Annotated in this window: 209 protein-coding genes, 1 tRNA gene and 2 pseudogenes (2 of these 212 only partly in view); 130 read left to right on the forward strand and 82 right to left on the reverse strand. The window is 38.2% G+C overall.

The window, feature by feature from the left end; all coding sequences use genetic code 11:
• The 3 genes from CRO15_RS03065 to CRO15_RS03075 all read left to right on the forward strand — a co-directional run.
• Window positions 1-706, forward strand: partial view of a 7TM diverse intracellular signaling domain-containing protein gene (locus tag CRO15_RS03065; RefSeq protein ID WP_097044304.1) — the 3' portion only. Its footprint begins 1,142 nt before the window's first position; 706 of the gene's 1,848 nt are visible here — the last part of the coding sequence; the start codon falls outside the window, past its left edge; its stop codon occupies window positions 704-706.
• A 62-nt stretch (window positions 707-768) separates the two neighbouring features.
• The gene (locus tag CRO15_RS03070; protein ID WP_097044305.1) at window positions 769-2,190 is read left to right on the forward strand and encodes a hypothetical protein; all 1,422 of its coding nucleotides are present in this window, start codon (window positions 769-771) and stop codon (window positions 2,188-2,190) included.
• A 51-nt stretch (window positions 2,191-2,241) separates the two neighbouring features.
• On the forward strand, window positions 2,242-2,808 hold the full coding sequence (locus CRO15_RS03075; RefSeq protein ID WP_097044306.1) for an outer membrane beta-barrel protein: 567 nt from the start codon (window positions 2,242-2,244) through the stop codon (window positions 2,806-2,808).
• A gap of 25 nt (window positions 2,809-2,833) precedes the next feature.
• Here the strand turns inward: CRO15_RS03075 and CRO15_RS03080 are convergent, their stop codons facing one another.
• On the reverse strand, window positions 2,834-4,660 hold the full coding sequence (locus CRO15_RS03080) for a cation:proton antiporter (RefSeq protein WP_097044307.1): 1,827 nt from the start codon (window positions 4,658-4,660) through the stop codon (window positions 2,834-2,836).
• Window positions 4,661-4,845: 185 nt separating this feature from the next.
• Here CRO15_RS03080 and CRO15_RS03085 point away from each other — a divergent pair, with 185 nt between their 5' ends.
• The 16 genes and pseudogenes from CRO15_RS03085 to CRO15_RS03160 all read left to right on the forward strand — a co-directional run bounded on the left by CRO15_RS03085 (window position 4,846) and on the right by CRO15_RS03160 (window position 23,595).
• On the forward strand, window positions 4,846-5,634 hold the full coding sequence (locus CRO15_RS03085) for a universal stress protein (RefSeq protein ID WP_097044823.1): 789 nt from the start codon (window positions 4,846-4,848) through the stop codon (window positions 5,632-5,634).
• Window positions 5,631-7,853: a SulP family inorganic anion transporter gene (locus CRO15_RS03090; RefSeq protein WP_097044308.1), complete on the forward strand. Its 2,223-nt coding sequence runs from the start codon at window positions 5,631-5,633 to the stop codon at window positions 7,851-7,853. The genes CRO15_RS03085 and CRO15_RS03090 overlap by 4 nt, the downstream gene beginning before the upstream one ends.
• Window positions 7,854-7,938: 85 nt before the next feature.
• Entirely contained in the window at window positions 7,939-8,805 is an 867-nt protein-coding gene (locus CRO15_RS03095; RefSeq protein WP_097044309.1) for an MBL fold metallo-hydrolase, read from the forward strand.
• A gap of 28 nt (window positions 8,806-8,833) precedes the next feature.
• Window positions 8,834-10,483: pseudogene (locus CRO15_RS03100) on the forward strand (S8 family peptidase).
• 1 nt (window position 10,484) lies between these two features.
• Entirely contained in the window at window positions 10,485-12,341 is a 1,857-nt protein-coding gene (locus CRO15_RS03105) for a M1 family metallopeptidase (protein WP_097044310.1), read from the forward strand.
• A 90-nt stretch (window positions 12,342-12,431) separates the two neighbouring features.
• Complete coding sequence (gene rnpA, locus CRO15_RS03110) at window positions 12,432-12,833, forward strand: ribonuclease P protein component (protein ID WP_097044311.1); 402 nt, start codon at window positions 12,432-12,434, stop codon at window positions 12,831-12,833.
• Window positions 12,811-14,439, forward strand: coding sequence for a S41 family peptidase (locus CRO15_RS03115; protein ID WP_097044312.1), 1,629 nt, complete (start codon window positions 12,811-12,813; stop codon window positions 14,437-14,439). Before rnpA ends, CRO15_RS03115 begins: the two co-directional genes overlap by 23 nt.
• A 145-nt stretch (window positions 14,440-14,584) precedes the next feature.
• Window positions 14,585-16,342, forward strand: coding sequence for an arylsulfatase (locus CRO15_RS03120; RefSeq protein ID WP_097044313.1), 1,758 nt, complete (start codon window positions 14,585-14,587; stop codon window positions 16,340-16,342).
• Between the two features lie 81 nt (window positions 16,343-16,423).
• Window positions 16,424-16,852 carry a MarR family winged helix-turn-helix transcriptional regulator gene (locus CRO15_RS03125; protein ID WP_097044314.1) on the forward strand — a complete coding sequence of 143 codons (429 nt, stop codon included), beginning with the start codon at window positions 16,424-16,426 and terminating at the stop codon, window positions 16,850-16,852.
• Window positions 16,853-16,894: 42 nt separating this feature from the next.
• Window positions 16,895-17,590 (forward strand): hypothetical protein, encoded by a 696-nt coding sequence (locus CRO15_RS03130; RefSeq protein ID WP_097044315.1) that lies wholly within the window; start codon window positions 16,895-16,897, stop codon window positions 17,588-17,590.
• A gap of 86 nt (window positions 17,591-17,676) precedes the next feature.
• A complete protein-coding gene (locus CRO15_RS03135) occupies window positions 17,677-19,122 on the forward strand; it encodes a sulfatase family protein (protein ID WP_097044316.1) in 1,446 nt (481 codons plus the stop codon).
• Window positions 19,123-19,263: 141 nt separating this feature from the next.
• The gene (locus tag CRO15_RS03140) at window positions 19,264-20,214 is read left to right on the forward strand and encodes a DUF2157 domain-containing protein (RefSeq protein WP_097044317.1); all 951 of its coding nucleotides are present in this window, start codon (window positions 19,264-19,266) and stop codon (window positions 20,212-20,214) included.
• The gene (locus CRO15_RS03145) at window positions 20,202-21,278 is read left to right on the forward strand and encodes a DUF4401 domain-containing protein (RefSeq protein WP_097044318.1); all 1,077 of its coding nucleotides are present in this window, start codon (window positions 20,202-20,204) and stop codon (window positions 21,276-21,278) included. The genes CRO15_RS03140 and CRO15_RS03145 overlap by 13 nt, the downstream gene beginning before the upstream one ends.
• Window positions 21,265-21,753: a GDYXXLXY domain-containing protein gene (locus CRO15_RS03150; RefSeq protein WP_097044319.1), complete on the forward strand. Its 489-nt coding sequence runs from the start codon at window positions 21,265-21,267 to the stop codon at window positions 21,751-21,753. Before CRO15_RS03145 ends, CRO15_RS03150 begins: the two co-directional genes overlap by 14 nt.
• Window positions 21,754-21,767: 14 nt before the next feature.
• On the forward strand, window positions 21,768-23,009 hold the full coding sequence (gene dcm / locus CRO15_RS03155) for a DNA (cytosine-5-)-methyltransferase (RefSeq protein ID WP_097044320.1): 1,242 nt from the start codon (window positions 21,768-21,770) through the stop codon (window positions 23,007-23,009).
• Window positions 22,981-23,595, forward strand: a complete 615-nt coding sequence (locus CRO15_RS03160; RefSeq protein WP_165769900.1) for a hypothetical protein — start codon at window positions 22,981-22,983, stop codon at window positions 23,593-23,595. The genes dcm and CRO15_RS03160 overlap by 29 nt, the downstream gene beginning before the upstream one ends.
• Here CRO15_RS03160 and CRO15_RS03165 read toward each other — a convergent pair whose 3' ends face one another.
• Window positions 23,596-24,486, reverse strand: a complete 891-nt coding sequence (locus CRO15_RS03165) for a leucine-rich repeat domain-containing protein (RefSeq protein ID WP_133067193.1) — start codon at window positions 24,484-24,486, stop codon at window positions 23,596-23,598. It abuts the gene before it with no gap.
• 148 nt (window positions 24,487-24,634) lie between these two features.
• Window positions 24,635-25,492: an alpha/beta fold hydrolase gene (locus CRO15_RS03170; protein ID WP_097044323.1), complete on the reverse strand. Its 858-nt coding sequence runs from the start codon at window positions 25,490-25,492 to the stop codon at window positions 24,635-24,637.
• 59 nt (window positions 25,493-25,551) lie between these two features.
• On the opposite strand from CRO15_RS03170, the gene CRO15_RS03175 reads away from it, so the two are divergent.
• A complete protein-coding gene (locus CRO15_RS03175) occupies window positions 25,552-26,181 on the forward strand; it encodes a TetR/AcrR family transcriptional regulator (protein ID WP_097044324.1) in 630 nt (209 codons plus the stop codon).
• Between the two features lie 34 nt (window positions 26,182-26,215).
• Here the strand turns inward: CRO15_RS03175 and CRO15_RS03180 are convergent, their stop codons facing one another.
• The 10 genes from CRO15_RS03180 to CRO15_RS03220 form a co-directional block, all read right to left on the reverse strand.
• The gene (locus CRO15_RS03180; RefSeq protein WP_097044325.1) at window positions 26,216-26,641 is read right to left on the reverse strand and encodes a DUF6326 family protein; all 426 of its coding nucleotides are present in this window, start codon (window positions 26,639-26,641) and stop codon (window positions 26,216-26,218) included.
• Between the two features lie 149 nt (window positions 26,642-26,790).
• Window positions 26,791-27,330 carry a hypothetical protein gene (locus tag CRO15_RS03185; RefSeq protein ID WP_243396888.1) on the reverse strand — a complete coding sequence of 180 codons (540 nt, stop codon included), beginning with the start codon at window positions 27,328-27,330 and terminating at the stop codon, window positions 26,791-26,793.
• Window positions 27,331-27,350: 20 nt separating this feature from the next.
• Window positions 27,351-27,518, reverse strand: coding sequence for a hypothetical protein (locus CRO15_RS19690; RefSeq protein ID WP_165769901.1), 168 nt, complete (start codon window positions 27,516-27,518; stop codon window positions 27,351-27,353).
• 12 nt (window positions 27,519-27,530) lie between these two features.
• Window positions 27,531-27,977, reverse strand: coding sequence for a contact-dependent growth inhibition system immunity protein (locus CRO15_RS03190; RefSeq protein WP_097044327.1), 447 nt, complete (start codon window positions 27,975-27,977; stop codon window positions 27,531-27,533).
• A 22-nt stretch (window positions 27,978-27,999) separates the two neighbouring features.
• Window positions 28,000-28,299: a HEPN domain-containing protein gene (locus tag CRO15_RS03195; protein ID WP_097044328.1), complete on the reverse strand. Its 300-nt coding sequence runs from the start codon at window positions 28,297-28,299 to the stop codon at window positions 28,000-28,002.
• Between the two features lie 48 nt (window positions 28,300-28,347).
• Complete coding sequence (locus CRO15_RS03200) at window positions 28,348-28,821, reverse strand: VOC family protein (protein ID WP_097044329.1); 474 nt, start codon at window positions 28,819-28,821, stop codon at window positions 28,348-28,350.
• A 74-nt stretch (window positions 28,822-28,895) separates the two neighbouring features.
• On the reverse strand, window positions 28,896-29,711 hold the full coding sequence (locus CRO15_RS03205) for a helix-turn-helix domain-containing protein (RefSeq protein ID WP_097044330.1): 816 nt from the start codon (window positions 29,709-29,711) through the stop codon (window positions 28,896-28,898).
• Window positions 29,708-30,166, reverse strand: coding sequence for a GNAT family N-acetyltransferase (locus tag CRO15_RS03210; protein WP_097044331.1), 459 nt, complete (start codon window positions 30,164-30,166; stop codon window positions 29,708-29,710). Before CRO15_RS03210 ends, CRO15_RS03205 begins: the two co-directional genes overlap by 4 nt.
• The gene (locus tag CRO15_RS03215) at window positions 30,166-31,080 is read right to left on the reverse strand and encodes a cation diffusion facilitator family transporter (protein WP_097044332.1); all 915 of its coding nucleotides are present in this window, start codon (window positions 31,078-31,080) and stop codon (window positions 30,166-30,168) included. Before CRO15_RS03215 ends, CRO15_RS03210 begins: the two co-directional genes overlap by 1 nt.
• A 12-nt stretch (window positions 31,081-31,092) precedes the next feature.
• Window positions 31,093-31,524, reverse strand: coding sequence for an RpiB/LacA/LacB family sugar-phosphate isomerase (locus tag CRO15_RS03220; RefSeq protein ID WP_097044333.1), 432 nt, complete (start codon window positions 31,522-31,524; stop codon window positions 31,093-31,095).
• Between the two features lie 593 nt (window positions 31,525-32,117).
• On the opposite strand from CRO15_RS03220, the gene rnr reads away from it, so the two are divergent.
• The 3 genes from rnr to CRO15_RS03235 are packed head-to-tail and all read left to right on the forward strand — an operon-like array spanning window position 32,118 to window position 35,696.
• Complete coding sequence (rnr, locus tag CRO15_RS03225) at window positions 32,118-34,316, forward strand: ribonuclease R (protein WP_097044334.1); 2,199 nt, start codon at window positions 32,118-32,120, stop codon at window positions 34,314-34,316.
• Window positions 34,317-34,350: 34 nt separating this feature from the next.
• Window positions 34,351-35,031 carry a head GIN domain-containing protein gene (locus tag CRO15_RS03230; protein WP_097044335.1) on the forward strand — a complete coding sequence of 227 codons (681 nt, stop codon included), beginning with the start codon at window positions 34,351-34,353 and terminating at the stop codon, window positions 35,029-35,031.
• A gap of 5 nt (window positions 35,032-35,036) precedes the next feature.
• Entirely contained in the window at window positions 35,037-35,696 is a 660-nt protein-coding gene (locus tag CRO15_RS03235) for a LysE family translocator (RefSeq protein WP_097044336.1), read from the forward strand.
• Between the two features lie 34 nt (window positions 35,697-35,730).
• Here CRO15_RS03235 and CRO15_RS03240 read toward each other — a convergent pair.
• The 6 genes from CRO15_RS03240 to CRO15_RS03265 form a co-directional block, all read right to left on the reverse strand.
• Window positions 35,731-35,801 (reverse strand) — tRNA-Cys (locus tag CRO15_RS03240).
• Window positions 35,802-35,846: 45 nt separating this feature from the next.
• Window positions 35,847-36,209: a dihydroneopterin aldolase gene (folB, locus tag CRO15_RS03245; RefSeq protein ID WP_097044337.1), complete on the reverse strand. Its 363-nt coding sequence runs from the start codon at window positions 36,207-36,209 to the stop codon at window positions 35,847-35,849.
• A gap of 39 nt (window positions 36,210-36,248) precedes the next feature.
• Entirely contained in the window at window positions 36,249-37,199 is a 951-nt protein-coding gene (locus CRO15_RS03250; RefSeq protein ID WP_243396889.1) for a PorP/SprF family type IX secretion system membrane protein, read from the reverse strand.
• Between the two features lie 19 nt (window positions 37,200-37,218).
• Window positions 37,219-51,588, reverse strand: coding sequence for a T9SS type B sorting domain-containing protein (locus CRO15_RS03255; RefSeq protein ID WP_097044339.1), 14,370 nt, complete (start codon window positions 51,586-51,588; stop codon window positions 37,219-37,221).
• Window positions 51,589-51,590: 2 nt separating this feature from the next.
• Window positions 51,591-53,660, reverse strand: coding sequence for a PorP/SprF family type IX secretion system membrane protein (locus CRO15_RS03260; RefSeq protein ID WP_097044340.1), 2,070 nt, complete (start codon window positions 53,658-53,660; stop codon window positions 51,591-51,593).
• A gap of 5 nt (window positions 53,661-53,665) precedes the next feature.
• Window positions 53,666-55,897 carry a T9SS type B sorting domain-containing protein gene (locus CRO15_RS03265; protein WP_097044341.1) on the reverse strand — a complete coding sequence of 744 codons (2,232 nt, stop codon included), beginning with the start codon at window positions 55,895-55,897 and terminating at the stop codon, window positions 53,666-53,668.
• Window positions 55,898-56,159: 262 nt separating this feature from the next.
• On the opposite strand from CRO15_RS03265, the gene CRO15_RS03270 reads away from it, so the two are divergent.
• A complete protein-coding gene (locus tag CRO15_RS03270; protein WP_097044342.1) occupies window positions 56,160-57,845 on the forward strand; it encodes a glutamine--tRNA ligase/YqeY domain fusion protein in 1,686 nt (561 codons plus the stop codon).
• Window positions 57,846-58,103: 258 nt separating this feature from the next.
• Here CRO15_RS03270 and CRO15_RS03275 read toward each other — a convergent pair whose 3' ends face one another.
• The gene (locus tag CRO15_RS03275) at window positions 58,104-59,033 is read right to left on the reverse strand and encodes an SPFH domain-containing protein (protein ID WP_097044343.1); all 930 of its coding nucleotides are present in this window, start codon (window positions 59,031-59,033) and stop codon (window positions 58,104-58,106) included.
• Window positions 59,034-59,117: 84 nt separating this feature from the next.
• Window positions 59,118-60,638 (reverse strand): glutamate--tRNA ligase, encoded by a 1,521-nt coding sequence (gene gltX, locus CRO15_RS03280; protein ID WP_097044344.1) that lies wholly within the window; start codon window positions 60,636-60,638, stop codon window positions 59,118-59,120.
• 129 nt (window positions 60,639-60,767) lie between these two features.
• Here gltX and CRO15_RS03285 point away from each other — a divergent pair, with 129 nt between their 5' ends.
• From CRO15_RS03285 to CRO15_RS03315, 7 genes are all read left to right on the forward strand, one after another.
• A complete protein-coding gene (locus tag CRO15_RS03285) occupies window positions 60,768-64,178 on the forward strand; it encodes a hypothetical protein (RefSeq protein WP_097044345.1) in 3,411 nt (1,136 codons plus the stop codon).
• On the forward strand, window positions 64,171-64,590 hold the full coding sequence (gene ybeY, locus CRO15_RS03290; protein ID WP_097044346.1) for an rRNA maturation RNase YbeY: 420 nt from the start codon (window positions 64,171-64,173) through the stop codon (window positions 64,588-64,590). The genes CRO15_RS03285 and ybeY overlap by 8 nt, the downstream gene beginning before the upstream one ends.
• A 2-nt stretch (window positions 64,591-64,592) precedes the next feature.
• Window positions 64,593-66,461 (forward strand): tRNA uridine-5-carboxymethylaminomethyl(34) synthesis enzyme MnmG, encoded by a 1,869-nt coding sequence (gene mnmG, locus CRO15_RS03295; protein ID WP_097044347.1) that lies wholly within the window; start codon window positions 64,593-64,595, stop codon window positions 66,459-66,461.
• Window positions 66,462-66,554: 93 nt separating this feature from the next.
• Window positions 66,555-67,100 (forward strand): hypothetical protein, encoded by a 546-nt coding sequence (locus CRO15_RS03300; protein ID WP_097044348.1) that lies wholly within the window; start codon window positions 66,555-66,557, stop codon window positions 67,098-67,100.
• The gene (locus CRO15_RS03305) at window positions 67,078-67,908 is read left to right on the forward strand and encodes a class I SAM-dependent methyltransferase (protein ID WP_097044349.1); all 831 of its coding nucleotides are present in this window, start codon (window positions 67,078-67,080) and stop codon (window positions 67,906-67,908) included. The genes CRO15_RS03300 and CRO15_RS03305 overlap by 23 nt, the downstream gene beginning before the upstream one ends.
• 341 nt (window positions 67,909-68,249) lie before the next feature.
• Entirely contained in the window at window positions 68,250-68,759 is a 510-nt protein-coding gene (locus tag CRO15_RS03310; protein ID WP_097044350.1) for an OmpH/Skp family outer membrane protein, read from the forward strand.
• A 183-nt stretch (window positions 68,760-68,942) separates the two neighbouring features.
• Complete coding sequence (locus CRO15_RS03315) at window positions 68,943-71,621, forward strand: hypothetical protein (protein ID WP_133067194.1); 2,679 nt, start codon at window positions 68,943-68,945, stop codon at window positions 71,619-71,621.
• 37 nt (window positions 71,622-71,658) lie between these two features.
• Here the strand turns inward: CRO15_RS03315 and CRO15_RS03320 are convergent, their stop codons facing one another.
• Genes CRO15_RS03320 through CRO15_RS03330 form a run of 3 tightly spaced genes read right to left on the reverse strand, consistent with a single transcriptional unit; the run spans window position 71,659 to window position 73,747 of the window.
• Complete coding sequence (locus CRO15_RS03320) at window positions 71,659-72,168, reverse strand: YdcF family protein (RefSeq protein WP_165769902.1); 510 nt, start codon at window positions 72,166-72,168, stop codon at window positions 71,659-71,661.
• A gap of 19 nt (window positions 72,169-72,187) precedes the next feature.
• On the reverse strand, window positions 72,188-72,583 hold the full coding sequence (locus CRO15_RS03325) for a DoxX family protein (protein WP_207763794.1): 396 nt from the start codon (window positions 72,581-72,583) through the stop codon (window positions 72,188-72,190).
• A gap of 12 nt (window positions 72,584-72,595) precedes the next feature.
• Window positions 72,596-73,747 carry a DNA polymerase III subunit gene (locus tag CRO15_RS03330; RefSeq protein WP_097044353.1) on the reverse strand — a complete coding sequence of 384 codons (1,152 nt, stop codon included), beginning with the start codon at window positions 73,745-73,747 and terminating at the stop codon, window positions 72,596-72,598.
• A gap of 132 nt (window positions 73,748-73,879) precedes the next feature.
• Here CRO15_RS03330 and CRO15_RS03335 point away from each other — a divergent pair, with 132 nt between their 5' ends.
• From CRO15_RS03335 to CRO15_RS03345, 3 genes are all read left to right on the forward strand, one after another.
• Window positions 73,880-75,070, forward strand: a complete 1,191-nt coding sequence (locus tag CRO15_RS03335; protein WP_097044354.1) for a phosphoglycerate kinase — start codon at window positions 73,880-73,882, stop codon at window positions 75,068-75,070.
• A 119-nt stretch (window positions 75,071-75,189) separates the two neighbouring features.
• Complete coding sequence (locus CRO15_RS03340) at window positions 75,190-76,821, forward strand: lytic transglycosylase domain-containing protein (RefSeq protein WP_097044355.1); 1,632 nt, start codon at window positions 75,190-75,192, stop codon at window positions 76,819-76,821.
• Between the two features lie 12 nt (window positions 76,822-76,833).
• Complete coding sequence (locus CRO15_RS03345) at window positions 76,834-77,820, forward strand: DUF4837 family protein (RefSeq protein WP_097044356.1); 987 nt, start codon at window positions 76,834-76,836, stop codon at window positions 77,818-77,820.
• 86 nt (window positions 77,821-77,906) lie between these two features.
• On the opposite strand, the gene CRO15_RS19695 is transcribed toward CRO15_RS03345, so the two are convergent.
• From CRO15_RS19695 to CRO15_RS03355, 3 genes are all read right to left on the reverse strand, one after another.
• Entirely contained in the window at window positions 77,907-78,077 is a 171-nt protein-coding gene (locus tag CRO15_RS19695; RefSeq protein WP_165769903.1) for a DUF6747 family protein, read from the reverse strand.
• Between the two features lie 268 nt (window positions 78,078-78,345).
• On the reverse strand, window positions 78,346-80,403 hold the full coding sequence (locus CRO15_RS03350) for an OmpA family protein (protein WP_097044357.1): 2,058 nt from the start codon (window positions 80,401-80,403) through the stop codon (window positions 78,346-78,348).
• A gap of 228 nt (window positions 80,404-80,631) precedes the next feature.
• Window positions 80,632-80,826, reverse strand: coding sequence for a Sec-independent protein translocase subunit TatA/TatB (locus CRO15_RS03355; protein ID WP_097044358.1), 195 nt, complete (start codon window positions 80,824-80,826; stop codon window positions 80,632-80,634).
• A gap of 169 nt (window positions 80,827-80,995) precedes the next feature.
• Here CRO15_RS03355 and CRO15_RS03360 point away from each other — a divergent pair, with 169 nt between their 5' ends.
• From CRO15_RS03360 to purD, 19 genes are all read left to right on the forward strand, one after another.
• Window positions 80,996-81,865, forward strand: coding sequence for a M23 family metallopeptidase (locus tag CRO15_RS03360; RefSeq protein ID WP_097044359.1), 870 nt, complete (start codon window positions 80,996-80,998; stop codon window positions 81,863-81,865).
• Window positions 81,865-83,364: a GH3 auxin-responsive promoter family protein gene (locus CRO15_RS03365; RefSeq protein ID WP_097044360.1), complete on the forward strand. Its 1,500-nt coding sequence runs from the start codon at window positions 81,865-81,867 to the stop codon at window positions 83,362-83,364. Before CRO15_RS03360 ends, CRO15_RS03365 begins: the two co-directional genes overlap by 1 nt.
• Window positions 83,365-83,414: 50 nt before the next feature.
• Window positions 83,415-85,103: a DUF6909 family protein gene (locus tag CRO15_RS03370; protein ID WP_097044361.1), complete on the forward strand. Its 1,689-nt coding sequence runs from the start codon at window positions 83,415-83,417 to the stop codon at window positions 85,101-85,103.
• Between the two features lies 1 nt (window position 85,104).
• Window positions 85,105-86,109: a hypothetical protein gene (locus CRO15_RS03375; RefSeq protein ID WP_097044362.1), complete on the forward strand. Its 1,005-nt coding sequence runs from the start codon at window positions 85,105-85,107 to the stop codon at window positions 86,107-86,109.
• A gap of 406 nt (window positions 86,110-86,515) precedes the next feature.
• Window positions 86,516-87,730 (forward strand): UDP-N-acetyl-D-mannosamine dehydrogenase, encoded by a 1,215-nt coding sequence (gene wecC, locus CRO15_RS03380; RefSeq protein ID WP_097044363.1) that lies wholly within the window; start codon window positions 86,516-86,518, stop codon window positions 87,728-87,730.
• The gene (locus CRO15_RS03385; RefSeq protein ID WP_097044364.1) at window positions 87,730-88,248 is read left to right on the forward strand and encodes a hypothetical protein; all 519 of its coding nucleotides are present in this window, start codon (window positions 87,730-87,732) and stop codon (window positions 88,246-88,248) included. The genes wecC and CRO15_RS03385 overlap by 1 nt, the downstream gene beginning before the upstream one ends.
• A gap of 44 nt (window positions 88,249-88,292) precedes the next feature.
• Window positions 88,293-90,413 carry a bi-domain-containing oxidoreductase gene (locus CRO15_RS03390; protein ID WP_097044365.1) on the forward strand — a complete coding sequence of 707 codons (2,121 nt, stop codon included), beginning with the start codon at window positions 88,293-88,295 and terminating at the stop codon, window positions 90,411-90,413.
• 36 nt (window positions 90,414-90,449) lie between these two features.
• Window positions 90,450-92,399: an alginate lyase family protein gene (locus tag CRO15_RS03395; RefSeq protein ID WP_097044366.1), complete on the forward strand. Its 1,950-nt coding sequence runs from the start codon at window positions 90,450-90,452 to the stop codon at window positions 92,397-92,399.
• Window positions 92,396-93,862 (forward strand): MATE family efflux transporter, encoded by a 1,467-nt coding sequence (locus tag CRO15_RS03400; protein WP_097044367.1) that lies wholly within the window; start codon window positions 92,396-92,398, stop codon window positions 93,860-93,862. Before CRO15_RS03395 ends, CRO15_RS03400 begins: the two co-directional genes overlap by 4 nt.
• 10 nt (window positions 93,863-93,872) lie before the next feature.
• Entirely contained in the window at window positions 93,873-94,991 is a 1,119-nt protein-coding gene (locus CRO15_RS03405; protein WP_097044368.1) for a glycosyltransferase family protein, read from the forward strand.
• On the forward strand, window positions 94,988-96,214 hold the full coding sequence (locus CRO15_RS03410; protein ID WP_097044369.1) for an O-antigen ligase family protein: 1,227 nt from the start codon (window positions 94,988-94,990) through the stop codon (window positions 96,212-96,214). Before CRO15_RS03405 ends, CRO15_RS03410 begins: the two co-directional genes overlap by 4 nt.
• Window positions 96,215-96,487: 273 nt before the next feature.
• On the forward strand, window positions 96,488-97,573 hold the full coding sequence (locus tag CRO15_RS03415; protein ID WP_133067196.1) for an O-antigen polymerase: 1,086 nt from the start codon (window positions 96,488-96,490) through the stop codon (window positions 97,571-97,573).
• Window positions 97,574-97,698: 125 nt separating this feature from the next.
• Window positions 97,699-97,947 carry a hypothetical protein gene (locus CRO15_RS03420; RefSeq protein ID WP_097044371.1) on the forward strand — a complete coding sequence of 83 codons (249 nt, stop codon included), beginning with the start codon at window positions 97,699-97,701 and terminating at the stop codon, window positions 97,945-97,947.
• Window positions 97,948-98,163: 216 nt separating this feature from the next.
• Complete coding sequence (locus CRO15_RS03425; protein WP_097044372.1) at window positions 98,164-100,284, forward strand: bi-domain-containing oxidoreductase; 2,121 nt, start codon at window positions 98,164-98,166, stop codon at window positions 100,282-100,284.
• Window positions 100,285-100,391: 107 nt separating this feature from the next.
• Complete coding sequence (locus tag CRO15_RS03430; RefSeq protein WP_165769904.1) at window positions 100,392-101,867, forward strand: heparinase II/III family protein; 1,476 nt, start codon at window positions 100,392-100,394, stop codon at window positions 101,865-101,867.
• Window positions 101,868-101,894: 27 nt separating this feature from the next.
• Window positions 101,895-103,112, forward strand: coding sequence for a glycosyltransferase family 4 protein (locus tag CRO15_RS03435; protein ID WP_097044374.1), 1,218 nt, complete (start codon window positions 101,895-101,897; stop codon window positions 103,110-103,112).
• A 79-nt stretch (window positions 103,113-103,191) separates the two neighbouring features.
• A complete protein-coding gene (locus CRO15_RS03440) occupies window positions 103,192-104,562 on the forward strand; it encodes a sugar transferase (protein WP_097044375.1) in 1,371 nt (456 codons plus the stop codon).
• A gap of 2 nt (window positions 104,563-104,564) precedes the next feature.
• The gene (locus CRO15_RS03445; protein WP_097044376.1) at window positions 104,565-105,551 is read left to right on the forward strand and encodes a UDP-glucuronic acid decarboxylase family protein; all 987 of its coding nucleotides are present in this window, start codon (window positions 104,565-104,567) and stop codon (window positions 105,549-105,551) included.
• A 58-nt stretch (window positions 105,552-105,609) separates the two neighbouring features.
• The gene (purD, locus tag CRO15_RS03450; RefSeq protein ID WP_097044377.1) at window positions 105,610-106,881 is read left to right on the forward strand and encodes a phosphoribosylamine--glycine ligase; all 1,272 of its coding nucleotides are present in this window, start codon (window positions 105,610-105,612) and stop codon (window positions 106,879-106,881) included.
• On the opposite strand, the gene CRO15_RS03455 is transcribed toward purD, so the two are convergent.
• A complete protein-coding gene (locus tag CRO15_RS03455; RefSeq protein ID WP_097044378.1) occupies window positions 106,876-107,097 on the reverse strand; it encodes a DUF6341 family protein in 222 nt (73 codons plus the stop codon). The two genes, purD and CRO15_RS03455, sit on opposite strands and share 6 nt — an antisense overlap.
• A gap of 39 nt (window positions 107,098-107,136) precedes the next feature.
• Here CRO15_RS03455 and CRO15_RS03460 point away from each other — a divergent pair, with 39 nt between their 5' ends.
• Genes CRO15_RS03460 through CRO15_RS03470 form a run of 3 tightly spaced genes read left to right on the forward strand, consistent with a single transcriptional unit; the run spans window position 107,137 to window position 109,744 of the window.
• Entirely contained in the window at window positions 107,137-108,069 is a 933-nt protein-coding gene (locus tag CRO15_RS03460; RefSeq protein ID WP_097044379.1) for a DUF6427 family protein, read from the forward strand.
• Between the two features lie 36 nt (window positions 108,070-108,105).
• A complete protein-coding gene (locus tag CRO15_RS03465; protein WP_097044380.1) occupies window positions 108,106-108,711 on the forward strand; it encodes a DUF4254 domain-containing protein in 606 nt (201 codons plus the stop codon).
• Window positions 108,712-108,745: 34 nt separating this feature from the next.
• Entirely contained in the window at window positions 108,746-109,744 is a 999-nt protein-coding gene (locus CRO15_RS03470) for a glycosyltransferase family 9 protein (RefSeq protein ID WP_097044381.1), read from the forward strand.
• Here CRO15_RS03470 and CRO15_RS03475 read toward each other — a convergent pair.
• Window positions 109,741-110,358 carry a TetR/AcrR family transcriptional regulator gene (locus CRO15_RS03475; RefSeq protein WP_097044825.1) on the reverse strand — a complete coding sequence of 206 codons (618 nt, stop codon included), beginning with the start codon at window positions 110,356-110,358 and terminating at the stop codon, window positions 109,741-109,743. The two genes, CRO15_RS03470 and CRO15_RS03475, sit on opposite strands and share 4 nt — an antisense overlap.
• Before the next feature lie 381 nt (window positions 110,359-110,739).
• Between CRO15_RS03475 and CRO15_RS03480 the strand changes: the two genes are divergently transcribed.
• The 5 genes from CRO15_RS03480 (at window position 110,740) to CRO15_RS03500 (ending at window position 115,615) form a co-directional block, all read left to right on the forward strand.
• On the forward strand, window positions 110,740-111,840 hold the full coding sequence (locus CRO15_RS03480) for a glycoside hydrolase family protein (protein WP_097044382.1): 1,101 nt from the start codon (window positions 110,740-110,742) through the stop codon (window positions 111,838-111,840).
• Between the two features lie 330 nt (window positions 111,841-112,170).
• On the forward strand, window positions 112,171-112,701 hold the full coding sequence (locus CRO15_RS03485) for a hypothetical protein (protein WP_097044383.1): 531 nt from the start codon (window positions 112,171-112,173) through the stop codon (window positions 112,699-112,701).
• Between the two features lie 145 nt (window positions 112,702-112,846).
• On the forward strand, window positions 112,847-113,650 hold the full coding sequence (locus CRO15_RS03490) for a DUF4241 domain-containing protein (RefSeq protein WP_165769905.1): 804 nt from the start codon (window positions 112,847-112,849) through the stop codon (window positions 113,648-113,650).
• Window positions 113,651-113,697: 47 nt separating this feature from the next.
• Window positions 113,698-114,573, forward strand: a complete 876-nt coding sequence (locus CRO15_RS03495) for a HEPN domain-containing protein (protein WP_097044385.1) — start codon at window positions 113,698-113,700, stop codon at window positions 114,571-114,573.
• A 28-nt stretch (window positions 114,574-114,601) separates the two neighbouring features.
• A complete protein-coding gene (locus CRO15_RS03500; RefSeq protein WP_097044386.1) occupies window positions 114,602-115,615 on the forward strand; it encodes a YaaC family protein in 1,014 nt (337 codons plus the stop codon).
• A gap of 391 nt (window positions 115,616-116,006) precedes the next feature.
• Here the strand turns inward: CRO15_RS03500 and arsS are convergent, their stop codons facing one another.
• The 4 genes from arsS to CRO15_RS03525 form a co-directional block, all read right to left on the reverse strand.
• The gene (arsS, locus tag CRO15_RS03510) at window positions 116,007-117,095 is read right to left on the reverse strand and encodes an arsenosugar biosynthesis radical SAM (seleno)protein ArsS (RefSeq protein ID WP_207763801.1); all 1,089 of its coding nucleotides are present in this window, start codon (window positions 117,093-117,095) and stop codon (window positions 116,007-116,009) included.
• Window positions 117,096-117,343: 248 nt separating this feature from the next.
• A complete protein-coding gene (locus CRO15_RS03515; RefSeq protein WP_097044388.1) occupies window positions 117,344-117,679 on the reverse strand; it encodes an arsenosugar biosynthesis-associated peroxidase-like protein in 336 nt (111 codons plus the stop codon).
• A 160-nt stretch (window positions 117,680-117,839) separates the two neighbouring features.
• Window positions 117,840-118,541 carry a TIGR04282 family arsenosugar biosynthesis glycosyltransferase gene (locus CRO15_RS03520; RefSeq protein WP_165769906.1) on the reverse strand — a complete coding sequence of 234 codons (702 nt, stop codon included), beginning with the start codon at window positions 118,539-118,541 and terminating at the stop codon, window positions 117,840-117,842.
• Between the two features lie 380 nt (window positions 118,542-118,921).
• Window positions 118,922-119,971, reverse strand: coding sequence for a ferredoxin--NADP reductase (locus CRO15_RS03525; protein ID WP_097044390.1), 1,050 nt, complete (start codon window positions 119,969-119,971; stop codon window positions 118,922-118,924).
• Between the two features lie 123 nt (window positions 119,972-120,094).
• Between CRO15_RS03525 and CRO15_RS03530 the strand changes: the two genes are divergently transcribed.
• Window positions 120,095-121,564 (forward strand): DUF5687 family protein, encoded by a 1,470-nt coding sequence (locus CRO15_RS03530; RefSeq protein ID WP_097044391.1) that lies wholly within the window; start codon window positions 120,095-120,097, stop codon window positions 121,562-121,564.
• 41 nt (window positions 121,565-121,605) lie between these two features.
• Window positions 121,606-122,301: an ABC transporter ATP-binding protein gene (locus tag CRO15_RS03535; RefSeq protein WP_097044827.1), complete on the forward strand. Its 696-nt coding sequence runs from the start codon at window positions 121,606-121,608 to the stop codon at window positions 122,299-122,301.
• A gap of 49 nt (window positions 122,302-122,350) precedes the next feature.
• Here the strand turns inward: CRO15_RS03535 and CRO15_RS03540 are convergent, their stop codons facing one another.
• From CRO15_RS03540 to CRO15_RS03550, 3 genes are read right to left on the reverse strand one after another with little or no spacing between them, the layout of a single operon-like run.
• Complete coding sequence (locus CRO15_RS03540) at window positions 122,351-122,722, reverse strand: SnoaL-like domain-containing protein (RefSeq protein ID WP_097044392.1); 372 nt, start codon at window positions 122,720-122,722, stop codon at window positions 122,351-122,353.
• A 37-nt stretch (window positions 122,723-122,759) separates the two neighbouring features.
• Window positions 122,760-123,422: a DUF2461 domain-containing protein gene (locus CRO15_RS03545; protein ID WP_097044393.1), complete on the reverse strand. Its 663-nt coding sequence runs from the start codon at window positions 123,420-123,422 to the stop codon at window positions 122,760-122,762.
• A 19-nt stretch (window positions 123,423-123,441) separates the two neighbouring features.
• Complete coding sequence (locus tag CRO15_RS03550) at window positions 123,442-123,756, reverse strand: hypothetical protein (RefSeq protein WP_097044394.1); 315 nt, start codon at window positions 123,754-123,756, stop codon at window positions 123,442-123,444.
• Window positions 123,757-123,867: 111 nt separating this feature from the next.
• On the opposite strand from CRO15_RS03550, the gene CRO15_RS03555 reads away from it, so the two are divergent.
• The 20 genes from CRO15_RS03555 to CRO15_RS03650 all read left to right on the forward strand — a co-directional run bounded on the left by CRO15_RS03555 (window position 123,868) and on the right by CRO15_RS03650 (window position 142,634).
• Window positions 123,868-124,881 (forward strand): GlxA family transcriptional regulator, encoded by a 1,014-nt coding sequence (locus CRO15_RS03555; RefSeq protein ID WP_097044828.1) that lies wholly within the window; start codon window positions 123,868-123,870, stop codon window positions 124,879-124,881.
• 160 nt (window positions 124,882-125,041) lie between these two features.
• The gene (porW, locus tag CRO15_RS03560; RefSeq protein WP_097044395.1) at window positions 125,042-127,552 is read left to right on the forward strand and encodes a type IX secretion system periplasmic lipoprotein PorW/SprE; all 2,511 of its coding nucleotides are present in this window, start codon (window positions 125,042-125,044) and stop codon (window positions 127,550-127,552) included.
• A gap of 6 nt (window positions 127,553-127,558) precedes the next feature.
• Window positions 127,559-127,990, forward strand: coding sequence for a bactofilin family protein (locus tag CRO15_RS03565; protein ID WP_097044396.1), 432 nt, complete (start codon window positions 127,559-127,561; stop codon window positions 127,988-127,990).
• Window positions 127,968-128,198 carry an AtpZ/AtpI family protein gene (locus tag CRO15_RS03570; RefSeq protein ID WP_097044397.1) on the forward strand — a complete coding sequence of 77 codons (231 nt, stop codon included), beginning with the start codon at window positions 127,968-127,970 and terminating at the stop codon, window positions 128,196-128,198. The genes CRO15_RS03565 and CRO15_RS03570 overlap by 23 nt, the downstream gene beginning before the upstream one ends.
• Window positions 128,198-128,605: a DUF6168 family protein gene (locus tag CRO15_RS03575; RefSeq protein ID WP_097044398.1), complete on the forward strand. Its 408-nt coding sequence runs from the start codon at window positions 128,198-128,200 to the stop codon at window positions 128,603-128,605. Before CRO15_RS03570 ends, CRO15_RS03575 begins: the two co-directional genes overlap by 1 nt.
• A gap of 101 nt (window positions 128,606-128,706) precedes the next feature.
• Window positions 128,707-129,843: a F0F1 ATP synthase subunit A gene (gene atpB, locus CRO15_RS03580; protein ID WP_097044399.1), complete on the forward strand. Its 1,137-nt coding sequence runs from the start codon at window positions 128,707-128,709 to the stop codon at window positions 129,841-129,843.
• Between the two features lie 32 nt (window positions 129,844-129,875).
• Window positions 129,876-130,067 carry an ATP synthase F0 subunit C gene (gene atpE / locus CRO15_RS03585; protein ID WP_045801726.1) on the forward strand — a complete coding sequence of 64 codons (192 nt, stop codon included), beginning with the start codon at window positions 129,876-129,878 and terminating at the stop codon, window positions 130,065-130,067.
• 82 nt (window positions 130,068-130,149) lie between these two features.
• Window positions 130,150-130,650, forward strand: coding sequence for a F0F1 ATP synthase subunit B (locus CRO15_RS03590; protein WP_097044400.1), 501 nt, complete (start codon window positions 130,150-130,152; stop codon window positions 130,648-130,650).
• 3 nt (window positions 130,651-130,653) lie between these two features.
• On the forward strand, window positions 130,654-131,193 hold the full coding sequence (gene atpH / locus CRO15_RS03595; RefSeq protein ID WP_097044401.1) for an ATP synthase F1 subunit delta: 540 nt from the start codon (window positions 130,654-130,656) through the stop codon (window positions 131,191-131,193).
• A 2-nt stretch (window positions 131,194-131,195) separates the two neighbouring features.
• On the forward strand, window positions 131,196-132,773 hold the full coding sequence (gene atpA, locus CRO15_RS03600) for a F0F1 ATP synthase subunit alpha (protein WP_097044402.1): 1,578 nt from the start codon (window positions 131,196-131,198) through the stop codon (window positions 132,771-132,773).
• Window positions 132,774-132,792: 19 nt separating this feature from the next.
• Window positions 132,793-133,131: a four helix bundle protein gene (locus CRO15_RS03605; protein WP_097044403.1), complete on the forward strand. Its 339-nt coding sequence runs from the start codon at window positions 132,793-132,795 to the stop codon at window positions 133,129-133,131.
• Window positions 133,132-133,160: 29 nt separating this feature from the next.
• On the forward strand, window positions 133,161-134,021 hold the full coding sequence (atpG, locus tag CRO15_RS03610) for an ATP synthase F1 subunit gamma (RefSeq protein WP_097044404.1): 861 nt from the start codon (window positions 133,161-133,163) through the stop codon (window positions 134,019-134,021).
• Between the two features lie 158 nt (window positions 134,022-134,179).
• Complete coding sequence (locus tag CRO15_RS03615; protein ID WP_097044829.1) at window positions 134,180-135,730, forward strand: arylsulfatase; 1,551 nt, start codon at window positions 134,180-134,182, stop codon at window positions 135,728-135,730.
• A 161-nt stretch (window positions 135,731-135,891) separates the two neighbouring features.
• Entirely contained in the window at window positions 135,892-137,361 is a 1,470-nt protein-coding gene (locus tag CRO15_RS03620; protein WP_097044405.1) for a lipopolysaccharide biosynthesis protein, read from the forward strand.
• Complete coding sequence (dut, locus tag CRO15_RS03625; protein ID WP_097044406.1) at window positions 137,351-137,785, forward strand: dUTP diphosphatase; 435 nt, start codon at window positions 137,351-137,353, stop codon at window positions 137,783-137,785. Before CRO15_RS03620 ends, dut begins: the two co-directional genes overlap by 11 nt.
• Before the next feature lie 34 nt (window positions 137,786-137,819).
• Complete coding sequence (locus CRO15_RS03630; RefSeq protein WP_097044407.1) at window positions 137,820-138,836, forward strand: sugar phosphate nucleotidyltransferase; 1,017 nt, start codon at window positions 137,820-137,822, stop codon at window positions 138,834-138,836.
• A 39-nt stretch (window positions 138,837-138,875) separates the two neighbouring features.
• A complete protein-coding gene (locus CRO15_RS03635) occupies window positions 138,876-139,784 on the forward strand; it encodes a tetratricopeptide repeat protein (protein ID WP_097044408.1) in 909 nt (302 codons plus the stop codon).
• Complete coding sequence (gene lolB1 / locus CRO15_RS03640) at window positions 139,784-140,569, forward strand: lipoprotein insertase outer membrane protein LolB1 (protein WP_243396891.1); 786 nt, start codon at window positions 139,784-139,786, stop codon at window positions 140,567-140,569. Before CRO15_RS03635 ends, lolB1 begins: the two co-directional genes overlap by 1 nt.
• 67 nt (window positions 140,570-140,636) lie before the next feature.
• Complete coding sequence (locus CRO15_RS03645) at window positions 140,637-141,794, forward strand: murein hydrolase activator EnvC family protein (RefSeq protein ID WP_417935200.1); 1,158 nt, start codon at window positions 140,637-140,639, stop codon at window positions 141,792-141,794.
• Between the two features lie 3 nt (window positions 141,795-141,797).
• Entirely contained in the window at window positions 141,798-142,634 is an 837-nt protein-coding gene (locus CRO15_RS03650; RefSeq protein WP_097044410.1) for an aldo/keto reductase, read from the forward strand.
• Between the two features lie 120 nt (window positions 142,635-142,754).
• On the opposite strand, the gene CRO15_RS03655 is transcribed toward CRO15_RS03650, so the two are convergent.
• A complete protein-coding gene (locus tag CRO15_RS03655) occupies window positions 142,755-143,267 on the reverse strand; it encodes an acyl-CoA thioesterase (protein ID WP_097044411.1) in 513 nt (170 codons plus the stop codon).
• Window positions 143,268-143,324: 57 nt separating this feature from the next.
• The gene (locus CRO15_RS03660; RefSeq protein WP_097044412.1) at window positions 143,325-144,269 is read right to left on the reverse strand and encodes an HU domain-containing protein; all 945 of its coding nucleotides are present in this window, start codon (window positions 144,267-144,269) and stop codon (window positions 143,325-143,327) included.
• 105 nt (window positions 144,270-144,374) lie between these two features.
• Here CRO15_RS03660 and dprA point away from each other — a divergent pair, with 105 nt between their 5' ends.
• Window positions 144,375-145,481 carry a DNA-processing protein DprA gene (gene dprA, locus CRO15_RS03665; protein WP_097044413.1) on the forward strand — a complete coding sequence of 369 codons (1,107 nt, stop codon included), beginning with the start codon at window positions 144,375-144,377 and terminating at the stop codon, window positions 145,479-145,481.
• Here dprA and trpS read toward each other — a convergent pair.
• Window positions 145,478-146,446: a tryptophan--tRNA ligase gene (gene trpS / locus CRO15_RS03670; RefSeq protein WP_097044831.1), complete on the reverse strand. Its 969-nt coding sequence runs from the start codon at window positions 146,444-146,446 to the stop codon at window positions 145,478-145,480. The two genes, dprA and trpS, sit on opposite strands and share 4 nt — an antisense overlap.
• 83 nt (window positions 146,447-146,529) lie before the next feature.
• A complete protein-coding gene (locus CRO15_RS03675) occupies window positions 146,530-146,772 on the reverse strand; it encodes a GlsB/YeaQ/YmgE family stress response membrane protein (RefSeq protein ID WP_097044414.1) in 243 nt (80 codons plus the stop codon).
• A 56-nt stretch (window positions 146,773-146,828) separates the two neighbouring features.
• Between CRO15_RS03675 and CRO15_RS03680 the strand changes: the two genes are divergently transcribed.
• Window positions 146,829-147,560, forward strand: coding sequence for a lysophospholipid acyltransferase family protein (locus CRO15_RS03680; RefSeq protein ID WP_097044415.1), 732 nt, complete (start codon window positions 146,829-146,831; stop codon window positions 147,558-147,560).
• Between the two features lie 22 nt (window positions 147,561-147,582).
• Here the strand turns inward: CRO15_RS03680 and CRO15_RS03685 are convergent, their stop codons facing one another.
• The 5 genes from CRO15_RS03685 to recA all read right to left on the reverse strand — a co-directional run bounded on the left by CRO15_RS03685 (window position 147,583) and on the right by recA (window position 152,620).
• On the reverse strand, window positions 147,583-148,746 hold the full coding sequence (locus tag CRO15_RS03685) for a histidine kinase (RefSeq protein WP_097044416.1): 1,164 nt from the start codon (window positions 148,744-148,746) through the stop codon (window positions 147,583-147,585).
• A 183-nt stretch (window positions 148,747-148,929) separates the two neighbouring features.
• Window positions 148,930-150,516 carry an outer membrane beta-barrel protein gene (locus tag CRO15_RS03690; protein WP_097044417.1) on the reverse strand — a complete coding sequence of 529 codons (1,587 nt, stop codon included), beginning with the start codon at window positions 150,514-150,516 and terminating at the stop codon, window positions 148,930-148,932.
• Between the two features lies 1 nt (window position 150,517).
• Complete coding sequence (locus tag CRO15_RS03695) at window positions 150,518-151,048, reverse strand: RNA polymerase sigma factor (protein WP_097044418.1); 531 nt, start codon at window positions 151,046-151,048, stop codon at window positions 150,518-150,520.
• Between the two features lie 47 nt (window positions 151,049-151,095).
• On the reverse strand, window positions 151,096-151,518 hold the full coding sequence (locus tag CRO15_RS03700; protein WP_243396892.1) for a hypothetical protein: 423 nt from the start codon (window positions 151,516-151,518) through the stop codon (window positions 151,096-151,098).
• Between the two features lie 94 nt (window positions 151,519-151,612).
• A complete protein-coding gene (gene recA / locus CRO15_RS03705; protein WP_097044832.1) occupies window positions 151,613-152,620 on the reverse strand; it encodes a recombinase RecA in 1,008 nt (335 codons plus the stop codon).
• Between the two features lie 412 nt (window positions 152,621-153,032).
• Between recA and CRO15_RS03715 the strand changes: the two genes are divergently transcribed.
• From CRO15_RS03715 to CRO15_RS03745, 7 genes and pseudogenes are all read left to right on the forward strand, one after another.
• Window positions 153,033-154,193 carry a PSP1 domain-containing protein gene (locus CRO15_RS03715; protein WP_097044421.1) on the forward strand — a complete coding sequence of 387 codons (1,161 nt, stop codon included), beginning with the start codon at window positions 153,033-153,035 and terminating at the stop codon, window positions 154,191-154,193.
• Window positions 154,183-154,671, forward strand: a complete 489-nt coding sequence (locus tag CRO15_RS03720) for a gliding motility lipoprotein GldH (protein WP_097044833.1) — start codon at window positions 154,183-154,185, stop codon at window positions 154,669-154,671. The genes CRO15_RS03715 and CRO15_RS03720 overlap by 11 nt, the downstream gene beginning before the upstream one ends.
• Before the next feature lie 5 nt (window positions 154,672-154,676).
• Complete coding sequence (locus tag CRO15_RS03725) at window positions 154,677-157,004, forward strand: transglycosylase domain-containing protein (RefSeq protein ID WP_097044422.1); 2,328 nt, start codon at window positions 154,677-154,679, stop codon at window positions 157,002-157,004.
• 99 nt (window positions 157,005-157,103) lie between these two features.
• Window positions 157,104-157,805: a CoA transferase subunit A gene (locus tag CRO15_RS03730; RefSeq protein ID WP_097044423.1), complete on the forward strand. Its 702-nt coding sequence runs from the start codon at window positions 157,104-157,106 to the stop codon at window positions 157,803-157,805.
• A 23-nt stretch (window positions 157,806-157,828) separates the two neighbouring features.
• Window positions 157,829-158,029, forward strand: a pseudogene (locus tag CRO15_RS03735) (four helix bundle protein); the annotation flags it as partial.
• Between the two features lie 20 nt (window positions 158,030-158,049).
• Entirely contained in the window at window positions 158,050-158,703 is a 654-nt protein-coding gene (locus tag CRO15_RS03740) for a CoA transferase subunit B (protein WP_097044425.1), read from the forward strand.
• Between the two features lie 327 nt (window positions 158,704-159,030).
• Entirely contained in the window at window positions 159,031-159,546 is a 516-nt protein-coding gene (locus CRO15_RS03745; RefSeq protein ID WP_097044834.1) for a GNAT family N-acetyltransferase, read from the forward strand.
• Here CRO15_RS03745 and CRO15_RS03750 read toward each other — a convergent pair.
• Window positions 159,535-159,855, reverse strand: coding sequence for a hypothetical protein (locus CRO15_RS03750; RefSeq protein ID WP_097044426.1), 321 nt, complete (start codon window positions 159,853-159,855; stop codon window positions 159,535-159,537). The genes CRO15_RS03745 and CRO15_RS03750 overlap by 12 nt on opposite strands.
• Window positions 159,856-159,999: 144 nt before the next feature.
• Between CRO15_RS03750 and CRO15_RS03755 the strand changes: the two genes are divergently transcribed.
• Complete coding sequence (locus CRO15_RS03755) at window positions 160,000-160,707, forward strand: XRE family transcriptional regulator (RefSeq protein WP_097044427.1); 708 nt, start codon at window positions 160,000-160,002, stop codon at window positions 160,705-160,707.
• A 2-nt stretch (window positions 160,708-160,709) separates the two neighbouring features.
• Here CRO15_RS03755 and CRO15_RS03760 read toward each other — a convergent pair whose 3' ends face one another.
• Genes CRO15_RS03760 through CRO15_RS03770 form a run of 3 tightly spaced genes read right to left on the reverse strand, consistent with a single transcriptional unit; the run spans window position 160,710 to window position 163,221 of the window.
• The gene (locus CRO15_RS03760) at window positions 160,710-161,855 is read right to left on the reverse strand and encodes a methionine aminotransferase (RefSeq protein WP_097044428.1); all 1,146 of its coding nucleotides are present in this window, start codon (window positions 161,853-161,855) and stop codon (window positions 160,710-160,712) included.
• Window positions 161,848-162,327, reverse strand: a complete 480-nt coding sequence (locus tag CRO15_RS03765) for a very short patch repair endonuclease (RefSeq protein WP_097044429.1) — start codon at window positions 162,325-162,327, stop codon at window positions 161,848-161,850. Before CRO15_RS03765 ends, CRO15_RS03760 begins: the two co-directional genes overlap by 8 nt.
• A 9-nt stretch (window positions 162,328-162,336) precedes the next feature.
• Window positions 162,337-163,221: a helix-turn-helix domain-containing protein gene (locus CRO15_RS03770; protein ID WP_097044430.1), complete on the reverse strand. Its 885-nt coding sequence runs from the start codon at window positions 163,219-163,221 to the stop codon at window positions 162,337-162,339.
• 108 nt (window positions 163,222-163,329) lie between these two features.
• Here CRO15_RS03770 and CRO15_RS03775 point away from each other — a divergent pair, with 108 nt between their 5' ends.
• The 3 genes from CRO15_RS03775 (at window position 163,330) to CRO15_RS03785 (ending at window position 166,625) form a co-directional block, all read left to right on the forward strand.
• Window positions 163,330-163,953, forward strand: a complete 624-nt coding sequence (locus CRO15_RS03775) for a YceI family protein (protein ID WP_097044431.1) — start codon at window positions 163,330-163,332, stop codon at window positions 163,951-163,953.
• Window positions 163,954-163,971: 18 nt separating this feature from the next.
• Window positions 163,972-164,937, forward strand: a complete 966-nt coding sequence (locus tag CRO15_RS03780; RefSeq protein WP_097044432.1) for a WD40 repeat domain-containing protein — start codon at window positions 163,972-163,974, stop codon at window positions 164,935-164,937.
• 158 nt (window positions 164,938-165,095) lie between these two features.
• On the forward strand, window positions 165,096-166,625 hold the full coding sequence (locus CRO15_RS03785; RefSeq protein WP_097044433.1) for a cellulase family glycosylhydrolase: 1,530 nt from the start codon (window positions 165,096-165,098) through the stop codon (window positions 166,623-166,625).
• 4 nt (window positions 166,626-166,629) lie between these two features.
• On the opposite strand, the gene CRO15_RS03790 is transcribed toward CRO15_RS03785, so the two are convergent.
• Genes CRO15_RS03790 through CRO15_RS03800 form a run of 3 tightly spaced genes read right to left on the reverse strand, consistent with a single transcriptional unit; the run spans window position 166,630 to window position 170,056 of the window.
• The gene (locus CRO15_RS03790) at window positions 166,630-167,376 is read right to left on the reverse strand and encodes a succinate dehydrogenase/fumarate reductase iron-sulfur subunit (RefSeq protein WP_097044434.1); all 747 of its coding nucleotides are present in this window, start codon (window positions 167,374-167,376) and stop codon (window positions 166,630-166,632) included.
• 5 nt (window positions 167,377-167,381) lie between these two features.
• A complete protein-coding gene (locus tag CRO15_RS03795) occupies window positions 167,382-169,385 on the reverse strand; it encodes a fumarate reductase/succinate dehydrogenase flavoprotein subunit (RefSeq protein WP_097044435.1) in 2,004 nt (667 codons plus the stop codon).
• A gap of 2 nt (window positions 169,386-169,387) precedes the next feature.
• Complete coding sequence (locus CRO15_RS03800) at window positions 169,388-170,056, reverse strand: succinate dehydrogenase cytochrome b subunit (RefSeq protein ID WP_097044436.1); 669 nt, start codon at window positions 170,054-170,056, stop codon at window positions 169,388-169,390.
• Between the two features lie 301 nt (window positions 170,057-170,357).
• Between CRO15_RS03800 and CRO15_RS03805 the strand changes: the two genes are divergently transcribed.
• The 3 genes from CRO15_RS03805 to CRO15_RS03815 are packed head-to-tail and all read left to right on the forward strand — an operon-like array spanning window position 170,358 to window position 172,793.
• Window positions 170,358-171,248 carry a RimK family alpha-L-glutamate ligase gene (locus CRO15_RS03805; RefSeq protein ID WP_097044835.1) on the forward strand — a complete coding sequence of 297 codons (891 nt, stop codon included), beginning with the start codon at window positions 170,358-170,360 and terminating at the stop codon, window positions 171,246-171,248.
• Window positions 171,226-172,209: a succinylglutamate desuccinylase/aspartoacylase family protein gene (locus tag CRO15_RS03810; RefSeq protein ID WP_097044437.1), complete on the forward strand. Its 984-nt coding sequence runs from the start codon at window positions 171,226-171,228 to the stop codon at window positions 172,207-172,209. Before CRO15_RS03805 ends, CRO15_RS03810 begins: the two co-directional genes overlap by 23 nt.
• On the forward strand, window positions 172,206-172,793 hold the full coding sequence (locus CRO15_RS03815) for a 3-keto-disaccharide hydrolase (protein WP_097044438.1): 588 nt from the start codon (window positions 172,206-172,208) through the stop codon (window positions 172,791-172,793). The genes CRO15_RS03810 and CRO15_RS03815 overlap by 4 nt, the downstream gene beginning before the upstream one ends.
• A 12-nt stretch (window positions 172,794-172,805) precedes the next feature.
• Here the strand turns inward: CRO15_RS03815 and CRO15_RS03820 are convergent, their stop codons facing one another.
• The 3 genes from CRO15_RS03820 to CRO15_RS03830 form a co-directional block, all read right to left on the reverse strand.
• A complete protein-coding gene (locus CRO15_RS03820) occupies window positions 172,806-173,234 on the reverse strand; it encodes a hypothetical protein (protein WP_097044439.1) in 429 nt (142 codons plus the stop codon).
• Between the two features lie 127 nt (window positions 173,235-173,361).
• A complete protein-coding gene (locus CRO15_RS03825; RefSeq protein WP_243396893.1) occupies window positions 173,362-174,579 on the reverse strand; it encodes an acetyltransferase domain-containing protein in 1,218 nt (405 codons plus the stop codon).
• Between the two features lie 93 nt (window positions 174,580-174,672).
• Window positions 174,673-175,290, reverse strand: coding sequence for a hypothetical protein (locus CRO15_RS03830; RefSeq protein WP_097044440.1), 618 nt, complete (start codon window positions 175,288-175,290; stop codon window positions 174,673-174,675).
• Window positions 175,291-175,505: 215 nt separating this feature from the next.
• On the opposite strand from CRO15_RS03830, the gene CRO15_RS03835 reads away from it, so the two are divergent.
• From CRO15_RS03835 to CRO15_RS03875, 9 genes are all read left to right on the forward strand, one after another.
• Entirely contained in the window at window positions 175,506-175,787 is a 282-nt protein-coding gene (locus CRO15_RS03835) for a hypothetical protein (RefSeq protein WP_097044441.1), read from the forward strand.
• A gap of 95 nt (window positions 175,788-175,882) precedes the next feature.
• Window positions 175,883-177,172, forward strand: a complete 1,290-nt coding sequence (locus tag CRO15_RS03840; RefSeq protein WP_097044442.1) for an aminopeptidase P family protein — start codon at window positions 175,883-175,885, stop codon at window positions 177,170-177,172.
• Between the two features lie 2 nt (window positions 177,173-177,174).
• The gene (locus tag CRO15_RS03845) at window positions 177,175-177,735 is read left to right on the forward strand and encodes a Crp/Fnr family transcriptional regulator (protein WP_097044443.1); all 561 of its coding nucleotides are present in this window, start codon (window positions 177,175-177,177) and stop codon (window positions 177,733-177,735) included.
• A 117-nt stretch (window positions 177,736-177,852) separates the two neighbouring features.
• Window positions 177,853-178,047 carry a tautomerase family protein gene (locus CRO15_RS03850; protein WP_097044444.1) on the forward strand — a complete coding sequence of 65 codons (195 nt, stop codon included), beginning with the start codon at window positions 177,853-177,855 and terminating at the stop codon, window positions 178,045-178,047.
• 1 nt (window position 178,048) lies between these two features.
• Window positions 178,049-178,795: an SDR family NAD(P)-dependent oxidoreductase gene (locus CRO15_RS03855; protein WP_243396894.1), complete on the forward strand. Its 747-nt coding sequence runs from the start codon at window positions 178,049-178,051 to the stop codon at window positions 178,793-178,795.
• 12 nt (window positions 178,796-178,807) lie between these two features.
• A complete protein-coding gene (locus tag CRO15_RS03860) occupies window positions 178,808-179,176 on the forward strand; it encodes a nuclear transport factor 2 family protein (protein WP_097044445.1) in 369 nt (122 codons plus the stop codon).
• Window positions 179,177-179,289: 113 nt separating this feature from the next.
• The gene (locus CRO15_RS19700; protein WP_165769908.1) at window positions 179,290-179,463 is read left to right on the forward strand and encodes a hypothetical protein; all 174 of its coding nucleotides are present in this window, start codon (window positions 179,290-179,292) and stop codon (window positions 179,461-179,463) included.
• Between the two features lie 213 nt (window positions 179,464-179,676).
• Window positions 179,677-181,203: a tetratricopeptide repeat protein gene (locus CRO15_RS03870; protein WP_097044447.1), complete on the forward strand. Its 1,527-nt coding sequence runs from the start codon at window positions 179,677-179,679 to the stop codon at window positions 181,201-181,203.
• Between the two features lie 168 nt (window positions 181,204-181,371).
• Window positions 181,372-182,103, forward strand: a complete 732-nt coding sequence (locus CRO15_RS03875) for a hypothetical protein (RefSeq protein WP_097044448.1) — start codon at window positions 181,372-181,374, stop codon at window positions 182,101-182,103.
• Window positions 182,104-182,839: 736 nt separating this feature from the next.
• Here the strand turns inward: CRO15_RS03875 and brnQ are convergent.
• Window positions 182,840-184,111 (reverse strand): branched-chain amino acid transport system II carrier protein, encoded by a 1,272-nt coding sequence (gene brnQ, locus CRO15_RS03885; RefSeq protein ID WP_097044450.1) that lies wholly within the window; start codon window positions 184,109-184,111, stop codon window positions 182,840-182,842.
• 277 nt (window positions 184,112-184,388) lie between these two features.
• On the opposite strand from brnQ, the gene CRO15_RS03895 reads away from it, so the two are divergent.
• On the forward strand, window positions 184,389-184,643 hold the full coding sequence (locus tag CRO15_RS03895) for a hypothetical protein (RefSeq protein ID WP_097044452.1): 255 nt from the start codon (window positions 184,389-184,391) through the stop codon (window positions 184,641-184,643).
• A 119-nt stretch (window positions 184,644-184,762) separates the two neighbouring features.
• Here the strand turns inward: CRO15_RS03895 and thiL are convergent, their stop codons facing one another.
• Window positions 184,763-185,809, reverse strand: a complete 1,047-nt coding sequence (thiL, locus tag CRO15_RS03900; RefSeq protein WP_097044453.1) for a thiamine-phosphate kinase — start codon at window positions 185,807-185,809, stop codon at window positions 184,763-184,765.
• Between the two features lie 64 nt (window positions 185,810-185,873).
• Between thiL and CRO15_RS03905 the strand changes: the two genes are divergently transcribed.
• From CRO15_RS03905 to CRO15_RS03965, 13 genes are all read left to right on the forward strand, one after another.
• Window positions 185,874-187,133 (forward strand): choice-of-anchor B family protein, encoded by a 1,260-nt coding sequence (locus CRO15_RS03905; RefSeq protein WP_097044454.1) that lies wholly within the window; start codon window positions 185,874-185,876, stop codon window positions 187,131-187,133.
• Window positions 187,134-187,145: 12 nt separating this feature from the next.
• Window positions 187,146-188,486 carry a hypothetical protein gene (locus tag CRO15_RS03910; protein WP_097044455.1) on the forward strand — a complete coding sequence of 447 codons (1,341 nt, stop codon included), beginning with the start codon at window positions 187,146-187,148 and terminating at the stop codon, window positions 188,484-188,486.
• A 118-nt stretch (window positions 188,487-188,604) separates the two neighbouring features.
• Entirely contained in the window at window positions 188,605-188,934 is a 330-nt protein-coding gene (locus tag CRO15_RS03915; protein ID WP_097044456.1) for a HesB/IscA family protein, read from the forward strand.
• A gap of 40 nt (window positions 188,935-188,974) precedes the next feature.
• On the forward strand, window positions 188,975-190,420 hold the full coding sequence (gene sufB / locus CRO15_RS03920; RefSeq protein WP_097044457.1) for a Fe-S cluster assembly protein SufB: 1,446 nt from the start codon (window positions 188,975-188,977) through the stop codon (window positions 190,418-190,420).
• A 50-nt stretch (window positions 190,421-190,470) separates the two neighbouring features.
• Window positions 190,471-191,325, forward strand: a complete 855-nt coding sequence (locus tag CRO15_RS03925; protein WP_097044838.1) for an N-acyl homoserine lactonase family protein — start codon at window positions 190,471-190,473, stop codon at window positions 191,323-191,325.
• Window positions 191,326-191,342: 17 nt separating this feature from the next.
• A complete protein-coding gene (gene sufC, locus CRO15_RS03930; protein ID WP_097044458.1) occupies window positions 191,343-192,095 on the forward strand; it encodes a Fe-S cluster assembly ATPase SufC in 753 nt (250 codons plus the stop codon).
• A 58-nt stretch (window positions 192,096-192,153) separates the two neighbouring features.
• The gene (gene sufD / locus CRO15_RS03935) at window positions 192,154-193,470 is read left to right on the forward strand and encodes a Fe-S cluster assembly protein SufD (protein WP_097044459.1); all 1,317 of its coding nucleotides are present in this window, start codon (window positions 192,154-192,156) and stop codon (window positions 193,468-193,470) included.
• 30 nt (window positions 193,471-193,500) lie between these two features.
• Window positions 193,501-194,727, forward strand: a complete 1,227-nt coding sequence (locus tag CRO15_RS03940; protein WP_097044460.1) for an aminotransferase class V-fold PLP-dependent enzyme — start codon at window positions 193,501-193,503, stop codon at window positions 194,725-194,727.
• A 71-nt stretch (window positions 194,728-194,798) separates the two neighbouring features.
• Window positions 194,799-195,221 carry a SufE family protein gene (locus tag CRO15_RS03945; RefSeq protein ID WP_097044461.1) on the forward strand — a complete coding sequence of 141 codons (423 nt, stop codon included), beginning with the start codon at window positions 194,799-194,801 and terminating at the stop codon, window positions 195,219-195,221.
• A 4-nt stretch (window positions 195,222-195,225) separates the two neighbouring features.
• On the forward strand, window positions 195,226-195,555 hold the full coding sequence (locus tag CRO15_RS03950) for an SUF system Fe-S cluster assembly protein (protein WP_097044462.1): 330 nt from the start codon (window positions 195,226-195,228) through the stop codon (window positions 195,553-195,555).
• Window positions 195,556-195,600: 45 nt separating this feature from the next.
• Window positions 195,601-195,963 carry a four helix bundle protein gene (locus CRO15_RS03955; protein ID WP_097044463.1) on the forward strand — a complete coding sequence of 121 codons (363 nt, stop codon included), beginning with the start codon at window positions 195,601-195,603 and terminating at the stop codon, window positions 195,961-195,963.
• A 30-nt stretch (window positions 195,964-195,993) separates the two neighbouring features.
• Window positions 195,994-196,497, forward strand: coding sequence for a DUF2480 family protein (locus CRO15_RS03960; RefSeq protein WP_097044464.1), 504 nt, complete (start codon window positions 195,994-195,996; stop codon window positions 196,495-196,497).
• Between the two features lie 62 nt (window positions 196,498-196,559).
• Window positions 196,560-197,492, forward strand: coding sequence for a DUF3078 domain-containing protein (locus CRO15_RS03965; RefSeq protein WP_097044465.1), 933 nt, complete (start codon window positions 196,560-196,562; stop codon window positions 197,490-197,492).
• Window positions 197,493-197,758: 266 nt separating this feature from the next.
• On the opposite strand, the gene hflX is transcribed toward CRO15_RS03965, so the two are convergent.
• Window positions 197,759-198,970: a GTPase HflX gene (gene hflX, locus CRO15_RS03970; protein ID WP_097044466.1), complete on the reverse strand. Its 1,212-nt coding sequence runs from the start codon at window positions 198,968-198,970 to the stop codon at window positions 197,759-197,761.
• Between the two features lie 96 nt (window positions 198,971-199,066).
• Between hflX and CRO15_RS03975 the strand changes: the two genes are divergently transcribed.
• Both CRO15_RS03975 and CRO15_RS03980 read left to right on the forward strand, forming a co-directional pair.
• A complete protein-coding gene (locus CRO15_RS03975; protein WP_313788454.1) occupies window positions 199,067-200,014 on the forward strand; it encodes an endonuclease/exonuclease/phosphatase family protein in 948 nt (315 codons plus the stop codon).
• 157 nt (window positions 200,015-200,171) lie between these two features.
• Window positions 200,172-202,367 (forward strand): S8 family serine peptidase, encoded by a 2,196-nt coding sequence (locus tag CRO15_RS03980; RefSeq protein WP_097044467.1) that lies wholly within the window; start codon window positions 200,172-200,174, stop codon window positions 202,365-202,367.
• A gap of 93 nt (window positions 202,368-202,460) precedes the next feature.
• On the opposite strand, the gene CRO15_RS03985 is transcribed toward CRO15_RS03980, so the two are convergent.
• The 15 genes from CRO15_RS03985 to hemA form a co-directional block, all read right to left on the reverse strand.
• Window positions 202,461-202,826: a VOC family protein gene (locus CRO15_RS03985; protein WP_097044468.1), complete on the reverse strand. Its 366-nt coding sequence runs from the start codon at window positions 202,824-202,826 to the stop codon at window positions 202,461-202,463.
• The gene (locus CRO15_RS03990) at window positions 202,826-203,539 is read right to left on the reverse strand and encodes a 3'-5' exonuclease (protein WP_097044469.1); all 714 of its coding nucleotides are present in this window, start codon (window positions 203,537-203,539) and stop codon (window positions 202,826-202,828) included. The genes CRO15_RS03985 and CRO15_RS03990 overlap by 1 nt, the downstream gene beginning before the upstream one ends.
• A gap of 9 nt (window positions 203,540-203,548) precedes the next feature.
• Entirely contained in the window at window positions 203,549-204,019 is a 471-nt protein-coding gene (locus CRO15_RS03995) for a methylated-DNA--[protein]-cysteine S-methyltransferase (protein ID WP_097044470.1), read from the reverse strand.
• Window positions 204,019-205,140, reverse strand: a complete 1,122-nt coding sequence (locus CRO15_RS04000) for a CNNM domain-containing protein (protein WP_097044471.1) — start codon at window positions 205,138-205,140, stop codon at window positions 204,019-204,021. The genes CRO15_RS03995 and CRO15_RS04000 overlap by 1 nt, the downstream gene beginning before the upstream one ends.
• Before the next feature lie 43 nt (window positions 205,141-205,183).
• Window positions 205,184-206,485, reverse strand: coding sequence for a serine hydrolase domain-containing protein (locus CRO15_RS04005; RefSeq protein ID WP_097044472.1), 1,302 nt, complete (start codon window positions 206,483-206,485; stop codon window positions 205,184-205,186).
• Window positions 206,486-206,501: 16 nt separating this feature from the next.
• On the reverse strand, window positions 206,502-207,491 hold the full coding sequence (hemB, locus tag CRO15_RS04010; RefSeq protein WP_097044473.1) for a porphobilinogen synthase: 990 nt from the start codon (window positions 207,489-207,491) through the stop codon (window positions 206,502-206,504).
• Between the two features lie 12 nt (window positions 207,492-207,503).
• Window positions 207,504-208,112 (reverse strand): holo-ACP synthase, encoded by a 609-nt coding sequence (locus CRO15_RS04015; RefSeq protein WP_097044474.1) that lies wholly within the window; start codon window positions 208,110-208,112, stop codon window positions 207,504-207,506.
• A gap of 69 nt (window positions 208,113-208,181) precedes the next feature.
• Window positions 208,182-208,970, reverse strand: coding sequence for a PhzF family phenazine biosynthesis protein (locus tag CRO15_RS04020; RefSeq protein ID WP_097044475.1), 789 nt, complete (start codon window positions 208,968-208,970; stop codon window positions 208,182-208,184).
• Window positions 208,971-208,998: 28 nt separating this feature from the next.
• Window positions 208,999-209,901, reverse strand: a complete 903-nt coding sequence (gene hemF / locus CRO15_RS04025) for an oxygen-dependent coproporphyrinogen oxidase (RefSeq protein WP_097044476.1) — start codon at window positions 209,899-209,901, stop codon at window positions 208,999-209,001.
• Window positions 209,898-210,392, reverse strand: a complete 495-nt coding sequence (locus tag CRO15_RS04030) for a DUF6973 domain-containing protein (RefSeq protein ID WP_097044477.1) — start codon at window positions 210,390-210,392, stop codon at window positions 209,898-209,900. The genes hemF and CRO15_RS04030 overlap by 4 nt, the downstream gene beginning before the upstream one ends.
• Entirely contained in the window at window positions 210,389-210,937 is a 549-nt protein-coding gene (locus tag CRO15_RS04035; RefSeq protein WP_097044478.1) for a GNAT family N-acetyltransferase, read from the reverse strand. The genes CRO15_RS04030 and CRO15_RS04035 overlap by 4 nt, the downstream gene beginning before the upstream one ends.
• Window positions 210,938-210,952: 15 nt before the next feature.
• The gene (hemE, locus tag CRO15_RS04040; protein WP_097044479.1) at window positions 210,953-211,978 is read right to left on the reverse strand and encodes a uroporphyrinogen decarboxylase; all 1,026 of its coding nucleotides are present in this window, start codon (window positions 211,976-211,978) and stop codon (window positions 210,953-210,955) included.
• Window positions 211,971-213,071 carry a uroporphyrinogen-III synthase gene (locus tag CRO15_RS04045; RefSeq protein ID WP_097044480.1) on the reverse strand — a complete coding sequence of 367 codons (1,101 nt, stop codon included), beginning with the start codon at window positions 213,069-213,071 and terminating at the stop codon, window positions 211,971-211,973. Before CRO15_RS04045 ends, hemE begins: the two co-directional genes overlap by 8 nt.
• Window positions 213,072-213,123: 52 nt before the next feature.
• The gene (hemC, locus tag CRO15_RS04050) at window positions 213,124-214,050 is read right to left on the reverse strand and encodes a hydroxymethylbilane synthase (RefSeq protein ID WP_097044481.1); all 927 of its coding nucleotides are present in this window, start codon (window positions 214,048-214,050) and stop codon (window positions 213,124-213,126) included.
• Window positions 214,047-215,303 (reverse strand): glutamyl-tRNA reductase, encoded by a 1,257-nt coding sequence (gene hemA, locus CRO15_RS04055; protein ID WP_097044482.1) that lies wholly within the window; start codon window positions 215,301-215,303, stop codon window positions 214,047-214,049. Before hemA ends, hemC begins: the two co-directional genes overlap by 4 nt.
• Window positions 215,304-215,513: 210 nt before the next feature.
• Between hemA and CRO15_RS04060 the strand changes: the two genes are divergently transcribed.
• Window positions 215,514-216,392, forward strand: a complete 879-nt coding sequence (locus CRO15_RS04060; protein WP_097044483.1) for an AraC family transcriptional regulator — start codon at window positions 215,514-215,516, stop codon at window positions 216,390-216,392.
• A 9-nt stretch (window positions 216,393-216,401) separates the two neighbouring features.
• A complete protein-coding gene (locus tag CRO15_RS04065; RefSeq protein WP_097044484.1) occupies window positions 216,402-217,148 on the forward strand; it encodes a ThuA domain-containing protein in 747 nt (248 codons plus the stop codon).
• On the opposite strand, the gene CRO15_RS04070 is transcribed toward CRO15_RS04065, so the two are convergent.
• The gene (locus CRO15_RS04070; protein WP_097044840.1) at window positions 217,134-217,982 is read right to left on the reverse strand and encodes an N-acetylmuramoyl-L-alanine amidase-like domain-containing protein; all 849 of its coding nucleotides are present in this window, start codon (window positions 217,980-217,982) and stop codon (window positions 217,134-217,136) included. The genes CRO15_RS04065 and CRO15_RS04070 overlap by 15 nt on opposite strands.
• A 133-nt stretch (window positions 217,983-218,115) precedes the next feature.
• On the opposite strand from CRO15_RS04070, the gene hemH reads away from it, so the two are divergent.
• Window positions 218,116-219,147 carry a ferrochelatase gene (gene hemH, locus CRO15_RS04075; protein ID WP_097044485.1) on the forward strand — a complete coding sequence of 344 codons (1,032 nt, stop codon included), beginning with the start codon at window positions 218,116-218,118 and terminating at the stop codon, window positions 219,145-219,147.
• 123 nt (window positions 219,148-219,270) lie between these two features.
• Window positions 219,271-220,656, forward strand: a complete 1,386-nt coding sequence (locus tag CRO15_RS04080) for an MATE family efflux transporter (RefSeq protein WP_097044486.1) — start codon at window positions 219,271-219,273, stop codon at window positions 220,654-220,656.
• Window positions 220,657-220,662: 6 nt separating this feature from the next.
• On the opposite strand, the gene CRO15_RS04085 is transcribed toward CRO15_RS04080, so the two are convergent.
• The 3 genes from CRO15_RS04085 to CRO15_RS04095 form a co-directional block, all read right to left on the reverse strand.
• Window positions 220,663-221,088: a nuclear transport factor 2 family protein gene (locus CRO15_RS04085; protein WP_097044487.1), complete on the reverse strand. Its 426-nt coding sequence runs from the start codon at window positions 221,086-221,088 to the stop codon at window positions 220,663-220,665.
• Between the two features lie 13 nt (window positions 221,089-221,101).
• Complete coding sequence (locus tag CRO15_RS04090; RefSeq protein WP_097044488.1) at window positions 221,102-222,268, reverse strand: PQQ-dependent sugar dehydrogenase; 1,167 nt, start codon at window positions 222,266-222,268, stop codon at window positions 221,102-221,104.
• Window positions 222,269-222,341: 73 nt separating this feature from the next.
• Window positions 222,342-223,355 (reverse strand): helix-turn-helix domain-containing protein, encoded by a 1,014-nt coding sequence (locus CRO15_RS04095; RefSeq protein ID WP_097044489.1) that lies wholly within the window; start codon window positions 223,353-223,355, stop codon window positions 222,342-222,344.
• Window positions 223,356-223,437: 82 nt separating this feature from the next.
• On the opposite strand from CRO15_RS04095, the gene CRO15_RS04100 reads away from it, so the two are divergent.
• Window positions 223,438-224,538 (forward strand): lactonase family protein, encoded by a 1,101-nt coding sequence (locus CRO15_RS04100; protein WP_097044490.1) that lies wholly within the window; start codon window positions 223,438-223,440, stop codon window positions 224,536-224,538.
• Window positions 224,539-224,545: 7 nt separating this feature from the next.
• Here CRO15_RS04100 and CRO15_RS04105 read toward each other — a convergent pair whose 3' ends face one another.
• From CRO15_RS04105 to CRO15_RS04125, 5 genes are all read right to left on the reverse strand, one after another.
• On the reverse strand, window positions 224,546-225,832 hold the full coding sequence (locus CRO15_RS04105) for an SMP-30/gluconolactonase/LRE family protein (protein WP_097044491.1): 1,287 nt from the start codon (window positions 225,830-225,832) through the stop codon (window positions 224,546-224,548).
• A gap of 88 nt (window positions 225,833-225,920) precedes the next feature.
• Entirely contained in the window at window positions 225,921-226,385 is a 465-nt protein-coding gene (locus CRO15_RS04110; protein WP_097044492.1) for a nuclear transport factor 2 family protein, read from the reverse strand.
• Window positions 226,386-226,480: 95 nt separating this feature from the next.
• Complete coding sequence (locus tag CRO15_RS04115) at window positions 226,481-227,242, reverse strand: LytR/AlgR family response regulator transcription factor (RefSeq protein WP_097044493.1); 762 nt, start codon at window positions 227,240-227,242, stop codon at window positions 226,481-226,483.
• A 75-nt stretch (window positions 227,243-227,317) separates the two neighbouring features.
• Window positions 227,318-228,409 carry a TFIIB-type zinc ribbon-containing protein gene (locus CRO15_RS04120; RefSeq protein WP_097044494.1) on the reverse strand — a complete coding sequence of 364 codons (1,092 nt, stop codon included), beginning with the start codon at window positions 228,407-228,409 and terminating at the stop codon, window positions 227,318-227,320.
• A gap of 71 nt (window positions 228,410-228,480) precedes the next feature.
• Window positions 228,481-229,623 (reverse strand): SPFH domain-containing protein, encoded by a 1,143-nt coding sequence (locus tag CRO15_RS04125; RefSeq protein WP_097044495.1) that lies wholly within the window; start codon window positions 229,621-229,623, stop codon window positions 228,481-228,483.
• A gap of 221 nt (window positions 229,624-229,844) precedes the next feature.
• On the opposite strand from CRO15_RS04125, the gene CRO15_RS04130 reads away from it, so the two are divergent.
• Window positions 229,845-230,686, forward strand: the 5' end (the start) of a protein-coding gene (locus CRO15_RS04130) for a VPS10 domain-containing protein (protein ID WP_097044496.1). The gene runs 2,293 nt beyond the window's last position; 842 of the gene's 3,135 nt are visible here — the first part of the coding sequence; it begins with the start codon at window positions 229,845-229,847; the stop codon falls past the right edge of the window.

Raw genomic sequence — 230,686 nt, forward strand, 5'->3', positions numbered from 1 at the left:
TGCCTCGTCCATTGAAATACTTTTTCTTACGGTAACGCTTACTTTGGTTGTTGGGCACATTTATCAAGAGCGAAATTCATTGGCCAACAAACTTGTACTCCAACAACAAAAATTCCTGAATGCCTTTGTTCAAGGCCAAGAAGAGGAACGCAAACGGGTTGGTGGTGAACTTCATGACAATATTGGAAGCCGTATAGCCAACTTAAAAAGGTTGTTCAGCACTAAATATGCTGATAAAGAAATGCAAAAGGAGTTCGATGATATTTGTGAAGATATTAGAGGTGTGGCTCATCAAATTACCCCTTCAGAAATTTCACTTGTAGGACTCACTGGCGCCATTGATGAATTATTGGAGACCATCGAAAAAACAGAACAGTTAGCTATAAATTTTAATACTTTTCAATTTCCAGACAATCTTAATGAAACCATTGCCACGCATCTTTTTAGAATTGTTCAGGAATTGCTTCAGAATGTGATAAAACATGCCAACGCTTCCATTATAGATATCCAGTTGTTTGGACATAACAACTCCGTAACGTTAAGTTTTGAAGATGATGGACAGGGCGTTTCTAAAAAAAACACTCCAGGCATTGGTCTAAAAAACATTAAATCCAGAGTGGCACAACTGAACGGACAATTTCTTTTTGATTCCGCTCAGGGCAGGGGCACCTCCATTTTGGTCATTATTCCTACAAAATATACCTGAGTTCAGGTATTGACAGACAAGCTGTTTTTCTATCAATTTGATTGGTGTAAAACTTAGTAGAAATGAAAGCCTATTCTTTTTTTAGATCTTTGTTGTTCTTGACTTTTTTTATTGGTAATTATTCTTCTTTTGGTCAATTTACAGAGGGTAGTTCCAACATTGTTATCATGGATGATGAATCTTTGAACTTGCAGAGCGTTTTCAATAAAACCATCGCTGAAGCAAGTAGTGCAGGGGCTGTTGCAAATTCCCTTTGTCTGCCGAATGAATTTGTAGAACAACTCGATGCTTTTCTAAAAAAACAGCCCAGCCCAATTCCCTATAACTTACGACACGACTACGATTACATAATCGCTGACGATGTGGTTATTTTACTCCAGCCAGAATATGCAAAAGGTGCTTTTAACACACCTATGGACAAAGTATTGTCTACCTTCCAAAACACATCTAGCTATGTGGATTTTGTGACCCAGCTTACCGGCACGGACCTCGGGGGTCTTACCAAAAGAGAGAAATATAATGTACAAAGAGCATATGGGGTTTTAAAGTACATGCTAGATAAAAAAGGATCCTATCCTTTTGCAGCAAAAACTTCGTTCAAGTTTGAAAATTGTTTAGTTAGTTTAACCCCTGCTTATAAGGTTGCCAAATACGAATATCCCAGCATTACCTATGATTTGAGCATTGAAACCTCTATCGAATGTGATTGTCCTGAAGAAAATGGTTCTACATCAGTAAAAAATGGAGCTTTTGAATATAGAGCACAATCTAAAGGAATCTATTCTGGCACCAAGATTTCTTTTGGAGACCCAATTAACCCTGGTATTTTTACTAAGACGATTAAATGCTGTGCCGAAAGAACTGAAACAGAAAAGACTGCACGTGCCGAATCCAACAAGGAGGACACACACTTCATAAAAGATACCCGAAATATTTTTTTAAACCCTAACGCTGTTAATGAATATAAAAACTACGTAGTTACGGAATGGGGTAAAGATAAGGAAGAACAAAATGACCCTAACGCCGAGGGCGGGTTTTTCCGAGAAGCTGGTTCATTTGCTTATGGTGTATACCTTGGGAATACCGTTGGTAAAGAAAAGGATTTTTATGGGATTACCTATGGTGCGGAACTGGGCTATTATCACAACATAAGTGATGATTTCCAAATTGGTGCCACAGCAGGTTATAGTAGATATACAGGAAAGGAAACGGATTTTGGTTTTGAAGCCGAAGGTGAAAGTTTTATTCCTGTTATGGCAAAAGCGAGCTATAGTTTTAGTGATGCCTTTGGTGCTGAAGCTGGTTTGGGTTATGCCATTTCTGCAAGTGAAGGAGGAGAAGGAGGCCTTTCCTATAGCGCTGGTCCTTTTTGGAGGCCTCTAGAGGCCATTGTGATTTTTGTAGGATATAGTAATATCGCCTTTGGCGAAGGTAGCTTAGGTGCTTTTATTCTTAGTGGGCGTTTTTCGCTTTCCAAAAAATAGCACAGCAATTGTAATTTTTGAGTGCTTCTATATTAACCAAACTTCAACAATATGAAAACCACGTTCCGTAATTCCATTATTCTATTTAGTCTATTGTTCTTGGCCTGTATCTTAGCTGCCAATGCTCAAAGAAAAACTGAAACCACTCAAGATGTTCCCGTTGCGGTCTCTGATATTTCAGATGATGATTTGGAGAACTCATTTTACGCAGGAATAAGCATAGGTGTGCCTTCTGGAAGTCTTGGTGATGCCGCATCCTTTCTGTATGGCGCATTTGGGGGGTATTCCTTCAGGGTATCTAAATGTTTTAGTGTAGGTCCCGAGGTCAACTATACTCATTTTGTCGGAAAAGATCGGGATTTTGGTGACATTACTGTAGAAGGCGAAGGTTTTGATTTCGCCGGAGTAAGTGCTAGAGTTGATTACCATCTAAGTGATTCATTTGGAGTGGGTGCCAATTACGGATATGGCACTTATTTGGAAGAGAACTCTGATTTTGAAGATTATATTACAGTAGGCCTTGATATACGTCCAGTACCAGGACTTGTTATTAGACCAGAAATTACTTTTCAAAATGATAGTGAACAGTACAGTGTGAGGGTTTACCGCACATTCTAAGCCTTGTCCTATTTAGGCCTAGTGTTTAGTCTATGTCAAACATTTTTCCTAGATAGACTAGCTTATGTCCATCACCGTTTGGCGCAAAATCTTTACTGTTGGCTGGAATGATTTCTATGCTTCCAGAAGGTGATTTTGTAAAAACAGGGATAATATCATTGTCTTTTAGGGTAATATCGATAAGACTATCATAGTGTTTCTTGTCTCTCAAGTCAATTTCATGGATGGCCGGGTATTTACGCACGGCATCCATGAGTTTGATGAAATCATCCTTGTGCGAAAAAAGTCCTTCTACAGGGTTGTTTTCAGGGTCATTCATCTCTTCTGAATTGACCAAACGAAAAGCCCCGTTTTCCCCAAATTGATTTTTAAACTTATCAATGGCAAACTTGTTTATATCTGAATTTCCTGTTAAGGCCATTAAATATCCCATGTCGTTCAATTCAATGTTATCTGTTAGTGAGTCTGCAAAAATATTGGCCGACATAGCCTCCAATCCAGTTTTTTTTGCTTTTTCCACATTGGAATCATTATTATCAATAAGTACCACATGTCTGTTGTTTTTCTTTAGGTAATTTCCAATCAATCGGGATACTTTTGAGGCTCCAATAATCAAAATGCCTTCGGATTTTGTCAAAAACACCCCAATCATTTTGGCAAAAGCCCTAGCAGTTGTGGCATTTAGGAGTACGGTTCCTAAAACAATCATAAACACCAAGGGAGTAATATATTCCGCTCCAGGCTCGCCCTTGGCCAATAATTTAGATCCAAATAGAGAGGCAATACCAGCAGCAACTATACCTCGTGGCCCCACCCAACCAATGAACAGTTTCTCATTCAATTTTAATCCCGAACCTTTTGTACTTAAAAAAACACCCAAGGGCCTAATGATAAAAACAATTACCGCAAAAAGTATAGCGGTGTTCCAGTTGAAAATCAGCATCATATCACTGATATTGATATTGGCCGCTAACAGTATGAACAGAATGGAGATCAGAAGTACACTCAACGATTCCTTAAAATATAGCAGCTCTTTAAGGTTTGGCAGATTCATATTGCCCAAGACCATTCCCATAACAACTACGGCCAATAAACCTGACTCATGTGCAAATACATCCGACTCCACAAATACCAAAAGCACAACGGAAAGTGAAACCACATTCATCAAATAATGTGGAATGAAATTCTTTTTGATGGCAAATGCCAATGCGTGGGCAAATGTGAACCCAAATGTGGTCCCAAACAACAGGATCTTACCAAATTCTATCAATGCTGTCTGAGTGAAAGCACTGCCCTCACCTACACTTATAAATTCAAAAACCAATACCGCTGCCAATGCTCCAATGGGGTCAATAAGAATTCCTTCCCATTTTAAGACCGCAGAAACATCCTTTTTTAGGGGAATGTTTCGCAGAATAGGTGTAATTACGGTAGGCCCCGTAACAATAATCAATGCCGAAAACAAAAAAGAAATCTGCCATGAAAGACCAAATATATAATGGGCTGCTATCCCCGCTCCAAAAAAGGTGACCAAGGAACCCAGGGTTATCAATTTGGTAATAACCGGGCCAACGTTTTTTATTTCCGACCGCTTTAGGGTAAGTCCTCCTTCAAAAAGAATGATACTAATTGCAAGCGACACAAAATAATAAAGTCCCTCTCCTGGAAAGAGTCCTTTTTCTCCGTTCCAAATAGGTTCTATTAATTTTGTGCCATCTTCAGTATAAAGCGTAGCGATCGGGCCTACCAATAAACCTATTAAAATCAGTGGTAAAATTGCAGGCAATTTAAAACGCCATGCAACCCATTGTGCAATAATTCCAAGAATAATAATCCCCGCAAGCTCTAGCATCCTTATAGTTTTCTTGAAAAATACAGATTTTCCTTCAAAAATTTCACTAATCTAAAAAAGCACTGTCATCTCTTTGTTCATTATGTGCTATCTTGGCGTGCATTCTAAATGAAGAATCCTTGAATCACCCATATAAAACTGTTTTATTTGGATTTGCCTTTTCGCCTTCCCTGAAAATCAACATCATGGAAACTTCTAGGATAGCCCATTTTTTTAAAGCTAAACTCCTCCTGTTGCATGTAGGGGAGAAAACAGTAGAGAAAGAGCAGCAAATTCTCGAGATTTTATCACAAATTGAACATACGAATCTTGAGATTTCAATTGAATGGAAAACAGGGAGGCCTGATCAAGTACTATTGGAAACTTGTGAAGGTTCCAACATTGACCTTCTTATTCTTGGAGCTCTTCAGCATGAAAACCTATACCAATTTTATGTGGGATCCATTGCCCGAAAACTGACCAGAAAAGTTTGTTGTTCAGTATTACTGCTTATAAAGCCCTCTGAAGAAAGGGTTCCATGCAAACATGTAGTGGTAAATGGCTTGGAGGACGAGGGAACTGCTTTGGCGGTTTCTAATGCCATTTATGTCTCAAATGCACTTGGTGCAAAGCAGCTTACCATTGTGGAGGAGATCCGACAAAAAGAGGTTGCAGTTAGCGTTCAAGATGACAAATCCCTTAAGAAGGCTTCTATTTTGAAAGAGCGAATCAGGCACAGGGAAGATTCAAGAGTTAGAAAGCTTTTGAAATCCATACCAGAGCTGGATTTAAAAAATTTAAAAGTTAAAACCCAGAGCATTTTTGGAAAACGAGGATATTCTATCGGTCATTATGCTGAAGTTGTCCGTGCCGATCTTTTGGTAATGAACGCACCAAAAAAGACAGGGCTTCTGGATCGGGTTTTTCCACATGATATAGAATATATTTTATCTGATTTACCAACCGATCTACTTATAGTTAGAAAAACAAATTGACGCCGAAAACCAGCCATACCCAACTCTTTATTAAAGACTTGCCAAAAAACCTGTTTTCGGGATTTGTGGTTTCGTTGATAGCCCTTCCACTCGGACTTGGCTTAGCTATTGCAAGTGATGCCCCTCCCATTTCTGGGATTATTGCCGCAATTGTTGGTGGAACCGTGGTTGCCCTGTTAGGAGGGTCAAATGTTACCATTACCGGCCCCGGAAACGGTTTGGTAATTGTTCTTTTAGGCGCCATTACCACTTTGGGCGGTGGTGACCTCTATCAAGGATATTTGTTCACCTTAGCAGCCATTGTAATTTCAGGGGTCTTAATGTTATTGCTCGGCTTCTTAAAAATGGGCCGCCTTGCCGATTTTTTCCCAGCTTCTGCCATTGAGGGAATGTTAGCTGCCATTGGTTGGGGCATTTTTGCAAAGCAATTCCATATTATGATCGGCCATAACAATGAACATGGAAGTATTGTTCAATTGTTGGCCCAGATTCCCAACGGATTAATTGATCTGGCCCAAAATGCTACCGTTGAAGAGTTCGTTGCTGCCGGAATTGGAATTGTAAGCCTTTTAATCATGATCTTTTATTCAAAAATCAGAAATAAATATTTCCAGCTGATTCCCGCTCCCATGTGGATCTTGATATTATCGGTAAGCTTCAGCTATTCCTTCGGATGGTTGAACTTGCCTTTTCCCATGGATGCCTCCTATCTTATCTCCATTCCTGAAAATGTGCTTTCCAATCTTGCTTTTCCCGATTTTTCTAAAGCCTTACAGAAAGATTTTATTGTGAGTGTTTTTGCAATTACCCTTATTGCCAGCATAGAATCCTTATTGAGTATCAAAGCAGTGGACAAGTTGGACTCCCAAAGCAGGCGGTCCAATGTAAACAAGGATTTAAAGGCATTGGGGCTAGCAACTTCTTTAAGCGGTTTGGTAGGAGGGTTAAATGTGGTTACGGTAATCGCCCGAAGCTCTGTAAATGTGAACAACGGTGCTACAAACAGGTCTGCCAATTTTTTCCACGCTTCTTTTCTGATCATCTTTATTTTGTTATTTCAAGAACAGCTCAAAAAAATTCCCTTGGCAGCCCTTGCAGCCATTTTGGTGTACACAGGATATAAACTGGCCACTCCAAAAACCTTCAGAAAGGTGGCAAAAATTGGAAAGGAACAGATCATCATTTTTTTGGCCACACTGATCACTACACTTTTCACCAATCTTATTACCGGAATAGGAATGGGTATCCTTACCACCTTGCTTATCCACATCATCATTAACAGAAGTGCGTTCTTGTTTGTTGGAAATCTTTTTAAACCCAATGTGCTTCTTTTTCAAGAGCATGAGGAGAAAAACTATTATGTAAGCGTTAAATATTTCTGCAGCTTTCTCAATTTTTTTAAGCTCAAAAACAAGTTGGATGCCATTCCAGAGGATCAAAACGTAATCGTTGATTTTTCTATGTGCGGGTTTGTAGACCATACCGCTATGGAAGGGCTTGAATCTTACATGCATGTTTTTTCCAAAAAAGGTGGTAGTATAGAAATTGTAGGATTGGATAAACATGGTACAGATTCCAAACACCCCTTTGCCATACGAAAGATCCTTCCGTTGGAAACCTTAAAGCCCATAGAAAAGTATTTTACCAGAAGACAGTCACATTTGGAAGAAACTGCCATGGAGCTTCATTGGAGCTATAGCGCCAGAAAAAATGTTGAAACTTCTTTTTTATCTGATTTCATTTTTTTCAAAACCCGTGAGATAAGCTATTTGTATAACCATCTTATAGATGAAAAAGATAACTGTTCAATATTTGACCTTGAGTTTACCGAAGGAGCATTTGTGGCCAAAGAAGTAATCAAATCAACAGTCATGCACATTGACCTTCCTCATCAATTTCCAGTTTTTACCCTGGACAAAGAAGGACTTTTGGAACGGATTTATAAGCTGGCAGGGTTTAAGGATATTACCATTGAAAATCATTCCGATTTTAATAGAAGGTTCTTTTTAAGTGGGGAAGAAACGAGTGAGATACAAGCTTTGTTTCATGATGAGCTCATCTTATTTTTAGAGAGCAACCCGTATTATCACATTGAATCCAATGGGAATTCCCTGTTGATTCTTAAAAAAGAGCGCTTATTGAGCGTACAGGAAATAAAGGCCATGATTTACTTTGGCCTACAACTCCAAAAGCTCCTAAAGCCTTGCTTTGTTAGTTGATTTTGTTAAAATACGGCCAATAAACTACCTTTTTTTAACAATTTGCATCAGGCTTTTCTTATTTTGCACGGCATTTATTTTCTGAATGACTATTTATCCCGTTGAGACCGGTAATTTTAAACTAGATGGAGGCGCCATGTTTGGTGTGGTCCCTAAATCTATTTGGAACAAAACCAATCCGGCAGATTCCAACAATATGATTGATATAGCTGCTCGTTGCCTCCTTATTGAAGATGGAGACAAGCTTATTCTGATTGACAATGGAATGGGGAACAAGCAATCTGAAAAGTTCTTTGGCTATTACTATCAGTGGGGAAATCATTCCCTGGACGGTTCTTTGGCAAATTTAGGCTTCCATAGAAATGATATTACGGATGTGTTTTTAACGCACCTTCACTTTGACCATTGCGGTGGAAGCATTCAATGGAACAAAGACAAAACAGGTTATGAGCCTGCATTTAAGAATGCCCGCTTTTGGACCAACAAAAACCATTGGGAATGGGCCACAAAACCCAATGCCCGTGAAAAAGCTTCCTTTTTAAAAGAGAATTTGTGGCCCATGCATGAAAGTGGTCAACTCAATTTCGTTCAGTCCAATGATACTTTGTACCTTCAAAAATCAGAATTGGGGTTTGGTATCCTTTTTGTGGATGGACATACAGAGAAAATGATGCTTCCCAAGCTAAATTATAAAGGGAAAACCATTGTCTTTACAGCGGATCTTATCCCAACCGTAGGGCATATTCCATTACCTTATGTTATGGGGTATGATACTAGACCATTACTGACCTTGGACGAAAAAGCAAAGTTTTTAAACAATGCAGTTGAAAATAATTGGCTTCTGTTCTTTGAACATGATGCCCACAACCAACTATGTACCTTAAAACAAACTGAAAAAGGGGTGCGATTGGACGAATTGTTTTCTTTCGATGAAATATTCAAATCACAATAAAGTTTTACATTTCAATAAAATACGATTTATGAACATCAAATACATCAAAATACCTTTTGCCTCGCTTTCCGCTTCAATTCTTTTAATGAGCTGTGGTGCCACCACCCTTGTTTCAACACCGGTTGAAAACATTGATGCAGTGCCTCTTAAAGTTTCTGAGCTCTCCGAAGACCAGAAAAAAACCTGGGGCCATGCCGATCTTGTTTCAGATACCATTCCTGGAATGAGCGTGGACAAAGCCTACAAGGAAATCATTAAAAACAGAAGTGGAAAAACCGTTGTTGTTGCTGTGGTGGATTCTGGAATGGATCTAGAACATGAGGATTTGGATGATGTATTATGGACCAACAAAGGAGAAAGACCCAATAATGGAAAAGATGATGATGGAAATGGATATATTGATGACATTCACGGATATAACTTTTTAGGCGAAGCATATAATGAGCAATTGGAGTATGTTAGAATGTTACGCTTAAATATTGGCGATGCTTCAGCAAGAGCCAAAGCCAGATTAAAATTGGATGAAGAATATCCAAAAGCCCTTCAAAACAAACAACAGTACGAGCAGATTTTTCAGGTAGTGAAAAACGCCAATGATGCTATTAAAAAAGAACTTGGCAAAGATTCCTATACCAAAACAGAGCTTATGGCCGTTGAAGCCAAAACGGAGGAAATGAAACAAAATGTTGCGGTAATTAATCAAATGTTCTCCTATGGAGAGAGTATTCCAAGTGTTATGGAAGAGCTTTCCGAAGGGATTACTTATTTTACCGAGCAGGTAAATTATAACCTCAACAAAGAATTTAACGGAAGAACCCCTGTTGGTGACAATCCATATGATCTAAAGGATAAGGCGTATGGTAACGGAAACCCAAAAAACCGGGTAGATACGGAAAGCCATGGTACACATGTGGCGGGAATTATTGCTGCTGAAAGAAACAACGGAAAAGGAGTGAACGGTGTTGCCAAAAACGTGTAATTAATGAGTGTGCGTGCAGTACCAAATGGTGATGAATATGATAAGGATATTGCCAATGCCATTCGTTATGCGGTCGATAATGGAGCAAAAATCATCAATTGTAGTTTTGGAAAGGCTTTTTCCCCAAATGCCCAGTGGGTTTATGATGCAATTCAATATGCCGCTTCGCGTGATGTCCTAATTGTTCACGCAGCTGGAAATGATGGGAATGATTTGGACAATGCAGAAAACCCAAACTATCCCAATGATCATAAATACGGAGGGGTGGAATTTGCTGACAATGTAATCACGGTTGGAGCTCTTACCAGCAGCTATGGCTCTGAAATGGTGGCTTCCTTTTCTAACTACGGAAAGCAAAATGTAGATGTTTTTGCTCCGGGAGATGGTATTTATTCCACTTTACCCAATAATGAGTATGATTTTCAGGGAGGTACTTCCATGGCTGCTCCAGCGGTAGCAGGTGTTGCTGCACTGATCAGATCATATTATCCTCAGCTATCAGCATCTCAGGTAAAGCAGGTTATCATCCAATCTGGATTGAGCACAAAAGCTTCCGTAATTGTTTCTGGAGAGCCAGAAAATGCCACTACCTTCGATAAAATTTCAAAATCAGGAAAAATGGTCAATGCCTATAATGCACTTCTCTTTGCAGACAACATTTCAAAAGGTAAAATGACCCTGACCAAGAACACCAAATAAAATGAAAAAAACGTTTTTATCCCTGTTTTCCCTAATAGCCTGTATTACCATTTTAGCAGCACAGAACAATACTTCGTATTGGCAACAGCACGCGGATTATACCATGGATGTGCAAATGGATGTTAAGACCTTTCAATACACAGGTAGTCAAAAATTAATCTATACCAATAATTCACCCGATGTTTTGAACCGGGTATATTACCATTTGTATTTCAATGCCTTTCAGCCTGGGAGCGAAATGGATGCCCGTCTCCAAAGTGTAAAGGATCCTGATAAGCGCATGATGGATGATGGGAAAAGTCGAATTGCTTCCCTCTCGGAAAGTGAAATGGGCTATTTGCACGTACAATCCTTAAGTCAAGATGGAAACACCGTTTCTTTTAGCGAGGAAGGAACTATTTTGGTGGTGGATTTGGCAAGCCCAATTCCGGCAGGAGGGAAAACAGTTTTAGAAATGGAATTCAAAGGTCAGGTGCCACTTCAAGTAAGACGAACCGGAAGAAACAGTAAAGAAGGTGTTGCCCTATCAATGAGTCAATGGTACCCAAAACTTTCAGAATATGATTTTGAAGGTTGGCATCCCAATGCATATATAGGCCGGGAGTTTCATGGTGTATGGGGCAATTTTGATGTGAAATTGACAATTGATAAAAACTATACTGTTGGAGGTTCTGGTTACCTACAGAATCCGCAGGAAGTGGGACATGGATATGAAACTTCGGGAACTACGGTAAAAATCAAAGGCAAGACCATTACATGGCACTTTAAAGCACCCAACGTGCATGATTTTATGTGGGCCGCTGATTCAGAGTACATTCACGATGTAGTTAACATGGAAAATGGACCAACACTTCATTTTTTGTATAAAAACGACCCTGAAATTATTGAAAACTGGAAGAAGCTTCAGCCAAAAACCGAAGCAGCTATGCGATTTTTCAGTAAAAACATTGGCAAATATCCCTATGATCAGTATTCCGTAATTCAAGGAGGCGATGGTGGAATGGAATATGCCATGAGCACCTTGATAACGGGAAAAAGAAATTTTGGAAGTTTAGTGGGAGTAATGGCACATGAATTGGCGCATTCCTGGTTTCAACATATTTTGGCAACCAATGAGTCCAAATATGAATGGATGGATGAAGGATTCACAACTTTCATTAGCACACTTTGTATGAACGAGATTATGGAGGAAGGAAAACAAAATCCATTTGAAGGTTCGTACAAAGGTTACTACGCCTTGGTAAATTCTGGGTTGGAAAAGCCACAGACTACCCATGCCGATCGTTTTGCCACTAATTTTGCATATGGAATTGCAGCCTACAGTAAAGGCTCCATTTTTCTATCTCAGTTAGGCTATATAATTGGTCAGGATAAACTAATGGAAACCATTAGAAAATATTACGAAGATTTTAAGTTTAAGCACCCTGTGCCCAACGATATTAAAAGAACTGCAGAGAAGGTTTCTGGAATGGAACTGGATTGGTACTTGACAGATTGGACCCAAACCACAAATACCATTGACTATGCCATAAAAGCTGTTGAGGGAGATGGTGCAAAAACCACTGTTGAATTGGAACGGATTGGTGAGATGCCCATGCCTTTAGATATTTTGGTAGTGAACGCAGATGGCACACAAGAAACCTATTATGTTCCGTTGCGTATGATGCGGGGAGAAAAGGAAAATCCTTATCCCAATTTAAAAAGAACCGTCTTAGATGATTGGTCTTGGTCTCATCCAACATACAATTTTGTTATTGATAAACCTTTAACCGAAATAAAGGCTATCATGATTGACCCGTCCCAACTCATGGCAGATGTAAATGGGGAAAATAATGTGCATCAAAAAATACTTGATTAAGACTTTACAACAAACTCCATGTATGGGTTATACCATTTTTACTTGTAACTTAGAGTAAAACTAGGCTATCCCTGAAAGGATAATTTTGACATGGACTCTAAAGGTTTGTCATTCCCAAAAAAAGAAAAGCTCAAAAGCAAAATAGTTTTTGAGCAACTCTTTGTTGAAGGAAAGAACATCAATGCTTTTCCCATAAAGTTAATCTACACCAAAGTAGATTTTGAAGATAGTACAACGCTTAAAGTTGGGGTGGTAGCCCCAAAGAGAAAGTTTAAGAGCGCTGTTAAACGTAACCGTATCAAACGTCTGATGCGAGAAGCATACCGGTTGAACAAAGAGGTGGTTTTTAACAAGGTTGAAGGGAACTATGCATTTCTATTTTTATATCTTGGCAATAAGATGCCTAACTTCAATGAAGTAGACGAGTCCTTAAACAAGCTCTTGATGGCTTTTTTAAAAAAAGAATCCCATGAAAAAAACAATTCTCAATAAGAAGGTCTTAATCCCTATAGTAGCCGTTGTCTTTTTAGCAATGGGAAGCAGTTTTAAAAGTGATTTCTTCGAGATTGCCAAACAAATTGAGATTTTCACCACGCTGTTTAAAGAGCTCAACATGAACTATGTGGATGAAACCAATCCTGCCGAACTTATGGATTCTGCTATCAAAAACATGTTGGATGAATTAGATCCCTATACCCGGTTTTTAAATGAACAGGATGTAGAGGCTTATAAAATTAATAATGCTGGTGAATATTCTGGAATTGGAGCCTTGGTTCGTTCCTATGAAAGTAAAATAGTGGTGGTTGAACCATATAAAGGTTATCCAGCCGATAAGGCCGGGTTGAAAGCTGGTGATGAGATTATCAAAATTGGGGATATCAAAGTATCCGATTTTGACGATAATGCCAGTGAACTTTTAAAAGGAGCAAATAATACCGGGATTAATATCACATTTGTAAGACAAGGAGAAACAAAGACTGCAACCCTAAAACGCGAAGGTGTTGAAGTAGATGCTGTTCCATTCTACAACATGATCGATGACAAAACTGGATATATTGTGCTCTCAAAATTCAATAGGAAAGCATCCAGCCAAACCAAGTCGGCATTACGCGACCTAAAAGGGAAAGGAGCCAAAAGGTTGGTGCTGGATCTTCGTGGAAATCCGGGGGGATTGTTGTCAGAAGCCATTAATATTACCAATCTATTTGTACCCAAAGGAGAGCTTATTGTCACTACAAAATCCAAGGTAAAAAAATTCAACCAAGAATATAAAACCAAAAACCAACCTGAGGATCTTGATATTCCTTTGGTAGTTTTGGTCAATGGCAGAAGTGCTTCTGCCAGTGAAATTGTTTCTGGAGGTTTACAAGATTTGGATAGGGCGGTAATTATGGGGGCAAGAAGTTTTGGAAAAGGTTTGGTACAAAGACCCTTAAAACTCACTTATGGTACTCAACTAAAAGTAACAATATCCAGATATTATACACCTTCAGGGCGCTGCATACAATCTTTGGATTATTGGAATAGAGATACAGAAGGCAATGCTGTTAAAAACACAAACTTCAAAGAATTTACCACAAGAAATGGCCGAAAAGTACAAGATGGAGGAGGTGTAATGCCGGATATTGAAATCACTTCTTTAAAATCCAACACCCTAATCGACGCCTTGCAGCAAAACAGTGTGGTTTTTGATTTTGCTACGGACTATTATTATGATCATTCTTTTGATTCCGTGGATACGTTTGCATTCTCCGATTCGGATTTTGAAGCATTTAAACGTTATGCACAGACCCAAGATTTTTCTTTCCAAACCAAAACAGAGGAGCTTTTGGAAGACGCCATAAACAGTGATGAGCATTTATTGGGGTCGGCAGTTCAAGAAAAATATAAAGACCTACTACTAGCAGTTAACAAAGGTAAAATTTTGGCTCTGGACACTTATAAAAAAGAAATACAGAAGAACCTTGAAGATGAAATTATTAAGCGTTATTTCTACCGTGAAGGGCTTTATCAATATTACCTAAAACATGATGAGGCTATTTTGGCTGCCGCTGCTTTAATGAACGATAAGACAAAGTATAATGACGTATTAAAGTAAATTCACGCTTTTTTGTTGTTTATGTAACGCAATGCCACTTGTAGCCATTACATTTTGCCAACGGTAAGCCATTTTTGTTATCTTTCTGTAACACCATCATTTTTTAGTGAACAAAAGGTGGTAACCAAACCAAAAACAACCTTTCATGATTTTTAAGTTGAAAAGCGCTTGTATTGTCATCATTACTGCCCTGATGGCTTTTAGTGCGCATGCCCAAGAAAAAAAACGGCCAAATGTAATTCTTATTATTACGGATGATCAAGGCTACGGCGATTTGGGAATCACCGGAAACGACCAGATAAAAACCCCTGTATTAGATCAATTTGCCAAAGAGAGTGTTCGTCTCAACAATTTTTATGTGTCGCCAGTATGTGCTCCAACGCGTTCCAGTTTAATGACAGGGCGTTATTCTTTGCGTACCGGTGTTAGGGATACCTATAATGGCGGGGCCATTATGGCTGCTAATGAAGTAACCATTGCAGAAATGTTGAAGCAGGGCGGATACCGCACCGGAATTTTTGGCAAGTGGCATTTGGGAGACAACTATCCTAGCAGACCCAATGACCAAGGTTTTGATGAATCCCTGATTCATCTTTCCGGCGGAATGGGACAGGTTGGGGACTTCACCACCTATTTTGAGGGAGACCGAAGTTATTTTGATCCTGTTTTATGGCATAATGGGGAGCAGCAAAAATATACTGGTTATTGTTCTGATATTTTTGCGGACAACGCAGTTCAATTTATTGAACAAAACAAAGAGCAGCCTTTTTTCTGTTATCTGTCTTTCAACGCTCCTCATACCCCTTTGCAAGTACCCGATACGTACTATCAAAAATATAAGGATATAGATCCCTCAATTGCTTTTGAAAAAAACAATTCCACCTCTCGTGCAATGAGCGAGAAGGACAAGGAAGATGCCCGAAAGGTCTATGCCATGGTCACCAATATTGATGATAATATTGGAAAGTTGCTTAAAAAGGTTGGCACATTGGGAATTGCCGAAGATACCATTATCATCTTTATGACGGACAACGGACCTCAACAACTCCGCTATGTTGGTGGAATGCGAGGGCTAAAAGGAAGTGTTTATAGAGGAGGTGTACGGGTTCCCTTCTTCTTAAGATACCCATCACAGTTTAAAGGGAACAAGGATATAGAAACTACTTCAGCCCACATTGATGTGTTGCCTACCCTAGCCCAATTGTGTAAGGTTGAAGCTCCTTCTGATAGAAAGATTGATGGTAAGAGCCTTTTGCCCCTTTTGGAAGATAAAAAGGTAGGTTGGGCAAACCGTTCCTTGTTTTTTTATTGGGCACGAAGGTATCCTGAGCTTTACCATAATATTGCACTTCAAAAAGGAGAACATAAGTTGGTTGGACAAACAAACTATAATGCCTCCATTGCCGATTTTGGTCTGTTCAACATCAAAAACGACCCCAATGAACAACAAAACATTGTACGGGAAAACCAAGATTTAGCAGTTGATTTAAAAAAGGAAATGGATGCTGTTTATCACGAACTCATCGCTTCTGAAAATCTGGTGAATCCCCCACCAATTGTAGTTGGAAATGATGCTGAAAACCCTTTAATCCTTAACAGAAATGATGCCTCCGGAGAACGCGGAATATGGAACCAGGAAGAAGTCTATGGAAAATGGGAGGTAGAAATTGCCCCAGGTAACTACAACATCAAGTTTAAGTTTGTGAAACCCGTTGAAGCATCTGGAAGAATGTTTTTGGAAACAGGCACCGTGGTCAGTCAAATGAAAAATGAAACCAAAACCGACGTGATTGAAATGCAAAACGTTGCCCTCCCCAAAATGAAAGGTTCGCTTGTTCCTTTTTATATGTGGAAAGGAAAAAGGATTTTTCCTTTTTGGGTGGAAATGGAGAAAATCAAATAAGGTATTATTCATATAAATCAGAAACGCTTTTTACAATCATCATATTGGTTGTATATACAACTATTTGATTATATTTGTGTTATGCAGGACAGTTCAAAATATCCAAATATTGAAACATGCAATCCATCTACATGCATATCTGGGAATATTAGAAAAAGCAATAGGATCATCGCAAATATTTTTAGAAAGCATTTAAAGCCTTTTGATATTACGGACAGTCAATTGAGCATTCTTTTTGTGGTCACCAAAGGGAGTTCCATCACTCAGAAGCGAATTTCGGAGCTGTTGTATTTGGAAAAATCGACCGTTAACAGAAACCTGACCAGGTTAATTGAAAAGAATTTTATTTCCGCCAATTCTGATTCCTTTTTGTTTACCACGGAAAACGGCCAAGCTTTCCTTGAAAGTATTATTCCGCACTGGAATAATGCCATGACCGAAGTTCGTGGAATATTGGGAACAAACGGAGAAAACGCAATTAACCTGGTGCTAAGTAAACTGAGCAAGTAATTTTTTAATAAATAGTTGTATATACAACCTTAACTTTTAGCCATGATCAAAGCTTCTTACATTTTACTTTTTGTAATCCTATTGGGCGTTCTACTGTGGACGCTTAACAATGCCATGAAAAAAATTGGTGTTGCTCCCTCCAAAAGAAACTCGGCCTTGGCCATAACCATCATTGGTACACTTTCTTGGTTGACACTACAGTTCTTTGTTTGGAATACGGGCTTTTATTACGACCTATCCCTCCCACCCAGGATTCCGCTATTTATGGTCTTTCCCGTATTTTTATTTATTGCGCTTTTATTGTTTAGGAACAGGAACCGCAACATAATTGTTGCCATTCCCATTGCGCTTCCCATAGCAGTTCAAAGTTTTAGGGCCGTAATTGAGGTGCTGTTCTATTTCACTTTTTCAAGTGGAGTCTTACCTATTCAGGTAACCTTTGAGGGGGCAAATTATGATGTGTTGATAGGGTTGTCCGCCATAGTCATTGCAATTTATGCAAACCGACCAAATGCCTCTGCAAAAGTGCTCGTTGTTTGGAATATTATCGGAATTCTCGTTGTCCTTTTCGCTGCTTTTATCTTTATTACCTCCTTTTATTTCCCCGCTATTTGGGGCAATACCGGCATTCCGATTGCTTTCAACCAATTTCCTTACTTGTTATTACCTACATTTTTAATGCCCTTTGCCGTTTTTTTGCATGTTTTGTCAATTATTCAACTAACCCGTAAAAACTAGGGGGTATTTCACAAAAATGGAAAGCGTTGTTAATTTCATTCCTTGGTAAATCGTTATGTTTATACATTGATTAATCCAACCACATTATGAATAGATTGCTTTTTTTCCTCGGTTTTGCTGCTTTGATTCTTACTAACATTTCTTGCAAGGAAAAGGAAAAAGAGGTGGAGAAGGAGAAAACCCCTCCGAATATTGTTTTCATTTTTGCTGATGATCAATCCTACAACACCATTAAAACTTTAGGGAATGATGAAGTTCACACCCCAAACTTGGATAAACTTGCCAATAGTGGGGTGGCCTTTACCCATACATACAATATGGGAGGATGGAACGGAGCCATTTGTGTGGCTTCGCGAGCAATGCTGCTCACCGGGCAATACATTTGGAATGCCCATAAGGCAGATTCTTTGATGCGTGCCAACAGCTACCAACAGCCTTTATGGGGAAACATTATGACGAATGCTGGGTATAACACGTATATGACGGGAAAATGGCACGTGACCAAACCGGCAGAAGAAGTTTTTGAAAATGTGGTTCATGTTAGGCCCGGTATGCCCAATCAAACCGAAGAAGGCTATAACAGGCCTTTAAGTGAGACAGATACCATTTGGAGGCCATGGGACAAATCAAAAAATGGATTTTGGAAAGGTGGTACCCACTGGAGCGAAGTGGTGGCAGATGATGCTTCAAAATTTATAGCTGATGCCATCCATAAAGATAATCCGTTTTTTATGTATTTGGCATTCAACGCCCCTCATGATCCCAGACAGTCCCCTGAAAAATTTGTGCAAATGTTTCCATTGGACAGCATTGAGCTCCCCACTACTTTTTTGACGGAATATCCATACAATGAGGAAATGGGCAGTGGAAGAAAGTTACGCGATGAGCGATTGGCGCCATTTCCTAGAACGGAATACTCTGTTAAGGTGAATCGACAAGAGTATTATGCCGTAATTGCCCACATGGATGAACAAATTGGAAAGATTCTAGATGCCCTTGAAGCTTCTGGCGAAATGGAAAATACCTATATTGTTTTTACTGCCGACCATGGTCTATCCGTTGGTCAACATGGTTTGTTAGGCAAGCAAAACATGTATGATCATAGTGTGCGTACCCCTTTGTTTGTTGTTGGACCCAACATCCCGAAAAACAAAAAAATAGATGCAGATGTGTACTTACAGGACGTGATGCCCACCATTTTAGAATTGGCCGGGGCTGAAAAACCCGACTTTGTGCAATTTAAAAGTCTTATGCCCTTGATTAAAGGTGAACGATCTACAAATTATGAATCTATCTACGGATGCTACACCAACACCCAACGTATGGTAAGAACTGATGGCTTTAAACTGATCGCTTATCCCAATGCAAGTAAATTACGCTTGTTCGATTTGACAAATGACCCTCTTGAAATGAATGACCTTGCTGACGACCCAAAATATGCCTCTACTAAAAATACATTGTGGAAAGAGTTATTGTCCCTTCAAAAAACTATGAATGATCCTTTGAACTTGGAAGATTTTATGTTTAACTGAGAAATCCATATTCTGTACAAAACCTCCAAAGTATAAAACAGAATACACCAACCATCAATTTATGCAAGCACACTGAGTCATTTTTATTATATTTCCATATAAGTGTGCCCAACTCATTAGGGCGCTCTCAGATTTCATAGAATGGCAAAAATCAATAGAGAGGACATTCAAATTATAAATAGGCATAGCAATTGGTCGCAAAAAAATATTGCCAAAACCCTAAAAGAAAACATTTATAACAACGCCTCAGCATGGCATCAATTTCTGAAGTTGTTTTTTTTGGCTTTAGGCATCTCTTTCATCACTTTTGGAATAATTTTCTTCTTTGCATACAATTGGGAAGAGCTTCATAAGTTTACCAAAATTGGACTTATAGAAGGTTTACTGGTATTGGTCACGCTTATCCTTTTGTTTTCCAAAATCAGTTTGGTGACCAAAAATATATTGCTTACCGCATCTTCAATCTTAGTTGGGGTGCTATTGGCTGTTTTTGGACAGATTTATCAAACCGGGGCAAATGCCTATGATCTTTTCCTTGGTTGGACCTTGTTGATAACCCTTTGGGTCATTGTTTCAAACTTTAGCCCTCTGTGGCTGATATATATCACACTTATCAATACCACTTTGATATTGTATGCACAACAAGTAGCTTACAATTGGTCTGGGGTAACTGTCTTTACATTGCTTTTCACAATCAACACCCTGTTGTTACTTTCTTTTATAGCCCTTCCAGCGTTAATAAAGAAACCTAACCCTCCAGGCTGGTTTACCAATGTGTTGGCTTTGGCCTCTGTTTCTTTTGGCACAATCGGGATTGTTTCCGGCATTTTTGAAAACTACGACCCCTTTTTTGTGTTGCTGCTGTTTTTAGTCCTTTCCCTTTATGCTGTTGGTGTTTGGTATGCTTTAAGAATCAAGAACAGTTTTTATCTTTCAATAATCTCCTTTAGTTGCATCGTCATTGTTTCAGCTTTTCTCTTGAAAATTTCCGAAGATGCGGGAATGGTATTCTTTATAGGCCTATTCATTATTGCCAGTGTAACCTTGGTCATAAAAACACTAATAGATCTTCAAAAAAAATGGACAAAGTAACAAGCATAAAATCCATATTGGAAACTATTAGAGCAGATGAAACTTCACGTTTTGAATGTGATGAAAATGCATTAATGCAAGAATATTTGAACAAGAGCAAGGAAAAATCAAGCTTGGCAATTAAGGTTTTATCCATTTTTGGTGGGTTTTTAGCTTCTCTTGCCTTCATAAGTTTCTTGTTTATCTTGGGGCTATACGATTCGGCACCGGGATTATTAATTTTTGGAATTGGCCTTATTGTGGCTGCTATTTTACTTAATAAAAAATACGATAAGCTTATTGTTGACACTGTTAGCATTTCTGCATACATCATTGGCTTTATACTTTTAATCTTAGCGTTGGCTCAATATAATGTAGGCGAAAATGGTATTGCTGCCCTCATTATTGTCATTGCTATCTGTTGCATGGTTATTGTTCAGCGGTATATGCTGTCCTTCATTTCTTTACTTGCCATAAATGCAAGCTTCTTGTTCATGATAATTTCAAATGATCTATACGATTTTATTCATATTTACATCGCCATCAATACCTTCTTGCTTGCCTATTGGTTTATTAATGAGGCTGAGATAATCACATCTGGCATCAAACTGTCCAAACTATATGACCCTGTTCGTATCGCACTACTATTTTCATTGTTATTTGGATTTGTTGCCATTGGCAAAAGAGATTTAATGCCTTTGTCCTTTGGTTATGTGTGGCTCTCCTCACTTACCATATTTTCCGCTATTATTTATTTGGTGCATTATATTTCAGGTATTGTTGGTGTCAGTTCAATGAAAAACAAAGTGGTTTTATATACACTTAGCGCCTTTATACTTTTACCAACTGTATTTGCGCCCGCTATTTCTGGTGCTATTCTCATCATTTTACTGAGCTTCATGACCAACTATAAAACCGGTCTGGTAATTGGAATTATTTCACTTATTTATTTTGTTTCACAATATTATTATGATCTTAATTTGACGCTTTTAACGAAGTCGATAATCCTTATGGTATCCGGGGTTATTTTCATTTTATTCTACTTGTTCACATCTAAAAAACTTAGGGTATATGAAAAAGATTAAATGGATTGTTGTTCTTGCCAATTTATTGGTGGTCCTGTTGGTTTTCAACAATTCTGTGCGGAAAAAAGAAATTTTACTTGCTGATGGACAACTCATTTTATTGGAATTGGCCCCCGTTGATCCCCGATCATTAATGCAAGGCGATTATATGAATCTGCGGTACGAAATTTCGGAAAACATAAATTCAGATAGTATTCCCAAGCGTGGTTTTTGTGTTGTGAAATTGCTTCAAGATGGTTCTGCGGATCGTGTTCGCTTGCAAGAAGGCATAACCCCTTTGGGCGAGGATGAACTCCTTGTTGAATATACCTCTAGAGAATGGCGGGGAATAAATATTGGTGCAGAATCCTTTTTCTTTCAAGAAGGAGAAGCAGAGAAATATGAAAATGCAAAATATGGGGGCATAAAAGTAGATGACAAAGGCAATAGCCTTTTGATAGGTTTATATGATGAAGAGCTCAAAAGAATAGAATAGTCCTATTTTTGAACATGCAAAAACTTAAGGTTTGTGAACTTTTTGCCGGTGTGGGCGGCTTTCGATTGGGGTTGGAAAAGACCAACAATTATGATGTGGTCTGGAGCAACCAATGGGAACCTGCTACCAAAACACAACATGCTTCTATGGTCTATGAAGCCCGATTTGGGCCAGAAAACCATTCCAACACCAACCTTGAAGAGGTGCCCACTTCAGAAATTCCAGACCATGATCTAATGGTTGGTGGATTTCCCTGTCAGGATTATTCCGTGGCCACCACGCTAAAAAATTCCAAAGGACTTATTGGTAAAAAAGGCGTTTTGTGGTGGTCCATACACCGTATTCTTTCTGAAAAAGAAGTAAAACCAAAATATCTTTTTTTTGAAAATGTAGATCGATTGCTGAAATCACCTTCTACTCAAAGAGGAAGAGATTTTGCAGTAATGTTAAAAAGTCTGAACGACTTGGACTATGCCGTTGAGTGGCGTGTAATAAATGCTGCAGAGTACGGAATGCCCCAGCGCCGAAGGCGCGTTTTTTTTCTGGGATACCACAAATCCACTGAAATTTACAAAACGCTCCAAGAAACTTCACCCACAAAATGGATTTTGGAGCAGGGTACTGTTGCTTCCGCTTTCCCAGTTAAAAAGCAGGGAGCCATCACTTCTTTTTCTTTAGAAAAAGATTTGGTTTCTCTTTCCAATTCGTTCAATTTGGAGAAAGCGCTTTCTCCTTTCCTTAACTCGGGAATCTGTATTGAAAATGAAGTACATACCCTAAAAACGGTTACTGACTATAATGGGACCCACAAGCTTCTTTCAGATATTTTAGAAGACGTTTCCGCATCTGAGTTTTACATTCCCGAAGCCGATATTCCAAAATGGGAATACCTTAAAGGGGCAAAAAAAGAAATACGCAAGACCAAAACTGGTTTTGAATATAATTATAGCGAGGGGAGCATGGTTTTCCCTGATGCACTTGATCAACCTTCCAGAACAATCATAACTGGCGAGGGGGGCAAATCCCCTTCCCGGTTTAAGCACGTGGTCCAAACCTCTACAGGGCTGCGAAGACTTTCTCCTGTTGAATTGGAACGGTTGAACATGTTTCCCGAAAATCACACCAAGTTGGATGGCATATCCAACACCAAAAGAGCCTTTTTTATGGGCAATGCACTGGTTGTGGGTGTAGTGGAACAACTAGGTCATGCCCTGTTCCGCAAAATTGATGCTCTTGAAAAGCAACTTCAAATCTGACTTGGCCAAAGAAAAGCGCCTATCTGCCTTATTGGATTCCTACTATCAAAAACATTTGCGGTCTTGCCACTTTGAACGTGTTCGCAGCATGAAAGAACAACTCATGGGCATTGACCTTGTTCTACAACACAAAACAAGCCTACAAACCTTCTATGTGGATGAAAAAGCACAGTTGGACTACGTAAATGAAACCCTCCCTACTTTTGCTTTTGAACTTTGCTATCTAAAAAACGGTATTGAAAAGCCTGGTTGGCTTTTTGATCAGGCAAAGAACACTCATTTTTATGCCCTGATCACCAGTATTTTTTCTGATGAAGATGAAAAGTACACCTCCTGTAACATCACCTTCGTGAATAGAAAGAAGCTCTTGTCGTTTTTAGAAAAGCGAGGCCTCACCCAATCATTCTTAAAAGATATTACCTCTAGCAATAAAGGTTTACATGGAAAATTGGTTCTAGATAAAATTAATCCAAAAACGGAAGGCTATTTGTTCTTTTCCAGAAAAAACAAAGCTGAAAATCCGGTAAACTTAATTTTAAAATTGGCGTTTTTGTGTAAAGTTGGTATAGCCAAACGTTTGGTCTAACTATTCACAAGCTGAACTGAACTCCTGATTCTCAGATTTTTCAATGGTCGGTATTTCTTGACCTGCTTCAATTTTGACACAGCTTAAATCGGGGTTATTGTTAATGGTGATTTTTACAAGCTCTTTATAACTGCTCACATCTAGCTGGGACAGTAAATTGTTATGAAGGTTTAGGTATTTATAATTCACCTTTGTGCCAAAGTTGATGGTTTCCAATTTGTTGTTGTCAACAAATACATTTTCAAGCGCTGCGTTTGAGCTAAAATCAAGCTCCGTTATTTTGTTAAGTCTCAGCAAAATGTTTTTGAGGTTTACAGCACCTTCAACATTAAAAGTTGTTAGCTCGTTATGGCTCATAAGCAAATTCTCTAAAGAAGGGTTGTTAATACTGATTTCCTTAAACGAGTTAAAAGATAATCTTAGATCTTTCAATTGCTTTGCTTCTGGCAGACCCGTGATCGAGCTAAGTGAATTGACCTTAAGGTCCAATAGAATTAAATTTGGGTTGTTGCTAACATCTATACTTTTAAGATAGTTTCCCATTAAATATAAGGTATCCAGTTGTGTGTTTGAAGACAAATCTATCTGCTCCAACTCATGTTGAATTACCGATAACTGTTTTAAATTGACAAAGCCTTCAATTCCCGTTAGGTCCTTAATGGTTCCTTTTCCTGAAAAGCTTACATCCAACACCGTTATTCCCTCGGCATCTGTTTTTAACATTCGCTGGTTTACCATACCGTCCGAATCTATGCCTTGATCAATAAGCATAGTTTCAAAATGTTGGTCGGGAATGTTTACATAAAGGTCATTTTGTGAATCGTCATTGTCACTGGAACATGATACCATGACAAACAAGGCCATAATAAAGGCTAGGGGGCTAAATTTCATTTTTGCGTTTTTTGATTTGATGATATAAGAAGAGGTAAAAGTAAAATTGTTACAATAACATTTCAGATATTTTTCCTTAGTGTTCTGTTAAATTATTGTCGGTGGTATGGAGTGGCTTGTGTTTCTTGCAAATACCTCGTTACGTGTGTCATTTTGTAAGTATCAATTCTTCTATTTTGGCGTTATCCATACTGTTTAGAACGTGCTTGGAATCTTCAAGCAACACGGTTCTTTTTAGCGATGTAAAAATCTTTGATGCCCTTTTGAGCATTTTTTCACCTGGGAACATTATGTCTTTTTTTGCTGCAATCAAGGTTATGGGTGTTGTTATTTTCTGTGCTTCGGTTTTACTGATTATCGGAACAGGCGTAAAATCCATATTGAAATGCAAGAACACTTGTGAAAGATATTTTACGGCAAATTCATCCTTCTCGGTAAAAATCTCATCAAGGAATTTCTCCAGAAACTTTATCTTTTTAGTTCGTATAAACCACTTCATAGGAATAAATACTTTGAACAGGGCTTTCAATGGATTTCCGTTTACGATATATGCTGGGGCAGATAAATAAACCTCCTTAATCTTGCTTTCATTATTGATCAGTGTCTTCAAGATTGCCAATCCTCCAAAAGAAAATCCCACGAGGGTTACCTTATCCAATTTTAATGATACTATTATCTCATTCATCCATTTTCCATAGGAATCATCTTTCATGCTCAATCTTATCTCGGCACTTTTGTTGGGTTGCGCAAGAACATCAACGGCAAAAACTTGAAATTGAGTGGATAAATTGGGATATGTTTCCAAACTAATGGGAGCGCAGCCATTAGAGCCATGTATTATGAACAATGGCGGATTGCTTGGTTCTCCGGTTACAATGACATTGGTTTTTCCAAAACTTGTATCCACTATTTTGTATTGATATTCAATGCTCAGGGATTCCAATTTTTCATCGTACAAGTGTAGGATAGCCTTTTTTCCTTGTTCCGATCTATAGAGCGAAGTCATTTTTTATTTAATTTTAGGACAAATTTACTAAAAAGTTTATTCCTAGGACAAGTTTACTAATGGAAAGTACAAAAAAGAGAATATTGAACGTTTCGAGACAGTTGTTTAACGAACAGGGCTATAGTAATGTTACCATTAGAATGATTGCGCTGGAATTAAAGATGAGTTCTGGAAATCTCAATTACCACTATAAAAAGCGAGAGGATATTTTAGAGGCGCTGTATTTTGAAATGGTTGCCGAATTTGACGAAAGGATAAACACATTGGGCCAAAAGGATTTTACCCTGGAAATAGTAAAAAATGACATCCAAACCAGTATGCAACGAATGGTGGATTATTGCTTTTTTTGGACCGATCTCTACAACTTGTTGAGGTTGAACAAGAAAGTAAAAACCCATTTTGACAGAGCCTATCAAAATAGAATTAACGGCAGCCTATTTTTATTGAATTTTTTGACAGAAAAAGGGCTGCTTAGAAATTTTGAATGGCCTTTGGAAAGTCAATTTTTAGCTGAACGGATGGTTAGTTTTGGCAATACCTGGCTGTACAATACTTTTTTGTACACCAAAAAGATTAACGCAACTTATATAGATAAGCAGGCCAACAACTTATTGTCCATGCTTTACCCATACCTTACGGAATTAGGCAAAAAAGAATACAAGAAGCTGCTGCCAGATTATTTTAGGTAACGGCCTCATATAGCCTTCCCTGTTCTTATTTCGATTATGCATTTTTGCTTTTCAACACTTTTTCTTTTGGCCATTTCCAAGCATACCAAACAATTAGAAAAGTGATACTGCTTTCTAAAAAAGCCAGAAATACATAAAAGCCATACCATTCAGTTATTGAACTGACCCCTATCAAGACCATCATCAAGGTGAACAATATTCCAAATACGATATTAAGAACTCTATTTAGTTTTGGTTTAAGAATAATTGATGCTGCAACCATTACAGAAGGTATTGCCAAAATTATTGATGCGACCAGCAATTTGGTTGGACTATCCAAAACGTTTTCCCCAGTGATCAAACTGTTCACTTTATCTGGTGTATACAGCTCAAAATAGTCTCCATATAAATAACAAAAGGTTGCCGAGGCCCATAAAGCTGAAAGCTTTATTTTGATATTGACTTTTGGATTTTCCAGCATATTCATATGGTTTTATTGGTTCATTTTCAGGTGCTCCCTACTTTTATAGAAGTTAAATGATTGTAAATGGTTGCCCAGGGTGTAGCTTTTATGTTCATTGACGAACAATCTTGACCTTGCGTGCTACAAAAATGAAGTTGGGGTTGCGCCTATTTATTATGTAGCGCTTTTTCCTCTTTTCTATACAAAAGCAATGCTAAGCCCGTTGCAAAGACCATACAACTGATCAACATTATAATTCCGCTGTCCCAAACAAAATATGAAATGCCAACAAAGGGGCCTCCCAGAATAACCATAAGGGCACTCAACGTATTACTTTTTATAAAGTTTAGTGCATGGGCCGCCAGCCCAACAAAAAGGAAAGAAGGGCCAACCGTTACAAATGGAACTAAAATTAATGGTGTGTTGCTTATTTGCTCACTTAACGCGTTTCTTCCAGCATTATCATCTCCAAAACTCCACATGATAAAATCTATGGTACACAATCCAATATGGGCAATAACCCCTATTACTGTTAAAACGGATGCAATGGAATTAAGCTTGTTTTTTGGAAATACATTATTAAAATTGATCAACAATACCGCCCCAATTAGGTTAAACCAATGCGCTAGATCTATATGTTCTTGCTGGCTCAACGAGCCTTGAGAGAAAAAAACATAACTGATCACAAAAAATAACAGTCCTAGCAAGCATAAAGTTTTTGGTTTGGTCATAATGGTGTTCTTTTTCTTCCTTTAACTCCAGTGGCACACCCATAAAAGTACTCTACATATTCAACTTCTAATTCTGGTCGGTTAAAAATTTGTAGTGTGTTTTCCGCGTTTTCAAACTTCTCTGTATAAACTCCCAACATTTTATATGTTTCTGGTTTTCCCATAGCGGTTTGTTCTCAATTTATTTTTTTGAATTCTTCGTATGCTTCCAATATCTTTCTTCCAGTATCATACTCGGCAGCTTCTTTTTCAATTTCAGATATTTTATTATTGAAAAGCTCACACATTAAAGCCCAATATTCTGTTTCTTTTTTCCAATAAGCGGAATTGCTCGTAAGAACAGCCTTTAATAGGTCGCCTTCATAAAAATCTCCCTCTGCCAAAATATCTTTTTCCAATGTTTTGAAGGCTAACGGAATCAAGTATTTCAGCCCAATATCTTGGCCAATCATAATTCTTAAATCCTCTGTGTCAAACTCTTTCAATTGTTTTTTTCTCAATTGATGACAGGTGGTAATTAAATAGCTTTCATCTTTAGGAATTTCTCCCCAATATTCTTTTTCTAGGCTTTCTAAGGATTTTAAAAGCCAGTTATTTTCAGATTTAGTTTTCGCCTTTGCCATTTCTAAAGTATTGAACAACTTATTAATGCCTCGTTCCTATCTCCCCAATCTTAGCCTTACAAATCTTCTCCGTAAGCCGCTTCAACTCATTTACTCGCTCCGCCAAATACTCCAGTTCACCTTTGGTGATGGTGTATTCATCCATTTTGTAACGGGCATCAATATAGGCTCGTTTTAGGAGTTCAAAAAGGTGTTTTTCTTCATCTGTAATCTTGGGGAAAACGGCAAAGCGTTGGTCGCACATTTCCGCCTCTTTAAAAGATTCAACTCGTGAAGTGCGCAGTTGTAATTCTTCTTGTTTGAATTTGGGCAAATGGTTCACAAACGCAAAGTAAGGAATTATTAAATCCTTTTAATACATGTAGACTATTCAATTTGGAGAATGCAATCCCATTTTATTGCCTTCGGAATCTAAAAAGAGTGCAAAAAAACCAACCTCATCAGCATGTGGTGTTTTGGGTATTAGGATTTTTCCTCCACTGCCTTCAACTTTGTCCAAAACATGTTGAAGGTCGTTGCCCCCATTTAGGTAGATAGTAATTCCTACTGCCGAAGGCTCATACCCTTCCCCTTTCATAATCACCCCGGTCACCATCTGGTCTTCAAAGGGCAAAAGGCCCATTTCCATTCCGGGGAATTCCATTTTCTCTATGCTGATGTTTAAAATGGCTTGGTAAAAATCAATGGCCCGTGTAATGTCCGTGGCCGGAATTTCAAAAATGGATACATAACTTTTCATAAAAGTTGTTTTTTTGGTTTCTGAATCAGGTTTTGGTTTGTTCTGGCAAGCAGCAGGCCCAAAAATGAGCAGGCCCACGGATAGACCAAATAGTAATCTTTTCATGTTTTTTGGTTAAAACGAGGTATAAAAGTATAGTGCCCTTAGGCCGTGAAATTGTAAAAATGCGACAGCTGGGTCTATTTATAGAAAGCGGAAGAGAGCTCCATGTTTTCATGCCCTAAAAATTCCTTTGGGCTAATACCTGTAAACTCCCTAAAATCTTTAATAAAATGCGCCTGATCGTAGTACTCACTTTTGTAAGCGATCTTGGTGAGGTTGTCGCCTTCTTCACTCAACAACATTTTTAACGCACTCTGCAATCGGATGACCTTGCCCAACTGTTTGGGGCTAATACCTATCTGTTTCGAGAATTTTCGCTCCAATTGTCGTCTTTTAGAAGGGTCGTCTTTAACAATATTGCTTATTGATGTATTTCCTTTGGTGGCCAACAGCGTTTCCACAGTAGATTTTACAATGGAATCCACAGTAGACGCTTCACTGAGTCTGTTGAGAAGGAATTTTTCAGCGATTGCAATGCGTACTTGCGTATCTTTTGCCCAGACCATCTCGTGTTCCAGTTTTTCGGCAACGTCTTTCCCAAACAGCTTTTCAATGGGTGTTTCTTTGTTCGCCAAGATTTTAATGGGCTCTTCCATAAAATTGGCAAAGCCAAACGGATAAAAACTGATGGAAAAGGAGTTGACATACCCTGTGGGCTCAACGCAAAAAGGCTCCAAAATCTGTCCCAATACAAATGCCCGGGGCTGTAGTATAAAATTATTGTCGGTGGTATAGCGTTTGATGTCATCCCCGAAGATAAATACCATTTCAATCTTCCCGTCTGGGATGATCCGTTGCTGTTGCGGGTTATCAGAAGCTGGCACTTCCAACGACCAATAACAACTGACCAACGATTCTAAATCTGGATGGGGTTGATAGGTTTGGTAGTTCATGAGGCAGGCTTTTCTATTTTTTTCACCATCCTAACATGGGGAATACCGTCTTCCAAATATTCTTCGCCTTGAGCAACAAAACCCAATCCGTTGTAAAATTTTAATAAATAGGTTTGGGCGGAAAGTTCTATGGTGTTTTTAGGGAATCTTTTGCTCATTTCATCAATAGAAGCTTGCATAATTACTTTTCCATAACCATATTTTCGTTCTTCTTTGGCAACCACTACCCTTCCAATGCTTGGGTTCTTAAAATAATCGCCAGGTCTGAACATTCGCGTATAGGCCACAATTACACCTTTTTTAGTGCCCATAACGTGCAAAGCTTTTTCGTCTTTGCCATCAATATCTTGATATACGCAATCCTGCTCTACCACAAAAACCTCACTTCGCAACTGCAAAATTTGGTACAGTTCTGTGGTTGTTAATTCTTGGAATGTTTTTGTTATAATCTTCATCAATCTTGAACAATTACGCTTTTGGAATCACATTTATCAAACTCAGGTTGAATGTTCACATGGTTGATTCCATGTTTGTGATACACATGTTCTTCAATATCCACCAAAATCTTATCAAACTCAGATAGTTTAATGTCCTCTTTAAAATCAATATGCGCCTCCATATGGATTTCCTCTTCGTTCAATTGCCAAATATGTACATGGTGTACATTTTTAATGGGTTCCAACGTACAAATGGACTCCACAATCTTTTTTACTTCAATGGATTTTGGCGTGAAGAGCATCAACACCTTGGTTGATTCCTTCAGTAAATCATATCCCATGTAGATCAGATATACTCCGATTGCCATGGTCAGGGCAGCATCTACCCAATAAATTTGAAAATACTTCATCAACAGACCACCTATCAAAACTGCTACAGAGGCCATCATATCTGTTAACAAATGCAAATAGGCAGATTTCATGTTCATGTTATCCTTTGAGTCCTTTTTCAACAACAGCACACTGAAACCATTACCTAAAATGGCTATCAATGCCAACCAAATAACAAGGTTGGATTCTATTTCTTGGGGCTCAAAAAAACGCTCCACAGCCTCTATCATCAAAATGATCGCAACAACGACCAAAGTTGCTGCATTGATGAAGGCAGCCAAAATCTCTGCCCTTTTATAACCAAAGGTTTTAAGGGTTGATGCCTTCTTTTTTCCCAATAACGTAGCAACGTAACTTATTATAAGGGAAAGAACATCACTAAAATTATGGAGTGCATCAGACAACAGGGCAAGACTTCCGGAAATTATACCACCTATTACCTGCGAAATGGTAATAACAATGTTAAGGACAATGGATATGAGTAGGTTTCTCCCTTTTAAATCGTTATGTGAGTGAGAATGGCCATGATGATGGTGTCCCATATATTATACGGTTTATCTGCAGGAAATTTTTTCTACCCGTCTTTCATGACGTCCGCCTTCAAATTTGGTATCCAGGAAAGTTTCTACCATTTCCAAAGCCTGAGGCAGAGCAACAAAACGAGCTGGAAGACTTAAAATATTTGCATCATTATGTTCTCTGGCCAATGCAGTTATTTCTTTGGTCCAACATAGTGCTCCCCTTACTTTTTGATGCTTGTTTATAGTCATGTTGGCACCATTTCCACTTCCGCAGATAACAATTCCCATATCTACATTGCCTTCTTCTACATCTTTTGCAACGGGATGTACAAAATCAGGATAATCAACACTATCAGTACCATCGGTACCATGATTTATAACTTCTATATTTTTGGATTTTAAAAGACCAATAATTGCCAATTTGTAGTCGGTTCCGGCGTGGTCATTTCCTATTGCAATTTTCATAATATTTGTTTAGGTATAGCGTTATACAAAGGTACAATTCTTTTCACGCAACAGTGTTGATAATAATCAGTAAAAAATTGCAGTTATTTAATTTTCAGTTATTTACAAATTATTCATAATTGTTGATCTTTTGCTGAAAAAAACAGGAAACTAAATTTTGGTTTTCTAAAAAACAATCTTAATACATATAATTTCATTACAATCACACAATATTCAATTAAAATTTAATCAACAGTTAAGAAACAAAAAGTGTCCGTAATTAACATTAAATCCATAATTAGTTTTCAATAAAAACTTGTTGAAAATACTTATCAAAAATGGTTTATAAATAATCTAACATCTTGATTTTTAATTCCATTTTCAATTTAAAAAATGTGAACAAAAATATCTTTCTGTTCAAGTCAAGTTTTTCTTCATAAAATTATACCACATATCAACATCCCATCATAATCATCATTTTTATAAATTTTAAAAAAGAAAAAAAAGTGGAATATTAATTATTGTTGATAAAACTTGTTCTTTTTAATGATTACTGTTCAATGGAGGCTTTGTCACGGATTATAATTTGTAATTTTCAAAAAATTAAAATGTAAATGTCAAAAAAGAAGAAGAGAGCGAGTAGTCAGCGGAAGAATGAAATTACAAAAGGCATTTTCACAGTACTGGAAAAAGAACCATCCAAAAGTTTTAACTATAAACAAATAGCTTCAAAACTTGGTATTACTGAAACAAAAGACCGCAATGATTTGATAAAGCGGTTGGGGCAGCTTAAGGCAAGTGACAGAATTGTAGAGGCAGATAGAGGTAAATACCAGAAGAAACCTTCATTGTATACTTACTTTACCGGAAAAGTTGATTTGACCACAAGTGGAAATGCCTATATAGTGGTAGAGGATATGGATAATGACATCTTTGTACCCTACAATCGTTTGAACAAAGCTTTTCATGGAGATATGGTTGAGGTTTTTTTGAAACCCAGACGTAAGGGCAAAAAACCAGAAGGTGAAATATCTAAGGTTTTGGAACGTAAAAAGAACTCGTATGTAGGTATTGTGGACAAGCAAAAGACCTTTGCTTTTATAAGACCATCTGACCCAAAAATGTATACGGACATTTTTGTTCCGTTGGAAAAGCTGAAAAAGGCCGAAAACGGTGATAAAGTATTGGTGAATTTGGGAGATTGGCCAGCAGATGCTGATTCACCTTATGGAGAAGTTACCCAAATTCTTGGAAAACCAGGTGAGCATGATACGGAGATACATTCCATTTTGGCGGAATATGGTCTTCCCCATGAATTCCCATATGAAGTGGAGCAGTTTGCACAAACTTTGGACACCTCGATAAAGGAATCTGAGATTGCCAAAAGAAGGGATATGAGAGAGGTTTTGACCTTTACCATAGATCCAAAGGATGCCAAGGATTTTGATGATGCACTGTCGTTTCAGAAATTGGAAAATGGTAATTATGAAATTGGTATCCATATTGCCGATGTTTCGCATTATGTGCAACCTGATACCATTTTGGAAGATGAGGCTTATGAAAGGGCTACTTCGGTTTATTTGGTGGATAGAGTGGTGCCTATGCTGCCTGAGGTTCTATCCAACAATGCCTGTTCGCTAAGACCCAATGAAGAAAAATATACGTTCTCCGCCATTTTTGAGATGGATGAAAAAGCCAACCTAATCAACCAATGGTTTGGAAGAACTGCTATTAATTCCAATGAGCGTTTTGCGTATGAAGAAGCACAACATATTATTGAAACAGGAGAAGCTACAATTCCAAAGGAAATTTCAATTAGGGGAGGTAGTTATACGGTTTCACATGATATAGTGGAAGCTACACTGACTTTTGATAAACTTGCCAAAATTATGCGAAAGCAACGCATGGATGATGGAGCTATTTCTTTTGATAAAATTGAGGTAAGGTTCAATCTTAATGATAAAAATGAACCAGAAGGTGTTTATTTTAAAGAAGCAAAAGATGCCAATAAACTTATTGAAGAGTTTATGCTCTTGGCCAATAAAAAGGTTGCCGAATTTATAGGCAAACAAAAAAAGACCTTTGTCTATCGTATTCATGATGAGCCGGATGAGGAAAAATTAATGGCCTTGAATGGAGTTATTTCCCGGTTTGGACACAGTATTAACCTAAAGGACAAAAAAGGACTTAATTCCTCTTTAAATAAGTTACTGCAAGATGTTAAGGGCAAGAAAGAGCAGAATCTTGTGGATACCTTGACCATACGAAGTATGAGCAAGGCTATCTATACCACGGAAAATATTGGACACTACGGATTGGGCTTTGAATATTATTCCCACTTTACGTCTCCTATCCGTAGATATCCGGATGTGATGGTGCATCGTTTGTTGCAACATTATTTAGATGGTGGAAAGCAACCAAAAGCTCCTGTTTATGAAGAAAAATGCAAGCATTCTTCGGATATGGAACTATTGGCGGCGAATGCGGAAAGAGATTCGGTAAAGTACATGCAGATAAAGTTTATGGAAGACCATAAGGATCAAAAGTTTTTAGGAGTGATTTCTGGGGTTACCGAATGGGGCATTTATGTTGAAATTATTGAAAACAAATGTGAGGGAATGGTTAGAATTCGTGATATTAAGGATGATTATTATGTGTTTGATGAACGACAATTTGCCATTGTGGGAGAGCGTAGAAAACGTATGTACCAACTAGGTGATGAAGTATATGTGATGGTAAAGAATACAGATTTGATAAAACGCCATCTTGATTTTTCATTGCTTGGTAAAAGGGAGAATGTTACTTTGGAATAAAATTTGTGCACTATTGTGAACCAAATTTTGAATTATGAAAACCGTAAAGATTTTGATGTTGTTTCTTGCCTTTCAGGCAGTGCATGCGCAGGATGAGAAAATTACACAAGAACTTCGCAAGTTTACCGAAGTTAAAGGTTTTGACGGACTTTCCATCAACCTTATAAAATCAGATGTAAACAAAGCAGTAATTACTGGAGCAAACACTAGAAAAGTGGCTATTGTTAACAACGATGGTGTATTAAAACTTAGAATGGAAATTGATAAGATTTTCAGCGGATATAGAACATTTATAGATTTATATTGCTCGGAGGAGTTGAAAGTTTTGGACGTAAATGAAGATGCAAGAATAGCATCTGAAGAACAGTTTGTTCAAAATGTACTGGAACTCAAAGCGCAAGAAGGTGGAGAATTGAAAGTAAATTGTCAAACAGAACAACTTTTAATTAAAGCAGTTACTGGTGGAGAAATTGAAACCATAGGATTTTCAGATAATCAAGATATTATTATTAATACAGGAGGTTATTACAAAGGGAAAGGTTTTAAGACCAAGTTTACTACGATCACGGTGAATGCAGGTGGAAATGCGGAAATATACGCAACCAATTATGTAAAGGCCAATGTAAAGGCTGGAGGGGAAGTGTTGGTCTATGGAGATCCACAAAAAATGGATGAAAAGAAAGTGTTTGGGGGTAAAATAAAAAGAATGGAGTAAAAAATATGTTAGAGGACATTCAAGCAGCGGCACCTTTAGGTTTTTTATTGAGTTTTATGATAGGTCCGGTTTTCTTTGTTTTATTGGAAACCAGTGCTACCAAGGGTTTTAGGGCCGGGGTTAGCTTTAATGTTGGGGTTATTATTGCGGATATTGTTTTTTTGGTCATAGCATATTTCAGTAGTTTTCAACTGTTGGAAAACTTAAGTAATCAGCCGGGTCTGTTTGTTTTTGGTGGAATGATTTTGTTGGTGTATGGAATTGTAATTTTTGTAAAAAAAGACACAAAAAAGGCAAGTTTAAAGGCTTCAAAAGGAACATACTTGGGTTTGATGGTAAAAGGTTTTTTATTGAATTTCATCAATATTGGGGTACTTGCCTTTTGGCTTGGGCTTATTGTTATTGTAGGACCTAGTCTGGACAACAACCCTAATAGAATATTACTTTTCTTTAGCTCGGTAATTGTGGTCTATTTTATTACAGATTTGTTTAAAATTATATTGGCCAAACAATTAAAGCGTTACTTGACCAAAGAACGAATTATAATGATAAAAAAAGGACTTGGCATTGTATTGATAGTATGTGCAATAGTCCTTATCACCAAAGGTTTCCTACCAAAGGAAAAATTCAACATTAAACAAGGAATAGAAAGAATTAGCGAATAAAAAAACCCGATAATACAATATCGGGTTTTTTTAGAGGCATCGAGCGGATTCGAACCGCTGTACAAGCTTTTGCAGAGCTGTGCCTAGCCACTCGGCCACGATGCCGTTTTAGTGGTGCAAAGGTAGTACTTTTTTAACTTATTCAAAGAGCTATTTTGGTCTTTCGACCTTTAAAATTACAGTAACATTTTCTACATCGCCACCAATGGGGGGATTAATTTTTGAAACCTCCACTTGTGCTTTATCTACAGTGGACAATTCCAAGAAAATACGATTAATAATTCTTTTGGCAACATGCTCTAAAAGATTAGAGCGTACAGCCATTTCTTCCAACACAATTTTGTTCAAATGAACATAATCCACAGTTTCGTTGAGCTTGTCAGATTGGGCAGGTTTGGAAAGGTTGGCATGGACTTCAATGTCTACACGATAATCACTGCCAATAAGCATTTCTTCCTTAAGGCACCCATGATTGGAGTGTACCCTAATATTATTTATTCTAATTATTCCCACATTGGTTCATTGAGCGGGACAAAAGTAGTTTAAACTAAATTAATACATGCACCTACAATTACTTATGCCCTGAAATAGATCCATGCCCACAGTTAAAACATGTGTACCAGTACTATATCCTAAAATTTCGTTTGTGATTACCTGGTAGGAATATCCAAAATAGAAGTTGTTTTTTTTCAATCCGGCAATTGGGGCAATGTAAAGAGGTTGGCCTAATTGATCATTTAAAAAACGATAAGTAACACCAACATAATAATAATCTTCAAAATCGTGAAAACGGAATTTGGCATTTAGATCTGTTACGGAACGACCATCACTTTCGAACCATTGGAAAAAAGCGGAAGGTTCAACTTCAAGTTTACTGTTTTTGTTTTTTGAGATGCTATAACCAGCGTAAGCATAATAGTTTCTTAGGGTGTTCGGTTCAAAAACGGGATTAAACTGCTCTAAGTTTTTGGGTAAAATATTTGAAGCGTTTAAACTAATAAAAAACTTATTGTATCTGTACAGAACACCTAAGTCAAAATTGTGGTTAGTGGTAGATTTATCATCAGTGGGCCGTTGTCCGTTAAAGTCTGTAAAATTCTCAACATCAATCCTAAACTGATTAAAGTTGTAGGATATACCAAAAGATAAGAAAATATCATCGTACCTGTTCAATGTAAGGTGGTGCGCAAATGAAACCCGTGCGCCTCTTTGTTTTGTTTCACCATTACTATCGTTGTACATGAGCATACCAATTCCAGACCTGTTTCCAATCCTAGCGTCGGCAGCCAAAGTTTGGGTATCAGGGGCATCTTCAATGCCCACCCACTGGGTAAGCCCATTAAGACGAACCTTAATGTGATCTCCAATTCCTGCATAGGTAGGAGACATTAAGAAGGGATTGTCCGCTATATATTGTGATAGCTGTGGAATGGTCAACTCCTGAGCAGCAACACCAATGGTTAGCGAGAACAAGAATATTGAGGTATAGAGTTTTTTAAACATGATGTTGTAGGTTAAGCTATCATTGTCTGTAAAGGGTGAAATGTCCAATAAATTCGCGGTCATCCGTTTCGCCTTGGAGTTTTGTAATATACCAGTAATCACCTGTTGGCAATTCACTGTTATTGTACAATCCGTCCCAACCACTATCGCCATATTTCATACGATAGAGCTCTCTACCATAACGATCAAAAATGATCATTAGTACGTTAGGGAAAGCCTCTAAATTGTCCGGAAGCCATGTATCATTCATACCATCTCCATCAGGAGTGAAGAAAGTAGGAATCTCGATGTCTATAAATTCCATAAAGATTTCCATAGTAACTTCACAACCATTTTGATCTATGACCGTAACAGGGTATGTATCCGTTCTGTTAATAATGAACGTGTTGTCGGTACCATTATCAACATCGCCAAAGTAGAAAGTGTAATCCTCAAGACCTCCTGTGGCAATAGCTGTTATTTCATTAATGTTACTATTTTCCAACACAAGAGTTAAAGGTTCAAACCCTGTTATGGTGAAGTTAACCGTATTTAAACATCCGTTAGAGTGTGCTATGGTGAGGTAATGATCACCAGGAGCAATGTTTGTGAAATCAGAGCTCAACTGCATATCGGCAGGATTGGTTGAATCAATAGCATAAAGTACATCACTGATTACTGTCGTATCTTCAAAAGCGATATCCAATCGGTTGGTAGGAAGATTACCATCGCATTCATAGATAGGCGTAACCGTAGCAGCTAGATTGACTCCAGGATTTATTTCTACAAACACATTGGTTTCACATCCTTGGGCATCTCTTACGAATACGACATGCGTACCAGCGGCCAAGTTTTGGAACAATACTTGATCTTGAACATAATCTGCATCCGCATTCGAGTTTAGAGCAGAAGAATAAGGAGCTGTACCTCCTGTTATGTCCAATTCAAAAGAACCGTCCTCACTATTAAAACAAACCTCATGCATTATGTTAATGGCTTGTGCCTGTAGCGCTGCTGGCTGTTCTATTTCAAACTGGAACACTTCAAAACAACCATTTCTATCTTGTGCAATTACATCATAAATGCCAGGAGCAAGATCAGTAAACACATTTACAGTATCAAACTGATTAAGATTTGGTGTAATGGCATATTGAATTTCACCGGTACCACCTGAAACCTCAACAGTAATTGTTCCATCATCAGCTCCTGCACAAGTAACGTCAGTTGACTCTTGAGTAACAATTTGCAAAGGAGTTGGATCAACAATAGGAATTTCTAAACTGGTTGCCTGACAATCCATGCTGGTTACGTTGACATAGTAATTACCAGCATTCAAACCACTAAATTCTCCATTGTTTTGTGGTCCGGCAACAGAATTTGTTAAACCTGGATCCGAGAACAATTCGTAAGAATAGTTTCCTAAACCGCCTACTGCGGTTGCACGAATAGTTGCTGAAGCTTCACCAGTACAATTGATGGTAGCTGCACTATCGTCTATAATTACATCTAATGGAATAATAGGGTCTACGGTAACTTGATTGGATATCATAGCATCACAACCAAAGGCATCCCTTACATAGTATTGGTATGGTCCAGCCGGAACGGTAAACGTATGAGTGTTTCCTCCTGCCATTAAAGTATAAGCCACTCCATCAACACTGTACTCATAAGGGCCTGTACCTCCAGTAGCAGAAAGTTGGATCTGTGCTTGAGCTGTACAGGTAAGTTGTGTTAATTGGATTAGATTCGCCTCAACTTCCGTAGGTTCTGAAATGGTCACTTGTATTGTTTCAACATCACAACCCCAACCATCAGAAACTGTAATACTATAAATGCCAGCTCCTTGATTGTTGAAATCAGGACTAGATTGAGCACCTGAAGTAAATGCAATGGTTGTCCCTGTTGGATCATATACATTTAGCTGATATTGATAAACACCCTGCCCATTAAGCACATTGATGGCTGAAACAGTAGCATTTGTATCTCCATAACACACAAGAGTTGTTGGTGTTGCTGAAATATCAGCTGTAATAGGAGTTGGCTGAACAAGCACAATAGGCTCATTGATGGTACAACCGGCATCATCCGTGATTTCAACATCAAATGTTCCTGCTGAAAGATCTGTGAACACAAAGCTTACCACATCAGTTATATTGTATACTTGAGCAGTGGTCGTGTTTGTCAACTGAATATCATAAGGAGCAAATCCTCCGGTTGGTGAAACCTCAATTTCTCCTAGATTATTGGTACAGCTAACATTGGCCACTTCAACAGGCGTGGCAGTCAATGCCATATCTGGAGAAGCAATAGTTACCGTATTAGAATCTTCAATACATAATGGGTTTCCGGTTTGTGTAACACGCACATAGTAGTTTCCTCCAGAAAGTCCGCCAATTGGACGTGGATTTATACTGGTGTCTGTGTTCACTAAAGGACCAACAGGGTTGTTGGAGCCATCAAAAACTTGATAATCGTATGTTCCTGTATAACCTGCAACATTGATTTCCAAGGCCCCATTTATATCGCCAAAACAAATAGCAGGGGCTGTTGCAGTTGCCACTACATCTATAATATCGTATGGAGCGATGTCATACGGAGTTGTATCCACATAGCAGCCTGTTGTATTATCAGTAATTCTAAATGTATAACTGCCAGGTGCTGTCAATTCAAAAGTTGTGGTAACATTGGTTGGTGTTCCGGTCAAAGTTCCAAGGGCGTTACCAACGGGCAGCAATTCATATGTATAGCTGTTTGCTAGATTTCCATCATCTGTTACAGTTATTAGCACCTCCTCTGGATTGGCGCAGCTTATGGCCGTGTTTTGTGTTACCGCTGCGGTAAATACATTTATAGGCTGAATAGGAGCAACAACCGCTGTCTGAGGACAAGAGTTGCCGTCAGTAACATAAACTGTTATGTTCTGTACCACACCTGTATCAACAATATCAAAAGTGTTTGATGTCTGGAAATTGATATTATCAATACTGTATAAGTATGGAGTTGTTCCGTTTGTTGCTGTTATGGTTATTGTAGATGTATTAACCGTATTGCCAGCATTACAAGCAAAAGGTGTTGCTGTTGCAGATACATTTAATAAAGTAGGCTCTGTAACAGTTTCATCATAGAAATCTTCACATGACCTTGAAGATATTACCCTAACGCGATAGTCGCCTTGAGGCAAGTTATCAAAGATAGGACTTGTCTGAGCAGCCCTGTATGGCACTACCAAATTTGACATCTGATAAAGTTCATAGTTATATACTGGGTTAACTGCAGTTGCAGCGTCCAATTGTACTGTAAGACTTCCGTCTGAACCTCCATTACAACTTACAGGGCTCATAACCACATTGCTGATCACTGGGTCTACTTTATCGTCCAAGTCTTGGGTTACTACTACGGTACATGGTGTAACCGTGTCCCCATCCGTTACGGTGAAGGTGTAGGTTCCTGGCTGTGTAAGCCCCGTAAAGACGCCTGTGGCATTATTTGCTGTTGTAACGGCATCTGGGAAAAGAACGGCATAGGTGAGGTTGGCAGAACCACCATTTACTGTGATGGTTACATGACCACCTGGATCAGGTGTACAATCAATTGGTTTTACTACTGTTGGAGTAGCAGTCATTTCATCAAGCAATATTGCTGTCCCAATTGTGGTGGTACAGGACCATTGGTCGGCAATCAATACCTGATATGATCCAGCGCCCAATCCACTGAAAACAGGATTTGTTTGTGGCGAACCAATGTTACTTCCTCCTCTGATTAGTTGATAAGTATAGTTACTGCCTTGACCTCCGGCCGTTCCTACCACTTCTATTTCTCCTTGAAGTGCAGTACAGTTTTCTTGATTGATTTGTAAAGTTGCCGAAATAGCAGTTGGGTCTACCAAGTTTTCATTTGGTAACTGGAATGCACATCCATTTTGGTCTGCTACCCAAACCTGATAATTGGTCCCTGGGCCAACGCCGCCTGAAAGACCTGTAAACAATGGTGAGGCTTGGTAACTACCTGGGAATGTTGGTGCTGGATTTGAAGCCAAATCAACAAAATAGGTAAAACCACCCCATCCACCGGCAGGGTTTATTATTTCAATACTTCCGTCATTAAGGGCACATGTCACAGGGGTTACCTGAGTACCTGCTGAAATACCAACATTTGGTCCAGCTATAGTGAAAGATTGTGAATAGGAACATGCAGAACCTGGAGGGTTGGTATCCAACACTTCTATATAATAAGTTCCAGCAGCAAGTCCAGTAATGGTAAAACTACCATCGGCATCTATTCCTGCCGAAGTAATGTCATCTGCCAAGTTGGTTGGCGTATTGTTTACATCATAGTAAAGTGTGTAGCTTGTAGCACTTGCATAAGTAATGCTAGCTGCATCATGCAAGTCAAACACTACTTGACCATTTGTGTCTCCAAAACATGTAATGTTTGTTGTGCTTACTACATCCAGCTCTAAAACTTGTGGATTTGCAACGGTATGAGAAGTAGCAATGATACAACCAGTTACTGTATTTCTTACTTCAAAATTATGTGTGCCAATAGCCAAACCTGTAAAACTTCCGGATGCCTGAAAAGCAACAGCAGGCAACAGTCTAAACTCGTAATTGGCCGGTGTGGTCGTTGAGTTGGTCAATGAACCTGTTGCTGTGATTGTGATATTTTCACCAGAGACACAGGTTGCGGCAGCATCAATTGCGATGCTAGTGGATTGTAGTTCATCAAAAGGATTAATAGTAGCCGTTGTTGTGCCTACGCAACCATTATCATCATAAACATTGATGGTGTATTCGCCACCTGCAATATCGGTTTCAATGAAAGTTAAGTTGTTTCCTGATTGAACAACAACTGGAGCCTCAACAGGAACTGTATTTGGATCATCTTCTTCAATGAACTCATATATTACGTAGTTTCCGCTACCTCCGGTAATTCCAGGTTGAACGGTTATTGTAGCGTTGTTCATATTGTTACCAGAAGTACATCCAAACTCGATAACATTTGTATTTACATTGGCCAATAAATCAGGTTGAGTTATGGTTTGTGTTTGCGTTGATGTACAACCATTGGCAGCTGTTATCTCAATGGTATAAGTTATGCCAGCCGTAGTTCCTTCTAAACCTGTAAACGATGCTGTTGTTGCATTGTTTGTGGCAGGCGCTATTGGGAAAGTAGCTGAACTTCCTGGTCCAGAAATAATTTCAAAGGTATATGGTCCCGTACCATTATCTGTTGCACTTACATTAATAGTTCCGTCATCAGAACCATTACAGGTAACATCAGTAAAAGACGACACACTAAATGAGGGCATAATTGCAGCTGGAACTGAAACATTGAAAACCCTAGAACATGTTGGTCCTGCCGTATTGTTGTCATAAACGGTGATGGTATAGTTTTCTACCGTTGTAGTATTGAACACAAATGAATTACTAGGCAGCACGGTTCTTGCCACTACGGTTCCTAAACCATTGGTGATTTCATAGTCATAACTGCCTGCAAACCCAAGATTATCTCCAGATCCTGAAAGTACTTCAATCGTAATTTGTGCATCATCAGGGGCTCCAGAGCAATCCAATAGCTTTGTCAATGTTGCTGTTGCCTGAAGTACTGGATGAACTGTAACATTGTCTGTAGCAGTACAACCATTGCTATCAAGAATAGAAACATTATAAGCTCCTGCGGTAATGTTGTTAAAAATACCACCGTTGTCTTCATATGTAGTTCCACCATCCAAGGAATAAAATATTTGGGCGGCAGCACTTGTTGCGGTAATGGTAACTGTAGATGGGTCGCTGCAGTTATCCACAGCTATAGCATCAATTGTAGGATTTGGAGTCAAAGTCAATGGAACCGCACCTAAATTTGTTGAACAACTATACTGATCCGCCATAGTTACATTGTAGTTGCCGGCAGGTGAATTTGCTGGAATCTCAATAGGGTTATCAGAAGTTGAAGTAATAGTTACAAAAGGAGCTGGTCCGGTTACAGTATAGGTATATGTTCCACCTCCTCCCAAAGGGTTTTGAACTTGGATAAGGCCTGGGGTATCACAACTAATATTTTGTAACACTACAGGAGTTCCTGTTAAAGGATCTAGTTCGTCCAACAATTCATTTTCAGTTGCCCCAACGCAGCTATCGGTAACTCCATCGCTTTCTACAACTTCCAAGAAGTAGTTACCTGGGTCCAAGCCCGAGACAATAACGTTCTGTGGAGAAGTATAAGGTATGTTTCCACCGCTGTTTGTTATTGAAACGGGTGTGCCAGAAGACATATCAAAAAGTTCCCATCTAATATGAGATCCAAAAGGAGCCTGATTATCAGTAACAGTATATGTAATACTTCCATTATTTGCTCCATCACAAGAAGGGGTGATGTCGGAAGTGATTTCCAAAGGAACGGTAATTATATCATTCACATTAACACTACTTTGACGAACACAACCTGTAGGAGCTGCATCATCCCTAACGTAGAAAGAATAGGTTCTACCTGGAACCAAACCAACAAAAGTATGAGTGACGTTAAGAGCAAGCTGTGGGGTCCAAGTAGCAGTTGCAGGGTCAAAGTTGGCGGGATCATCAGAGTAGGTATACTCATAAGGAGCAGTACCGTTTTGACCCCTTACAGTGACTTGAAGCTCATTACAGTTGACAATGATTGGCAAAATGGTAATATCCAAATCATCTAAGGGATAAGGTATAATAAATGGTGGAAAATCTGTTTGGCATAAAGTGTTTCCAGACCCGTCAACAGTTCTCATGGAAGGGTTAACGGTGTCCCCGGAATTATACCCTCTAATTTCATCTGTAGTTCCAGGAACGGAATTGTCCCCAGCTGTCCAGGTGGCCCCTCCATCATCACTAAATTGGATGGTTCCCAAAGTTGTAGGGTAGGCAGTAAATCTGAACCCAAAATCATTTGGATCACCAGTACAACCAGCAGGGGTTATACCGGTAATAGTAGCGGTAAGCTCGTCTGGATTTGCAATATTGACAGGAGTTTCTGTTACAGTACAACCAGTTGCATCTGTTATATTGATGGTATAATTTCCTGGCGATAGATTGTAGTATGTTCTGCTTGTAACGAGAACATTAGCATCGGTTTGGTTTCCGGCTCCGGCATTGTCCAAATCAACAATTTGGATGGTGTATGGGCTAATTCCGGAGGTAATATCCACTAAAATCGAACCAGTTCCATCATGACATTGAGGATCAGTAGGAGTATTTGTAACGGTTAAAGGTGTTGCTGGGTTTACAGTAACAGTTTCCATGAATTCACAGAATGGAACTGTGGCGGAATTATCCCTTACATAAACATCATAATCACCATCATTTCCAGTGGTTACCGCAAATGTATTGGTAGTTGAAAACAAGCCAGTTGGACTCGTGGTCGTAGGAACAAAGGCGTATTCCAAATTGGGAACCCCTCCTGAAGCGGTAACTGTTATACTTCCATCTGCACATGTGCTGATATCCACAACATCAACTGTTGCCACTAGATTATCGGTAATGGTTACGTTTTGAAGTGTTCCAACACAACCAAAACCATCTCTTACATTGATGGTATAGTTTCCAGCTGCAAGACCTGTAAAAGTATGTGCTGTTGCCGTAGCAGGGCTTGGTGTAATCCAAGGACCTCCGTTTAGACTGAATTGATAGTCATTGCTGCCTGCAGTAACGTCTACCTGAATGGTTCCATCATTGTTTCCACTATAACAAGCCGTTGGGGTTGAAGTAAATACAATTGTAGTTGGTGCTACCACTGTAATTGCAGCATCAATTGGGTCTTCACAAAGATTGGCATCTCTTACTCTAACAATATAGTCTCCTGCTGCCAGTCCTAGGAAAACAGTATTGTTCCCGTTAGTGGCATAATCAAAGCCAGCAATGATTCCACCTACTCCATTTTCCAATTGATATTCATATGCAGGAGTTCCATCTGTTGCGGAAGCGGTAATAGTAGCTCCTCCATTGGTACATGTCATCACCGAGGTAATGGATGCTGAAGCAACCAAAGCGTTTGGTTCAGAAAGTGTTTGATTTAAAGTAACAGAACAAGTATTGTCCAACACATCCCGAACTTCAATAGTGTAGTTTCCAGCTGATAATCCAGAAAGGTTTATTGGGCTTGATGTTTGCGGAGCGGAAAAACCACCTCCGTTAACTTGATACTCAAAGCCATTTACAGCATCAAAATTATCCACTTCAAAAGAGATAGATCCATCTGTTCCGGTATTACAAGAAATATTGGAAAAAGCAGTTATGGACGCATCAAAAGCATGTCCATCCTCTATGTTGACATCTACGGTCAGCGAACCGGCACAAACTTCTGGTATTTGGAAAGCTTGGATATCATCAATGGCAATATCGTTTCCATTGATAACCGCAGAGTTGGTCCTGATAACAATGTCCAGATTAGTGTTAGCCCCTGGATTTAGGTTAACAGAATAGTTGTGCCAATCATTTGCATTATTATTCTTTGGTACATTACCAGTAGTTGTACTGGCAATTACAGCTCCACCTCCATCAACTAATTGAATCTCAATTGAAGGGTCTCCACCTCCAGTTCCATTTCTTAAAAGGTTAAACGCCCATAAAGAAACGGTAATATCTCTGTTGGGAATTACTTCAATCCCTGTCTTTTGATATACAATTCCTCCAACTCCGGCAACTCCACCTACATTGATGGCCAAGAACCTTCCATTCACATTTCCGGTATGGTCGTTAGGGTCTTGCCAGGAGCCATAAGGGGCAACTATGGATTGGGTTACCGAATATTCTCCATCTTGTATACGAGTATTGATGGCCCATCCGCAAGAATTAGCAGAACCATCTTGAGGTTCATAACAGTATGCTGGATCTATATCAGGTATACTAGTGTTTGGTCCCGACCCAAAATCTTCTAGTAGAAGAACACTTGGTGACGGAGCTACATTACTTGTATAATTAACTGTGATTGTATGTGTTCCGATAGCCACATCGTTAAAGGTGTTGGACGTGACCGGGGTGTTTGGGTTTCCATCAATTTCATAAGTGTAATCAAATAATGCGCTATCTGGGGTGATAGTTACCGTACCCTCCCCATCACATTCATAACTTATGGCAGTTGTAAGTCCAGGGGGTGTAGGCTCTGGGTCAATTGTTACTGTCATTGGGAATGTACAGTTATTGGCATCCCTGATGTAAACGGTATGATTGCCAGGCAATAAAAACCCTATTGGACTTGCCACATAATTGGTGCCGCCATCAAAACTATATTCGTATGGAGCTGTGCCTCCCAAGGCATTGGTGATTCTAACTTCAGCACCAAGACCCGGATTACATTCTGCCAATTGGGTTACAGCTGCAGATGCTGAAAGGGTCAATGGTTCTGTAATGGTATAAATTTGAGTAACATCACAGTTGTTCGCATCACGCACTCTAATATTGTAGCTACCAGCCAACTGATTTACAAAAGTATTGGAAGGTTGATAGGTTGTACCATTGTTGATGCTGTACTGATATGGGGCTTCGCCACCCGAAGCCGTTATGGTTATGGTGGCCTGTGCCTCTCCGCTACATTGGATTCCTGTATCTGCCACAGAAATAGATAATGCGGCATCTTGAACAATGGTCAAATTATAGCTTGCTTCGCAATAGCCCACATTGCCACTGTTATCTCTTACATAAACATCATAGTCACCAGCTCCTGTAATGTTAACAGGGTTTGTGATCGCAAAATCTCCGGGTGCCGGAGCAACTCCATCGGCTACAATTGCATATACATAATTGCCATCTCCTCCTGCGGCGGTAATGTCTACATTGGTGCTTGTTGCACATGCCGTAATGTTTGGAGCAGATGCAACAACGCTCAATTCTGAGTTTATGGTTATTGAGGCAGAGTCGGTACAGTTATTACCATCTCTTACATCAATGGTGTAAGTTCCTGATGTTAAACCATTAAATACATTACCTAGTCCAAAAGCCCCTCCATTTAGACTGTACTCAAAATTGCCATCACCACCAGAGGTTACATTTGCTGTAAGGGTCAAACCTACGGCGTCGTCATAACAAGTATCGTTTGGTACAATGGCCAATACGGGTGCAATAGCAGGGTTTAAAGTAAATGTGGTTGTAACAACACATCCGTTAGCATCTGTTACTGAAACATTATACGTTCCAGTTTGTGTAAGATTTGTAAATGTGCCAGTACTGTTGGTTCCGAAAACCGTGGTATCAGGATTTGTAAGCGTAAATGAGTTTCCGCCCCAGCCGCCTGTAGAGGTCAAAGATACACTACCATCAGAGATACAGGTTGGTTGTGTTTCTGAAGCACTAAGTGTTAAAGCTGCTGTGGGGGCATTTACAGTTACATCTGTGGTGGTCGTACAATTGGTCAAGTTATCAGTAACAATAATAGTATAAGTTCCATCATCCAACCCGGTCAAAGAAATGGTGCCGTTGGTTTGGTTATTTCCGTTGAAATTTGCCGGTCCGCTCACCGTATAATTGTAGTTGGTGTTGAAATCGGCAACAGTGAAATCTATTTCGCCATCTGTATCATTAAAACAGGATATGTTACTTATCAACTGTCCCGTAACGTTGATTTGGGAAACGGGATTTATAGTGAAGGATTCACTATAGACACAACCTTTGTTATCAGTTACTTGATAGGTATATGTTCCAGGAGCAAGTCCATCAAAATCTGCAGAGTTTCCCGTAATAGATGTTGCTGCTACAGGTGCTGGTGCGGTAATTTCAAATAAGAAAGGCGCATTTCCGTTAACAACAGTTGCAGTTACATCAGATGTTAATGCTGGACAATTTGGTGTTGAAGCGGTAAAGGTTAAATCCGTTGGAGGATTTAGAGGGTCCAATGTAATTGTATTGGTAACGAAGGTACAATTATTGGCATCTCGTATGGTAATGCTGTATGCTCCATTGGTAAGGTTGGAAAAACGCTCCGCCCCAACTCCGTTAAAGAAATTTACCCCGTCAATACTGTATTCATATGGAGCAGTACCACCAGCTACATTTTGTGCTTCAATGATACCGTCTTGCAAACAGGTATAGTCCTGAATCATTGTTGCATTTCCGCTAATACCTGAAGTTTGTCCACCAATAGTAAAATTTTCATAAAAGAAACAGTTATCAGTAGTTCCGGAAGGTCGCTGTCTTATCCGGACCGTATAATCGCCTTGAGCCAACCCGGTAAAATTTCCGGAGTTGTTATTGGTAATGGTATTCCCTAGATCATCCAAAAGTCTAAAGCGGACATCATAGCCATTCGAGTTGGTAATATTTATTGAAATGGTTCCATCTTCTGCACCAAAACAGACTTCATCGGTCGTGGATGTGGTGTATTCCACCGACGCAGAAACGACAATGGAAACACTGTTTGAAATGAAAGAACAGTTGTTGCCATCAACTACAATAAATTCGTAATCACCTTCTTCCCCAGTTGTAAAGGTAAAATCGTTGGCCACTTGATAAGCACCTGCTGGTATATCTCCAACACTAGCATATAAATCTGCACCATTGTAACTCCAGATGGCATAGTTATAGTTTGGATTAGGGAAGCCACCAGAGCCGGTAACAGATATAATACCATCTGTACAATCAATATTTTTTGTGTTAATCGCTGTTAGTGCTAAATCTGTAACATCATTTATTGTTACTTGCTCATTATATACACATCCGTCGTCTGTTGTAACATTTACATCATAAACCCCATCATTTAAATTTTCAAAAGTATAGTTGTTGTCTGATGATGGACCAAAAGTGTCTACTACGGTACCCCCTTGAGATATTTGGTAATAATATTGAGGTTCTACGTTGAGAACAGAGATTCCTATTTCGCCAAGACCATTGCAATCAGTATCCCTGGTCGTTACATCTACTTGAAAATCACGGGTTAGTATTCCAATGTTATCCAATACAAAAACACAACCATCAGTTACACCTTGCTGTCTCATTTCAACGGTGTAGGCGCCATTGTTGGTAATTGTGAAACTTGGGTTGGAATTGTAATTTACCAATACATTGTTGGTGGCTTGATCTATAAGGCGATACTCATAATCCAAAGGCATATTGGTAACGGTAATGTTCCCATCACTGGCACAGATTATATCTCTTGTAGTGTATTGAGGGTCTAATGGGTTCTTGAAAATATTGAAATAAAAACGACTAAAACACCCGTTTAAGTAGTTGATAATAACACGATACTGTCCAGCATCAGAGGCCAAAAAATCTCCTCCTGTGCCAACAGAGTTCCATGTACAGGAATTGTTGGTGTTGGCGCAATCTGGAGTTGCTGCTGCGCAACTAGATTCATCCAACTGCTCCCAAACAATACTATTGGCATCTGGAATGTTTATTTGCACCAGCTCGGTATCGTTCAACCCGCATAAAAAGATTTGTGGAAGCTCACTACCATCATTTGGACAAGTCACAATTTCACCTTCAACGGTATTGGAAACATCATTGATCAATGCGGTGATAGGGTTGGATTGTGTAACACCGAATCGCTCTACAATTATTATCTCTTCAAATCCTTTACAAGGGTCGGCTACATCTTTGTCAACAATATAGGTTCCTATATCAGTTACCAGGAGTGTACTTGGGTCACTATCTGGATCGCCGTCATTCAATACTGTGTCCCCAGCATCTATGGTTTGGTTTCCGTTATTGTCTAAGTACCAGGTGTAGGCATCAAAATTGTCACCTGCATCCAAGACCACATTGTTACCGCAGAGCTGTACTGTTCTTGTAAAGTTACAATTGTCAAGGTCATCTAAAAGAAAATTGGTTGCCCCAGGAGTTGTAAATCCACAATCATCAAAATCTGAAACACTGGGATCATCACTAATTTGGTTGGCATTAATATTACCTTCATAGGTAGAGTATGCCAGGTTTTGAATAATATCGGTACAAGCGTCTATGAAATCGAAACAGTTTTGGGCCACCTGTACACGAATACGTATCTCAGACACCGGATCACCTTCCTCAACCAAGTTGTCAGGAATGTTAAAAACAACCTCTCTTGTTGCTGGGGTATAGGTATAGGTTACCCCGGGAGGCAATGTCATTACTGCCTCATCTAGAGTTACATTGACTGGCAAGACATCTCTTATGGTATAGTTTACCGCATCATCGTTTCCTGTATTAACAAAGGAAAGCACATAGTCTAAAACCTGTCCTAGGTTTACTCCTTGGCCGGTAATATCATTACCTCCAATATCTTCAACCTTCTTTTCCAAGACAATATCTGGTTCTATGATTTCCACGCCAAAGGCCACCAAAAACGAGGCAAACCAGTCTCCGCTGGTTCCAAGCCGCAATGTTGCGCTGGTATCACCATTGTCAATGATACTATTGCTGGGGTTATTGAGATCAAAAACATCTGAATCAAAACCAATTGCATTGGTGCTGTTTACATTTCTGGAGGTTACGTTTGCGCCATCTTCTGAGATGGTTGAGTTAAAAAAGTTGTTGTTTGGATTTGCTGAATCTGAAATATCAGTAAATACTGAACTACTGTTGGATACTATACCAAAGGTATCTCCAGACAAAGAAGTTTCTCCTTCTAATGTGCTAACACCAATTCTTGCGTTAACTGGGCCAACCGGAATTGTGTTAAATCCTGAAACCGAGATATCGGCAGTGTTGTTTCCGGAATGCGTTGTTATCCCTTCATAACCATCAAAAATTGAAATATATTTTCCGGTCAAGGTTGGGTTTTCATAAATTACAACTAAAGTCCACCCTGCAGCTCCATGTGATGTTGCTCCTCTGGTACCTCTTACATTACCCACAAAATAGTCTCCTGTTGGGTCTGCTAAAGAGGTCAAAAGGTTGGTTACGTTCTTATAACATACATATGGGTCATTTGGGAGAATATTATATCCGTTTACAATGATGTCATCTTCTTCACCAACAGGGTCTGCAGCAGTATCCGCTTGAATATCCACATATGTTGCGCTTCCTGGCACCCTAAATTTAATTGAGGTTACATCGTAATGATTTGGATCGTCGGTATAACCGCTTACGTATCTACTCCTATGATCACCATCGCGCTCAACATCATAGTTTCCAGCCCAATAAAGACCGGCCCAGTATATTTGCGAACAAGCGGGCAGGGACAGTGTTGAACTACTGGAATTAAACGTGGAAGGGTCTGAATCAATATCAACATATTCCACATGAAGACTATTATTACTACCGTTCCCGTTATAGGGCGTGTTCACATCATGCCCGTCAGAGACACTGTTCATAACACTATTGGAAAGGAAGGTATAATCTCCTTTTATATTTATATAGGTATTGCCGTTATCAGAAAGTCTGGCAGAAAAAGGTACTTCCTGGGCCTGCCCTTTAAAGCCTATGAGCCATATGCCAAGAAGGCACAGAACTGTTTTTAGAAAGTGATTGGTCATTTTTAACTGTTGGAGTTTGGTTTTACACGCATGATCCACATTTTGTCATCATACGAAGCATTAAGTTTGGAATAGTATGAGGTGAGAGCATTGGTCCAGGTTTCATGTTTTTTCAGGTACACGTACCTGTAATTGTTTTCTGGATTTATAAAATAGCTCGCATTTAATCCTTTGGCATTTAGTTGTTTTACAAAGCGTTTTGCGTTTGAGGGTTTTTCAAACACATTGGCTATAATGTAAAACCCTGATCCTAGGCCATTGATTTTGTAGGTGGTGTAAGGAACTTGGGAAGTATTCTGTTTGGTGTTATTTACATTTTTGTGCAAGGTGTTGTCCCCATACTTGGAGGCTGCACTTTTATTGTTTGAAGCAAAATTGTTGTAAGCATCTTCGGCACCATGCACGTTCATTACCCATGCATCGCCATGGTAAGTCCCATTGAGTTGGGTATGATAGGCTTCAACCGCTTCTTTTTTGTTGCTAAAACCTTTTAGGTATACATAATTGAGACCGTTCTTTGGGTTTTCAAAATAGTCGGCATCTATACCTTGTGATTGTAATTTTTCTACAAAAGCGTTTACATTGTTCTGATCTTTAAAAACATTGGCAATTAGATAATGGCCACTCTCAACATTTGGAATATTGAATTTTCTAAAACGACCAATTGTTTTCTTTGAAGAACGTTTTGTTTTATCTCGTTTGATGGATGAATTCTCTGCGACCCTTGTTGTTTTGGAATTATCATTAAGACGAATGACTTTTTTGGCCGCCGTGGTATTGGAAAGCCCATGATTTGAGTTGGGCTGAACACGTTGTTTAGAAATGATGTCAATGCTATCCATATTGGCTAGGTAAACTGCTTTGGCCTTTTCCTCCAATTGTGGCATTTCTCCTTTGGTTTCCCGCTTGACCATTTTCATTACAGTTTCAAACCGTCTTTCCAGATTACGTTTGCGGGTACTTTCAATGGAATCTTGACGTAACAAAAGCTCATCTAGGATGGCATCGTTCTCAGCCAACTTATCCTTAAGCCTTTGTATTTCAAGGTCTTTTTCTGTAAGACTAAGAGTTTCCTGTGGTATTGAATCAGCCTGGGCCAAATCTTCAAATCCATCTTCTAACATCACCCTATCTTCGGTTAAGTTGGGGGTAAATGAATAGGCCAATGACACTTCATGGCTAACACCAAAATTTTCAAAGTTGCTAGATAGGCCTTTTTCCACGGTGTAACCAATAGAAAGGTTTTTGTTCAGGTTGAACCCTAGACCTGCAGACGCACCGTAAAAGTCATCGTATCCTGCCTGGATCCATCCAAGTCTAGGTAGGTCAAGCACTAGATTTCCGCCTAAAACAAGGTTTTCTTCACCTTTTTTGCGAACTCTTGCCAAAGGCATTAATCTACCTTTTTCCAAGATTCCGGTTGCATTTTTAAACTGATGGGTATATTGTAGGTGTCCGGAAAATGTTTTATCTCCAAACTCTGTAACAGACTTGCTGTTTTTAAGATTGTAATCAAAAAGATTTTCTGCAAAAGCGCCAAAATCAAAATTGCCATAAGAAATATTGAATCCTGGCTGAAACATAATCAATGAACTACTTTCCAGACTATTTAGGAAAGGGTCGTTGTTGTCCAGTGCATTTGCCCTATTTTGATTGAATGCACTTTGATAATACGAGAAATTTGCACCAAAAGTGAAGTTGCTTTTTTCACTTAATTTAACGCCATACGCATAATTGGTATGTACCCCAAAGTTATTGAACAAGCCTTCACGGTTGGTAAAAAGGCTTAGCCCCACACCACTGCGGTCACCAACTCTACCGCTGTAGCTCAAGAAATACACCTGGTTATTGTCATCAAAAGATACCGATTGGTTTCTGTGAAACAAGTTGATGTAAGACTTGTCTTCCCGAACAGTTGAGAAGGTTGGATTTATTAGAAACCTGTTGAACTTCAATAGGTTTTGTGACGGAACATTATATGTCACAAATGGATTCTCTTCCTGGGCGCGTACTCCAGAAAAAGCCAGTAGTAGGATGAAGGTTAATAAAAGTTGAGGTTTGTTTGGGTACATTTTGTTTATTGGATAACTGTTATAGTTCCTTGTTTTAGGCTTTCACCACCTTTGGTTACCTTATAGTAAAAAACCATATTTTGCTTATTGAAAGAGGTGGTTGATTGTGGCCAGTTATTTTCATAATTGGACTGGCTGAATACCTGTCTTCCTCTTTCATCATAAATTGTAATTACCACATCTTGGTTTCTTGAATAAGTATTGGGCAATACCCATAGGTCATTAATACCGTCCCCATTGGCAGTGATTACATTTGGAATGGAAAATGTATCCCTATAGGTAACTGTTATTACCTTATTGGATGTACAGTTTCCAAAGTTGGCTACCAGAAGAAATTCCCCTTCTAGCTCAAAATTGTAGAAATCCTGTGTGCCCAATAGGTTGTTGTTGGCGTCAAACCATTGGTATGATTCAGCACCGCTTGCGGTAACAGTTTCTGTTTCACCTTCAATTATTATCAACTCTTGTGGCTTATCCAATGAAAGAAGAGATTCATCAAACGTTCTTATGGTAACCTCGTTGGATATAATTGGGCAATCATGTGTATTTATAATCAATTGATAAACGCCAACATCAGTTGCGGTAATACTCTCGGATGAAGAATCTATTGTCGAACCATCTTTTAACCATTCAAAAGTTTCATCACCCAAACTTTCTGAACTATTGAACACTATAGGGTCTGCCCCTTCACAAAGAACAGTTCCATTTGCGGTTATCTCTAGAACTTTGTTGGTTGATAAAGTAACTGTTAGGTTATTTGAAGAAGCATTAAATCCATCTAGAACACCATCCAACTTGTAGGTTCCATTGTTTTCAAAGTTTGATATGGTAATGGTTTTTGAGGTTTCTCCATTAACATTACTATTATTGTGTGACCACTGATATGAGAATGATGACTGAAGTTCTGTAGTTACATCTGTTTTAGCACTTGAACCACTTACCGCGTTTATTGCTGAAAGACTAAGTGTGACGTCTGTGTTTTGACAAGAAGTATAGGAACCTACATAATCAACTACAAACTCAAAGGAATCTGGAGAAACTATGGTGGTTTTTTCGGAATCCAACGGGGATGCAGAACATCCTCCCCCGTTTTCAGTTACACGGGCAAAATAGACCCCTGTTTCATTGATTTCCAAGGTGCTGTTGGTGGCATCCGTTATAGGAGAACCATCTTTGAACCATTGGTATGTTGGGGTTGTTGCGGTTGTAGTTGTGGTAAGAGTCTTGGTTTGGGAGGGCAGCAAAACAATATTTTCTTCATTTTGCCTAGTGACCTCAAAGTTTCCTAGACTTCTAATGGTTACAGGTGCAGAGCGTTCCAAACATGCAGATGCTCCATCAATTTCCACTTCATAGTTTCCTTCAAAACCTGAAATAGATGTGTCAATACTAAAAGTATTGGCATCAACGGTTGGACCTGAAATCACCGAACCATCTTTATACCAAGTATAGTTTAGCCCCATACCACTTACATTTGCCTCCAGAACATGTGAGTCTCCTGGGCAGAGGCTAACATCACTAGAACCGTTCAATGCTATTCCCAAACTACTGCCATTGGAAATCTCTATGGTATTGGAAAGTGTATTCGCAGAACCTGAACATACAGACCCGTAGTCTAACTCCACATAATACATTCCGGTAGAATTTACTGTAATGCTTTCGCTTTTTTCAGAAAGAAGGGTACCGCTTCTATACCAATTGTAACTGTATGTACTTGCATTGGGTATATTGTGTGGCGCTAATGTAACAGAACCTCCTCCACATGCTTGAATGGTTCCTCCGGATGGTATGTTTCCACTTCCATCTTGACTTATTAACAGAGGTGAACTAAAGTTAAAAAAGTGCATTGGATACGAATCTGTGGCAGGACTTGTTTTTGCAGGACTAGTGCTCCTAACCCTTAGTTTGTAGTTTTCACCTCGGACGTTATTCGGAACGGAGAATGTAAAATCAAAATTGAAGTCGTTGTTTTTGTCATCTAGCCTAACAAGTTCTGTTGGGGAGCCAAAGTTTCCATTGGCATCAGAAAGCTCCAATACAAACTCGTTGTCTGAATCTACCAATGGGGGGTTCCACCGGAAGCTAACATCAAAAGAATTAAAACTTGCAGAAGCACATGCTGCTGTCCAAACTGTGGTAGGTTTCTCAAGAACTTGAGCACTCAAAATACCCGAAATAAGAAATAGTGTTGCAAAGGCAAACACCAAAATTCTGTTATATGAACTAGTTTTTTCCATCAGCGTTAGTTTTAAGAGGTTATGGGCAATAATGCCCTTTATGTTGCGCCCCTTAATTTCGTTTGTTCTGTTGGTGCTTCACAGCGCCTACTATTTCATATAATGTTCTAATAACAAATATGCTTTAAATTCCACCTACCGGAAAGATATTGTTGTAGGGGGAGCCAAAAGTGTTGTGAAATGGCTTTCTTTGTATACACCAAAGCACTATTATTCACTACAAACGCTGGATTTTACTACATTTGCGCTTCAATTTTTGGTTATGGGTGAAGAAGAGAGATCATTAAATTTTATAGAGCATATTGTTGAAGACGATTTGGCGAGTGGATATGTAAAAAAAGACCTTCGTTTTCGTTTTCCACCAGAGCCAAATGGATACCTGCACATTGGGCATGCCAGTTCAATTTGTTTGAATTTTGGGTTAGGACTGAGGTATGACTCCCCCGTTAACCTCAGGTTTGATGATACCAACCCTGCAAAAGAGGAAAAAGAGTATGTAGATGCTATAAAAAAGGATGTTGAATGGCTGGGATATAATTGGGATACGGAATGTTATGCCTCAGATTATTTTCAACAACTGTATGATTGGGCGGTAGAGCTTATCCGTGAAGGAAAAGCATATGTGGACAGCCAAAGTTCGGAAGAAATGGCTGAGCAAAAGGGAACTCCCACTGAACCCGGTAAGGAAGGCCCCTTTCGAAATCGTTCCATAGAAGAGAATTTGGAGTTGTTTGAAGGGATGAAAAATGGTGATTTTAAGGAAGGAACCCATGTGCTGCGGGCTAAAATTGACATGGCTTCATCCAACATGTTGATGCGTGACCCAATTATGTACAGAATCTTGCACAGACCTCACCACAGAACAAATACCGATTGGTGTATTTATCCTATGTATGATTGGACGCATGGAGAGAGCGATTATATTGAACAAGTCTCCCATTCCCTGTGCACATTGGAGTTTTTGCCACATAGGGAGCTTTATAATTGGTTTTTGGACCAATTGGTAGATTCTGATAAATTGCGCCCGAAACAGCGAGAGTTTGCTCGTAGAAACCTTAGCCATACGGTTGTTAGTAAGCGAAAATTGCTTCAGTTGGTGGAGAGTGGCGTTGTTAATAGTTGGGACGATCCTAGGATGCCTACTATTTCTGGATTAAGAAGACGTGGATATACGCCTGAGTCAATTCGGAATTTTGCCGATACCATTGGAATTGCAAAAAGGGAGAATATTGTTGATGTTTCCTTGTTAGAGTTTCATGTACGGGAGCACCTTAACAAAATTGCACCAAGAGTAATGGCAGTTCTGAATCCTCTAAAATTGGTCCTCACCAATTATGAGGAAGGAAAGGAAGAATGGCTGGAGGCAGCGAACAATCCTGGTGATGAATCTGCCGGCAGCAGGAAAGTGCCATTTTCCAGAGAACTTTATATTGAGCAGGAGGATTTTCGAGAAGAGGCCAATCGTAAGTTTTTTAGATTGAAGCTAGGTGGTGAAGTACGGCTTAAAAACGGTTATATCATCAAAGCTGAAAGCTGCACGAAAGATGATGACGGAAACATTGTTGAAGTACAATGTACGTATGATCCAAAAAGTAAAAGCGGAAGCGGTACTGAAGAGAGCTTGAGAAAAGTTAAAGGAACATTGCACTGGGTGTCTGTTGCACATGCAACTCCTACAGAGATTAGATTATATGATCGCCTTTTTACTGATGCGTCACCTGATACACACAAGGATAAAGATTTTATGGATTTTGTAAATCCTGATTCTTTGAAGAAGGTTACTGGATATTTGGAACCAAGTTTAAAGGATGCAAAAATTGGAGACAGATTTCAATTTCAGCGTTTGGGTTATTTTAATGTTGACACTGACTCAACCCCTGAAAATGTAGTTTTCAACAGAACGGTAACTTTAAGGGACACTTGGGCAAAATTGGAGCAAAAATCTTAGTATAGAATTTTTCTATCCACAACGCACAATACCATTTGGTTTAATTATTAAAAACTTCTTGTTTTAAGCTATTTTCTAAGCCTTTTATGAATTCTTGGACAAAAGGGATGGCCTTTGTTTTAAAATAGCAAGTAGTGCCTTTATAATAGGAAAATGCAAATTTCAAGGGATGCTAAAAGATTTTTAGTTTTCAATGGGAAGAAAAAAGAAAAGAGAGCAAATCTGCTCCCTTTTTTAATTTGAATAGGTTGATTTGGTTTATTCCTTTTTCTTGGGTGTTCCTGTTTTCTTCATTTGTTCACCGATCATATTGCTGGCCGTAAATGATGCAACCATATTGTTCAACATATCGCTACCGGCTTGTGGCGAATTTGGAAGCAAGATCAAATTGGTGTTGGTTTCTTCACCAATGGATTGCAACGTATCATAATGCTGGGTAACCACGATCAAAGCAGAAGCTTCTTGTGAATTGATACCCACTTTGTTTAACACCTCAACGGATTCTTCAAGACCTCTGGCAATTTCTCTACGCTGATCGGCAATACCTTGACCCTGTAATCTTTTGCTTTCCGCTTCGGCCTTCGCCTTTTCTACAATTAGGATTCTTGCAGCATCACCTTCAAACTGCGCAGCGATTTTTTCGCGTTCAGATGCGTTGATTCGGTTCATTGCTTCTTTTACCTGAGCATCGGGGTCAATATCAGTAACCAAAGTTTTGATAATGTCATATCCATAATCTAACATGGCATCCTGAAGTTCGGTTTTTACGGCAATGGCAATGTCGTCTTTTTTTACAAAGACATCGTCCAACTTCATTTTTGGAACTTCCGCTCTCACTACATCAAATACATAAGAAGTAATTTGATCATGTGGATACTCCAGTTTATAAAAAGCTTCATATACTTTAGTTTTGATTACGACATATTGCACCGAAACTTTGAGTTTGACAAATACATCGTCCAAAGTTTTGGTCTCTACAATAACATCCAACTGCTGGATTTTTAGGCTTACTCTTCCTGCAATTCTTTGGACGAATGGAATTTTAAATTGTATTCCAGAGTTTCTTACACTGGTAAACCTTCCAAAAGTTTCTATCAGAACAGCCGTTTGCTGCTTTACAATAAATATTAATGAGAAAAAGATAAATCCAGTAATTAATATTGTTGGAATAAGATATGTTAAGCTCATAGCTAAAGATTTTATGTTAGGAAGTTAAATTACGAAACTCTGTAAGATATGAGTAGCCAACGATCAAGTTTTGTTACACATTCGTCAATTGGCAAGTGAATTTATAGCAGTAGCAATTCGATTTAGACTTTCTTCTTTACCAATCATTTCTAAGATGTCAAACAAATGCGGTCCTTTCATGTCGCCAACAATGATTAACCGAAGGGGGCCCATAACTTTTCCAAAGGAAAGCTCTTGTTCCGTAATCCAGTTTTTTACTTGGGCTTCGATATTGGCCGAATCGAAATTATTACAACCTTCAAGAATGGCAGCCACACTTTGCATGAGTTCAGAAGTACCTTCTTTCCATTGTTTTTTTACCATCTTTTCATTGTAGGTAGATGGCGCTTCAAAAAAGAAACTGGACAGCTCCCAAAAATCTGAAAGAAAGTTTGCCCTTTCTTTTATGAGTTGAATTATTTTTTTAACCCTTTTTTCGTCTGGATCAAAAAGAACATTTTTTGATGCGGCGATTTTACCCAGTTCAAAATTATATTGTTCCGCAAGAATGTTTTCATCATAATTTTGCAAATACTGGTGGTTGTACCACTTCGTTTTTTCAGGATCAAATCGAGCTCCTGATTTATTTACCCTTTCCAAGCTGAAAGCATCTATCAATTCATCCAAACTAAATAACTCCTGCTCAGTGCCAGGGTTCCAGCCTAATAAAGCCAAAAAGTTGACTACAGCTTCCGGAAAATAACCAGCTTCGCGATAGCCTTGAGACTCGTTCCACGATAATGGAAAAACAGGAAAACCGCCTTTTTCGCCATCCCGCTTGCTCAACTTTCCTTTTCCAACAGGTTTCATGATAAGAGGAAGATGTGCAAATTGAGGAGCTTCCCAACCAAAGGCATTATAAAGTAGTTGGTGCAATGCCAAAGAAGGCAACCATTCTTCCCCACGGATAACATGGGTAATCTCCATCAAATGATCGTCCACAATATTGGCCAAATGATAGGTGGGCATGCCATCACTTTTAAATAAGATCTTATCGTCCAAGATGTTGGTGTCTATTTTGATTTCACCGCGGATAAGATCGTTGAGCAACAAAGTTTCATCTTGTGGTGATTTAAATCGGATGACGTATTTTTCACCAGCATCCAATTTTTGCTGAACTTCTTCCGCACTCAAAGAAAGGGAATTGGAAAGCTTGAGTCTATTATGCCAATTGTAGATAAAGGTTTTGCCCTTGGCTTCATGGTCTTTTCTATGGAAATCCAATTGTTCCGAAGTATCAAAAGCATAGTAGGCATGGCCTTTTTCAATCAGCTGCAAGGCATAGTCTTTGTATAAATGTTTACGCTCACTTTGTCGGTAAGGCCCAACATTTCCTCCCTTTCCAGGGCCTTCGTCAAATGGAATTCCACACCAGTTTAAAGCCTCAACAATATAATCCTCTGCACCTTCCACATATCTATTTTGATCTGTGTCCTCAATACGAAGCACAAAATCTCCGTTATGTTTTTTAGCGAACAAATAGTTGAAAAGGGCAGTACGAACACCGCCAATATGTAATGGTCCTGTTGGACTAGGGGCAAATCGAACCCGTACTTTCTGACTCATCATTATAATTTGAAGGGCAAAGATACTATTTGACAGGGCAGTAAAAAACTTGAAATGAAAGGGGATTTAACAAAATGTTTTCACGACTATTCGGAGCTATCGGGTATCTTGGTAATAAAATGACCCAATTTGGAAGGTTACAATAATATTTTAAGAAAACTCAACGAGTTTACAAGAAGGTATTACATCAAACAATTGATCAAGGGCGGTTTGTTGTTTTTGTCTTTGGGACTGTTGTTTTTTTTGGCGATTATGTCATTGGAATATATGCTCTGGCTAAACCAGAATTGGCGCTTGTTTCTGTTCTTAATTTTCTTATTGGTTGAGTTGGCCTTGTTGTATAGGTTTATTTTAATTCCCATATTTTATCTTTTCAAGGTAAAAAAGGGACTAACAAACAAAGAGGCTGCGAGATTGATAGGCAAGCATTTTCCTAACATTGATGACAAGCTTTTCAATTTATTGGAACTGTCTGAAAATAAAGAAAGATCCGAGCTGTTGTTGGCCAGTATTGAACAAAAGAGTCAAAACCTGAATAGTTTTTCTTTTGCCAAAGCGGTCAATCTAAAAGAAAGTATTGGCTATGCAAAATACGCTGTTGTTCCTGTTTTAATAATTGCAATTATATGGATTTCGGGAAATATAGCCTCTTTTTTTAGTTCGTATATCCGTGTAGTGAATTATGATGTTGCATATGAACAACCGGCTCCGTTTGTATTTAGGGTTTTGAATGATAAGCTAGAGGTGTTAGATAACGAACCCTTGACCATTCAAGTGGAAACCATTGGTGATGTTATGCCTGAAGATGTGTTTATGGTAATTGATGGTGAGCAATTGTTGCTTCAGAAGAAAGGAAACCATTTCATACATACTTTTGAGTCACCAGTTAGTGAGAAGAATTTTCACCTTACTGCAAATGGCTGGGATTCCCGGGATTACAGTATTAAGAGTTTTAGCACACCTTCCTTGGTCGATTTCAGAATGAGTTTGGCTTACCCAAGATATACGGACCGTGTTTCTGAAGTTGTTACAGGAACGGGTAATGCTATAGTTCCCGAAGGAACAAAAGTTACTTGGGAGATTGAAGGAAAAAATGTTGATGCTATTAAAATGACTTTAAGGGATACTATAATTTCCTTTACTGGAATGGGGGATAGCTTTAAGGCCGAGAAGAACATCTACAATGATTTTCCTTATGAGTTGAGCACATCGAATACCAATGTAAGTGACTTTGAACGGTTAGGTTATCAGTTAGATGTTGTAAAGGATGCTTATCCTGTTGTCCAAGTGGAACAAATTTTGGACTCGATTAATCCCAATCAATCTTTTTTCTCTGGGCAAACATCGGACGATTATAAGGTGAATTCAATTCGCGTTGTTTGCTACTCGTCAGATGACAGGAAAAGTGTTCAAAGACTTGTTTTGGAATCACCAAGGTCCAATGTACATCAGTTTTATTATACATTTCCTTCTGGATTTGAACTGGAGGATGGAAAGAATTATAAATTGTTTTTTGAAGTTGTTGATAATGATGGACTTAGAAATGGAAAGGTTACTAAAAGTAAAGTTTTTGATGCTTCCCTATTGAACAATAACCAACTGAAAAACAATGAATTAGAGTTCCAGAACAAGGTCTTGAATAATCTTGATAAATCCTTGGAGAAGTACAGGGAACAACAAGAAACACTTTCTAAGATCAATGACAAGCAAAAGGAAGAGAATAGCTTAAATTTTGATGATAAGAATGAGATAAAGGACTTTTTACGCAAGCAGGAGGAACAGGAAGAGTTGATGAAAAAATTTAGTAGGCAACTTAAAGAAAGCTTGGATAAGGATGAGGGCTCTGATGAAATGAAGAAAATGCTCCAAGAACGATTGGAAAGACAAGAATTGGAAGCTAGAAAGAACAAGAAGCTACTGGAAGAATTGAACAAGCTTTCGGAAAAAATCAATAAAGAAGAGCTGAAAAAGAAACTTGAAGAGTTGGGCAAGAAGCAAAGTTCTGGCGCCAGAAATTTGGAACAAATTTTGGAGCTCACCAAACGTTATTATGTTACCGAAAAAATGACACAGCTTTCCAAAGAATTGGAAAAACTTTCCGAAAGACAGGAGATGCTTTCAAAGATGAAGTTCGATAATATACTTCAGAAAGAAGAGAACAAGAAGTTTGAGGAGTTGTCCAAGGAGCTCGACACACTTAGGAAGGATAACGATGAGCTTAAAAAACCGTTGGATTTGGATGTTGCTCCGAGAGATCAGGAATCTGTGAAAAAGGACCAGCAAGATGCACTTGAGGAAATTAATAAGCATAAAGGTAATGAAGAGTCATCTGAAAGTGACGAGAAACAAAAGTTAGAAAATAAAGTTTCTCAAAAACAGAAGTCTGCATCGCAAAAAATGAAAGAGATGAGTACTGCCATGCAACAAAGTGCCATGAGCGGAGGGGGTTCATCAGACACTGAAGATGCTGAAATGTTACGGCAGATTTTGGACAATCTGGTCACTTTTTCTTTTAAGCAGGAAAACTTGTTTGGGAGTGTTGAAAATGCGGATGCTGACGTTTCCCAATTTTCTAAAACGGTTAGAGATCAAAGGGAATTGAGAAGGTTGTTTGAGCATGTTGATGATAGCTTATTTGCCCTTTCATTGCGGAGGGTTGAATTATCTGAATTTGTGAATGAGCAAATCACTGAGGTATACTATAACATTGATAAATCTTTAGAAAGTATTGCGGATAACCAGATTTTTCAGGGAGCATCTTACCAGCAATATGTTATAAGTGCTACGAATGCTTTAGCGGATTTTCTTGCCAATGTATTGGACAATATGCAACAAAGTATGAAACCAGGTCAGGGCAGCGGACAAGGCGGTCAAGACTTTCAACTTCCGGACATCATACAGGGGCAAGAAGGAATAGGAGAAAAGATGAACGGTTCTGGACAAAATAACAAAGGTAAATCTGGTGAAAAAGGAAAAGAGGGTCAGGGCAAAGATGGAGAACCTGAAAATGGGAGCAAAGGAGAAGGTGCTAAAACTGGAAATAGTGGAGGTGAAGAACAAGAAAAAGGTCAAGGTAACGAAGGGGGTAATAAGGGAGAGGGTGGTCAAGGAGGAACCAACGAGATGGGCTTAAGTGAGATATATGAAATCTATAAAGAGCAGCAATATTTAAGACAACAATTGGAAAAACAACTACAGGATATGATTGATAATGCTGATAGAAACTTGGCTAAAAAGTTGATTAAGCAAATGGAGAGCTTTGAAAATGATTTATTGGAAAATGGAATCACACAGCAAACAAGGAACAAGGTAAATACAATCCAACATCAATTATTGAAACTTAAAAATGCTTCATTAAAACAAGGCAAACAAAAGGAGAGGGAAAGCAGTACTAATCTTAATAGATTTTCTAATCCAATTATTACAAAACCTGAGGTCCTTAAGGAGCGCAAGAACAACATTGAAATATTAAATAGACAAGCATTACCTTTGCGGCAAAATTACGGTAAGAAGGTAAAGGTCTATTTTAAAAATGATTGATTTCCATTTCAAGTTGGAGTTTGGTTTGAAGGATGAAACGAAATATTCCGATTGGATAACTAGGGTTATTGTTTCTGAGGGTTTTGGAATTGGACAAGTTGACTATATATTTTGCTCTGATGATTATCTGTTGAACATCAATCAGCAGTATTTAAATCACGACACCTTTACCGATATTATCACCTTTGATTACTCTAGTGGAAGTTGTATTTCGGGAGATGTTTTTATCTCAGCTGATAGGGTTAAGGAGAACGCTAAGACCTACAACGTTGGTTTTGAAGAAGAGCTTTTGCGTGTGATGAGTCATGGCGTTTTACACCTAATGGGTTACGGAGACAAGATGGATGAGGAGCGGGAGTTGATGCGTAAAAAGGAAGATGAAAAGATAAAATTGTTCCACGTGGAACCATAGTTATGTTTGAAAAGGAGTATGATGTTATAGTTGTTGGCGGAGGTCATGCAGGGGCCGAGGCGACTGCCGCGGCTGCTAATATGGGGTCAAAGACTTTGTTGGTCACCATGAATTTGCAGACTATTGGACAGATGTCCTGCAATCCTGCTATGGGTGGAATTGCAAAAGGGCAAATCGTTAGGGAAATAGATGCACTTGGAGGCTATAGCGGAATCATTACAGACAAGTCTGCAATCCAGTTTAAGATGTTGAATAAATCCAAAGGCCCAGCCATGTGGAGCCCAAGGGCACAAAACGACAGAATGCGTTTTGCAGAGGAGTGGAGAATTGCATTGGAGAGCACTCCAAAAGCGGATTTTTATCAGGAGATGGTTTCCGGTTTGCTTGTTGAAAAGGACAAGGTAGTTGGGGTGAGGACCTCACTTGGAATTGATATTAGAGCCAAAGCAGTTGTGCTTACCAATGGCACTTTTCTAAATGGACTTATTCATATTGGTGAGAAACAATTTGGTGGTGGAAGAGCTGGTGAAAAAGCAGCAACCGGAATTACAGAGCAGTTGGTTGATTTTGGTTTTGATAGCGGTAGAATGAAAACTGGAACTCCGCCACGAGTAGACGGAAGATCGTTGGATTACTCAAAAATGATTCCACAGCCAGGGGATGAAAATCCAGACAAGTTTTCCTATTTGAAGACTCCAATTTTGGATAAGCAGCGTGAGTGTCACATGACCCATACAAGTGCTTTGGTTCATGATCTGTTACGTGAGGGCTTTGATCGCTCACCAATGTTCAATGGCAGAATCCAAAGTATTGGCCCTCGTTATTGCCCATCTATAGAGGACAAAATCAACCGCTTTGCGGAGAAGGATTCCCATCAAATTTTTGTGGAGCCTGAGGGGTGGCATACGGTTGAAGTTTATGTGAATGGATTCTCTACTTCTCTTCCGGAGGATGTACAGTATAAAGCGTTGAAATCCGTCAAAGGGTTTGAGAACGTTAAATTCTTTAGACCGGGATATGCCATCGAGTACGATTATTTTCCACCCACACAATTAAAGCACACCTTGGAAACTAAGTTGATAAACAATCTTTATTTCGCAGGTCAAATAAATGGGACAACAGGATATGAGGAGGCTGCTTCCCAAGGGCTGATGGCCGGAATCAATGCGCATTTAAAAATCAATGAAAAGGAATCTTTTATCCTAAAACGGGATGAGGCATATATAGGTGTTCTCATTGATGATTTGATTACAAAAGGAACCGAGGAACCCTATCGTATGTTTACCTCTAGAGCTGAGTATAGAACATTGCTTCGTCAGGATAATGCAGATTTGAGGTTGACTCCAAAAAGTTTTAAACTTGGTTTAGCGACCAAGGAGCGCATGAAGTTCATGGAAGAGAAACAGGAGAAGTCGGATAAGTTTGTGGAGTTTTTTAGAAAAACAAGCTTTGTTCCTGACGAAATAAACCCCATTTTGGAATCCGTTTCTTCATCAATGGTTAAGCAATCTGATAAACTTTTTAAAGTGTTTTCTAGACCAAAGGTGACTATGGATCACATGTTGAGTTTAAAGTCGGTGTCGGAATTTGTAAAGGAAAATGAGTTTAATACAGAAGTTTTGGAGCAAACGGAAATACAAGTGAAGTATTCAGGCTACATTGAAAAAGAAAAGAACAATGCAGATAAGCTTCACAGACTTGAAAATGTAAAGATTCCTGAAAACTTTGACTACTCCAAGCTTAAATCACTTTCTTATGAGGCAAGAGAGAAGTTGGAAACGATACGTCCGGTTACAATTTCACAAGCTTCGCGAATTAGTGGTGTATCTCCTTCAGATGTTAGCGTACTTCTTGTTTTTTTAGGACGCTAGGTATTTTTTGTTCCACGTGGAACATTTTAAGATAATCTACTTGATTTGTTGTGGCTTGGTTTTTGATTCATAAAATCAATCAAACCAAAACTAATGAAACGCAATCTACTCCTGCTTGTTTCTGCCATATTTATATATTCATGTATTCCACTTAGAATAGCTCCAAACATAAAAGACTATAAAGTGTCAAAAGGTAAAAGGTTTAAAAGAGGCCTACCTAGAAAGAGCATGTTTATTTTTGAAGATCCCAAGGACGCAAATGAGTTCTATCATTATGTGAATACCAAATTTCAATTAGAAGATTATTATGTGGATGTTGACGTGCCTTTTGAAGTGAAAGGAGATAAATTTTATTTTTCCTTTTATGAAGTGGAGATACCAACAAAGACCATCAATTTAATTCCGTTGATGATTGATGGCATTCTTGATCAGGCTGCGGAGATGGGTCCAATTCTTGAGGACACATATGAGTTAAGAGTTGGAAATTGGTATATAGCCATAGAAGTTTTTAGCGATTCAGAGAAAGATTGTTTACATGAAGATTCCATTTTTAGACCGAAGCTTTTAACGTATCTTTCGCAACTCAAAAAAGAGTATTTGAATACGGTCAATTACAATGAAGTTGTTTTTAAAAACTAAAGACTTTTCAGTTTCAAAAGAAAACTTTGAATTGCTGTTTGATACTGAGTTGGAGATGCTGGTAACCCATCCCAAACCGGATGATCTTGCTTCATACTATGAGAGCCAAGAGTACATTTCGCATACGGATTCCAAGGCCTCTCTAACAGATAGATTATACCAGTGGATAAAGCGATATAGTATCAAGAAGAAGATTCAACTGATTGATAATCAGTCAGTTAATCCAGAAAAATTGCTTGATTTTGGTGCTGGAACTGGAGATTTTTTGGCGCAATCTAAATCTAAGGGATTCAAAGTCAGTGGGATAGAGCCAAATGAGAAAGCCAGAGCCTATGCTGCAAAAAAGGGAGTTCCCTTATTCAAGGATTCAACAGAAATACAGAATGAAATTTTTGATGTGATTACGCTTTGGCATGTATTGGAGCATCTACCTAATTTGGATAGTCAAGTTAAAGAGCTGAACAGTTTGCTGGATTTAAATGGCACCTTGATTGTTGCGGTGCCCAATTACAAATCGTTTGATGCAAAACATTACGGAGCACATTGGGCCGCTTATGATGTACCTCGACATTTATGGCATTTTTCCAAAACATCCATTATTCGACTTTTTGATAAACACAACATGGAAGTGGTTTCTATAAAGCCGATGATTTTTGATGCATTTTACGTTTCACTGCTTTCAGAAAAATATAAAGGCAACATGCTATATTTAAGCAATGCATTTTTTGTTGGGTTATGGTCAAATTTCCGGGCATACTTTTCAAAGGAGTATTCGTCTCTTATTTATATCATTAAAAAGAAAAACTAGGCTTTTCTAAGCACTTTGTGGGCGTTTCTACATCAGTTCTTTGGAATCACCTTGTTTAACAAAGAAAAGAGCTCTAATGGGACTGTCTGCAATCCAATAAAATAAATATATTTTATCTTTTTTTGGCTAACCATAGGTGTTTCCTATTTATAAACAACTGACCTTTTTGGATTCCATGCCAGATAATGTTAGTCATTAAAAAAGCTTTTCTATTTTTGCGCATCTTTAAACTAGAGAAATGAAATCGATATAATTAAAATAATCATTAACCAATATGGACAATGATTATTTTAATTATCAAAGATTACATGTGACCAATAAAAAACAATAAAAATAAACACATGAAAAAAGGTATAGTATTATTTATAGTTGCTTTAACGGTAGTGGCTTGTCAACAAAACAAGATTGGGTACGTAGACAATGTGAAGTTGATGGATGGCTACCAAGAAAAAATTGATGTAGAAGCCAAGTTCAAAACCAAAGTTGAGGCATTGACCAAAAAGAGGGACAGTATTTCCCAAGCATTTCAATTAGAGCTTCAGGCCTTTCAGGCGAAAGCTCAAAAAATGTCTCAGAAAAACGCGCAGGAAGAATACGGTCTGTTGCAACAAAAAGGGCAATTTGTTGGTCAACAGTTACAACAAGAAGAGCAACAATTACAGCAACAAAGCCAAACTGAAATGGATTCTTTGGTGAGTAAGGTTAAAAGTGAAATAAAAGGTTACGGAGCTGCAAACGGTTACACCTATATTTTAGGTGGAGGCGATGGCGGAGCTGTGCTTTATGGGGAGGACGCGAACAATCTTACTGAAGGCGTGCTTAAGATACTAAACGACAAATACAAAAAATAGATCTTACGATGCTATAAAACTGAAAGGCCCATTCTTTAGAATGGGCCTTTTTCATTCATATTTTCCAATAAAACCCTAATTCCAATTTAGATTCCAACTCAATTTTGTAGTTTCATGGTAGTCTCAATGATGGCTGCAATGGACACAATTTCTTGCCTTTGGAAAAGAAAAACAAGGATGCTTATGGCAACCTGTATGTTTTTCAATATTGTTTCTTTTTCACAAACAACCACAAGTATCGGAGCCTATACCGAAGTGCCCGAAAAAGTATATCTTCAACTAACCTCAAAAGAGTATACCTCAGGGCAGACCATTTGGTTCAAGGCTCTTGTTACTGATTCTAGAGACCATACACCATCCTATCTTAGTGGTGTGCTTTATGTTGATTTGATTGACCCAAATGGACAAATTGTTTCACATAAAATAATTAAGCTGACAAGTGGTATAGGTCATGGCTTTATAGACTTACCAGAAAGTTATAATGGTCAGTTTTTAATTAGGGCATATACACAGTGGAACAGGAATTTTGGGAAAGAGTTTATGTTCAAGGAGTATATCACAATCCATGAATTGATAAAACAAAAAGAAGAAAATCCCTTTGGTCAACTTAGGAGAGTACAGAATGAAGAAGGAAAAGTTTTCTTGTCTGGAGAAATTGAACTGAAGGAAACGGTCAAAACAAACCCGGGCAAAATTAAGGTTAAGTTGGATTGGGGGGCGAGAAAAGATTCAATTTGGGTTAAGAGAAATAAAGGAAACACTTATTTCTTTAAACATGAAATCCCGAAAGAATTAAATTGGATTTCACTTGCTCTTGATACAGATGAAAGATTCAATTATTCAAAAACAGTTGTTTTAAAAGATGACGTTCTCGATTTGCAATTTTTCCCCGAGAGTGGTAAAATGGTACATGGCCTATATAGTAAGGTTGGATATAAAGCAGTGGGGTTCGATGGAAAAGGAAGAAAAATACAGGGTGATGTTTTTGATAATAAAGGAAGAAAAATAACCTCATTTAAAAGCAACTCTTTGGGTATGGGCATTTTTCACCTAAAGGCAGATAGCAATTTGCGCTTTCATGTAAAAATCAATTCAGAAAAAACCTCAACCGCCAAGACCTTGTTTCCCTTGCCCAAAGCTGTCCAAAAAGGTAGCGTCCTATCTATTGAGAAGACAAAAGATAAAATAAGATTGCGTGTCATTTCAAATGACCTAAAAGATAGTGTGTCCGTTAAAATCAGCTGTAGAGCTGTAGATTATTATCTGATAGAAGGGATGTTGGTTCAAGGAAGTCTTATCTCTAAGATTCCAATCGAAAACCTTCCTAATGGAATCTTGGTTTTCACTTTAATGGACAAAAAACAGCAACCTATAGCAGAAAGGCTTTTCTATAATGAATCAGGCAAGGATGAATTGCAGGTTGAACTTATAACCAATAAATCCAATTATAACAGAAGAGAAAAAACAAAGTTGGACATTCAAGCTTTGGAAGAAGGTAAGAAACCGTCCATTGCAAATATGTCTATCAAGGTAATCAACAAAAATCAATGGCGCGAAGGTATTGATGGCTTTATACGGTCTCATTTTCTTTTAGAATCAGAACTTAGGGGACAGATTGAAAACCCAGGACAGTATTTTGACAAAGAAAACCCTGGCCGCCATGGGGATATGGATGCTCTGTTGCTTACCCAAGGCTGGCGCAACTATAAATATCCGCCAAAAAGACAAGGAAATAGGTTTTTTTGGCCCCAACCTAGACTTACGGTGAGAGGTGTGGTTGCCCCACTTTCCTCAAAGAACAAAATACAGAAAGAGATTGATTTAACATTGGCCACTTTTGGGAAAGAAACATCGCTTTATTCACAAAGAACAGATAGTTTGGGAAATTTCCAGTTTTTGCTGGATGACACCTATGGTGAACAGATACGGATATTGCTTCACGCCAATAATGGGAAAAAAAGAAGAAAAAAACTTTCCATAAAGATTAATGACTTCTTCCCGATCGAAGTTAACTATAAGCACAATCCTTTTGCTGGCAAAATGGATGAAATGACCACCACGCTTTTGAAAGAGGAACAAAGACGCAAGAGAACAGACATGGTTTTTGATTCGCTTTATGGAGTTACCCAATTAGATGAAGTTGTTGTTGAAGATGTAAGATTAAATCCAGAACGCAGGGAACTCTATGAAAAATATGGAAAGCCAGATGTGATAATATCAGGAGATTCGCTAAGACATAAAGAGAAAAAATGGTCCTATGGCCTGTACAGCATTCTTTTGTTCAACTATGGCAGTGAGGTCATAATTGAACGATTCCCCGATGGCTTCATGCTAGCGCAAATTCCAGGAGGACCAAGTTTAGTCATGGTAGATGGGAGGTTGATACAGAAATATGAATACAACTATGTTCCGCATATGCCCCCAGGAGTGGTTGAGAATTTAGAACTGATAAAATTTGCAAAATCGTTTAAAGAGAGTTATTTGCAAGTATTCCCTGAAACACACCCAATGGAATTGCCTGCCGCCGGACATATTATTTCCATAAACACAAAAGGAAAGGTGGGATTATACAGTTCGGATAAACCCAAACCGGGAACTCTTGACACTACAATTGAAGTGTTCTCTCCCATAAAGGAATTCTATACACCCAAATATGACAAACCTATTCCTGTAAATGAGCAAAAACCCGATTTAAGGTCATTGATACATTGGAAACCGAGCTTAAATACTGATGAGAAAGGAAAAACTTCAGAAAGTTTTTACAATGGAGATGTCTTAGGTGATTATGTCATTATTATTGAAGCAATTTCCAAAGAAGGCTATATTGGATACCAAACGAAGACATTTTCTGTTGTAGAATAAGGTATTTACTTGGTCTATTTGAAGGCCAACAAGGTGTTTAATAATACAAACCATTTTGAAGAATGGAAGCAATGGCCTTTTTCTCATGCGCTAACAAAACACTGTATTCCTCCTTATCCAATTTACAAGGCACACCTACAAATGTAATAGCATATCCTTTTAGGATTTCATTAAAAACTAATCTAACCCTTTCCAAGTGGTATCCGGAAGTGATTATTGTAAGCGAGAGCTCATTTTTGAGTTTGGACAAAATAGATTTTGCCTTAACGGCATCGTCAACCGTGTTTTCTGAAAGAGCAAATTCCAAAAAAGCATTTCCCTGCACTCCTTTTTTCATTAAATAAGCTTTTGCATAATGCGCATGCGGATGTTTGGCAGTGTTAAAATTAGGGCCCCACCCACCAGTACAGAGCACAAGACTTTTCTTTTTGAATAAATCGGCGCAACAATCAAGGCGACTTTTGGAAATTGAGCTTAACTCCCCTGAAACAGAGTTGGGCGAACCCAAAACAATTAAGACATTTTTTATGGTTTTTCCACTTGCCAAATGATTGCTTTTTAGGTTGTTATTGTAGCAGATAAATCAAAAATATAGTTGGAATAAAATAAATTACAATTGTTTTTGCGCCTTCGTAATCTTTAGCCACCCGTTGTCCAAAAAGCAAAAATAATAGGGTGATTGCGGAGAGGATGGCTCCATATATGGCCATATTACTTTTGCCTGAGGCAACAAACTGAAAAGTTCCAACTGCACATAAAATTCCTGAAACCATTTCCATCAACAATATTGTTCCTAGCAGAAGAGGTACCATTCCATTAAAAATACTTTTGGAAAAATGGTCCTTTAGCCAGGTTATATTTCCTTTCCAATCCATAATTTTATCAATACCGCTTTGCAATAAGGTAATGGTTAAAAAAAGAAGTAAAAGAATTGGAGCGGCGTTTAAAATAAAATGTTCCATCGTTAGCTTGTTTTATGCTGCTTTGGCGTGTAGCAGTCTAGTGAGTTTTATAGAAAGATCTGTGAATATGATTTTGGAGTTACCATTTCGTTCCACGTGAAAAATGGCCTTTTCCAATTCTTCAACAATCTGCTCAATATTGTTCTCATGAACAAAAGGGGCAAATTTGGCGAGATCAAAATTTTCTAGGTGTATCTTAAGATATACCAGCTCTTCCGCCTTGTAATTTAATAAAAGGGCCTGTCTCATTGCTCTTAGACAGTAGTTTAAAAACTGCTTTTGAACCTCTCTTCCGGTTTTAGCGACTTCGTCACTCCAAAGAATTAGTTCTTGAATTGCTCCTTTATTTCCTTTGGCCTTAAAGGCACTTCTTACCCACTGTACAAACCAACGTTCAAAAACCAAATCCTCTGAATCTTTATTTAGAAGGTCCAACGCTTTATTAAAGTTGCCATTGGCCTCATGTGCAATAGAATTGGCTTCGCTTTCGGGAACTCCTCGTTTTAAAAGTTCGTGGACAATGGCGTTTTCTGCTACTGGCGGAAAATGTAAAATCTGGCAACGAGACCGAATGGTATTTATAATTTGTTCTTCCTCTTCAGCGACCAATAGTAGTAATGTTTTATTTGGGGGCTCTTCAATTAATTTTAAAAGCTTGTTGGCGGCGGCTATGTTCATTTTTTCGGCCATCCAAATAATCAATATTTTAAATCCGCCCTCATATGATTTCAAAGAAAGTTTTTTGACAACATCCATTGCTTCGTCCACACCAATCTGCCCTTGCTTTTTTTCAATACCAATGTGTCTGTACCAATCAAAAAGGTTTCCATATGGTTGCTCCAGAATAAAGAGTCGCCAATCTTCAAGATAATTATCACTTACCGCGTGCGATTTTATTTTGTCCGAAGTTGAGACTGGAAAGGCAAAGTGCAAATCGGGGTGGGTAAGTGAATTGCATTTAACATTACAAACTTCGTTTTCACCATTGTTTTCACCATCTATGTTTGCGCAAAGTAGATATTGTGCATAAGCAATGGCCATGGGCAACGCTCCAGTACCTTCTCTCCCCACAAACAATTGTGCGTGTGCCACTCTACCGGATTCAGCTGTGGAAACCAAATGGTTTTTGATGTGCTCAAGGCCTAAAACATCTTTAAATAGCATATTTCAAAGATACATTTTTTAGGTTCTGGTGCACTGAACACTTTTTTTGTTGGAACTTTAAAAATATGAGGGACTCAACCAATCTGGAAAGCAGGAAATCTTTACATTTGACCTTGCCATAAAATCAAACAGATGAAGACCATAGAAGATTTCAATTTTGAAGATAAAAAAGCGCTAATACGTGTCGATTTCAACGTGCCATTGGATGGAGAGTTCAATGTTACGGACACCAGTAGAATTGAAGCTGCCACACCTACTATATTAAAGGTTTTAGAAGACGGGGGAAGTGCAATTTTAATGAGCCACTTGGGAAGACCAAAGGGTCAAGTAAATAAGGATATGTCTTTGTCACACATCTGTGAAAAGGTTTCTGAAATTGTAGGTGTTCAAGTAAAATTTGTGAATGATTGTGTTGGTGCAGAGGTCACCAAAGCTGTTACCGAACTTCAAAACGGAGAGGTTTTGTTACTAGAAAATCTTCGGTTTCATGCCGAAGAGGAAAAGGGAGATGAAGCCTTTGCAGAAGCGCTGTCCAAAAACGGAGATATTTACGTTAACGATGCATTTGGAACGGCCCATAGAGCACATGCTTCAACCACAATAGTTGCCAATTATTTTGCTGAAAACAGATGTTTTGGATATCTTCTGGCAAAAGAAATCAAGGCTATAGAAAAGGTAATGCAGACTGGAGAAAAACCGGTAACTGCCATTTTGGGAGGCGCAAAGGTTTCTTCTAAAATTACCATTATTGAAAATATTCTGGATAAGGTTGACAACTTGATTATTGGCGGTGGAATGACCTACACTTTTGTTAAGGCAAAAGGAGGCAAAGTAGGAGATTCAATTTGTGAAGACGATAAAATGGAACTGGCCCTTAATATTTTAAAGCAAGCTGAAGCCAAAGGAGTAAAAATTCATTTGCCGGTCGATGTTTTGGCTGCCGATGCATTTGATAATAACGCCAACACCCAATTTTTGGATGTAAATGAAATCCCGGATGGATGGCAAGGTCTAGATGCTGGCCCCCAATCCTTGGAAATCTTCAAAAAAGTGATTCTGGAATCCAAAACCATATTATGGAATGGCCCTGTTGGGGTTTTTGAGATGGAAAACTTTGCCAATGGAACTATTTCTATCGGAAATTTTATAGATGAGGCAACACAAAGAGGTGCATTTTCACTTGTGGGAGGCGGAGACTCAGTGGCGGCCGTAAAGCAGTTTGGTTTTGAAGATAAAGTGAGTTATGTATCTACCGGAGGTGGCGCCATGTTGGAAAGTTTGGAAGGAAGAACACTTCCTGGGATTGCAGCAATATTGGGCTAACCTTCACGTTATGAAGTAGTAGGCAAGGGGTTACTTTAAGAGATGTTTTAGACCGAAAACTTTAATATTTCAGAAAAAAACACCATTTTCGTTTGCCCCAAAACCAAACCTTGTCCAAAATGAACCAAAAATTTAAAATCGCCTTGTCGGCGACGCTACTCTTTTCCGCTTCAATTATCTATTCTCAAGAAGCTGATTCTACAGTTGTAAATCAACAAGAGGTAAAAAACACCTTAAATTCTGCCGCGAATAAAGATTCCCTTTTACCCCAACCCGTTATAGATTTAAAAATTGATCAAAAGAAAATCGATGGTCAGCATATTGTAAAAGCGGATAAGGACAACAACTATCATTTAAAGGATTTACAAGAAGCTAGAAACTATGACAGCCTTTGGTTAAAGGAGCTACATTCCAGTGCGCAGTTGTTCAGTGAGATGTTGATTGAGGTTCAAAATCCATCTGCTGAAGAATTGACCATTGTCGATTTGCCAACAGATACGCTTAAGGCTCGCTTGGCCCTAATGGATGAAAAAACACCATTCAATATTTCCTATAATTCGTCCTTGGAAAGTGTAATCAGATCCTTTTTGACACGGAAAAAAGGATTAATGCAACGTATGTTGACGGCGAGTCAATTTTACTTTCCACTTTTTGAACAGGAACTGGATAACCAAGATATTCCCCTTGAGATAAAATATTTGGCCATTGTGGAATCTGCATTAAACCCACGGGCAAGATCTAGAGTTGGCGCAAAAGGCCTGTGGCAGTTTATGTATGGTACTGGAAAAATGTATGGTTTGGATGTAAGCAGTTATGTGGATGAAAGAAATGACCCAATTTTAGCAACCAAGGCTGCAAGTAAATATTTGTCAAAGCTTCATGATATTTTCAATGATTGGGATTTGGCCTTGGCAGCATATAATTCCGGACCTGGAAATGTGAACAAAGCCATCAGAAGATCGGGAGGGTATAAGAACTATTGGAACATTAGAAGAAATCTTCCACGTGAAACGGCAGGGTATCTCCCCGCTTTTTTGGCAACGATGTATATTTTTGAATATGCAGAAGAGCATGGACTGCAGTATAAAAAGGCAGAACGACCGTATTTTGAGACGGATACTGTTCATGTTAAAAACCTTATCACTTTTGACCAGATATCCAAACTTGTTGACATCAGCAAAGAAGAATTGGAGATGCTGAACCCAGCGTACAAACTGAACATTATTCCAAAAATAAAAGGAAAAACCTATGCGTTGAGGTTACCAGTTACCAAAATAGGCAAGTTTGTAAACAATGAGGAAGCCATTTATGCTTATGCCAAAAAAGAACTGGATTCTTTGGAAAAGCCTTTACCGCAATTGGTGACAACCAAGAACCAAATTAGATATAAAGTTAGAAGTGGAGATTATTTGGGCAGGATTGCAGAAAGATATGGTGTGGGTGTAAGCCAAATCAAAAGATGGAATGGTTTGCGAAGCAACAATCTTAGAGTTGGGCAACGACTTACAATATTCCCGAGAAAGCCTTATATTCCAAAACAAGCGACCACCAAAAATAATACTTCAAAATCAGCCTCTGGAACTGTGGCAGGCAGCTCAAAAGTACATACGGTACGTGAAGGTGACTCGCTTTGGACCATATCCAGAAAATATCCTGGAATTTCTATTGAAAATTTACGAGAATGGAACGGTCTTAGTGGTAATAATTTAAAACCAGGCACAAAACTGAAATTGTGCAATTGTTCTTCGTAAATTTAAAGCAAGATGAAAAAAATTGGAACACTAACCTTCGCCATTGTAACCTTGGTGATGTTATCATGTAATGATGGGCCTAAAAAGCGATTTCTTCCGCCTTCTACAGGTGGAGTGAATTCCTTGATGGTAGTAATGGATACAGAATTATGGAAGGGAGGGGTTGGAGATAAAATCCGGGAACATTTTGCAAAACCTGCGCCAGGTCTCACGCCAGAACAATCTATTTTTACCATAACGCAAATACCGCCACAAGTATTTAAAGGTGCTACGGCATATTCTAGATCTGTACTTTTTGTGGAACAGGACACCTTCTCCTTGGCCCACATTAAAACAAATGTATTTGCCAAACCTCAAAAAGTTGCAGTAATCAAAGGTGAAACGTACAACGATTTTGCAAACAATATTGATTCTTTGGCAGGAATGGCAATCTCGGCATTTAAAAGAGTAGAAATTGAGGAAGCACAGAAGCGCTTTACTCGTTCATTGACAAAAGAAAAGGCTTTTGAAGAGGAATTTGGGATAAGCTTAAAAGTTCCTTCGCTTTATAAACTTGGAAAACGGGAAAAAAACTTTGTTTGGATGGATATTCAAATCCCAAAAGGAACTATGAATATTTTGGCCTATTCCATGCCTTGGGATAGTTTTACCAATGATTCCACATTTGTGAACGATATTGTGAAGATGAGGGATTCCATTGGAAAGAAATATGTTCCAGGGCCTTATGAAGGCACTTTTATGGTAACTGAAAAAGCTTTTGCGCCATATATTTATCCAGCGCAGATTGGAGGGAAGAAAGCCGCAGAAGCTCGGGGAGTATGGGAAATAGATGGTTATCCAATGGCAGGTCCTTTCCTTACCTACATTATCAATGATAAGGAAAACAACAGAAAACTGGTTTTGGAAGGTTTCACTTTTGCTCCATCAGAAGAAAAGCGAGATTATATGTTTGAGCTTGAAGCGATATTGAAAACCGTAAAGTTCGCGACAGGTTCTTAACTAAAAATAAGCAAGACAAAAAAGCCCAGGAAAATCTCCCCAGATATTCTGGGCTTTTTTGTTCTCTAAATGCTTAAAAGGGATTATTAATCAAATGCAAATCCGGTTGCAATTCTATAAACGAATGCATAAAGCACAATAAAGAACAATATAAAACTGAACCAGGCAAAGATTTTAAAATACTTTTCGATTATAAAATGTCCAAGGTTTCTAAAACCTTCTACATAAATTTCTTTAACGAGTAATAGTTTTTTCATAAGTAAAGTTTTTAAGATTTAAAGACAAGGCAAAGATTAGAGCAAATCTGAGGGTGTGGAAAACTACCAGATAAAAAGCAAAAAAAGAGTGATGAAAACCTCAGAGTTTCTTAAAACCCTATAAAACAGTAGTTTTCATCGCCAAAATACATAGCTCAAAAAACAAGATATCGGAGAAAGCTGTCGACATAATGCAACTTTTGTAAAAAAAGGTAATAAAAAAGCCCCAATTGAATATTGAGGCTTTACGTATAGGTTGGTTTAAAAGCTACATTTCTACAATAATGAATTCCGAACGCCTATTTTCCTGATGCTTGTTTCTAGGGCATCTTTTCCTGTCCGTGCAATCATTCAGCAACCGCTCTTCTCCATAACCCATGGCGCTTTCAATTCTTGAGGCATCAATACCTTTTGATATAATGTAATCCCGAGTGGATTTGGCACGCTTATCTGAAAGGTATTTGTTATATGCCTTTTTACCAATGGCGTCGGTATGGGATTCAATTTTGATGACCATATCCGGGTATTCGTTCATTACTGCTACAAGTTTATCAAGTTCTGTTGCTGCTTGTTGTTTAATATTGAACCTGTCAAAATCAAAATAAATAGTTTCTGTCTCCAATGTTAGGATACCTTTTTCTTCCACAATAATCTCTTCAAGTGGTTTTAGGGATTGGGCAAGAGTTACGTTTATGTTGTTTTTGGTCGTGATTGTTTCACTTTTCTCAAAGTAACCTTTCTTCACAGTTTTTACCGTGTATTTGGTTAGTGGTTTAAGGTTTTTAAAGATGAAACCACCATCCTCTTCCGTTCTGGTCTCTGCAACACGGACATTGTCCTTATCAAACAAAACTATATTGGCATCAACAATGGCCTCACCGGTAACCTCGTCTTCTATATCCCCTGAAATTGCATTAAGGTTTAGAAGATGTTTAAAGGAATAAATATCATCATCTCCCTTTCCTCCTTTTCTATTGGAAGCGAAATAGCCTTTTTCACCTTTTTCGTCAATGATATAGGAGAAATCGTCCCTATTACTATTAATAGGTTCGCCTAAATTGATTCCAACGCTGAAAAGATCATCCACATAATCTGATTTATAAATATCCAGACCACCCATACCCATGTTCCTATTTGAAGAGAAGTACAAGGCATTCTCGGTTATATATGGAAACATTTCTTTTTTATCGGTGTTTACCGTTCTTCCCAAATTTTTGGGTTTGGAAAAACTGCCATTTTCCAAAATATCAACCATATAAACATCGGTTGAGCCATATCCGCCGGGCCTGTCTGAAACAAAATATAATTTTTTGCCATCCGGACTAACCGAGGGGTGCCCGGTGGAATAATCTTCACTATTAAATGAAACTTCCACTGCCTTGGTCCACTCACCATCAATTAACTTAGACTGGTATATTTTAAGGTGATTGATTCCATTTTTCCCTCGTTTTAGTTTTTTCCCATAATTGTTCCGGGTAAAATATATGGTTTTTTGATCTGGAGAGAACGCCACTGAGGCTTCATGATATTTTGTGTTGATTTCCTTTGAGAATTTTTTGGCACTAGTTAAATCACCTTCCTCATTATCTGCTTTGGCCACATATAGATCTAAAAAAGGTTGGTTGTTCCATCTGTATCTACGCGTAGTAAGAAATGATGAATCATGTGCGGATGCAAAAACAACCTCAGATTCATTGTGGAACATAGGAGAAAAGTCAGAATATTTTGAGTTTATCGCCATATTCTTGATTTCAACCAAAGTTGGAGTACTGGAGGCCGTATTGTCTTTTGCGAGCTCTTGAAGTGGTTGGTTTCTTTTTTGTCGAAATAGCTTAGTAAGTTTGGCTGCTCTTCTGTATCGTCCAGTTCCTTTTAAACTATGGGCATATTTGAAGAATTTTTCTTCCGTTATTTGGTCTTTAAAAGTTTCATAAAGCTCATGGTACCATTTATATGACCTTTCTAGATTACCACTGTAGTAATGGGAATCCCCTGCATTTGAAAGAAGATTAAATGTGTGCTTGGCCTCACTCTTTTCTAGTACAACGTCATAAATCTTGGCTGCTTCGGCATACCACATTTTATCAAAATACTCATCTGCTTTTTTTATCAGTTTTTCAGTGATGCCTTTTTTTCGCATGAACTTGGTCAATTCCCTCTTGTTCAGACTTTCTATTTTTTTTGAATAAACGAATTGCTCTGTTGACACAGGGGTATCTTGGAGGGTTGTTGCCAGCTCTTTGTCTTCAAACTGCAATAGGGATACCTCCTGAGATCTAAGTCCAGGTGCAAGGATTAAAAATATAAGTAGAATCAGTTTCTTCATAATCACTTCGTCAGCACAAATGAGCGTCAGGTGATCAATTTGCATGCCAAGCAAATACTTAGCATAAGTTTCAAACGCTAAAATAGAATAAGGCAGTAGCGTTTATAACTTTTTGTTGTGAAAGGGGGAATTTATGGCGTGTATGCAACAAAAATGTGGTTCTTCATCGACAAACCCTTTAAATACAAGGATTCGACAAGTAGGAAAAATCAGTATAAAAAAATAGAATTAAGAGTCTGACTCTTTGCCGCTTTCTAGTTTTTCGTCTTCTTTTGAAGCATCTTTAAATTCTTTGATTCCGCTGCCAAGACCACGCATAAGCTCTGGGATTTTTTTACCTCCAAAAAGTAAAAGTACTATCACCACGATAAGTGCAATCTGCCAAGGACCAACTAGACCAAGAAAAAAAGTTTGAGCAATCATAACATCAACGCCTTTAAATGAAAGGTAAAATTACTAAAAAGAACGGTAATGCTCTATGCCATTAACGAAAATTAGTATTTGAAATTGTTTTTGATAGTATTTTTGAGAGCCCTTATATTTTAAAAAGCTTAACAGCTAAAATGAAAATCTAAGGTTATATTTGTCCATTATGGCTAAGGACAGGAAGAAGAGAAAAGAGATAAAGCGTAAGCTGTTGCATAAGTACCGCTTGGTTATTTTGAACGAAAACACCTTTGAAGAAAAGATTTCGTTTAAGCTAAGTAGGCTTAATGTATTTGTTACCGGAACACTGTTTATCATTGCTTTGATAGGCCTTACAACACTTCTTATTGCTTTTACTCCCTTAAGGGAATACATACCAGGCTATTCTTCTACGCGATTAAAAAGGCAGGCCACAGAGTTGACCTATAAAACTGATTCTTTAGTGACAGTTCTAAATTATACCAATAGGTATTTAGATAATGTAAGATTGGTACTGCGTGGAGATATTGAAAACAACGAAGTAAATAGGGATTCGCTCTTTGAAAAATATAAACTTGATCCTTCCACAGTGGATTTGACACCTATTCGTGAGGATTTGTTGTTGCGGGAAGAGGTAGAGTTGGAAGACAAGTACAATTTGTTTGAAAGGAATGTTGAGAATGTTGGAGCTTTGCTTTTTTCTCCTTGTAGTGGAACGTTGTCCCAAACTTTTGACCCCAAGACCAAACATTTTGCTGTTGATGTGGTTGCGCCAAAGGATTCACCCGTAAAATCCATTGCGGATGGAACCGTACTTTTTGCGGAATGGACCTCAGCAACGGGCTACGTTATCATTATAAAACACCAGGATGATCTCACTTCGGTATATAAGCATAATGGCTCTTTGAGCAAATCACAAGGAGAATTGGTAAAAGCGGGTGAGGTAATTGCATCCATTGGCAATACAGGTGAACTTACTACCGGCCCACACTTACATTTTGAGCTCTGGAAAAACGGAAAACCCGTGAATCCTTTAAATTACATTGATTTTAAATAATGTCGTTAAAAGCATTTGCAGCAAAAATTTTTGCCAAGAATATTGTCAGAAAAACTGCTAAATGGATAAATGATCCAATAACTACCCAACAAAAGGTCTTTGAGGAGCTTGTTTCTACAGCAAAAAACACCCAATTTGGCAGGGATCATAATTTTGTCAACATTGAAAACCACACTGACTTCATAAAAAATGTGCCCATTAGGGATTATGAAGAACTCAAAAACTACGTTCAAAAAATTATAGCCGGTGAGCGCAATGTTTTGTGGCCAGAAAAGCCCATATATTTTGCAAAGACATCAGGGACAACCTCAGGGGCAAAATTTATTCCCATTACCCAAGAATCCATCAAACATCAAGTTGAGGCCTCAAGGAATGCCATTTTGACCTATATACATGAAACAGGTAACACGGGTTTTGTGGATGGAAGGATGATTTTTCTTCAAGGAAGCCCGATTTTAGAAGAAAAAGGAGGCATAAAATATGGTAGACTTTCTGGAATTTCTGCTCACTATGTTCCAAACTATCTACAAAAGAATAGATTACCTAGTTGGAAAACCAATTGTATTGAAGATTGGGAAACTAAAGTTGACAAAATCATAGAGGAAACCGAAAATGAGAACATGACCGTGATAGCAGGGATTCCATCTTGGGTGCAGATGTATTTTGAAAAGCTGAACGCAAAAACCAACAAAAAAGTTGGTGAACTTTTCAAAAACTTCGACCTTTTTATCTATGGAGGGGTCAACTATGAGCCATACCGGGCCAAATTTGAGAGTTTAATCGGTAGAAAAGTTGACAGCATTGAACTTTTCCCGGCAAGTGAAGGTTTTTTTGCCTATCAAGATTCTCAAACCAAAGAAGGAATGCTATTACTTTTAAATTCTGGAATTTTTTATGAATTTGTAAAGGCGGATGAATTTTTTGAAGAAAACCCCAAACGATATGCTATAGCCGATGTTGTGCTTGGTGTAGACTATGCCATGATTATTTCCACAAATGCTGGATTATGGGGGTATAACGTAGGGGATACCGTTCGGTTTGTTTCTCTGAAGCCCTATCGTGTAGTGGTCTCGGGTAGAATAAAGCATTTTATCTCAGCTTTTGGGGAACATGTTATAGCCAAAGAGGTAGAAGAGGCTATAAAAATTGCAATTCAACAAACAGATGCACTTGTGAACGAGTTTACAGTGGCGCCTCAAACTTCACCTGAAAACGAGGAACTCCCATACCATGAATGGCTTATTGAGTTTGAAAAACCTCCAACTGACCTTACGAAGTTTTCCAGTATTATGGAAATGAGTATGCAAAAACAAAACAGCTATTATTTCGATTTGATTGCTGGCAACATTCTTCAACCACTTAAAATTAGTCAAATTCGTCAAGGAGGATTTCAAGATTATATGAAGACTATTGGAAAACTTGGCGGACAGAACAAAGTGCAGCGACTTTCCAATGACCGCAAAGTTGCTGAAGGATTGACTCCCTTTAAAATTAGATAACAAGGAACAGTTCTTCTTTCGTAGGAAAACATGTATTTTTGCCAGAACGTATGATGGCAACCAAAGTTAAACAAACTACCCGGGCACAAGAATCTACCAACGCCATTGAGCGGTTGTACATTACTATGCGACACCTACTTAACCGCGGTTTTTATAAGCCCTCCGGAGTTTCTGGGAATGCACTGCGCAATGCACTCTTATTATTAAGACCAGAAATTTATGGTTCTGTAGCTGAGGAGAAAGCTGAACTTAGCGGATTAATTTATGTGTTGGAACGTCTGCCTGAAGGTATTGAAGAATGCAGGTTTATCAATCTTACTTCGGATGAAGGATTTTCCAAGTCACATTTAAAGGCCATAGTTCCACCTAAGCGAAGGAGGAATTGTTATCGTATTGATGATGAGCAAATGAATATTGAGATAACTCGTGGCCGTAGTGATATCTATGATATTCTTACCCATCTCACCTTCTTGTTTATCGAATCGGGCAAAATATGTAAACGTGTGCTGGTTGAGGATGGGGCAGCCACCATCCGTGATTGGGATAAATTGGAAGCTTTTGTTCAAAGTGCGGAAAAAGAAGAATCCGAAAGGGAAATAGCCTTGATTCATGCCGCCAATATTTTGGGAAGGACTTTTGATGAAGTTGTTGAAATCCTTAATCAACTTAAAACGCCTGAAGACCCTGATCGTTTTTTAAATGTTATCTATTGGTTGGGCAAACTGGCCATAGAAGAAGAGACCACAGGAAACAAACGCACCATAACCTTTAGTCCATTACTCCGAGAAAGATTGGGACACCACATACATGGAGAGCGATGGGCAAATAAAGTAAAACAAACACTTAGCAAACACCAATTATTACATAGGCCCATTCATATTATTAGTGCAAATATGCACAGTGTTATGAATTCTTTGTTTGCGAAAAAAGTACTGACCAAGGAATTTCCAGATTCCAAATCCTTGGATATTTACGAGGCTTTGAGCTCATCAAAAAATAAAACACTGCGAAAAAAAGTAATAGCAGCTGGAGAGAAGAACGGGATGATTTTTATAGATGATGCATCCGGCGCAAACATTGATGTTCAGATTTTTGATTCTGCCAAGTTTGGAAAGGACACTTGCTGTTATCCACTTCCCAAAGACATTTCTGAGGATGAAAAACCAGTTATCTTTGTTATGGACTACGCCTTTGGTGAACAGGCCTATGAAACCATAGATGAATTGCTAAAGCCTATTGAAGAAGATGGTCAAAAACAATTTTTGAATGTAGATTCTATATCCATAATGGGTAAAGCAGGTATTTTGGAAGGAGGGAAAGGAGATTTGATGATACCTTCAGCACATATTTTTGAAGGAACGGCCGATAATTATCCTTTTACAAATGAGTTATGTGCTTCGGATTTTGAAGGCCAAGGATTGAAAGTTTTGGAAGGTACTATGGTTACTGTTTTGGGAACATCGCTTCAGAATAGGGACATATTGAAATTTTTCCATGAGTCTACCTGGAATGTTATTGGGCTGGAAATGGAAGGAGTACATTACCAAAAAGCGATTCAGTCTGCATCAAAAATCAGGAAAAGCACCAAAAAGGATGTAAAAGTAAGGTACGCTTATTACGCTTCAGATAATCCATTGGAAACAGGAAGTACATTGGCATCTGGAGGTTTGGGCACAACAGGAGTAAAACCCACATATTTGATTACAGATAGGATTTTAAAACAAATATTCAACATATAACATGGCAGAGCAACCAGTAAATCAGAACACATCGGATGAAATAGATTTGGGGCAGTTGTTTCAGATGATCGGAAGAGGATTCAACAAGATTGGCATTGTTTTCTTAAGGATATTCTTATACCTAAAGAAAAATGCTCTGATCTTGGGGGGACTAATAATTGTTGGCTTCGGTATTGGATATGGCCTAAACAAGATTACCACAAAGAAGAAGAAAATAGAGGTTATCGTAAAACCTAACTTTGAAAGCAAGGACTATTTGTATGGAGCAGTGCAGGAGCTAGAGGGAAAGTTAAAAGGAAAGGACACAGTTTTTTTCCGTGGTTTGGGAATAAACTTAGAGGACTTAAAAAAGTTTGAGGTAGAAATAGCGCCAATGAAGGACAATGGCGGAAAGTCTAACCTTGAGGAAGACTTAAAATACCTTGAGTATATTGGAGATTTAAAAAATGATGGTCCCATCAAACAAGTTATTAAAAATGAAGTCCTATCAAGTAGTTTTGTAAACCATAAGATTGCTTTTTATTTTAAAAATGCATTGGAGGGAGAGAAGGCTGCACATATAATTATGGACTATATCAATGCAAACCCACAATTTAAAGAGCTTGGGAATATTTATACCAATAATGCAAAGGAACAGATTAAGGAAAACAAAATTTTGATTGATCAAATCGACAAGCTGGTTACAAATTATACAAAAGCCTTAGGAAACAAATCTAATGGGGTAGATGCGGATGGAACCGTTTTATTGGGGGGTGAGCAAGGACTTAACATACCAGCACTGCTATCTCAGAAAAAGAGCTTAGTAAAAAATAATGCCGAAGCAAAGATTGACCTTGAAGAAATGAAGGAAACCATAAAGATTTTGAATTTTGGCAAGCCACAGGAAATTGAGAAATCCTTTTTTGGCAAGTCCATTGTTTTGATTCCTTTGGTTTTGTTTTTATTGTTTTTTATCATTTCTGCCATTAGATACCTTAACAAGAAGGCCTCTGAGTTACCAACATAATTTATTTTGAAACAAAAAGAAATAACAACAGCACATAGTCTAGTCTCTAAGGATAAAAAACTTAATGGTTTTTGGAATAAGACCGGAGACGATTAAAACGGCCCCATTAATAAGAGAATTATTAAAGTATCGGGAACATTTCGAGATAAAAGTATGAATTACAGGACTGGTAAGGGAAATGTTGAATCAAGTATTGGAGCTTTTCACAATTTAGCCAGAATACGATTTAGATTTGATGAAACCCAATCAGAAACTGTTCTGATTGAGGGTCAGATAAAGGGGAGATAATAACAGAAACATCAAAACCGCTGATGACTAAACATGAATGACTAAAAATGAGCAAGTTTCGCAATCCATATGAAAAAATATATGCAAATAACAGTAAATAATATTATTGAGCTTAGTAATGAATAACAAACCAAAGGTGGTAATGTTGGGGTTAGGATACATTGGTCTGCCTACCGCTGCTTTAGTTGCACAAAACAAGATTCACGTACATGGTGTTGATATTAATCCGAATGTGGTTGAAACAATTAATGCCGGCAAAATACATATTGTAGAGCCAGAATTGGATGAAGCGGTGGAAGCAGCAGTTAGAGAAGGATATTTAAAAGCAGACACTACTCCTTTGGAGGCAGATACATATCTTATAGTAGTGCCTACCCCTTTCAAGGATAAAAATGAACCAGATATTTCATTTGTGCAATCTGCCACTGAAGCAATTATCCCTTTGCTTAAGGAGGGAGATCTTTATATAATTGAGTCAACTTCTCCAATAGGAACTACAGAACGTATGATGGGCCTGATTTTTGAAAAGAGGCCAGATCTTAAAAACAAAATTTATATTGCGTATTGCCCAGAAAGGGTATTGCCAGGGAATATTATGTACGAATTGGTAAATAACGATCGGGTAATCGGCGGTACAGATGTAACATCTACAAACAAAGCGGTTGAATTCTATACGCAGTTCATAAAAGGAAAGCTCCACAGGACCAATGCTAGAACAGCAGAGATGTGCAAGTTGGTTGAAAATTCATCCAGAGATGTGCAGATTGCCTTTGCCAATGAATTGTCTTTGATTTGTGATAAAGCTGACATCAATGTTTGGGAACTCATTGAATTGGCGAACAAGCATCCAAGAGTAAACATACTGCAACCAGGTTGCGGAGTTGGAGGTCATTGTATAGCGGTGGACCCCTATTTCATAGTTGCAGACTATCCACTGGAGTCAAAGATTATTGGAGCGGCTAGAGAAATTAACAACTATAAATCTTTTTGGTGTGCGGAGAAAATAAAATCCACTAAAATGGAATTTCAGTTAAAGCATGGAAGAAAGCCTAGTATTGCCCTAATGGGACTGGCTTTTAAACCCAACATTGATGATTTAAGAGAATCTCCGGCAAAATATATCGTTCAAAAGGTTCTTCAAAACTCAAATGATGAAGAATATTTCATTGTTGAGCCCAACATTGAAGATCATAAAGTTTTCAAGTTGACAGATTATAAACAAGCTGCCCAAAAAGCTGACATATTGGTTTATCTAGTAGCACATAATGAATTTATGACCATAAAGAAAAATGACAAAAAGGTCGTTTTGGATTTCTGTGGGATAATCAAATGATGATAAAAAAAGGAGTAGTTATCGGAATAATTTTCCTGTGGATTTTATCTGGATGTAAAAGTAAAACCAGGGAGAATACAGTTTTAAAACTGTCACTTCCACAAATAGTGGATGTTTCTGAAGACCTCAACTATATATTTACTGATGGTTTTTCTTTTACAGATAATTTGCGAATTGATAAGATTGGGATGAAGCGAATTGATGAGCACCAGTATAAAATCTTTTATTTTTTTAGCGACACAGGGTGTATGGAGCAAATAGAGGTTCTAAATATTGCTTTTAGGGTTTATCCAAAAAAACCAATGGAATTTAACGACAAGTTATATCAAAAGAATAAGGCAAGAACAATTGCAGCAAAATGTGTGTTGAATAGAATGGCTGATAATATTGTAGTTGCCAGCGATATTTTTGCATTAGTCCCTAAAACATTTAATGAGACAAAAATTTATTTGTATAAACCTGAAACAGGAATAGTTGGTAGAACAATGACAATACTTGATTTAAATTTTGATTTCTAAACGAAAAGGGGCCGTATCCCACAACAGAAAAAATAATATAACCAATGTTACAGGCAATAATTAAAAAAGGGAAAGTATTAGCGGAAGAAGTTCCTTCTCCGATATTATCTAAAGGTGAGGTTTTAATTGAGGTCTCCTACAGTTGCATTTCTGCAGGAACTGAACTAAAGAGTGTTGGCAACAGCGGCGAAAATCTATTGATGCGGGCCATGAAACAACCGGATAACTTAAAAAAAGTGATCGATTTGGCCAAGGCACAAGGTATTGCCAAAGCATTTTCAAAAGTACAGCAAAAGGTAAAATACGGAACACCAACCGGGTACTCCAATGCTGGCGTTGTCATTGCTGTTGGCGATGGTGTAACTAATTTTCAGGTTGGAGATAAAGTCGCTGCTGCCGGGGCAGGTATTGCCAATCATGCTGAATATGTTGTAGTGCCACAAAATTTGGTTATTGAGGTTCCTAAAGGCCTTGATTTAAAATTAGCATCTACGGTTACTCTGGGTGGAATTGCTATGCAAGGAGTTCGCCGTGCAGATTTGAGAATGGGTGAATATGGAGTAGTTGTAGGAGCTGGAATACTTGGATTACTTACTTTACAATTCTTGAAAAATTCAGGTGTACGGACCATTGTAAGCGATATTGATGAGAATCGTTTAAAAATAGCCCAAGAACTGGGAGCTGATATGGTAGTAAATCCGGCTAAGGATGATTTAGTAAAAGCTGTGACAAATTTCACAGGAGGCAATGGCACTGACGCAGTTATTTTCACCGCTGCCACCCCAAGCAGCGAACCGCTTTCTGATGCATTTAAGACATGCAAAAAAAAGGGTCGTGTAATATTGGTAGGTGTTTCTGGAATGGAAATTAAACGTGAAGACATTTACCAAAAAGAATTGGATTTTAAAATATCCACATCATACGGTCCCGGAAGATATGATCGCAAATATGAAGATTTAGGACATGATTATCCCTATGCTTATGTGCGATGGACCGAGAATAGAAATATGGCGGAGTATCTCAGACAGCTTGGCGAGGGCAAAGTAAAACTTGATTTGCTGATTAATAAAGTTTTTCCGATAGATCAAGCAGAGGAAGCATATGGTTCACTTCAGGGCCCTGACAAACCGATTATAGTATTGCTGAGTTATAGCCCAAAAGAGGATAAGGGAGCTTTTGCCAGAGTTACGGTAAACCCAGAATTCAGCAGTAGAAAGGGAGTTTTAAATGTGGCTTTGGTTGGCGCGGGAAGCTTTGCAACTGCAATGCATCTCCCAAATATGGAGAGGATGAAGGATAAGTATGCACTTTATGCTGTTGTAAACAGAACTGGGCACAAGGGAAAATCTGTCGCCACACATTTTGGTGCTAAATATGCAACATCAAATATTTACGATGTATTGACAGATGATGAGGTTGATTTGGTATTTATCACCACACAGCATAAAGATCACGCTGCCTTGGTTCTAAAATCTTTGCAAGCGGGCAAACATGTGTTTGTTGAGAAGCCATTGGCTACAAATCAAGAAGATCTGGATAAAATTGTTACTTTTTATAATGATGGTTCCAATTCAAAAAAGCCGTTTTTGCTTACAGGTTTTAACCGTAGATTTAGTAAACATGCTCAAGAAATAAACGAGCACACCAAAAATCGAATCAATCCTTTGTATGTTAGTTACCGAATCAATGCAGGATTCAAAGCGGCTAGTGATGCCATTCATGAACATGGAGGAAGGGTTGTTGGAGAAGTCTGCCATTTCATTGATTTGATTTCGTTTCTAACCAATGCTCCATTGGTATCAATAAGTGTGGACAAGATAAATCCAACCAATGACCAAGTTCGTAAAGACGACAATATAGCGATTGTTTTAAAATATCAAGATGGGTCAGTAGGCAACTTACAGTATTTTTCTGTGGGTAACAAGAACTATCAGAAAGAGAACCTAGAGGTACACTATGACGGAAAGACCATTATAATGGATGATTTTAAAAAATTGACAGGATATGGATTAAAAGTGAAAGAACTAACTAGTAAAGTTTCTGAAAAAGGGCAATATGAGGAGCTATTGTATATGCATGAGGCCATTACCAATGGAAATTGGGCAATTACCTTGGAAGATATGGCCCAAACTACTAGAGCCACCTTTATGATTCAAAACAATTGACCTTAAAACAAGTACCTTAAGTAAAAAACAACTGGCGTGAACATTAAAACCATTTTGTCAAAGCCACTTCCTGTTATTTGGTTTAGGGTCGTGCAATTGGTCTATTTAAAAATTTATCAAAGAACTAAGTTCTGGGAAAAAACAACTATCAGTGTTTCTGATAAAATAGCAACTTCTAAAACCACTTGGAAAGAAAAAAGTTTGCTGTTTTGTGCAGAATTTCGGGGATACGAAGATGTAATCTTAAATGGAAATAGGCAATATATAAGAAAGTCCTCAGAAAGTATCTTAAAAGGTAATATTCCTATTTTCGATTCTGCTCATCGTTTTGAAAAACCCTACGTCTGGAACACCGACTGGCGAGTTGGTCATAAATGGAAAAACAATTATTTCAAAGAGTATGGTTTTTATGAAAAGGAGAAACCAGTAGAATATGATGTAAAATTTCCTTGGGAGCTTTCCCGATTGAGCTTTTTGATTCCTGTTGCTAGACACTATCTCCTAGACAATAAGACCAAAAATTTAAAATACCTCTCTGATATCTTAACAGATTGGAAACAAAATAACCCCTTAGCGTATTCAGTGAATTGGTACCCAATGGAGGTGTCAATTCGCATTATTAACCTGATACAATTGCGAGAGTTATTGCTTATCAAAGAAGAAGCTAACGACGTAATTAATCTGTTAAACGAAATTTTAATATTGCATGGCGTTTTTTTATGGAGAAATATTGAGTATACCGATGTTCGGGGGAACCATTACACCGCCAATCTTACAGCGTTGTTGCTTTTAGGAATAATATTCAAAGGTTTTTATAAGGAGGCCAAAAAATGGCAAAGCTATGCTTTGGATAAGGTGGAAACTGAATTCCACTTACAATTTATCCAAGATGGAGTCAATTTTGAAAAATCAATTCCTTATCATCGATTGGTCGTTGAGCTCTATTTGATTTGTTTTTTGATAATGGACCGCTTGGGAATAAAAATTAAAACAGAGACAAAAATACTTTTAAAAAATGCTTGTCTTTTCTCAAAGAGTTATACAAAACCAAATTGTTTGGCACCTATTATTGGAGATAATGACAGTGCTTCGGTATTTCAGAACGATAATTTAGCTTTGAACAATCACACAAATCTTTTACAGTTGGCCAGTCTTTTTTTTAATGAAGAGAGTATAAATAGTACTGCCAATATATATATGTCTTCTCTTGAATTATTTGGTGTTGAAAAAGTCAAAAACTTTTCAAAAACCCAAATAACAGCGCGGAAACTTTTATATTATGACAAAGGAGGATTTGTAATTGTAAAAAATCAAGATAATTTTTTTATCACCGATGTGGGTGAAGTAGGCATGAAGGGCAGAGGCGGCCATGGACACAATGACCTTTATAGTTTTGAGCTTATGCTGAATGGGAAAGATTTTATTGTAGACCCTGGATGTTATACCTACACAGGCAATTTAATGCTTAAAAATGAGATGAAATCTTCTTCCTATCATAATATATTGACTATTGATAATGAAGAAATAGCGCCTCTAATAGGTGATTGGGGCATTGCTAATATTGCAATACCATATGATGTCATAGTCAACCAGAATGAAGAAGAAATCTGTGTTTCAGCAAAGCACAAAGGATATAATCGGCTTGATGATTCTGTGAAGTATCAAAGGACTTTTTGTTTGGATAAAGAAAGCTTTCGACTTTCTTGTTTCGACATTATAAAATGTAGGTCTGAACACAATGTTACAAGACATATTCATTTTTCTGAAAATGTAAAACTAAAGGTGCTAGAAAATGGCGTCTTGGCCAGTCTAGGAAAGAACCATTACTCTATTGTTTTTGACAGTCTTTCAACGGCTTACATAGAGAATTATTGGTTAAGCTATAACTATGGACATAAAATAGCTTCAAAGAAAGTGGTTTTGCGGACTAACACCTTGAGTTGCAGCGAACTTCATTTTACCGTTGAAAAAACTGACTCTAAATGAATAAACTTAGTAGGGACTTATTTTTTAGCACAGGTTTTTCTGTTTTAAATGTTCTCTTTAATTTTTGGTTGATAAGAGAAGCCGAGTACTTGTTTACTGCCGCCTCATTGAGTGTCTTTATGCTTTTTAGAAGGGTTGGGCCAACATTTACTAACTTGAGTCAATTGGGCACTTCCCAGGCACTTATTCGTTATGGAAGTATCCATATTAATGATAAAACAAGAATCAAAACATACTTCTTTATTTCTTTTATAGGGTGGCTTTTAAGTACTTTGTTAATGACATGTATTTATTTTCTATTTGGCGAAGAACTGGAATTATTGATATATAACAACCAAAAAAGCAAAGAAGTATACATGTTATATACTTTTTGGTATGTATCGATTTTACACCTAAGTTATCTTGTACAACCTTATTTTTTGACCCAGAGGAAAATAATTGTATACAACATAATCAACATGCTCAATGCGAGTGTAATAATGATTGTTGTGTTCATGTTCTTAGGACCTTCCCCAAAACTCATAGCTTTTTTCCGTCACTCATTATTTGCGATGAGTTTGTTGCAAATAAGTTTGATGTTGTTTATTGTTGTTGAACTTAAAATGCACAAACTTCCGTCTTTAAAGATGATTAAAGACTACGGAAAAGAATTCTATCTCTATGGAATGCCCAGATCTATTATAACATTTTCTGATATGTTATTGTTGACAATTGGTTCATTGTTGGTTGTAAATGGCGAAGCTAAAATAGCTTCTTTTTTAATTGCTTTAACTTTAGCTAGGGTAGTGATGATTGTTTTACAACCTGTTTCAAAATTATCTTCAGTTGTTATCGGTAATAATAATACTAAAGCGAAAGAAAAAAGAGCTATTAACATAATGACAGGGGCAATACTGTATTCTACAAGCCTACTTGTAATTATTCTGTATAATTGGATAGATGTTGTATTGGAATTTTGGCTTTCCAATAAGGAGATTATAGGTGATGTGAAAAGTGTCTTTCAGATTTTGGCTTTAGGGTTAATACCCTACTCAATATTCTATGGACTAAAAGGAATTGTGGAAATTAAGTTTTACAAGCCTTATAATTTATATACCCTTACTATTGCCATTCTGGTTCATGCTCTCTTTTTCTACATTTTTGGAGAATTAAATTATTCAATATTACAATCATTATCTTTCTCTTTATTGTTCTCTTTTTTGATTATGGGTGGGCTGACTATAATTTGGTGCAGAAAATATTTTATAAAACCCAAATATTTTAGATTTGATATATTACTTCTTATAGTGGTAGTATTGTTTACGGCAAACCACTATGCGAGTTTAACTTATGACAGTATATTCATTTGTATTTTGAGTAGTTTTATAAGTGTCATTGTCTATATCACTGCTCTGTATTATTTCAATATAGATTTCGTTAAAGACACGATGCAGATTTTTTCTAAAAAGAAAAAAGGAGTATAACAAAAGAGCTATGAAAATTTTATTTTTTATTTCACACCAACCCAATCCAAGGTTTGTTAAGCAAATTAATTTTTTAGCTAAGAATAATAAGGTTTCGTTGGCGTACTTTCAACGACAAACTTTGGCTGATTTGAACAGTTCTATCAATTCTTCTGTTAGACATACCAATTTTGGTGAGATACCAAACGCGTCAAAACCCATAAAGCGTATTTTGATCTATGCAAAGACAATAAAAAAAATCAGGCAACTTTTAAGTTCAAGTCAATATGATGTAGTTTTAGTTAACAATCTTGATATATTGCTATTGTATACTTTTTCAGGAATAAGATTCTTAGGAAAAAAAAAGACATCAAAAACCATTATCGAGATTTCCGATTTAAGAGAATACGTTTTTGGTACTGGGTTTATGGCAAAACGATTACGTGGATTGGAAAAATGGCTCTATACAAAGTATATTGATAAATTAATTGTCACCTCTGAAAGATACTATACTTGCCATTTTGAGAAGTTTTTTAAAAAAGAGGTTTTTGTCTTAGAGAACAAATTGCTTTCCAAAGAAATTAAAACATCAGATTCTTTAAGAAAAGAACAATCACCAAGAACTATAATAGGAATAGTGGGTCTTTTGCTACGCAAAGATGAATATATAAAGCTTTTCGAGACCTATAAAGACCATGCCGATATAGAAATTCATGTACACGGCAAAGGCCAGTACCAAAATGTGGTGGAGGAGTATGCTGCCAGATATGCAAATATCAAATACTTTGGGCCATATAATGCATTTACCGATACCCAAAAAATATATTCATCCATTGACATTATATATCTCATTTATGATATTCATCAGGTTTCATTAAACAATCGGTTGGCATTGCCCAACAAACTTTATGAATGTATGTACTATAAGGTACCTTTGCTCTGCAGCAAGGGCACCTACTTGGAAGAAAAGGTGGCCTTGTATGGGGTGGGAGCAGGAATTGATTACAAGGTTGAAGGCGCAATTGAAGCTGGAGTAGATTTTTTAATGAACAATCTTGATAAAATAAGTGCTCATTTTAAAACCTTGGACAAGAACCTATATTTAGGGGATAACGATTATATGTCACTTGAATCTTTTATAAAGGCATGAGTTATTTTAAGGATTGGATTAAGCTGAAAACGACGAATATTGATGTAGTTTTTTTTCTTTTAGTGGGAATTGCTTCGACTTTTGTTTTTAACAAGTTAAATGCGATTTTGGTTTTTTTACTTTTTGGTTTTCAGTTTTTTTATATATTGAAAAAAAGGGAGATAAAGCTTGAAACGACTCTATATTTTTGGGGTCTAATTTTATTTTTCGCACTTAGCTTTTTTGGGTTGATTTATACGGACAATCTGTCAAGAGGGTTTGATATTATTGGGCGACAGATTAGTTTTTTGCTTTTCCCTCTTTTTTATACAACATACAAAACAAGAAACATTTCCTTGTTGTTAAAAATCTATTGCGTCGCTATCTTTGGATTGATAATTCTTTTTGAAGTTGATACAGTCTATCGTTTTTTTTATAGAAGTGATACTTTTCCCTTAACTCTAGACCTGTTTTTGTCATATAGATTTACAGGGGTAAACCTCACAAAATTATTACCTATCCACAATAGTTACTTAGCAATGTATGTTATGTTTTCGAACGTAATAATTTTTCATCTTATAACTAAGACAAAAAATCTCTTTACAGTATTAGGATTGTTTTTATTGATTTGGTTGCAATCAATCTTTATTTTTCAGATGGTAGCCAAAACAGCAATTATTTTGAACACTTTAATTCTTGTCATATCCATCATATATGTTTTAATTAAGCATAAAAAATATAAAGTATTACTGATTTCGGTTTTTTCAACTATCATAATGCTATGGTTTTCATATTCATATTTAAACTATCCAATAAAAAGAATAAGCGATAGATTTACGGAGTTGTGTGAAGGGGAAATGGCGAAAAGAGAAACCCGAATAAAACTATGGAATTCTGCGCTTCCCATCATTAAAAACAACTATTTTTTTGGAGTAGGGACAGGTGATGTTGAAGGTGTATTGCACGATGCTTATAAGAGAAATGGTATTTCTTCAACAAGTAATGTACATAATCAATATTTAGATTATACCCTAAGATTTGGATTGGTAGGACTCATATTTTTCTTGTCTATTTTAGGTGGTGCTTTGGTTTATGCTGTTAATGTAGGTAATTATATATATTTTTGTTTTACAATTATTATAATGGGTTGTTGTTTTACTGAGAATATTTTTAATAGGCAATGGGGGATTATTTTTTATGCGTATTTTAATTATCTTCTATTCGTATTTGTTAAGGAAAATTAGATGGTGATTACATACATTCTATTGGTTGTTCTGTTCACCCACATAGTTTTGTTTAAAAAATTAATTTTCAAGTGGAATATTTTTGGAGTGTTTTTTGTTTCAACAATTATTTTCGCTGTAACTGGAGTTCTTGCCTTTCCTTTTTTTAAATCATATTTTTTTAGGGCATTCGTTTCATTTAAATTAGAAATTATATCCGATTCGGACATAATTCAAACGCAAATTATTCTTGTTTGTGGGTTGTTGTTGGTGCTATACGCATATATGTTCGGTATGATTCTGCTATATGGAAAAGTGAAATGCATAAATCATCTTAATTTTAGGGAAAGTATTTCTGATAACCTTAGCAACACCAATTATTACTTTATTACCGTACTCATTGTTCTGTTTGTTTTTGCATATTTATTTGTCAATCGAGATGTTGTGTTAACAGGAATTGCCCAAGGAATGCTGGGAAGGGAACCTGATGCCTTATTAGAGTCTAGAAGAGGGATTACGTCCAATTATCTATATACTGTTATAGTATATAATATACTGCCTTTTTTGACAATAGTTTCTTTATATAAGTCGATAAAGAAAAGTACTTTGTATTCACGAGTGTCGTTTTTAATCTTATTTTCAATATCGTTCTTTTTGATTTTAATGTTGTTTCAAAAAAGGCCTTTGATAATTTTTATGCTATCATTACTTCTAGCGGGTTATGTTTTTAGAGGAAACCTGATTACTAAAAAAACAAAAACAAAAGTCCTTTCAAAAAGGCAAAAAAGGAGAAAATACATTATTTACCTCGGATTTCTATTCTCACTTCTTCTGATTCTTTATTATTCGGCAACAACTTATCAGTTTCAAAACCTTTTCGAAGCCATACTAAAATTATCTGAAATTGTTTTGACCAGAGTTTTTGGAAGGCTTTCTATACCTGCTTTTATGTACACCCATTATTTTTCGGAAGTTGGAGGCCATTACGGATTTACAAATATTGGCATGCTAAGTAGTGTTTTTGGATTTGAACACTTTGAGGACACCAAAACACTTTACACCTACTTTTCTAGGAGCGACAAAGATGGTTCTCTTGCAATTAACAGCATAATGGATTTTTATGGAGGTTTTGGTTATCCAGGGTTGTTGGTGGGAAATGTAATGCTTGGGTTTTTATTGGCAGTGCTGGAGAGGGTTCTAAATACACTGGAAAAAAACAATATTAATATGGTTTTTACAATATTCTGCTTTGTGTTTGCATACTACCTATCTCAGGCAAGTCTTCCCAGGGCCTTAATGGGATATGGTTTTGTTTTCTTCATTTTAATGTGGCTTATGTTGCAAAAGAGGTTTAAAATTAAGCTAAGGAAATTCGCTTGACTGCAAGTCTAAAAGTCTTCTAGTTTTTATATCAAAAAACTTATTCTTCATAAAATGGAAATTGCATAGTTAATGGTATAATAAATTTGATAAATTTGCTGAATAACACAGCTCTATAGAAAAGAATGAATACTAAGAAAACAAATAAAATAAGGGGGCTCCTATGGAAGCTTCTTTTTTTTGCGGCGGTAATCATTCTTATTTTTTCTTTTAAGCAATTCTTATATAATAAAGAGAGATTATCATTCCTGCACAACGGAAATAATAATGCCTTTTTCAAAGCAATGCCAGAGAAGTATGCAAAATTGGTTTCCCAAACCCCTATAGACAGTGTTGTTGATGAGGGTGAGATTAGAGCTCAGAGAAATTGTTAAGGCAATAGCTATTGAAATTCTAAGGCTTATTGATGAAGGCGCCATTTAAAAAAGAATATAAGACGATAAAGGCTGAATCATATATCGAATTATTGAACTTTGTTTTCTGAATTATGATAAAAGGGATAATGCAAGAATTGAAGGGTGGGGAAATGAGTATGCAGCAATGAGAGAAATAAAGAGCTTTGAAAGAATAGCTCAACATATTAATTTAACATGAAACAAATAATACAAGACCTTAAGAACGGTGAAACCATTTTGGAAGAAATCCCAGTACCAACACCAAAAACAGGTAGTGTTCTTATAAAAACTAAAAAATCACTGGTTTCACTTGGCACTGAAAGAATGCTTGTGGAGTTTGGGAAGGCCAATTTTATTTCCAAAGCAAGACAACAACCGGACAAGGTGAAAATGGTCATGGACAAGGTGAAGACCGATGGTCTAAAGCCCACCATGGATGCTGTTTTCAATAAACTGAATCAACCCCTGCCTTTAGGGTATTGCAATGTTGGCGAAGTGGCGGCTATTGGAAAAGGTGTAACTGAATTCAACGTGGGAGATCGTGTTGCGTCTAATGGCAACCATGCGGAGTATGTGAACATTCCTAAAAATTTGGTGGCCAAAATCCCCGATAATGTAACTGATGAAGAGGCAGCTTTTACTGTGATTGGCTCCATAGGGTTGCAAGGTATCCGTCTATTGGATCCGACATTTGGAGAGACCATTGTGGTAGTGGGTCTAGGACTCATAGGCTTGGTCACTGCAGAGCTATTACTTGCAAATGGATGTAACGTCATTGGATTTGATTTTGACCCTGAAAAAGTCCGTATTGCCAACGAAAAAGGTATTGTGGCCATTAATCCAGGCGAAGGCACGAATCAGGTAAAGTTTGTAGAATCATATACAAATGGAACTGGAGCAGATGGAGTAATTATTACGGCTTCCAATAAAAGCAATGAAATAATTGCGCAATCGGCGCAAATGTGCAGAAAACGAGGCCGGGTTATTCTGGTGGGGGTTATTGGTCTAAATATTAGCAGGTCAGATTTTTATGAAAAGGAAATCTCTTTTCAAGTATCATGCTCTTACGGCCCTGGAAGATATGATGAAGAATATGAGCAAAAGGGCAATGATTATCCAATAGGCTATGTTAGATGGACGGAGAAAAGAAATTTTGAAGCTATCTTAAATGCAATTTCAAAAGGAACATTAAAGGTAAAACCCTTAATCACCGAACGGATAAGTCTTCGAGATTTCCAAAAGATTTATGGAGATATGGGCAACTCCAAATCCATTGCTTCAATTTTAGAATATGATAATACTGAAGAACCGGTTAGTACTGTTGGTATTATAAATAAATCTTTTGAAGGAAAAAAAGGAGTTATTGGAATTATTGGTGCAGGAAACTTTACAAGCTCAACAATACTGCCCAATCTCAAAAAATTAAATGCTGAAGTAAAATATATTGCCAGTTCCGGAGGGCTGTCCTCCACAATAATGGCAAAACGCCATTCCATTGCAAATTCAACTTCCAATTACAAGGAAATTTTAGACGATGGAGATGTTGATTTGGTTTTTATAACTACAAAGCACAATATGCACGCCCCAATGGTATTGGAAGCCTTAAAAGCGAACAAAGGGGTCTTTGTTGAAAAGCCATTAGCGTTGACCGAAGAGGAATTAGAATCCATTATCTCAGAATACAACAATCAGAATGTTAATGTAAGTGTTGGGTTTAATAGGCGCTTTGCCCCACTGGCAAAAAGAATGAAGAAGGCCTTAGGGAGTGATGATACTCCAATGAACATTGTGGCCACTATGAATGCAGGATTTATCCCTGCTGATGTCTGGGTTCATGATATGGAAGTGGGAGGAGGCCGCATTATTGGTGAAGCATGCCACTATATTGATTTGTGCACGTATTTTACAGGGAGCAAAGTAATTGCTGTTTGTATGAATGCTTTAGGCATCAACCCAGAGGAAAATACGGATAACACAAGTATTCTTTTACGATATGAGAATGGCTCAAATGCAGTAATCAATTATTTCGCAAACGGAAGCAAAGCTTATTCCAAAGAGCGTGTTGAAATCTACTCACAGGAACGTACATTGATTATGGACAATTGGAGAAAAATGAAATCTTACGGATTTAAAGGAGAGAAAAACTCTTCTTCAAAACAAGATAAAGGACACTTCAACCAGTTTCAGGAGTTGATTGAACAACAGCAAAAAGGGGGGCATGCCATTATCCCTTTCGATGAAATTGTGAATACAACTAAGGCTTCATTCGCAGCCATTGAATCCCTGAAGTTGAATAAATGGATAGAGGTAAAATAATATTACTATTCCATACACTGAGATTTTTACGGTATAAACAGGTTTATTATCGGATATTTTATTTTTTTAGAAACAAATTTTTCAAAAGAAGTTACAATGTTGATTTATTGACAAAAACTCCAAGTATAGTTTGGCGTGGAGGTATTGATAACCCACCTTCGCATCTACAAAACAATAGTTTTGAATTTCTGAATCTTACCAAAAACTTTGAAGAAACCATTGATTGGAATTTTAGTGATTATGGAAAACTTTGGACCTATAACCTAAACTATTTCGATTTCTTAAACCAAAAGAGAATCGATAAGAAATTTGCATTGGGCCTAATTGAAGATTATATAACAAAGGATAGTTTCTTAAAAGAGGGACATGAACCGTACACCATTTCTTTAAGAGGTATTAATTGGATAAAATTTTTAGCCAAAAGTGAGATCGCAGACACTAATGTAAATCGAAAATTGTATCAACACTATCTTAGGTTAAAAGATAACTTAGAATATCATTTGCTTGGAAATCACCTATTGGAAAATGGGTATTCAATGCTTTTTGGGGCCTACTATTTTAAAAATGAAGAATTTTATAAAATAGCCAGTGGAATTTTAAAGGAGGAAATGGAAGAGCAAATTTTGGAAGATGGCGCTCATTTTGAGCTATCACCAATGTACCATCAAATAATGCTTTATCGATTATTGGATTGTATCAATTTACTTAAGGATAATTCATGGAAAAAGGATGTTCTATATTCTTTTTTAATAAAGAAGGCAAAAAAAATGTTAGGGTGGTTGGCAACGATTACTTATAGCAATGGTGATATTCCGATGGTCAATGATTGTGCACATGATATTGCACCAACTTCAAGGGCATTATTTAACTATGCTGAGTATTTAGATATATCATTCAACAAAACACCTTTAAAAGAATCAGGTTATAGAAAATTCATTGGAAAAGATTATGAGTTGTTTGTTGACGTCGGCAATATTGGGCCGGATTATCAACCAGGTCATGCCCACTCTGACACGTTTAGTTTTGAACTATACCTGAAAGAACAGCCCTATATTGTTGAGGTTGGAACTTCGACTTATGAAAAAAACGAGAATCGACAAAAAGAGCGTCAAACATCTTCTCACAATACAGTAATGCTTAATAATATGGAGCAAACACAGGTGTGGGGAGGGTTTCGGGTGGGGAAAAGAAGTAAGGCCTGTGTAATGGAAGATAAAAAAGAGCATGTTTTGGCATGTCACGATGGATATAAAAGTATAGGAGCAAGGCACCTAAGGAAATTTGTGTCAAGTGATGAAAAAATAACCATACAAGATCAGGTTCTTATGAAAAGAAATCATAAGTTGAATCAAACTGCTTTTTTTCATTTTCACCCAAGTATTGAAGAATTGATAATCTTTGAGAATAAGGTAATTTTACCCCAAGGGAAGATTATGCTTGAATTTTCTAAATCAATTTTAGGGATCAAAGAAGTTAAATATGAATATGCCCTAGGTTTTAATAAAACAACAAAAGCTAAAAGGATAGAAGTTGATTTTCAAGAAGATTTGACAACTCATATTCACATTGTTGACAAGAATTGATTTTCATTTTAAAATTGCAAACAATAAATGAAGATACTTTATTTGAGCTATTATTTTCGACCTGATATTACTGCGGCAGCTTTTAGAAGCTCAGATTTTGTTGACTTTCTCGATGAAGAAAAAATCGAGCACAGAATTATTACCACTTTGCCTCATAAAACTAATGAAACTGTTGGCTCGGAAAAGGAAGAAGCATATCGGATTAAAAGAATAGAATTAAGAAAGCTAAACAATGGAAAATTTGTTACATATGTTCTTCACTATATTTCTTTTATCCCAAACGCTTTAAAAATTGCACTAAAATGGAGGTTAAAAAGATGGAGACCTTCTATCGTTTTTATTTCATCCCCCCCTATTTTCATTGGCTTTATTGGACTCCTGTTAAAGTGGATGTTTCAATGCAAATTGGTTTTGGAGGTACGTGATATCTGGCCTGAAAGTGCTGTAGCTGCTGGTCAAATAAACCCAAAAGGCAGGGCATATAAAATTGCTAGGGTTTTTGAAAAAAAACTCTATAAATGGAGTGATGGTATCGTTTGTGTTGGGAAATATATGAAAGATTATCTAGAAGGATATACTAACAAAGAAATTTGCATTGCATATAATGGCCCAAAAAGAATTTCTATTGAAGAAGAGTTTAGTGAAACTTATAATGGTTCTGGGTTGCCAAAGAAAATAAAGTTGGCCTATGCCGGAAATTTTGGGTTAGTTCAAGGATTAGATATTTTAATAGAAGCTTTTTCAAAGTTTGTTAAAGACGGTGCACAACATCAATGGGAATTGCATTTTTTTGGCACAGGTGTTCTTGAAGAAAGTTTAAGGGTGCAAGCCAATAAACTTGAAATGGAAGGACATATAATGTTTAGGGGAATATTTCCTAAAGACAAACTCAATGAGATATTAAGAAAGAAGGATGTTTTGTTTTTGGGGTTGATAAAAGGTGACGCCCTTGAAAAGACGATACCTTCTAAACTTTTTGATTATTTAGCTTTTGGAAAACCAATATTGGCAAGACTTTTAGGGGAAGGAAAGGAAATATTATCTCTAAGTCAAGCAAATATTATTGTTGAAGATTTCACTGAAAACGAAATTTTCAACGGTCTTCTTAAAATGGAAAGAGAATATTCTAATCGTGCAATAGAAGGAAAAGAGAACAAAGCAATATTGCAACAGGGATTCACGAGAGAGGAAAACAACGCAAAAATACTTTCCTATCTTAATAAGGTTGAATCATCTAATGCATGAAACACCTTCGATTGTTTGCAATTTTTCTAATAGCCTATTTAGTTTAAAACTCTATTTTTGAAAGAGAAAACCATAAGATATGGTAAAACGATCAGTATTAAATTCAATAGAAAGAAAATTCATTCTTTTGGTAGGAGATGTTCTGATTATCTTATCTTCTATTAATTTATTTGTAAACCATGCTATAGATGACCAATACATTTCCTTTGACTTAAAGATTTTTACTTTTTCGTTTGGAGTTATTATTTATCTTGGATTATCTTATATCTTAGATTTTTTTAATTTGGAAAAAGTTGCAAGAAGACGATATATTCTTTCGCAGTCTTTCTACATCACAGCAATCTTCGTTTTTTTAGTTTTTGTATTCACGGTTTTTATATATGATGTGAGTTTTTGGAGAATTCCACTATTGTCATTTCTTATTTTAACTCCAATTGAAATCTGGCTTTGGAGATTGTTTTTTGGAAATGTATTTAGAATAATCCCCACAGTCAAAAAGGTTTTTTATGTATATGATGCAAATAGTGAAGAAAGTTTACGGCAGAACGTTGATTATATAAATGGAGAGAGCACAAACACCTTTTACAAGGTTAAGCTTACCTATGCCATGGACGGAGAAAGCCCTTCAATGGATAAAAAGACTTTTACCGATGCCATAGAAAAGGTGGACACATGGATTTTAAACGTCAAAGATTATCATCGGATACCAAAGAAACTTGAGAAATTATTGTTAGAATCAATTTTGAAAGGTAAGGAAGTGTTGTCTTACACATCATTTTATGAGAATATTTATGAAGCAATGCCAATTCGATCTCATTATCATAGCTTCTATGAGCTATTACAGTTAAAGAATAAAAAAATAAGATACCTGCAGGTCCTATTTAGCTTTATTGTGAATTTCGTACTATCTGTTTTTGTTGGGGTTATTTTCTTCTTGATATGTCCAATGGTTTGGTTTTTTAACCTTTTTCTTAATAGAGGGCCTCTTTTTTACACCCAGCTAAGAGTTGGACAATATGGAAAAGAATTCAAGATTTATAAATTTAGATCAATGGTTGTCGATGCGGAAAAAACTGGAGCCAAAATGGCTTCTAAAAATGATACTAGAATAACACCTTTTGGAAGAGTATTAAGGACATTTAGGATAGATGAACTTCCCCAAATTTTATCAGTAATGCAAGGAAATATGACTTTTATAGGGCCTAGACCTGAACGCAAGGTGTTCGTTGAGCAATTGGATGGGATGATGCCATTTTACAGTATTCGCCATTTATACAAGCCTGGTATTACGGGATGGGCGCAGGTTAAATACAAATATGGAGAAGACCTGCAAGATTCTATAAGGAAATTAGAATATGATTTGTACTATATTAAAAACAAATCGATTACTTTGGACCTGCGAATTATTTTTAAGACAATAACAACGGTACTTTTTTCTAGAGGAGTTTAGATTTGAAAAAAACATTAATCACAGGCGCAGCTGGCTTTCTTGGATCTCACCTTTGCGATAGGTTTATTGCCGAAGGACACCATGTCATTGCCATGGACAATCTGATTACAGGAGATCTTAAAAATATAGAACATTTATTCCCACTGGAGCGGTTCGAGTTTCACCATCATGATGTTTCAACTTTCGTGCACTACGGTGGCGATTTGGACTATATTCTTCATTTTGCTTCCCCAGCTAGTCCAATAGATTATTTAAAAATCCCTATTGAAACTTTAAAGGTTGGCTCGCTAGGGACGTTAAATTTGTTGGGCTTGGCCAAGGAAAAAAATGCTCGGATTTTGGTTGCATCCACTTCCGAAGTATACGGAGACCCTTTGGTTCACCCGCAAAATGAAGATTATTATGGTAATGTTAGCCCTATTGGACCAAGAGGGGTTTATGATGAGGCCAAGCGTTTTATGGAATCTATCACCATGGCCTATCATCGACATCATGGACTGGATACCCGTATTGTTCGAATCTTTAACACCTATGGCTCCCGTATGCGATTAAATGATGGCCGTGTGGTGCCGGCATTTATGGGCCAAGCATTGCGCGGTGAAGACTTGACCGTTTTTGGTGACGGCTCCCAAACGCGTTCCTTCACATATATTGACGACCAAGTAGAGGGAATTTATCGATTATTGATGAGTGATTATGTGGAACCCATCAATATTGGAAACCCTGATGAGACCACTATTTTGGAATTTGCGGAGGAAATCATCAAACTAACTGGCACAGATCAAAAAATTGTGTTTAAACCCCTGCCTGTTGATGACCCGTTACAGCGTCAACCAGATATTTCAAGAGCAAGGGAAGTTCTGGGCTGGGAACCCAAAGTTCATCGCTCTGAAGGGCTGAGAAAGGTGTACGAGTACTTCAAATCCTTATCGCCGGAAGAATTGCACCAAAAAGAGCATCGCGATTTTTCACACCTGAAAGGTAAATAAATACAAATATCAGATAGCAAAAACCTGAATTGGGTTATTTTTGCCAAAATTTTGATTGATGAACATTCTTATCCTAGGTTCTGGAGGTCGTGAACATGCGATTGCCCATAAAATTTCGCAAAGCCCCAAAGTTAGCAAATTGTTTGTTGCCCCTGGTAATGCAGGAACGTCCAACATTGCCACAAATGTTGAGGTAGGGGTAAACGATTTTGAAGGCATAAAGGCCTTGGCGATAAAAGAAAACATCAATTTGGTTGTGGTTGGGCCAGAAGACCCATTGGTGAACGGAGTCCATGATTTTTTCCTTAATGATGTGGAACTTAATAACATTTCAGTGATTGGACCACAAAAAGCAGCTGCAGAATTGGAAGGGAGCAAGGAATTTGCAAAGGAGTTTATGATGCGTCATAATATTCCAACAGCGGCCTATCAAAGTTTTACTTCGGACAATTTGGAAGAAGGCTATGCCTTTTTAGAAACACTTAAACCTCCTTACGTACTTAAGGCAGATGGACTTGCTGCAGGAAAAGGAGTGTTGATACTTCAAGATTTGGATGAGGCCAAAGCCGAGCTAAAAGCTATGCTTGTGGACTCCAAATTTGGAGACGCCAGTGCCATTGTTGTTATTGAAGAGTTTTTGGACGGCATTGAATTGAGCTGTTTTGTTTGGTCAGATGGAAGCAATTATAAAATCTTGCCCATGGCAAAAGACTATAAACGTATTGGTGAAGGAGATACTGGGCTCAATACTGGCGGAATGGGCGCCATTTCCCCAGTCCCTTTTGCAGATAAAAGCTTTATGCAAAAGATTGAACAGCAAGTTGTAAAACCTACGGTAGAAGGGCTTAAAAAAGACAATCTACCATACATTGGATTCATTTTTATTGGATTGATCAAAGTTGGAGATGAACCCAAGGTAATCGAATACAATGTTAGAATGGGTGATCCAGAAACCGAAGTGGTTGTTCCAAGAATAAAGACTGATCTGGTAGATGTGCTTGTGTCCATGTCCGAAGGGAAACTCAATGAAATTAATCTGGAAATTGATGAAAGAGCTGCCACAACGGTAATGGCTGTTTCAGGAGGCTATCCAGAAACTTATGAAAAAGGAAAGGAAATCATTGGAATAGAAAACATCGAGAATTCCTTAATTTTCCATGCAGGAACTAAGGAAAAAGATGGTAAGATATTCACCAACGGAGGCCGTGTAATTGCAATTACTTCCTTTGGAAGTGATTTTAATGAAGCATTACAAAAATCCTATCAAAACATAGAAAAACTACATTTTGACGGGATATATTACCGAAAAGATCTTGGGTTTGACCTATAGATAAGAGTGTGAGCTAATGCTCTTGTCTTCCTCACCGTTGTCATTAAAAATCTTAAGCTCTTTCATCCAATAGACCATGGCAATAAAACCGATTACAGCGAAAATCCAATTTACTGAATTGGACGCCCACCAGCTTTCCACAAATCGAAAGAAATCATAAGGCGCAAAAAGACCATTTACAAATAAGTCTTCAATGCCGTACCAAAACTTGCTCATCTTAGCTATATTTACTTTACAAAAGTAGTAAAACCTAAGATGATTTCAAGATTTTTCGGGAAAACAAAACCAATAAATTATATTGTTTTATCCGGCTTTCTCTTCCTTTTTTATTGTGAGTTCTTGTTTTTTGGTTCTGGTCGGGGACTTTCCCTGGATACGCTCCCTATAGAATCGCTGGTTCTTGGAACACTGTTAATTTCCATTTATATTATCAGTAGAATAGTCGATGTTGAGAAAGTCACAAGCCTTAGTTCATTTGCAATTTTATTTTTCACACTCCTTTTGGTTGCATTTTCTGAAGTTCTGGACGATAGAAATGCCATTTTCGCCAACTTTTTTTTGTTGTTGGCCATTTGGAGATTGCTCGCTATTAAATCGGTTCGAAATGTAAAGCATAAGATATTTGATGCCTCTCTTTTAATATGTTTGGCAAGCTTTTTTTATGATTGGGCATTGATTTTTTTGATTCTTGTCTTTGTGGCCATTAATGTTTATGATAGAAAACCAGCTAAAAACTGGATGGTTCCCTTTGCTGCCATACTAACACTACTGTTATTGTCTTTTGCCATTTTCAGATTAAGTGGTTGGCCAGGTTTTTATGAAGAACATTATCAATTCACGATTGACTTTTTATCAAATGATTTTTTTGGACAATCGGGAATTGTAAAACTTTTGATTTATGTTTCCTTAATGCTATTGGTGATGTTTCTGGTTTTTTTGAAGGTGAGGAAACAGGGCGGTGGCAAATTGATTTTGTTGCGCATGGTTTTTTTGGCGTTTATTTTAGGAACGATCATGATATTTTTTAAGTATGATGAAGCATCTCCTGTATTGGTCACTTTTTTTCCGGCTGCAGTTTTTTTGACCAATTATTTGGAAGCCATAAAGAAAACCAAGCTTAAGGAATTGGTTGTGGGAATTTGTCTTGTGCTTTCATTCTTGCTTTTTGTGTTAGAACTTAACCTGTAAAGGATAAAGCAATATCTTTGTCCCAAATTTACACTCATGTTCAGTTCTTTTGCCTTTGAAATCTTTCAGAAGAGTATAGACACCTATCATGTCAAGGATGATGTTTATCAAGAGTTTGAAAATCCTTATCCAAAGGATAAAGTGGAGCACCTACTTTATAGAAAAAATTGGATTGACACGGTACAGTGGCATTATGAAGACATTATCCGCGACCCAAATATTAATCCGACGGATGCTTTGGTTTTAAAACGAAAGATTGATGCCAGCAATCAAGATAGAACCGACTTGGTGGAATATATCGACAGTTATTTTTTGGATAAGTACAAAAATGTTGAGGTGAGTTCCAATGCTACCATAAATACCGAAAGCCCGGCCTGGGCAATTGATAGGCTTTCCATTTTGGCCTTGAAAGTATATCACATGCAAGAGGAGGTAGATCGCACTGACGCCCCTGCAGAACATATAGAAAAGTGCAGCAAAAAACTGGCTGTGCTTTTGGAACAAAAAAAGGACCTTTCCGCCGCCATTGATCAATTGTTGGAAGATATTAAAGCAGGAAACAAGTACATGAAAGTCTATAAACAGATGAAAATGTACAACGATGATGAGCTAAACCCGGTACTTCGTGGACAAAAAGGGTAAACAAACCCATATTCTGATCATTCGTCTGTCTGCTATGGGCGATGTTGCTATGACCGTTCCCGTTTTGAGGGCAGTGCTAGATCAACATCCACAAGCAAAAGTTACGGTTCTTACCAAAAAACCATTTCTCCCCATTTTCTCAGAATTGGAAAATGTTGATGTTTTTGAGGCAGATGTCAAAAAAAGACATAAAGGACTGGTTGGATTATGGAGATTGTACAAAGAGCTCAAAACACTCCGAATTGATGCGATTGCAGATTTACACAATGTGCTGAGAAGTAGGGTTCTTCAAAAATATTTTGGATTGGGCAAAACTCCGTTTGCGCAAGTGCATAAGGGCAGGACAGAGAAAAAGGCACTGACCAGAACCAAGAATAAAATGTTCAAGCAATTAAAAAGTACACATCAACGCTATGCTGATGTATTTGCTGAACTCGGTTTTCCTGTTGATTTGAAAAAAGCGAAACTTTTGGAGCGTGTACAACTTTCGGACAAAGTTCTGAAACTGGTACAACAAGACGCTAAAAAATGGGTGGGAATCGCCCCCTTTGCAGCTCATGAGGGTAAAATGTATCCGTTGCACTTGATGAGGGGCGTAATCCAAGAACTAAACAATACCAATAGGTATAAAATTTTATTGTTTGGCGGCGGAACCAAAGAAATTCAGCAGTTGGAAGGTATTGCCAGTGAAGGAGAGAATGTTTTGAACATGGCCGGTAAGCTAAATCTTTCGGAAGAACTGTCGCTGATTTCAAACCTGGATATAATGTTGTCCATGGATAGTGGCAATGCACATTTAGCAGCCAATTATGCAATTCCGGTGGTTACGCTTTGGGGAGTTACACATCCTTTTGCTGGATTTTATCCCTTCGGTCAGCCAATGGATAATGCCTTGATCGCTGACCGAGAGCGTTTTCCATTGATTCCTACTTCGGTTTACGGCAATAAATTGCCCAAAGGATACGAATCCACAATGGAAACCATTGAGCCCCAGCGGGTGATGGACAAGATTACCGCCATATTGGAGCGTTAGGCCACCACTTGCCTTTCCGTAATGGAATTGAAATAATGTTTTAGCTGCTGCAGATACTGGTATTTTAATTGTCTACCGTTGTTTTCTGATAATAAAGAGCGCATACCTAAATAAGAAGCAATAATATAGGTGGCAACGCCTTCGCAATCAATATGGCGAGCTATGTGACCATCAATTTTTCCATTTTTTAAGACAGAAACCAGATTTACTTCCCAAACTTTAAGAATGTCCTTTAAATAGGAGCTTATTTCAGTGTTTCGCTTGTTAAATTCGGTCATAAAATCATGCAACATAAAGCCATAGGCCATTTCGTTGCTTTTACCGGGCTCCAGGGCATTTTCCAAACTGTCCACGATGGCATGTAATGGATTCTCATTTACGTTCAAAGGTTCCACCAGTAAGGCATATACCTTTTGCACAATCAGGTTTTGAATTATGCTGATAAAATAATCCTCTTTGGATTTAAAGTGATGGTAAAAAGCACCCTTGGAAAGTGACAATTCTTTCAAGATGTCATCCAAACTAGTATTATAATAACCTTTCGCATGAAAGATTTCAAGGCCCATTGCATGTAATCGGTGCATGGTTTCGCGTTTTTTTAGGTTTCGTTCCATAAGATTTGGTTTTGGGTTCAATTAGACCGTTAAGTCTGTTACAAAGTTTCTGCAGATCGGACCTAAACTCAAGAATCAAGGATGTATTTGTAAGAAAAATCGGTGAAATGTGAAAAATGACCCCAAAATGGAATATGCCAAAAATGTTGACCGACCATCGAGTCGGTTTAAGCGATGTTTTTTGGGGATAAAAAACATATGTGGTTTATGAATAGGCACTTAATAAAGAAAGCAAAGTTGTCTTGGATAAGTTTCTGATAAATTAATCCGGTAATTCGGCTTTTGTTGCTGGCATAAAATTTCCGAACTTAACCTATAATTTACCAAAACTGACCAGGTCTAATTTGTTGTCTGAAAAATGAAACTAACGTGAGTTCAAGTATGAAATTCCATTTTCTGTATACCATAATATCTATTGCTTTGTGTTCAAGGCTACTTATATCATGTGCGCAAAAACCTTCTGAAACTATTGAGATCAGAGGTGTTTATGGAAGTCCCAAACCTTTCTGGGATAAAGAACTCAATCTTCATGACCTTGGTGTTAACTCCATTTTTGTCCATAGTGGCTCCATTGATCATGATATGGTCAAGAGGGCAAAGGCCGAAGGATTATCAGTTTATGCTGAATTTGCCACCTTGAATGGCAAAAACTATGTGGAGAAGTATCCTGAGGCGTGGGCAATCAATGAAAAAGGCGAAAAAGTGGAAGCTGCCTCATGGTTTATGGGAGCATGTCCAACCGAACCTGGATTTAGGCAATATCGTTTTGAGCAGTTAAGGAAGCTACTTCTTGAGTATGACTTGGACGGCGTTTGGATGGACTATGTGCATTGGCATGCTCAATTTGAGGATCTGGAACCCATTTTGCCCGAAACCTGCTTTTGCCACCATTGTCTGAAAACATTTTCAAAAGATTCCGAAATTGAAGTTCCTGATGGCACTATTCCTCAAAAAGCAGATTGGATACTGAACAATCAGGACAATGCATGGCGCGAATGGCGATGTAAGGTAATATATGATTGGACTTTTGAAATGAAAAGCATCATCAAGGAAATTAAACCAGAGGCACTTCTCGGACTTTATCATTGTCCGTGGAATGATAATGAGTTTGATAATGCACGGTATCGCATTTTAGGATTGGACTATGACCTGTTAAAAGAAACCATAGATGTATTTTCCCCTATGGTATACCACGGAAGAATGGAAAGAGACCCTAATTGGGTAAAAGAGAATATAGAGTGGTTCAGCAATCGATTAAATATAAAAAAGAATGCTTATCCAAAAGTATGGCCCATTGTTCAAGCACATAATAGTCCAGGTGTTGTTTCCAAAGAAGAATTTGAAATTGTGTTAAAGGGGGGATTGGCAGGAGAATCTAGTGGAGTTATGATGTTTACCACTTCTGCCGTGGCGGAAGACAAGGATAAAATTGCAGTAATGAAAAAGATATATACCAACTTAAGGGAAAAATCTACTGATTAGAACAGATTCTATACAACACTAAGGTATTTCTGCTCAACCGACCAATAAGTCTGTTCTAAAATTTCTTTGGATTGATTCTAAACTCTATATTCAGGGATGTATATGTAAGAAAAATCGGTGAAATGATTAAAAAGTAATGTTATAAAAATACCGACCGACCTGTTGGTCGGTTTAAGCACTTCTTTTAAGGATGGAAAACAGGAGAATTGCACCATTTCGAGTTGGATATTGAATTCAGCAATCTAGAATTTCATTAATGTTTGACAATATGCGTAACAAAAACTTAAGTCTCCCGTCTCATTACCAATATATTAGTTAAATACCATAATTATGAAATCAATATTGACCAATAAGGCTCTCGCAGCCGTTGCAGCGTTCATTTTAACTTCTGTGTTTGTTCTTTGGGAGCACTTTAACGGCGGAGTAATTACCCATCATTTGCTTGCTAGAGAAGATCTGCCAGGTGTTTCTAACTTGTGGGGGTTATTGACCATTCCCCTTTTGTCTTGGTTGACAGTATTTTTGGTACAGAAACGTCGAGAGAAGAAAATAAAATCAGAATTGGATATCGGGGATTTTGAAAACAAGGTCCTGAAACATTTTTTGGGAGCTCTCATATTTGGTTTAATAGCATCATTGCAATGGGAGCTTAACTTTGATAGTATTTTGCAATACTATATTCTTCTCCCAATTCTTGTTGCTTTCTATAAACCCGTTCACCTACCGGAGTGTTTATTGGGATTTGTAATTGGAATGTTATTTACGTTTGGAGGAATATTGCCAATTATTGTAGGAGTGGTTTTATTGATAATATGCTTTTTGGTAAATAAGTTGGTACAAACGCTTAAAAATTTATTTTAGTCCAAAGTTGATTGAATAAGGTGTTTGTCAACCCAAAAAAGCTGCCCATCATTTTTTGTTGGGCTTTTAATCCGAAAACCAATAACTTCACTTATCGGTCGATATGGTTGGCAAAGCGTGTCATATTTTAAATGTTACCACTAATTTGAGAAGACTATTTATCATAGGAATAATTTTAAGCTTTTTGTCTTGTAATTTATCGGGCAAAAAACCTGAATCACAAAAGGACAAGGAAATGTTTGGATTGTTTAAGAAAAAAACTGGAAAGAAAACAGAAGTAATTTCTCATGCCGATTACAACCTGATTTTTGAAAATAAAGAAGTAGAAAACACACCAATTGAATTACTCAAAATCGGGGACTTAAATGTTCCAAGCGGCGAAATAGTTGTTTGCGACCCATTAGTCTATTCTGATACACCACCGTTAACCAAGAAAGTTAAACCGGGTAAATACCCAGTAAAAATTTATGTTGCGAAGACAAAAGATTCAGGAGACAGGTATGCGATTGCAAAACTAGAGTTCAGTAACAAGAAAGCTGAAAAATGGATTATGGCATTAAGAGCTGAGGATGATATTAACGAACTGATTGACGAAGCAGATTATTTTGGATTTCCTGTTGATGCAGGATTAGGAGGGTTTTATGACTTTCGATCAGGACAAGAATACCAGAAATTTGAGTCTGATTTTATGAAAACAAATCCGGAAGGAAATATTTATGATGACTTTTTTGCTGCAGAATTTAAAAAGAACGCGAAAGACCAAAATGACCCAAAGGACATAGGAGATTGGATAAACTTTCAGCTTCCCAACTCTGAATTAAATATTACGATGTTTCATTCAGGATATGGAGATGGAACATATCCGTCATATTGGGGAATTGATAAAGAAGGAGAAATTGTATCACTTGTAATTGATTTTTTGGTACTATTGGTTCCAAAATATGAATAACAAAAACTTCGGCAATATCAAAACCCAAAATCCCTTACCTTGCATTTGTGAAAGAAGAACTTAACCACCTACCAAAATCCAAACAAGAAGAACTTGAGTTGCTCACCGAGCAGCTATCCGCCCATAAATTGGTGGAAATGGTGATTCTCTTTGGCAGTTATGCGCGTGGCAACTGGGTAGAAGATCAATATGTGGAAAAAGGCATCACCTACGAATACCGCAGCGACTTTGACATCTTGGTCGTGCTCACCCACGAGGACCTTAAACAAAAGTTCCGGATAGAGGACAAAATCAAGGCCGAATTGGTTGTTACCGGAAAAGTCACCACTCCGGTGAGCCTGATCTTTCATGGCATAAAACAACTGAATGCCTCCTTAACCATGGGCAACTACTTTTTTAGGGACATTAAAGAAGAGGGCAAAGTGCTGTACAATTCCCAAAAGTTTAAACTCGCCCATCCCAAGAAGCTGACCCCGGAGCAGTACCAACAAAAAGCACAGGACCATTTTGACCAATGGTTTAAAAGTGCAAATGAATTTGTTGAGGGCTACAATTTTTATATGAGTAGAAACAGTTTACACATTGCAGCCTTCCAGCTCCACCAAGCCACAGAGCGCTATTACACCACTATTTTGTTGGTCTTTACGGATTACCGCCCCAAGGACCATAATTTAGAAACGCTCGGTATAAAAGTGGAAATGTGCGACAAGCGCTTTGCCGTTTTCCCCAAGACCACGGACGAGGAAAAGCACCTTTTTGAGCTCCTAAAACGCGCCTACATAGATGCCCGCTACAAAATGGACGAATACCAGATCACCAAACCCGAACTTGAATACCTCGCGGACAAAGTAGACCAGCTAAAACAGCTTGCGGAAACCATTTGCACCGAAAAGATAGTTGGGATTGGGGGAAAGGAATCATGAAACCATGTTTAGCTTGTAATTTGAGAAAATGAATAGAGATTGGAATAAGCTTTTAGAATTTGAAACGCGAGATTTAGTAGAAAGATTTGTGTTTACCCGATTCGAAAGAAAACCAAATGCTGCAAAAGTTCAAGAAATCACTTCTAATTTCATTCAAGGTCGAGAATATTTCAAAAGTGCTAATGATTCTGATTTTACAGTAAAACCATTACTTCAATATTATGGCATATTAGCGTTAAGTAAAGGCTTGATTTTAGCTCTTAATCCTTCTCTATCCGAAACACACCTTAAAGCATCTCACGGACTCGAAATTAAAAATTGGAAACAAATTTTAAAAAATAAAGAATTTGAAAAACTTAAAATAGGAATTGGAGATGGTAGTTTTTCTGAACTAATAAATGCAACCGAAAACCGCAATTATTTAAGAGCCAATTCAAGTGGAATTAATTGGAAAAGTAGTCTAACAAAACCAAAAAAAGGAGATACGATATGCCTTGAGCAATTAATTCAATATTATCCTGATTTAAATGCTGAATTCAAATCTTGGACCGGAAAAGAATTAGTTTATTTAGTAATAAGCGGAAGTCAGCAATCAGAAAATACTTCGAAAATAATATTACAAGGTAAAATTAATGAATCAGATTTAGATTTAATATTTCCAAAAAATTATTGTAAAAACCGAGTTTACAAAAATCAGGTTCTAACGTATGAATCTAAAAATTGGGGACCAAATGTAACTCAGAAATGGAACGGTCCTTTTAATGTTGGAGATGCTTGTGCAATTCCTGTTCTCAAAAATGACATTGGCCTGAATTTAATTTCAGGAATGTTTATGATTTCATATGTGTTTGGAATGATGGCAAGATATTATCCAACTGCTTGGATTTCTTTAAGAAAAGGAGAAAAAGGTGATAAAATATATCCATTTGCCTATCGAATTATGGAATTCATTGATAATAAATTTCCTAAAGTTGTAGTAGATTTTTTGAATGCACCTTATGATTTTGAGAAAAAACAAAAAACAGCAGTTAACAATGTATAACAGCAATTACGACGGATTCGACTACGCTCAGGGCTGGCTCAATTAAATCCACTCAGAATTGCGAGTCAGTTCTTAACCAAAGACCTTCCTTTTTTACATTATCTATCATGCCACCGTCCCCTGGCAACTGCTCCCTGCACCAGCGGTACATCCTCTTGCTGGCGCGAGTTTGTAACTCGTGGAAGGAATTATTCAAAATAGAAACTGTTTCCCTTATAGGAAAGATGCCCACTTTAGTGGACGGAAAGGGTAAAACGATCCCTTCCGTCTTCCAACCTTTGGTCGGAATCCACCTTCCCTTGCCAAGGGAAGGAGTTATTAGCGGGACTTCATCCGTCAAAACCAATAACTTGCCCCAAACTACATAAATCTACAGGAGTAACCCATCAAATTACGCAACAGTTCCCTGACAACTACTCCCCGCACCTGCCGTACAGCCATAACAATGTTGTGAGATAATAATGTTTCGGTCGTTTAAAATGTCCTCGTTATAGTCCTTAATGTGTTTTACCTTACTAGCGACCTTTAGGTCCAGCATTTGGTTAAAGTCACAATCGTATAGCCAGCCGTCCCAACTTACGGAGATTGTATTGGTACACATCACATTGGCTACTGCAGCTGGGTTGTAGGCCTCCACCAAGGCATACATATAATCCTCATAATTTTCCGAGGCAATCAAATAATCTAAAAAGCGCGAAATGGGCAAATTGGTAATTGCAAAGAGATTATGAAACTGAATTCCAAAATCCTCATCCAGTGCTTTCTTAAAATCCCGTTCCATGGCCATTTGGTCACCGGGTAAAAATGCCCCGGAGGGATTATAGACCAAATCCAACCGTAAAGGACTATCTGGTATGCCATACCCAACGGCATTCAATTCCTGTAATGCTTTTATGGATTTATCAAAAACCCCATCACCGCGTTGCTTATCAGTTTTACCTCGGGTGTAATGCGGCATGGAAGAGACCACATGAACATTGTGTTTTTTAAAGAACTCTGGCAGATCATAGTACTTTTTATTGGCCCGGATAATTGTCAAATTGGAACGGACAATAAAATCTTTGATCCCGGCTTTAGAAGCTTCTTCCACAAACCACCTAAAGTTGGGATTCATCTCTGGGGCACCACCGGTAAGGTCCAAAGTATGCGCTCCAGTATTTCGGATGACCTCAAGACACTGCTCCATGGTCTCACGGGTCATGATTTCCTTTCTGTCGGGTCCAGCATCCACATGGCAATGCTCGCACACCTGGTTGCACATATAGCCCACATTGATCTGTAAGATTTCCAACTTGTTGGGGCGAAGCGGAAAATGGCCTATTTCAGCAATCTTATCTTTAAAATAAGGAAGCTCACCATCGGCAAAGATTCCTCCGTTCAAGATTTCCAATTGCTTGTTGGTCTCGGCCAACGCATTGGCCTGTGCCTTAAGTGATTTTTTGGCCGCCTTTTTTATTTGGGGCATGATGCTTTCGTTCATTGTCTTAAATTTTACCAACCATTTGGGTTTAACCAAAATTCGTCAGCTTGAGTGATTCCGAGTATTCGGCTTTGTATCGAAAACAAGAATTTTATGGTTAAACGCTTATTCTCGATACTTTTCCCTTGATTTCGACTGCGCTCAATCTGACAGCGGAAAACTCGAATTGATGGTTTTTGTTCATTTTATCAGTTAAGGTTTAGAAATACGGAGTGAAAATTCCCTTCGTACTTTTAAGCTCGTACTTCTTACATGGATAGTTTATTGTACTTGTTCATCATTTGCACACCGTGAACCAACGTGGCGCCACTTTCAATAGCAGCACCTGCATGAACGGCCTCCATCATTTCTTCCTTGGTGATTCCCCTTTGCAGTCCATCTTTGGTATAAGCATCAATGCAATACGGGCACTTTACCACATGTGCCACAGCCAAGGCAATAAGGGATTTTTCACGAGCACTGAGCGCACCTTCTTCGAAGACTTTTCCGTAGTAATCAAAAAATTTGGTGCCGAGTTCCTCGCTCCATTCGATAATTTTTCCAAACTTTCTTAAATCTGCCGGGTCATAATAATTATTTGCCATTCTTTATTTTCTTAATTGGTTAGATGTTTTAAACTGATCCATTTAACATGAACCTTGAGATATTATATTTTGGATTGAAATACCCATTTTAACCAGAAAATCATTTTAGATCATATAATCTTGAAACCTGGACCGTTTGGGCAACGTTTGAACTGCCTAATTATCTGCAGAACAAAAAAAGGAAAGGCGATCCTTTGTTATTGTAGTTGGGTGTAAAATGCTTTGTGGGATTTCCGATATGCCTTAAAGCAATTGGAAAGCTGTTTTTTATGAAGGATTGAAGGATATTAAATACAGAAAAGGGAAGTTGCCTGAAAAAATTCAGCAATGTTATAACATCCGCTTTGTCGTCAATATCATGCAGTACTTGAAGTTGATATAAATCGGAACCTAGACTTTTAAATAGTTGGGAAATCTTGTTGAACAACCCAAAACGTTGCCATGGTAATCGAACAAATAGCTCAGGGTCGAAGTTAGATTGGTGGAGCCCCATCAAATAAAAACCACCATCCTGGGCAGGTCCTAAAATCGTCTTGCCCAGTCCAAGTTGATTATTTGCCTCAATTAGATGGTGAGTTTTTAACTGTGGAGTGTCGTTGCCAATGGTAATCACATTGGCATAGCCCTTATTATACACTGCTTTTACGGCATTGGAAAAACGTTCTCCAAAAGTGGTTCCGCATTGCTCTTTTTCAGTAATATGGAAAAACGGCAAGCCAGACTTCTTTACTATTTTTATAGTATGAGAAGTCAAAGCATGGAATAGCTTAACATCGGACACAGCAATTTTGTTGCGCGCATCCACCTTGGCAGAGTTCGCAAAAATCAAAACAGCGGTATTCTGTAAATTAGTATTCCTCAAAATTTAGGCTTGAATCCTAACCCTATATTAATGATTTTAGGTCGAAAAGAAGCCCACTGAATTACAATTTAGAGCTATTTATGCTGAATTTTAACATTCCGACTGGCTAGTCGGTTTTTGAAAATGAGCTTTAGGGTTCTTCAAGATTAAAATCGAAGCAATATCGATAAAGTGTAAAAAAGGCACTCAGTTTTGAAGAAAACAAACTGGGTGGTCGGTCTTCCTGTATATGATCTTCAGTCTATAGAAGGGTTTTAGAAGGTTAAAAAGCGTGGAATTCCCGGTAATCTTGTCAGGTCAAGCGCAGTCGTGACCTATGCGAAAAATAAGATTTCTCGACTGCGCTCGAAGTAACGCTGTACTATTATACGCTTACTCCATTACACGTCATCATAGTCCACTTTCAAGGTTGGCGTAAGCGGATGTGCCTGGCAGGTCAATACCAATCCTTCGGCAACTTCACCATCGGTTAAAATTTGGTTTTTGACCATCTCTGCCTTGCCTTCTGTAATTCGTGCTATGCAACTACTGCATACCCCACCTTGACAAGAATAGGGGGCTTCGATATCTTCTTTTAACACTGCATCAAGGACCAAGGTTTTTTTGTCCATGGAAAATGAAAAAGTTTCATCGTCAACGGTGACCTCTACTTTGGTTTTTCCTTCCAAATCTTCGGCCAAGGTATCCTCTGTCTTCGTTGAGGTGAACAGTTCAAACAAAATTTTGTCCTCAACGACACCATTGTTTTTTAAGGTGTCGGAAACGGTATTGATCATTTCCTCTGGGCCACAGAGATAAAAAGCATCAAAATTGGTTTCCTTGAACTTGTTTTTTATGATAAAATTGACCGTTGAAGTCTCTATTCTACCAAACAACGCATTTTCTTCTTGGGCACGGCTGCAGACATGCTGAACAAAAAACCTATTGGTATATTTTTCTTGAAGCACCTCAATAGCTTTTAAATACATGGTTTCTTGCAAAGATTGATTTCCAAAAACCAGCACAAAAGTGTTTACTGGATTACTTTCCAAAATAGTTTGGGCAATACTCATTATGGGGGTAATTCCACTTCCAGCTGCAAAGGCGGCTATATTTTTTGATGCCGAATCCTTTTTAAAAACAAAACGCCCTTCAGGAGGCTTTACCTCTATAACATCGCCAGACTTAATAGTTTCATTGGCATAAACAGAAAATGTTCCGTTCGGTACTTTTTTGATTCCCACAGTGATTTCTCCTGATGACGGAGCAGAAGAGATAGAATAGGCCCTACGAACCTCTTGGCCATTAACTTTGTGCTTTAAGGTAATATATTGGCCAGCGGTAAAAGCAAAAGTGGCTTTAAGGCTGTCCGGAATTTCAAAAGTTAGGGCTACTGCGTTTGGGGTCAATGCATCTACTGAAGAGATTTTTAGTGCATGGAAGTCACTCATCTAAGATAATTTTTTGCAAAGCTACGGATTCAGGTAATTTTGATAGTGTAGATTTTAAAAAAAGGTATGGTTTTGTAACAAATCAATCCAGCCAAACACTAACCTTTTGAAAATAGCTAACCTATGTTCAGATATTTTATCAACCTACAATGGAAAGCCTTCCTTAGATCATCATCTTTTGGCAAAGGCTTGGTATTAAAAATCCTAATGATTTTTTTTGGAATTTGGATGTTTATATCCTTGGTGAGTATAGGAGTAGGACTGTATTTTATTTTACGGAATAAGTTTCCTCACGAGAACCCCATGTGGATGTTAAGTAGATATATGGTCTATTGGGTGCTGATCGAGCTGTTTTATAGGTATTTTATGCAAAAGCTTCCCGTGATGGATGTAAAGTCCCTATTGGCCATGCCTATCAAAAAAAGTAGTATTGCTCATTACATTTTGGGTCGTTCTGGACTCTCTGGCTATAACGCATTTGCACTGTTTCTTTTTGTACCCTTTGGCATTGTATTGTTGTCTAACGGATATCCAGTTTTAAATGTGCTACTGTGGTTGGTTTCAATGTTGGCAATTGTTATGTGCATCAACTATGTCAATTTCATTGTGAACAAGAGTGACAAGGCAATGATTATAATTGGCGGAATTATTGCCATACTTTATGGTTTGGACTATTTTCAGTTTTTACCGGTAAAAGAATTTTTTGGACCCATTTTTCATGGACTTTATCAATATCCCATTACAGTTTTGGTTCCAATTACATTGGCTGTTCTGTCCTATTTGATAAATTTCAATTATTTGAAGAACATGTTGTTTTTGGATGCTTCTTTAAAAACCAAAACAAAAGAGGCAAAAACTTCAGAATTGGCGTGGACCAAGCGTTTTGGTGAAATGGCCCCCTTTTTACAATTGGACCTTAAAATGATCTGGCGCAACAAAAGAACAAAGGCTCAGGCATTTATATCCTTGTTGTTTGTGTTTTATGGTCTAATATTTTATACTCAGGACGTTTATTCCAACATGGTACCCATGTTCGCTTTTTTAGGGATTTTCATGACAGGAATTTTTCTATCAAACTTTGGGCAATTTATTCCGGCATGGGACAGCGGTTACTACAGCATGATGATGTCACAGAACATTCCACTGCGTAAATATTTGGAATCTAAAGCTAGTTTAATTTCTGTAAGTGTGGTAACCATGTTTTTGCTCACTATTCCCTATGCCTATTTTGGTTGGGACAAACTGGCCATAAACTTTGGGAGCGCCCTGTATAATTTGGGCGTCAACATTCCAATGATTCTATATTTTGGTTCATTCAACAAAAAACGGATTGATTTGGAGAAAAGCCCTATTGGAAACATGCAAGGTACCAGCGCCATCCAGTTTTTGATAATTCTACCTGTTCTAGGATTGCCCATTTTAGTTTTTACGGCTTTCTACTATCTAATTTCTGTGGAAGCCGCTGTATTGGTGCTTTCACTTTTAGGAATTATTGGGTTTGCATTGAAGAATAAATTATTGAACATGATTACCGAGCAATATCGAAGAAAGAAATACGGAATGATTGCTGGATTTAAGGAAAAGAATAATTAATTGTTGGATTTCTTTGTACGGGATCCAAATTGGAAAAAGATATGATCAAAACAGAAAATCTAACCAAAAAGTATGGTTCGCAACAGGTACTGAACATTACATCTTTGGAAATTCCCAAGGGGCAGAGTTTTGGACTTGTGGGAAACAACGGAGCAGGCAAGACAACGTATTTTAGCTTGCTTTTGGATTTGATTCGGCCAACTTCCGGGAGAGTAGTCAATAACGAGGTGCAAGTAGATGAAAGTGAGGCATGGAAGCCTTTTACATCTTCTTTTATTGATGAGTCTTTTTTAATAGGATATTTGACTCCCGAGGAATATTTTTATTTCATTGGTGATCTGCGCGGTAGAAACAAAGCTGATGTGGACAAGTTACTATCCTCTTTTGAAGATTTTTTCCATGGCGAGATATTGGGCCAGAAAAAATACCTGCGAGACCTTTCCAAGGGAAATCAGAAAAAAGCCGGAATTGTGGCCTCATTTATTGGAAACCCCGAAGTGGTGATTTTGGATGAACCTTTTGCTAATTTGGATCCTACTACTCAAATTCGACTTAAATCTATTATTAAGGATTTGGCGGCCAAGCAAGATGTTACTGTTTTGATATCGAGCCATGATCTTATGCATGTTACTGAAGTTTGTGAACGCATAGTTGTATTGAACAAGGGAGAAATTGTAAAGGACATCCAGACTTCAGAAGAGACCCTAAAAGAGTTGGAAACGTTCTTTGGGGAATAAAAAAGGCGATGGAACCCATCGCCTAAATCTAAGCTTGTTTTTTGAATAACTATCCACCCATTGCAGAAGGATCGTAGAAAAACTGGGCCTGGGTTATTTTTCCATTTTCAACTTGATAAACACAGAGCTCTTCCATTTTGCACCTGCCCATTCCTTTAAAAGTAACATCACTGGTCATAGGTACCACAAAATGATTGTCCGCTACAACAGGGTCTCCCACCGAGCCACCGTGCATTTCTTCAATACTGCTGGCCCATTGTTCAAAACCCTTTAAAATATTGTCTATTCCTTGAGTTTTTTCATTAGGGACCCCGGCCATTTCAATGCTAAGGGCATTATCTGCATATAGACCGTACGCTTCTTGATGTTTTCCCTCTCTACAAAGGCTCACTAATTTGTCTGCAACTTCTTGTGTTGTCATTTTGTACTTGTTTTATGATTAATAAATAAACTTATTGTCAGTTGAACGCTTGGTTCAAATAGGTGTTTAAAGGTTTAATGGCTTCAAAATGATTTAAAACCTCATCATTTAACTTCTCCGAATCGTAAAAAGGCTCTAAAGGAAACTCCGCCATGGCATAGAACTGCTTGTTATAGATTAAATCCGTTTTCTCAGCTACTGGAAGCAGGTTTCTATCCAAACGTTTTGCCTTTTCACCACTTAGCTTCCCAAAATTTTGAATAAAGGTTGAAGACTTTAAAACTTCTATGAATTTATAAGAATCTTTGGCAATATGATTTCTCACTTTTGAAAGCTCTGGTGGACGCAACATAAAAAGTCCACCCCCCACATGAATGCTAGTGGCATCAATCCCTAAATAATACCCTGGAAGAATCGACTTTTTTCCGTTGGGAGAAAACCCAGCCTTCAAAATAGTATGATATGGAGTTTTATCTTTTGCAAAACGGACATCCCTATTGATTCGGAACATAGCGTTTTTAGGATCGGATAGAATTCTAGGATCCCATTCTGTGAGGGTGTCTAGCAAACTTTCCAACAAATCAAGAAACGGCTTCTTTACATCATTTTCATAGCGTTTTTTGTTCGCATGAAACCATTCTTTATTATTGTTCTTTGCCAATTCCAGGAAAAAAGAAGAGTAGGCTTTCTTGACTAACATGAGTTAATTTTTAGAAGTTTCAATTAGATTTTATTCTCTCCAATGCTTTTAAAGTAATCATCTCCCATTTTTGATGTTGGTCAAAATCAATTTCATACCATCCTGCCAACGGTTTTTTCTTTTTGAAGGGATTGAATTCCGACACCTCTACTCCAAGTTTATCAAGAGGATAGTCCTTTCCCAAATTAAAAACCATTTTGTGTTTTCTTGAGAAGAATGCAAATACCTTTTTATTATAATGTATAGCAGGAGAACTCATCATTTTCCCTTCTGTTACCTCTGGGTACTTTTGGCAAAACAATTCCCTAATCTCCATAAACCTTTCCAACTCCATATCCCAAAACTACAAAAGAGGTAAAAGCAATGGTAAGGGCAAATAAGACACTTTAAAGGGTTGAATGTGCCAAGTATTACCGTTATTTTTATGCTTCTAAAAGCAATGGGAATGAAACATGTAAGTATTTTGGTGCCCAAGGGCAATACTATATTAAGTAGTGTGGTAGGTCCATTTAAGATATTGATGGCCGTAAATCAATTTTTAAAACAAACAGGAGCAAGGGCAGAAAACTTTTTTGATATCCATTTGGTGGGGTTGGACCGGGACTATTCTTTGTATGACGGACTGTTCAGTATCCATAGTGACTGTATTATCACTGAAATTGACAAAACGGATCTGATTCTGATTCCGGCATTAAGACCGGACAAATTGATTGAGGATTTGGATCAAAACAAGGAATTTGTGCCTTGGATTTTGAACCAACGAAATGTTCATAACGCCGAAGTGGCCAGTATGTGCATGGGTGCCTTTGTTTTGGCCCAAACAGGATTGGTTGATGGCAAGCAATGCGCAACGCACTGGGCGGCCATGGAAATGTTCAAGAAGATGTTTCCCCAAGTGGATTTAGTTTCCAATAGAATTGTAACGGATGAAGATGGTATTTACTCCAGTGGTGGCGCATTTTCTTTCTTGAACCTTATGCTTCATTTGGTTGAAAAATATTGTGGCCGCGCAGTGGCCATTTATATTTCAAAGTTTTTTGAAATTGATATGGATAGGGTGGATCAAAATCAATTTGCCATTTTTCAAGGTCAGAAAGACCATGATGATGTGGCCATCAAGGAAGCCCAAAAGTATATTGAGAGCAATGTAAAAGATAAGATTTCTGTGGAACAGCTGGCAAAGAAATATGCTATCAGTAGCCGAAACTTTGTGCGAAGATTTAAAAAAGCAACCCAGAATACACCCTTGGAGTATATTCAGCGCGTAAAAATTGAGGCGGCCAAACGCAGTTTGGAATCTACTGAACAAAATGTGAACGAGGTAATGTACCAGGTGGGTTACGCTGATCAAAAAGCATTTAGAACGGTATTTAAAAAATATGCAGGGCTTTCACCAGTGGCCTACAAAACAAAATACAATCGTGGCAGGGTAAATTTTGAGCGCCCTACTGCCTGGTAATCGCCACACGTTTATCACTATTTGCGCAATACCAAAAAATTATTGCATTTTGCCGATTAGCCTTATAATAAACTGGCAGTTTTTCAGTTAAGGTAAAACACGATTACCTATAATTTTGAAGCTTCGACAAATATTTTTCATTGTAATTATCCTAGGAGGAATGATTTTTAACGCTTGCTCTACCAAAAAGGACAAGTTTATAAATCGTAATTGGCATGCCCTAAACACCAAATACAATACTTTGTACAATGGTAATATTGCCTTTGAACAAGGCAGGGAAGAACTCAATTCAAGTTATAGGGACGACTATTGGGAAGTATTGCCGGTAGAACGTTTGGAAGTAACCGAAGAGATCAAGCTGGATTCTGAGGATAACAATCCTAACTTTATCATTGCAGAGGAGAAGGCAACCAAAGCCATCCAAAAGCACAGTATGGATATTAAGGATGAGGAGCGAAACCCTCAGACGGATGAAGCATTTTTGCTATTGGGAAAAGCTCGTTATTTTGACCAACGCTACATTCCAGCTTTGGAATCCTTCAATTATATCCTAAGAAAATATACAGAAAGCGATAAGCTTAATGAAGCTACAATTTGGAGAGAAAAAACTAATATGCGCTTGGACAACCCTGAGCTGGCCATTAAAAATTTGCGAAGGCTTTTTAAGTTTGAAAGTTTAAAAGACCAAGAATATGCTGATGCCAATGCGGTTTTAGCGCAATGCTTTATTAACCTAAAGGCAAAGGATACGGCTATTCAAAAACTAAAGATTGCACAGGCGTACACTAGAAAGAACCCTGAAAAAGGAAGATATTTATTCATTATTGGTCAGTTGTATAACCAAATGGGTTATAAAGACAGTGCAAATTATGCTTTTGATAAAGTAATTGCACTAAACAGAAAGTCGCCCCGTGTGTATATGATCAATGCGCATTTGAAAAAAATTCAGAACACGGAGATTACAGATACAAACCGCGAAGGGCTTTTGGAATATTTGACGGACTTGGAAGAAAACAGGGAAAACCGTCCTTTTTTGGATAAAATTTATCGAGAGATAGCACAATTTCATTTGGCCAACCAATCAGATAGTTTAGCGATTGTGTACTATAATAAATCGCTTATGGCCAATAACGGAGAACGTAAATTGAATGCACTGAATTATCAGAGCTTGGCAGACTATAACTTTGATCAGGATGAATACAAAACAGCAGGGGCATATTATGACAGTACCCTCACAAATCTTGCTGAAAACACCAGAAAGTATCGCCGTATAAAAAAGAAGCTGGACAATTTGGAGGATGTAATCAAATATGAAGATATAGTTCAGCATACAGACAGTGTTATCACCATTTACGAAATGCCCGAGGCAGAGCGCAAGGCGTTTTTTGAAGATTTTATAGCCGATTTGAAATTCAAGGAAGAGGAAGCTGCCCAAAAAGAACTAGAAAGAACCACAGCTGGATTTGCTGCTTTTGCAGAAAGCAAAGGGGGAAAAGAAAACAAAGGCAAGTTCTACTTCTATAACATAACCAGTTTGGGGTATGGCAAAAATGATTTTAGAACAAGATGGGGTACCAGAGAGTTGGAAGACGATTGGCGCTGGAGCAACAAAGCAAGAACATTGGTGTCTGAGGCCACGGGAGAAGAAGTTGCGGCAAATACACAATCCCTTGATGAAGTCCCAGATGACAAAAAATATTCTTTGGACTTCTATTTGGAACAAATTCCGATAGATGTTACCGTTATTGACAGCCTGCGAGGCGAGCGAAATTTTGCCAACTATCAATTGGGATTGATTTATAAAGAAAAATTCAAGGACAACATATTGGCTGCTGCTAAGTTGGAACGGGTTTTGGCTTCCAATCCTGAAGAAAGATTGGTGTTGCCATCCAAATACAACCTATTTAAAATATACGAGGAATCGGAAAGTCCGTTGGCAGCTTCAATGCGACAGGATATTATTACCAATCATCCAGATACCCGATATGCCGAAATTTTGCTGAATCCGCAGGCCGTGCTTGAAGGAAATACCGATAGCCCGGATGCGCGCTATGCGTCCCTGTACAAACTATATCAGCAACAAGAATACCTGCGGGTAATTACCCAATCCCAAGAGTATATCAACAAGTTTACCGGAGACCCCATAGTTCCAAAATTTGAAATGTTGAAGGCAAATGCCATTGGACGCCTTCAAGGATTTGAACCCTTTAAGGAAGCCCTTAACTATGTTGCGCTTACCTACCCAAATAATCCAGAAGGGAAAAAGGCAGAACAAATAGTGGCCGATCAGCTGCCAAAGTTGGAGACCAAGGAGTTTTCTCCAGAAACAGGATCCACCGGTGCAAGCAATTGGAAAGTAGTGTTTCCTTTTAAGATAGCCGACAACGAAAATGCCCTAAAGCTAAAAAAGCGCTTGGAAGAATCTATAAAAGACCTTAAGTATAAAAACATTGTTTCCAAAGACATATATAATTTAGAAGACCAATTTGTGGTAGTACATGGCTTTAAATCCAAGGATTTTGCTTTGGGCTATACCGAACTGATAAAAAAGAATAAGGACTACCGAATCAAAGATGAGAATTTTGTAGTTTTATCAAACAATTACAAAATCATCCAGGTTCACAAGAATTTAGAATCATACAAAGAACATATTGCAACCCCAAAACCCTAGAACACCATGTTTTCAGACAACAAAAAACCTCGCCCTATGACAGAATTTGGAGGACAACCCAACAGAATTGAGAAGAACACGAAAATAAAAGGAAACATTACTTCCGAAGCAGATTTCAGAATTGATGGAAAGCTAGAAGGCAATGTAAAAACATCCGGAAAAGTAGTGATTGGTAAAGATGGCTACATCAATGGAAAAGTAGAATGCGTAAATGCTGATATTGAAGGTAAGTTCAATGGAGAGTTAGCTGTTAAAGACCTACTTTCACTTAAAGCCTCTGCCATAATTGAAGGTACCGTAAGTGTTTCAAAATTGGCCGTAGAGCCGGGAGCAACATTTAATGCAGCCTGTACCATGGGCAAGGGAGCAATTGAAGCCGCTTCCAGCTCACCAAAGCTACAGTCCACAAAAACAAATGAACCAGCAAAAGTCTCCTAAAAAGAAAAACAACTTTAAGAATGCCGCAATGCTCTCTGGTATTGCTTTTGAAATGGGGGCCATTATTTTTTTGGCCGTAAAAGGCGGAAAATGGCTGGATGCCCACTACCAAAACGAAAAAAATATTTTTACCGTAATTGCCACTTTATTGGGAGTGGCAATTTCTATTTGGGTAGTTTTGCAGCAATTAAAACGAATTAAATATTGATGCCCAAACTCAATTTTCTCACTCAATTTTTAGTGCTTCTGGTCCTGTTGTTGGTCGTTTCATTTGGATTGCACATTCTTGTTTTATCTGCTAAAGCCCTGCCCGTTTTTGACAATCTTATAGTTCGCTCCTATGTGATAAATGGACTTTTGGCGGCAATTATCTTTGTGTTGCTTTATAAGTTTCGCCAAAAATTGAAAAACCAGATTGGGTTTTTGTTCATGGGCGGGAGCCTCTTAAAATTTGCATTTTTCTTCCTTCTGTTCTATCCTACCTATAAAAATGATGGGGACATGTCAGCTCTTGAATTTGCCGCTTTTTTTATTCCGTATTCCGTAGCACTATTTTTGGAAACATTTTACACCTCTAAAATGCTCAAAAACTTAGAAGGAACTACCAAAAAATAACGCTCTCAAGATCCTCGAAAATAAAAGTTTGAAAGCTTTTTTCTTTTTGTGAGAAAGACTTACATTTGCACCGATTTTGAGAGACCGATATTTTGAGCGAAATGCAAAAAACTTTTTTTAAGGGAATACTCGTTGTAACAGCACTATTGTTAGGTCAGTTCACTTTTGCGAGTGAAAAGAAAGACGAAGCCGGTGATCATGGCAAAGACCTTAAGACCGAAATAAAGGAATACATCACCCATCACCTTCAGGATTCACACGATTTTTCATTGTTTTCTTACACCAAAGAAAATGGTGAACATAAGTACGTTGGATTTCCATTGCCAGTTATTTTATGGGATGATGGATTAAAGATTTTTTCATCTTCAAAATTTCACCATGGAGAGACCTTGGCAGAGGTTAATGGAAATCACTATAAGCTTTATCACAGCAAGATTTATAAGACTGATGCTGAAGGCACCATCAATTATGATGAGGATCATCATGCTACCAATGTAAAACCTTTGGATTTTTCAATCACAAAGAATGTGGTTATGATCATTGTCACTGGATTATTGATGCTTTGGTTGTTCACTAGCTTGGCAAAATCCTATACAAAGAACAATGGTATTCCAACTGGAGCTGGACGTTTCTTTGAGCCAATTGTGATGTATATCCGCGACGACATTGCTAGACCAAACATTGGGGAAAAGCGATACAAAAAGTACATGCCTTTCTTGTTGACCATATTTTTCTTTATCTGGTTTTTGAACATTTTTGGATTGACTCCACTTGGCATAAACGTAACAGGAAATATTGCAATAACGGTTTCTTTGGCATTAATGACATTTGTAATTACCAATGTTACAGGGACCAAGGATTACTGGATGCACCAGTTTGACCCATTAGGAAAGTCATTGCCATGGTACGGAAAAATACCCTTGTACATTATTTTAGTCCCAATTGAATTATTGGGATTGATTATCAAGCCATTCTCATTGTTGATTCGTTTGTATGCCAACATGCAGGCAGGCCACATTGTATTGATGAGCTTAATTGGATTGATGTTCATATTTAAGAGTTGGTTGGGAAGTCCATTATCCTTCGGATTGGCCTTCGCAATTTCATTGATTGAAGTATTGGTAGCATTGCTACAAGCATATATTTTCACCATGTTAAGTGCATTGTACTTTGGATTTGCTTCGGAAGATCATCATGAAGAAGGTCACGAAAATGACCCTGAGTTGGCACATTTGTAAAATTGAATTTTTAATTTTTAAACTAGATAGATATGGAAATTCCAGTAATGGTAGGAGCAGGTTTAGTTGTTATTGGTGTTGGTCTTGGTATTGGTAGAATCGGTGGTTCTGCTATGGAGGCTATTGCACGTCAGCCTGAAGCTTACGGAAAAATCCAAACAGCGATGTTGATTGCAGCAGCGTTGATTGAAGGTATTGGTTTCGCTGCACTTTTTGCAGTTTAATCAAAACATCTAAGGCAAATGGCTGTAACGGTTGGTTGCAGCCCTTGCTTTGTTTAAAAATGTATACAAATAGAAAGTAATTATGGCAAAGTTATTAGAAGAGTTTTCGTTAGGACTGTTTTTCTGGCAAACCTTATTGTTTGGACTATTGTTATTCCTATTATGGAAGTTTGCATGGAAACCAATCCTTGGGGCAATCAATGATAGGGAAGAAGGCATCAAAAATGCCTTAGATGCAGCTGAAGAAGCCAAAAAAGAAATGCAGAATGTTACTGCAGATAGCGAAAAGCTTTTAAAAGAAGCAAGAGCTGAAAGAGAGGCTATGCTAAAGGAAGCTCGTGAAATTAAAGATAAGATTGTTGCCGATGCCAAGGAACAAGCCCAGGTTGAAGGCGATAAATTGGTAAAGCAAGCACAAGCCACTATCGAAAGTGAAAAGAAAGCAGCTGTTGCCGATATCAAAGCGCAAGTAGCCAACCTTTCAGTAGATATTGCTGAGAAAGTAATCAAAGAAGAATTGTCTGATAAAAAGAAACAACTCAAGTTGGTTGATGATATGTTGGGCGATATCAAATTGAATTAAAAAATGAACGAGAGCAGGGCAGCCATACGCTACGCAAAAGCAACCTTGGATTTCGCTATCGAAAAGAAAGCGGCAGATGCCGTTGAAAAGGATATGCGCGAGGTTTCAGCCACCATTTCTGAAAACACAGAACTCCAAAACCTTTTGGAGAGTCCAGTGGTTAAAGGTGAGGTAAAGAAGAATTCCTTGCAACAAATTTTCAAGGGATCTAATGAGATTACCAAAGGCCTTATTGGAACATTGACTGATAATAAACGAATTGCATTGTTGCAAGAGGTAGCCTTAAAATATATCATTCTACACGAACAGTTAAAAGGAGAGGACGTTGCCTACGTAACAACCGCAGTTCCTTTGACCAGCGACCTTGAAAAAAAGGTTTTAAGCGAGGTGACCAAGATTACGGGCAACAAGGTTACCATTGAAAATAAGATTGATGAAAGCATCATTGGAGGATTTGTACTTCGCGTTGGCGATTTACAATATGATGCTAGTGTTGCCAACAAATTGAACGGATTAAAAAGAGAATTTACAAATAGTCTATAAAAATGGCAGGAGTAAAAGCCGCTGAGGTATCAGCAATTTTGAAAGAACAATTAGCAGGTTTTGAAGCTACCGCTTCCTTGGATGAGGTAGGTACCGTATTACAAGTGGGTGATGGTATTGCCCGTGTGTACGGACTTTCCAATGCTCAATATGGTGAGCTTGTGGAGTTTGATGGCGGTATGGAAGGTATTGTTTTGAACTTGGAAGAAGATAATGTTGGTGTTGTATTGTTGGGCCCATCCAAAGAAGTTATGGAAGGCGCAACCGTAAAAAGAACACAACGTATCGCATCTATCAATGTTGGTGAAGGAATTGTTGGCCGTGTGGTTGATACCCTTGGTAACCCAATTGATGGAAAAGGGCCAATTGCTGGTGATACTTACGAAATGCCATTGGAACGTAAAGCTCCTGGTGTAATTTACCGTCAGCCGGTAAACGAGCCTTTGCAAACAGGAATCAAAGCGGTTGATGCCATGATTCCTATTGGTAGGGGACAGCGCGAGTTGGTTATTGGTGACCGACAAACCGGTAAAACCACTGTTTGTATCGATACCATCTTGAACCAAAAAGAGTTTTTCGATGCAGGCGAACCAGTTTATTGTATCTATGTTGCCATAGGACAAAAAGCATCTACCGTGGCTGCAATTGCAAAGACGTTGGAAGATAAAGGAGCTTTAGCTTACACTACTATTGTTGCAGCTAACGCATCTGACCCGGCTCCTATGCAGGTATATGCTCCTTTTGCTGGTGCAGCGATTGGAGAATACTTTAGAGATACAGGTCGTCCAGCATTGATCATCTATGATGATTTATCAAAACAGGCGGTTGCATATCGTGAGGTATCACTTCTTTTGAGAAGACCTCCGGGACGTGAAGCATACCCTGGTGACGTTTTCTACTTGCACTCAAGATTATTGGAGCGTGCCGCTAAGGTGATTGCCGATGATGGTATTGCAAAAGACATGAACGATTTACCCGATTCCCTTAAACCAATGGTAAAAGGTGGTGGATCATTGACAGCACTTCCAATTATTGAAACACAGGCAGGTGACGTATCAGCATATATCCCGACCAACGTAATTTCCATTACTGATGGTCAGATATTCTTGGAGCAAGATTTGTTCAACCAAGGTGTACGTCCAGCGATTAACGTAGGTATCTCCGTATCACGTGTTGGTGGTTCTGCTCAGATCAAGTCTATGAAAAAAGTGGCAGGTACGTTGAAACTGGATCAGGCGCAGTTCCGTGAACTGGAAGCGTTTGCCAAGTTCGGTTCTGATTTGGATGCCGCTACCTTGAACGTTATTGAAAAAGGACGTAGAAACGTGGAGATTTTGAAGCAGGCACAGAACGATCCATTTACCGTGGAAGATCAGGTAGCTATCATCTTTGCAGGTTCCAAGAACTTGTTGAGAGATGTTCCTGTTGATAAAATAAAAGAGTTTGAAAGAGACTTTATCGAGTTCTTGAATGCCAAGCATAGAGGTGTATTGGATACATTGAAGGCTGGAAAATTGACTGATGAGGTAACCGACACCTTGACTTCGGTTTGTAAAGACCTTTCTTCTAAATATAATTAGGAGTTATGAGTAAAGAGTTATGAGTAAATTGGATGAAAGCCCGATTCGGATAAAAAGCTTTCAATTTGCTTGTGATATTGTTCGGTACTGTGATAATTTAAAAGAAAACAAAGATTTTGAGTTAGCATCTCAATTGCTTAGAAGTGGCACCAGTATTGGAGCCAACACAAGAGAGGCACAAAGAGGAGTTAGCACAAAGGATTTTAAGAATAAGTTTGGTATTGCCCTTAAAGAAGCTGATGAAACCAAATATTGGTTGGAAATTTTAGAAGCTACTGGAAGAAAAGTACCTAAAGAAATGATGAACAATTGTGAAGAGTTAATAAGAATTTTGGTTGCTATAATCAAAAACTCTTAACTCAACACTTTTAACTCATAACTTGACAAATGGCAAACTTAAAGGAAATACGAAATAGGATAGCCTCGGTATCTTCAACCATGCAGATTACCAGTGCCATGAAAATGGTGTCCGCTGCAAAGTTGAAAAAAGCCCAGGATGCCATTACGGCAATGCGACCCTATGCGAACAAGCTTACTGAATTGTTGCAAAGCCTTAGCGCGAGCTTGGATGGTGATGCCGGAAGCAAATTTGCAGATAACAGGACCGTAAATAAAGTTTTGGTAGTGGCCATTACCTCCAACCGTGGATTGTGCGGTGCCTTTAACTCCAATATCATTAAACAAGCCAACGCTTTATTTGAAGAAACCTATGCTGGGAAGCAGGTTGATTTTATCGCGATTGGAAAAAAGGGAAATGATATTCTTGGAAAAAAGGGGAATGTAGTTGCAAACCACAGTACTGTTTTTGATGATTTGACCTTTGACAATGTTGCTGAAATTACCCAAGACCTAATGAATCATTTCACCGAAGGTGACTATGATAAGATTGAGTTGGTGTATAACAAGTTCAAAAATGCGGCTACCCAAATTGTGATGACTGAGCAGTTTTTGCCTTTGGTTCCGGTTGAAGGAGATACTTCAGGTACTGCTGATTACATTTTTGAACCATCTAAGCCTGAGATTGTGGAGCAATTGATTCCAAAATCTTTGAAAACCCAGTTGTACAAGGCTGTTCGTGATTCCTTTGCTAGTGAGCACGGTGCACGTATGACTGCTATGCACAAGGCAACAGATAATGCCACAGAGCTTAGAGATCAATTAAAATTAACCTATAACAAAGCAAGACAAGCTGCCATTACCAATGAAATATTGGAAATTGTTGGTGGTGCTGAAGCACTTAACAATTAGGCGGAACAAAGTGAAGTCAAATGCCTAAAGTGCGAAGCACTTAACAATTAGGCCGAGGCAGAAGCTGAATATATAATTTAAAAACGGTGCAATTCTTTAAAAGGGTTGCACCGTTTCTTTTTTGTTTGGATTTTTACAAGGACATTAAATGGGCAGTTATGGCAAAGCACAAACATCGATGGACTCTTAAGCTTTTTTTGGCAGTGTTGATTTTTTGCTCTTGTAAACCATCACCGCCTAATAAAGAAAATGACCAACCCAACATTGTATTGATTTTGGCAGATGATTTGGGCTGGTCAGATCTGGGCAGTTATGGAGGTGAAATTCTCACCCCTAACTTAGATCAACTGGCCGCAAATGGAATACGGTATACCCAGTTCAACAACACTTCAAAATGTTTCCCATCTAGAGCTTCATTACTTACAGGTCTTTATGCGCATCAAGTTGGATTTGCAAAAACACATACCAACCCTATAAAAAATGCAATTACCCTAGGTGAATTATTGAAGTCTGCGGGTTATAGAACATTGTGGTCCGGTAAGCATCATGGTATCGAAAATCCTTTGTCCAGGGGATTTGACCGATATTTTGGATTAGTGGATGGGGCTTCCAATCACTTTAATCCTGGATTGCAGAGAGAAGGAGAGCCAGCACCTGCACAGAAAAAACCAGATAGGACATGGTATGTGGATTCGACTCTGCATCGTCCATATACTCCCAAAAAAGGATTTTATACTACAGATGCCTTTACAGATCAGGCTTTGGATTGGATAGATGGGTACAAAGATGGGGCTTCTCCCTTTTTTCTGTATTTGGCCTATACAGCACCTCACGACCCCTTAATGGCATGGCCACAGGACATTGCAAAATATCGAGGGAAATATAAGGGGGGTTATGAAGCCATTCGGAAAGAAAGAATCAGGAAACAAATGGAAATTGGGCTTTTGAATGATAGTTCCGTGATTTCAAACCCTACTTTTGAAGCATGGAATTCTCTCTCCCAAGAAGAACAAGAAAAAGAAGATTTGCGCATGGCTGTCTATGCTGCCATGATAGATAGAATGGATCAAAATATTGGTAGAGTTATGCAAAAATTAAAGGAGTTGGAAAAGTTGGACAACACCTTGATCATTTTTATGTCGGACAATGGCTCTTCAAGTGAAGTGGTCAAAATTGGTGGTAATGGCGAAATAGGCACTGTTGGTCATTGGGAGTCGTTGGGAAAAAATTGGGCCAATGTCAGCAATACCCCATTTAAATTTTACAAAAACTATAGTTATCAGGGCGGAATTGGAACCCCATTGATTGTTTCCTGGCCCAAGGGGATAGAACAAACAAATACTATAAATAGTTCTGTAGGTCATTTTATTGATGTGCTGCCCACTTTAATGGATGTAGCTGGTGCATCCTATCCCAAAGAATACAATGGGAAACATGTGGTTCCTTTTGAAGGTGTGAGCTTTTCACCTACTTTTTCAGGGATGACCATTAAAAGGGATAAGCCATTGTATTGGAAATGGTCCGATGGCAAGGCTTTGCGCAAAGAAGATTGGAAAATAGTTTCCGAAGGAACAGATGCTCCGTGGGAATTGTACAATCTTGTCAATGACCCTAATGAGACCAAGAATTTAGCCCATGAAAACCAGAAAGTAGTAAAGCAATTAGATTCGCTGTATCGAATCTGGCAATCAACACATGATAATTATTAACTACCTTAATAGAAGCCAGAAAGTTGTTTTGGAGTATTGTGCACTAAAGACCGGTATACTATCAAGAGAACATCTTTTGTACAAAGAACCTTAATACCTATTTTTATAGAATGGTTCTGCCCTTAAAAAATTCTGGGTGATCTTGTTAACCCTTTTTTTCATTGAATTTGCTCAAAAAGCTATTTAAACAAACTTTTATTTACGGCTTGGCAACGGTCTTGCCCAGGGTGATTTCTTTTTTCCTACTTCCATTATATACTACCATTTTTGAAAATGCCTCTGGATTTGGACAGTATACCAACATATATGCGTGGATAGCCATCTTCAATGTGTTTTTGGCCTATGGGATGGAGACGGCTTTTTTCCGATTCTATCATAAAGGAGAAAATAAGGATACAATTATCTCAACCTCATTGATTTCGTTGTTGGGGTCTTCCCTATTGTTTTTGGTGATTGCACTTTCGATTAAAGAAACTTTGGCTGAGATTACCAATATTAATGTCGATTACATAAAATTCACGACCTATATACTGGTTTTGGATGCCTTGGTTATTATTCCGTTTGCTTTGCTAAGGGCACAGGAAAGACCCATGAAGTATGCTTCTTTAAAGATTGTGAATGTTGCCATAAATCTTTCCCTGAACGTTTTTTTCCTGCTCGTTCTTCCAAAATTGGCTCAAGAAAATGGCGATAGTTTCTTCCCAAGTATTTATAAAGAAGGTTGGGAAATCCAATACATTTTTATCTCGAATATTGTGGCCAGTGGTGTTAACTTAGCATTGTTGATACCTACATATTTTAAAGTGTCCTATAGGTTTGACCGCACGGTCTGGAAACAAATGCTCAAATATGCAGGGCCTGTAATGGTGTCTGGAATTGCATTTACCATTAATGAGGTTTTTGATAAAATTTTATTAACAGAAATTTTACCCGAAGATATAGCAGAAGCGCAAGTTGGAATATATGGTGCCTGTTATAAGCTAGCGCTTTTTATGACCCTTTTCGGCACAGCGTTTAGAATGGGCGTAGAACCTTTTTTCTTTAGTCATGCCAAAACAGAGAAACCGCAAAAGACCTATGCACAGATAACCAATTATTTTGTAATCTTGGGGAGCATAATTCTTCTTGCGGTTGTGGTGTTTGTAGATGTACTTGGAAAACTTTTGCTTGGCAGTGAGGTTTATTGGGAAGGACTCCATATAGTTCCCATAATACTATTGGGGAGTTTTTGTTTGGGAATATATCACAACCTATCTGTTTGGTACAAAGTCACGGATCAAACCAAGTTTGGAGCCTACATTTCTTCTATTGGAGCTTTGATCACATTGATCATCAACATTGGGTTAATTCCCAAAATTGGATATATGGCCTCTGCATTGGCAACCTTGGCGGCATATGGAAGTATGATGATACTATCCTACTATTTTGGAAGAAAGTATTATCCTGTTCCGTACAATATGCGCAAGATTGTGTTTTATCTCTCTGTTTCTATTGTGTTTTCAGCACTTTCCTTTTATGTTTTTCACAGAAATTTAATAGCCGGCAGCACACTACTTTTGTTATTTTTGGGGTTAGTTTACAAAATGGAAGGAGATAAACTAAGAACCATATTTCTACAGCGTGAAAATTAAGATAATAAACAAGTCAAGCCATCAGTTGCCCCATTACGAAACCCAAGCCTCAGCAGGGATGGATTTAAGGGCAAACCTAGAGAAGCCCATTACTCTAAAACCATTGGAGAGGACTGTTGTCCCTACAGGACTTTTTATAGAACTGCCTGTTGGCTATGAAGCTCAGGTAAGACCACGAAGCGGATTGGCTGCAAAAAAAGGAATCACTGTATTAAATGCTCCAGGAACCGTTGATGCTGATTATCGTGGGGAAATAGGGGTTATTTTGGTGAATCTGTCGAATGATAATTTTACCATCGAAAATGGAGAGCGTATTGCCCAAATGGTCATAGCCAAGCATGAACGTGCGGAATGGGTTAAAACGGAGGTTCTTTCAGAAACGAATAGAGGAGCGGGAGGATTTGGTAGCACCGGAGTACAATAAAACTAAACACTAAATACGTTATACTAAAAAGCTTATGAAAATTATAGTACCAATGGCGGGAAGAGGTTCCCGTTTAAGACCACATACATTAACGGTTCCAAAACCTTTAATTCCGGTTGCTGGAAAGCCGATTGTACACAGATTGGTGAGTGATATTGCCAGGGTATTAGGCGAACCGATAGAAGAGGTTGCCTTTATTTTGGGAGATCCTGCTTTTTTTGGAGATGATGTAGTGGATAGTTTAATGCAATTGGCGGAAAGCCTTGGAGCCAAGGGTTCAATTTATAGACAAGATGAACCTTTGGGGACAGGTCACGCGATTATGAGCGCAAAAGATTCTTTGAGTGGACCTGCAGTAATTGCCTATGCCGATACATTGATTCGTGCAGATTTTGATTTGGATAAATCTGCTGATAGTGTTATTTGGGTAAAGCAAGTGGACAGACCGGAAGCTTTTGGAGTAGTAAAATTAAGTGAGCAAAACGAAATAGTGGAACTCGTTGAAAAACCTGAAGAATTTGTTTCAGATTTGGCGGTGATAGGAATCTATTATTTTAAAGATGTTGGAGTGCTTAAAAACGAACTACAATATGTTTTGGACAATGAGATAATAAATGGGGGGGAATATCAGATTAATGATGGTATTAAGCGAATGATGCAAAAAGGCATGAAATTTGTCCCTGGAAAGGTGGATGAATGGATGGACTGTGGGAATAAAAATGTAACTGTAGAAACCAATCAGCGCATGCTCAACTTTTTGGAAAAAGATGGAGAGGGATTGATAGCAGATTCGGTTAAAAAAGAGAATGCCAATATTGTTGAACCTTGTTTTATTGGCGAAAACGTGGTGTTGAAAAACACTACGGTTGGCCCATATGTTTCGGTAGGAGCGGATACCATATTGGAAAATTCAACTATCAAGAATAGTTTAATACAAAGCCAAAGCAAAATTTCCAATGCTAATTTAGATAATGCCATGATTGGCAACCATGTGGTTTTTGATGGTAATTTTGAAACCATAAGCATAGGCGATTATTCAGTATTGGAATAAGGACTAATAGTGCTCTAAATAGAGAGGCTATTTATTGAAATGAAAAGAGCCATAGGTACATATTTGATTGTCTTCTTGTTTTCTTTTTGGATATATGCCCAAGAAGAAGAGCAAAGTTCCGAGGTCTTTTTAGAGGAATATACCGATGAGTTTCAAGAAAGTTTTTTTGAAGCCCTAAAGCAAAAGGGAATCCAAAACTACGATAGGGCCATTGACTTATTTTTGGAGTGCAAAAATTTGGACCCTTTGAACAGTGTTGTTGATTATGAGTTGGGGAAGGCCTATTTTTTGGACAAACAATACGTACAAGCACAAGAATATGCCATCAAGGCCTTAATTGCCGAACCAACAGATTTTTGGTATTTGGAAAACTTGGTAAATGTTTTGGAAAAACAGGGTAGTTCTGTAGGTCTTGTTGAACAGAGCATTCCTTTTACAGACCGTAAGTTGAAGGAAAACCTTGCGGTGATTTATTTCAAAAAGAAAAAATATCAAGATGCCCTAGAAGTGTTGAAGAAGCTCGGAAATTCTAAATTTGCTTCAGACCTGAGCTTGAAAATCAACGATTCTTTGCAGAAGAAAAATAAAAAGGCGTCTCCCGCAATTATAAAAGACCTTCCAAAGGAAGAAGATCCAGTTGTTCAATATAAAAACAAGATAGAAGGATTATTGGAAAAGTCCGATTATGTGCAGATGGAGATGGTATCAAAGGAAGCTTTGGACTCTTACCCTTTGCAGCCCTATTTTTATTTTGCATATGGTGCCGCTTTAAACGGGAGCTCCAGATCGGCAAAGGCGGTGGAAGTTTTGGAAAGCGCATTGGACTATTTGCTAGATGATGATGCATTGGCAAATAAAATTTATAAAGAACTTTCAAGGGCCTATACAGCAATTGGTAATACATCCAAAGCACAAGAATATTTAAACAAAGTAAAACCAGGTTTATAATGGTGGGATTTGAATTTCATATGATTAAAAAAATAGGACTGTTGCTTTCAATAGTGTTAATTTTTAGTGCTTGTAAATCCACAAAGGCGATAACAGGTGGTGAAGTTGATAATAGGATTGCCGCCAAAAGGATTATTGAAAACCATTATGCGAATCAAACCGATTTTAAAACGTTGAGCGGACGGGTTAAGATTGATTACTCAGACGGTAAAAGCAATCAAGGAGTAAATGTTAGCATAAGAATGGAAAAGGATAAAGTGATTTGGATAAGCGCTCCCTTAGGAATGGTTAAAGCACATATCACTCCAGAACGGGTATCTTTTTACAACAAGCTACAAAACGAATATTTTGATGGAGATTTTGGATATTTGAGCAACCTTTTGGGAACGGAATTGGACTTTGACAAGGTGCAAAACTTATTATTGGGCAATGCTATTTATGATTTACGGAAAGGAAGATATTCTTCACAAATCAACAATGGAAAGTATCAATTAAAGCCAAAAAGAGCACAGGAGTTATTCAAGATTTTGTTCCAGGTAGAGCCAAAGAATTTCAAAATTGCAACACAACAAATTGCACAACCAGAAGAAAATAGACGACTTCAGGCAGAATATACCTATCAAGATATTTCTGGCAAAGTTATGCCGAATGAAATTCATATTGTGGCTTTGGAAAATATGAGCAGGACCACAATTGATTTAAGCTTTAAGAATGTTGAATTGAATAGAGCATTAAATTTCCCATATAAAATTCCAAAAGGGTTTGACGAAATTATATTAAAGTAATATGATACATAAAAATTCATATTGCCTTTATTACTTGATTTTTACACTTTTTGTTTCAAGTTCATTGATGGCACAAACCAGTGAGCAAAAATCTTTGGAAGCTAAACGGGAACGATTACAAAACGAGATTAAGGAAATCAATAGACTTCTCTTTGCTGAAAAGAAAGAAAAAGGAAATGTTTTGGATCAGATGGAAGCCTTGGACCAAAGAATAAATGTTAGGCAAGAGCTCATCCGGGTAACAAACCAACAATCCAACCTTTTAAATAGACAGATCAATGTCAACATTAGGAGCATTAGTAAGCTAAGGGAAGATCTTAAGATTTTAAGGGAAGATTATGCCAATCTCATTCAAAAATCATATCAGAACAAAACCCAGAGTAACCGTTTAATGTTTCTGTTGTCGGCAGAGAATTTCTATCAAGCCTTTAAAAGGCTTCAATATATGGAGCAATATGCAAAGCATAGAAAGAAGCAAGGAGAGGATATTATCAAAAAAACTGATGAGCTGGCTGTTTTAAATAGGGACCTTGTTACTCAAAGAAAATCTAAAGAGCGTTTGTTGACTGAAAACACAAAAGTAAAAAACGAGTTATTTGGTGAAATTGAAGCGCAAAAGAATCTATTGCGCAGTATTCGACAGAACGAAACTAAATACTCGGCGGCAATAGCACAAAAAAGGAAAGAAGCACGTAAGATTGATCGTGAAATTGAACGACTTATTAAAAGTGCAATAGTTAGTACCAACAAAAAGGCTGGAAAATCCGGTCGAACCAAATTTGTATTGACACCGGAAGCCAAATTAGTGGCCAATAATTTTTCCGCAAACAAGGGAAAATTGATTTGGCCCGTGGAAAAGGGAATCAAAAGCCAGGGATATGGAGTATATGCGGATAAACTTTACCCTGGAATAAAACATCGTAATAATGGGGTCACTATTGCTACGGATCAAGGAAGCAAAGCCAGAGCTATTTTTGAAGGTGAAGTTATTGCCATTCTAACTGTTCCAGGCGGAAGCAGGGGAGTACAGATAAAACACGGAAACTATATAAGCACTTATTATAATTTGTCTAAACTATATGTCAAAAAAGGAGATAAAGTAACGGTGAAAGAGGTATTGGGCGACATATATACCAATCGGTTTGATGGTACTACCAAGCTTAAATTTTACCTTTATCAAGATTCCAACCGATTAAATCCAGAGGATTGGATTTACCAATTGTAGTTTATGAGAACAATTTCTGATTTAAAAGGAACATTTGAATTGAGCAATGGGGTTAAAATGCCATATTTTGGCCTCGGGGTATATTTATCTCAAGATGGAAATGAAGTAATCGGTGCTGTCAAGGACGCTTTGAATCATGGATATCGACATATAGATACCGCATCTATCTATAATAATGAAAAAGGGGTTGGTGCAGGAATCCAGCAAAGCAATGTTGACCGTAAGGATGTTTTTGTCGTTAGTAAGGTGTGGAACAATGATCAAGGATATGAATCCACCCTAAAAGCGTTTGACGATAGTCTTGAGCGTTTGGAATTGGATTATTTAGATCTTTATTTGATTCATTGGCCAAAAGGAGAAAAATCTAAAGAAACGTGGAGGGCCATGGAACGTCTTTATGCGGAAAAGAAGATTAGGGCCATTGGTGTTAGCAATTTTATGCAACATCATTTAGAAGATTTATTGACCACTGCCAACATTGTTCCCATGGTCAATCAAATGGAATTTCACCCATACTTGGTACAGGAAGAATTAATTGATTTTTGCCATGCCAAAGGAATTCAATACGAAGCGTGGTCCCCTATGATGCAGGGCAATGTTTTTAACCTTCCCCAACTAAAGGAACTGGCCAATAGACATCAAAAGACCGTGGCACAAATAGTGTTGCGCTGGGACCTACAGAAAGGCGTCATTACCATACCCAAATCCTCCAAAAAAGAACGCATCATTTCCAATGCGGATATTTTTGACTTTGAGTTAAGCAAAGCAGATGTCCAATTGATGGATAGTTTGGATAGGGGACAACGTTTTGGCCCTGATCCAGACAATTTCGATTTCTAATTGGAATAGGTTCAAAGATTTGTCACTTCGAGCGCAGTCGAGAAGTAGTAATAAGCTTGTTCTTTTGAGCAAATTTCACCCTTCGACAGGCTCAGGATGACAGTTCTCCCTACATAAATATCAAGAAGTAAACAAGGCCTTTAGTTCGGTAGCTTTGTTGGGCTCCATTTTCCCTGCCAAAACCAAGCTCAACTGCTTTCGTCTAAGTGCTGCATCAAAACGTTCCTTTTCCAAATCCGTTTCTGGCTGCAATTGAGGTACTTCGGTTGGGGTTCCTGCTTCATCTACAGCTACAAAGGTATAAATGGCTTCATTGGCCTTCGCGCGTTCTCCTGTAAAACGATCCTCCATCCAAACATCAATAAAAATCTCCATGGAAGTTCTAAAAGCTCTGGAAACCGAAGCTTCAACGGTGACCACACTTCCCAATGGCACCGACCTGTTGAATGCAACATGGTTAACGGATGCGGTTACAGTAATCCTTCGGCTATGCCTTCTTGCGGAAATACTGGCTGCCCTATCCATACGAGCCAAAAGCTCTCCTCCAAAAAGGTTGTTCAAAGGATTGGTTTCACTGGGCAATACCATATCGGTCATTACTGTACGGGAGTCGCTTGGAGTTTTTGCGCGCATAAGATTAAATTTTGCGCAAAGATATTGAAGTGAATAATGGTTTTAAAGAAAGAAGGATTATTTCTCCGAAAGCAACCAGGCATCTGAAGATACCGTACGTTTTATCTTTCTAAGAAATTTAAGTGCTTCTTTGGGGTTTTCGAAGCTGTCATATGCTACTTGGTGCAAACCAAATTTATTTGTCCCTAGATAAAATGCATTATAACCTTTCTCTTTAAGGAGGGCTACCTTTTTTTCTGCATTCTGTTCAACTCTAAAGGCACCGGCAATCACATGGTGTTTTCCCAGTTTCTTTTTGTTGACCGTAATATTTAGTGCCGGAAGTTCCAAGGGTGCACTTTCAAAAAACGTTGCTTCCTGTATTAAACGGGAAACCTGTTGTTGTGCATTTTGCTGTACCGTAACTTGTTTTTGCTGAAGGTCATCATAGGCGCGATAGGATGTAGATCCCAAAGAAACCGCTAATAAAATTACAGCAGCATATTTTAACCATGGCCTAAAAGAAGATTGTTCCCGTTTTTCTGGAGTGATAATAAACGGAATCTTCTCTTCAATTTCTTCAACCTGTTCCTTCAACACTTCACGTTGAATAGGTGTTGCTGCAAAAGCTGAAAGACCAAATGAGGAAGTCAAATAATTGATTTTGTTTTCTGGTTGAAACTGAATGTTGTGTTCACGGTTCAACCAAAGTTTACCAATGCCAAAAAGCTCAATTTTATCTCCTTGCTCCAACCTTTTCTTCCAATTTTGAGCAACATTTTCCACTTCTTCCAAAAGCTCTTCGTACCCAAGATGTTTTTCTTTGGCAATATACGATACCAACAAACCATCATTTTTGGAAAGCTGGGCATTAAAAGATACAGTTTTGGTAGGTGGAATAAGCGTATTGGTGGTTGAGTCCAACTCTGCGGATTTACCATGCGCTAAAAAGGCACCAAATCCAGGTACTACAACACAATTGTAATCGTAAAGTAATTTTTCTATGTAAGACTCAATCCGCATTGCCACAAATATTGTAAAAAAACTAGCAGAACAAAATAGCGCTTGCCACTTTTTATTAACATTTGAATTTCGGTATTTTGTGAACAACTACAATCCCAAATCGAAATGACTGAACCTGAAATTATTGCAGCGCTCCGGCTGCAGGCCATTCCAAATATTGGAGACATTACTTCTAAAAAATTAATTGCCCATTGTGGGAGTCCAAACGCAATTTTTAAGGATAAAATGCGTAACCTTCTAAAAATTGAAGGCATAGGAGAAATGACCTTAAAGGGATTGTATGACACAATTTACTTAAAAGAAGCAGAGGCCGAATATAAATATGTTATGGATAAGAAGATTGAATTCTCCTATTTTGAAGATAGGGATTACCCTTATAATCTTAAGCACTGTATTGATGGGCCTATTCTTCTTTTTCGTAGGGGAAAAATGAATCTACGGAGCACTAAAATTATTAGTGTGGTCGGCACTAGGAATATTACCGGGTATGGCACGTCGTTTTGCGAAGCTTTTATTGAGGAGATTGCTCCTTTGAATCCCATTATTGCAAGCGGATTTGCCTATGGTGTTGACATTACAATTCAGAAATTGGCCATTGAGGCTGGACTACAGACCATTGGTTGTTTGGCCCATGGATTAAATCAGATGTACCCCAAGGTGCATAAAAAATATGTTTCTAAGATTGAGGAAAATGGTGGTTTCTTAACCGAGTTCTGGAGCACCAGCAATCCTGACCGCGAGAATTTTTTAAAACGAAATCGCATTATTGCAGGTCTCAGCGAAGCTACTATTGTAATTGAATCAGCTGAAAAAGGAGGGAGTTTGGTCACAGCAGATTTGGCCAATGGATACAACAGAGAGGTTTTTGCAGTGCCTGGAAGGTCAACGGACAAATTCAGCAAGGGCTGTAACGATCTTATCAAAAGACAAAAAGCCCATATGTTGACTTCAGCTGCGGAGCTGGTTTATCTCTTAGGATGGGATTTGGAAGAAAAAAAGGAAAAAGAAGCCATTCAAAAACAGCTTTTTGTTAGCTTGGATGAAACAGAACAGTCTATCTATTCCTATCTGCAGATGAACGGGAAACAGATACTGGATATCGTTGCTTTGGAGTGTAAATTGCCCATTCACAAAACGTCATCAACTCTTTTTAATATGGAAATGAAGGGAGTGGTGCGGCCCTTGCCTGGCAAACTGTTTGAAGCGATTTAATACCCTAACTTTCCTCTTACCCGATCTAAAACCCCATCAGCAACTTTTCTAGCCTTTTCTGCACCAATGGCCAAGGCTTCATCCACTTCTTCCAAATGGTTCATGTAATAGTCAAATCGTTCACGAGGTTCAGCAAATTTTTCGAGGATTACTTCATAAAGCGCTTGTTTTGCATGTCCGTAGCCATAGCCACCTGCTAGGTAATTGGCACTCATTTCCTCAATCTGTTCAGGTGAGGCCAAAATCTTGTACAATGCAAAGACATTATCGTTGTTTGGGTCTTTTGGGTCTTCCATAGGCGTGCTGTCTGTGACAATGCCCATGAGCTGTTTACGCAATTTTTTGTCAGGTTGAAAGAGGTTAATAATGTTTCCCTTGCTCTTACTCATCTTTTGCCCATCTGTACCCGGAATGTACATAGTCTCCTCCTGTACTTTGGCTTCCGGCAACACAAATGTTTCTCCCAATTGATTATGAAATCTAGATGCCACGTACCTTGTCATTTCCAAATGTTGTAATTGATCTTTCCCCACAGGAACAATATTGGCATCGTACAACAAAATATCGGCGGCCATAAGCATGGGATAGCTAAACAATCCAGAATTTACATCCTCTAATCGATCTGCTTTATCCTTAAAAGAATGTGCCAGCGTAAGGCGTTGGTATGGAAAAAAACAACTGAGATACCAGGCTAATTCGGTTACCTGGGGCACATCACTTTGACGATAAAAAACAGTTTTTTCAATATCCAGTCCAAAAGCCAACCAAGTAGCCGCTGTGGCATAAGTGTTGTTTCTCAGTTCCTCCCCATTTTTTATTTGGGTGAGGGAATGCATATCCGCAATAAAAAGAAAAGATTCATTTTTAGGATCTTGAGCCATTTTAATGGCAGGGATAATAGCTCCCAAAATGTTTCCCAAGTGAGGAGTTCCTGTACTTTGAATTCCGGTTAAAATTCGGGCCATACCAAATATTTTGGGCGTAAAAGTAAGCATCCAAAAGGGATAAAAAAAGCGGTAAGGCCTACTGGGCCAAAAAGAATTAAAAGTTATTTTTTAAAGAGCCCAGCTATAAAAAGTACAACAACCGCTCCAATAACTCCGGTGATAAGATCACCCACTATTCCAGAACCAATATGGACGCCCAAAACACCAAAGAGCCAATTGCCCACAATCCCACCTACAATACCAAGAATAATATTTATGAGCGCACCAAAACCTCCGCCTTTCATAATTTTCCCGGCAAGCCAGCCCGCAGCGGCCCCGATCAATAAAGCATATAATAATCCCATTTTTAAGATTTTATGGTTATTCCAATAAAGATATTCAAAAATTCTACTTTTGATACATGGTTGCCCTTTTCAAGAATATAGGATACGTTTTGTATCGAATCTGGTTCTACGTATTAGTGACCCTTCCTATTTTAGTTTTCTTTCCATTTTTGTTGCTCACAACATTATCCGAAAAGACCTATAAACAGTTCTTTTGGTTGGCCAGAAATTTATGGGCCAAAATCATCCTTTATGGAATGGGCTGTTTTCCCAAGGTAATAAGAGAACAAAAAATGGAAAAAGGGAAAAGCTATATGTTGGTGGCCAACCATACCAGTATGTTGGATATTATGTTTATGCTGGTAGTGAGCAAAAATCCATTTGTCTTTGTAGGGAAGAAAGAGTTGGTTAAAATTCCTGTTTTTGGTTTTTTCTATAAACGGGTCTGTATTATGGTGGACAGGGACAATATTAAAAGCAGAACAGGGGTATACCGTCGTGCCCAAAGAAGATTAGATCAAGGTTTGAGTGTTTGTATTTTTCCTGAGGGAGGTGTTCCTGAAGAGCATATTGTTTTGGACAAGTTCAAAGATGGAGCCTTTAAAATGGCCATAGCCCATAAAATACCGATAGTGCCCATTACCTTTTATGATAACAAAAAACGTTTTTCCTTTACTTTTTTAAGTGGAGCCCCTGGAATTATAAGAGCTAGGGTACACCGATTTTTTGAAACAGGGATATTGGGCGAGGAAGACAAATCTACTTTGCGCGAAGAAGTTAGGGACGTTATTTTAAAAGAACTTAGGTAGTACCATATAAAACTACTGCTCTTTAAATAAGGTTGGGAAGTTTTAGTGAGATATTACTTCCTGAAAGATCAGCGTCATCTATTAAGACGATTTCTTTTTCAATTTTATATGGTTTAATGGCATTGAGCAATCTAATTTGATCTTCCCATTGAACAATGTTTTCTCTATATCCTGGACTGTAAGAAGTATTGGAATTGTCACTCTCATGTCGATATTTTATATGCAGTGTTACCGTATTTTCTTTAACTAAAAAGGTAATATCCAATCGTTGATTCTTGTGTTGATGAAAGATAGATCGTTCAACAATGTTTTCGAATAGTGTTTGAATAACGAATGAGGGAATAGCGGCACTGGGCACTTTTTCTTCTTTTTCGACCATAATGGTATATTCAAACTTATCATTGTACCGAAGCTTTTGCAACTCTAGGTACCAATGCAACATGTCGACCTCATCTTTTAGATTGACAGTTTCCTTGTCCAAGTGCTTAAGGTAAAATCTTATGAGTTTACTGAAGATGGATAAATATTCTAAAGCTTGCTTCTTTTTTTCCGAGGCGATAAAACTTTGAATGGCATTTAAGGCATTGAACACAAAATGAGGATTAAGCTGAGAGTTCAAGGCTTTTAGTTTTAACTCCACCATTTCCTCTTTAAGTCTAAGAAGTCGGTTCTGTTTGCTTAAAAGTGCCCTGTTTACGCGAACACTTTTTATTTTAATGGCACAAATAGAAGCGATAGCGGAAAGCATTTTGAGATGCTTTTTGGTAAAAAAATTTTTCTTTGGATGTTCACAATCAATTATCCCATAGATAGTGCCTTCATGGGAGATAGGGACACAAATTTCGGAAAGTCGCAGTTCATCATCTTCAATGTAACGCAAATCTTTGGAAGTGTCTTTAATTATTTCTGACACACCTGTTAGCGCCACATGCCCTGTTATACCTTCTCCTAGAGCAATTTCAACAGGATTGTAAAGGGAGTTGTCCTTAGGGTTTTTAGGTCCATATGCAGCTTTTTGGACAAGCATCTTATTGTCTCTATCAATAAGATAGATTACACAGTCTACAAAGCCCAGTTTTGCTATACAGTTTTTTGCTAGGTCCCAAAGAATATCTTCTTCATTTTCTTTTCCCAACAAGGATTCGGAAAAATATACAAGAATATCTGAGAACTGTTCGGCGTTCAATTTTTGATGATTTGAAAGGAAACATAAATTAACAAAATTTTTCCGACTTGCTAATTTTGATGGAGAGCACCTGATACGGTTTGATGGAGGTCGACACTTTAAAACAAAAAAACACCCTGCCAAAGCAAGGTGCTTAATTGATTGCCTAAAGGGGCAACCTTCCTAACCAACTTCTTTATATACCTAAAACTTAAAATTGATACCGCTGTATACACCAACAGAAAATGGTTTGAACGAACCAGCCGTATCAGAAAAGGTATTTAATTGATATTTAAAAACGGGAGCAACATTTAACTGCACCTTTGGGTTGAATTTATAATTAAGACCAACTCCTGCATTGGCACTAAAGTTTATTTCATTTGCATTATTGGCCTCTCCTATTTCTGTTACCAAATCTTCTGACTCCAACAAAACGGAGTTGTCAACCAAGAAAAGAGAGCTGACCCCGCCAATAATATCGACTCCAAATTTCTTGTCTATAAGGGCGTAATTGAGTTCTAAAGGCACTTCTATATAACCCAATTGCTGAACCATTTTCCCGTCAAAGGAAGGGTTTGTATTTGCTGCAAATTCTAGCAAAGGGTCGTTTGCTGATCTTTGGGGAACAGCATCTTGACTTTCAACTACAATGGTACGGGAGGTCTGACTATAATCAATATTATCAATTTTTTTGTCGGAGGCAGTTGTCAAGGATGATGAAAACACAACATTATTGGTGTCATAACCAAAATTGACCTTATGCACTCCAGAACGTACCTTAAGTTTCTTGCCTATGTTGTATGCAACGGTAAGGCCATAGCTTAAGTTTACGTTTCCGGATTTTGAGTTGGATGAAAAGTCGGAATGGATGGGAGAACCCTCACCAGAACCATTAAAGTAAACTGGAGCAACGGAAGGTCCAACGGACCATCTTCCGTCAATGTTTTTAGTTATAGCTTTTTCCTCTTGTTCTTCGATTACTTCAAAAATAGACCTCTTTTCAGTAAGTTGCTTTTCATTATCATTTTGGGCAATACCTTCATCCCCTGTAACATTTTCCATGATTTTCTCTTGTTGGGATGAATCTTTTTGAAGATTGTTAGCTGTTTTCGAAATATTTCTGGTTTCTTCATTTACAGCAACAGTGACCTCATTATTTTTGTCAGTAACACCTGCCAAATTGGTTTGCGGATTCTTAATTCTTACATTTTTATTCGAAGTATTATCCATTACGGCAACTTCTTGTTCAGTTTCTTCGCTAATACCCAATTGCCCTTTTTGATTTTGAATATCATTTGAAGGGTTTTTCTTTTCAAAAACCTCTTTTTCTGATTTGGTACTTGTCTGCACCACTTGTTTATCAGAACCGATGCTTTTGTTTTTATCAAAAAAGGCATCAGTATCTTTTTCGGTAATGGTTGATTCATTATTTATATTATCAGCGGCATTGTTTTCTGATGACTCCACCAACTGTGTATCATCCACATTTGATGGTTGCCCAAGCTTGTTGGCCTCTTCCGATGCATTGTTCTTGGGAAGGGTATCGTTGTTTTCAACATTGGAGATAATGGATTCACCATTATTTTCCTTCTCAAACGGATTGATTACATAAAATAGAATTGCCAACAGTGCGGCAACTCCCCCAAGGCGCCACCAAATTGGAATGACCCTCTTTTTTCTTTTCTTTTTGTCCAGAGAAGCCTCAATGGAATCCCAAACGTTGTCATCTGGGACTACGTTAAAATCATCAAACGTCTCTTTGAACAATTGCTCTAAATTCTTTTTCCCCATCTTAAGCAATGTTTATACTTTCTTTTTCTATTTTTTCTCTTAAAATCATTTTGGCCCTGGCCAAATTTGATTTTGAAGTACCAGTAGATGTCCCCAACATCTCACTTATTTCCTTGTGACTATAACCATCCATAACATATAGATTAAACGTTAATCTATACTTATTGGGCAGTTCTTGAATATATCCCAACAATGTGGACAGGCTAATATCTGCCTGGTCAGTATCTACATTGATTTCTTCAGCAATGTTTTCTGATACCACATTTAAATACTGCTCTTTTCTATACTTTTGTAGCACTGTGTTTACAGTGATTCGCTTAATCCAACCTTCAAAAGAGCCCTTGAAATTATATTGATCGATCTTACTGAAAATTGTCATAAAACTATCATGCAGATTATCCTCTGCCTCAGTTTTGTTCTTGGAATATTTAAGGCACATGCCGAAAAGAATACCGGAATATTTCCGGTATAATTCAGCTTGCGCCTGTCTTTTTCCTTTTTTACAATTATGTATCAGTTCTTCAAGATCCAAATGTTGGTCAATTTTGGATTATTGATATTTTGTTTTTCTAATTTAAGCTATTGAACAGGAATGGTATATTCCAAATACGTTGCTTTATCAGCAGCATCGTTCCCAGTGTAAAACCTAAACTTATATTCATTTGAATAAATTACATTGAACTTCAGGATTGCAACAACTTTTTCTATAGCTTCGGTGCATGCGGTATTGTTAGTTAATTCAGAGCCAATGGCAACTATATCCCGATTGGTCTCTCCAGTACGTGTTACATCAAAGCCTTCAAAGAAGGTACATCCATTAGGTCTTAAATAAGTGACCTCAATATCATAAGTTTTGTTTAGCTCAAAAAACTCCGGAACATCAACTTCTACAACCTCCAGGGTGGTAAAACGAAAATTTTGGCCATCGTCATCCAAATTGCAAGAGCTAAACAATGCGCATATCCCAAAGAGGGCAAATAGCACAATTACCTTTTTCATCATTAAAATTCTTTTAACTCCTAGATGAAAGGTATATGCAAGGGTTGCGTACTATTTTCACAACCTTGGTCGAATAATTTGGGGTTTTATCCCTTATTTAGGAATTTACGGCGGTGATGGCTTCCTTAATTTTAGCTTCTAGCTCATCTGCCAACTCAGGGTTATCTGCAAGAAGTGCTTTTACCGCATCTCTTCCTTGACCAAGTTTGGTATCTCCATAACTGAACCAAGAACCACTCTTCTTTACAATTTCATAGGCAACACCCAAATCAAGGATTTCCCCAATTTTTGAAATTCCCTCACCATACATTATATCGAACTCGGCAGTTTTAAATGGTGGGGCCACCTTGTTTTTTACAACCTTTACTCTGGTCTTGTTACCTAGCACCGTACCATCAGTATCTTTTATTTGGGTAGATCGTCTAATATCTAACCGAACTGAAGCATAAAACTTTAATGCGTTACCACCAGTTGTGGTTTCTGGGTTCCCAAACATTACCCCAATTTTTTCCCGTAACTGGTTTATGAATACTACGGTGCAATTGGTCTTGCTAATGGTCGAAGTTAATTTTCTTAATGCCTGAGACATTAATCGGGCATGCAATCCCATTTTGGAATCCCCCATCTCTCCTTCAATCTCACTTTTTGGAGTAAGTGCGGCAACAGAATCCACAATTACAATATCAATAGCGCCGGATCTAATAAGATTATCGGCTATCTCCAAAGCTTGCTCCCCGTGATCGGGTTGTGAAATGATGAGGTTATCAATATCGACACCCAATTTTTTGGCGTAAAAACGGTCAAAAGCATGTTCTGCATCAATAAAAGCTGCAATACCTCCATTTTTTTGAGCTTCTGCAATAGCATGCAAGGTCAAGGTTGTTTTTCCAGAAGATTCAGGACCATATATTTCAATCACACGACCTCTAGGATAACCACTAACACCTAAAGCGATATCAAGCCCCAATGACCCCGAAGGAATAACCTCAACATCTTCAACCACACTATCCCCCATTTTCATGACAGCACCTTTGCCATAGGTCTTGTCCAATTTGTCTAGGGTTAGTTTTAAGGCTTTTAATTTTGCTTCTTTTTCGTTGCTCATGGTTCTCAGTATTAGGAAGGCTAAAATACCATTTCTTTCTTCATGCAACAATAGCGACGCAACCTTTTTAAAACTTCGTATCTAAAGGGCAACTGATTCAAAAAGCGATATATCGAATCGAGAAATCGGTTCAACACCACACAAGGGCAAGGAAAATTTGCGCTATGAAAAGAACAAAGTGGTGGAAAGGGCTCTCTTTAGAGAGCCCTTTCCTTTTTGACCATATGCTTCGCAGAACCTTATGCCTCATTTTCTTTTTAAGATGTCCATGTTTGATCTGTCTTTTTAAAGCTTTACTGTGTATGAAGTAGTATTTCACTGCTGCCACAAATTGTACTATATTTACCATTAGTAATTTTATGAACCCTTTTTAAGAAAATACCATGTATTTTCTTAAATCAAGATAAAAAATATGGGATGTAGCAGTTGTTCAACCGGCAAGGATGGACAACCGCGGGGTTGCAAGAACAATGGTACTTGCGGCACAGATGGTTGTAATAAGCTAACAGTCTTTGATTGGCTTTCCAATATGTCGCTACCCAACGGTCAAAAACCTTTTGATTGTGTTGAGGTACGCTTCAAGAATAGCAGAAAAGAGTTTTTTAGAAATGTCGAGGGCATTCCTTTGGCCATTGGGGATGTGGTAGCCACGCAGGCCAAGTCTGGCCATGATGTTGGAATCGTGACCCTTACAGGTGAGTTGGTCAAAGTGCAAATGAAAAGAAAGAAAGTTGCGCATAATGATGAAACACTTCCCAAAATCTACAGAAAGGCATCGCAACGCGACATAGACATTTGGCAAAAATGTCGAAACAAAGAGCCCGAGATTCAAAAACGTTCGCGAGAGATTGCCATATCACTTAAACTTCAGATGAAATTAAGCGATGTGGAGTTTCAGGGAGATGGCTCCAAAGCAACATTCTATTACACGGCGGAGGAAAGAGTAGATTTTAGGCAATTGATCAAGGATATGGCCAAGGCCTTTGGCATCCGTATTGAAATGCGCCAAATAGGTTATCGTCAAGAAGCACAGCGTTTGGGAGGAATAGGCTCTTGTGGACGCGAACTTTGTTGTTCTACCTGGTTAACCGATTTTAGATCGGTAAGTACCGCATCCGCAAGGTATCAGCAATTGGCACTCAACCCACAAAAATTGGCGGGGCAGTGTGGAAAACTAAAATGTTGCCTCAACTACGAACTCGATATGTATCTGGAAGCCTTAAAGAACTTTCCGCCACAGGATAGTAAATTGAAGACTCAAAAAGGAATTGCCTTTTGCCAAAAAGCAGACATTTTCAAAGAAACCTTGTGGTTTTCCTATAAAGACGACCCGGCCAATTGGCATGCACTGAGCAAGGAACAAGTATTGGAAATTTTGGAATTGAACAAGAACAATGAAAAAATTGCCAGCTTGGAAGAATATGCCCAGGATAACATTAGTGAGGAAAAAATGGTTTTTGAAAATGTGGTGGGACAAGATAGTCTTACCCGATTTGACAAACCCAAGAAAAAGAAAAGAAATCATAAAAAAAGAAGAAAAAACAAACCCAAAGCTCGACCCAATGCACAATAAATTCTTCATTGCCTTGGTTTTCTCTTTGAGCCTGATTTCATGTAGTGACAATTTGATTTTTTCTGAATATCAATCAATGGATGATGGAAAGTGGAAAATGGATGATCAAGTGTCGTTTCAGTTTTCAGAATTGGATTCGGTGCAAAATCATAATATGTTCATCAACATAAGGAATGATAATACATTTGAGTTCAGCAATCTTTTTTTGATTGCGGAGTTGGAATATCCAAATGGAGAAACCATTAAGGATACGTTGGAATATAAAATGGCAGAGCCTGATGGAAAATGGCTAGGCAAAGGTTTGGGAAGTATAAAAGAAAACAAGCTTTGGTTTCAGGAAAAAATCGTTTTTCCAGATTCCGGCGTATATAAACTAAGCATTACCCATGCCATGCGCAAAAATGGCAACGTAAATGGGATCCATATTTTGAATGGTATTACCGATGTTGGTTTGGAAATAGAAAAAAGTACGCAATAAAAACGATGGCAAAAGCAAAACAAAAGAAGCAAAAAAGTTTCTTCCCATACATTAAATGGTTCTGGATTCTCTTTGGATCTGGGCTCTTTTTCTTTCTCTTATTATTCCTGTTGGCTGCATGGGGTGCATTTGGTGAAATGCCAACCTTTGAACATTTGGAAAACCCGAGCACTAATTTGGCCACAGAACTTATCTCTTCAGATGGCAAGACGCTAGGTAAGTTCTATTTGGAAGACAACAGAACAGATGTTTCGTATGATGAGCTTCCACAGAATTTGATAGATGCTTTGATAGCAAGTGAAGATATCCGTTTTCATAACCATTCGGGAATTGATGCGCGCGGAACCCTACGGGCCATGTTCTTTTTAGGAAAACGAGGAGGGGCAAGTACCATTTCACAACAGCTGGCCAGACAACTTTTTGTTGGGGTACGGTCTAGAAACAAGTTTGAGACCATAAAACAGAAGGCGATGGAGTGGGTCATCGCCACGCGTTTAGAAAGAAGCTACACCAAGGAAGAAATCATGAGCATGTACCTTAACATCTATGATTTTGGAAACAATGCAGATGGTATCCGTTCGGCATCGAGAATTTATTTCGGAAAAGAACCTAAGGATTTAAAATTGGAAGAATCAGCTATGCTGGTTGGAATGCTGCAGAACTCATCCCTTTATAATCCATTGAGGAGGGAAGAACTGACTTGGAAAAAAAGAAACACAGTATTGGGGCAATTGGCAAGGTATGAGTACATCACCGAAGCGGAAAGAGATTCGCTTCAGGCTATGGAAATCAACCTAAACTACAATCCGGAATCACACCGCGAAGGTTTGGCCACCTATTTTAGAATGTATATGCAAAAGTGGTTGAATGGATGGGTAAAGGAAAATCCAAAACCAGATGGAGAGAAATACAATATCTATTTGGACGGGTTAAAAGTGTACACCACTATAGATTCCCGTATGCAAAAAAATGCAGAGGATGCCGTTGAAGCCCACATGAAGAATTTGCAAGCAGAGTTTTTCCTCCAAAATACGCCGAAAAAAAACCCAACAACTCCTTTTTTGGATTTGACCAAAGGAGCCATAGATACCATAATGCGACAAGCAATGAAACGGTCGGATAGATGGAGGATTCTTAAAGGTCAAGGAAAAACAGCAAAGGAAATTGAAAAAACATTCCATGAGAAGACAGAAATGACGGTGTTTGATTGGAACAGTGATTCCTATGAAAAAGATACCATCTTGACACCGATGGATTCTATACGCTATTACAAAACATTCCTAAGAACAGCTATGATGTCCATGGAACCCCAGACAGGTCATGTTAAAGCTTGGGTTGGGGGCGTTGATTACAAACATTTTCAATATGACAATGTATATCAAGGAGCCAGGCAAGCAGGGTCAACATTTAAACCTTTTGTCTATGCAGCTGCTATTGACCAGTTGAGGTATTCGCCTTGCGATTCATTGCCCGACAATCAATATTGTATTGAGCCCTTAAAACACGGAAACCCAGAAGCGTGGTGTCCTAAAAATTCAGATGGAAAATATTCTGGAAAGAACATGACACTTAAACATGCACTGGCCAATTCTGTAAATACAGTGACCGCCCAATTAATGGACAAGGTGGGGCCAAAATCAGTAGCCACAATTGCAAGGAGTATGGGTATTAAGCGGGAAATTCTAGAGGTGCCTTCCATTGCCTTGGGAACTCCAGATGCAAGTGTTTATGAAATGGTTGGAGCCTTCGGCACCTTTGCCAATCAAGGCGTATATGTAAAGCCGGTAATGGTTACCCGTATAGAAGATAGAAACGGAACTGTGCTCTTTGAATATGTTCCCGAAACAAAAGATGTCTTGAGTAAAGATGTAGCTTATGCCATGGTCAATTTGATGGAAGGGGTAACCCAGTATGGATCAGGAGGGCGATTAAGGCACACTTACGGTAAGAATCAAACCATGTACAAGAAAATTATGACAGGGTACCCGTATGAGCTTACCAATCCAATTGCAGGTAAAACAGGAACCACTCAAAATCAAAGTTATGGATGGTTTATGGGCATGGTACCCAATCTGGTCACCGGTGTTTGGGTAGGTGGCGAAAATAGGGCTGTACATTTTAAAAGACTCCTATATGGCCAAGGTGCTTCTACGGCATTACCCATTTGGGGCTTGTACATGAAGAAAAATTATGAAAATGAAGAGTTGGGTGTCTCCAAAGATGCTTTTGAAGAACCAGAGGAACTATCTATCAATGTGGATTGTACCAAAGTGTTAAAAGAACTTCAAGAAGATTTGGATACCGAGGACGATTTGGAGGATCTTGGATTCTAAGAAAAAGTAGCACAAAAATTATTGGCCCCAAGACCATTTATGGCTTGGGGCTTTTTTATTTAAATCGTACTTTCAGGCAATCAGAAAATAAGAGATTAAATGATCAAAAAAACGGTTTCAGATGTAGAAAAAGCACTTGTGGGCGTAACTGATGGGATGACATTTATGCTGGGAGGATTTGGACTATGTGGAATTCCCGAAAACGCAATTGCCCAATTAGTGAAGATGGGAATCAAAGATATTACCTGCATTTCAAATAATGCCGGGGTAGATGATTTTGGCTTGGGACTTTTGCTTCAGCAACACCAAATAAAAAAAATGATTTCATCATATGTAGGGGAAAATGATGAATTTGAACGTCAAATGTTGAGTGGAGAATTGGAAGTTGAACTTACCCCTCAAGGTACTTTGGCAGAGAAATGTCGAGCGGCACAAGCTGGGTTTCCAGCGTTTTATACTCCTGCCGGTTATGGAACTGAAGTTGCCGAAGGCAAGGAAACTCGTGAATTTGATGGTAAAATGTACGTATTGGAACCCGCATATAAGGCCGATTTTGCATTTGTAAAAGCTTGGAAAGGTGATGAAGCAGGAAATTTGATTTTTAAGGGAACTGCTCGAAATTTTAACCCTTGTATGTGTGGTGCAGCCAAAATCACGGTAGCTGAGGTGGAGAAATTGGTTCCTGCCGGAAGTTTGGATCCCAATGAAATTCATATACCCGGAATATTTGTACAGCGTATTTTCCAAGGAGAGAAGTATGAAAAAAGGATTGAACAACGAACAGTTCGTTCAATTGATTAGTTATTCAATGTGGAAATTTGAAAATGAGAAATGATAAACAAAACCTAATTGTTGACAAAACGTTCGAGTTTTCATTAAACATTATTGAATTTTCAGAATGGATTAGGGGTTTGAACAGATTTGAAATGGCTTCTCAAATATTCGGAAGCGGTACATCAATCGGGGCAAATATCCGTGAAGCTCAGAATGCAGAAAGTAAAGCTGATTTTATACACAAATTTAAGAATAGGTATATTTTCAAATCATGTTAGATAAGAACGGAATCGCAAAACGAATTGCAAAAGAAGTAAAGGACGGTTACTACGTAAACCTGGGAATAGGCATACCCACATTGGTGGCCAATTTTGTTAGGGAAGATATTAGCGTGGAATTTCAAAGTGAAAATGGTGTGCTGGGCATGGGACCATTTCCTTTTGAAGGAGAAGAAGATGCCGATATCATTAATGCCGGAAAACAGACCATAACCACTTTGCCGGGAGCTTCATTTTTTGATTCATCCATGAGTTTTGGAATGATTAGAGGACAACATGTAGACCTTACAATTTTAGGAGCTATGGAAGTGGCAGAAAATGGAGATATAGCCAATTGGAAAATTCCAGGAAAGATGGTAAAAGGAATGGGAGGAGCCATGGATTTGGTAGCCTCTGCAGAAAACATCATTGTAGCCATGATGCATACCAACAAGGCCGGTAAATCCAAATTGCTCAAAAAATGCTCTTTGCCATTGACAGGTGTAGGTTGTGTAAAAAAAATAGTTACCAACTTGGCGGTCTTGGAAGTCACCCCTGAAGGGTTTAAATTGTTGGAAAGGGCACCTGGGGTCTCTGTTGATGAAATTATAAAGGCTACAGAAGGAAACTTGATTGTGGAGAACAACGTTCCTGAGATGGAAATATAGAACAGACCAATCAGTTTGTTTTACAACAAAAACAGCGCACTACACAACAAATTCTTTATTCTTTAGTTATGATAAGGTATTTTTGGATTTATTAATTTTTTTCCCCAAATTAACACCATAAAACAAACAACACCATGGCCTCCAAATTAACCCAAGCAACTATGGACGAAAACATCCAGGTCTATAGAAATGATTTTTTCACAGGAGTGATGCTATTGATCAAGAAGCTTTTTATGCTTTAAGACCAAACAAAACAAAAAAGATTTTAAGAGCCAACCCTTAAGGGTTGGCTCTTTTTTTTAAATACTTTTATGGAAAATGGGAATCATGAGCCTATACATTAAATGTTGTACAGAGCGGGATTTGGATGTTTTAGTCCAAATATCCAAGGAAACATTTATTGCTGCTTTTGAAGATCAGAATGACCCCGAAGATTTTAAAAAATATATTGACTTTGCCTTCAGCAAGGAAAAACTTAAATCAGAAATAGAAAATAAGGATACTCAATTCTATTTTGTCTTTGATCAAGAGGAGATAATTGGGTATATAAAATTAAACAAAGAAAGGGCTCAAACCGATATTAATGATAAGGAATCCATGGAACTGGAACGTATCTATGTAATATCGGAATATCAAGGAAGAGGCATTGGTAAATGGTTGCTTCAACAAATAGAACAATTGGCCCGCAAAGATGGATTGAACTATGTATGGCTTGGCGTTTGGGAAAAGAACCGAGCGGCTATAAAGTTCTACTTGGAGCACGGCTTTACAAAATTTGGATCTCACCCCTATTACATTGGCAAAGACAAACAAACCGATTGGTTAATGCGCCTAGACCTTTAGTAACGTATTTAGAAAAATGGTATCTCCTTCCGCTTGGAGTTTATATGCAATTGAATTTTCAAATGCAGCATGTACCAAAAGCGATATGGCTTTTGCATTGGACCTGGTTAAACTATTTGTTCTGTAAACAACATCCCGTATAGTGGAAAAGCTAATGCTGCTGCTTGTTGCAACATTTGCAAGGTCGTCTTTTGTAACATTTCTGCGAAGGACAGTAGAAAGTTGTTCGCTGATTGGTTTTCCATAATCTTCTTTGGAAAACATGTTATCAATATTGATAACCAAATTGAAATTTTTGATTGAACCCATGCTGTAGATTTAGCGGTTAAGAAATTATTTTATTGGGGTCAAATCCTATTTTCTATATTTGGCTTGTAACCCAATTACAGAAATGTAAAGACTAGCTGCGCATAAACAAATATACGAAAAAAAACTACACATTATAAGAAAAGTATGCAATCAATTAAGCAGCTAAGACGTAAAAAGGGTGTAAGTCAAACGCTTTTGGCCGAAGCAGTGGGTGTTAGCCTACGTACCATTCAAACTTACGAGAGAAGAGATGCTAACATTCCAACTAAAAATCTATCCAAAATAGCCACATATTTTGATATGACCATTGCCGAATTGTATTTGCGGGAGGTCAATGAAATGGGTGATGCCTATGCCAAAAGAAAAACGATTATAAAACATGGTTCCGTTTTTAACCCATTAGATTATGGTAAATATTTTACTCAAATACCATTGGTGTTGGTGGAAGGACAAAAGAACTATATAGAAAGCCTGACTGAAAGTGGTTTGGGCAACAGTCCGTTTAGAACAGGTTTTGTAATTGAGTTTTTGGAAGATGAGGCGTACAAGGCATTTGAAGTTTCAGGTGACTCTATGAACGATGGAAGCATTGACGCAATTCCGAACAAGACGATAGTACTAGGGATTAAAACAAAAAAGGAGCGCTTTGCCAGGGAAAGTAATTCAATGATTGGCAAACCCTACATTCTTGTTTGCAAGGATAGAATTATTTGTAAGCAAGTTGCCGGATTCGATATAGACAAAAAAGCCCTTCAATGTCATAACTTAAATAAATCCCCCGAGTACCAAGATTTTGAACTCCCCCTTGAAGACATATTGGAAATTTTTAGGATAGTCAAAAAACAATTTTAGTCCTATATGCCATTTAAGATTTCAGCAGCTTGGTCTAATACATTATTAGTCTTTGCAAAGCAAAAACGTAAAAACCTCTTATTGTAATCTGTACCACAGAATACAGAAATTGGAATGCTGGCAAGTTTATGTTCCTCAATCAATCGTTCCGCAAAATTGGTATCTTTTTCATTGGTGATTTCTGAGTAATCCAAGAGCTGAAAATAGGTGCCAGCTGAAGGCGTCATTTTAAATCGAGAATCCTTGATGGCATCTAAAAAGTAATCTCGCTTGTTCTGATAGAAACCATTAAGGTGGAGATAATGCGCTGGATTTTTTAAATATTCGGCCAAGGCAATTTGAATGGCATAGTTAACGGAAAACACGTTAAACTGGTGCACCTTTTGGAACTCTTGCATCAGTTGTTGGGGAGCAGTGCAATACCCCATTTTCCATCCCGTGGCATGGAATGTCTTTCCAAATGAAGAACAAATGATACTACGAGAGGCCAGATCTGGATATTTGGCAACACTCTCATGTTTGGCACCATCAAAAACAATATGCTCATATACCTCATCACTCAATAAAATAATGTTGGTTCCTTTTAAGATTTCCTGAAGTTTCAGCATGTCTTTTTTGGACCAAATGCTTCCGGTTGGGTTATGTGGTGTATTAATGATGACCATTTTGGTTTGGGATGAGATTGCGGATTTAAATTTCTCCCAGTTCATTTTAAAATCATTCCCTTCCAAAGCAACCGGAATAACTACACCTCCAAAAAGCTCAATGGCTGGTTCATAACTATCATAAGCCGGTTTAATGACAATAACTTCATCTCCAGAATGCACAAAAGTGGAAATTGTGGTAAAAATGGCTTGCGTGGCCCCAGCAGTTATGATGATTTCAGATTCGGGGTGATAGCAATGTCCATACAAGTTTTCAATCTTTTCTGAGATTACTTCCCGAAGGGAAAGAGCACCCTGCATAGGAGCGTATTGGTTATATCCGCTTTTAAAGGCATGACCCACTAATTCCAAAAGTTTTGGGTCAGGGTCATAATTAGGAAATCCCTGCGACAGGTTTACAGCATTGTGGGCATTGGCCAACTGACCAATGGTTGTGAATATGGTGGTGCCCACGTTGGGCAGCTTGGATGCAATATTAATCATGAGTAGAATTTCTTTTTAATGATTTTATGACTTTTTGAAGGCAGGTATCCAGATTCTTTTTCACCTCGCTCTCCCAAAACCGAAACACGGTATAACCCATTTCGCTAAGGGCAAGATTCACTTCTTGATCTCGCTGAATGTTGCGTTCAATCTTAGGAATCCAGAATTCGCGATTAGTTTTGATTTTCAATTTACGCTCTTCCCAATTGTGTCCGTGCCAAAACTCCCCATCAATAAAAATTACAGTTTTGTATTTGTTAAGGGCAATATCTGGTTTGCCAATCAGTTTTTTATAATCAATGCGATACCGATAACCTGCTGCCCAAAGCGCTTTACGAAACGCAAGTTCAGGTTTGGTGTTTTTTCCTCTGATCTTGCCCATAACCTTGGAGCGCTCCGGGGTGGTATAAAACCCGGACTCTTCATTAAAACGAGGAACCTTTATACGTTCATCAGGATACTTTTTGGGCATGGTTGAAGATTATCTACGTGATTTTCTGACAATTTCCAGTTTATAGCCCACCCCATGAACATTAAGTAGGTTTATATCGTTATCGTCTTTAAACTTCTTTCGGATTTTTGAAATAAATGTATCCAGACTTCTTCCTACAAAAACACCTTTATCTTCCCAAACCTCTTTAAGCAAAAAATCTCGTTTTACTACTTGGTTTGGATTATCACAGAATATTTGCAGCAACTCTGACTCTTTGGATGTAAGCTTGATGTTCAAGCCATCTTTTACCAATTTATTTTGGTCTTTGTAAAAATGGTAGCCACCTATAGTTGAATAAGCTAATGAATCATATACTTGTATTGTTTGCTTTCTCTTTATCCAATAATAAAATAGTCCAACCCCCATTGCGCCAAGAAGAACCAGAGAGAACCAAGGGGAACCCATATTAAACCCCATTAAGGAGGAACGCTTATTGAACTGTACATTTATAGTATAGCAATGTAAAGGAAGGTTTCTCCCCATACAAGGAACAATGTTCTTTTCCTTGTCATTGAATACATAGTAGCTATAGGACACTTCTTCCTTTTGGCACTCAACAACCTCAACAAGATATTCATTGGGCAGGTTTAGAGCTTGGAAGTTTTTGGTAACTGCCACTACTAGGCTATCAGGCGATATGGGTAGTTCTTTTTGAAATGACAATTGAAATTTATTCTGTTCCAGTTCAACTACGGGCAATATTAGAGAAGAGGAATCCTTGCTTTGCAACAACAAGGTATTGCCAGTGTTTCTAAGCGCGACTTTTACCAAACTTGGGAAAGCTTCTTTTTGGACACTTGGCGAATAATCAATTACAATAAAAGAAAGAGTTAATAAAACAAGAACGCTATAAAGGTGGATTATGGCTTTCATTTACAAATGGATTTAACTCGCAAAAAATTACATTTTTTTGCACTTCATTTACATTTTTTTCACGAATAGGAAGCTGCTCAATTCTAGTTTTACCCAAAAACAAAGACGATGAAAAAAATCATTATTTTATTGGTAGGCATTTGTACTCTTACAGCAGCTTATGGACAAGGTACTATAAAAATTGACACAGCAAAAAGTGTGATTAAATGGAAGGGCTCCAATCTCTTTAAGTTTAACCAGCATTATGGAACTGTAAAATTCTTGAGTGGTGAAATTTCTATGGCCGGGCCGGCTAACTTCCCAAGCGTGGAAATTTCCAATAATAAGCCCAAAATAGCTGGAGGAAAATTTGTTGTGGATATGAATAGCATTTTAAATACGGATGGGAAGTACAACGAAATGCTTGTTTCCCATCTAAAGAACAAAGATTTTTTTGATGTGGAAAAATATCCGGTGGCACAATTGAATATTAGTGAAGCCAAATATATAGACGGCAAGCAAATGGATGTAGAAGCTTTACTGACCATTAAGGGAATTACCAAACCTGTCAAGTTCAAGATGACCATTGAGCAACAGGGCAAAATTTATGAACTTAAATCCAGATTTGTAATAGATAGGACCCGATGGGGTATCAGCTATGAATCCCAAGGGCTAGTAGGAAGTCTTAAGGAAGATATTATTTCCGATGCCATTGAATTTGAGGTAATAATAGTTTTTCGACTATTATGTTGATTACAGAAGTTGAAAAGCATGAAAAAACACCTTTCGTTCGTTTTAATAAGTCTTTTGATTCTCTGTGTTTCCTGCAAGTCAGAAGAGAATAAAACAACACTTTGGACGCTTGCTTGGAGCCCAAATGGAAAATACTTGGCCACAGGGGGCAATCAAGATAGCCTCAAAATTTTTGATGCCAAGTCGTTTGAGCTGATAAAAATCTTTCCAGTTGAAGGAGTACAACTAAGTAGACTCAAATGGCACCCTTTTAAAAACAAATTGGCCATAATAACCCAGGGTAGAACCTTTAAGGCAAAAATTCTTGACGTTCAAGAAGAAACTTGGACAGAACTAGAGGGGTTGAAATCAAGCTTTAGGGCATTGGATTGGAACTATACCGGAGAGCTTCTTGCCGTTTCTGAACTGGAAAAAGCTGTATCTGTTTATACCGTTGATGGAATTTTTGTTAACAGATTCATGGCCGACCCTAAAGGGGTTGCTGGCTTGGATTGGCACCCTTCCAAAAATATCATGGTCACAGTAGGGGATCAAATAGGAATTTACACCCAACATGGAGATACAATCAATTCGTTTAAAGCTAGAACGGAAGAAACTCTCTTGCTCTGTGTGGAATGGCATAAATCTGGTGATTTTTTTGCAGTTGGAGACTATGGAGGACTCAAGAATAAAGTGAACGACAAGGATAAACTTATCCAATACTGGAACGTAGAAGGGAGTAGGCTTTTTGAAGCAGGAGTTGCAAAGGTTGAGTATAGGAATATAAGATGGAACCCAAATGGGGAAAAATTGGCCAGTGCCAGCGACGCTTTAAGGATATGGTCCAAAGAAGGGAAACTTATAGCTACATCAAAATCAACATCAGATTATTTGTGGGGAGTGGATTGGAGTCCGGATGGAAAATATATTGTAACCTCCAGTAAGAATGGAAAAATTGTTATTTGGGATGAAAACTTAAATATTGTCCGGGTGTTAAAACCATAAAATAATAACAAAAACTATCATTTTAATGCAAGGTCTTGGCACTATCTTTGACGTACTTTTACGAGAATTTAAAATAAGCAAATACTTACTTTAGATGACATCAGAGATGTTAGCACCGATATGTTGTTCACAAGACCTGCTTTAAAATCAGTTTATTTATGAGAATACAGAAGTTGGCATTGTACACAATGCTGTTATTAAGCTTTGGCGCCAAAGCTATAGCCCAAGATTTTTTAACTACCAGTAATCAAAAATTTATTGATCATGAAGGAAATCAAATTATTCTTCATGGGATTAATTATGTGAACAAGTCGGCCAAAGTTGACCAAAAACAATTTTCCAATCCTGAGAATTTTCAGCTAATGAAAAAGTGGGGTTTAAATTGTTTGCGATTGGGGGTTATCTGGGCAGGAGTAGAACCACAACCAGGGATTTATGATGAAGAATATCTAAAAGACCTGGATAAGCAGGTTAAATGGGCAAATGATAATGGAATATATGTATTCTTGGACATGCACCAAGACCTTTATAGCCAATTGTATAGTGATGGGGCACCAGAGTGGGCAACACTGACGGATGGGCAACCGCATATTGCCGAAGGTCCAGTCTGGAGCGATGCCTATTTTACAAGTCCGGCAGTTAAAACAGCAATCACCAATTTTTGGGAAAATAAGGCAGCTAGTGACAATGTTGGGGTACAAGACCATTATATAAAGATGTGGAAAATGCTTGCAAAAAGATATGCGGGGAACTCATCTGTCATTGGTTTTGATTTAATAAATGAGCCAAACCTTGGTTGGGGAAATTCCAAAGGAAGAGAATTAATGGCAATAGCCTTTATTGAGGCATATGCAAAAAAAAGTGGAATTGTACTTACAGGTGAAGAAGTAACCCAAAAATGGCTAGACCCAGTGGGAAAGAAGGAGATATTGGAATTTATTTCTGACCGATCCATATATGCGCAATTGGTAGACAGAATGTTTCCGGTTTACCAAGCTTTTGAAAAGGAGCAGTTGATGCCATTTTATAAAAAGACCGTAAAAGCAATAAGAGAGGTGAACCAGGACCACCTTATTTTTTTGGAAACCTCGATGTCATCAAACATGGGAGTCTATACGGCAATAGAAAGAATTCCTAATGAAGATGGCCTGGTATATGCTCCGCATGGTTATGATTTGGTAGTGGACACACCTGATGCGGCAACTACAAACAACAATAGGATAAATTTCATTTTTAACCGTCATGCAGAAAGTGCAAAACGTCTCAAAATGCCTTTACTTATTGGAGAGTGGGGAGCTTTTGGGGCTAACGGTAAAGCTCTTTCCTCGGCTTTTCAGGTTACCCAATTTTTTGAAAGTTCTCTTTGCGGAGAAACCTATTGGAGTTTTGATAAGAGATTGGATGATTCAGAACTTTTAAAGGCAATCAGTAGAGCGTACCCGAAGAAAATAGCAGGAGAATTAACAAGTTATTCTACTGATGTGGAAAATGGAAAAGCGGAGTTTAGATGGTTAGAAAGCACGAAGGATAACAGTCAAATCTATATCCCCAAGTTTTACAATTTGGAAGAATCAACCATTACTCTCAAACCTTATGAAAAAGGTTTTGAGTTAGTGGAAATAGATGGAGGGTGGCATATAAATATTCCTTCTGCGCTTAAAGCAAGAAAACTAACAATAAACCCTTAGTTATTTATCCTTTTACAGTAGCGGAAAGGTACTCACGGTTCATGCGAGCAATATTCTCCAAAGAAATACCTTTAGGGCATTCCACTTCGCAAGCTCCTGTATTGGTGCAGTTTCCAAAACCTTCCAAGTCCATTTGGCGTACCATGTTCTGAACTCGGTCCGCTGCCTCCACTTGTCCTTGAGGTAATAACGCAAACTGTGAAACCTTTGCTGAGGTAAATAACATGGCACTTGCATTTTTACATGCTGCTACACAGGCACCACAACCAATACATGTAGCAGCATCCATGGCAGCATCGGCAGCATCCTTATTAATAGGAATAGCATTGGCATCCACGGTATTTCCAGAAGTGTTTACTGAAATGTACCCACCGGCCTGTTGAATGCGTTCAAAGGCGTTTCTGTCCACAATTAAATCCTTGATCACAGGAAAAGCCTTGGCTCTAAACGGTTCAATAACAATAGTATCTCCATCATTGAACTTGCGCATATGCAATTGGCAAGTAGTAATCAATCTGTCAGGGCCATGTGGCTCTCCATTAATCTGTAAAGAACAAGTTCCACAAATACCTTCTCTACAATCATGGTCAAATTCAACGGGCTCTTCACCTTTTGAAATGAGCTCTTCATTTAAAATGTCCAGCATTTCTAAAAAAGACATATCTCCTTCAACACCATCAAGGGTATAATCTACCATTTGACCTTTTGAAGAAGCGTCTTTTTGACGCCATATTTTTAGATATAACTTCATAACTTTTATTTGTAAGAACGTGTCTTTAATTCAATGTTTTCGTAAACCAAATCTTCCTTGTGCAATTCAGCATCTTTAGGCTCGCCTTTAAATTCCCAGGCAGCAACATACTTGAAGTTTTTATCATCACGAAGTGCTTCACCTTCCTCAGTCTGATATTCTTCACGGAAATGACCTCCACATGATTCGTTTCTGTGCAATGCATCCTTTGCAAACAATTCGCCAAGCTCCATGAAATCGGCAACTCTTCCGGCTTTTTCAAGTTCTTGGTTCTTGGAATCCTTGCTTCCCGGAATTTTCACATTTTCCCAGAAATCTTTCCGCAATGCTGAAATCTCTTTGATGGCCTCTTTTAAATCATTTTCGTTTCTGGACATCCCACATTTGTTCCACATAATCTTGCCTAATTTTTTGTGGTAATAATCCACTGAGTGGATTCCAGTTCCAGACATCAATTTTCCCATGCGGTCACGAACTGCTTTTTCAGCAGCTTCAAACTCTTCAGAATCTGTTGGGATGGCCCCGGTCCTAATATCGTCAGACAAGTAATCACCAATGGTGTATGGCAGAACAAAATAACCATCTGCCAAGCCTTGCATCAATGCCGAAGCTCCCAAACGGTTTGCTCCGTGATCACTAAAATTGGCTTCACCTGCACAATAGCAACCTTCAATGGTTGTCTGTAGATTATAATCAACCCAAAGCCCACCCATGGTATAGTGCACAGCAGGATAAATCATCATTGGGGTTTTGTATGGGTTTTCATCCACGATCTTTTCATACATCTGGAAGAGGTTTCCGTATTTGGCCTCAATGACCTCTTCACCCAATTTGATAATGGTCTCGTTATCTGGATTTTTGATGCCCGATGTTAGCGCCTTTTCTTTTCCATAGCGGTCAATGGCGGAAGCAAAATCAAGATAAACAGCTTCGCCGGTCTTGTTTACACCAAATCCGGCATCACAACGTTCCTTGGCAGCTCTTGAAGCCACATCACGAGGCACGAGGTTACCAAATGCAGGATATCTTCTTTCCAAATAATAATCGCGCTCTTCTTCAGCAAGCTGTGTTGGTTTTAGCTTTCCTTCACGGATAGCGACGGCATCTTCTTTGCGTTTGGGCACCCAAATACGTCCATCGTTACGAAGCGATTCGGACATTAAGGTCAATTTGGACTGATGTTCTCCCGAAACCGGAATACAAGTAGGGTGGATTTGTGTATAACAAGGGTTGGCAAAAAACGCTCCTTTACGATGCGCACGCCAAGCAGCTGTCACATTACTTCCCATAGCATTTGTAGAAAGGAAGAAAACATTTCCGTATCCTCCTGTGGCCAATACTACGGCGTGGGCACTATGTCTTTGTATTTCTCCTGAAACCAAATCCCGGGCAATGATTCCACGAGCTTTTCCATCAACCAAAACCAAATCCATCATTTCATGACGGTTATAGGCTTTGATTTTTCCACGATTTATTTGACGGTTCATGGCGGCGTAAGCACCTAACAACAATTGTTGTCCAGTTTGCCCTTTGGCATAAAACGTTCTGGAAACCAAAACCCCTCCAAAGGAGCGGTTGTCCAAAAGTCCACCATATTCACGGGCAAAAGGAACTCCCTGTGCCACACATTGATCTATGATATTCACAGATTCTTCCGCTAATCGATATACGTTGGCTTCTCTTGATCGGTAGTCACCTCCTTTAATGGTATCGTAGAACAATCTGTAATGACTATCGCCATCACCTTGATAGTTTTTTGCAGCGTTGATTCCCCCTTGAGCGGCAATAGAGTGCGCACGTCTTGGTGAATCTTGATAACAAAATGTCTTTACATTATAACCCAATTCGGCTAAAGTGGCGGCCGCAGCACCACCTGCCAATCCTGTTCCAACAACAATAACATCAATGTTTCTTTTGTTGGCAGGGTTAACTAGATCAATATCATTTTTATGTTTGGTCCATTTATCGGCCAAAGGACCGGATGGAATTTTAGAATCCAATATGCCCATAATTAATGTGTTATTGGGTTAAGATGATGGTACAAAGCGATAAAAGCAAATGCTAACGGAACCACCACAGCGAATAATTTTGTAAATGTTTTTAAAGCAGGGGTATACTTGTTATTGACTCCCATGCTTTGAAGCGATGAAGAAAAGCCGTGCCATAAATGCAAGCTCAGCAGCACAAATGAAATTACGTAAATGATAGTGCGCCAAAATGGTGCAAATTTTTCCACGGTTTCGGCATAATAACGTGCAGGGTTCTCTGGGTTTACCTCAATATATTTATAAGTCATTTCATGAATCCAGAAATCATAAAAATGAAGCCCTAAAAAGGCTAAAATTACAAGCCCAGAATAAATCATGTTTCTGGATACCCATGGCGCATTAGCACTTCCTTTATATTTTACATAACTGATACCTCTGGCATTTTTATTTTGAATTTCAAGAACAAAACCCATTACAAAATGAACAATCACACCTATAACCAAGATGGGTTGCATAAGGTACTGTACCAAAACATTGTACCCCATAAAATGTGATGCCTCATTAAAAAAATCTGGAGAAATAACAGATGCTAAATTGATGGTGACGTGTAAAACAAGAAAAATTACTAGAAAAAGTCCCGAAAGTGCCATCACTACTTTACGGGCAATCGAAGATTTTATCAATCCACTCATTAGTGCTGGTTTTACTTACAAATTTACGGCACGATCAAGTTTTTAACAAGCATTGAACCTTGTAAAGTGGGTTATTTAGATTGATTTTAGGCTAGCCCGGGTGTTAGGCCATAAAAACAGATTAAATTATAATCATAAAGAAAGTCCTGCTTAAAAGCGGAACTTTGACTTTCAGAATTAGAAAGGTAATTTTTAACCATAGTTAACTTGTTGATTTGTTGGAATATTGATGAGGTTTTTCAACTAAATCATAATTTTTGTCCGATATTACTACTTAATATTTAACTTGACCCTGTTGGGTATGGATATTGCAATTTTATCGGTTAGCCTGAACGTGCATTCTACACGGCGTATTGCTGAAGAGGCACAAAATGCAGGCCATTATGTAGAGCTTATTGATCACACTAAATGCTCCGTAAAACTGGGTGATGAAAAACCTCAAATTTATTTGGGAGAAGAAGATGTTACAAATGAATTTGATGCCGTTATCCCAAGAATTGGAGCCAAGGTCACCAGACATGGAGCAGCCATTGTGAAACAGTTTGAAATGAACAATGTTTTCAGCACGGCAAGATCATTGGGAATAATGCGGGCCAGAAACAAAGTAAGAACACTACAGATTATGGCTCGAAAAGGAATTCCAATCCCTGAAACACTTTTTTCCATCAACCCTAACAATATAGGAGAACAGATTAAGCTGTTGGGAGGCCCACCCGTAATCATCAAATTACAGGAGGGAACCCATGGAAGTGGGGTTATTTTGGCGGAGAGCAATAAATCTGCCAAATCTATAATTGATACTTTTTATAAAATGGATACCAGCATTCTTCTTCAAAAATATATTGAAGAGGCAAATGGAGAGGATATCAGAATCATTGTAGTGGGCAATAAAGTTGTTGCCAGTATGAAAAGGATCAGTGATTTGGATGATTTTAGATCCAATGTGCACCGTGGAGCGGAGACAGAAGCAATTAAACCTACTGCCAAAGAACAATACATTGCCTTAAATGCAACTAAGTATTTAGGTCTGGGTGTGGCCGGGGTGGATTTGATGCGTTCCAAAAAAGGCCCGGTCCTGATCGAGGTTAACGCTTCTCCTGGACTTCAAGGTATTGAGGCGGCATCTGGAGTTAATGTTGCCAAGCATATTATTCAATTTGTGGAGAAAAATGGGCGTAGAGGCAGAAAATAATACAATAAACATAAATGGCGAAGCCATTTCTGCTGGGCAAAATAGATTGGTCCGCATAGGAATTTCCCGATTACCTACAGGAACCCTTATAGATATTCCTGTTCATATTTTTAACGGGAAAAAGGCAGGGCCAACAGTTTTGGTGCAAGCTGGATTACATGGTGATGAAATCAATGGTGTTGAAACACTTAGACGCATGCTTCAAGAAAACTCATTTAATGTTAAGAAAGGCGCTGTAATAGTCGTCCCCATCTTGAATATTTTCGGATTTATCCATTTTTCAAGGGATGTCCCAGATGGAAAGGATGTAAATCGTAGTTTTCCAGGAACGAAGTCCGGTTCACTTGCCAGTAGGATAGCATATACGTACACCTCTGAAATTTTGCCGCAGGTCAATTTTGGTATCGACTTGCATACCGGAGGAAGTCAAAGACATAATTTTCCTCAAGTGAGATATTCTGCAGAAGATGCTAAGAGCAGGGAATTAGCTGAAGCCTTTAATGCCCCATTCTATTTTGCATCGAGATTGATTAATGGATCATTTAGAAAAACAACCCTTAAAATGGGAATTCCTACTATTGTGTATGAGGCTGGAGAGAGCATGAGGTTTGATGATAATGCTATTGAAAAAGGAATAAAAGGCATCCGCAATGTGTTGGAAAAATTTGGAATGCTAGGCAAAAACAAGGTTGAAAAACAAAAAACTCCAATCCATTTAGAGCGCACCAGATGGATTCGCGCCCCCAGAGCAGGAATGTTTGTTCCGGAAATAAAAAATGGGGAGCGGGTTGTGAAAGGACAGTTGTTGGGTTTGGTCGCAGACACCTACGCAAAAAAGAACAAGAAGATTAAGGCTCCTTTTAACGGACATGTATTTTGTATCAACAACCAAGCTGTGGTAAATCAGGGCGATGCCCTTTTTCATATAGGAAGCATAGAACCAATAAATTTAAATAAATGAAAAAATCAATCGTATTTGTAGGAGCTCTTTTAATGGGAGTCTGCCTCCTTTTCAATGTTGGATGTAAGAGTGAAAAAAACCAAGAAACATCCCTTTTTGAAGAAAACAGTGATACTTGGTTTACTGACGGTGATTCTAAGTGGGAATTTGTAAATAATGAACTTATTGGAAAGGCTGATAGTACTTCAGGTTTTGTGATAACCCATGATAAATACCGGAATTTTGAACTGAGTTTAGAGTTTCAGCCCGATAGTACTATCAATTCTGGGGTTTTTGTACAATGTGCCAAACCAGAAATGTCAGCAACAGATTGTCATGAACTTAATATTTGGGACTTGCACCCCAACCAAGATTTTAGAACAGGATCTATCGTTACCAAAGTAAAACCATATGAGATTGTAGAAACCCTGAATGTTTGGAATACCTATAAGGCCATTACTGAAGATGGAAACATTAAGGTATATGTAAACAATGTGCTTACTTCAAGTATAGAAAAAGATACCTTAGTGGAAGGTCATATAGGACTTCAGGCGATGGGGACAGGAACCATTAAGTTTAGAAAGATAAGCCTTAAAAAGATGTAAAGATCTACCTGGTTATTGAACCATATCTTTTTTGCTCTCGATTTTTTTCATACTCCATTCAATGGCACTTTCAAGATTTGGAAACTGTTGAATATTGTTCCTGAAAAACATCTTTTCCAGAAGAAGACTGGCGAATCCACTTTTAGTATTGCTCACTACGGAATAAAGCTCAAGATGGTGTCTATGGGTATAAAATTTTAGCCAATCGGAAGGGACCACAGAGTAGTTGTTAATTCTATTGGAAATATAGGCTATGGGTTCATCCTTTCCTATAATTTCATAAGCAATAGCAATGATTTTTTCAGCCATGGCCCAGTTAAATACAACCCCCTCCTTGATTTCAGAAATAACAAGACCATCGAAAAAATAGAAAACACCAAATTCACACTCTCGGATTTCTCGGATGTTCTGGAAGAATTCTATTTCCTTTACACTTTGCATGATCAAATAACCTGAATGATGAATTTTAGGCCTAAAAGGCAGCTAAGAACTTGTAAAGGTATAAATTCTTGAACTTTATTCCTTTTCATAAAAGGAATTTGAATCAATTATAATTTGATCAAGCAGATTACAAATAGCTAAGCCACCATTTTTCTCTATGATTGGTTTTGTAGTTATTGTACCAATTGCATAAAGGGTACAGAGCAATTGTAAGGACAATCCAAACAACATATACAACCCAAAGATTAAAACCATACCCTTGTAGCTGAGGTTGCAAAGTTACCCATAGGTCGATGACCATATCAGAAAAACCAAAACCGGTAAGCATGGCGGCAATTACTCCGAAAAAATGAATTACATATAAATGCACAATATAAAAAAACATGGGTACACGGCCTATGACTACCATTTTTTCCGTCAACCAATTTTGCCAGTTTTCTGCCAATGCTAAAAACACAATTGATGGTCCCAAAGTAATTAGTAGATAAAGCAAGGAAGGAGGATATTTGGCAACATTAAAAAAAGAAGCTACTGTCATTCCTATGGAATTTTGGTTGGACCATGGAACTAAATCTCCATAAATGTTTATAGCGCGAAGCACAAAAAATAGCAAAGTAATTGCCAATCCCATCTGGAACAACCGCTTGACTCTGGTTTTTGGGTCAACTGAGGATTTATAGAGTTCTCCAAAATAGTACCCAAGAGGCATTACAAATATCCAAGGAATCAGAGGATAACCCACAAATACTTGGAAGCTTCCTAAATCTACTAAGTTGAATACGTGTAGAAAAGTCCAGATACCAGATATCACAGGATTCTCTGGTGAAATGGAATCAAGTAGATTATGTCCGAATATTGCAACGAAACACAGCCCTATCATCAGCTTTTTGGGTAAATGGATGAATCCAGCCAAAAAAATCATACTTATACCCAATACCCAAATCACTTGAAGTACAATGGAGGAGTAATCCAATTTGAACATCCATGCCAGTTTAATGATGGTAAGTTCTGCAATCACTAACCAAACGCCCCGTTTTAACAGCCAAACGGATAATGATTTCTTGTCTCTTCGCTGTCCTACAAAAAAGGCAGAGGTTCCGGCCAGAAAAACAAATACAGGGGCACAAAAATGAGTTACAAATCGAGTCCAAAACAAGGTTACATTGGTTTTGGTCATGTCAGCTGGGTCAAAAAAGTAGGCGTCAAAATGAAAATAATCTCGAACGTGATCCAAAGCCATAATGATCATGACCAGTCCGCGCAGCATGTCAATGGATTTAATACGGTTTCTTCTTTTGGTTTGCATTGGTGTTGAAAATGTTGGTTGGTGTATGTTGTCTTTCATATAGGCCTATTTAAAACCTAATGTGGCGGTCAATTTTTTCTAAGCTAAAAATATAAAGAAAGAAGCGTACAGATGATACTATTTCTTGCTCTTTTATTCATCCATGGCAAAACCGTAGACTTCAATCCAATCCAATCTGGAACAGGCATCCGAGTTGCCCCCAATCATTAGGTCTGTCCAACCAATTGCTTCTACCTTGGTCAAATCCGGGTTTTGTATTGGTTTTGTTTCAGCAATCAGCTGCATATCTAAAACCTTCCATTTAATATCAGAAATATTGAATTCTCGAACTCTCCAATCTGTTGATGGTCCATCAGAAACATCACTGACCAACCAAGTGCCATCAGCAAGTTTGAGCACTATGCGAAGGTGCCGAAAACCAGATTGTTTGGACCGCCATTTAATCTTTCCAAATTCAGAAAGATCAACCTGTTTTGAACGGTGTTTGAGGGTGACCACCCAAGTACTTCTGCACAAACCCGACCATACATAATGAGGGTCATCTTTTGGGGTGTCATGATGGCTTTTTTTGATTTGACCAGAGTCTTCACCATATAATTTGATGACCACATCCGTATTGTTGATATGATTTTGACCAACCGGTATTTCTGCAGGGGTTTCCTTAAAATCCTCACGAAAGAATAGCTGCGGTCGTTCTTGTGCAAAGAGCGAATATTGAATAAGCAGAAAAAACCATAAAAAGTATCTCATCATTCTTTTTTGAATTCAGTTTTCCCATTTTTAGCTTCTTCCAACTTCATTTTATTCTTTTGGTCAAGGTATGAATAAGAAATGGCAGGAACAAACTATGAAAATGGAATCACTTAAGTATAAATGCTGTCAAAATGAAAATTTGTTAAGGTTAATTTTATCGTATTCATAAAAAAATGCTTATTTTCTGCGAATTAACCATTTAAACTATAAATATGGAAGAGTACTTACCGTTGATTATTCAACTAATTTCGGGGGCCTTAGGCGGGAACCTAGCTGCAAAATTATTGCCTAAACTCAACTTGGGAACATTGGGTAATTCCATTTCGGGAATCCTTGGTGGCGGCCTTGGAGGATATCTTTTGGGTATGCTTGGCCTTGGCACCGATGGCGGAATGGATGTAACTGGAATTCTTGGAAGCATTGCCGGAGGCGGTGTTGGTGGTGGCGTTATAATGGCTATTATTGGTGCTATTAAAGGAGCTATATCCAAGTAAACAAATTATACAAATTATGAAAGGGGCCATTATGGCTCCTTTTTTGTTTGTAGCCGATTATCAAATTTTTACATTTGAAACAAATAGAAGAGTTCATGAAATACCATCAAATCGAAAATCAACTTTTTATTAAAAATCGCAAAAAGTTTATGGCGCAAATGAAGCCCAAGAGCATTGCGGTATTCAATTCCAATGATATTTATCCAATTAGTGCGGACAGCACCATGCCTTTTGAACAGCATCGGGATACTTTGTATTTGAGCGGAGCAGATCAAGAAGAAACCATATTGTTGCTTTTTCCGGATGCGATGGACAAAAAGCACCATGAAATTTTATTTGTTAGGGAGACTAATGAGCATATTGCTGTTTGGGAAGGAGCAAAGCTTACCAAAGAACAAGCCACCGAAGTTTCAGGCATTGAAACTATTTATTGGTTGACGGATTTTGATAAGGTCTTTTTTGATTTGATGACAGAAGCCGATACCATTTATTTCAACACCAATGAGCATTATCGCCAAGCAGTGGTAACTCAAACCCGCGAAGATCGTTTTATTGAAAAATGCAAAAAAGACTTTCCGGCACATCAATGGGCAAAAAGTAATCCAATACTTCAACATATTAGAGGGGTAAAAGAACCTGAAGAAATTGCTTTGATGCAGCGAGCTTGTGATATTACCGAAAAAGGATTCAGAAGAATTTTGGAGTTTACAAAACCTGGTGTTTGGGAATATGAAATGGAGGCAGAGTTTTTGCACGAATTTGTTCGGAACCGTTCCAAAGGTTTTGCTTACACCCCAATTATTGCAGCAGGGAACAATGCCAACGTACTGCATTATATTGAAAATAATCAACAAGTAAAAGATGGGGATTTGATTTTGATGGATTTGGCAGCGGAATATGCCAATTATGCCAGTGATATGACTCGTACCATTCCCGCAAACGGAAAATTCACAGATCGACAAAGAGCAGTTTATAATGCGGTGTTTAGAGTGAAGAACGAAGCAACCAAAATGTTGGTGCCAGGAGTTATTTGGGCTGAATACCACAAAGAAGTGGGCAAGATTATGACTTCAGAATTATTGGGATTGAACTTGTTGGACAAGGCCGATGTTCAAAATGAGAATGCTAATTGGCCAGCTTATAAAAAGTACTTCATGCATGGCACAAGCCACCATATTGGGCTGGATACTCACGATTATGGTGAGTTAAAAACCCCCATGAAGGCTAATATGGTATTTACGGTAGAACCCGGAATTTATATTCCAGATGAAGGATTTGGTGTGCGTTTGGAGGATGATGTGGTCATTCAAGAAAGTGGAGAGCCCCTTAACTTAATGCAGAACATTCCTATTGAAGCAGAAGAAATCGAGGAGTTGATGAACTAGTAATGCATCCACTAAGACAACATATTGAGGAGTTAGTTCACTTAACCGATACGGAATTTGATGTTGTTCTGAGTCATTTTGAACAAGTAAAAAAGCGCAAACACCAATACATTGTCCAAGAAGGTGATTTTGTAAACAGAGAATATTGGGTGATCAAGGGGTGTTTGAAGAGTTGTTTTTTTGACGATAATGGAAAAGAACATATACTCCAGTTTGGAATGGAAAATTGGTGGATTACAGATTATGAATCCTTCATTAAGAAAACACCATCAAAAATAGCGATTGATTGCCTTGAAGATTGTGACCTCTTGTACATTTCCTATGAAAATCGAGAGAAATTAACTGCCCAAATGCATAAAATGGAGCGCTTTTGGGCCAAAAAAAGCAAATACGGCAGAATAGCGCTACAAAAAAGAATATTATCCCTTTTAAAAAACTCAGCAAAAGAACGCTACAATCTTCTTTTGGAAGAATACCCGAAACTTTTTCAACGTGTTCCCAAAAAGTTGATAGCTGCTTACCTAGGCGTTTCCAGAGAAACCCTGAGTAGATTATCCTCCTAATACTTCTTCAAATTTTATTTCCTCGATGTGACTTATATCACATTGAATCTGTGATATATCTCCTTTCTATCTTTTTTGCTCTACTGGATCTTTGTATGGTAATTTAAAAATAAAAATATGCCATATGTAAACATTAAGGTTACTGATGAACAGGTAACTACAGCGCAAAAAAGACAATTGATTGAAGGGGTAACACAATTGCTAGTGGACATTCTAAACAAGAATGCACAAACTACTCACGTGGTTATTGATGAGGTGCCCATGGGAAATTGGGGGCATAACGGAAAACAATATAAGGGAACGAAAAGTTAGAATGATGAAAAACAGAACGATAATTATTACTGGGGCATCAACAGGGATTGGCAAAGAAACAGCCAAATATTTTTTGGATAAAGGCTATAATTTGGTGATGAACTCTTCAAATGAAGAGAACCTTAAAGACACATATAAAGCTTTTGGCTCTCCATCAAACGCAATTTGTTTTGCTGGAGATGTAAGTAAACCAGAAACAGGAAAACAATTGGCTGCCTTGGCTCTTGAAAAGTTTGGAAGGATTGATGTCTTAATCAACAATGCAGGAGTTTTTTCACCTAAACCTTTTCTTGAAGTAACTAAATCAGATTTAGAATGCTTTTGGAAAATAAATCTTTTGGGAACATATTTTACGTCCCAAGCGGTTATTCCACAAATGGTGAAACAGCAAGGAGGTTCCGTTATCAACATCGGAACCGTTTTAGTAGATCATGCCATAGGTGGTTTTCCTGCTACCGCCCCATTGACCAGCAAGGGAGCCATTCATGCTTTAACCAGACAGTTGGCGGCTGAATTTGGGAAAGACAATATTAAGGTGAACACTATTGCTCCAGGAATTATTAGAAGCCCATTACAGGGAAAAATGGGTATTGAAGATGTAGATAGTTTATCAGGGCTTCATTTATTGAACAGGATTGGTGAAGCTCAAGAAGTAGCCGAAGCTGCTCATTATCTGGCCACCTCAGATTTTGTAACGGGAGAAACCATTAATGTAGCAGGAGGGCATACTATAGGCCATTCAATTTAAAAAAATAGGATAATGTATAAGGAGAATAGATTGGAAATAGAGTTGTTGATAACCAGTTACTTTAAAGGTGTTTATAATGGGGAAGTTGATAAACTTGAAAAGTGCTTCCATAACAACTTATACCTTTACGGAGATATTAAAGGTGAAGATTATCTAAAAAGTAAATATGAATATATTGAAGGAGTAAAAAGCAGAAAAAGCCCTAGTAACCTGAAAGAGAAGTTCAATATGAATATTATTGGACTTGACATTTTAGGCAAGGTGGCCATGGCAAAAGTACATCTACCTTTCTCGGGATATAATTATTATGATTATCTATCCATGGCCAAAATTAATGGCAAATGGATTATTGTCAATAAAATATTCACACATGTTGAATAGACAATGATTCTGGATTCAAAATAAGATTGAAAAGCGGCTTGGGTTTTCCTAAAGCCGCTTTGTAATTTGTGTTAAATTAGGGCTATATTAATGAGCAATAAATGGAATATAAAATGAAACCAATTTTATTTTTAATTCAACAGCCTGATATTGAGGAGAAAATGAAAGAGGCTCCGGACAGCGCCTATGAAATTGGGGTGGTTATTGGATCATATCTTCCGTTTGTGATTTTGGCAGGCATTGCCTACGCCATTTATTATTACAATAAAAAAAAGAGAGGGTCTTGATTAATTAAAAGGGCGGATTTGTCTGTTTGCAAATATCATCTGCCAACCCTTGGAGGCTATTCTCCATAAAAATTTGAAGGGGCTATTGCTTTTTCATATAGACTGTCGCCAAGTCAGTTTTAGAGTTTGTAAATCCAGAAAGCACTTTCGTCAATTTGGCATAGATGATTAAATCAATATTTCCGAAGTTCATTTATTGATAACTCAAATACAATGGACGATAAGAGGGCTGAACGCATCAAAAAGAAATTGGAAAAGTATCTAGCTATTTATGATCTTCCTCAACATAATGCTGGGTCATACCACTTAAATTGGAATCCTCCTTCAATATCTACGGCTAATATTGGGCGTATAGAACAATTCTATAACCTTGATTTGCCAGTAGAATACAAATCTTTTTTGAATAAAATTGGAAACGGGGGCCTAGGGCCTACCTATTACCCTTTATTCTCCTTACAGTTGAGTATTTTAAAATCCAGTATAAAAGATATTCAAAAACCTTTCCCTTTGCACGGGACCTGGTTGAGGTGTGGTACAAGGGAAAATTATTATGCTGATTGGGAAGAAGGTGACCCATCATATGAGCAATGTTTTGAGAAGGATAAGAATGACCTTCTCTGGGCCAAATTGGTGAACGAGGATGACCAAATGGATGATTATATATATGATTTAAAGGGAGAGGATGAAGAAACGGATGGAACCCTGTTCATTGGAGAGTCAGGTTGTGGAATAAACTTTCACCTTGTGCTGAATGGTAAACACAAAGGCGAAGTATGGAACTGTAGGGATGGAGGCATGGGACCGGTATCTTCTGATTTTTTATCATTTATTGAAGAATGGCTGGATAATCGTTTAGAAGAAGAGAACCAACATAGCATACGTTACTATATCGACATGCACGACTTAAAAAAGGCCAGGCAGATTTTGAACAAAATAAAAACTTGGGAAGACCCTATTAATAATAGCGGTCATTTGGATGTTATGGAAGCTTTGATAGTGGCAAAGGAAAAAGGTGAAGGCTACAGAGTTTCGGGTTTGGAGAAAATTTTAAATGAAGAAGCTCCCGTTGTAAGAGTGAACGATCTCCTTAAATCTTGTACAGATCAATTCCATTGGGCCCTATATTCCACATTAAAGGAATTCACACATCTGGAATTTCAAGAAAACAAGCGCAAATTACTGGATAACGAAATTTTTAAGTGGGAGTTTGATTATGCACTTGGTGAAGCAAATAAAATACTGTCCCTTATTCCCAAGTGTAACCCTATCCTTTATGCTGTTTCACTTTTCTATTTGGAAATGGAAGATTTTGTGAATTTTAATGAATGGTTCAAAAAAATAGAGTGCAACAGTTATTATATTGAAAATATGAAAGGGTGCCTTGCTTTAGAGAACAAGGACTTTGAATTGGCCCGGCAATGCTTTGAAAAATCACGCTCTCTAAAAGAAGGCTGGCTGCCTTCGTTGAGCAATCTTGGTTTGTCTTATGCATATTTGGGGAAGTATGATGAATCTAAAAAACTGTTCAACCAAGTGATAGAGCATGACCCAAATTATGAATGGTCTTATGTGGGGTTGGCAATAAATAACCTATTGCAGAACAAAATACCAGAAGCCATTAAAGAACTCAAGATTGCCGTTGCTGAAAAAGGGCATGAACCATGGAGGGTAGTTAAGGATCCAATTTGGATTAAATGTTATGGAAATTCAGAGTTTCAAAGATTATTGGGAGAGTTGTAATGGCGATATTCAATAAAAACAAAAGTAACCTCCTTCTTGCTATATCAAATGTAAATACAGCTCTGTATCTCCATATGGCTGATTCATCAATTTAGTATTGGTTTTTTTGAACGAGCTTTTGAAATTCACGCGGTAACCAATAAAATTAACCCTTTAAAACTTTCAATAATGAAAAAACTATTTATCCTACTTGCTATTTTATTTGCAAATGTTTCATGTAAAAACAATTCTGAAATTTCAAAAGATGGTGAACCATTAACATCAAATAAAACAATAGATGAGAGTGTTTATGATAACGTAGAGGGTCAATCAGATACCTTCCTCAAAATTCAAATAAATGGTCAAGAAATGAAAGGAGTGGGTTGCATTTTTAAAGGAGCGGGTATGAGTGTCACAGGCTTGGTAAATGAGTTCAATTTTAGTTTCCCCGCAAGTGCATTTGGCGAAAAGGATGCTGAATTAAACTTTAGTTGGACCAAAAAGACACTTCCGGCTGAGTTAAAATTGGGGAGTTACAACATAAAAGGGATTGAAAGCGACCAAGATTTTTTTGAGAACAACAAAGAGGATATGTTCTATTGTAAGGCATCAACAATAAATGTATATAAAAAAGTTGTTGAAGAATATGGAGAATTGGATAAGGAGTTATTATCTCAATTTATACCTTTTGATTTTGCCGTAATCCCTAATGAAAAAAACAAATTCAATATTGAATCGATAGAACAAGTTAACGGAGCTGAAGAATTCACCGAAATTTCTAATGGAAAGGGAATTAGAAACAATGTCCTTTTAGTAAAAGGGAGTTTGTATATAAAATTGATGCAAGTATCTTCTAAAAAAGAATTTGTGGTTAGTGCCAAATTCAAATCAGAATATGACTATAATTATTCCGACTTTTAAAACAAAAGCGTTGGGCAGTATTCCTAACCAACAAGTATCATATAAATCACCCTCTTTTTTGTTGTATTAAATTCCCCAACACAAAACCACTAAGGTGGTAGCAATATTCATTCTAGATAGGGTTTTCTGCAGAGATACATTTAACTTGTGTTAGCTGTGTACGGTCAAGGTTTATCAATTATAAATAAGGTGTGGTCATTCCATATATACAATTCATCAATTGAGAGGTGGCTTGTATGACAAAATCTGCGAGTTTTGATGTTCAATGATGATTATTCATTGAACAATAAACAAAAGTATTTTACACTGAATATGGCGATTTATAATGTGCAAGGATTGTTTTTTGAATGAAATACTCAAATTCGAATCTCAATCAGATTTTGAAGAATTTGAATTTGAGCTGTTAGAGAAGGTGAGTGTTGGGAAAGTCACGGTATTTGATATTGAAGATGATTTAAATATATTCAACTTCGAAAACTACTATCAGTGTAACTCTTGTGCTGAGAATTGGATAATGTCAGCTCCCAATTATACTTGTAAAGGCTATTTTTTAATTCAAAAAAATGCTATCAAGTATCATAAAAAGTTGAAGACAATTGATGATGGAAAATTGGTGGGCTGTTGTTTTATATCAGCAGTATTCTTATTTATTATTCTGTGGCACATCATAATGTAATATTGCGCATAAAATATTTATTCTATTGATAGTGCGCAATAAGTGTCATGCTAATGCCAATCACCTTCTTTTGTGCTGTACCAAGTTGACAATAGTAAAAACTATCAAAGCTGGCAATACCCATCCCATATGATACTCCCTTAAGGGAATCCATGATGTAAAAGCAGTAGTTGAATCTCCATGGCCAATACTGACCAAAAAATCTGGGATACTAAAAAGCACAGTTGCCGTTACTACCCATTTAAAAATTTTGGGAGAAGCATATGTGTCGGGAACTACGTTCAGTAGAATCAAAACAATGGTTATGGGGTAAATAAACATGAGGGCAGGAATGGCCACAGCTATAATGTAACCCACGTTAAACTGCCCCATTAATACACCCAAAACACACCCAACAATAGCTGTGATTTGATAGGCCAAGGGAGAATCGTTAAATCTACCCTTTATAAAATCTGCTGTTCCGGTTATAATGCCAACCGCAGTGGTAAAACAAGCAAGGCCAACCAAAATGCTCAACCCTAAATTGGCTGTGTTCCCTAGTGTCTCTGTGCTGATTGCACTTAAAAGTCCAGTTCGGGAAATACTGGAATCAAAAGAATCATGGAACAATGCTCCTGTAAAAATGAGTCCTGCATAGATTAGGAAAAGGCCCAACCCGGCAAACCAACCTGCTTTTCTGATTAAACCTTTTTTAACCTCATAGGAAGCTGAATTTTCCTTTATATTGATGGAAATAATTATAACCCCACCAACTACAACCGCACCAATAGCGTCAAAAGTTTGGTAACCTTCCAAAACACCATGACTAAATGGGCTTTTGAACTGGGTTGGACCAAAGATAAAATCAATATTAAAAATGGTGGCACCTATTATCAGTAGTAGAACAATTAAAATTCCTGGTGTTAGAAACTTGCCCACAACATCCAAGATTTTGGAGCGGTTAACTACAAAAACATAGACTAAGGCAAAATAAATGATACTTGTAAGTAAGTATGATGAATTCCAAATGGGCTGTATGGCCATTTCATGTGTAACCGATGCTGTTCTTGGAGACGGCAATGCTATGGATATGGCATACACAATATAACAATATATCAAACTGAAGGTTGGAGAGACCTTTTTTGCAAAATCGAACATAGTGCCTTGTAATTTTGCATGCGCCAAAATACCCAATATGGGTATAAGGACGGCAGAGAGACAAAATCCAAAGGCAACTAACCACCATAAGTCACCAGATTTAAAACCTAATTGTGGAGGTAGAATTAAATTTCCTGCGCCAAAGAACAGGGAGAAAAGTGCAAAAGCGGTTATGGCGATATTTTTTTTACTCATATATTGTTAATAATTTTTTGTTAAAATAAATCAAAATATTATATTTCGATGTTGTATTTCGGCGAAGGAATCCAACTTTTGGTCGATGAGCATGCATTTCATCGAAAAAACACCTTCCCAAATCAGCAAGTAAAATAAAAAGTTATTAACAGGCGTTGCATAAGTAAGTCCAAATTCTAAAATATTAATCGTATAAAATAAAATTACAGTATAATGTTTTAGCATTCTTCGATCCCCAAATCGTAACCAATGCTTCCCCCAAGACAAAACCCAACTTATGAAAACATCTACTACCCAACATGGCAACAAATTTTCTTCTTTCTTCTGCAACTTATTTGGACATCATTATGTAGTGTCCAAAAGGGTGACAGAACACATCAAAGAATACAAGTGTTTGCATTGTCAAAAAGAAGTTACCACAGATGTTAGTGGTAAACTTTCTGCCTTGACCCCACAAATGCAGGACATCAACAGTACTTTGGAAGATATGTATCGCAAGAGGCAGAACAGGCACGTACAGCACGTGGCCTAATCTGACCATTTTACTTACAAATTTTCAAGCTTATCCCGGAATCAAGTAAGCAAACAGTCCTATGCAGTCCAGTGCCCCAAGACCGCATATTGGCAATGCTCTTGGCTTTCGGGATTTTTTTATGAAGTAAAGGAGTTCCATCCCTGTGCGGTAAGAGCGATTTTCGTATTTGCCCTTGTAATTAAATGTACACCTTCCTCTTCTGGAGCAATATGACCAATTACGGTCAAGTTGGGATTGCCCTTAATTTTGTCAAAATCTTTTTGGTCAATGGTAAACAACAGTTCATAATCTTCACCACCGCTCAAAGCGATCATGGTAGAATCCATTTTAAACTCTTCCGAAGCAGATATGACCGTTGGATCCAAGGGGATTTTATCCTCAAAAAGATTACACCCTACTTCACTTTGATTGCATAAGTGTAGAATCTCTGAAGACAATCCATCACTAATATCTATCATGGAAGTGGGTTTTACTTCCAACTTTTCCAATAATTCAACAATGTCTTTTCTAGCTTCCGGCTTAAGTTGTCGCTCTACAATATAAGAGTAGGGCTCTAGATCGGGTTGGTTATTGGGGTTTACTTTAAAGACCTCTTTCTCTCTGTCTAAAACTTGAAGACCCAAATAGGCTCCTCCCAAATCTCCAGTTACCACTAAAAGGTCATTTGGTTTTGCATCGCAACGGTATACAATGTCAGCTTCTTCTGCAACACCAATTGCTGTAATGCTAATGATCATTCCTTTTGCAGATGATGTGGTATCACCACCAACCAAATCAACGTTATACATTTTACAAGCCATGGCGACTCCCTCATAAAATTCTTCAAGCGCTTCTAAAGGAAACCTGTTGGAAACAGCTATGGAGACTGTTACTTGGGTAGCCGTTGCATTCATGGCATAGATATCGGACAGGTTTACAATCACAGATTTATAGCCCAAGTGCTTTAGTGGCATGTAGCTAAGGTCAAAATGTACACCTTCCACCAACATGTCTGTGGAGACAATCGCCTTCTTGTTTTTAAAATCCAGTACTGCTGCATCATCACCAATACCTTTAAGTGAAGATTCATGATTTAGTTCAAAATGTTGGGTCAAATGCTTTATCAAGCCAAATTCACCTAAATTTTCCAATGCTGTCCGTTGTGGATTCTTGTCTTCGATCATTTGGCAAAAATAAACAGGATAATTATAAATTGTATCTTTAATAGAAACTTAAAATTGCTATAGAATGTTGAAACCTACACCGTTAATGCTTCTCATTGCTTTTGCAGTTTTTGGATGCTCGAGTGACAATGGAACCGACAGCAATTCCGGAGACAACAACTTTGAAAATGGAGTTCAGCTTGGAACCGGTCTGGTGGTAAGAGGGAGTACTCCATGCCAAAACGGAATGGCATCCATTTACCCTTGCAACGGGTATGACCTGCTATTTCAAATGGATTTAACATCTTTTGCAGCTGCCGCTGGAAATGATATTTGGGGATGGACAGATTCAACTACCAACAACGAATATGCTATAATTGGTTTTGACAATGGAACTGCTTTTGTTGATATTTCAAATACTGAAAATCCAATCTACTTAGGAAAATTACCAACTGCTACGACCTCCAGTACTTGGAGGGATGTTAAAGTATATGGCGATTATGCTTTTATTGTAGCCGAAGCTACGGATCACGGCATGCAAATCTTTGATTTAAAAAGATTGAGGGATGTTGCAAATCCACCAGAGGAATTTGCAGCAGATGCCAGGTATACGGGATTTGGAAATGCACATAATGTTGTGATTAATGAGGAAATGGGTTTTGCCTATGTTGTTGGAACAGCCAGAAATGACGCTTTCAATGGAGGGGTTCATTTTGTAGATATCCAAAATACAACCAGTCCAAATGGAGTAGGAGGTTATGGTGCAAACGGATATACTCATGATGCGCAAGTGGTGACTTATGACGGTCCAGATACAGATTATACGGGGCGTGAGATTTTCATTGGTGCCAATGAAAATCAAATTGCCATTGTGGACATTACAGACAAATCCAATCCCACAGGAATACAAACTTTGGTTTATAGTAATATTGGATACACCCATCAGGGGTGGTTTACCGAAGATCAACGATTTTTCATTTTGGGGGACGAACTGGACGAAACCGATTTTGGGTTTAATTCAAGAACCCTTGTTTTTGATTTAATGGATTTGGACAATCCCGTTTTGCATACTACTTATTTGGGGCCAACAAGTGCAATTGATCATAACGGATATGTTCTTGGGGATGAATTTTTCTTGGCCAACTATACTGCAGGCATGCGTGTGTTGGATATTTCAGATATTGCCAACGAGAATGTTACGGAGAAAGCATTTTTTGACTCCTACCCTGCGGACGATACTGCTGGCTTCAATGGTGTTTGGAGTGTATATCCATTTTTCCAAAGTGGGAAAATCATTTTAAATGACATCAACTCAGGGCTATTTGTAATTCAAAAATCCAATTAAAGAAGGAAGATTATGAAAAGGGTATTTGGGCTTTTTATGGTGGCTTTGGTTTGGTCATGCAATACGGATGATGAGCCAATGGACCAGATGCAAGAAGTTACTTTTTTGGGCGAAGTGGATTGGATCAAAAATTTTGGAGGCTCGGGGGAAGATACAGCTCAAAAAATCATTCAAACCACAGATGGAGGTTATGCAGTTTTGGGATTTAGCAATAGCACTGATGGAGATATAGCTGAAAAGACAACTAATGTGAACGATTATTGGCTGTTGAAATTGGATGCCGAAGGAAACCTGCAATGGAGCAAAACCTATGGTGGGAGTAAGGACGATCGTGGACAGTCTGTGGTTCAAACCACAGACGGAGGCTATGCCATTGTTGGCTATGCCATGAGTAACGATGGAGATGGAAGCAACAATGAAGGTTTTCATGACAGTTGGATTTTACGATTGGATACCAGTGGAAATATTTTATGGGAAAAGAGTTTTGGCTTTTCTGGTCACGATCATTCTTATGATGTGATCCAGACAGCTGATGGCGGGTTTTTCTTTTCAGGATTTTTAGATGTGACCTCCTCCGGAGGAAGTGGAAATGATGGAAAGGGAAACTATCTCACTCGCCATGGCGTGGGGGAATTCTGGGGAACAAAACTTGATGCTGATGGAAACCTACAATGGCGAAGGTACTTTGGAGGCACCAACAATGACCGCTCCTTTGCAGTGGTTCAGGCAAATGATGGTTCTTTTTTGTTGACAGGAGCCTCAGAAAGCAATGATTTTGATATTAAAAATTCAAATGGAAGTTATGATTTTTGGGTAATCAAAGTAAGTGATAAAGGGGAATTGCTTTGGGAGAAATCTTTTGGAGGTAGTGGAATTGACAAAGCATATGATATTGTAAAATCCAAAGATGATGGATACTTAATTACAGGAAATACTTTTAGTACGGATGTCGATATTTCAAAGAATAACGGCGAATCCGATGTTTGGCTTATCAAAATTGATGATAATGGAAATCTGATTTGGGAAAAGACTTATGGTGGTACTGCTTTTGATGCCGCAAGAGGAATTGGATTAACAGCTGATGGAGGTTTTGTTATTGCCGGAAATTCCAAAAGTTCAGATGGTGATGCAACAGAAAACCAAGGAGAAAATGACCTCTGGGTAATCAAAACTGATGACCAAGGAAACGTTGAATATCAAAAAACATTTGGTGGTTCTGGTTTGGACTATGGTTTTGATGCTATTCAAAACAAAGAAGGAAGTCTAATTTTGGTTGGTGAAACCGCCAGCGAGGATTTTGCCGGCACTGAACCTAAGGGGATGACCGATCTTGTGGTCATCAAAATTAAATAGCACTTTTCTTCCATAGACAACCCCTATTGAACCATTCGTTATTATAATGTTAGGAAATATGGTAAAACCCTACTTATACCATATATTTGTAAGCTATTTAGACTAAATCCAAGTAAGAATGATTAAAGTTTCAGAAACAGCCAAGAAAAGAGTGGTGACTTTGATGACAGAAGAGGGCTTTGATGCAACTACAGACTTTGTTCGTGTAGGCGTAAAAAGTGGCGGATGCAGTGGATTATCTTATGAACTGAATTTTGATAAAACTGCTTCAGATACGGATAAAGTTTTTGAGGATAATGCAGTACGTATCATTGTTGATAAAAAAAGCTTTTTATATCTAGTGGGCACCACTTTGGAATATTCTGGAGGATTGAATGGAAAAGGATTCGTTTTCAACAATCCAAATGCACAACGAACCTGCGGTTGCGGAGAGAGTTTTTCATTATAAATTGTTAATTGGCCATTGGTCATTGACGAATTGAAAAAGTATGGCTTATACAGAGGAAGAATTAAAAAAAGAACTGGAAACCAAGGAGTATGAATATGGTTTCTATACAAATATTGAATCGGATACTTTTCCAAAGGGATTAAACGAGGATATTGTTCGTGCTATTTCCAAGAAAAAGAACGAACCGGAATGGATGACGGAATGGCGTTTGGATGCTTTTCGTATTTGGGAAAAAATGGAAGAACCAGAGTGGGCAAATGTCCATTATGAAAAACCTGATTTTCAGGCAATAAGTTACTATTCTGCACCAAAAGCGGCAGACCCCAATAAATCTTTGGAAGATGTAGATCCAGATTTGCTGGAAATGTACAGAAAATTGGGCATTTCCGTTGATGAGCAAAAGAGATTGCAAAATGTTGCGGTTGATATTGTAGTGGATTCTGTTTCTGTGGCTACAACCTTCAAAAAAACACTGGCAGAAAAAGGAATTATCTTCATGCCTATTTCAGAAGCCATTCAGGAACATCCAGAATTGGTAAAAAAATATATGGGAACCGTTGTTCCAAAAACGGATAACTTTTATGCAGCTTTAAACTCAGCTGTATTTACAGATGGTTCTTTCTGTTATATTCCTAAAGGAGTACGTTGTCCTATGGAATTATCTACATATTTTAGAATTAATGAAGGAGGCACGGGTCAGTTTGAACGCACGTTGGTCATTGCAGATGAAAGTAGTTATGTGAGCTATTTGGAAGGGTGCACTGCCCCATCAAGAGATGAAAATCAATTGCATGCCGCTGTTGTAGAACTTATTGCCTTAGATGATGCGGAAATCAAATATTCAACGGTTCAGAATTGGTTCCCTGGAGACAAAGAAGGAAAAGGCGGTGTATATAATTTTGTGACAAAACGAGGTTTGTGCGAGACAAATTCCAAAATTTCTTGGACCCAGGTTGAGACCGGTTCGGCCGTAACTTGGAAATACCCTTCCTGTATTTTGAAAGGAAATAACTCCGTAGGTGAGTTTTATTCCATTGCGGTTACCAACAATTTTCAACAAGCAGATACTGGAACTAAAATGATTCACCTGGGTAAGAACACCAAGAGTACAATCATTTCCAAAGGAATTTCTGCTGGGCAATCCCAAAACAGCTACCGAGGATTGGTGCAAGTAAACAGTAGGGCGGAAAATGCACGGAACTTTTCACAATGTGATTCATTGTTGATGGGTAACCGATGCGGTGCACATACCTTTCCATATATCGAAGCAAAAAACAAATCAGCCCAGATAGAACATGAGGCCACAACCAGTAAAATTGGCGAGGATCAAATTTTCTATTGCAACCAACGAGGCATAGATACGGAAAAGGCCATTGCCCTTATTGTAAACGGATTTAGCAAGGAAGTGTTGAACAAACTTCCTATGGAATTTGCCGTAGAGGCGCAAAAATTATTGGAAATAAGCCTAGAGGGGTCAGTTGGGTAAAAATTGTTGCCCTGACAAAGACAATGAGAAATGTGCCCAAAAACAATAAAATGAAAAGACTAATACTATTCACTTTAGCTCTAGCAGCAATAACAAGTTGTAAGCAGTCAAAAAAAGGACCGGAACTACCTAAACCAGAGATTAAGTTGTATACGTTTAGCGGCGGGACAGTTGTGGCCAACAAACTGGAACTCTTTTCACAGGACAACACTTATACAGGTCAATCCAAAGAATTTGCCGACCCCTTTTACGTTATTAGTCATCCCAAAGGGAATCTAATGTGGGATGCAGGCCTTCCGGAATGGTTAGTTGGATTGCCAGAGGCTTTTACACCTCCAGATCTTGCTTTTACCATTTCTAGAAAAGATTCTGTAATTAACCAATTGGCAAGTATTGGGATGAAATTGGAAGATATTGACTTTATTTCCCTCTCCCACACCCATTTTGATCACACCGGACATGCCAATGTATTTGCCGGTTCCACATGGATAGTGCAGGAAGCTGAATATGAATATGTGGCCAGTGGTGAAGCCAAAAAAAGAAGAACAGAATATTACAATGCCATTAAAAGTTTGACCAACATTAAAAAAATCAATGGCGATTATGATGTTTTTGGGGATGGGAGCGTAGTTATAAAATTTATGCCAGGCCACACTCCAGGCCACCAAGTATTGTATTTGGATATGCCAGAACATGGTCCGTTGCTCCTTTCAGGGGATTTATATCATTTCTATGAAAACAGAGAGTACCAAAGAGTGCCGAGTTTTAACAGTGATGTTGAGCAGACCAAGGAAAGTATGGAAGCTTTTGAGGATTTTGCCGAAGAAGAGGAAGCAAAAGTATATTTACAACATGCCAAAAGGGACTTTGAAAAATTACCTAAAGCCCCTAAATATTTAAAATAATATTGAAGAAGAAGACAATGTTAGAAATTAAAAATTTACACGCTAGCGTAGAGGATAAGAAAATATTGAAGGGAATCAACCTTCAGGTCAATGCTGGGGAAGTACATGCCATTATGGGACCAAACGGATCTGGAAAAAGTACACTTGCCTCTGTTATTGCCGGGAAAGAAGAATTTGAGGTAAAGAAAGGAAGCATTGCTTTGAAGGGTGAAGATTTGGAAGAGTTGGCTCCGGAAGAGCGATCTCATAAAGGAATATTTCTTTCGTTCCAATACCCTGTAGAAATTCCAGGTGTCACGGTGACCAATTTTATGAAAACCGCTATCAATGAATCAAGAAAGGCAAGGGGCTTAGAGGATATGCCGGCCAATCAAATGCTCAAATTGATTCGAGAGAAATCAGAGTTGTTGGAAATTGACCGGAAATTTTTATCCCGTTCATTGAACGAAGGATTCTCCGGAGGGGAAAAAAAACGAAATGAGATTTTTCAAATGGCCATGTTGGAACCCGAGTTGGCTATCTTGGACGAAACCGATTCAGGGTTGGATATTGATGCACTTCGTATTGTGGCCAATGGTGTGAACAAGTTAAGAGGTAAGGACAATGCCATTATTGTAATAACGCACTATCAAAGATTGTTGGAGTATATCGTTCCAGATTTTGTGCACGTATTGCATGACGGAAAGATTGTAAAATCAGGAACCAAAGAGTTGGCTTTAGAACTTGAAGAAAAGGGATACGACTGGTTAAAGCAGGAGACAGCGGTATAATCAGAGATCAGGTTGTAGAAAACTGATAACTGAGCTCTTGTAACTGAACACAAAAAAGATGGATTTAAAAGATAAATTACTTTCTTCATTTATAGCTTTTGAGAATAATGTGGATTTAGACAATCCAGTGCATGAAGTACGCTCGGAAGCTATCAAGAATTTTGAAGAAAAGGGTTTTCCTTCCAAAAAGGAAGAAGCTTGGAAATATACCTCATTGAATAATATTCAGAAAGTAGATTTCAGCGTTTTTCCAAAACAAGAAAACACCCTGGAATACAAGGAAATCAAAAAATATTTCCTTCACGAAATTGATACTTATAAGATTGTTTTTGTTGATGGGGTTTATAGCTCCTACCTTTCTGAAACAACTCATGATGGAGTAGATGTCTGTTTAATGAGTGCGGCGTTCAGCAAACCAATGTACAAGCAGATCATTGAGCTTTATTTTAATAAAGTGGCATCAAAAGATGAGTCGTTGACCACTTTGAACACTGCTTTTAGCAAAGAAGGAGCCTATATCTATATACCTAAGAACAAAGCTCCTAGAAAGCCAATACAGATATTACATTTCGCTACAGGCAATGAGGCAGCTTTAATGCTTCAACCACGAAATTTGATTATAGTTGAGGAAAATGCAGAAGTACAGATTATAGAACGCCATCAAAGCTTGACAGGCAATGAAGTGTTCACCAATTCGGTCACTGAAATTTTTGCTTCCAAAGATGCTATCGTTGATTATTACAAAGTGCAAAACGATAGGGACAATGCTTCATTGGTAGACAATACTTATATTTCGCAAAAAAATAGCAGCGTAGTTAGGGTGCATACATTCTCCTTTGGAGGAAAACTGACTCGGAACAACCTTAACTTTTATCAAAACGGAGAACGCATTGACTCTATACTCAAGGGTGTGACCATTTTGGGAGAAAAACAGCATGTAGATCATCACACTCTGGTTCATCATGCTCAACCCAATTGTGAGAGTCATCAGGATTACAAAGGAATTTTTGGGGAGAAATCCACTGGAGTTTTCAACGGTAAGATTATTGTTGATGAGATAGCGCAGAAGACCAACGCCTTTCAGCAAAACAATAACATATTGATCAGTGATAAGGCTACCATCAACACCAAACCCCAATTGGAGATTTTTGCCGATGATGTAAAATGTTCCCATGGTTGTACCATAGGGCAGTTGGATGAAGATGCGCTTTTTTACCTGCAATCAAGAGGTATTCCCAAAAAGGAAGCAACAGCATTATTAATGTATGCTTTTGCCAATAATGTTTTAGAAAGTGTTCGTATACCTGAACTCAAAACAAGAATCAATAAGATTATTGCAAATAAATTGGGTGTTCGTGTAGGGTTTGAACTATAGTCCTATCCATCGTTTTGTAGAAGAACTATCATGATAAAGACCTCTCTCGATATAGCGTCCATTAGAAAAGACTTCCCCGTTTTAAATAGAAAGGTGAATGGAAAACCTTTGGTGTATTTGGACAATGCCGCCACTTCGCAAACACCACAACAGGTAATTGATGTTATTGTTGAATACTATCATAGATACAACGCCAATATTCATAGAGGGGTACATACACTTTCGCAAGAAGCTACGGATGCTTACGAAGCGGCACGAGGAAAAATCCAAAAGCATTTTAATATAGCAAAACCTTATGAGGTTATCCTGACCTCAGGAACCACCCATAGTATCAATTTAGTGGCCAATGGATTTTCTTCTTTTATTAAGGAAGGAGATGAGATTTTGGTTTCGGCAATGGAGCACCATTCCAATATTGTGCCTTGGCAAATGTTGTGCGAAAGAACAGGAGGAATTCTGAAGGTTATCCCCATGAACCAAAATGGAGAGTTGATCATGGAAGAATATCATAAGCTTCTTTCAGAAAAGACCAAATTGGTATTTTGTAATCATGTTTCCAATGCTTTGGGAACGATCAACCCTATTGAAGAAATTATTGATGCAGCACATAACGTAGGTGCCGCAGTGTTAATTGATGGAGCGCAGGCAGCAGCCCACATAAAACCCGATTTGCAAGCCTTGGATGTGGATTTCTATACAGTTTCTGCGCATAAAATGTGTGGTCCAACAGGAGTGGGAATATTGTATGGAAAAGAAGAATTGCTTAAAAAGCTGCCACCCTATCAAGGTGGTGGTGAAATGATAGCTGAGGTCACTTTTGAAAAAACCACTTATGCCGACTTGCCTCATAAATTTGAGGCAGGTACGCCCAATATTTGTGGAGGAATAGCTTTTGGAGCAGCTTTGGATTATATGAATTCTCTTGGATTTGAGAACATAGCTGAATACGAGGATGAATTGATGAGCTATGCAACAAGGCAATTGTTGACTGTTGAAGGATTAAAAATATACGGAACGGCTAAAAATAAAACTTCGGTAATTTCTTTCAACATAGAAGGAACCCATCCTTATGATATTGGCAGTATACTGGATAAATTGGGAATAGCGGTTCGTACAGGTCACCATTGTGCGCAACCCATTATGGATTTTTATCAAATTCCAGGCACGGTAAGGGCCAGTTTTAGCTTTTACAATACCAAAAAAGAAGTGGATGTCTTGGTTGAGGGGGTAAAAAGAGCGCGAAACATGCTGCTTTAATAAGAAGTTATCTTTCTCTTAAAGGTTTGATTAGCAAATGTCCGAGTCGTATTTTTGAACAAAACGCATAAATGATCATAGCAGAAATACAGGAAGAAATTGTAGACGAGTTTTCCATGTTTGATGACTGGATGCAGCGATACGAGTATATGATTGAACTTGGAAAGTCACTTCCCCTAATAGATGAACCGTACAAAACGGAAGACAACATTATAAAAGGATGTCAAAGCAAGGTTTGGGTCCATGCTGAATTGGATAATGATAAGTTGGTTTTCACTGCTGATAGTGATGCCATAATAACCAAGGGCATCATTGCGATTTTGATTCGTGCTTTTAGCAATCAAAAACCGCAAGATATTATAGATGCCAATACTGATTTTATAGATGAAATTGGATTAAAAGAACATTTATCGCCCACCCGTGCCAATGGCCTGGTAAGTATGATAAAACAGCTGAAACTGTATGCTGTTGCCTATCAAACACAATTAAACTAAAAAAATGAGCGAAGAAATCACCATAGATACACAAGAACTGGGAGAAAAAATTGTAAAGGTACTCAAGACTATCTACGACCCAGAAATTCCCGTGGACATCTATGAATTGGGGTTGATATATGATGTTTTTGTGAATGAGGACAACGATGTCAAGATTCTAATGACGCTGACATCGCCAAATTGCCCAGTGGCGGAAACTTTACCGGTTGAGGTAGAAGAAAAAGTTAAATCCCTGGATGAATTAAAGGATGTAGAAGTTGAAATCACCTTTGACCCGCCTTGGACACAAGAATTGATGAGCGAAGAAGCAAAGCTTGAATTGGGAATGTTATAAAATTAGAATAAGATATCGGACTCCGGATATCAGAAATCAGAAAAAATGGAGAAGGGGTTTGAACAGATTATCTCTTGGAAAAAATCCAGAGAATTAAACAAAGAGGTTTACGTATTAACTGAAAGAGCTCTTTTTTCAAAAGACTTTGCCTTAAGAGATCAGATGAGAAGAGCTTCTATTTCAATCTCTTCCAATATTGCGGAAGGTTATGGTAGGAAAACAAAAAAGGAGTTTATTTATTTTCTAAATGTTGCTCAAGCTTCATGTTATGAAGTGAAATCTCAGCTGTACTTAGCTTTGGACATAAATTACCTAGACAAGGTGGAATTTGAAAAAGTTTATGGAATATGCGATGAAATTTCTAAAACGATTTATGGCTTGATAAAACATTTGGAAAACAAAACTTAAAAACTGATTTCTGATAACTGAATTCAAAATATGTCTGACATCATAAACAGAGTAGCACAAAGTAAGTTGATCACCTTTGATCTTGAGGAACTTTATCCTGAAGGTAAGAGAGAAGTATTGGACATAAAGGATTGGCTCCATGAAGGGATTATTTTGAGGGAGAAGGAATTTAGATATGCTCTGGAAGAGAATGATTGGTCCAATTACCAAGATACTTATGTTGCTGTAACCTGTTCTACGGATGCCATTGTCCCTGGGTGGGCCTTTATGTTGGTAGCATCCAAACTGAATGGATATGCCAATAAAGTAGTGGTTGGCAATTTAGAGGATTTAGAGGCTTCGCTATTCCAAACGATTCTTGATGATTTAGATGTTTCTGGGTTAAAAGATAAACCAGTGATCATTAAAGGGTGCTCCAATAAACCTGTTCCTGAAAATGCCTATATCATGGCCATGACCAAAATTCAAAAAGTGGCCAAAAGTATAATGTACGGAGAGGCATGTTCTGCAGTGCCATTATTTAAGAGGAAGTAACAAGCATTAAATTGAATGTGACATTTCGTAGTTTTGTGTTTCTAAACACAAAACTCCATACTATGAAAAAACTACTTTATGCTGGTGCAGCATTCTTTTTATTCGTTACGGTAAATGCGCAGACAGAAGAAGAACTGAAGGCACAAATTGCCCCTAAAAAAGACTCTATTGCGGCTATTCAAGGACGTGTAAATGCTCTTCAATCGCAACTGGATGCCCTTCCTGGATGGAAGGTGGGTGCCTTTGGAACCATTGGTGGAAGCCTTTCAGGTTTTAATAATTGGTTTTCACAGGGGATTCCCAATAACAATTCCGGAACAATTGGTTTCACGGTCAATGCATTTGCTAATCAACAAGAAGAAAAATTCTTTTGGAGGAATGCCATGAACGTCAACTTAAATTGGGTGAAGTTAGATGACAAGGATGACCCCAATGATGATGACAGCTTTAGAGAGTCTACCGATGTATTCAACATTTCATCACTTTATGGATATAAATTAAGTGACAAATTTGCCATTTCCACACTTGGGGAATACCGTACTACAATCTTGAGCAACTTTAATGACCCTGGATATTTAGATATAGGTGTTGGGGGTACTTGGACGCCTATTGCCGATTTGGTTGTGGTGATTCACCCGCTTAATTACAATTTTGTATTTAGCGATGAGGACACCATTTTTAATTCGTCGTTGGGAGCAAAAATTGTTGCTGATTATACCAAACAAATAGGAGCAGTAAGCTTTAAAACCAATCTTTCCATGTTCCAAAGCTATGAGAGTGGCGATTTGAGCAATTGGACTTGGACAAATTCTTTTGCCTACACCTTGTGGAAGGTTATAGGTGTTGGGTTCGATTTTGGGCTACGAAATAACAAGCAAGAAACCCTCAATTATATTGTGAACAATGCTCCAACTCCTAACCCCAATGCAACTTTTGATACTATTGATAATGAGCTGCAGACCTATTGGACGCTTGGGTTGAGCTATTCATTCTAAACAAGCTTATACAAACCAAAAAAGCCCTCCAAATTGGAGGGCTTTTTTGTGGGGTTAATACGATTTGTAGGTGTTGTTCAAACCAAGATTAAGTAGGTTAAGCTTATAGAAGACTCGGTTGTAACACTAACACTTAAAAACAGTATGAAAGTAGTTTTTCTGTTGTTACTGCTTAAACTTTTGTTGTGAACTATTAAAAATATGTGGTGGAAAATGTTAACGATTGTATTTCGTCGGTAAACTAAAACACATCATCTGAAACGTCCTCAATACTGATCAAGGTGCTCAGGATACAAAAAGTTGTTATACGGAAAGCGGGTTACATGAATATCTCGTACCTCATCGTAGACTCGTTTTCTAAAGTCGTCCAGGTTTTCTTTATTCAAGGCCGAAATAAAAAGTGCACGGTCACCTATTTTATTGAACCAGGTCTTCTTCCAATCTGCTAAAGTAAAATGTGCTTGGGTTCGTTCCGTTACCAAATCATCCTCTTCAATAATCTCGGCTTTGTATTGATCTATTTTGTTAAAGACCATGATGGTCTTTTTATCCGCACTTTTAATTTCATCCAAGATTTTGTTCACTGAGGCAATGTGTTCCTCAAAATTGGGATGTGAGATATCGACAACATGTAGCAGCAGGTCCGCTTCACGAACTTCGTCCAAAGTACTTTTAAAACTTTCTACCAGTTGGGTGGGTAGTTTTCGGATAAAACCTACCGTGTCGCTCAACAAAAAAGGAAGATTACCTATTACCACTTTCCGCACTGTGGTATCCAATGTGGCGAAGAGTTTGTTTTCGGCAAAGACATCACTCTTGCTAACGACATTCATTAAGGTAGACTTGCCAACATTGGTATATCCTACCAAAGCAACTCTAACCAAAGCCCCACGATTACCTCGTTGGGTTTCCATTTGTCGGTCAATTTTGGTGAGCTTCTTTTTCAAAAGAGAAATTCTGTCCCGTACAATCCGCCTATCCGTTTCGATCTCGGTTTCACCGGGACCCCGCATTCCAATACCCCCTTTTTGTCGCTCCAAGTGCGTCCATAATCCAGTCAATCTTGGCAACAAGTATTCGTATTGAGCCAACTCTACCTGGGTTCTTGCATAACTAGTTTGAGCCCTTTGGGCAAAAATATCAAGAATCAGGCTAGTACGATCTATAATTTTACAGCGAAGTTGTTTTTCAATATTTCGCTGTTGTGCGGGAGAAAGTTCATCATCAAAAATTACTGAGCCAATATCATTTTGCTTCACGTATTGCTCCACTTCTTCCATTTTCCCACTGCCAATTAAGGTTTTAGGATTTGGAATATCCATTCGTTGTGTAAACCTATGGATGACCTCTCCACCAGCGGTAAAAGTCAAAAACTCCAATTCGTCCAAATATTCTGCGACCTTGGTCTCATTCTGATCCTTATTGATTACCCCAATAAGAACCGCCTTTTCATAATCTGTAGCCTTCTTTTCTAGCATTGAATCTATTAAAGTGCAAATCTAAACAATGTTTACGAAGCTGTTTTTGTACTTTGGGTTTTTATATTTATTAGGATAACCATAAATCTTTTTAATTTGAAGCATCTGGAAAACCAATACACCATAGCTTTCTATAATCTTGAGAATTTTTTTGACACCAAGAATGACCCGCACACTTTGGACGATGATTTTACTCCAGAAGGGAGAAAGGCATGGAACGAACGTAAATTTGGAAAGAAAGTAAAGAAAATGGCCAAGGCCATCTCGCAAATAGGGTTGGAGGAAAGTGACACTTTACCTATTCTTATTGGAATTGCCGAAGTGGAGAACAGAAATGTGATTGATGCTTTGTTGGGAGCAAAGGCATTAAGAGAAGAAGATTATGACTATATTCATTTTAATTCACCCGATGAGCGAGGAATTGATACAGCCCTTATTTATCACCAACAACATTTTAAAGTTTTAAACTCAGAAACCATTCCGTTGCTGATTGATAACGATAACGGGGATAGAGACTATACTAGGGATATTCTTTATGTACATGGACAATTGCACCAAGAAGAGATCCATGTTTTTGTAAACCACTGGCCGTCCCGAAGGCAAGGAGCCGATGAAACCCAATATAAAAGAATCAAAGCCGCAGAAACTATCATTGAAAAATTAAATACTATTGAAGGTGAAAACCTGAATTGTATTGTTATGGGGGATTTTAATGATGACCCCAATTCAGCAAGTATTCAAAAACTGATGGAAACGGGAGTGTTTATAAACCCCATGCAAAAACTGTTGTCGCCCAATTCGGGAAGTGCCAATTATAGAGGGGAGTGGAGTTTGTTTGATCAGATTTTGGTTTCGCATAGTTTCCTTAATTATGAAAATGGAACTCACAGCTTCAGAAAAGCAGAAGTGTTTTCGCCTCAATTTTTGAAGGAATGGAAAGGAAGGTACAAGGGCAATCCATTTAGGACTTTTGTTGGTAAAAAGTACCTGGGAGGGTACAGTGACCACTTCCCGGTCTATGTTATTTTAAAGGAAAACATATAAATTAAAAAGAAGGAAAAATACTACACCACATAAAAATACAGTTTCACAACAGCTGGTCGTCGAAAGTGATGTAATTCATCGAAATAAAAGGGTTTTTTATCGACAAATTTTGATTCGTTGATATTTTTGTAGTCCAAATCTTACTTAACCTCAAATCATGGATTGCAGAATACCTACTTGGGCAACAGGAATTTTTTCATCCTTGCTATTTTCTTTTTTAAGTATGTCTTCGGCTTTCGCACAGACCGATGTTCAGAAGAGATCTATACAATCTACATACGATCATAGTACGATAACTTCTCTAATTGCTGAGCTTAAATTGGAGCATCAATCCAAAGAGGCCAAGATTAAGAATATGCTTGTTTCTAAAAATTGGAAGCATTCTGAAAAACAAAAAGATGGAACCATTGTGGAATTGCAAGACGTTGGAACTGATGGAACTCCTCTTTTTTATACTACGCTGAACGATCCAACTAGACAAACTTCAAGAGCGCATACTTTATATGCCAATGGTCTTTTGGGTTTAGGATTGGATGGAAAAGGAATGCAAGTTGGTATTTGGGATGCCGGAGTTGCCTTGACCACACATCAAGAGTTTGATTCCAGGGCGAAAAATGGTGATAATACTGCTGAAGTTGGACAACATGCCACTTTGGTTACTGGAAATCTTATCTCGTCCGGAGTAAAGTCCAATGCTAAGGGAGTTGCTTACGGAGCTGAAGCACTTACCCATAATTGGACTCGTGACAAAATTGAGGTCGCCGAAGCTGCGGCCAATGGACTTTTGCTGAGCAATCATTCTTATGGAATAAAATCGGATCGCGTACCAGATTGGTATTTTGGTTCCTACATACGTGTATCCCAAGATTGGGATAAGATAATGTACAATGCCCCTTATTATTTAATGGTGACCGCAGCTGGTAATGCCCAGAGATCCTTTGATAATGATACACCCAACTTTGGGAAAACTGCGGATGGTTTTGACTTGTTGTTGGGGTTTTCGCTATCAAAAAATGGGCTTACCATTGCGGGAGCCAATACCAAAATTGGAGATAAAGGAGAATTGCAGGAAGCACAAGTTGCAAGTTACAGCAGTTTGGGTCCGGTTGATGACGGACGAGTTAAGCCTGATTTGGCGGGAGATGGCTCCTCAATATTTTCCACGAGTTCCCAAACTAATACAAGCTATGATTCTTCTGCAGGCACCTCTATGGCTGCCCCTGGTGTTACGGGATCTCTGTTGTTGTTGCAGCAATATCACAATGACCTTTATGGAAGCTATATGAAAGCTGCAACCTTAAAAGGACTGGCTTTACATACTGCTGATGATGTTGATGCAAAAGGACCCGATTATAAAATGGGATGGGGCGTGATGAATGCCAAAACTGCTGCTGAACTGTTACAAAACAAAGGGTATAGCACTATGGTGCAAGAGGAAATTCTTACGGGGGGCGATACATTCTCCGTTACCGTTGATGCAAATGGATTGGGAAGTTTAATGGCGTCCATTTCTTGGACCGACCCAGAGGGAGAGTATATCAACAGAGGAGAATTGAACAGTACCACCCCGGCATTGATCAACGATTTGGATATCAGGATTACCAAAGATGGGGAAACGTTTCTTCCGTGGAAATTGAATCCAGCCAAAGCAGCTTCGGTAGCAACAAAAGGAGATAATTCCGTGGATCCGTATGAACGCATTGAAATTGCCAACGCCAAGGGGACCTATACGATAACAGTTACGCATAAAGGAGGGTTGAAAAATGGACTTCAAGATTTTTCACTGCTGGTTTCTGGAGTGAAGGTTACTGGCTGTACTGCTGAAGCACCTTCTGGATTTGAATTGCTTTCTGCTGATGAAACTATGGCTGCGGTTTTTTGGTCAGATGCAGCTGACACACTTTTTGAAATTCAATACAAAGGAGTTAATGAATCTGAGTGGAAAAATGAGTTGATCTGGGAAAATAAATTTGAGATGACCAACTTGACTATTGGAGCTACCTATCAGGCAAGGATAAGAGCTATTTGTACGGAGAATGTTGCGTCTGATTTTTCCGAGGAAATTCAGTTTGTATTTAAGGGAACGGAAACCGAATTTTTTACATATGAAACCTTTTCGGTGAATGAGGAATTACAGATTTCAGTATACCCTAACCCAGCAACGGAGTGGCTCACCTTGGATGCAAAACTTTCAACAGATGCAGCATATTCAATAATAACCACATCTGGAAATACCATTAGAAGAGGAGAGGCTACGGCCTCCATCAATGTTTCAAGTTTGTCTGCAGGATTATATGTACTGGTAGTGCAGGACTACGCAGGAATAAAGAGCACTAAATTTTATAAAAATTAGAGATGATCTTTATAAAAAACCATAGATCAGAAGGCGTTGTCTCAACAAAGTTGAGGGCCCGAAGTTTTTCGGCTAAATTTTTATGGTTGTTGCCTAAGCATCTTCTACAATAAAAATGGCATTGTTGTTAAGATCATAAAACCCAAATTCATGCGTATGCCATGGGGTATTCAACCTAAGTTTGTCTTTGGTTACTGTACCTCGTTGTATAAATTCATGGAAAATAGGCTCAATGTTTTTCACAAAGATTTTTATGACCGAACCTCCCAACAACGGATCGTCCTTCGTGTCGGCATGCCACTGAAGGTGAATAAACAAATTGTCTCTTTTGAGGCAAGCGTACATTTTATCTTTTGAACGTAACTCAAAGCCTGTATGTTTTGAATGCCATTCCACATCTCTGTTGATATCTTGAGAGGGAAGTACAGGAGTGATTTCCAATAGAGTGGTTTTGTCCATTATATTTTTATTATTTCTTTTTCCAAAAGTAAATCCTCATTTCGCAAGCGTAAGAAAACCTGTGCGGTGGTTACCACGTCCAGTTCACAATATGAAATGATTCGATCAAGGCCATTTTCTTCATAAAAAACATCTTTTACCATGCTGCCATCCATATCTTCTTTTGGAGAGGGAATTCCCAAAATATGGGCCAATAGTTTTAAGGAAGTATAGTGTTTGTAATCGCCAAATTTCCATAATTCCATGGTATCCAAATGGGGGACCTCCCAGGGTTTTTTCCCGAAAAGGTCCAATTTATAGGGAAGATTCATGCCATTTATCACCATTCTTCGCGCGATATAGGGAAAATCAAATTCCTTTCCGTTATGGGCGCACAGTAAATGTTTTGCCTGGCTGAAATGCTCTTTGAGCAATTGCTTGAACTGTTTCAACAGTTGTTTTTCATCACCTGAAAAAGAAGTGACCCTAAAACTTCTTACATCCCCTTTAAAGGTAAAATAGCCTACTGAAATGCAGAGGATTTTTCCAAATTCAGCCCAAATACCGGCACGTTCGTAAAAATCTTCTGCAGTAATTTCATCTTTGCGCTGGTATTGGGATTTTTGTTCCCAAAGTACTTGGGTGCTTTCATCTAAATCCGAAAAATTTTGTTTTTGGGGTACAGTTTCAATATCCAAAAAGAGGATATGTTCTAGGTTAAGTTTATAAAGCATGGTCAAATATTAAAAGAGAGCCATCTGTTTTGCAGGACTCTCGTGTTCTAAAAGCCATTTTTTGCGATGAAGTCCTCCGGCATAGCCAACAAGGTCTCCATTACTTCCAATTACCCTGTGACAGGGAACAATTATCCAAAGGGGGTTTTTGCCATTGGCCGAGGCTACTGCACGAATGGCTTTGGGGTCTCCCAATTTTTTGGAAAGTTCAAGATATGAAATTGTTTTGCCAAAGGGAATTTCTTGTAGTAATTTCCACACATTTTTTTGAAAATCAGTTCCCAATGGATTCAGTTTTAGATCAAAATTCTTACGGTTTCCCTCAAAATATTCACGAAACTGATAAACGGCATCTTCCAAAACCTCTGGAATTATACCAATAGGTTTTTTTGTATCTAAAACTCGTACTGCTGCCAGCCCATTTTCATCACCTTCAAATTCGGTTAAACCTATAGGTGTTTGTAAATAAGCTATTTCCACTATTTTATGTCATTTTTAACTTCAATAATTCCAATACGCTTAGCCCTGTTCTCCCAATTCTTTCTGGCAAGCATTTGAAGGTCTTCTACGTTGTCGCTTTCGTCCATAATCTCCAATCCGAGCAGGGTTTCAATAACATCTTCCATGGTGACCAGCCCACTTACCGAACCATATTCATCCACAACCAGGGAAACATGTTCCCGTTCCGCCACAAATTTTTCAAAAAGCTCTGGAATGGGTTTGTTCCTATTGGTGACCAAAATTTCCCTTTTAATGCTATTTAAGGTTTCCTTTCCTTTTTTGTTGATGATGGACTCCAACAACTCATCCTTCAGGAAAAAACCTGTTATATTGTCCATTCGATCTTTATAAAGTGGGATTCTTGAGAATCGAAGTGGTCTGTTAGCCTCAAAGAATTCTTGTATGGTAGTGTCTTCTGATGCTGTTTTCATCACTGTTCTGGGTGTCATGACATCCTTGGCCAGGATTTCATCAAATTTCAAAAGATTTTTAATGACCTTGGATTCCGATTCCTGAAAAACACCTTCTTCATGAGCGATTTCCGTCATGGCAGTAAAATCTTCCCTACTCAAAACACTTCCATGATGCCCCTTTTTGCCAATGAGTTTGGTAAATAATTGCAATACCCAAAGCAATCCGGTCCATTTAAGCATAAACACCATTAGCTTTAGGGCTTTGGCCGTAAAGTTGGCTAACTGTTTCCAATACGTGGCCCCAATGGTTTTCGGAATGATTTCAGAAGCAACCAAAATTAGAATGGTCATTATGGTAGAAACCACGCCCACCATTAAATCTTCGGTGAACTCAATCCCAAATATGCTTCGGGTTGTGGTTCCATAGAGATCTACATAAGCAACCTTTGCCTGTACGCCGACCAAAATTGCACCTACAGTGTGTGCAATGGTATTTAAGGTGAGAATGGCGATTAAGGGCTTATCCACATCTTTTTTTAATCCCTCGAGCAAAGTTGCATATTCCTTACCTTCCTGTTTTTTAACATTAATAAAGGTAGGGGTGATGCTCAACAGGACAGCTTCCAAAATAGAGCAGAGGAATGAAAAGAAAATGGAAACAAATGCGTAAAAAAGGAGTAAGCCCATGCGTTTTATCTAGTTGTACTAAGGTAATGAATACGGATGAATTCTACTCTGCCGAATTGACAAAGGCATTATAAAAAACCTGATGTAATGCGGTGCGTATATTCAATTCATAGAGCTTTCGGTGATCTCTTGATGGGTATACCCTGTTGGAAAGAAAAATAAATACCAATTGGTTTTCTGGGTCTGCCCATGCAAAAGTACCAGTAAAACCTGCATGCCCAAAGCTTGTTTTACTTGCCAAAGGTGCTGGATAAGCATCTTTTAATGTAAGCGTATCATTCCCAATCAACGGTTTGTCAAAACCCAATCCTCTACGATTTTCATTTTCAGGATATTGAATAGTGGTAAATTCTTTAACCGTTTCAGCTGAGATAACCTGCTTGCCATCCACCTTACCATAGTTTTGATAAAAGAGCATGATTTTGGCCATATCGTCGGCAGTAGCAAACAAACCGGCATTTCCAGAAACCCCTCCTAAAAGTGAGGCATTTTCGTCGTGCACCCATCCTTTTACCAATGTTTTTCTGAACAAAGTATCTTGCTCTGCAGGAACAATTTTATTGGGAAAATCCTTTTTTGATGGGTTAAACCCTATGGTTTTACATCCTATAGGGTTGTAAATGTTTTCTTTTAGATAGGTTTCGTAATCGGTTCCTGTCAATTGAGAGATCAATTCGGGGAAAATGAGAAATGTAAGTCCGGAGTATCTGTATTTTTTTTCAGAGGATACTTTTGAACGGTTGATAGTGCGATACATTTTTCGCCGAAAGCGGTTTTTCACATAAAGGTCATCGTAAACCTGTCTCTGGAATCTTTTGCTTGGCTTTTTCTTGATGAACCTCTTTTTGATTTTCCTGTTCTTCATCACTTTTTCCAAAAAAATGATATAGGGAACCAAACCAGCTTGATGGCTCAAAATCTGTCGTAAAGTAAGGTCTTTTTTGTTCTTTCTTTTGGCCCATGGTTTCCAATAGGTAATGAAAGGGGCATCCAAATCCAGCTTTTTTTCATCTACCAACTTCATAAGGGCAGGTAAAGGACCTGTAATTTTTGTTACAGAGGCCAGATCATAGATATCATCCAAACCAACGGGCTGAACACTGTCGTACGTATGATACCCATATGTCTTATGAAAAATGATTTTGTTGTTTTTGGCAACCAATACCTGTGCACCTGGAAAAGCCTCTTCTTGAATTCCCAAAGTCATTATGGAATCAACCTGATGGTTGATATAGGATTCATCCATTCCCATTTCAGATGGACTTGCATATGGCAAACTAGTTTGAGCAACGCTCAGTTGTACGAAAGTGCAAAAACAAAATAGAATCTGGATTGGCTTTTTCATTATATAGGTTATAAAGTTAACCTAAAATCCGAATAAAATCCTTGGCAAAGTAACTGGCTATAATATTGGCTCCAGCTCTTTTGATGGCGATTAGTTGCTCCAACATCACACTATCATGGTCAAGCCATCCTTTTTCAGCGGCAGCTTTGAGCATGGCATATTCACCAGAAACTTGGTAAACGGCCACAGGAACGTCGACTTCGTTTTTGATTTCCCGAACAATATCCAAATAAGCCAGACCAGGTTTGACCATTACAACATCAGCACCTTCATCAATGTCCATTTGAGTTTCGCGAATTGCTTCAAAACGATTGGCAAAATCCATCTGGTAGGTCTTTTTGTCCTTAGGCACATTGGCTATGTCAACTGGGGCGGAATCCAACGCATCTCTGAAAGGGCCGTAAAAAGCACTGGCATATTTGGCAGAGTAGCTCATTATTCCAGTGTTTTGGAAGCCCTCATCTTCCAGAGCTTCTCGAATGGTCAAAATACGACCGTCCATCATATCGCTAGGGGTAACAAAATCAGCTCCCGCTTGGGCATGGGAAACACTCATTTCGGCCAATACCTCTGAAGTTTCATCATTCAGAATTTGCCCTTCGGCAACAATACCGTCGTGTCCATAAGAAGAATAGGGGTCAAGCGCGACATCGGTCATGATCAACATCTCTGGACAGGCATTTTTAACCGTTTTAATGGCACGTTGCATCAATCCATCAGGGTTCAATGCTTCGGTTCCTTTGTTATCTTTGAGGTTGTCGGGAACTTTTACAAAGAGCAATACAGCACAAAGGCCCATTTGCCAAAGTTCTTTGGTTTCTTTTTCGAGATTGTCCAGACTCATCCTGAAATAATTGGGCATGGATGGAATTTCTTCTTTGATATCCTTACCCTCAACCACAAAAAGTGGAACTAAAAAATCATCTGGTGTGACAATGGTTTCACGAACCAATCGTCTTATGGATTCTGATGAGCGGAGTCTTCTATTTCGTATTAATGGAAACATTTGAAAGGAGATTTATAGCCAATTTTTAATAATATTTTTTACTTCTTCATAGGGTTTATGCCCAAACCAATGTTCAAGAATGGAATAATCTTTATCAAAAAGCACAAAGGTGGGTGTTCCCTTAAATTGATTCAATGTAAAAGTAACAGGGATTATGGGATTAGTGTTCAAATAATCCTTGATTTTATGGTCAAATTGTTCGCGTTCTACTTCCGAGGCCTGATCATAATTTGCAAAATGACTCCCAATGTAGGTGATATTTTCCTGTGTGATGAATGTTTTATCACCTAAAACATCCATGGCAATGGGGAAATCAATATCAGAAAGTTGGAGTTCGTCGGGATACGTGTCAAAAGCTTTTTTTGTTTCGCCAACAAGTTTTTTTTCGTCCAATAACTGTTTTGTGTTTTCTAAGTTGTTGAATTGAAAATCTTCAAAAGCTGTGGACAGCCCCAAAAAATTGATTTGTCCAGCATACTTTTTGAACAATTCCTTCATTGATGGAAAGCCATAGAAAAAACATCCTGGGCAATTCACTTGGAAGGCAAACAACAGATTGCGTTTTCCCGGAGAAAATTTGCCTTGTAAAAGGGATGAATATTCCAGTCTAAGTTTTTTCATGGCGTCGCTTATGGTTTGACACGATTTTTTCTAATTATCACAAATGGTTATTACACGAAAATAACATCGCTAGATTTCTATTTCTCCCACAAGATAAGGTGCGCCCTTTCCCGAAATTTTTACTCGCTCGCCCAAAAACTCACAAATCAAATCCCCACCGCGTTGTGAAAGTTGCTTGGCCGTCATTTTGGTTTTTCCCAAAGCACCGGCCCAATATGGTGCTAAGGTTGTATGTGCAGAACCCGTCACAGGATCTTCGGGAATGCCACATTGAGGGGCAAAAAATCGAGAAACAAAATCAACCTTTTCTCCTGGGGCAGATACAATGACTCCTCTACAATCCAATTGATCGAGCAAATGGAAGTTTGGGGTTATGGCCTCAATTTCTGCTTGAGAATTATAAATGAGTAGATAGTCCGTTTTTCCTTTTATGGTTTTTATGGGAGTAAGACCAATGGCATTATCAATTTCTGGGATGTTCCGAATGGCCACTGTTTCATCAGTGGGAAAATCCAAAGTCAGTAGACCATTGGGTGACTTTTCAACCTCGAGTGGGCCGCTTCGTGGTGAATGAAATTTGATGATATTTTCCGAAACACCGTAGTAATTGAAGAGTACGTACGCGGTTGCCAAAGTCGCATGGCCACATAGATCCACTTCAACCTCCGGAGTGAACCAACGAAGTTCATATCCTTCAGCATTTTTTACCGCAAAAGCCGTTTCGGCCAAGTTGTTTTCCTGAGCAATCTTTTGCATGAGTTCAGTATCAAGCCAACTGTCTAAAATGCATACCGCAGCTGGATTGCCTCCGAAAACATGGTCCGTAAAAGCGTCTATTTGATATATTCTCTGTTTCATAGGTTTGGTTCTCTAACAAAACTACGGATTAAACCCAATCCTTGGGTTGTTGCAATACTTGAATCAATTTTTCCTCATCGCTTCCTTCTTCAGGATGATGATTATAGTGCCACTGCACATGTGGCGGAAGGCTCATTAAGATACTTTCAATACGTCCGTTGGTCTTTAATCCGAACAATGTACCCTTGTCGTGAACCAAATTGAATTCAACGTACCTACCACGTCTAATTTCTTGCCAATCCCTTTGTTTTTGGCTGTAGGGAAGTTCTTTTCTTTTCAGAACGATTGGTATATATGCTTCCAAAAAGCTGTTTCCAACTTCGGTGACAAAGTTGTACCAATCTTCCATGGAGGTTGATTCGGTTGCTTTGCAATAATCAAAAAATAGTCCACCTAAACCTCTGGCTTCATCTCTATGACTATTCCAAAAATATTCATCGCAGCGTTTTTTATAGTTCTGATAAAACTCCGGATTATGTGCATCACAGGCCGTTTTGCAAACGAAATGAAAGTGTTTTGCATCTTCTTCAAAAAGATAGTAGGGAGTCAAATCCTGACCTCCTCCAAACCATTGATCTACAATATTCCCCTCCTTGTCATACATTTCAAAATAACGCCAGTTGGCATGGATGGTGGGTACCATTGGATTTTTTGGGTGAATGACTAAACTTAGCCCACAAGCAAAGAAATCAGCATCTTTTACACCAAAATAGTTTTGCATACTTTGTGGAAGTGCTCCATGGACCGCTGAAATGTTGACTCCGCCTTTTTCAAATACTGCCCCATTTTCAATGACACGTGTTCTACCGCCACCACCTTCAGGTCTGTTCCATAAATCCTGTTGGAATTTGGCCAAGCCATCTACTTCTTCCAATTTATCTGTTATGGTATCTTGAAGCTGCAGTATGTAGCTGTAAAATTTATCTTTCATTCATCTTCAATTATATAAACCAATTGGTTTTTTACTAAAGTAAAATCTGTTTCAACATCTATTTTAATAGCGTTTGAGGTCATCTCCCTTAAAACATCAATCACTTGACTTTCTAATTTTGAAAAATGTTCTTGGAAAATTGCTCTACCTATTTTATTGTTATGTAAATCCATCTTTTTGGCCAACTCCCGATTGGGAAACGCATTTTCATGCCAATTGGTAATTTTCTCGACCCAAACCAAAACGACATCCATATTATTTCGCCAACGGAAACACTTTTTTGCAATCAGATAGTTCCAAAAAGCATGTCTAAATGCATTGGCAGGCCCGTTTTTGTAATGTAATCTGCCATAAATTTCAGTTGAGGTTGACATACATTGCTTGGTGGAAGATAAGGTTGGAAAAATAAAAAACGGAAACCTTAAACATAGCTTAGCCAAGGTCCAAAAACTTTTTAAACTAATCCTTTTGAGTGTTTTTAGAACATTCATGATTGCAAGGCAGGATTATGGAGTTCATACAATTCCATGTCCAAAACTTCACCATCGCCAGTGGTGTGCTCTTCCAACAAAGTTTGTTTCCATTGAAACCCATTGTTCTCCGCAACCTTTTTACTACCTATATTACTGTTGTGCACTATGATTTGAAGAGTTTGTAGTTTAGCATCATCAAAACACCAAGGAACTAAATTTTTAATACTGGCGGTCATTATTCTTTTTCCCTCATATTGGTAGCCCATGCAATACGCCAATTCACCTATTTTTTTCTCTTTATCTAGTTCTTTTACATAAATAAACCCAATTATAGTCCTATTGGTATTTTCTTTTATAACAAAAAGAAATTCCTCACGAGCTATGGATTTTTTGACCATTTTAGAGACAAATAGTTGCGATAGTGTTGGGTTGAGGTTTTGTTCAAGGGTTTTGGGAAAATAATTTTTGAGCCTTTCTTCATTGGAAACCACAAAGTCGCACATGCGCCAAGCATCTTTTTCTTGGGTGGGGCTTATGCTGTAGTTGTCGAATTCGATTTGCATTAATACCACTAAAATTTATTCTTTGTATTCTTTTACCGCATCAATAAATGCTTTTGCATTTTCTAAAGGAATGTGTGGAAGAATCCCATGCCCCAAGTTTACAACATATTTATCCTTTCCAAATTCGCGAATCATTTGGGCGACCATTTTTTTGATTACTGAAGGAGGAGATAACAACCTTGCAGGGTCAAAATTTCCTTGTAAAGTAATGTTTCCGCCCGTTAAATAGCGCGCATTTTTTGGAGAACAGGTCCAATCTACACCAACTGCAGAAGCTCCCGATTGAGCCATCTCTCTTAGGGCAAACCAACATCCTTTTCCGAACACGATTATAGGCGCTTCGTCTTTTAGGGCATCAACAATTTGTTGAATGTATTTCCATGAAAATTCCTGGTAATCTTGCGGTGAAAGCATTCCTCCCCAAGAATCAAATACCTGAACAGCATTGACACCTGCCTTTACTTTAGCTTTTAAATAGGCAATGGTCGTATCTGTTATTTTTTGAAGCAACTGATGCGCAGCCTCAGGTTGTGTGAAACAAAACCCTCTGGCCTTATCGAAACTTTTGCTTCCCTGACCTTCAACACAGTAACATAAAATGGTCCATGGAGACCCGGCAAAACCTATCAATGGAATTTCATCTTCCAATTTTTCCTTGGTTTGGGTGATTGCATCCAGAACATAACCCAAAGATTCTTGAATGTCTGGAACAACAACCTTTTCCAAATCCTTTGCTGAACGGATTGGGTTGGGCAAATAGGGACCAAAGTTCGGTTTCATTTGTACTTCGATGTCCATGGCTTGGGGAATCACCAAAATATCGCTGAACAAAATGGCGGCATCCATTCCATATCTACGGATGGGCTGAACCGTGATTTCGGAGGCCAGGTCAGGAGTTTGGCAACGGGTAAAGAAATCATATTTATCTTTTAGCGCCATAAACTCGGGAAGATAACGTCCAGCTTGACGCATCATCCATACCGGTGGTCTGTCCACAGTTTCACCCTTTAGGGCCCTCAGGAATAAGTCGTTTTTAATCATGTTGTTTGAAATGTTTTATGACTTGCACCAACACATTTTCAACGGTTGGCTTGTTAGCTATTATAATTTGACTGGTATGTTTTTTAGCTTCAAGAGATGTGGTTGCCCCAATACAAAAGGCCCAACTATTGCCAATTTCGTTTTCCTGCAGGCAGCTTCGAATACCACTGGGGCTGAAGAAAAGAACTCCATCAAAAACCCTATTGAATTTTTTAGGTCTTAGATGGGTGTTGTAGACTTGGACTTCTTTATACCGAATGTTATTTTTTTCTAACAATTCTGGTAACTCTAGTCTTCTTTGGTTTCCGGATAAAAATATAAAACGCTCATTTCTGTGGTTTTTGACTATAAAATGACCTAATTCTGATGCATTTTGTGCCATTTTAACCACTTTTAAGCCTTTTTCTTCTAAAAACGATTTGGTCTTTTCTCCAACGCAATAAGCATGGAAGTTCAAAACATTAGAATCATCAGATTGTCGAAGAAATGCCTTTACAGCATTTTTGCTAGTGAAAATCAAATTTGAATAATCCGGCGGAATAGCAATATCTAAAAATTCAAATTCTAGAGCGTTGTACTCCACAAAACCAATTCCGGAATTCAGTAACAATTCTTTTTGGGAAGGGGTGAGTATTTTAGTGGATAGCACTGTTTTGCTCCCTCTACTAGAGGAGAGGGTTGGGGAGAGGTGGTTTTTACGAATGTTGCTTCTTTTTTTCAATTGTTGTTTCCTTGCTATTGAAAATTCATGTTGCTTTTTTTTGGCATTTTCAATTGCCTGAAATAATACATCAACTTGTTCAAAAACCACTTTGTTTTCAAACCTTATAACAATATATCCCAATTCCGTTAGGTGCAAGTCCCTCAGTTCATCTTTTTTAGCTTGGTTGATTTCGTTATGATATTCGCCATCCAATTCGATAACAATACCATATTCTTCACAAAAGAAATCAACAATATATTCTTTTAAAGGATGTTGCCTCCTGAATTTTAGATTTTCAAAATTCCTATTTCGCAGATAACGCCAAAGCTTCTTTTCTGCTTTGGTCTGTTCTTTTCTAAGTAATCTTGCTATTTGGATTTTCTTATTCATTTCCCCTCACCCTAGCCCTCTCCCCGGGGAGAGGGAACTATCTTCCTCTATTTTAGTGGATAGCACTGTTTTCATTGCGTAGGGCTTCCATCAATTTATCTCCACCTTTTTCTAAAACTTCTTTGGCACAAGCTTGTCCAAAACCTTTGGCTTTAGATAGTGGAATATTTTTTTCAACACCGATTTTTTCTTTCCCATCCAGTGAAAACAAGACGCCTTCAAAATAAACCTTTTGATCTTTAATTTGAGCTAAGGCTCCAATGGGTGCGGTGCAACCGCCTTCAAGGGTTCTTAAAAATTCCCGTTCAATGCCCGTGGCAATTTCAGAATCAGAATGATTCAGTTTGTGCAAAGCCTCTTTTGAAAAATCATCGCTTTGTTGAGCAACAACGACCATGGCACCTTGTGCAGGTGCTGGAACCATCCAGTCGAGTATCAAAGCATCCTTTGGAAGTAGTTTTATCCGCTGTAATCCAGCTTGGGCAAAAATGGCTCCGCTCCAATCGTTCTCAATTAGCTTTAAAAGACGGGTATTTACGTTTCCCCTTAAATCCACCACTTGATGATGAGGATATTTATGTAACCACTGGGCCTTTCGGCGCAAGCTTCCCGTAGCAATCGTTGAAGGTTCTTCCGCTTCTAGAAAATCCGCCCCCTTGTGCACAAGAATATCATTGGTAATGGCACGTTCCAGAACTGCAACCTGAACAATGCCCTTTGGCAATTGCGTGGGCACATCTTTCATGGAGTGTACGGCAATATCAATTTGCCCTTTAAGCATGGCAACATCCAATGTTTTGGTAAAGATTCCAGTAATACCAAGCTCGTAAAGTGGTTTATCCAAGACTTGGTCTCCAGTAGATTTTATAGGAATCAAAGTGGTGTCATAACCTAATTCTTCCAATTTGTGCTGAACTGTATGCGCTTGCCACAAAGCCAATTCGCTATCACGGGTACCAATTCTTATGATTTTGCTCATTGGGAATCGATTTCTAACTGAAACACTTTTTGGATAAGTGCCAAACTATCTTCTGTATCGACTTCTGAACTTTTCAAGTGGTTTGCAAATTGTTTGGTGATTTTTTGAATAATTCGTTCGGAAATTACCTCAGCTTGGTCTTCATTGAAATCGGATAACTTTTTAGACTGAAAATCAATTTCCTCAGCCTTCATCGTCTTCAATTTTTGTTTCAAGGCATTGATGACCGGAGCAAATTTTCTAGTTTCCAACCATTTAAGGAAATCCTTTTTCACTTGCTCGATGATTGCTTCGGCTTTGGGAACAAATTCCTTTCTTTTGGCCAAAGTGTCATCGGTTATTCTGGAAAGCTGATCCAAGTGTACCAAAGAAACATTGTCCAGTTCCAATACATCATCCGAAACATTTTTGGGAACTGAAAGATCCAAGATCAACAACGGTTTTTTGGAATAGATCAGCGCTTTGGAAACTGTAGGCAATTGTGCGCCCGTAGCTACGACAAGAATATCCGCTTTTCTTATTTCCGCTTGAAGGTCACCATAATCTTTTACGGTAAGGTGAAATTTGCCGGCCACATCTTCAGCTTTTTCCCGTGTTCTGTTTATGAGCGTTATGTGGGAATTGTTGGAATGCTTCACTAGATTCTCACAAGTATTTCTTCCAATTTTTCCTGTTCCAAAAAGCAAAATGTTCTTTTCAGAAATGGCTGAAACATTGTCCAAAATATATTTTACTGAAGCAAAGGCAACGGAGGTAGCACCAGTTGACAATTCTGTTTCATTTTTGATGCGCTTACTTGCCTGAATTACAGAATTGCAAAGGCGTTCCAAAAACGGATTTGCCATTTCGTGTTTTTTGGCACGATAAAAACCTTGTTTTATCTGGCTGATGATTTCAAAATCCCCCAAAATTTGACTGTCGAGGCCGGTACCCACCTTAAACATATGGGAGATGGCATCATGGTTTTTGTAAACGTAGGCCACCTCTTGAAATTCCTCAACACTACCCCTAGTTTCATCGCAGAGCATTTTTATCAGCTGAAAAGGGTGTTGGGCAAAACCATAAAGTTCGGTACGGTTACAAGTAGAAATTGCCAGAAGACCATCAATGCCCTGCTCTTTAGCTTGAATTATGATTCTATCTATGGCAGGAACATCCAAACTAAACTTTCCACGAACTTCCGCATCAGCTTTTTTATAACTGAGGCCAACGGCATAAAAAGAACTATGTTTTGAAATATTATAATTCCTCATAAAGGATTTAAAGTCGGTCACAAAAATAATAGCACTATTACTTAAAAAATAACGCTAGAGGAACTATAAATAACTGCTCCTGTACTTTTAGATGCATTTTTGCTCAAAAAGTTTCAAAAACATTGCATTTATTGATACTTTTGATAATAGAATATCTAATTTAGAATCGTTACAAATAGAATATTTCAATTCTTTTGACTAAAAAATTGTATGAAAAATGTCGCCAAAGGTTCATATGAGGAAATTTTAATAGAAGATGGATTTTATGTGCTTAAGATTCAGAACGATAGCGAAGAATCTGCCGTTGTTGAACGTGAGATTGACAGCACTTTTATCCAGTTTCATTTTTGTTTAAAGGGACGGGGACAGTTTCAGTTTAATCAGGGCAATTACCAGCTTGAAGTTTCCGAGGAAAACTCACTTTTGCTTTACAATACCCAAAAAGATTTACCGCTTAATCTTTTGGTTTCACCCAATTCATGGTTGCTGTCCGTGATAATGACCATCCGAAAGTTTCACTCCCTTTTCTCTTCGGAAGCCGATTACATTCCTTTCTTGAGCGATGATAACAAGGAGAAAAAGTACTATTCGCAGGAAGTGGTGACCCCTACAATTGCTGTGGTGCTGAGTCAAGTAATGAATTATAGCCTACATCCCTCCATAAAAGAACTTTACGTAAAGGGAAAAATATACGAGCTGATTTCATTGTATTTCAACAAAACTCCGGATGCCGATTTGGAGCAGTGCCCCTTTTTGGCAGATGAGGACAATGTAAGGCGAATCAGAATGGCCAAGGAAATTATGATTTCCCGTATGTCCGAACCGCCCACTTTGTCAGAACTTTCACAAGAAATTGGATTGAGCCTGAAGAAACTGAAAGAGGGCTTTAAACAGATATATGGGGACTCGGTTTATGGATTTTTGTTCGATTACAAAATGGAATATGCTCGAAAAATGTTGGAAACTGGAAACCATAACGTGAACGAAGTGGGCTTAAAAGTTGGATATAGCACGGCAAGCCATTTTATCGCTTCTTTTAAAAAGAAATATGGCACCACACCCAAAAAATATTTAACTTCAAGCGCTTAATAACAAACGATGCGGTCGATAAAAATTTCCCTGATAACTTTTTGTTTTGCTTTGATTGCCAATGCCCAGGAGCCAATTAATATTCAAGAAGGAGCAAAAATGCCCGATTTAGTATTGGTATTTACCAAAACCGAAGGATATCGACATAAAGCCATTGAAAAAGGAGCTCGGACGTTACGACAATTGGGTAGAACCAATGGTTTCATTGCCCTGCAAACCGAAACAGCTGAAGACTTTAATCCTCAAAACTTGAAAAATTTCAAACTGGTGATTTTTTTGAGTACCACAATGGATGTTCTCAATGACCAACAGCAGAGGGCTTTTGAAGGATACATTAAAAACGACGGAAGCTTTTTGGGGATTCATGCGGCAGCCGACACAGAATATGATTGGCCATGGTATGGCAAATTGGTCGGCGGATATTTTGAAAGTCATCCAGAACAACAACAGGCCAAAATTGATGTGGTGGACAAAACCCATCCTTCAACAGTTCATTTAAAAAATGAATGGCTGCACTTTGATGAATGGTACAACTTTAAAAACCTTAACCCTAAGGTTAAAGTGCTCATGAAATTGGATGAGTCAACGTATAAAGGGGGAACCAACGGAGATAATCATCCTATAGCATGGTATCATGAGTTTGATGGGGGCAGGGCTTTTTATACAGGATTAGGACATACTGAAGCTTCTTATGATGATCCTGACTTCAAACAGCATTTACTAGGTGCCATTGAATGGTGTCTAGGAAGAAAGTAAGGTTGGCCTTGCTACTATAATCCCAATATTGCTTTTTATTTTTTTGAGATAATCCACTAAGGGCTCTTTGGTGATTCTTACTGAACCTGAAATGGATGCATGCAGTAAATGAATCCTTCCATCAGCCTCACGAATGGCAATTCCGGTGTGTGTAACATCCAGCCCTTTTATAGAAGTTGCCAAAGCAATGATATCACCCGATTGGATTAAATGCTCATTTGACTCAATTTCATCCTGCGCCAGAATACAAAGACTTTCTTTGGCCAATTCAGCCTCAGATTTCAGTATGGAATTATAGTTTTTGTCCTGTTCTAAAAATGGATACAAATTACGATGTGTACCCATAAAATTGATGGCTTTTTTATGTTCCCTGCCACCTAGTTCTGAGGTAATATCTCTGACCAATCTTTTTTGTTCATTATTTCGAATCCAATCTGTAAAGTAGTGCAATCGAGAAGGATATCCATCCAAAACGCCATTTCTATACCGTATGGTTTCTAAATTTTTTACAAAATTCCCAAAATCGGCTTGTTCTTTTTTGAGCATGGAAGTGAATGCCAGAACGTTCTCTACAAAAGTGGTGCAGTCCAATCCGCTAAGATTGACAACCAAGGTTTCCGTATCACCTACTTCCAAGGTTTTTTCAACATAAGGAATATCCAAAAAAGACTTTCCTACAAATACTAGGCTATCCCCCAAATTTTGAGCTTCAATGTGGCTTAGCTCCATCATTTTAGAATTGAAAAGAGAAGAATCTTTAGGAGTGCAGGTGATTTGCGCCGTGCCCGTAATGGAAAACGCCAGAAAAAAACAATAAAGAATTCTTGGAAGCATAAGCATACTGATTTGTCCTTCGAAATTAGGATTATCTATGGAATTATAAGGAAACAAATTGGAAGAATCAAATGTTAAATCATCTTCAAGTAGTATTTTTATCGCTTCTAATAACAAAACTATCCTCAGTGCTATGAAAGGAGTACTATTGGTCAATTTAGGTTCCCCGGACAGTCCAACAGCAAAAGATGTAAAACCCTATTTGGATGAATTCCTGATGGATGAACGTGTCATAGATACCCCAAAATGGCTTCGAAACATTATAGTAAGAGGTATTATTTTGCAAACTAGACCTAAAAAATCGGCCGAAGCATATTCCAAAATATGGTGGGACGAAGGTTCACCACTAATTGTAATTTCGGAACGATTTGCGGAAAAGGTGCGCAAACAAACAGATATGCCAGTGGCGCTTGGCATGCGTTACGGTTCCATGACCATAAAAAAAGCACTTCAGGAATTGAAAGATAAAGGAGTGGATGAAGTATTGTTGGTTCCATTATATCCGCAATATGCCATGAGTTCTTTTGAGACCGTTGTGGTAAAAACGATGGAAGAACAGGCAGTACATTTTCCTGAAATGCATGTAACAACCTTGCCGGCTTTTTATGGTAACACTGATTATATAAAAGTGTTATCAGAAAGTATTGCAGAGGGATTAAAAGATTTTGAATACGATCATATTCTATTTTCCTATCACGGAATTCCTGAGAGGCACATTCGTAAGTCGGACCCGACGAAGTTTCATTGTAAAATTGACAATAGCTGTTGCATAACCAATTCTGTGGCCCATCATACCTGTTATAGACATCAATGTTTTAATACCACCGAAAAGGTAAAAGCATTTTTAGGATTGCCAGAAGACAAAACCAGTATTTCTTTTCAATCCAGATTGCCCAATGACCCATGGTTAAAACCATTTACTGATTTTGAGTTTGAAAGATTGGCCAAAGAGGGGAAGAAAAAATTGGTTGTGATTACACCAGCTTTTGTGAGTGATTGTTTGGAAACTTTGGAAGAAATTGCCATGGAAGGTAAAGAGCAGTTCAAAGAAGCGGGTGGTGAAGACTACATTCATATTCCTTGCCTTAATGATAATGATGCTTGGGTTTCCTTGATGGCCAAATGGGTTAACGAATGGCAATCCAAGGAAACGTTGCCAGTGTAAAAAAATGTTAGGTCGAGCGTCATCCTGAGCCCGTCGAAGGACGAGACCTATTAATAGTAATAAATTCTGCCAATATCTCGACTGCGCTCGATATGACAGATACAATATCATGTCGTAAAATCTGTGGCAAAAGTATCTTCAGATCAATTAGGGATTGAACCTATCGGTAAATTACTGATCAAGCAAGCCGTACCTGCATCGATAGGCATTTTGGTCATGTCCCTGAACGTTTTGGTCGATTCCATTTTTGTGGGAAATTGGATTGGTTCCATTGCCATAGCTGCTATTAATGTGGTACTCCCTGTTTCATTTTTTATTGCTGCTTTGGGGATGGCCATTGGAATTGGCGGATCAAGTATTGTTTCCCGCGCATTGGGTTCAGGAGATAAGGAAAAAGCACTTAAAACCTTTGGAAACCAAATAACCCTAACGTTTATCATAACCACTGCTATGGTAGCGTTGGGACTTTACTTTGTAAACGATCTTATTCCGGCATTTGGAGGTAAAGGTGCAATTTTTGACCCGGCCAAAACCTACTATACCATCATTCTATATGGAGTTCCATTTTTGGCACTCTGTATGATGGGCAACACGGTGATTAGGGCAGAGGGAAAACCAAAGTTTGCCATGGTGGCCATGATTATCCCATCCGTTGGAAATCTATTTTTGGATTACCTCTTTATCTATGTTTTTGATTGGGGAATGCACGGAGCTGCTTGGGCAACCACGGCCGGATATTTATTATGCTTTGGATATATCCTATATTTTTTTCTTTCCAAAAATTCTGAACTGAAGATTGGTCTTCCCCATTTTGGTCTTAGCATGCCCATCCTACAGGAAATTGGCGCTCTCGGTTTTGTTACACTAGCAAGACAGGCTGTTACCAGCATTACCTATCTGCTCATGAACAATATATTGTTCAATTTGGGAGGAGAGGCCATGGTCGCCGTATATGCTATCATTGGAAGGATGTTGATGTTTGCCTTCTTCCCTATTTTTGGTGTTACCCAGGGCTTTTTGCCCATTGCGGGATTCAATTACGGAGCGATAAAGTATGATCGAGTAAAGGAGTCCATTTATACCGCCATAAAATATGCAGCCTTTGTGGCTTCGCTAGTGTTTGTTGTACTCATGGTGTTTCCGGACTTTTTTACAGCTTTGTTTTTGAGTAACAGACCAGATTTGCCACCTGAAGAACTTGTTGCCAACGCTTTTGTAATGGAGCATGCTCCTATGGCTATGCGATTGGTGTTTGCAGCCACCCCAATTATTGCTTTACAGCTTATTGGAGCGGCATACTTTCAAGCTGTTGGAAAAGCTATTCCAGCTTTGTTATTGACCTTGACCAGACAGGGATTCTTTTTTATCCCATTGATTCTAATACTCCCAAATTTTATGGGCGAACTGGGCGTTTGGCTCTCTTTTCCCATTGCCGATGTATTGGCTACCATTGTAACCGGTTTTTATCTCTGGAGAGAAATCAAAACCAAACTGATTCCAGATGTGTAAACCCTTTTAAGGGTTTATAGAGGTAGCAGCTTTGCTTATAATTTTCCATTCACCTTCCAATTTTTTCAATAGAAAAATATCAATGAACAAAAGGTTTTTTAAAGGGATAGCAATTTCAGCCTTGGCACTGGCAATATTATTGGCATAATCAACATTCAGTATTTTTCCAACCCTTCCATTGAACTTTCCTTTCTTCCTATTCTTAAAAAGATTGGCATATTCTTCCGGTGAGAGCACCCAAAGCTCCTGATCTTTTTTGGAGAGAAATAAATCCGCTTCTGTGTAAAAAGCGGAAGTGATTAATTCCAAATTATTATATGAAGACCCGTCCAGATATTTTTGAATGGTTTTCCGAATCGCATTTTCTTCGGATTGTGCAGTTACGATTAACATGGAAAATAAAAAAGCAAGTGTTAGAACTAGTGTACGCATATTTGTTTTGAATTTAGTATTGAGGTTTTATTTGAATGAGTTTGCCATTATCTTCATCCGTAAGGATATAGAGCTTTCCATCAGGGCTTTGCCTGGCCTTGCGAATACGGACCCGGTCATCCAAGAATAATTCTTCGGCACTTTTAATCGTTTCATCTTCTATTCGAAATCTCCACAAACTGCCCCGTGAAAGTCCTGGTACGATCAGGTTGTTTTTCCATTGAGGGAATTCATCCCCAGTATAAAATGTAAGTCCGGTTGGAGCTACGGTATGATGCCAGAACCAAACAGGAGGTGTAAAACTCACACCATCCAATTTGGGTGGTTTGTAATCCGAACTTCTTAGTTTTCCGGAGGTAACATTGGGCCAACCATAGTTGGCTCTTGCCTCCAAAATGTTGATTTCATCCCCTTGAATGGTGCCGTGTTCGCTAAACCAAATTTTATTGGTTTCTGGCTGAACGGTTATTCCTTGGGCGGCTCTAATTCCCATGCCATAAAGCCCGGGGACTGCCTCTTTTCCAAAGTCAGGGTTATCATCTGGGATACTACCATCTGGATTGATTCGATAGATTTTTCCTCTTTTATCTTTTACATCTTGGGCGATAGGAATCTCTGGCTCATCCCTTTCCCAAAACAATCGTTCCCCAATGGTCACATAGATTTTTCCATCTGGGCCAAATACCATTCCACCTCCATAATGAAAATATTCCCGAGTATAAGGTTCAGCTTCAATCAGCGTTTCATGATTAACAAGTGAGTCATTTTCCAATTTTGCCCGTACCACTTTGGTGGTTGTGCCCACCCCTTTCTTTTTAGCGGCATAACTCATATAAATCCATGGCTCTGTTTCAAAATGCGGGTCTATCAAAACCTCGAAAATTCCAGAGTTGTCACCAAAATGTATGACACGAATACTATCCGTTAAATCCGTTGGAAACCCTTTTATGATATATTTTTCTTTTGATTGAAGATCAACCCTCAACAAATTGCCATCCTTTTCAGAAATCAATGCTTCTTTATTGGATAAGAAAGCGATACTCCAGGGGTGATTAAGTCCTTCCAGTATGATTTTTTTGGACGGAAAAGAAGGTAAATTGCTATGTTGTTTGGAAGATTTTTGACCTTGGGAGCAACCCATCAAAACAACTGTCAAAGAAAGCATCAATTTGTTCATCATGATTTTACTTTGATGCAAATGATGAAAATTTCAGTATCCTAAGCTTTAAAAATCATGATTTTTAAAACGAAAACTATTGGTTTTTGGATTTATTTCGGAATTGTGAAGGGGTTAGTTGTGTTTTTGCCTTGAACGCCAAATTGAAAGATGTTACGTTGCCAAAACCACAATCATAGGCAACAGCAATAATTTTTTCTTGAGCATATTTTGGGTCGGATAACATTGCTTTCGCTTTTTCTATCCGGTACCCATTCACAAAATCGGAAAAATTCTTTTGTTCATTTTCATTAATGCATTGGGAAAGTTTTCTGGGAGGAACACTTAATTTTTCCGCAATGGATTCAAGTGAAATGGAATTATCCAAAAAAACTTCTTCCTTGATAAAAAGATGTCTTATCCCATCCATTAACTCCTCTGAAGAAGACTTGTCCAAAGTTGAGGTATTGTACTTCCCCAATCTAAATGCATGCTTTTGAAGAAATAAAAAAGAAAAAGCATAAATAAGCAATGAAAAAAAGAGGGCTCCACCAATGTATAAAGAAAAGAGACCTGCAAGGTTGCCCATGTAAAATAACCAAATAAGAGTAACACCTATGCTAAGATTTTTATACCATGTGGCCCGCTGTGGGTGCACTTTGGTTTGGTATTTATTCAGGATGTTGAAAGATAGACCAATGTAAATTGCCAAATGGAAAAACACCGTTATATAAATGGCATAGGAGATTGAATTTCCTGTATTTGGAATAAGATAGCAACCTATGGCAAACAGGATAAAAGGAATGATATGGAAATAATTTTTGTTGCTGAATCTTTTTTGTTCAGTGAGCAACAACTTTCCATAGAACCACAAGAAAGGACCAGTCAATAAAATGCCTGATAAGCCCAAGTTCCTTTGCCAAGGAGTTAAATCCAAATAAACATTGAGTACAGATTTGCCAATGCGGATGGTGAGTCCCAAAATGACAAATGCCAGGAATATGTTGGCCTTTCTATTGCCTTTTTTAAGTGTGAACAGATATCCGCAAAGAAAAAGAGCTTGAACAACTCCCAAGCAACTTAAAACTAATATTATGGACTCTTTGTTCATGTCTCAAAAATATAAAGATGGGGGTAAATAAAATTTACATTCCGTATTTAGTTGTTATTTTTAGCAAAAGACAATTTTAGCGATGAGATTTTTTAGTTTGATTTTAAGTGTTTTATTGATGGGTTTAGTAGGGTGCTCCGAAAAGAAAGAAGCGAAAAAAGAGTTTCAATTATTTGTTGGAACTTATACAGATGGCGACAGTGAAGGTATTTATAAATTCACTTTTGATGCCGGTACGGGAGCTTTAACAAACAAGAATTTGGCGGCTGTTTTACCCAATCCATCATTTATCAAAATTTCTGAAGACAAGAAAAATCTATATGCGGCTCAAGAAACTGCTGATTTTGACAGTTTGGGCGGAGGTGTTACTGCATTTAGGTTGAAAGATGGACAACTCGAGCTTTTAAACAGTATGGGAACTGAAGGAAAGCACCCTTGCCATGTAGCACTGTCAGGTGATGGTTATTTAGCGGCCTCAAACTATTCTGGTGGAAATGTTTCTATTTTTAAGCTGACAGAAAATGGATCGTTGGTATCAAATCCCCAAATTATAGATCATAAGGTATTGGACACAACCAAAACATCGCATGCCCATATGGCAAACTTTAAAGAGAACGACCTTTTTGTCGCCGATTTGGGATTGGATGCGGTGAAACGATATAGCAACTTGAATCATCTCTTTGTTCCTTCGGAACAGGCTTCTCTAAATGTTGCTGAAAGGGCTGGACCAAGGCATTTTGTCTTTGGGAAGGAAGGCATCCTGTATGTGATCAATGAGTTGAACTCAACCCTTACCGTTTTCAAACAAAAAGAAGATGGCTCGTATAAGGAAATTGAAACCAAAAGCACCCTCGATTCCGCCTTTGAAGGCAAAAGCTATTGTGCTGATGTGCATCTGTCAGCAGATGGGAAGTTTTTGTACGGATCTAATCGAGGCGAGAACACCATTGTGATTTTCAGCGTTGATTCAGATTCTGGCAAACTAAGTTTGGTTGGGAGGGAATCCGTCCGTGGCGATTGGCCCCGCAATTTTACTTTGGACCCTTCAGGAAATTTTCTGTTGGTTGCCAATCAAAGAAGTAACAACATCACCATTTATAAAAGAGATGTTGGAAAAGGAACGCTTGAATTCTTGAATGAAATCAAACTTTCCAGCCCAGTTTGTTTGGAGTTTTTGGACTAGCTCCCCTTTACTCGCATCGAAAAGTTTTACCATTAAACTCAAAAGAAGTATTGTCGTTGGGCCTTAAGGCACCATGCCATGTGTCTTTGTACCACTTGTTAGGCTCGTCATCTGCCTTGTAATCTGCTGCAAAAAATAAAAAATCATCTGTAAAGGTGATGATAATATCTCCTTCACCGTCTGCATCATGCCATCTTCCGGTCATAACGTTGCCTTTTAATTTTCCCCAAATACCGCCCAATACATTTTTATGTTTTAAAAAATAAGCTCCAGCTATTTCATCATCATCAAAAAGCAAATCAAAACGACCAATCTCGGTGCAATATCTTTTGGACATTACCGTACTTTTTTCATCGTTTTTATCATTACCTGCCAAGTTTGAAATTAACAGTTGGTAATTTTCCAACTTTGCAATATCCTTAATTTCATTGGTTTCTTGATTTAACAAATCCAGTTGGGAGTCAGACACAAAGTACATGGTGTCACCATGAAGGTCAAAAGTTGTTGGAATATCCGATAAGCGTGGGAAATTCTGTAGTTTTTCCTTTTCTACAATTTCAGTGTTGTTTTTATCCAAATGGAACCGATAAATACCATTCAGTGTTGCATCACGCCGGCTATTCACAATAGCAACCAAGCCGTTGTTGTAAAATTTCATGCCATCAATACCCTTATGATTGTTAGGTTGATTGACCAACTTTTTGGTAGCAATATCCAAAATACGAATCCCACTGGTGTATGAGGCGAAATAGAGAAACTTATCATCTGGGGAAATTGCTATTCCATTGGAATGTTTGATTTCGTCATTGGAAAAAAAGACTTCCAGTTCATCCTTGGATTTGTTTACGGTATAGATGTTATTGCTTTCGGAGTCGGTTATATAAATGTCTCCATGTGAGCCGATGGCAATGTCATTGAGATAGATGAAATCGGGAATATTCAGAGGATATGATTTGATTAACTTGCCCGAAGGGATATCCAGCAACAACAAAATAGATTTGTTGTTGATTTTTGGGAGACTATTTCCCAAGGCATACAAAGTATCTCCTTTTATGGTCATTCCAAATCCAGCGAGATAGCCATATTGATTGTTTGAAATAAAATCCTCAGGATCGGAGCCATCAAGATTGCAGCGGACAATTTTATTGTGAACAAGGCTGTTGATGTACACTTTTTTGGATGGCAAGTGCATCGCTATACCTTCTGGAATCAGATCTTTTTCAAAGTCCAAGGAAACAGATTGTGCTTTTAACACAGAAGAAATGAAAATGAATAGCCATAAAAGTGTTCTCATGTGGTTGACTGTTTTTCCCAATTTAAGCGATAAATTGTCCTATCATTTTAAAAAATATGTTAAACTAAAAATGGGAGTGCGGCTATAATCAATCTAAATTCTTAATTCCAGATACATGTGAAGCAACTGCTTTCCACGCTCCTTTGCGCTTGATCAGGATATTACTGGATTGATAAATAGTTTCTGTGCTGTCATTAAAAATATGACCAGTGCCGCAAATCAGTGCAGTTCCATTGGGGAGTATGTCCAAACGTTTAATTTCATAAAAGAAAGAGTCATTTTCCATGGCATTTTCCTTGATCCATTCAAGCTCTTTGGTTTTTGTTGACCATTCACCACTGGCATCTACCATTTGAAAATCATCACCTAAAATCTTATCGAGCAAAAGAGTATCTTGTTCGCGATAGGCCTTGGGCCATTGTACCTCTTTGAGGTTCTTGAGTACGTTCCTATCCTCCCCGGTTACTAAGTTCTCAGAAAGTCGATTTTGTGCTTCCTTGCAACAGGCGGACAATATTATAAGGACGGAAAAGAAGAACATTGTTTTTTTCATTACTTATGAGGATTTGCCTAAAAGTAAGAGGTTTAGCGATTGGAAACCCTAGTAAACATGGCAGGTCGCGGAAAAAAAGGGGTAAGTTGCGGACTCTAAATATGTGATAGTTCTTGCAGATAGGTTCTGCTGAACTTCAAATCATCTCCAGTCTTCAAGCGAAGTTTGCCATCCCCACTGTTGTTTTTCTGTATTTGATCGATAAATTCTGAATTGACCAAATACGAGCGATGAATCCGTTTAAAAGTGTTTGGACATAGCGTTTGGGCAAATGAACGAAGGCTTTGGTATTTTACGAATCTTCCTTTTTGGGTGTGTAGAACAATGCAATTGTTACTGGTCTCTACATAAACAATTTCGCGGGGTTCCAAAAGAAACTGTGACCCCCTTTTTGAAACGGCAACCCTGTTTTTTTGATTGAGCCTATTGTTTTGCTGTGGGGCAGACTTATCTTTTTTAATGCCCACAAAATAAAAGAGCAATGAAAAATAGCAGAGTAAATTCACTCCTACGTTATTGGTAAGACTTGCATTGAGCATATTGAAACTTGGAGAGGTACAATTGTATATAGTGGTCATTAGAAAAATGACTAAAAATTGACCAACGAGAATATTTATAGCAGAAGCAGAAAGTCCAATTCCACCTTGAAGGAGAACATTCTTTCCTGTGGAATCTACTGCCCATCTTCCGGCCCAAGTCTTGATTTGTTTTGCCGATATATTCCAAAAGAAAAAACTGGTGATAGCAAGAATAGAAAGCTCTGAAAAACAGGTGGCACCCAAACTTTCTTGGAACATGCGACCAATGCCCATATTCAATAGCACAAAAATGGAGACCAAGCTGATTTGTTTTGCCATGTTTTAAAAGTAAGGGAAAATTACTTTTGCACTATATACTTTAACTATCTATAAACATGAAAAACAATGCTTTGATTAACCCTGTGTCAACAAAACAATCAGCCCAATTATGATTAATCCAAAAATGACTGCAAAAAATATCTTCCAAAAACTATAAGGGCGAGTTCCGGATATTTGTCCATTTTCACCGTTGATATAAAAGTTATACTCCTTGCCTTTATAACGGTATGCACTAACATACACCGGCAGCAGAATATGTTTAAAAGTCTCTTCGGCCAATTTCATGTTCATACTGCTGATGCGTTGCGTATCTCCGCCAATATCTTGTCGGCACCATCTTGTTGCTATATTTTTAGCCACATCTTTAGAATGTAGATGGCCCTCTTTTAGAGGAATGGTATACTTTTCTGTAACAAAACCTGATAAAAAACTACTGCTGAAAGGCTGCAGTTTTTTTAAATTCCAATGTGCAATTTTATTGGGAATTCTACCAGAACGTTGTTGCGATGCTTTAATCAAAGTATCATCTACAAAACCAGAAACATGACCGGAAGCTGGATACCACCGTGTTTTGCGAACTTGTCGAGTCTGGGTTTTGCCATTACTATCTCGGTATCGCTGGGTTTCATAATAATATTCACCCCGCTGTCCGGTGTAGGAGGCCGAGAGTTGCGCATCAAAAGTCCAATAGGGCAAATACAGGCCTTTGGTAAATTGCGGGTCCAGGGCGGCCTTTTTCAGTTTGTTGGGAGCCCACCATAAGCGGGCCACCCATTTTTGAAAGATGAGGAAGGATTTTTGCTTTTCAATCTGAAAGGGGAGCACGGCCCCGGGTAAAATCCAATCTTCTTTATAGGCATCTTCAATCACCAGAGGCATACTGCAATAAACACAATGCAGCGATTTGTAATTTTCTTCTACATGCTGATTGGCCCCACAGTTTTTACAATGGAGCATGGAAATCTCTTCACTGTGCTTTTGGGCGCCCATTTCCTGTAAATAAGGGTACAACTCCAATTCCTCGAACCCATTTTCATCAATTTTGATGGACTCTTCATGTCCGCAATACTCGCAACTGATGTTGATGGTCCCAGGTTTGTATTTGAGCTCCGCACCACAATTGACACAGGGTTTTTTAAGCTCTGTTTTTTTTACTGTTTCATTCATGCTGTCATTCCCGCGAAGGCGGGAATCTTAATTTTATGGATTCCTGTTTTCACAGGAATGACAAAATAATATTATGGGTTTGGCAAAGGTGGTGGAGTGTTTCCTCCCAAGAACGATTTTAACTCCTCAACATCCTTTAAGGCTGTCCAATTGGCCATGCCTTGTTTCCAGACCAAACTATCCCGATTTATGGTTCGCCCTGCAAACAATGCCTGCAATTGTTCAAAGGAAACTGGTCCTTGTTGGGCACTGTTCACTGCATAAAAATACTGAACTGCAGTTGGCATTGGTGGAGGAACAGCAACCCTAGATTGAGCGCTTCCACCCATCTGCGTATTTGCCTGCGGGGCTCCCGCCATCATTCCGCCCATTTGTTGTGCCAACACAAAGCCCATTCCCATGCCCATTCCAGCACCTGCGGTTCCGCCTTCATTTTTGGCAGCTGCCTCAATGGCTTTGGCAGTTTTGAACTTGGTCAACTTATCCAAATCCAATTTATCAATTCTGCTGTATTCGAAGATTTCCTTTTTAAGGTCTTCGGGCATGGAGACATTTTCAATATAGAATTTCTCCAAAGAAATACCCACAGATTGGAATTCTGGGGCCATGACTTCTTTACAAGTTTCTGAAAGTTCGGAGGTGTTGGCCGCATATAATTCTATAGGAAGATTGGCCTCACCTACTGTGTCAGTAAAACGTGTGGCAATCAAACTTTTTAGATGCTCATTGATTTCAAAATTGGTGAAATTGTTATCGGTCCCAACAATATCAACAATAAACTTTCCTGCGTCGGAAATTTTAAAGGCGTAGGTGCCAAATGCCCTGATTTCGACCAAACCAAAACGCTCATCACTTAAAGTGATGGGACTCTTGGTCCCCCATTTCTCATCCGTAAACAAATGTGTGTTTACAAAATAGACTTCTGCCTTAAAAGGCGAGTTGAAACCATATTTCCAACCTTTAAGGGTTGCCAAAATAGGAAGGTTTTTAGTGGTGAGGTCATAGGTTCCTGGAGTAAAAACATCTGCCAATTGTCCTTCGTTGACAAAGACAGCGGTCTGTCCTTCGCGAACAATGAGCTTTGCTCCGTTCTTGATTTCATTTTGATACCGCTCAAACCTGTGGGCGATAGTATCATCGGTATAATCGAGCCACTCAATTATATCAATAAACTCATGGGTGAGTTTTTCTTTGATCTTGCTAAAAATATCCATGGTAAAGTGTTTTGTGTTAATGTTTCTAAAGTAAGAAATTGGATGATTACTTTCTCTAATGGATTAGTATAAAATTATCCACATTGTTACATAGAGGGTGGTTTTTGTGATGTAAGAGTTGATATTTGTGGTGTTCAATCACAAAGAATGTAATGTTAATTCCTCCACAGAATATCTAGTTTTTCCCTACATTTAAGTCCGACTAATTCAACATCAAAAAAATGAAACAACTGCTTTCCAAAAGTGGAGTGCTCTTCGTCGCACTTTGCCTGTTTGCCATTTCTGCCCAATCCCAAAGAAAAAAGAAAACACAAACTACACCTGATTACCCAGAGGAACTCTATTCCAGTTTGGAATATCGTTTGGTGGGACCCTTTCGTGGAGGACGCTCTGCAGCGGTAACCGGAGTTCCTGGAGAGCCCAACCTTTTTTATTTTGGCGCCACCGGCGGAGGGGTATGGAAAACCACCAATGGAGGTCGTACCTGGGAGAATATTTCTGATGGTTATTTTGGAGGAAGTATTGGCGCGGTTGAGGTGGCCAAAAGCGACCCGAATGTGATCTATGTTGGCGGAGGAGAAAAAACACTTCGTGGAAATGTGTCAAGTGGATATGGTATTTGGAAAACAGAGAACGCTGGAAAGACCTGGACGTTTGCAGGACTAAAAAATAGTAGGCACGTACCTAGAATCCGAATTCACCCTACCGATTACAATACAGTTTATGCAGCGGTGCTGGGCAATATTTACAAACCCACAAAAGAAAGAGGAATCTACAAGAGTACAGATGGAGGCAAAAACTGGAAACAGATACTTTTTGTCAACGATCAGGCCGGAGCAGTTGATCTAACCTTCGACCCAAACAACCCCAGAATTTTATACGCTTCTACTTGGAGGGCAAAAAGAACACCTTATAGTTTAAGCAGTGGTGGAGATGGGTCAGCATTGTGGAAAAGCACTGATAGTGGAGAGACATGGACAGAAATTTCCAAAAATGAAGGCTTTCCAAAAGATACATTAGGGATTATTGGTGTAACGGTTTCTCCTAAAAATAGTGACAGGGT

Source organism: Flagellimonas pacifica, assembly GCF_900215465.1.
Lineage (GTDB): Bacteria > Bacteroidota > Bacteroidia > Flavobacteriales > Flavobacteriaceae > Flagellimonas > Flagellimonas pacifica.

Excerpts from the sequence above, each read along its gene's own strand:
- CRO15_RS03410 (WP_097044369.1), top strand. The coding sequence starts at position 94,988 with ATGAGTTATTTTAAGGATTGGATTAAGCTGAAAACGACGAATATTGAT.
- CRO15_RS03990 (WP_097044469.1), bottom strand. The coding sequence starts at position 203,539 with ATGCTTTATAAACTTAACCTAGAACATATCCTCTTTTTGGATATTGAA.
- trpS (WP_097044831.1), bottom strand. The coding sequence starts at position 146,446 with ATGGCCCGAATTTTAACCGGAATTCAAAGTACAGGAACTCCTCACTTG.
- CRO15_RS03570 (WP_097044397.1), top strand. The coding sequence starts at position 127,968 with ATGAACCAGCAAAAGTCTCCTAAAAAGAAAAACAACTTTAAGAATGCC.
- porW (WP_097044395.1), top strand. The coding sequence starts at position 125,042 with ATGATTTTTAACGCTTGCTCTACCAAAAAGGACAAGTTTATAAATCGT.
- atpA (WP_097044402.1), top strand. The coding sequence starts at position 131,196 with ATGGCAGGAGTAAAAGCCGCTGAGGTATCAGCAATTTTGAAAGAACAA.
- CRO15_RS03860 (WP_097044445.1), top strand. The coding sequence starts at position 178,808 with ATGTATAAGGAGAATAGATTGGAAATAGAGTTGTTGATAACCAGTTAC.
- CRO15_RS03215 (WP_097044332.1), bottom strand. The coding sequence starts at position 31,080 with ATGGGACACCATCATCATGGCCATTCTCACTCACATAACGATTTAAAA.
- atpG (WP_097044404.1), top strand. The coding sequence starts at position 133,161 with ATGGCAAACTTAAAGGAAATACGAAATAGGATAGCCTCGGTATCTTCA.
- CRO15_RS03895 (WP_097044452.1), top strand. The coding sequence starts at position 184,389 with ATGAAAACATCTACTACCCAACATGGCAACAAATTTTCTTCTTTCTTC.
- purD (WP_097044377.1), top strand. The coding sequence starts at position 105,610 with ATGAACATTCTTATCCTAGGTTCTGGAGGTCGTGAACATGCGATTGCC.
- CRO15_RS04030 (WP_097044477.1), bottom strand. The coding sequence starts at position 210,392 with ATGAATGTTCTAAAAACACTCAAAAGGATTAGTTTAAAAAGTTTTTGG.
- CRO15_RS03800 (WP_097044436.1), bottom strand. The coding sequence starts at position 170,056 with ATGAGTGGATTGATAAAATCTTCGATTGCCCGTAAAGTAGTGATGGCA.
- CRO15_RS03775 (WP_097044431.1), top strand. The coding sequence starts at position 163,330 with ATGAAAAAAATCATTATTTTATTGGTAGGCATTTGTACTCTTACAGCA.
- CRO15_RS19690 (WP_165769901.1), bottom strand. The coding sequence starts at position 27,518 with ATGGGAAAACCAGAAACATATAAAATGTTGGGAGTTTATACAGAGAAG.
- CRO15_RS03730 (WP_097044423.1), top strand. The coding sequence starts at position 157,104 with ATGATCAAAAAAACGGTTTCAGATGTAGAAAAAGCACTTGTGGGCGTA.
- CRO15_RS03365 (WP_097044360.1), top strand. The coding sequence starts at position 81,865 with ATGTCGTTAAAAGCATTTGCAGCAAAAATTTTTGCCAAGAATATTGTC.
- CRO15_RS03715 (WP_097044421.1), top strand. The coding sequence starts at position 153,033 with ATGGGATGTAGCAGTTGTTCAACCGGCAAGGATGGACAACCGCGGGGT.
- wecC (WP_097044363.1), top strand. The coding sequence starts at position 86,516 with ATGAATAACAAACCAAAGGTGGTAATGTTGGGGTTAGGATACATTGGT.
- CRO15_RS03780 (WP_097044432.1), top strand. The coding sequence starts at position 163,972 with ATGAAAAAACACCTTTCGTTCGTTTTAATAAGTCTTTTGATTCTCTGT.
- CRO15_RS03835 (WP_097044441.1), top strand. The coding sequence starts at position 175,506 with ATGGAAGAGTACTTACCGTTGATTATTCAACTAATTTCGGGGGCCTTA.
- CRO15_RS03530 (WP_097044391.1), top strand. The coding sequence starts at position 120,095 with ATGTTCAGATATTTTATCAACCTACAATGGAAAGCCTTCCTTAGATCA.
- CRO15_RS03720 (WP_097044833.1), top strand. The coding sequence starts at position 154,183 with ATGCACAATAAATTCTTCATTGCCTTGGTTTTCTCTTTGAGCCTGATT.
- hemA (WP_097044482.1), bottom strand. The coding sequence starts at position 215,303 with ATGAGGAATTATAATATTTCAAAACATAGTTCTTTTTATGCCGTTGGC.
- hemB (WP_097044473.1), bottom strand. The coding sequence starts at position 207,491 with ATGTTTCCATTAATACGAAATAGAAGACTCCGCTCATCAGAATCCATA.
- CRO15_RS03475 (WP_097044825.1), bottom strand. The coding sequence starts at position 110,358 with ATGGAACGAAACCTAAAAAAACGCGAAACCATGCACCGATTACATGCA.
- CRO15_RS03160 (WP_165769900.1), top strand. The coding sequence starts at position 22,981 with ATGCTCTTGAAAAGCAACTTCAAATCTGACTTGGCCAAAGAAAAGCGC.
- CRO15_RS03830 (WP_097044440.1), bottom strand. The coding sequence starts at position 175,290 with ATGAGATACTTTTTATGGTTTTTTCTGCTTATTCAATATTCGCTCTTT.
- CRO15_RS03200 (WP_097044329.1), bottom strand. The coding sequence starts at position 28,821 with ATGAAAAGATTACTATTTGGTCTATCCGTGGGCCTGCTCATTTTTGGG.
- CRO15_RS04110 (WP_097044492.1), bottom strand. The coding sequence starts at position 226,385 with ATGAAAAAAACAATGTTCTTCTTTTCCGTCCTTATAATATTGTCCGCC.
- dprA (WP_097044413.1), top strand. The coding sequence starts at position 144,375 with ATGACTGAACCTGAAATTATTGCAGCGCTCCGGCTGCAGGCCATTCCA.
- CRO15_RS03675 (WP_097044414.1), bottom strand. The coding sequence starts at position 146,772 with ATGGGATTATTATATGCTTTATTGATCGGGGCCGCTGCGGGCTGGCTT.
- CRO15_RS04005 (WP_097044472.1), bottom strand. The coding sequence starts at position 206,485 with ATGAAAAAGCCAATCCAGATTCTATTTTGTTTTTGCACTTTCGTACAA.
- CRO15_RS03170 (WP_097044323.1), bottom strand. The coding sequence starts at position 25,492 with ATGACTTCGCTCTATAGATCGGAACAAGGAAAAAAGGCTATCCTACAC.
- CRO15_RS03460 (WP_097044379.1), top strand. The coding sequence starts at position 107,137 with ATGATTTCAAGATTTTTCGGGAAAACAAAACCAATAAATTATATTGTT.
- CRO15_RS03265 (WP_097044341.1), bottom strand. The coding sequence starts at position 55,897 with ATGGAAAAAACTAGTTCATATAACAGAATTTTGGTGTTTGCCTTTGCA.
- CRO15_RS03680 (WP_097044415.1), top strand. The coding sequence starts at position 146,829 with ATGGTTGCCCTTTTCAAGAATATAGGATACGTTTTGTATCGAATCTGG.
- CRO15_RS03360 (WP_097044359.1), top strand. The coding sequence starts at position 80,996 with ATGGCTAAGGACAGGAAGAAGAGAAAAGAGATAAAGCGTAAGCTGTTG.
- CRO15_RS04045 (WP_097044480.1), bottom strand. The coding sequence starts at position 213,071 with ATGAATAAGAAAATCCAAATAGCAAGATTACTTAGAAAAGAACAGACC.
- CRO15_RS03140 (WP_097044317.1), top strand. The coding sequence starts at position 19,264 with ATGGCAAAAATCAATAGAGAGGACATTCAAATTATAAATAGGCATAGC.
- CRO15_RS03220 (WP_097044333.1), bottom strand. The coding sequence starts at position 31,524 with ATGAAAATTGCAATAGGAAATGACCACGCCGGAACCGACTACAAATTG.
- CRO15_RS03335 (WP_097044354.1), top strand. The coding sequence starts at position 73,880 with ATGAAGACCATAGAAGATTTCAATTTTGAAGATAAAAAAGCGCTAATA.
- CRO15_RS03515 (WP_097044388.1), bottom strand. The coding sequence starts at position 117,679 with ATGGCAAATAATTATTATGACCCGGCAGATTTAAGAAAGTTTGGAAAA.
- CRO15_RS03955 (WP_097044463.1), top strand. The coding sequence starts at position 195,601 with ATGGAGAAGGGGTTTGAACAGATTATCTCTTGGAAAAAATCCAGAGAA.
- CRO15_RS03755 (WP_097044427.1), top strand. The coding sequence starts at position 160,000 with ATGCAATCAATTAAGCAGCTAAGACGTAAAAAGGGTGTAAGTCAAACG.
- CRO15_RS03080 (WP_097044307.1), bottom strand. The coding sequence starts at position 4,660 with ATGCTAGAGCTTGCGGGGATTATTATTCTTGGAATTATTGCACAATGG.
- CRO15_RS04060 (WP_097044483.1), top strand. The coding sequence starts at position 215,514 with ATGAAAAATGTCGCCAAAGGTTCATATGAGGAAATTTTAATAGAAGAT.
- dcm (WP_097044320.1), top strand. The coding sequence starts at position 21,768 with ATGCAAAAACTTAAGGTTTGTGAACTTTTTGCCGGTGTGGGCGGCTTT.
- CRO15_RS03690 (WP_097044417.1), bottom strand. The coding sequence starts at position 150,516 with ATGGGGAAAAAGAATTTAGAGCAATTGTTCAAAGAGACGTTTGATGAT.
- hemC (WP_097044481.1), bottom strand. The coding sequence starts at position 214,050 with ATGAGCAAAATCATAAGAATTGGTACCCGTGATAGCGAATTGGCTTTG.
- CRO15_RS03420 (WP_097044371.1), top strand. The coding sequence starts at position 97,699 with ATGAATACTAAGAAAACAAATAAAATAAGGGGGCTCCTATGGAAGCTT.
- CRO15_RS03345 (WP_097044356.1), top strand. The coding sequence starts at position 76,834 with ATGAAAAAAATTGGAACACTAACCTTCGCCATTGTAACCTTGGTGATG.
- CRO15_RS03305 (WP_097044349.1), top strand. The coding sequence starts at position 67,078 with ATGAAGTTGTTTTTAAAAACTAAAGACTTTTCAGTTTCAAAAGAAAAC.
- CRO15_RS03810 (WP_097044437.1), top strand. The coding sequence starts at position 171,226 with ATGGGCGTAGAGGCAGAAAATAATACAATAAACATAAATGGCGAAGCC.
- CRO15_RS03425 (WP_097044372.1), top strand. The coding sequence starts at position 98,164 with ATGAAACAAATAATACAAGACCTTAAGAACGGTGAAACCATTTTGGAA.
- CRO15_RS03095 (WP_097044309.1), top strand. The coding sequence starts at position 7,939 with ATGACTATTTATCCCGTTGAGACCGGTAATTTTAAACTAGATGGAGGC.
- CRO15_RS03120 (WP_097044313.1), top strand. The coding sequence starts at position 14,585 with ATGATTTTTAAGTTGAAAAGCGCTTGTATTGTCATCATTACTGCCCTG.
- CRO15_RS03125 (WP_097044314.1), top strand. The coding sequence starts at position 16,424 with ATGCAGGACAGTTCAAAATATCCAAATATTGAAACATGCAATCCATCT.
- CRO15_RS03960 (WP_097044464.1), top strand. The coding sequence starts at position 195,994 with ATGTCTGACATCATAAACAGAGTAGCACAAAGTAAGTTGATCACCTTT.
- lolB1 (WP_243396891.1), top strand. The coding sequence starts at position 139,784 with ATGGTGGGATTTGAATTTCATATGATTAAAAAAATAGGACTGTTGCTT.
- CRO15_RS03575 (WP_097044398.1), top strand. The coding sequence starts at position 128,198 with ATGCCCAAACTCAATTTTCTCACTCAATTTTTAGTGCTTCTGGTCCTG.
- CRO15_RS03540 (WP_097044392.1), bottom strand. The coding sequence starts at position 122,722 with ATGACAACACAAGAAGTTGCAGACAAATTAGTGAGCCTTTGTAGAGAG.
- CRO15_RS04095 (WP_097044489.1), bottom strand. The coding sequence starts at position 223,355 with ATGAACAAAGAGTCCATAATATTAGTTTTAAGTTGCTTGGGAGTTGTT.
- CRO15_RS03355 (WP_097044358.1), bottom strand. The coding sequence starts at position 80,826 with ATGATTGCTCAAACTTTTTTTCTTGGTCTAGTTGGTCCTTGGCAGATT.
- CRO15_RS03415 (WP_133067196.1), top strand. The coding sequence starts at position 96,488 with ATGATTCTGCTATATGGAAAAGTGAAATGCATAAATCATCTTAATTTT.
- CRO15_RS03210 (WP_097044331.1), bottom strand. The coding sequence starts at position 30,166 with ATGAAGATTATAACAAAAACATTCCAAGAATTAACAACCACAGAACTG.
- CRO15_RS03645 (WP_417935200.1), top strand. The coding sequence starts at position 140,637 with ATGGCACAAACCAGTGAGCAAAAATCTTTGGAAGCTAAACGGGAACGA.
- CRO15_RS03905 (WP_097044454.1), top strand. The coding sequence starts at position 185,874 with ATGTTGAAACCTACACCGTTAATGCTTCTCATTGCTTTTGCAGTTTTT.
- CRO15_RS04115 (WP_097044493.1), bottom strand. The coding sequence starts at position 227,242 with ATGGCAAAACAAATCAGCTTGGTCTCCATTTTTGTGCTATTGAATATG.
- CRO15_RS03300 (WP_097044348.1), top strand. The coding sequence starts at position 66,555 with ATGAAACGCAATCTACTCCTGCTTGTTTCTGCCATATTTATATATTCA.
- CRO15_RS03760 (WP_097044428.1), bottom strand. The coding sequence starts at position 161,855 with ATGATTAATATTGCATCCAAGCTGCCCAACGTGGGCACCACCATATTC.
- CRO15_RS04035 (WP_097044478.1), bottom strand. The coding sequence starts at position 210,937 with ATGCAAATCGAATTCGACAACTACAGCATAAGCCCCACCCAAGAAAAA.
- CRO15_RS03635 (WP_097044408.1), top strand. The coding sequence starts at position 138,876 with ATGAAAAGAGCCATAGGTACATATTTGATTGTCTTCTTGTTTTCTTTT.
- CRO15_RS03870 (WP_097044447.1), top strand. The coding sequence starts at position 179,677 with ATGGACGATAAGAGGGCTGAACGCATCAAAAAGAAATTGGAAAAGTAT.
- CRO15_RS03115 (WP_097044312.1), top strand. The coding sequence starts at position 12,811 with ATGAAAAAAACAATTCTCAATAAGAAGGTCTTAATCCCTATAGTAGCC.
- CRO15_RS04120 (WP_097044494.1), bottom strand. The coding sequence starts at position 228,409 with ATGAATGAAACAGTAAAAAAAACAGAGCTTAAAAAACCCTGTGTCAAT.
- CRO15_RS03910 (WP_097044455.1), top strand. The coding sequence starts at position 187,146 with ATGAAAAGGGTATTTGGGCTTTTTATGGTGGCTTTGGTTTGGTCATGC.
- CRO15_RS04000 (WP_097044471.1), bottom strand. The coding sequence starts at position 205,140 with ATGGGCTTACTCCTTTTTTACGCATTTGTTTCCATTTTCTTTTCATTC.
- CRO15_RS03845 (WP_097044443.1), top strand. The coding sequence starts at position 177,175 with ATGCATCCACTAAGACAACATATTGAGGAGTTAGTTCACTTAACCGAT.
- CRO15_RS03815 (WP_097044438.1), top strand. The coding sequence starts at position 172,206 with ATGAAAAAATCAATCGTATTTGTAGGAGCTCTTTTAATGGGAGTCTGC.
- CRO15_RS03550 (WP_097044394.1), bottom strand. The coding sequence starts at position 123,756 with ATGGAGTTGGAAAGGTTTATGGAGATTAGGGAATTGTTTTGCCAAAAG.
- CRO15_RS03940 (WP_097044460.1), top strand. The coding sequence starts at position 193,501 with ATGATAAAGACCTCTCTCGATATAGCGTCCATTAGAAAAGACTTCCCC.
- CRO15_RS03150 (WP_097044319.1), top strand. The coding sequence starts at position 21,265 with ATGAAAAAGATTAAATGGATTGTTGTTCTTGCCAATTTATTGGTGGTC.
- CRO15_RS03795 (WP_097044435.1), bottom strand. The coding sequence starts at position 169,385 with ATGGGCATATTGGATTCTAAAATTCCATCCGGTCCTTTGGCCGATAAA.
- CRO15_RS03260 (WP_097044340.1), bottom strand. The coding sequence starts at position 53,660 with ATGTACCCAAACAAACCTCAACTTTTATTAACCTTCATCCTACTACTG.
- CRO15_RS03135 (WP_097044316.1), top strand. The coding sequence starts at position 17,677 with ATGAATAGATTGCTTTTTTTCCTCGGTTTTGCTGCTTTGATTCTTACT.
- ybeY (WP_097044346.1), top strand. The coding sequence starts at position 64,171 with ATGATTGATTTCCATTTCAAGTTGGAGTTTGGTTTGAAGGATGAAACG.
- CRO15_RS03545 (WP_097044393.1), bottom strand. The coding sequence starts at position 123,422 with ATGTTAGTCAAGAAAGCCTACTCTTCTTTTTTCCTGGAATTGGCAAAG.
- CRO15_RS03070 (WP_097044305.1), top strand. The coding sequence starts at position 769 with ATGAAAGCCTATTCTTTTTTTAGATCTTTGTTGTTCTTGACTTTTTTT.
- CRO15_RS03565 (WP_097044396.1), top strand. The coding sequence starts at position 127,559 with ATGTTTTCAGACAACAAAAAACCTCGCCCTATGACAGAATTTGGAGGA.
- CRO15_RS03525 (WP_097044390.1), bottom strand. The coding sequence starts at position 119,971 with ATGAGTGACTTCCATGCACTAAAAATCTCTTCAGTAGATGCATTGACC.
- CRO15_RS03190 (WP_097044327.1), bottom strand. The coding sequence starts at position 27,977 with ATGGCAAAGGCGAAAACTAAATCTGAAAATAACTGGCTTTTAAAATCC.
- arsS (WP_207763801.1), bottom strand. The coding sequence starts at position 117,095 with ATGAACGAAAGCATCATGCCCCAAATAAAAAAGGCGGCCAAAAAATCA.
- sufD (WP_097044459.1), top strand. The coding sequence starts at position 192,154 with ATGGATTTAAAAGATAAATTACTTTCTTCATTTATAGCTTTTGAGAAT.
- CRO15_RS03405 (WP_097044368.1), top strand. The coding sequence starts at position 93,873 with ATGAAAATTTTATTTTTTATTTCACACCAACCCAATCCAAGGTTTGTT.
- CRO15_RS03660 (WP_097044412.1), bottom strand. The coding sequence starts at position 144,269 with ATGCGGATTGAGTCTTACATAGAAAAATTACTTTACGATTACAATTGT.
- CRO15_RS03435 (WP_097044374.1), top strand. The coding sequence starts at position 101,895 with ATGAAGATACTTTATTTGAGCTATTATTTTCGACCTGATATTACTGCG.
- CRO15_RS03980 (WP_097044467.1), top strand. The coding sequence starts at position 200,172 with ATGGATTGCAGAATACCTACTTGGGCAACAGGAATTTTTTCATCCTTG.
- CRO15_RS04085 (WP_097044487.1), bottom strand. The coding sequence starts at position 221,088 with ATGCGTACACTAGTTCTAACACTTGCTTTTTTATTTTCCATGTTAATC.
- CRO15_RS03985 (WP_097044468.1), bottom strand. The coding sequence starts at position 202,826 with ATGGACAAAACCACTCTATTGGAAATCACTCCTGTACTTCCCTCTCAA.
- CRO15_RS03925 (WP_097044838.1), top strand. The coding sequence starts at position 190,471 with ATGAAAAGACTAATACTATTCACTTTAGCTCTAGCAGCAATAACAAGT.
- CRO15_RS03630 (WP_097044407.1), top strand. The coding sequence starts at position 137,820 with ATGAAAATTATAGTACCAATGGCGGGAAGAGGTTCCCGTTTAAGACCA.
- CRO15_RS04070 (WP_097044840.1), bottom strand. The coding sequence starts at position 217,982 with ATGCTTCCAAGAATTCTTTATTGTTTTTTTCTGGCGTTTTCCATTACG.
- atpH (WP_097044401.1), top strand. The coding sequence starts at position 130,654 with ATGAACGAGAGCAGGGCAGCCATACGCTACGCAAAAGCAACCTTGGAT.
- CRO15_RS03085 (WP_097044823.1), top strand. The coding sequence starts at position 4,846 with ATGGAAACTTCTAGGATAGCCCATTTTTTTAAAGCTAAACTCCTCCTG.
- CRO15_RS03455 (WP_097044378.1), bottom strand. The coding sequence starts at position 107,097 with ATGAGCAAGTTTTGGTACGGCATTGAAGACTTATTTGTAAATGGTCTT.
- CRO15_RS03915 (WP_097044456.1), top strand. The coding sequence starts at position 188,605 with ATGATTAAAGTTTCAGAAACAGCCAAGAAAAGAGTGGTGACTTTGATG.
- CRO15_RS03255 (WP_097044339.1), bottom strand. The coding sequence starts at position 51,588 with ATGACCAATCACTTTCTAAAAACAGTTCTGTGCCTTCTTGGCATATGG.
- CRO15_RS03590 (WP_097044400.1), top strand. The coding sequence starts at position 130,150 with ATGGCAAAGTTATTAGAAGAGTTTTCGTTAGGACTGTTTTTCTGGCAA.
- CRO15_RS04125 (WP_097044495.1), bottom strand. The coding sequence starts at position 229,623 with ATGGATATTTTTAGCAAGATCAAAGAAAAACTCACCCATGAGTTTATT.
- CRO15_RS19700 (WP_165769908.1), top strand. The coding sequence starts at position 179,290 with ATGAAACCAATTTTATTTTTAATTCAACAGCCTGATATTGAGGAGAAA.
- CRO15_RS03605 (WP_097044403.1), top strand. The coding sequence starts at position 132,793 with ATGAGTAAATTGGATGAAAGCCCGATTCGGATAAAAAGCTTTCAATTT.
- CRO15_RS03275 (WP_097044343.1), bottom strand. The coding sequence starts at position 59,033 with ATGAGCTTAACATATCTTATTCCAACAATATTAATTACTGGATTTATC.
- CRO15_RS03855 (WP_243396894.1), top strand. The coding sequence starts at position 178,049 with ATGATGAAAAACAGAACGATAATTATTACTGGGGCATCAACAGGGATT.
- hemE (WP_097044479.1), bottom strand. The coding sequence starts at position 211,978 with ATGATTAAAAACGACTTATTCCTGAGGGCCCTAAAGGGTGAAACTGTG.
- CRO15_RS03850 (WP_097044444.1), top strand. The coding sequence starts at position 177,853 with ATGCCATATGTAAACATTAAGGTTACTGATGAACAGGTAACTACAGCG.
- CRO15_RS03740 (WP_097044425.1), top strand. The coding sequence starts at position 158,050 with ATGTTAGATAAGAACGGAATCGCAAAACGAATTGCAAAAGAAGTAAAG.
- sufC (WP_097044458.1), top strand. The coding sequence starts at position 191,343 with ATGTTAGAAATTAAAAATTTACACGCTAGCGTAGAGGATAAGAAAATA.
- CRO15_RS03465 (WP_097044380.1), top strand. The coding sequence starts at position 108,106 with ATGTTCAGTTCTTTTGCCTTTGAAATCTTTCAGAAGAGTATAGACACC.
- CRO15_RS19695 (WP_165769903.1), bottom strand. The coding sequence starts at position 78,077 with ATGAAAAAACTATTACTCGTTAAAGAAATTTATGTAGAAGGTTTTAGA.
- CRO15_RS04020 (WP_097044475.1), bottom strand. The coding sequence starts at position 208,970 with ATGAAACAGAGAATATATCAAATAGACGCTTTTACGGACCATGTTTTC.
- CRO15_RS04015 (WP_097044474.1), bottom strand. The coding sequence starts at position 208,112 with ATGAAAAAACTTAGACTGGAATATTCATCCCTTTTACAAGGCAAATTT.
- CRO15_RS03105 (WP_097044310.1), top strand. The coding sequence starts at position 10,485 with ATGAAAAAAACGTTTTTATCCCTGTTTTCCCTAATAGCCTGTATTACC.
- mnmG (WP_097044347.1), top strand. The coding sequence starts at position 64,593 with ATGTTTGAAAAGGAGTATGATGTTATAGTTGTTGGCGGAGGTCATGCA.
- CRO15_RS04105 (WP_097044491.1), bottom strand. The coding sequence starts at position 225,832 with ATGAGAACACTTTTATGGCTATTCATTTTCATTTCTTCTGTGTTAAAA.
- CRO15_RS03840 (WP_097044442.1), top strand. The coding sequence starts at position 175,883 with ATGAAATACCATCAAATCGAAAATCAACTTTTTATTAAAAATCGCAAA.
- CRO15_RS03330 (WP_097044353.1), bottom strand. The coding sequence starts at position 73,747 with ATGCTATTTAAAGATGTTTTAGGCCTTGAGCACATCAAAAACCATTTG.
- CRO15_RS03825 (WP_243396893.1), bottom strand. The coding sequence starts at position 174,579 with ATGAAAGACAACATACACCAACCAACATTTTCAACACCAATGCAAACC.
- CRO15_RS03875 (WP_097044448.1), top strand. The coding sequence starts at position 181,372 with ATGAAAAAACTATTTATCCTACTTGCTATTTTATTTGCAAATGTTTCA.
- CRO15_RS03230 (WP_097044335.1), top strand. The coding sequence starts at position 34,351 with ATGAAAACCGTAAAGATTTTGATGTTGTTTCTTGCCTTTCAGGCAGTG.
- CRO15_RS03385 (WP_097044364.1), top strand. The coding sequence starts at position 87,730 with ATGATAAAAAAAGGAGTAGTTATCGGAATAATTTTCCTGTGGATTTTA.
- CRO15_RS03375 (WP_097044362.1), top strand. The coding sequence starts at position 85,105 with ATGGCAGAGCAACCAGTAAATCAGAACACATCGGATGAAATAGATTTG.
- CRO15_RS03340 (WP_097044355.1), top strand. The coding sequence starts at position 75,190 with ATGAACCAAAAATTTAAAATCGCCTTGTCGGCGACGCTACTCTTTTCC.
- CRO15_RS03270 (WP_097044342.1), top strand. The coding sequence starts at position 56,160 with ATGGGTGAAGAAGAGAGATCATTAAATTTTATAGAGCATATTGTTGAA.
- CRO15_RS03725 (WP_097044422.1), top strand. The coding sequence starts at position 154,677 with ATGGCAAAAGCAAAACAAAAGAAGCAAAAAAGTTTCTTCCCATACATT.
- CRO15_RS03440 (WP_097044375.1), top strand. The coding sequence starts at position 103,192 with ATGGTAAAACGATCAGTATTAAATTCAATAGAAAGAAAATTCATTCTT.
- atpB (WP_097044399.1), top strand. The coding sequence starts at position 128,707 with ATGCAAAAAACTTTTTTTAAGGGAATACTCGTTGTAACAGCACTATTG.
- brnQ (WP_097044450.1), bottom strand. The coding sequence starts at position 184,111 with ATGAGTAAAAAAAATATCGCCATAACCGCTTTTGCACTTTTCTCCCTG.
- CRO15_RS03965 (WP_097044465.1), top strand. The coding sequence starts at position 196,560 with ATGAAAAAACTACTTTATGCTGGTGCAGCATTCTTTTTATTCGTTACG.
- CRO15_RS03700 (WP_243396892.1), bottom strand. The coding sequence starts at position 151,518 with ATGATGAAAAAGGTAATTGTGCTATTTGCCCTCTTTGGGATATGCGCA.
- CRO15_RS03750 (WP_097044426.1), bottom strand. The coding sequence starts at position 159,855 with ATGGGTTCAATCAAAAATTTCAATTTGGTTATCAATATTGATAACATG.
- recA (WP_097044832.1), bottom strand. The coding sequence starts at position 152,620 with ATGAGCAACGAAAAAGAAGCAAAATTAAAAGCCTTAAAACTAACCCTA.
- gltX (WP_097044344.1), bottom strand. The coding sequence starts at position 60,638 with ATGAGTCAGAAAGTACGGGTTCGATTTGCCCCTAGTCCAACAGGACCA.
- CRO15_RS03075 (WP_097044306.1), top strand. The coding sequence starts at position 2,242 with ATGAAAACCACGTTCCGTAATTCCATTATTCTATTTAGTCTATTGTTC.
- sufB (WP_097044457.1), top strand. The coding sequence starts at position 188,975 with ATGGCTTATACAGAGGAAGAATTAAAAAAAGAACTGGAAACCAAGGAG.
- CRO15_RS03400 (WP_097044367.1), top strand. The coding sequence starts at position 92,396 with ATGAATAAACTTAGTAGGGACTTATTTTTTAGCACAGGTTTTTCTGTT.
- hemF (WP_097044476.1), bottom strand. The coding sequence starts at position 209,901 with ATGAAAGATAAATTTTACAGCTACATACTGCAGCTTCAAGATACCATA.
- CRO15_RS03180 (WP_097044325.1), bottom strand. The coding sequence starts at position 26,641 with ATGCTGGAAAATCCAAAAGTCAATATCAAAATAAAGCTTTCAGCTTTA.
- rnr (WP_097044334.1), top strand. The coding sequence starts at position 32,118 with ATGTCAAAAAAGAAGAAGAGAGCGAGTAGTCAGCGGAAGAATGAAATT.
- CRO15_RS03655 (WP_097044411.1), bottom strand. The coding sequence starts at position 143,267 with ATGCGCGCAAAAACTCCAAGCGACTCCCGTACAGTAATGACCGATATG.
- CRO15_RS03145 (WP_097044318.1), top strand. The coding sequence starts at position 20,202 with ATGGACAAAGTAACAAGCATAAAATCCATATTGGAAACTATTAGAGCA.
- CRO15_RS03325 (WP_207763794.1), bottom strand. The coding sequence starts at position 72,583 with ATGGAACATTTTATTTTAAACGCCGCTCCAATTCTTTTACTTCTTTTT.
- CRO15_RS03390 (WP_097044365.1), top strand. The coding sequence starts at position 88,293 with ATGTTACAGGCAATAATTAAAAAAGGGAAAGTATTAGCGGAAGAAGTT.
- CRO15_RS03770 (WP_097044430.1), bottom strand. The coding sequence starts at position 163,221 with ATGAAAGCCATAATCCACCTTTATAGCGTTCTTGTTTTATTAACTCTT.
- CRO15_RS03790 (WP_097044434.1), bottom strand. The coding sequence starts at position 167,376 with ATGAAGTTATATCTAAAAATATGGCGTCAAAAAGACGCTTCTTCAAAA.
- CRO15_RS03310 (WP_097044350.1), top strand. The coding sequence starts at position 68,250 with ATGAAAAAAGGTATAGTATTATTTATAGTTGCTTTAACGGTAGTGGCT.
- CRO15_RS03535 (WP_097044827.1), top strand. The coding sequence starts at position 121,606 with ATGATCAAAACAGAAAATCTAACCAAAAAGTATGGTTCGCAACAGGTA.
- CRO15_RS03235 (WP_097044336.1), top strand. The coding sequence starts at position 35,037 with ATGTTAGAGGACATTCAAGCAGCGGCACCTTTAGGTTTTTTATTGAGT.
- CRO15_RS03820 (WP_097044439.1), bottom strand. The coding sequence starts at position 173,234 with ATGCAAAGTGTAAAGGAAATAGAATTCTTCCAGAACATCCGAGAAATC.
- CRO15_RS03485 (WP_097044383.1), top strand. The coding sequence starts at position 112,171 with ATGAAATCAATATTGACCAATAAGGCTCTCGCAGCCGTTGCAGCGTTC.
- CRO15_RS03470 (WP_097044381.1), top strand. The coding sequence starts at position 108,746 with ATGGGCGATGTTGCTATGACCGTTCCCGTTTTGAGGGCAGTGCTAGAT.
- CRO15_RS03480 (WP_097044382.1), top strand. The coding sequence starts at position 110,740 with ATGAAATTCCATTTTCTGTATACCATAATATCTATTGCTTTGTGTTCA.
- thiL (WP_097044453.1), bottom strand. The coding sequence starts at position 185,809 with ATGATCGAAGACAAGAATCCACAACGGACAGCATTGGAAAATTTAGGT.
- CRO15_RS03315 (WP_133067194.1), top strand. The coding sequence starts at position 68,943 with ATGGCAACCTGTATGTTTTTCAATATTGTTTCTTTTTCACAAACAACC.
- CRO15_RS03615 (WP_097044829.1), top strand. The coding sequence starts at position 134,180 with ATGGCAAAGCACAAACATCGATGGACTCTTAAGCTTTTTTTGGCAGTG.
- atpE (WP_045801726.1), top strand. The coding sequence starts at position 129,876 with ATGGAAATTCCAGTAATGGTAGGAGCAGGTTTAGTTGTTATTGGTGTT.
- CRO15_RS03500 (WP_097044386.1), top strand. The coding sequence starts at position 114,602 with ATGAATAGAGATTGGAATAAGCTTTTAGAATTTGAAACGCGAGATTTA.
- CRO15_RS03165 (WP_133067193.1), bottom strand. The coding sequence starts at position 24,486 with ATGAAATTTAGCCCCCTAGCCTTTATTATGGCCTTGTTTGTCATGGTA.
- CRO15_RS03555 (WP_097044828.1), top strand. The coding sequence starts at position 123,868 with ATGAAACATGTAAGTATTTTGGTGCCCAAGGGCAATACTATATTAAGT.
- CRO15_RS03945 (WP_097044461.1), top strand. The coding sequence starts at position 194,799 with ATGATCATAGCAGAAATACAGGAAGAAATTGTAGACGAGTTTTCCATG.
- CRO15_RS03250 (WP_243396889.1), bottom strand. The coding sequence starts at position 37,199 with ATGTTTAAAAAACTCTATACCTCAATATTCTTGTTCTCGCTAACCATT.
- hemH (WP_097044485.1), top strand. The coding sequence starts at position 218,116 with ATGAAAGGAGTACTATTGGTCAATTTAGGTTCCCCGGACAGTCCAACA.
- CRO15_RS03950 (WP_097044462.1), top strand. The coding sequence starts at position 195,226 with ATGAGCGAAGAAATCACCATAGATACACAAGAACTGGGAGAAAAAATT.
- CRO15_RS03650 (WP_097044410.1), top strand. The coding sequence starts at position 141,798 with ATGAGAACAATTTCTGATTTAAAAGGAACATTTGAATTGAGCAATGGG.
- CRO15_RS04090 (WP_097044488.1), bottom strand. The coding sequence starts at position 222,268 with ATGATGAACAAATTGATGCTTTCTTTGACAGTTGTTTTGATGGGTTGC.
- CRO15_RS04100 (WP_097044490.1), top strand. The coding sequence starts at position 223,438 with ATGAGATTTTTTAGTTTGATTTTAAGTGTTTTATTGATGGGTTTAGTA.
- CRO15_RS03175 (WP_097044324.1), top strand. The coding sequence starts at position 25,552 with ATGGAAAGTACAAAAAAGAGAATATTGAACGTTTCGAGACAGTTGTTT.
- CRO15_RS03130 (WP_097044315.1), top strand. The coding sequence starts at position 16,895 with ATGATCAAAGCTTCTTACATTTTACTTTTTGTAATCCTATTGGGCGTT.
- CRO15_RS03370 (WP_097044361.1), top strand. The coding sequence starts at position 83,415 with ATGATGGCAACCAAAGTTAAACAAACTACCCGGGCACAAGAATCTACC.
- CRO15_RS03765 (WP_097044429.1), bottom strand. The coding sequence starts at position 162,327 with ATGCCCAAAAAGTATCCTGATGAACGTATAAAGGTTCCTCGTTTTAAT.
- CRO15_RS03805 (WP_097044835.1), top strand. The coding sequence starts at position 170,358 with ATGGATATTGCAATTTTATCGGTTAGCCTGAACGTGCATTCTACACGG.
- CRO15_RS03350 (WP_097044357.1), bottom strand. The coding sequence starts at position 80,403 with ATGAAGAAACTGATTCTACTTATATTTTTAATCCTTGCACCTGGACTT.
- CRO15_RS03745 (WP_097044834.1), top strand. The coding sequence starts at position 159,031 with ATGAGCCTATACATTAAATGTTGTACAGAGCGGGATTTGGATGTTTTA.
- CRO15_RS04065 (WP_097044484.1), top strand. The coding sequence starts at position 216,402 with ATGCGGTCGATAAAAATTTCCCTGATAACTTTTTGTTTTGCTTTGATT.
- hflX (WP_097044466.1), bottom strand. The coding sequence starts at position 198,970 with ATGCTAGAAAAGAAGGCTACAGATTATGAAAAGGCGGTTCTTATTGGG.
- CRO15_RS03785 (WP_097044433.1), top strand. The coding sequence starts at position 165,096 with ATGAGAATACAGAAGTTGGCATTGTACACAATGCTGTTATTAAGCTTT.
- rnpA (WP_097044311.1), top strand. The coding sequence starts at position 12,432 with ATGGACTCTAAAGGTTTGTCATTCCCAAAAAAAGAAAAGCTCAAAAGC.
- CRO15_RS03205 (WP_097044330.1), bottom strand. The coding sequence starts at position 29,711 with ATGAACTACCAAACCTATCAACCCCATCCAGATTTAGAATCGTTGGTC.